This window comes from Parageobacillus galactosidasius, from assembly GCF_002217735.1.
GTDB lineage: Bacteria > Bacillota > Bacilli > Bacillales > Anoxybacillaceae > Parageobacillus_B > Parageobacillus_B toebii.
Genome location: NZ_NDYL01000002.1, coordinates 861,989 through 1,092,674, shown reverse-complemented (window position 1 = coordinate 1,092,674; position 230,686 = coordinate 861,989). Strand labels below are relative to the sequence as shown.

Annotated in this window: 251 protein-coding genes, 9 pseudogenes, 1 riboswitch and 1 other annotated feature (2 of these 262 cut by a window edge); of the genes and pseudogenes, 217 read left to right on the top strand and 43 right to left on the bottom strand. The window is 42.2% G+C overall.

The genetic code is table 11. The annotated features are described in order from the left end of the window. Window positions 1–370: the 5' portion of an RsfA family transcriptional regulator gene (locus tag B9L23_RS15135; RefSeq protein WP_015864612.1), read on the bottom strand. Its footprint begins 281 nt before the window's first position; 370 of the gene's 651 nt are visible here — the first part of the coding sequence; it begins with the start codon at window positions 368–370; its stop codon lies beyond the left edge, outside the window. Between the two features lie 200 nt (window positions 371–570). Here B9L23_RS15135 and B9L23_RS15130 point away from each other — a divergent pair, with 200 nt between their 5' ends. From B9L23_RS15130 to B9L23_RS15010, 25 genes are all read left to right on the top strand, one after another. Beyond that, entirely contained in the window at window positions 571–3,621 is a 3,051-nt protein-coding gene (locus tag B9L23_RS15130) for an efflux RND transporter permease subunit (RefSeq protein ID WP_015864611.1), read from the top strand. A 111-nt stretch (window positions 3,622–3,732) separates the two neighbouring features. Further along, the gene (locus tag B9L23_RS15125) at window positions 3,733–4,608 is read left to right on the top strand and encodes a TetR/AcrR family transcriptional regulator (RefSeq protein ID WP_062753005.1); all 876 of its coding nucleotides are present in this window, start codon (window positions 3,733–3,735) and stop codon (window positions 4,606–4,608) included. 139 nt (window positions 4,609–4,747) lie between these two features. Continuing rightward, entirely contained in the window at window positions 4,748–6,040 is a 1,293-nt protein-coding gene (locus B9L23_RS15120) for a replication-associated recombination protein A (RefSeq protein WP_062753003.1), read from the top strand. Window positions 6,041–6,106: 66 nt separating this feature from the next. Next, the gene (locus B9L23_RS15115; RefSeq protein WP_089097941.1) at window positions 6,107–6,763 is read left to right on the top strand and encodes a YczE/YyaS/YitT family protein; all 657 of its coding nucleotides are present in this window, start codon (window positions 6,107–6,109) and stop codon (window positions 6,761–6,763) included. 18 nt (window positions 6,764–6,781) lie between these two features. Further along, complete coding sequence (gene cymR, locus B9L23_RS15110; RefSeq protein WP_015864607.1) at window positions 6,782–7,198, top strand: cysteine metabolism transcriptional regulator CymR; 417 nt, start codon at window positions 6,782–6,784, stop codon at window positions 7,196–7,198. 20 nt (window positions 7,199–7,218) lie between these two features. After that, on the top strand, window positions 7,219–8,364 hold the full coding sequence (locus B9L23_RS15105) for a cysteine desulfurase family protein (RefSeq protein WP_015864606.1): 1,146 nt from the start codon (window positions 7,219–7,221) through the stop codon (window positions 8,362–8,364). Between the two features lie 17 nt (window positions 8,365–8,381). Continuing rightward, complete coding sequence (gene mnmA / locus B9L23_RS15100) at window positions 8,382–9,497, top strand: tRNA 2-thiouridine(34) synthase MnmA (protein WP_015864605.1); 1,116 nt, start codon at window positions 8,382–8,384, stop codon at window positions 9,495–9,497. A 169-nt stretch (window positions 9,498–9,666) separates the two neighbouring features. After that, window positions 9,667–10,335 (top strand): tetratricopeptide repeat protein, encoded by a 669-nt coding sequence (locus B9L23_RS15095; protein WP_015864604.1) that lies wholly within the window; start codon window positions 9,667–9,669, stop codon window positions 10,333–10,335. Between the two features lie 10 nt (window positions 10,336–10,345). Continuing rightward, window positions 10,346–12,700 carry an SF1B family DNA helicase RecD2 gene (recD2, locus tag B9L23_RS15090; protein WP_015864603.1) on the top strand — a complete coding sequence of 785 codons (2,355 nt, stop codon included), beginning with the start codon at window positions 10,346–10,348 and terminating at the stop codon, window positions 12,698–12,700. Between the two features lie 35 nt (window positions 12,701–12,735). Then, a complete protein-coding gene (locus B9L23_RS15085) occupies window positions 12,736–13,209 on the top strand; it encodes a PRC-barrel domain-containing protein (protein ID WP_081188045.1) in 474 nt (157 codons plus the stop codon). Between the two features lie 15 nt (window positions 13,210–13,224). Continuing rightward, a complete protein-coding gene (locus B9L23_RS15080) occupies window positions 13,225–13,416 on the top strand; it encodes a hypothetical protein (RefSeq protein ID WP_015864601.1) in 192 nt (63 codons plus the stop codon). 12 nt (window positions 13,417–13,428) lie between these two features. Further along, a complete protein-coding gene (locus B9L23_RS15075; RefSeq protein ID WP_015864600.1) occupies window positions 13,429–13,563 on the top strand; it encodes a YrzQ family protein in 135 nt (44 codons plus the stop codon). A gap of 103 nt (window positions 13,564–13,666) precedes the next feature. Next, on the top strand, window positions 13,667–14,728 hold the full coding sequence (locus B9L23_RS15070; RefSeq protein ID WP_089097940.1) for an AI-2E family transporter: 1,062 nt from the start codon (window positions 13,667–13,669) through the stop codon (window positions 14,726–14,728). A gap of 328 nt (window positions 14,729–15,056) precedes the next feature. Then, complete coding sequence (alaS, locus tag B9L23_RS15065) at window positions 15,057–17,690, top strand: alanine--tRNA ligase (RefSeq protein ID WP_015864598.1); 2,634 nt, start codon at window positions 15,057–15,059, stop codon at window positions 17,688–17,690. Window positions 17,691–17,757: 67 nt separating this feature from the next. Further along, window positions 17,758–18,024 carry an IreB family regulatory phosphoprotein gene (locus tag B9L23_RS15060; protein WP_015864597.1) on the top strand — a complete coding sequence of 89 codons (267 nt, stop codon included), beginning with the start codon at window positions 17,758–17,760 and terminating at the stop codon, window positions 18,022–18,024. Between the two features lie 3 nt (window positions 18,025–18,027). Further along, entirely contained in the window at window positions 18,028–18,444 is a 417-nt protein-coding gene (ruvX, locus tag B9L23_RS15055; protein ID WP_015864596.1) for a Holliday junction resolvase RuvX, read from the top strand. Window positions 18,445–18,458: 14 nt separating this feature from the next. Next, window positions 18,459–18,746 (top strand): DUF1292 domain-containing protein, encoded by a 288-nt coding sequence (locus B9L23_RS15050; protein WP_015864595.1) that lies wholly within the window; start codon window positions 18,459–18,461, stop codon window positions 18,744–18,746. A 119-nt stretch (window positions 18,747–18,865) separates the two neighbouring features. Beyond that, window positions 18,866–19,960 carry an endolytic transglycosylase MltG gene (mltG, locus tag B9L23_RS15045; RefSeq protein ID WP_062752997.1) on the top strand — a complete coding sequence of 365 codons (1,095 nt, stop codon included), beginning with the start codon at window positions 18,866–18,868 and terminating at the stop codon, window positions 19,958–19,960. A 139-nt stretch (window positions 19,961–20,099) separates the two neighbouring features. Continuing rightward, window positions 20,100–20,753 carry an O-methyltransferase gene (locus B9L23_RS15040; protein WP_081188051.1) on the top strand — a complete coding sequence of 218 codons (654 nt, stop codon included), beginning with the start codon at window positions 20,100–20,102 and terminating at the stop codon, window positions 20,751–20,753. Next, window positions 20,750–21,679 carry a peptidase U32 family protein gene (locus B9L23_RS15035; protein ID WP_062677182.1) on the top strand — a complete coding sequence of 310 codons (930 nt, stop codon included), beginning with the start codon at window positions 20,750–20,752 and terminating at the stop codon, window positions 21,677–21,679. Before B9L23_RS15040 ends, B9L23_RS15035 begins: the two co-directional genes overlap by 4 nt. 27 nt (window positions 21,680–21,706) lie before the next feature. Beyond that, on the top strand, window positions 21,707–22,975 hold the full coding sequence (locus tag B9L23_RS15030; protein WP_015864591.1) for a peptidase U32 family protein: 1,269 nt from the start codon (window positions 21,707–21,709) through the stop codon (window positions 22,973–22,975). 1 nt (window position 22,976) lies between these two features. Further along, window positions 22,977–23,612 (top strand): uridine kinase, encoded by a 636-nt coding sequence (gene udk, locus B9L23_RS15025; protein WP_015864590.1) that lies wholly within the window; start codon window positions 22,977–22,979, stop codon window positions 23,610–23,612. Window positions 23,613–23,752: 140 nt separating this feature from the next. Then, window positions 23,753–24,229: a transcription elongation factor GreA gene (gene greA, locus B9L23_RS15020; RefSeq protein ID WP_041269715.1), complete on the top strand. Its 477-nt coding sequence runs from the start codon at window positions 23,753–23,755 to the stop codon at window positions 24,227–24,229. Between the two features lie 48 nt (window positions 24,230–24,277). Beyond that, window positions 24,278–26,056 (top strand): peptidoglycan D,D-transpeptidase FtsI family protein, encoded by a 1,779-nt coding sequence (locus tag B9L23_RS15015; protein ID WP_062752993.1) that lies wholly within the window; start codon window positions 24,278–24,280, stop codon window positions 26,054–26,056. Between the two features lie 84 nt (window positions 26,057–26,140). Next, window positions 26,141–26,749, top strand: a complete 609-nt coding sequence (locus tag B9L23_RS15010; protein ID WP_211278830.1) for a YrrS family protein — start codon at window positions 26,141–26,143, stop codon at window positions 26,747–26,749. 28 nt (window positions 26,750–26,777) lie between these two features. Here B9L23_RS15010 and B9L23_RS15005 read toward each other — a convergent pair whose 3' ends face one another. Further along, on the bottom strand, window positions 26,778–26,984 hold the full coding sequence (locus B9L23_RS15005; RefSeq protein ID WP_062753225.1) for a YrzA family protein: 207 nt from the start codon (window positions 26,982–26,984) through the stop codon (window positions 26,778–26,780). Window positions 26,985–27,291: 307 nt separating this feature from the next. On the opposite strand from B9L23_RS15005, the gene B9L23_RS15000 reads away from it, so the two are divergent. The 5 genes from B9L23_RS15000 (at window position 27,292) to B9L23_RS14980 (ending at window position 31,064) form a co-directional block, all read left to right on the top strand. Continuing rightward, window positions 27,292–27,933, top strand: coding sequence for a class I SAM-dependent methyltransferase (locus tag B9L23_RS15000; protein WP_089097938.1), 642 nt, complete (start codon window positions 27,292–27,294; stop codon window positions 27,931–27,933). Between the two features lie 23 nt (window positions 27,934–27,956). Then, window positions 27,957–28,655 (top strand): 5'-methylthioadenosine/S-adenosylhomocysteine nucleosidase, encoded by a 699-nt coding sequence (mtnN, locus tag B9L23_RS14995; RefSeq protein ID WP_089097937.1) that lies wholly within the window; start codon window positions 27,957–27,959, stop codon window positions 28,653–28,655. Window positions 28,656–28,710: 55 nt separating this feature from the next. Then, a complete protein-coding gene (locus B9L23_RS14990; protein WP_062752987.1) occupies window positions 28,711–29,634 on the top strand; it encodes a PLP-dependent cysteine synthase family protein in 924 nt (307 codons plus the stop codon). After that, window positions 29,635–30,771 (top strand): bifunctional cystathionine gamma-lyase/homocysteine desulfhydrase, encoded by a 1,137-nt coding sequence (locus B9L23_RS14985; RefSeq protein ID WP_089097936.1) that lies wholly within the window; start codon window positions 29,635–29,637, stop codon window positions 30,769–30,771. 62 nt (window positions 30,772–30,833) lie between these two features. Beyond that, complete coding sequence (locus B9L23_RS14980; protein WP_089097935.1) at window positions 30,834–31,064, top strand: YrhC family protein; 231 nt, start codon at window positions 30,834–30,836, stop codon at window positions 31,062–31,064. A 544-nt stretch (window positions 31,065–31,608) separates the two neighbouring features. Here the strand turns inward: B9L23_RS14980 and sigK are convergent. After that, window positions 31,609–32,319, bottom strand: coding sequence for an RNA polymerase sporulation sigma factor SigK (gene sigK / locus B9L23_RS14975; protein WP_062752982.1), 711 nt, complete (start codon window positions 32,317–32,319; stop codon window positions 31,609–31,611). Window positions 32,320–32,524: 205 nt separating this feature from the next. Here sigK and gltP point away from each other — a divergent pair, with 205 nt between their 5' ends. The 4 genes and pseudogenes from gltP to ytvI all read left to right on the top strand — a co-directional run bounded on the left by gltP (window position 32,525) and on the right by ytvI (window position 36,446). After that, window positions 32,525–33,790 carry a glutamate/aspartate:proton symporter GltP gene (gltP, locus tag B9L23_RS14970; protein ID WP_062752980.1) on the top strand — a complete coding sequence of 422 codons (1,266 nt, stop codon included), beginning with the start codon at window positions 32,525–32,527 and terminating at the stop codon, window positions 33,788–33,790. 150 nt (window positions 33,791–33,940) lie between these two features. After that, complete coding sequence (gene uptA / locus B9L23_RS14965) at window positions 33,941–34,534, top strand: undecaprenyl phosphate transporter UptA (RefSeq protein WP_015864578.1); 594 nt, start codon at window positions 33,941–33,943, stop codon at window positions 34,532–34,534. A 33-nt stretch (window positions 34,535–34,567) separates the two neighbouring features. After that, window positions 34,568–35,340, top strand: a pseudogene (locus tag B9L23_RS14960) (undecaprenyl-diphosphate phosphatase). Window positions 35,341–35,420: 80 nt separating this feature from the next. Continuing rightward, complete coding sequence (ytvI, locus tag B9L23_RS14955; protein WP_089097934.1) at window positions 35,421–36,446, top strand: sporulation integral membrane protein YtvI; 1,026 nt, start codon at window positions 35,421–35,423, stop codon at window positions 36,444–36,446. A 66-nt stretch (window positions 36,447–36,512) separates the two neighbouring features. Here ytvI and motB read toward each other — a convergent pair whose 3' ends face one another. The 3 genes from motB to pssA all read right to left on the bottom strand — a co-directional run bounded on the left by motB (window position 36,513) and on the right by pssA (window position 38,779). Continuing rightward, a complete protein-coding gene (gene motB / locus B9L23_RS14950; RefSeq protein WP_062677190.1) occupies window positions 36,513–37,268 on the bottom strand; it encodes a flagellar motor protein MotB in 756 nt (251 codons plus the stop codon). Further along, the gene (gene motA, locus B9L23_RS14945) at window positions 37,261–38,052 is read right to left on the bottom strand and encodes a flagellar motor stator protein MotA (RefSeq protein WP_015864574.1); all 792 of its coding nucleotides are present in this window, start codon (window positions 38,050–38,052) and stop codon (window positions 37,261–37,263) included. Before motA ends, motB begins: the two co-directional genes overlap by 8 nt. Before the next feature lie 187 nt (window positions 38,053–38,239). Beyond that, entirely contained in the window at window positions 38,240–38,779 is a 540-nt protein-coding gene (pssA, locus tag B9L23_RS14940; RefSeq protein WP_062752977.1) for a CDP-diacylglycerol--serine O-phosphatidyltransferase, read from the bottom strand. A 120-nt stretch (window positions 38,780–38,899) separates the two neighbouring features. Here pssA and B9L23_RS14935 point away from each other — a divergent pair, with 120 nt between their 5' ends. After that, complete coding sequence (locus tag B9L23_RS14935) at window positions 38,900–39,679, top strand: phosphatidylserine decarboxylase (RefSeq protein WP_062677192.1); 780 nt, start codon at window positions 38,900–38,902, stop codon at window positions 39,677–39,679. 21 nt (window positions 39,680–39,700) lie between these two features. On the opposite strand, the gene sda is transcribed toward B9L23_RS14935, so the two are convergent. Then, window positions 39,701–39,841, bottom strand: coding sequence for a sporulation histidine kinase inhibitor Sda (gene sda / locus B9L23_RS14930; RefSeq protein ID WP_062752975.1), 141 nt, complete (start codon window positions 39,839–39,841; stop codon window positions 39,701–39,703). A gap of 351 nt (window positions 39,842–40,192) precedes the next feature. Here sda and B9L23_RS14925 point away from each other — a divergent pair, with 351 nt between their 5' ends. From B9L23_RS14925 to B9L23_RS14890, 8 genes are read left to right on the top strand one after another with little or no spacing between them, the layout of a single operon-like run. Further along, a complete protein-coding gene (locus B9L23_RS14925; protein WP_062752973.1) occupies window positions 40,193–40,708 on the top strand; it encodes a YqeG family HAD IIIA-type phosphatase in 516 nt (171 codons plus the stop codon). Then, window positions 40,708–41,820, top strand: a complete 1,113-nt coding sequence (gene yqeH, locus B9L23_RS14920; protein WP_216368231.1) for a ribosome biogenesis GTPase YqeH — start codon at window positions 40,708–40,710, stop codon at window positions 41,818–41,820. The genes B9L23_RS14925 and yqeH overlap by 1 nt, the downstream gene beginning before the upstream one ends. A gap of 33 nt (window positions 41,821–41,853) precedes the next feature. Then, entirely contained in the window at window positions 41,854–42,687 is an 834-nt protein-coding gene (gene aroE / locus B9L23_RS14915; RefSeq protein WP_089097933.1) for a shikimate dehydrogenase, read from the top strand. An 8-nt stretch (window positions 42,688–42,695) separates the two neighbouring features. After that, entirely contained in the window at window positions 42,696–42,989 is a 294-nt protein-coding gene (gene yhbY / locus B9L23_RS14910) for a ribosome assembly RNA-binding protein YhbY (protein WP_015864567.1), read from the top strand. Between the two features lie 40 nt (window positions 42,990–43,029). After that, entirely contained in the window at window positions 43,030–43,620 is a 591-nt protein-coding gene (locus tag B9L23_RS14905) for a nicotinate-nucleotide adenylyltransferase (protein ID WP_062752969.1), read from the top strand. Further along, complete coding sequence (yqeK, locus tag B9L23_RS14900) at window positions 43,589–44,167, top strand: bis(5'-nucleosyl)-tetraphosphatase (symmetrical) YqeK (protein WP_062677197.1); 579 nt, start codon at window positions 43,589–43,591, stop codon at window positions 44,165–44,167. Before B9L23_RS14905 ends, yqeK begins: the two co-directional genes overlap by 32 nt. Further along, window positions 44,164–44,520: a ribosome silencing factor gene (rsfS, locus tag B9L23_RS14895; protein ID WP_015864564.1), complete on the top strand. Its 357-nt coding sequence runs from the start codon at window positions 44,164–44,166 to the stop codon at window positions 44,518–44,520. The genes yqeK and rsfS overlap by 4 nt, the downstream gene beginning before the upstream one ends. Further along, window positions 44,517–45,260 carry a class I SAM-dependent DNA methyltransferase gene (locus B9L23_RS14890; RefSeq protein ID WP_015864563.1) on the top strand — a complete coding sequence of 248 codons (744 nt, stop codon included), beginning with the start codon at window positions 44,517–44,519 and terminating at the stop codon, window positions 45,258–45,260. Before rsfS ends, B9L23_RS14890 begins: the two co-directional genes overlap by 4 nt. A gap of 168 nt (window positions 45,261–45,428) precedes the next feature. Here the strand turns inward: B9L23_RS14890 and comER are convergent, their stop codons facing one another. After that, on the bottom strand, window positions 45,429–46,250 hold the full coding sequence (gene comER / locus B9L23_RS14885) for a late competence protein ComER (protein WP_062677198.1): 822 nt from the start codon (window positions 46,248–46,250) through the stop codon (window positions 45,429–45,431). Between the two features lie 99 nt (window positions 46,251–46,349). Here comER and B9L23_RS14880 point away from each other — a divergent pair, with 99 nt between their 5' ends. From B9L23_RS14880 to B9L23_RS14870, 3 genes are all read left to right on the top strand, one after another. Continuing rightward, window positions 46,350–46,964, top strand: a complete 615-nt coding sequence (locus B9L23_RS14880; RefSeq protein ID WP_062752965.1) for a helix-hairpin-helix domain-containing protein — start codon at window positions 46,350–46,352, stop codon at window positions 46,962–46,964. Window positions 46,965–47,060: 96 nt separating this feature from the next. Further along, window positions 47,061–47,516 carry a ComE operon protein 2 gene (locus B9L23_RS14875; RefSeq protein WP_015864560.1) on the top strand — a complete coding sequence of 152 codons (456 nt, stop codon included), beginning with the start codon at window positions 47,061–47,063 and terminating at the stop codon, window positions 47,514–47,516. Between the two features lie 31 nt (window positions 47,517–47,547). Beyond that, the gene (locus B9L23_RS14870; RefSeq protein WP_089097932.1) at window positions 47,548–49,827 is read left to right on the top strand and encodes a DNA internalization-related competence protein ComEC/Rec2; all 2,280 of its coding nucleotides are present in this window, start codon (window positions 47,548–47,550) and stop codon (window positions 49,825–49,827) included. A gap of 43 nt (window positions 49,828–49,870) precedes the next feature. Here B9L23_RS14870 and B9L23_RS14865 read toward each other — a convergent pair whose 3' ends face one another. Further along, window positions 49,871–50,005, bottom strand: a complete 135-nt coding sequence (locus tag B9L23_RS14865) for a YqzM family protein (protein WP_017435613.1) — start codon at window positions 50,003–50,005, stop codon at window positions 49,871–49,873. Between the two features lie 285 nt (window positions 50,006–50,290). Between B9L23_RS14865 and holA the strand changes: the two genes are divergently transcribed. After that, a complete protein-coding gene (gene holA / locus B9L23_RS14860; RefSeq protein WP_089097931.1) occupies window positions 50,291–51,325 on the top strand; it encodes a DNA polymerase III subunit delta in 1,035 nt (344 codons plus the stop codon). A 49-nt stretch (window positions 51,326–51,374) separates the two neighbouring features. Here holA and rpsT read toward each other — a convergent pair whose 3' ends face one another. After that, window positions 51,375–51,644, bottom strand: a complete 270-nt coding sequence (rpsT, locus tag B9L23_RS14855) for a 30S ribosomal protein S20 (RefSeq protein ID WP_015864556.1) — start codon at window positions 51,642–51,644, stop codon at window positions 51,375–51,377. 221 nt (window positions 51,645–51,865) lie between these two features. Between rpsT and gpr the strand changes: the two genes are divergently transcribed. The 13 genes and pseudogenes from gpr (at window position 51,866) to deoC (ending at window position 66,724) form a co-directional block, all read left to right on the top strand. After that, complete coding sequence (gene gpr / locus B9L23_RS14850; RefSeq protein WP_081188079.1) at window positions 51,866–52,984, top strand: GPR endopeptidase; 1,119 nt, start codon at window positions 51,866–51,868, stop codon at window positions 52,982–52,984. Window positions 52,985–53,071: 87 nt separating this feature from the next. Then, window positions 53,072–54,271: a stage II sporulation protein P gene (gene spoIIP, locus B9L23_RS14845; protein WP_015864553.1), complete on the top strand. Its 1,200-nt coding sequence runs from the start codon at window positions 53,072–53,074 to the stop codon at window positions 54,269–54,271. A gap of 14 nt (window positions 54,272–54,285) precedes the next feature. After that, window positions 54,286–54,615: a YqxA family protein gene (locus tag B9L23_RS14840; protein ID WP_015864552.1), complete on the top strand. Its 330-nt coding sequence runs from the start codon at window positions 54,286–54,288 to the stop codon at window positions 54,613–54,615. Between the two features lie 208 nt (window positions 54,616–54,823). Next, window positions 54,824–56,656: a translation elongation factor 4 gene (gene lepA, locus B9L23_RS14835; RefSeq protein WP_089097930.1), complete on the top strand. Its 1,833-nt coding sequence runs from the start codon at window positions 54,824–54,826 to the stop codon at window positions 56,654–56,656. Window positions 56,657–56,730: 74 nt separating this feature from the next. After that, window positions 56,731–57,879, top strand: a complete 1,149-nt coding sequence (hemW, locus tag B9L23_RS14830) for a radical SAM family heme chaperone HemW (RefSeq protein ID WP_081188081.1) — start codon at window positions 56,731–56,733, stop codon at window positions 57,877–57,879. A gap of 76 nt (window positions 57,880–57,955) precedes the next feature. After that, the gene (gene hrcA, locus B9L23_RS14825) at window positions 57,956–58,990 is read left to right on the top strand and encodes a heat-inducible transcriptional repressor HrcA (RefSeq protein ID WP_062752958.1); all 1,035 of its coding nucleotides are present in this window, start codon (window positions 57,956–57,958) and stop codon (window positions 58,988–58,990) included. A gap of 98 nt (window positions 58,991–59,088) precedes the next feature. Next, window positions 59,089–59,715 (top strand): nucleotide exchange factor GrpE, encoded by a 627-nt coding sequence (grpE, locus tag B9L23_RS14820; protein ID WP_062752957.1) that lies wholly within the window; start codon window positions 59,089–59,091, stop codon window positions 59,713–59,715. Window positions 59,716–59,736: 21 nt separating this feature from the next. After that, a complete protein-coding gene (gene dnaK, locus B9L23_RS14815; RefSeq protein WP_062752956.1) occupies window positions 59,737–61,566 on the top strand; it encodes a molecular chaperone DnaK in 1,830 nt (609 codons plus the stop codon). A gap of 142 nt (window positions 61,567–61,708) precedes the next feature. Continuing rightward, complete coding sequence (gene dnaJ / locus B9L23_RS14810) at window positions 61,709–62,851, top strand: molecular chaperone DnaJ (RefSeq protein WP_015864546.1); 1,143 nt, start codon at window positions 61,709–61,711, stop codon at window positions 62,849–62,851. 5 nt (window positions 62,852–62,856) lie between these two features. Beyond that, a complete protein-coding gene (gene prmA, locus B9L23_RS14805) occupies window positions 62,857–63,795 on the top strand; it encodes a 50S ribosomal protein L11 methyltransferase (protein ID WP_041269945.1) in 939 nt (312 codons plus the stop codon). A 15-nt stretch (window positions 63,796–63,810) separates the two neighbouring features. Beyond that, window positions 63,811–64,560 (top strand): 16S rRNA (uracil(1498)-N(3))-methyltransferase, encoded by a 750-nt coding sequence (locus tag B9L23_RS14800; protein WP_015864544.1) that lies wholly within the window; start codon window positions 63,811–63,813, stop codon window positions 64,558–64,560. Between the two features lie 11 nt (window positions 64,561–64,571). Further along, window positions 64,572–65,926: pseudogene (gene mtaB, locus B9L23_RS14795) on the top strand (tRNA (N(6)-L-threonylcarbamoyladenosine(37)-C(2))-methylthiotransferase MtaB). Between the two features lie 126 nt (window positions 65,927–66,052). Further along, a complete protein-coding gene (gene deoC, locus B9L23_RS14790; RefSeq protein ID WP_062752954.1) occupies window positions 66,053–66,724 on the top strand; it encodes a deoxyribose-phosphate aldolase in 672 nt (223 codons plus the stop codon). Here deoC and B9L23_RS14785 read toward each other — a convergent pair. After that, the gene (locus tag B9L23_RS14785; protein WP_062752952.1) at window positions 66,721–67,653 is read right to left on the bottom strand and encodes a Na/Pi symporter; all 933 of its coding nucleotides are present in this window, start codon (window positions 67,651–67,653) and stop codon (window positions 66,721–66,723) included. The two genes, deoC and B9L23_RS14785, sit on opposite strands and share 4 nt — an antisense overlap. Before the next feature lie 153 nt (window positions 67,654–67,806). Between B9L23_RS14785 and rpsU the strand changes: the two genes are divergently transcribed. The 21 genes from rpsU (at window position 67,807) to B9L23_RS14680 (ending at window position 84,848) form a co-directional block, all read left to right on the top strand. Beyond that, a complete protein-coding gene (gene rpsU, locus B9L23_RS14780; RefSeq protein WP_015864540.1) occupies window positions 67,807–67,980 on the top strand; it encodes a 30S ribosomal protein S21 in 174 nt (57 codons plus the stop codon). Window positions 67,981–67,994: 14 nt separating this feature from the next. Beyond that, window positions 67,995–68,444: a GatB/YqeY domain-containing protein gene (locus B9L23_RS14775; RefSeq protein ID WP_015864539.1), complete on the top strand. Its 450-nt coding sequence runs from the start codon at window positions 67,995–67,997 to the stop codon at window positions 68,442–68,444. 117 nt (window positions 68,445–68,561) lie between these two features. Next, window positions 68,562–68,846, top strand: a complete 285-nt coding sequence (gene yqfC, locus B9L23_RS14770; RefSeq protein ID WP_015864538.1) for a sporulation protein YqfC — start codon at window positions 68,562–68,564, stop codon at window positions 68,844–68,846. A 21-nt stretch (window positions 68,847–68,867) separates the two neighbouring features. Continuing rightward, window positions 68,868–70,055, top strand: coding sequence for a sporulation protein YqfD (gene yqfD / locus B9L23_RS14765; RefSeq protein ID WP_015864537.1), 1,188 nt, complete (start codon window positions 68,868–68,870; stop codon window positions 70,053–70,055). 2 nt (window positions 70,056–70,057) lie between these two features. Beyond that, window positions 70,058–71,020 carry a PhoH family protein gene (locus B9L23_RS14760; protein WP_015864536.1) on the top strand — a complete coding sequence of 321 codons (963 nt, stop codon included), beginning with the start codon at window positions 70,058–70,060 and terminating at the stop codon, window positions 71,018–71,020. Between the two features lie 52 nt (window positions 71,021–71,072). Beyond that, window positions 71,073–73,178, top strand: coding sequence for an HD family phosphohydrolase (locus B9L23_RS14755; RefSeq protein ID WP_015864535.1), 2,106 nt, complete (start codon window positions 71,073–71,075; stop codon window positions 73,176–73,178). After that, a complete protein-coding gene (gene ybeY / locus B9L23_RS14750) occupies window positions 73,175–73,645 on the top strand; it encodes an rRNA maturation RNase YbeY (protein ID WP_015864534.1) in 471 nt (156 codons plus the stop codon). Before B9L23_RS14755 ends, ybeY begins: the two co-directional genes overlap by 4 nt. Before the next feature lie 3 nt (window positions 73,646–73,648). Continuing rightward, window positions 73,649–74,002, top strand: a complete 354-nt coding sequence (locus B9L23_RS14745; RefSeq protein ID WP_015864533.1) for a diacylglycerol kinase family protein — start codon at window positions 73,649–73,651, stop codon at window positions 74,000–74,002. Between the two features lie 47 nt (window positions 74,003–74,049). Further along, window positions 74,050–74,529: a cytidine deaminase gene (locus B9L23_RS14740; RefSeq protein ID WP_015864532.1), complete on the top strand. Its 480-nt coding sequence runs from the start codon at window positions 74,050–74,052 to the stop codon at window positions 74,527–74,529. Beyond that, the gene (gene era, locus B9L23_RS14735) at window positions 74,522–75,430 is read left to right on the top strand and encodes a GTPase Era (protein ID WP_015864531.1); all 909 of its coding nucleotides are present in this window, start codon (window positions 74,522–74,524) and stop codon (window positions 75,428–75,430) included. Before B9L23_RS14740 ends, era begins: the two co-directional genes overlap by 8 nt. 98 nt (window positions 75,431–75,528) lie before the next feature. Continuing rightward, a complete protein-coding gene (locus B9L23_RS14730) occupies window positions 75,529–75,672 on the top strand; it encodes a YqzL family protein (RefSeq protein WP_015864530.1) in 144 nt (47 codons plus the stop codon). Window positions 75,673–75,701: 29 nt separating this feature from the next. Beyond that, entirely contained in the window at window positions 75,702–76,493 is a 792-nt protein-coding gene (recO, locus tag B9L23_RS14725; protein WP_081188089.1) for a DNA repair protein RecO, read from the top strand. A 127-nt stretch (window positions 76,494–76,620) separates the two neighbouring features. Then, complete coding sequence (ccpN, locus tag B9L23_RS14720) at window positions 76,621–77,250, top strand: transcriptional regulator CcpN (RefSeq protein WP_281255503.1); 630 nt, start codon at window positions 76,621–76,623, stop codon at window positions 77,248–77,250. 20 nt (window positions 77,251–77,270) lie between these two features. Continuing rightward, window positions 77,271–78,071, top strand: coding sequence for a pyruvate, water dikinase regulatory protein (locus tag B9L23_RS14715; RefSeq protein ID WP_015864527.1), 801 nt, complete (start codon window positions 77,271–77,273; stop codon window positions 78,069–78,071). 311 nt (window positions 78,072–78,382) lie between these two features. Continuing rightward, window positions 78,383–78,832 (top strand): YaiI/YqxD family protein, encoded by a 450-nt coding sequence (locus B9L23_RS14710; protein ID WP_081188093.1) that lies wholly within the window; start codon window positions 78,383–78,385, stop codon window positions 78,830–78,832. A 37-nt stretch (window positions 78,833–78,869) separates the two neighbouring features. Then, a complete protein-coding gene (dnaG, locus tag B9L23_RS14705; protein ID WP_089097929.1) occupies window positions 78,870–80,675 on the top strand; it encodes a DNA primase in 1,806 nt (601 codons plus the stop codon). Window positions 80,676–80,706: 31 nt separating this feature from the next. After that, the gene (gene rpoD, locus B9L23_RS14700) at window positions 80,707–81,831 is read left to right on the top strand and encodes an RNA polymerase sigma factor RpoD (protein ID WP_015864524.1); all 1,125 of its coding nucleotides are present in this window, start codon (window positions 80,707–80,709) and stop codon (window positions 81,829–81,831) included. A gap of 80 nt (window positions 81,832–81,911) precedes the next feature. After that, entirely contained in the window at window positions 81,912–82,451 is a 540-nt protein-coding gene (locus B9L23_RS14695) for a hypothetical protein (protein ID WP_015864523.1), read from the top strand. A gap of 126 nt (window positions 82,452–82,577) precedes the next feature. Then, window positions 82,578–82,940, top strand: coding sequence for a cytochrome c550 (cccA, locus tag B9L23_RS14690; RefSeq protein WP_089097928.1), 363 nt, complete (start codon window positions 82,578–82,580; stop codon window positions 82,938–82,940). Window positions 82,941–83,025: 85 nt separating this feature from the next. Continuing rightward, a complete protein-coding gene (locus B9L23_RS14685) occupies window positions 83,026–83,730 on the top strand; it encodes a tRNA (adenine(22)-N(1))-methyltransferase (protein ID WP_089097927.1) in 705 nt (234 codons plus the stop codon). Beyond that, window positions 83,727–84,848: a Nif3-like dinuclear metal center hexameric protein gene (locus B9L23_RS14680; protein ID WP_089097926.1), complete on the top strand. Its 1,122-nt coding sequence runs from the start codon at window positions 83,727–83,729 to the stop codon at window positions 84,846–84,848. The genes B9L23_RS14685 and B9L23_RS14680 overlap by 4 nt, the downstream gene beginning before the upstream one ends. 41 nt (window positions 84,849–84,889) lie before the next feature. Here B9L23_RS14680 and B9L23_RS14675 read toward each other — a convergent pair whose 3' ends face one another. Further along, window positions 84,890–85,837, bottom strand: a complete 948-nt coding sequence (locus B9L23_RS14675; RefSeq protein ID WP_015864519.1) for a 4-hydroxy-3-methylbut-2-enyl diphosphate reductase — start codon at window positions 85,835–85,837, stop codon at window positions 84,890–84,892. A gap of 93 nt (window positions 85,838–85,930) precedes the next feature. Continuing rightward, window positions 85,931–86,461 (bottom strand): VrrA/YqfQ family protein, encoded by a 531-nt coding sequence (gene vrrA / locus B9L23_RS14670; RefSeq protein ID WP_089097925.1) that lies wholly within the window; start codon window positions 86,459–86,461, stop codon window positions 85,931–85,933. 180 nt (window positions 86,462–86,641) lie between these two features. Between vrrA and B9L23_RS14665 the strand changes: the two genes are divergently transcribed. After that, entirely contained in the window at window positions 86,642–87,949 is a 1,308-nt protein-coding gene (locus B9L23_RS14665) for a DEAD/DEAH box helicase (RefSeq protein ID WP_089097924.1), read from the top strand. 28 nt (window positions 87,950–87,977) lie between these two features. After that, complete coding sequence (locus tag B9L23_RS14660) at window positions 87,978–88,874, top strand: deoxyribonuclease IV (RefSeq protein ID WP_062678755.1); 897 nt, start codon at window positions 87,978–87,980, stop codon at window positions 88,872–88,874. Window positions 88,875–88,886: 12 nt separating this feature from the next. Here the strand turns inward: B9L23_RS14660 and B9L23_RS14655 are convergent, their stop codons facing one another. Further along, on the bottom strand, window positions 88,887–89,153 hold the full coding sequence (locus B9L23_RS14655) for a DUF2624 domain-containing protein (protein ID WP_015864515.1): 267 nt from the start codon (window positions 89,151–89,153) through the stop codon (window positions 88,887–88,889). Between the two features lie 147 nt (window positions 89,154–89,300). Here B9L23_RS14655 and B9L23_RS20155 point away from each other — a divergent pair, with 147 nt between their 5' ends. The 4 genes from B9L23_RS20155 (at window position 89,301) to zur (ending at window position 91,550) form a co-directional block, all read left to right on the top strand. Continuing rightward, entirely contained in the window at window positions 89,301–89,414 is a 114-nt protein-coding gene (locus B9L23_RS20155) for a hypothetical protein (RefSeq protein WP_375216655.1), read from the top strand. A 96-nt stretch (window positions 89,415–89,510) separates the two neighbouring features. Then, window positions 89,511–90,269: a metal ABC transporter ATP-binding protein gene (locus B9L23_RS14650; RefSeq protein WP_015864514.1), complete on the top strand. Its 759-nt coding sequence runs from the start codon at window positions 89,511–89,513 to the stop codon at window positions 90,267–90,269. A 15-nt stretch (window positions 90,270–90,284) separates the two neighbouring features. Continuing rightward, window positions 90,285–91,118, top strand: coding sequence for a metal ABC transporter permease (locus tag B9L23_RS14645; protein WP_015864513.1), 834 nt, complete (start codon window positions 90,285–90,287; stop codon window positions 91,116–91,118). 6 nt (window positions 91,119–91,124) lie between these two features. Next, window positions 91,125–91,550 (top strand): zinc uptake transcriptional repressor Zur, encoded by a 426-nt coding sequence (gene zur / locus B9L23_RS14640; protein ID WP_015864512.1) that lies wholly within the window; start codon window positions 91,125–91,127, stop codon window positions 91,548–91,550. A 22-nt stretch (window positions 91,551–91,572) separates the two neighbouring features. Here the strand turns inward: zur and B9L23_RS14635 are convergent, their stop codons facing one another. Beyond that, window positions 91,573–92,133 (bottom strand): hypothetical protein, encoded by a 561-nt coding sequence (locus B9L23_RS14635; RefSeq protein ID WP_089097923.1) that lies wholly within the window; start codon window positions 92,131–92,133, stop codon window positions 91,573–91,575. Window positions 92,134–92,393: 260 nt separating this feature from the next. On the opposite strand from B9L23_RS14635, the gene B9L23_RS14630 reads away from it, so the two are divergent. Continuing rightward, a complete protein-coding gene (locus B9L23_RS14630; RefSeq protein ID WP_015864510.1) occupies window positions 92,394–92,741 on the top strand; it encodes a membrane protein in 348 nt (115 codons plus the stop codon). 25 nt (window positions 92,742–92,766) lie between these two features. On the opposite strand, the gene ispG is transcribed toward B9L23_RS14630, so the two are convergent. Both ispG and B9L23_RS14620 read right to left on the bottom strand, forming a co-directional pair. Beyond that, window positions 92,767–93,858: a flavodoxin-dependent (E)-4-hydroxy-3-methylbut-2-enyl-diphosphate synthase gene (gene ispG, locus B9L23_RS14625; protein ID WP_062752928.1), complete on the bottom strand. Its 1,092-nt coding sequence runs from the start codon at window positions 93,856–93,858 to the stop codon at window positions 92,767–92,769. An 89-nt stretch (window positions 93,859–93,947) separates the two neighbouring features. Further along, a complete protein-coding gene (locus B9L23_RS14620; RefSeq protein WP_062752927.1) occupies window positions 93,948–94,277 on the bottom strand; it encodes a LysM peptidoglycan-binding domain-containing protein in 330 nt (109 codons plus the stop codon). 176 nt (window positions 94,278–94,453) lie between these two features. On the opposite strand from B9L23_RS14620, the gene B9L23_RS14615 reads away from it, so the two are divergent. The 3 genes from B9L23_RS14615 to pstA are packed head-to-tail and all read left to right on the top strand — an operon-like array spanning window position 94,454 to window position 97,220. Further along, the gene (locus B9L23_RS14615) at window positions 94,454–95,350 is read left to right on the top strand and encodes a phosphate ABC transporter substrate-binding protein PstS family protein (protein WP_211278818.1); all 897 of its coding nucleotides are present in this window, start codon (window positions 94,454–94,456) and stop codon (window positions 95,348–95,350) included. A 60-nt stretch (window positions 95,351–95,410) separates the two neighbouring features. Continuing rightward, complete coding sequence (gene pstC, locus B9L23_RS14610) at window positions 95,411–96,301, top strand: phosphate ABC transporter permease subunit PstC (protein ID WP_089097922.1); 891 nt, start codon at window positions 95,411–95,413, stop codon at window positions 96,299–96,301. Between the two features lies 1 nt (window position 96,302). Continuing rightward, window positions 96,303–97,220: a phosphate ABC transporter permease PstA gene (pstA, locus tag B9L23_RS14605; protein WP_089097921.1), complete on the top strand. Its 918-nt coding sequence runs from the start codon at window positions 96,303–96,305 to the stop codon at window positions 97,218–97,220. Window positions 97,221–97,249: 29 nt separating this feature from the next. Here pstA and B9L23_RS14600 read toward each other — a convergent pair whose 3' ends face one another. Both B9L23_RS14600 and B9L23_RS14595 read right to left on the bottom strand, forming a co-directional pair. Beyond that, window positions 97,250–98,026 carry a DUF1189 domain-containing protein gene (locus tag B9L23_RS14600; protein WP_089097920.1) on the bottom strand — a complete coding sequence of 259 codons (777 nt, stop codon included), beginning with the start codon at window positions 98,024–98,026 and terminating at the stop codon, window positions 97,250–97,252. Between the two features lie 121 nt (window positions 98,027–98,147). Beyond that, a complete protein-coding gene (locus B9L23_RS14595) occupies window positions 98,148–99,878 on the bottom strand; it encodes a methyl-accepting chemotaxis protein (protein WP_089097919.1) in 1,731 nt (576 codons plus the stop codon). A 224-nt stretch (window positions 99,879–100,102) separates the two neighbouring features. Between B9L23_RS14595 and sodA the strand changes: the two genes are divergently transcribed. From sodA to pstB, 4 genes are all read left to right on the top strand, one after another. Then, window positions 100,103–100,717, top strand: coding sequence for a superoxide dismutase SodA (sodA, locus tag B9L23_RS14590; RefSeq protein ID WP_062752919.1), 615 nt, complete (start codon window positions 100,103–100,105; stop codon window positions 100,715–100,717). Window positions 100,718–100,873: 156 nt separating this feature from the next. Then, window positions 100,874–102,160: an MFS transporter gene (locus tag B9L23_RS14585; protein WP_081188103.1), complete on the top strand. Its 1,287-nt coding sequence runs from the start codon at window positions 100,874–100,876 to the stop codon at window positions 102,158–102,160. A gap of 92 nt (window positions 102,161–102,252) precedes the next feature. Beyond that, on the top strand, window positions 102,253–104,382 hold the full coding sequence (locus tag B9L23_RS14580) for a peptidoglycan D,D-transpeptidase FtsI family protein (RefSeq protein ID WP_081188105.1): 2,130 nt from the start codon (window positions 102,253–102,255) through the stop codon (window positions 104,380–104,382). A 228-nt stretch (window positions 104,383–104,610) separates the two neighbouring features. After that, on the top strand, window positions 104,611–105,423 hold the full coding sequence (gene pstB, locus B9L23_RS14575) for a phosphate ABC transporter ATP-binding protein PstB (RefSeq protein ID WP_062678747.1): 813 nt from the start codon (window positions 104,611–104,613) through the stop codon (window positions 105,421–105,423). 47 nt (window positions 105,424–105,470) lie between these two features. Here the strand turns inward: pstB and B9L23_RS14570 are convergent, their stop codons facing one another. Together B9L23_RS14570 and B9L23_RS14565 are read right to left on the bottom strand one after the other, a co-directional pair. Further along, the gene (locus B9L23_RS14570) at window positions 105,471–105,920 is read right to left on the bottom strand and encodes an endolytic transglycosylase MltG (protein WP_015864499.1); all 450 of its coding nucleotides are present in this window, start codon (window positions 105,918–105,920) and stop codon (window positions 105,471–105,473) included. Further along, the gene (locus B9L23_RS14565) at window positions 105,917–106,270 is read right to left on the bottom strand and encodes a hypothetical protein (RefSeq protein WP_373467248.1); all 354 of its coding nucleotides are present in this window, start codon (window positions 106,268–106,270) and stop codon (window positions 105,917–105,919) included. The genes B9L23_RS14570 and B9L23_RS14565 overlap by 4 nt, the downstream gene beginning before the upstream one ends. 161 nt (window positions 106,271–106,431) lie before the next feature. On the opposite strand from B9L23_RS14565, the gene rpmG reads away from it, so the two are divergent. The 5 genes from rpmG (at window position 106,432) to B9L23_RS14545 (ending at window position 109,654) form a co-directional block, all read left to right on the top strand. Beyond that, window positions 106,432–106,581 carry a 50S ribosomal protein L33 gene (rpmG, locus tag B9L23_RS14560; protein ID WP_015864497.1) on the top strand — a complete coding sequence of 50 codons (150 nt, stop codon included), beginning with the start codon at window positions 106,432–106,434 and terminating at the stop codon, window positions 106,579–106,581. A gap of 86 nt (window positions 106,582–106,667) precedes the next feature. Continuing rightward, window positions 106,668–107,237, top strand: a complete 570-nt coding sequence (locus B9L23_RS14555) for a 5-formyltetrahydrofolate cyclo-ligase (RefSeq protein WP_062752912.1) — start codon at window positions 106,668–106,670, stop codon at window positions 107,235–107,237. Continuing rightward, a complete protein-coding gene (locus B9L23_RS14550; protein ID WP_081188109.1) occupies window positions 107,230–108,009 on the top strand; it encodes a DUF92 domain-containing protein in 780 nt (259 codons plus the stop codon). The genes B9L23_RS14555 and B9L23_RS14550 overlap by 8 nt, the downstream gene beginning before the upstream one ends. Before the next feature lie 116 nt (window positions 108,010–108,125). Continuing rightward, the gene (locus B9L23_RS20580) at window positions 108,126–108,302 is read left to right on the top strand and encodes a hypothetical protein (RefSeq protein WP_015864494.1); all 177 of its coding nucleotides are present in this window, start codon (window positions 108,126–108,128) and stop codon (window positions 108,300–108,302) included. A gap of 182 nt (window positions 108,303–108,484) precedes the next feature. Next, a complete protein-coding gene (locus B9L23_RS14545; RefSeq protein ID WP_015864493.1) occupies window positions 108,485–109,654 on the top strand; it encodes a rhomboid family intramembrane serine protease in 1,170 nt (389 codons plus the stop codon). On the opposite strand, the gene B9L23_RS14540 is transcribed toward B9L23_RS14545, so the two are convergent. Beyond that, complete coding sequence (locus B9L23_RS14540) at window positions 109,651–110,523, bottom strand: hypothetical protein (RefSeq protein WP_015864492.1); 873 nt, start codon at window positions 110,521–110,523, stop codon at window positions 109,651–109,653. The genes B9L23_RS14545 and B9L23_RS14540 overlap by 4 nt on opposite strands. 169 nt (window positions 110,524–110,692) lie before the next feature. On the opposite strand from B9L23_RS14540, the gene B9L23_RS14535 reads away from it, so the two are divergent. The 3 genes from B9L23_RS14535 to B9L23_RS14525 all read left to right on the top strand — a co-directional run bounded on the left by B9L23_RS14535 (window position 110,693) and on the right by B9L23_RS14525 (window position 113,166). Next, window positions 110,693–110,914 (top strand): YqgQ family protein, encoded by a 222-nt coding sequence (locus B9L23_RS14535; RefSeq protein WP_015864491.1) that lies wholly within the window; start codon window positions 110,693–110,695, stop codon window positions 110,912–110,914. Then, window positions 110,911–111,867 (top strand): ROK family glucokinase, encoded by a 957-nt coding sequence (locus tag B9L23_RS14530; RefSeq protein ID WP_089097918.1) that lies wholly within the window; start codon window positions 110,911–110,913, stop codon window positions 111,865–111,867. The genes B9L23_RS14535 and B9L23_RS14530 overlap by 4 nt, the downstream gene beginning before the upstream one ends. 132 nt (window positions 111,868–111,999) lie before the next feature. Further along, window positions 112,000–113,166, top strand: a complete 1,167-nt coding sequence (locus B9L23_RS14525; protein ID WP_089097917.1) for a M14 family metallopeptidase — start codon at window positions 112,000–112,002, stop codon at window positions 113,164–113,166. A 53-nt stretch (window positions 113,167–113,219) separates the two neighbouring features. Here B9L23_RS14525 and B9L23_RS14520 read toward each other — a convergent pair whose 3' ends face one another. Then, window positions 113,220–113,396, bottom strand: coding sequence for a DUF2759 domain-containing protein (locus tag B9L23_RS14520; RefSeq protein ID WP_015864488.1), 177 nt, complete (start codon window positions 113,394–113,396; stop codon window positions 113,220–113,222). Between the two features lie 360 nt (window positions 113,397–113,756). On the opposite strand from B9L23_RS14520, the gene B9L23_RS14515 reads away from it, so the two are divergent. Together B9L23_RS14515 and B9L23_RS14510 are read left to right on the top strand one after the other, a co-directional pair. Further along, window positions 113,757–114,389 (top strand): MBL fold metallo-hydrolase, encoded by a 633-nt coding sequence (locus B9L23_RS14515; protein WP_089097916.1) that lies wholly within the window; start codon window positions 113,757–113,759, stop codon window positions 114,387–114,389. A gap of 288 nt (window positions 114,390–114,677) precedes the next feature. Then, on the top strand, window positions 114,678–115,811 hold the full coding sequence (locus B9L23_RS14510) for a class I SAM-dependent methyltransferase (protein WP_089098339.1): 1,134 nt from the start codon (window positions 114,678–114,680) through the stop codon (window positions 115,809–115,811). Window positions 115,812–115,859: 48 nt separating this feature from the next. Here B9L23_RS14510 and B9L23_RS14505 read toward each other — a convergent pair whose 3' ends face one another. Then, complete coding sequence (locus tag B9L23_RS14505) at window positions 115,860–116,102, bottom strand: DUF2626 family protein (RefSeq protein WP_008879854.1); 243 nt, start codon at window positions 116,100–116,102, stop codon at window positions 115,860–115,862. Window positions 116,103–116,286: 184 nt separating this feature from the next. Next, window positions 116,287–116,985, bottom strand: coding sequence for a helix-turn-helix transcriptional regulator (locus B9L23_RS14500; RefSeq protein ID WP_089097915.1), 699 nt, complete (start codon window positions 116,983–116,985; stop codon window positions 116,287–116,289). Between the two features lie 200 nt (window positions 116,986–117,185). On the opposite strand from B9L23_RS14500, the gene comGA reads away from it, so the two are divergent. From comGA to B9L23_RS14460, 8 genes are all read left to right on the top strand, one after another. After that, a complete protein-coding gene (comGA, locus tag B9L23_RS14495; RefSeq protein WP_089097914.1) occupies window positions 117,186–118,232 on the top strand; it encodes a competence type IV pilus ATPase ComGA in 1,047 nt (348 codons plus the stop codon). A gap of 92 nt (window positions 118,233–118,324) precedes the next feature. Then, complete coding sequence (comGB, locus tag B9L23_RS14490; RefSeq protein ID WP_089097913.1) at window positions 118,325–119,350, top strand: competence type IV pilus assembly protein ComGB; 1,026 nt, start codon at window positions 118,325–118,327, stop codon at window positions 119,348–119,350. 14 nt (window positions 119,351–119,364) lie between these two features. Next, window positions 119,365–119,661, top strand: a complete 297-nt coding sequence (gene comGC, locus B9L23_RS14485) for a competence type IV pilus major pilin ComGC (RefSeq protein ID WP_015864482.1) — start codon at window positions 119,365–119,367, stop codon at window positions 119,659–119,661. Beyond that, window positions 119,645–120,088, top strand: a complete 444-nt coding sequence (comGD, locus tag B9L23_RS14480; RefSeq protein ID WP_015864481.1) for a competence type IV pilus minor pilin ComGD — start codon at window positions 119,645–119,647, stop codon at window positions 120,086–120,088. Before comGC ends, comGD begins: the two co-directional genes overlap by 17 nt. Next, entirely contained in the window at window positions 120,072–120,395 is a 324-nt protein-coding gene (gene comGE, locus B9L23_RS14475; protein WP_015864480.1) for a competence type IV pilus minor pilin ComGE, read from the top strand. Before comGD ends, comGE begins: the two co-directional genes overlap by 17 nt. Continuing rightward, window positions 120,392–120,814 (top strand): competence type IV pilus minor pilin ComGF, encoded by a 423-nt coding sequence (gene comGF / locus B9L23_RS14470; protein ID WP_081188125.1) that lies wholly within the window; start codon window positions 120,392–120,394, stop codon window positions 120,812–120,814. Before comGE ends, comGF begins: the two co-directional genes overlap by 4 nt. Window positions 120,815–120,830: 16 nt before the next feature. Then, window positions 120,831–121,217 carry a competence type IV pilus minor pilin ComGG gene (gene comGG / locus B9L23_RS14465; protein WP_062678735.1) on the top strand — a complete coding sequence of 129 codons (387 nt, stop codon included), beginning with the start codon at window positions 120,831–120,833 and terminating at the stop codon, window positions 121,215–121,217. Window positions 121,218–121,411: 194 nt separating this feature from the next. Then, a complete protein-coding gene (locus tag B9L23_RS14460) occupies window positions 121,412–121,591 on the top strand; it encodes a YqzE family protein (RefSeq protein WP_089097912.1) in 180 nt (59 codons plus the stop codon). A gap of 60 nt (window positions 121,592–121,651) precedes the next feature. Here B9L23_RS14460 and B9L23_RS14455 read toward each other — a convergent pair whose 3' ends face one another. Further along, window positions 121,652–122,443, bottom strand: coding sequence for a YqhG family protein (locus B9L23_RS14455; RefSeq protein WP_089097911.1), 792 nt, complete (start codon window positions 122,441–122,443; stop codon window positions 121,652–121,654). After that, window positions 122,430–124,097: a DEAD/DEAH box helicase gene (locus B9L23_RS14450; RefSeq protein ID WP_089097910.1), complete on the bottom strand. Its 1,668-nt coding sequence runs from the start codon at window positions 124,095–124,097 to the stop codon at window positions 122,430–122,432. Before B9L23_RS14450 ends, B9L23_RS14455 begins: the two co-directional genes overlap by 14 nt. A gap of 244 nt (window positions 124,098–124,341) precedes the next feature. Further along, a riboswitch (glycine riboswitch) is annotated at window positions 124,342–124,430 on the top strand. A 156-nt stretch (window positions 124,431–124,586) separates the two neighbouring features. Here B9L23_RS14450 and gcvT point away from each other — a divergent pair. The 4 genes from gcvT to B9L23_RS14430 all read left to right on the top strand — a co-directional run bounded on the left by gcvT (window position 124,587) and on the right by B9L23_RS14430 (window position 130,293). After that, window positions 124,587–125,681 carry a glycine cleavage system aminomethyltransferase GcvT gene (gcvT, locus tag B9L23_RS14445; RefSeq protein WP_089098338.1) on the top strand — a complete coding sequence of 365 codons (1,095 nt, stop codon included), beginning with the start codon at window positions 124,587–124,589 and terminating at the stop codon, window positions 125,679–125,681. 23 nt (window positions 125,682–125,704) lie between these two features. After that, window positions 125,705–127,051, top strand: coding sequence for an aminomethyl-transferring glycine dehydrogenase subunit GcvPA (gene gcvPA / locus B9L23_RS14440; RefSeq protein WP_062678733.1), 1,347 nt, complete (start codon window positions 125,705–125,707; stop codon window positions 127,049–127,051). Continuing rightward, entirely contained in the window at window positions 127,044–128,501 is a 1,458-nt protein-coding gene (gcvPB, locus tag B9L23_RS14435) for an aminomethyl-transferring glycine dehydrogenase subunit GcvPB (protein ID WP_081188129.1), read from the top strand. Before gcvPA ends, gcvPB begins: the two co-directional genes overlap by 8 nt. A gap of 598 nt (window positions 128,502–129,099) precedes the next feature. Next, on the top strand, window positions 129,100–130,293 hold the full coding sequence (locus tag B9L23_RS14430; protein ID WP_062752894.1) for an ROK family transcriptional regulator: 1,194 nt from the start codon (window positions 129,100–129,102) through the stop codon (window positions 130,291–130,293). A gap of 167 nt (window positions 130,294–130,460) precedes the next feature. Here B9L23_RS14430 and B9L23_RS14425 read toward each other — a convergent pair whose 3' ends face one another. Continuing rightward, window positions 130,461–130,835 carry a rhodanese-like domain-containing protein gene (locus B9L23_RS14425; protein WP_015864470.1) on the bottom strand — a complete coding sequence of 125 codons (375 nt, stop codon included), beginning with the start codon at window positions 130,833–130,835 and terminating at the stop codon, window positions 130,461–130,463. Window positions 130,836–131,003: 168 nt separating this feature from the next. Here B9L23_RS14425 and B9L23_RS14420 point away from each other — a divergent pair, with 168 nt between their 5' ends. The 4 genes and pseudogenes from B9L23_RS14420 to B9L23_RS14405 all read left to right on the top strand — a co-directional run bounded on the left by B9L23_RS14420 (window position 131,004) and on the right by B9L23_RS14405 (window position 136,634). Continuing rightward, window positions 131,004–131,840, top strand: coding sequence for a lipoate--protein ligase family protein (locus tag B9L23_RS14420; RefSeq protein ID WP_062678729.1), 837 nt, complete (start codon window positions 131,004–131,006; stop codon window positions 131,838–131,840). A 258-nt stretch (window positions 131,841–132,098) separates the two neighbouring features. Next, window positions 132,099–132,884: pseudogene (locus B9L23_RS14415) on the top strand (ribonucleotide reductase N-terminal alpha domain-containing protein); the annotation flags it as partial. A 423-nt stretch (window positions 132,885–133,307) separates the two neighbouring features. Then, window positions 133,308–135,095: pseudogene (locus B9L23_RS14410) on the top strand (vitamin B12-dependent ribonucleotide reductase); the annotation flags it as partial. Between the two features lie 129 nt (window positions 135,096–135,224). Continuing rightward, entirely contained in the window at window positions 135,225–136,634 is a 1,410-nt protein-coding gene (locus B9L23_RS14405) for a glycoside hydrolase family 18 protein (protein ID WP_089097909.1), read from the top strand. Window positions 136,635–136,716: 82 nt separating this feature from the next. On the opposite strand, the gene B9L23_RS14400 is transcribed toward B9L23_RS14405, so the two are convergent. Continuing rightward, window positions 136,717–137,217: a hypothetical protein gene (locus B9L23_RS14400; RefSeq protein WP_015864468.1), complete on the bottom strand. Its 501-nt coding sequence runs from the start codon at window positions 137,215–137,217 to the stop codon at window positions 136,717–136,719. Between the two features lie 115 nt (window positions 137,218–137,332). On the opposite strand from B9L23_RS14400, the gene B9L23_RS14395 reads away from it, so the two are divergent. The 4 genes from B9L23_RS14395 (at window position 137,333) to B9L23_RS14380 (ending at window position 141,513) form a co-directional block, all read left to right on the top strand. Continuing rightward, window positions 137,333–138,364, top strand: coding sequence for a DUF2332 domain-containing protein (locus tag B9L23_RS14395; protein WP_081188137.1), 1,032 nt, complete (start codon window positions 137,333–137,335; stop codon window positions 138,362–138,364). A gap of 269 nt (window positions 138,365–138,633) precedes the next feature. Next, window positions 138,634–139,902 (top strand): DUF445 domain-containing protein, encoded by a 1,269-nt coding sequence (locus tag B9L23_RS14390; protein WP_081188138.1) that lies wholly within the window; start codon window positions 138,634–138,636, stop codon window positions 139,900–139,902. A gap of 208 nt (window positions 139,903–140,110) precedes the next feature. Then, window positions 140,111–140,539: a transcriptional regulator MntR gene (mntR, locus tag B9L23_RS14385; protein ID WP_015864465.1), complete on the top strand. Its 429-nt coding sequence runs from the start codon at window positions 140,111–140,113 to the stop codon at window positions 140,537–140,539. Between the two features lie 89 nt (window positions 140,540–140,628). Continuing rightward, a complete protein-coding gene (locus tag B9L23_RS14380) occupies window positions 140,629–141,513 on the top strand; it encodes a patatin-like phospholipase family protein (RefSeq protein ID WP_015864464.1) in 885 nt (294 codons plus the stop codon). Between the two features lie 146 nt (window positions 141,514–141,659). Here the strand turns inward: B9L23_RS14380 and B9L23_RS14375 are convergent, their stop codons facing one another. Both B9L23_RS14375 and B9L23_RS14370 read right to left on the bottom strand, forming a co-directional pair. After that, window positions 141,660–142,019: an SA1362 family protein gene (locus tag B9L23_RS14375; protein WP_015864463.1), complete on the bottom strand. Its 360-nt coding sequence runs from the start codon at window positions 142,017–142,019 to the stop codon at window positions 141,660–141,662. Window positions 142,020–142,040: 21 nt separating this feature from the next. Next, entirely contained in the window at window positions 142,041–142,985 is a 945-nt protein-coding gene (locus B9L23_RS14370; RefSeq protein WP_081188140.1) for a DUF1385 domain-containing protein, read from the bottom strand. A gap of 193 nt (window positions 142,986–143,178) precedes the next feature. On the opposite strand from B9L23_RS14370, the gene B9L23_RS14365 reads away from it, so the two are divergent. The 32 genes and pseudogenes from B9L23_RS14365 to B9L23_RS14205 all read left to right on the top strand — a co-directional run bounded on the left by B9L23_RS14365 (window position 143,179) and on the right by B9L23_RS14205 (window position 168,650). Beyond that, window positions 143,179–143,691, top strand: a complete 513-nt coding sequence (locus tag B9L23_RS14365) for a YqhR family membrane protein (protein ID WP_015864461.1) — start codon at window positions 143,179–143,181, stop codon at window positions 143,689–143,691. A gap of 253 nt (window positions 143,692–143,944) precedes the next feature. Further along, complete coding sequence (locus tag B9L23_RS21810) at window positions 143,945–144,073, top strand: type II 3-dehydroquinate dehydratase (protein WP_162839699.1); 129 nt, start codon at window positions 143,945–143,947, stop codon at window positions 144,071–144,073. A 90-nt stretch (window positions 144,074–144,163) separates the two neighbouring features. Then, window positions 144,164–145,225, top strand: a complete 1,062-nt coding sequence (locus B9L23_RS14355; protein ID WP_081188142.1) for a M24 family metallopeptidase — start codon at window positions 144,164–144,166, stop codon at window positions 145,223–145,225. A 27-nt stretch (window positions 145,226–145,252) separates the two neighbouring features. Beyond that, window positions 145,253–145,810, top strand: a complete 558-nt coding sequence (gene efp / locus B9L23_RS14350) for an elongation factor P (protein ID WP_015864459.1) — start codon at window positions 145,253–145,255, stop codon at window positions 145,808–145,810. Window positions 145,811–146,215: 405 nt separating this feature from the next. Continuing rightward, entirely contained in the window at window positions 146,216–146,497 is a 282-nt protein-coding gene (locus B9L23_RS14340; protein WP_015864458.1) for a YqhV family protein, read from the top strand. Window positions 146,498–146,557: 60 nt separating this feature from the next. Further along, window positions 146,558–147,484 (top strand): stage III sporulation protein AA, encoded by a 927-nt coding sequence (gene spoIIIAA, locus B9L23_RS14335; RefSeq protein WP_015864457.1) that lies wholly within the window; start codon window positions 146,558–146,560, stop codon window positions 147,482–147,484. Beyond that, window positions 147,481–147,993 (top strand): stage III sporulation protein SpoIIIAB, encoded by a 513-nt coding sequence (spoIIIAB, locus tag B9L23_RS14330; RefSeq protein ID WP_015864456.1) that lies wholly within the window; start codon window positions 147,481–147,483, stop codon window positions 147,991–147,993. The genes spoIIIAA and spoIIIAB overlap by 4 nt, the downstream gene beginning before the upstream one ends. A gap of 64 nt (window positions 147,994–148,057) precedes the next feature. Beyond that, window positions 148,058–148,264 carry a stage III sporulation protein AC gene (spoIIIAC, locus tag B9L23_RS14325; protein WP_015864455.1) on the top strand — a complete coding sequence of 69 codons (207 nt, stop codon included), beginning with the start codon at window positions 148,058–148,060 and terminating at the stop codon, window positions 148,262–148,264. A 21-nt stretch (window positions 148,265–148,285) separates the two neighbouring features. Beyond that, entirely contained in the window at window positions 148,286–148,669 is a 384-nt protein-coding gene (gene spoIIIAD / locus B9L23_RS14320) for a stage III sporulation protein AD (protein WP_062678715.1), read from the top strand. 40 nt (window positions 148,670–148,709) lie between these two features. Further along, entirely contained in the window at window positions 148,710–149,858 is a 1,149-nt protein-coding gene (gene spoIIIAE, locus B9L23_RS14315; protein WP_169712589.1) for a stage III sporulation protein AE, read from the top strand. Window positions 149,859–149,870: 12 nt separating this feature from the next. After that, window positions 149,871–150,497 (top strand): stage III sporulation protein AF, encoded by a 627-nt coding sequence (spoIIIAF, locus tag B9L23_RS14310; protein ID WP_015864452.1) that lies wholly within the window; start codon window positions 149,871–149,873, stop codon window positions 150,495–150,497. Then, window positions 150,481–151,107: a stage III sporulation protein AG gene (gene spoIIIAG, locus B9L23_RS14305; protein WP_015864451.1), complete on the top strand. Its 627-nt coding sequence runs from the start codon at window positions 150,481–150,483 to the stop codon at window positions 151,105–151,107. Before spoIIIAF ends, spoIIIAG begins: the two co-directional genes overlap by 17 nt. 23 nt (window positions 151,108–151,130) lie before the next feature. After that, complete coding sequence (locus tag B9L23_RS14300; RefSeq protein ID WP_015864450.1) at window positions 151,131–151,703, top strand: SpoIIIAH-like family protein; 573 nt, start codon at window positions 151,131–151,133, stop codon at window positions 151,701–151,703. A gap of 148 nt (window positions 151,704–151,851) precedes the next feature. Next, entirely contained in the window at window positions 151,852–152,361 is a 510-nt protein-coding gene (gene accB, locus B9L23_RS14295) for an acetyl-CoA carboxylase biotin carboxyl carrier protein (protein WP_089097907.1), read from the top strand. A gap of 15 nt (window positions 152,362–152,376) precedes the next feature. After that, window positions 152,377–153,729 carry an acetyl-CoA carboxylase biotin carboxylase subunit gene (accC, locus tag B9L23_RS14290; RefSeq protein WP_015864448.1) on the top strand — a complete coding sequence of 451 codons (1,353 nt, stop codon included), beginning with the start codon at window positions 152,377–152,379 and terminating at the stop codon, window positions 153,727–153,729. Between the two features lie 18 nt (window positions 153,730–153,747). Further along, window positions 153,748–154,143 (top strand): Asp23/Gls24 family envelope stress response protein, encoded by a 396-nt coding sequence (locus B9L23_RS14285; protein ID WP_062752876.1) that lies wholly within the window; start codon window positions 153,748–153,750, stop codon window positions 154,141–154,143. Window positions 154,144–154,416: 273 nt separating this feature from the next. Then, complete coding sequence (nusB, locus tag B9L23_RS14280) at window positions 154,417–154,815, top strand: transcription antitermination factor NusB (RefSeq protein WP_041269708.1); 399 nt, start codon at window positions 154,417–154,419, stop codon at window positions 154,813–154,815. A gap of 18 nt (window positions 154,816–154,833) precedes the next feature. Then, entirely contained in the window at window positions 154,834–155,697 is an 864-nt protein-coding gene (folD, locus tag B9L23_RS14275; protein WP_062753215.1) for a bifunctional methylenetetrahydrofolate dehydrogenase/methenyltetrahydrofolate cyclohydrolase FolD, read from the top strand. Window positions 155,698–155,709: 12 nt separating this feature from the next. Continuing rightward, window positions 155,710–157,071 carry an exodeoxyribonuclease VII large subunit gene (gene xseA / locus B9L23_RS14270; RefSeq protein ID WP_171698542.1) on the top strand — a complete coding sequence of 454 codons (1,362 nt, stop codon included), beginning with the start codon at window positions 155,710–155,712 and terminating at the stop codon, window positions 157,069–157,071. Continuing rightward, the gene (locus B9L23_RS14265; protein WP_062752874.1) at window positions 157,064–157,297 is read left to right on the top strand and encodes an exodeoxyribonuclease VII small subunit; all 234 of its coding nucleotides are present in this window, start codon (window positions 157,064–157,066) and stop codon (window positions 157,295–157,297) included. The genes xseA and B9L23_RS14265 overlap by 8 nt, the downstream gene beginning before the upstream one ends. 2 nt (window positions 157,298–157,299) lie before the next feature. Next, window positions 157,300–158,193, top strand: coding sequence for a polyprenyl synthetase family protein (locus tag B9L23_RS14260; protein WP_015864441.1), 894 nt, complete (start codon window positions 157,300–157,302; stop codon window positions 158,191–158,193). 216 nt (window positions 158,194–158,409) lie between these two features. Further along, window positions 158,410–160,302 (top strand): 1-deoxy-D-xylulose-5-phosphate synthase, encoded by a 1,893-nt coding sequence (dxs, locus tag B9L23_RS14255; protein ID WP_062752872.1) that lies wholly within the window; start codon window positions 158,410–158,412, stop codon window positions 160,300–160,302. Window positions 160,303–160,305: 3 nt separating this feature from the next. Further along, a complete protein-coding gene (locus B9L23_RS14250) occupies window positions 160,306–161,139 on the top strand; it encodes a TlyA family RNA methyltransferase (RefSeq protein WP_062752871.1) in 834 nt (277 codons plus the stop codon). 66 nt (window positions 161,140–161,205) lie between these two features. Then, the gene (ahrC, locus tag B9L23_RS14245; RefSeq protein ID WP_015864438.1) at window positions 161,206–161,655 is read left to right on the top strand and encodes a transcriptional regulator AhrC/ArgR; all 450 of its coding nucleotides are present in this window, start codon (window positions 161,206–161,208) and stop codon (window positions 161,653–161,655) included. 19 nt (window positions 161,656–161,674) lie between these two features. Further along, on the top strand, window positions 161,675–163,396 hold the full coding sequence (gene recN, locus B9L23_RS14240; protein WP_062752869.1) for a DNA repair protein RecN: 1,722 nt from the start codon (window positions 161,675–161,677) through the stop codon (window positions 163,394–163,396). A 125-nt stretch (window positions 163,397–163,521) separates the two neighbouring features. Further along, a complete protein-coding gene (spoIVB, locus tag B9L23_RS14235; protein WP_015864436.1) occupies window positions 163,522–164,814 on the top strand; it encodes a SpoIVB peptidase in 1,293 nt (430 codons plus the stop codon). 314 nt (window positions 164,815–165,128) lie between these two features. Further along, window positions 165,129–165,908 (top strand): sporulation transcription factor Spo0A, encoded by a 780-nt coding sequence (gene spo0A, locus B9L23_RS14230; protein ID WP_089097906.1) that lies wholly within the window; start codon window positions 165,129–165,131, stop codon window positions 165,906–165,908. Between the two features lie 115 nt (window positions 165,909–166,023). Further along, on the top strand, window positions 166,024–166,281 hold the full coding sequence (locus B9L23_RS21180; protein ID WP_342745098.1) for a tyrosine-type recombinase/integrase: 258 nt from the start codon (window positions 166,024–166,026) through the stop codon (window positions 166,279–166,281). 429 nt (window positions 166,282–166,710) lie between these two features. Beyond that, window positions 166,711–166,953 (top strand): annotated as a pseudogene (locus B9L23_RS14220) (cytoplasmic protein); the annotation flags it as partial. 200 nt (window positions 166,954–167,153) lie between these two features. Then, the gene (locus B9L23_RS14215) at window positions 167,154–167,438 is read left to right on the top strand and encodes a hypothetical protein (RefSeq protein ID WP_089097905.1); all 285 of its coding nucleotides are present in this window, start codon (window positions 167,154–167,156) and stop codon (window positions 167,436–167,438) included. 511 nt (window positions 167,439–167,949) lie between these two features. Next, window positions 167,950–168,219 carry a hypothetical protein gene (locus B9L23_RS14210; RefSeq protein ID WP_089097904.1) on the top strand — a complete coding sequence of 90 codons (270 nt, stop codon included), beginning with the start codon at window positions 167,950–167,952 and terminating at the stop codon, window positions 168,217–168,219. A 149-nt stretch (window positions 168,220–168,368) separates the two neighbouring features. Then, window positions 168,369–168,650, top strand: coding sequence for a hypothetical protein (locus tag B9L23_RS14205; protein WP_089097903.1), 282 nt, complete (start codon window positions 168,369–168,371; stop codon window positions 168,648–168,650). Between the two features lie 499 nt (window positions 168,651–169,149). On the opposite strand, the gene B9L23_RS14200 is transcribed toward B9L23_RS14205, so the two are convergent. After that, entirely contained in the window at window positions 169,150–169,296 is a 147-nt protein-coding gene (locus B9L23_RS14200; protein WP_015864434.1) for a YycC family protein, read from the bottom strand. A gap of 109 nt (window positions 169,297–169,405) precedes the next feature. Here B9L23_RS14200 and B9L23_RS14195 point away from each other — a divergent pair, with 109 nt between their 5' ends. Further along, complete coding sequence (locus B9L23_RS14195) at window positions 169,406–170,140, top strand: glycerophosphodiester phosphodiesterase (protein WP_015864433.1); 735 nt, start codon at window positions 169,406–169,408, stop codon at window positions 170,138–170,140. 13 nt (window positions 170,141–170,153) lie between these two features. Here B9L23_RS14195 and B9L23_RS14190 read toward each other — a convergent pair whose 3' ends face one another. After that, window positions 170,154–170,402: a DUF2627 domain-containing protein gene (locus B9L23_RS14190; protein ID WP_015864432.1), complete on the bottom strand. Its 249-nt coding sequence runs from the start codon at window positions 170,400–170,402 to the stop codon at window positions 170,154–170,156. Between the two features lie 141 nt (window positions 170,403–170,543). On the opposite strand from B9L23_RS14190, the gene B9L23_RS14185 reads away from it, so the two are divergent. The 17 genes from B9L23_RS14185 to B9L23_RS14105 all read left to right on the top strand — a co-directional run bounded on the left by B9L23_RS14185 (window position 170,544) and on the right by B9L23_RS14105 (window position 190,961). Beyond that, window positions 170,544–172,610, top strand: coding sequence for a sigma-54 interaction domain-containing protein (locus tag B9L23_RS14185; protein WP_062752863.1), 2,067 nt, complete (start codon window positions 170,544–170,546; stop codon window positions 172,608–172,610). 131 nt (window positions 172,611–172,741) lie between these two features. Next, window positions 172,742–173,641, top strand: coding sequence for a phosphate butyryltransferase (gene yqiS / locus B9L23_RS14180; protein ID WP_062752861.1), 900 nt, complete (start codon window positions 172,742–172,744; stop codon window positions 173,639–173,641). Between the two features lie 21 nt (window positions 173,642–173,662). Further along, window positions 173,663–174,766, top strand: a complete 1,104-nt coding sequence (locus B9L23_RS14175) for a leucine dehydrogenase (protein WP_089097902.1) — start codon at window positions 173,663–173,665, stop codon at window positions 174,764–174,766. A gap of 64 nt (window positions 174,767–174,830) precedes the next feature. Next, window positions 174,831–175,943 carry a butyrate kinase gene (buk, locus tag B9L23_RS14170; RefSeq protein ID WP_015864428.1) on the top strand — a complete coding sequence of 371 codons (1,113 nt, stop codon included), beginning with the start codon at window positions 174,831–174,833 and terminating at the stop codon, window positions 175,941–175,943. Window positions 175,944–175,958: 15 nt separating this feature from the next. Next, window positions 175,959–177,380, top strand: a complete 1,422-nt coding sequence (gene lpdA / locus B9L23_RS14165) for a dihydrolipoyl dehydrogenase (RefSeq protein ID WP_089097901.1) — start codon at window positions 175,959–175,961, stop codon at window positions 177,378–177,380. Between the two features lie 23 nt (window positions 177,381–177,403). Next, window positions 177,404–178,399, top strand: a complete 996-nt coding sequence (locus tag B9L23_RS14160) for a thiamine pyrophosphate-dependent dehydrogenase E1 component subunit alpha (protein ID WP_015864426.1) — start codon at window positions 177,404–177,406, stop codon at window positions 178,397–178,399. Window positions 178,400–178,412: 13 nt separating this feature from the next. Then, window positions 178,413–179,396, top strand: coding sequence for an alpha-ketoacid dehydrogenase subunit beta (locus B9L23_RS14155; protein WP_015864425.1), 984 nt, complete (start codon window positions 178,413–178,415; stop codon window positions 179,394–179,396). A gap of 59 nt (window positions 179,397–179,455) precedes the next feature. Next, entirely contained in the window at window positions 179,456–180,760 is a 1,305-nt protein-coding gene (locus B9L23_RS14150; RefSeq protein WP_089097900.1) for a dihydrolipoamide acetyltransferase family protein, read from the top strand. Window positions 180,761–181,069: 309 nt separating this feature from the next. After that, window positions 181,070–183,124 carry a methylmalonyl-CoA mutase family protein gene (locus tag B9L23_RS14145; RefSeq protein WP_089097899.1) on the top strand — a complete coding sequence of 685 codons (2,055 nt, stop codon included), beginning with the start codon at window positions 181,070–181,072 and terminating at the stop codon, window positions 183,122–183,124. Then, window positions 183,117–185,312, top strand: a complete 2,196-nt coding sequence (gene scpA / locus B9L23_RS14140; RefSeq protein ID WP_081188166.1) for a methylmalonyl-CoA mutase — start codon at window positions 183,117–183,119, stop codon at window positions 185,310–185,312. The genes B9L23_RS14145 and scpA overlap by 8 nt, the downstream gene beginning before the upstream one ends. Beyond that, window positions 185,309–186,409 carry a methylmalonyl Co-A mutase-associated GTPase MeaB gene (gene meaB / locus B9L23_RS14135; RefSeq protein WP_089097898.1) on the top strand — a complete coding sequence of 367 codons (1,101 nt, stop codon included), beginning with the start codon at window positions 185,309–185,311 and terminating at the stop codon, window positions 186,407–186,409. Before scpA ends, meaB begins: the two co-directional genes overlap by 4 nt. Before the next feature lie 40 nt (window positions 186,410–186,449). Beyond that, window positions 186,450–186,881: a BrxA/BrxB family bacilliredoxin gene (locus B9L23_RS14130; RefSeq protein WP_015864419.1), complete on the top strand. Its 432-nt coding sequence runs from the start codon at window positions 186,450–186,452 to the stop codon at window positions 186,879–186,881. 232 nt (window positions 186,882–187,113) lie between these two features. Further along, a complete protein-coding gene (locus B9L23_RS14125) occupies window positions 187,114–187,896 on the top strand; it encodes a transporter substrate-binding domain-containing protein (protein WP_089097897.1) in 783 nt (260 codons plus the stop codon). Window positions 187,897–187,970: 74 nt separating this feature from the next. Beyond that, window positions 187,971–188,630, top strand: coding sequence for an amino acid ABC transporter permease (locus B9L23_RS14120; RefSeq protein WP_015864417.1), 660 nt, complete (start codon window positions 187,971–187,973; stop codon window positions 188,628–188,630). Beyond that, complete coding sequence (locus tag B9L23_RS14115) at window positions 188,623–189,345, top strand: amino acid ABC transporter ATP-binding protein (RefSeq protein ID WP_015864416.1); 723 nt, start codon at window positions 188,623–188,625, stop codon at window positions 189,343–189,345. Before B9L23_RS14120 ends, B9L23_RS14115 begins: the two co-directional genes overlap by 8 nt. A gap of 67 nt (window positions 189,346–189,412) precedes the next feature. Beyond that, the gene (locus B9L23_RS14110) at window positions 189,413–190,390 is read left to right on the top strand and encodes an aromatic acid exporter family protein (RefSeq protein ID WP_062752854.1); all 978 of its coding nucleotides are present in this window, start codon (window positions 189,413–189,415) and stop codon (window positions 190,388–190,390) included. A gap of 67 nt (window positions 190,391–190,457) precedes the next feature. Beyond that, window positions 190,458–190,961 carry a L,D-transpeptidase gene (locus B9L23_RS14105; protein WP_015864414.1) on the top strand — a complete coding sequence of 168 codons (504 nt, stop codon included), beginning with the start codon at window positions 190,458–190,460 and terminating at the stop codon, window positions 190,959–190,961. Between the two features lie 267 nt (window positions 190,962–191,228). On the opposite strand, the gene prli42 is transcribed toward B9L23_RS14105, so the two are convergent. After that, window positions 191,229–191,324 (bottom strand): stressosome-associated protein Prli42, encoded by a 96-nt coding sequence (gene prli42 / locus B9L23_RS20560; RefSeq protein WP_015864413.1) that lies wholly within the window; start codon window positions 191,322–191,324, stop codon window positions 191,229–191,231. 380 nt (window positions 191,325–191,704) lie between these two features. Here prli42 and mce point away from each other — a divergent pair, with 380 nt between their 5' ends. The 9 genes and pseudogenes from mce to gndA all read left to right on the top strand — a co-directional run bounded on the left by mce (window position 191,705) and on the right by gndA (window position 198,612). Further along, window positions 191,705–192,127: a methylmalonyl-CoA epimerase gene (mce, locus tag B9L23_RS14100; protein ID WP_015864412.1), complete on the top strand. Its 423-nt coding sequence runs from the start codon at window positions 191,705–191,707 to the stop codon at window positions 192,125–192,127. A 17-nt stretch (window positions 192,128–192,144) separates the two neighbouring features. Further along, window positions 192,145–193,695, top strand: a complete 1,551-nt coding sequence (locus B9L23_RS14095) for an acyl-CoA carboxylase subunit beta (RefSeq protein WP_089098337.1) — start codon at window positions 192,145–192,147, stop codon at window positions 193,693–193,695. 304 nt (window positions 193,696–193,999) lie between these two features. After that, on the top strand, window positions 194,000–195,118 hold the full coding sequence (locus B9L23_RS14090) for a tripeptidase T (RefSeq protein ID WP_015864410.1): 1,119 nt from the start codon (window positions 194,000–194,002) through the stop codon (window positions 195,116–195,118). A gap of 80 nt (window positions 195,119–195,198) precedes the next feature. Beyond that, window positions 195,199–195,681: a chemotaxis protein CheW gene (locus B9L23_RS14085; RefSeq protein ID WP_015864409.1), complete on the top strand. Its 483-nt coding sequence runs from the start codon at window positions 195,199–195,201 to the stop codon at window positions 195,679–195,681. Then, window positions 195,681–196,079, top strand: a complete 399-nt coding sequence (gene mntA, locus B9L23_RS14080) for a type VII toxin-antitoxin system MntA family adenylyltransferase antitoxin (protein ID WP_062678690.1) — start codon at window positions 195,681–195,683, stop codon at window positions 196,077–196,079. Before B9L23_RS14085 ends, mntA begins: the two co-directional genes overlap by 1 nt. After that, window positions 196,072–196,302: pseudogene (gene hepT / locus B9L23_RS14075) on the top strand (type VII toxin-antitoxin system HepT family RNase toxin); the annotation flags it as partial. The gene mntA and the pseudogene hepT (B9L23_RS14075), both read left to right, overlap by 8 nt. Window positions 196,303–196,386: 84 nt before the next feature. Continuing rightward, window positions 196,387–196,740 carry a type VII toxin-antitoxin system HepT family RNase toxin gene (hepT, locus tag B9L23_RS21805; protein ID WP_089097895.1) on the top strand — a complete coding sequence of 118 codons (354 nt, stop codon included), beginning with the start codon at window positions 196,387–196,389 and terminating at the stop codon, window positions 196,738–196,740. Between the two features lie 128 nt (window positions 196,741–196,868). Further along, window positions 196,869–197,039 carry a hypothetical protein gene (locus B9L23_RS20555; protein ID WP_167317832.1) on the top strand — a complete coding sequence of 57 codons (171 nt, stop codon included), beginning with the start codon at window positions 196,869–196,871 and terminating at the stop codon, window positions 197,037–197,039. Between the two features lie 160 nt (window positions 197,040–197,199). Continuing rightward, the gene (gene gndA, locus B9L23_RS14065; RefSeq protein ID WP_041269706.1) at window positions 197,200–198,612 is read left to right on the top strand and encodes an NADP-dependent phosphogluconate dehydrogenase; all 1,413 of its coding nucleotides are present in this window, start codon (window positions 197,200–197,202) and stop codon (window positions 198,610–198,612) included. A 39-nt stretch (window positions 198,613–198,651) separates the two neighbouring features. Here the strand turns inward: gndA and B9L23_RS14060 are convergent, their stop codons facing one another. Both B9L23_RS14060 and zwf read right to left on the bottom strand, forming a co-directional pair. Continuing rightward, window positions 198,652–199,269: a cyclase family protein gene (locus tag B9L23_RS14060; RefSeq protein ID WP_015864405.1), complete on the bottom strand. Its 618-nt coding sequence runs from the start codon at window positions 199,267–199,269 to the stop codon at window positions 198,652–198,654. A gap of 20 nt (window positions 199,270–199,289) precedes the next feature. Further along, complete coding sequence (zwf, locus tag B9L23_RS14055; protein WP_216368217.1) at window positions 199,290–200,771, bottom strand: glucose-6-phosphate dehydrogenase; 1,482 nt, start codon at window positions 200,769–200,771, stop codon at window positions 199,290–199,292. Window positions 200,772–200,969: 198 nt separating this feature from the next. Here zwf and rnz point away from each other — a divergent pair, with 198 nt between their 5' ends. Continuing rightward, window positions 200,970–201,896: a ribonuclease Z gene (gene rnz, locus B9L23_RS14050; RefSeq protein ID WP_089097894.1), complete on the top strand. Its 927-nt coding sequence runs from the start codon at window positions 200,970–200,972 to the stop codon at window positions 201,894–201,896. Window positions 201,897–201,918: 22 nt separating this feature from the next. On the opposite strand, the gene namA is transcribed toward rnz, so the two are convergent. Then, window positions 201,919–202,941 (bottom strand): NADPH dehydrogenase NamA, encoded by a 1,023-nt coding sequence (namA, locus tag B9L23_RS14045; protein WP_089097893.1) that lies wholly within the window; start codon window positions 202,939–202,941, stop codon window positions 201,919–201,921. Window positions 202,942–203,163: 222 nt separating this feature from the next. Here namA and B9L23_RS20145 point away from each other — a divergent pair. Beyond that, window positions 203,164–203,316, top strand: a pseudogene (locus B9L23_RS20145) (RNA-guided endonuclease TnpB family protein); the annotation flags it as partial. Between the two features lie 174 nt (window positions 203,317–203,490). Here B9L23_RS20145 and proI read toward each other — a convergent pair. Further along, window positions 203,491–204,348, bottom strand: a complete 858-nt coding sequence (gene proI, locus B9L23_RS14040) for a pyrroline-5-carboxylate reductase ProI (RefSeq protein ID WP_089097892.1) — start codon at window positions 204,346–204,348, stop codon at window positions 203,491–203,493. A 43-nt stretch (window positions 204,349–204,391) separates the two neighbouring features. After that, window positions 204,392–204,622: a binding site (T-box leader), on the bottom strand. A 180-nt stretch (window positions 204,623–204,802) separates the two neighbouring features. Between proI and B9L23_RS14035 the strand changes: the two genes are divergently transcribed. After that, window positions 204,803–205,774, top strand: coding sequence for an MBL fold metallo-hydrolase (locus B9L23_RS14035; protein ID WP_089098336.1), 972 nt, complete (start codon window positions 204,803–204,805; stop codon window positions 205,772–205,774). Beyond that, window positions 205,765–206,553, top strand: coding sequence for an SDR family NAD(P)-dependent oxidoreductase (locus B9L23_RS14030; RefSeq protein WP_081188178.1), 789 nt, complete (start codon window positions 205,765–205,767; stop codon window positions 206,551–206,553). The genes B9L23_RS14035 and B9L23_RS14030 overlap by 10 nt, the downstream gene beginning before the upstream one ends. A 26-nt stretch (window positions 206,554–206,579) precedes the next feature. Here the strand turns inward: B9L23_RS14030 and B9L23_RS14025 are convergent, their stop codons facing one another. Next, on the bottom strand, window positions 206,580–206,783 hold the full coding sequence (locus B9L23_RS14025) for a YqzH family protein (RefSeq protein WP_245842430.1): 204 nt from the start codon (window positions 206,781–206,783) through the stop codon (window positions 206,580–206,582). A 6-nt stretch (window positions 206,784–206,789) separates the two neighbouring features. Next, window positions 206,790–207,002, bottom strand: coding sequence for a CDGSH iron-sulfur domain-containing protein (locus B9L23_RS14020; protein ID WP_081188182.1), 213 nt, complete (start codon window positions 207,000–207,002; stop codon window positions 206,790–206,792). Window positions 207,003–207,091: 89 nt separating this feature from the next. On the opposite strand from B9L23_RS14020, the gene B9L23_RS14015 reads away from it, so the two are divergent. From B9L23_RS14015 to B9L23_RS20140, 5 genes and pseudogenes are all read left to right on the top strand, one after another. After that, complete coding sequence (locus tag B9L23_RS14015) at window positions 207,092–207,430, top strand: iron-sulfur cluster biosynthesis family protein (protein WP_015864396.1); 339 nt, start codon at window positions 207,092–207,094, stop codon at window positions 207,428–207,430. Continuing rightward, window positions 207,420–207,659, top strand: a complete 240-nt coding sequence (locus B9L23_RS14010; protein ID WP_015864395.1) for a YqkC family protein — start codon at window positions 207,420–207,422, stop codon at window positions 207,657–207,659. The genes B9L23_RS14015 and B9L23_RS14010 overlap by 11 nt, the downstream gene beginning before the upstream one ends. Before the next feature lie 249 nt (window positions 207,660–207,908). Next, window positions 207,909–208,217: an ArsR/SmtB family transcription factor gene (locus B9L23_RS14005; RefSeq protein ID WP_089098335.1), complete on the top strand. Its 309-nt coding sequence runs from the start codon at window positions 207,909–207,911 to the stop codon at window positions 208,215–208,217. Between the two features lie 14 nt (window positions 208,218–208,231). Then, window positions 208,232–208,426 (top strand): annotated as a pseudogene (locus B9L23_RS14000) (cation efflux transmembrane domain-containing protein); the annotation flags it as partial. A gap of 68 nt (window positions 208,427–208,494) precedes the next feature. Beyond that, a pseudogene (locus B9L23_RS20140) lies at window positions 208,495–208,614 on the top strand (NAD(P)-binding protein); the annotation flags it as partial. Between the two features lie 212 nt (window positions 208,615–208,826). Here B9L23_RS20140 and B9L23_RS20550 read toward each other — a convergent pair. Next, complete coding sequence (locus tag B9L23_RS20550) at window positions 208,827–209,000, bottom strand: hypothetical protein (RefSeq protein WP_169712573.1); 174 nt, start codon at window positions 208,998–209,000, stop codon at window positions 208,827–208,829. Window positions 209,001–209,083: 83 nt separating this feature from the next. On the opposite strand from B9L23_RS20550, the gene tnpB reads away from it, so the two are divergent. Both tnpB and B9L23_RS13990 read left to right on the top strand, forming a co-directional pair. Next, window positions 209,084–210,205, top strand: a complete 1,122-nt coding sequence (tnpB, locus tag B9L23_RS13995; protein ID WP_089097890.1) for an IS200/IS605 family element RNA-guided endonuclease TnpB — start codon at window positions 209,084–209,086, stop codon at window positions 210,203–210,205. A gap of 268 nt (window positions 210,206–210,473) precedes the next feature. Next, window positions 210,474–210,707, top strand: coding sequence for a YqkE family protein (locus B9L23_RS13990; protein ID WP_062678565.1), 234 nt, complete (start codon window positions 210,474–210,476; stop codon window positions 210,705–210,707). Between the two features lie 165 nt (window positions 210,708–210,872). Here B9L23_RS13990 and B9L23_RS13985 read toward each other — a convergent pair whose 3' ends face one another. After that, complete coding sequence (locus tag B9L23_RS13985) at window positions 210,873–211,793, bottom strand: aldo/keto reductase (protein WP_081188186.1); 921 nt, start codon at window positions 211,791–211,793, stop codon at window positions 210,873–210,875. Window positions 211,794–211,914: 121 nt separating this feature from the next. Here B9L23_RS13985 and B9L23_RS13980 point away from each other — a divergent pair, with 121 nt between their 5' ends. The 21 genes from B9L23_RS13980 (at window position 211,915) to lysA (ending at window position 229,334) form a co-directional block, all read left to right on the top strand. Then, entirely contained in the window at window positions 211,915–212,475 is a 561-nt protein-coding gene (locus B9L23_RS13980) for an NUDIX domain-containing protein (protein WP_089097889.1), read from the top strand. After that, entirely contained in the window at window positions 212,468–213,631 is a 1,164-nt protein-coding gene (locus tag B9L23_RS13975) for an endonuclease Q family protein (protein ID WP_081188188.1), read from the top strand. Before B9L23_RS13980 ends, B9L23_RS13975 begins: the two co-directional genes overlap by 8 nt. Before the next feature lie 111 nt (window positions 213,632–213,742). Then, a complete protein-coding gene (gene spoIIM / locus B9L23_RS13970; protein WP_062752821.1) occupies window positions 213,743–214,390 on the top strand; it encodes a stage II sporulation protein M in 648 nt (215 codons plus the stop codon). 114 nt (window positions 214,391–214,504) lie between these two features. After that, complete coding sequence (gene fur, locus B9L23_RS13965; RefSeq protein WP_015864387.1) at window positions 214,505–214,969, top strand: ferric iron uptake transcriptional regulator; 465 nt, start codon at window positions 214,505–214,507, stop codon at window positions 214,967–214,969. Between the two features lie 99 nt (window positions 214,970–215,068). Then, the gene (locus B9L23_RS13960) at window positions 215,069–215,281 is read left to right on the top strand and encodes a YqzK family protein (RefSeq protein WP_015864386.1); all 213 of its coding nucleotides are present in this window, start codon (window positions 215,069–215,071) and stop codon (window positions 215,279–215,281) included. A 7-nt stretch (window positions 215,282–215,288) separates the two neighbouring features. After that, on the top strand, window positions 215,289–216,185 hold the full coding sequence (xerD, locus tag B9L23_RS13955; protein WP_041269934.1) for a site-specific tyrosine recombinase XerD: 897 nt from the start codon (window positions 215,289–215,291) through the stop codon (window positions 216,183–216,185). A 231-nt stretch (window positions 216,186–216,416) separates the two neighbouring features. Beyond that, window positions 216,417–217,598 (top strand): phosphopentomutase, encoded by a 1,182-nt coding sequence (gene deoB, locus B9L23_RS13950; protein WP_015864384.1) that lies wholly within the window; start codon window positions 216,417–216,419, stop codon window positions 217,596–217,598. A 13-nt stretch (window positions 217,599–217,611) separates the two neighbouring features. Beyond that, window positions 217,612–218,454, top strand: coding sequence for a purine-nucleoside phosphorylase (locus B9L23_RS13945; protein ID WP_089097888.1), 843 nt, complete (start codon window positions 217,612–217,614; stop codon window positions 218,452–218,454). Beyond that, window positions 218,451–219,752, top strand: coding sequence for a pyrimidine-nucleoside phosphorylase (locus B9L23_RS13940; protein ID WP_089097887.1), 1,302 nt, complete (start codon window positions 218,451–218,453; stop codon window positions 219,750–219,752). Before B9L23_RS13945 ends, B9L23_RS13940 begins: the two co-directional genes overlap by 4 nt. A 121-nt stretch (window positions 219,753–219,873) precedes the next feature. Beyond that, window positions 219,874–221,055, top strand: a complete 1,182-nt coding sequence (locus tag B9L23_RS13935) for a D-alanyl-D-alanine carboxypeptidase family protein (protein WP_062752816.1) — start codon at window positions 219,874–219,876, stop codon at window positions 221,053–221,055. Window positions 221,056–221,192: 137 nt separating this feature from the next. Next, window positions 221,193–221,534, top strand: coding sequence for an anti-sigma F factor antagonist (gene spoIIAA, locus B9L23_RS13930; RefSeq protein ID WP_373467274.1), 342 nt, complete (start codon window positions 221,193–221,195; stop codon window positions 221,532–221,534). After that, entirely contained in the window at window positions 221,534–221,974 is a 441-nt protein-coding gene (gene spoIIAB / locus B9L23_RS13925; RefSeq protein ID WP_081188196.1) for an anti-sigma F factor, read from the top strand. Before spoIIAA ends, spoIIAB begins: the two co-directional genes overlap by 1 nt. Before the next feature lie 13 nt (window positions 221,975–221,987). Continuing rightward, window positions 221,988–222,740 carry an RNA polymerase sporulation sigma factor SigF gene (gene sigF / locus B9L23_RS13920; RefSeq protein ID WP_081188198.1) on the top strand — a complete coding sequence of 251 codons (753 nt, stop codon included), beginning with the start codon at window positions 221,988–221,990 and terminating at the stop codon, window positions 222,738–222,740. Between the two features lie 147 nt (window positions 222,741–222,887). Continuing rightward, window positions 222,888–223,511 (top strand): stage V sporulation protein AA, encoded by a 624-nt coding sequence (locus B9L23_RS13915; protein ID WP_015864377.1) that lies wholly within the window; start codon window positions 222,888–222,890, stop codon window positions 223,509–223,511. Further along, window positions 223,501–223,929, top strand: a complete 429-nt coding sequence (locus B9L23_RS13910) for a stage V sporulation protein AB (protein ID WP_089097886.1) — start codon at window positions 223,501–223,503, stop codon at window positions 223,927–223,929. The genes B9L23_RS13915 and B9L23_RS13910 overlap by 11 nt, the downstream gene beginning before the upstream one ends. Before the next feature lie 15 nt (window positions 223,930–223,944). Further along, a complete protein-coding gene (locus B9L23_RS13905; protein WP_089097885.1) occupies window positions 223,945–224,382 on the top strand; it encodes a SpoVA/SpoVAEb family sporulation membrane protein in 438 nt (145 codons plus the stop codon). A 19-nt stretch (window positions 224,383–224,401) separates the two neighbouring features. Next, entirely contained in the window at window positions 224,402–225,418 is a 1,017-nt protein-coding gene (gene spoVAD, locus B9L23_RS13900; RefSeq protein WP_081188200.1) for a stage V sporulation protein AD, read from the top strand. Next, window positions 225,418–225,768 (top strand): SpoVA/SpoVAEb family sporulation membrane protein, encoded by a 351-nt coding sequence (locus B9L23_RS13895; RefSeq protein WP_081188202.1) that lies wholly within the window; start codon window positions 225,418–225,420, stop codon window positions 225,766–225,768. Before spoVAD ends, B9L23_RS13895 begins: the two co-directional genes overlap by 1 nt. A 6-nt stretch (window positions 225,769–225,774) precedes the next feature. Further along, window positions 225,775–226,353, top strand: coding sequence for a stage V sporulation protein SpoVABEA (gene spoVAEA, locus B9L23_RS13890; protein ID WP_015864372.1), 579 nt, complete (start codon window positions 225,775–225,777; stop codon window positions 226,351–226,353). Continuing rightward, a complete protein-coding gene (locus tag B9L23_RS13885) occupies window positions 226,334–227,806 on the top strand; it encodes a spore germination protein (protein ID WP_211278816.1) in 1,473 nt (490 codons plus the stop codon). Before spoVAEA ends, B9L23_RS13885 begins: the two co-directional genes overlap by 20 nt. Window positions 227,807–228,014: 208 nt before the next feature. Next, entirely contained in the window at window positions 228,015–229,334 is a 1,320-nt protein-coding gene (lysA, locus tag B9L23_RS13880; protein WP_089097883.1) for a diaminopimelate decarboxylase, read from the top strand. Window positions 229,335–229,379: 45 nt separating this feature from the next. Here the strand turns inward: lysA and B9L23_RS13875 are convergent, their stop codons facing one another. Further along, on the bottom strand, window positions 229,380–230,261 hold the full coding sequence (locus B9L23_RS13875) for a DUF1002 domain-containing protein (RefSeq protein ID WP_425439795.1): 882 nt from the start codon (window positions 230,259–230,261) through the stop codon (window positions 229,380–229,382). 135 nt (window positions 230,262–230,396) lie between these two features. Between B9L23_RS13875 and B9L23_RS13870 the strand changes: the two genes are divergently transcribed. Then, a protein-coding gene (locus tag B9L23_RS13870; RefSeq protein WP_062677625.1) for a peptidylprolyl isomerase crosses the window boundary here: on the top strand, window positions 230,397–230,686 show its 5' portion. The gene runs 151 nt beyond the window's last position; the window shows 290 of its 441 coding nt (coding positions 1–290); it begins with the start codon at window positions 230,397–230,399; the stop codon falls past the right edge of the window.

Here is a 230,686-nt window from a genome sequence, read left to right as displayed (position 1 = left end):
GTAAAAAAGCAATGCATTGTTCGAGCGTAATGGAAGGTTCTGTAAGAAAAGCGGATGTTTCTTGTTGGAAAGAGACGAAATTGGTAGAAAGCGGCTGTGCTTTATTTTCTGATTGCTGCATTTTTTTCGCTTGTTCTAATGCTCGCTTCCGTTCTTTTCGCTGTTTTTTTGCTAATTCAATTGCTTCCACGTATCGCTTTCGTACTTCAGCGTTCCAGCGGAATCCGCATGCTGCCGCTGTCCGATTCAGGCGATCTCCAACTTCTTCAAACGCAGCAAGTTGTGTTCCCCCTTCACGAATATACCGCAATACCGTTTCCGCCAATATAACGTCTTCTTCATGTGTCCAAGCATCTTGTCGTGTTTTCATTTCCCTACACCCCGCAAATAGATTTAGATAGATTATAGTCTTTCCTCTTATTAGCAAATTTAAACTTTATATTTTTTTACATTTCATCCAATTGAAAGTTTATAAGGAATCTTTTATAATTGATCTGCATTATTACGACTGGTCGGTTGGAATATGATTTGAATGATTGGTCGTAAAATCAATGAAAGAGAGGGGAAAAGATGAATTTTTTAACAAAGTTTAGCTTAAAAAATGCTGCTGCCATATTCATTATTTCTTTTTTGCTTATTGTTGGGGGGATATATTCTTTTTCCTCTTTGAAGGTAGATTTGCTTCCAAACATTGAGTTTCCGCAGCTATCGATTGAAATCGTTTATCCAGGCGCATCGCCGCAAGATATTAACGATCAAGTGACTTCCAAGCTGGAGGAAAAACTAAAGTCCATTGAGGGGCTAAAGCAGATGCAAAGCTCTTCGTATGAGAGCATTGCCATTATTAATCTTGAATTTCCGTTTCATACGGATATGGATGAAGTGGAACGCCAAGTAGATACATTAATCAAAGACGCAAAGCTTCCAGAAAATGTTCAAACGAAAATAAATCGTTTTTCGTTTGGGACTCTCCCTATTTTTAATATTTCCTTATTCGCCAAAAAAGATGTGGACTTGCAAAAAATATTAGAAAGCGAAGTAATTCCTGAGTTAAATAAAATTAACGGGATTAATTCCGTGTCTGTCGGAGGAATGAAGGAAGAGGTCGTACAAATTACTGTCGATAAACAAAAAGCACTGCAGGCGGGGTTAACGCTGTCACAAATTAAAGATCAAATTAACGAAAAATACATTTCTTTTCCCGCTGGCAGCGTCCATACCGATGCTTTGCAAATTCCTATTCGTGTGCAGGAAAAGCTGGAAACGGTGAAAGAACTCGAAAATATGACGCTGACATCGCCGTTCGTACAATCAGCGCCTGATGCGCCACAAATCAAACCAGCGATCAAGTTAAAGGACATCGCAACAATCGAAACAGTCGCCGATCGGTCGGAGTTCACCCGTTACAATTTAAAAGAATCATTGTCAATGGCTGTTACGAAAAAGCAAGACGCCAATACGGTGGAAGTGGCGGACAAAGTGATTCATGTGCTTGATTCGTATAAGGACCAATTCGATTACACGATTGGTTTTGATTCCGCGGAAGGAATTAAAAAATCGGTCGAATCGCTTGTCCGTGAAGGATTGTTAGGAGCGCTGTTTGCATCTATCTCTGTGCTTGTGTTTTTGCGCAACGTTCGCGCGACGATCATCGCTATCGTTTCGATTCCACTTTCATTATTAGTGGCTTCCATTTTCTTGAATCGGATGGATATTTCCTTAAACGTCATGACGCTTGGAGGAATGGCGGTAGCGGTAGGGCGTGTGGTCGATGACAGCATCGTCGTGATTGAAAATATTTTCCGCCGCGTCCGCAAAGCGAAAACTGGGATGACGGATGAACTGATTGAAGATTCGACAAAAGAAATATTAAAAGCGATTACCTCATCGACGATTACGACCGTTGTTGTCTTTTTGCCGCTCGGTTTTGTCGGCGGAATTACGGGTGAATTTTTCTTGCCGTTTGCGTTAACGATTGTATTCGCCCTGTTCATGTCTTTAATCGTTGCCGTTACGATCGTACCAATTTTGGCAAAATTTTCGTTCAAAAAAGTTCCGCCAGAAGAAAAAGAAGGGGTTCTTCAACGTGTCTACGGGCAAATCATTGCATGGTCATTGAACCGCAAGGCGATGATTTTGGCGCTATCCGTTGTGTTGCTTGGGGGTTCGTTTGCGCTTGTGCCGGCATTGGGATTTACCTTCTTGCCGAATGAAGAGCAGAAGACGCTTGTCGCAAGCATTGAACTTCCGTCTTCTACATCGCTCGAAAAAACGAACGATGTATCATTAAAAATTGAAAACATGTTTGATGAGCAAAAAGAAATTAAGGACGTGACCGCAGCGATTGGCAGCCGTGATTTTCGCACTGGATTAAAGCGGCAAAACCAAGCAAACTATTTTATCAACTTAAAAGATAATGTCCCAGTTGCATCATTTATGAAAAAGCTTGAAAAAAACATGAAAGAAATCGTAGAAACAGAAGCGCCAGGGACGAAATTGGACGTGCGTGAAATGGATGTCGGCGGACCGCCGTCAAATAACAATATTGATATTGATTTGTACTCTACGAATTTAACTTCTCTGCAAAAGGCGGCAAAACAAGTAGAAACATATTTAAATCAACGCAAAGATTTGAAATATGTAACGAACAATTTCTCTGAAAAGCAAAAGCAAATCATTATCGATATTGATCCGGAAAAAGCAGCGGCGTACGGAGTTTCCGGTTTTCAAATAATGGGAACGATCGCTGATGCAACGAAATCGGTGGAAGTTGGGGAATTAAAACTAGACGGAACAGAGCGGACGGTTCAATTATCGTATAATCAGAATCTTGATTCCGTAGACGAACTAAAGAATACGGTAATCTTTACGAAACGAGGATTTGTTCCCGTCTCTGAACTAGCGTCCGTCAAAGAAGTGGATACGTATACGTCAATTCAAAAATTGGACGGGAAAGTGTTTGCCCGCGTATCAGCGCAAATTGTTGGCGACAACATTCAAAAGGTCACGAACGATGTGATCCGCCATGTGAAAAACGATCTTGACTTGCCGAATGATGTTTCGCTAGAAGGCGGAGGCGGCAGCGACGAGACGGTGCAAACATTTCAAGAGCTTGGCATGGCCATGCTGATCGCCATCGGTCTTGTGTATATTACGATGCTCGTCACGTTTGGGAAAGCGCGCATTCCGTTTATCATTCTGTCATCCCTTATTTTCGTGCCGATTGGCTCGCTTCTTGGTCTATATATCGCGAAAGAGCCGCTGTCTATCAGCGTTATGATTGGATTATTAATGTTAATTGGAATTGTAACGACGAACGCCATTGTCCTTGTCGATCGGATTGGACAAAACCGTGAACAAAAAGGAATGACAGTTCGCGAAGCGATTATTGAAGCCGGAAAAACGCGTTTGCGCCCGATTTTAATGACGGCGTTTGCGACAGTGGCTGCTCTTATCCCATTGGCGCTGACTAAGGAGTCTGGAACATTGATTTCCAAAGGATTGGCGATTACCGTCATCGGCGGTCTCACCTCTTCGACCTTGTTAACGTTGATTCTCATTCCGGTTATGTATGAGTTATTCTTTATTCGTCAAGCGAAAGCGGAACGAATAAAACAGTGAACAAAGGATGGCTCGTTTTGTTGAGCCGTCCTTTCCTTATGTGTGTTTCGTTTTTTTTCACGAGGAAATCCATTATAATAACATTAATGATAAATAAGGAAGGAGAAAACATTGAATAGAAAAGAAGAAATTATTCAAGCGGCAATGAAATTATTTGCGCAAAAAGGATATCATGCCACGTCGATGCAGGAAATTGCTGAACAGTGCGGAATGGCGAAAGGCTCGATTTATAATTATTTTAAATCAAAAGAAGAAATCGCCGTTTCTATTTTTCGTTATCACTATGATGTCTTATTTCAAAAAATTAGTGATATTGCTCATGATGAAACATTATCAGCGCGGGAAAAATTTGAAAAGCAGCTATCGATTCAAATAGAAGAATTTTATCGCCATAAAGAACTCGTGCAGATGCATATGGGAGAACAAGCGGTGAAAGTCAATGATGAAATTCGTCAACTTGTTTTTCTTATTCGAGCGAAAATGCTCAATTGGTATCGACAAGCAATCGAAGAAATATACGGAGAAAAAGTGAGCAACTTTTCACTAGACTGCGCGACGATGCTAAACGGGATGCTGAAAGAATATTTGTTTTACATAGCGATTGACCGAAAAGAGCTTCATCTGTCGAAGATGGCGCCGTTTTTACTTCGACGAATGGACGCGATTGTAGCGAGTATGTCAGAAAGAGAAGAGCCTTTGTTAACGATGGAAGTCATGCACGATTATCTTTGTGTCGAACAAGCCAATAAACACCGGAAACGGCAGCAAATTATCGATTGCATTCACCAAATGATCGAAATGTTACAGAGAAACGGTGGGGTGGAAGAGGATGTTGGCCGCTCGCTAGAGGCGTTAAAGCAAGAGTTTAGTGAGGCAGACGAAGTGAGAAAATTTATTGTTGAAGCGTTATTGCTTTATTTGGAGCGACGGCAGGTGCCGTTATGGGAAGAATTAAAAACTGCCATCGATCACTATTTTGCCCCATAAAAGTTCTCTGTACGCAACAGGGAACTTTTGTTATGGCGATCGTTTTCATCAAGTTGAAGCGAAGAAATCTTCGTCTCCTGCTTGGACCAAAGTGGGCAGGGGATGATGGGGTATTTATGCTGTTAGAGAGGGATGCCACATGTTGTTTACTTCAGAACCGCTTTCTGTTCGGATGAGACCGCGGAACATTGACGAGATTGTCGGGCAACAACATATTATTGGTCCGCATACCGCATTATATAAAATGATTAAAAATGGGTACGTTCCTTCGCTGCTTTTATATGGTGAGCCGGGGGTAGGAAAAACATCGTTGGCGCATGCGATTGCTGGAACCGTTCAGCGTGATTTTTTCGCGGTTAATGCTACGACTTCCGGAAAAAAAGAGCTGGAAGAAGTAGTGGAAACGGCGAAACTGACGGGAAACGTTATTTTATTTATTGATGAAATTCACCGTTTTAACAAGGCGCAGCAAGATTATTTGCTTCCCCACATCGAGCAAGGGCTGATTACGCTCATCGGCGCTACAACGGAAAATCCGTTTCATGAAGTGAACCCAGCCATCCGCAGCCGCTGCGGGCAAATAAAACAGTTAAAGCGTCTTGAGCCTGCCGATATTCTTATACTTTTACAGCGAGCTTTGCATGATCGTGACAGAGGATTAGGAAAACTTTCGATTGACATGGAGGAACGTTTGCTTTCCATGATTGCGGAATCGTCCGGTGGGGATGCCCGTTTAGCGTTGAATCTGTTAGAAGCAATTGTATATGCTTCAGAAAACGACGGTCAAATTCGTGTTGCTGAACAAACGGTAAGAGAATTTGTGGAAAATCGAGGATTTACCCATGATAAGAAAGGGGATGCGTATTATTCGCTTTTATCCGCGTTCCAAAAAAGTGTTCGTGGCAGTGACGTGGACGCGGCGCTGCATTATTTAGCTCGTTTGCTGGAAGGAGGGGATTTGGCGGCTGTTTGCCGGCGGCTTCTTGTTATTGCGTACGAAGATATTGGGCTGGCAAATCCGATGATGGGAGTGAAAGTACAAGCGGCGATTGAAGCGGTTGAACGATTAGGGCTTCCTGAAGCGAGAATTCCACTTGCTGTGGTTACGATCGAGTTATGTTTAAGCGCGAAATCGAATTCTGCCTATAAGGCGCTTGATGCCGCGATTGATGATGTACGCAATGGAAAAATCGGAGATATTCCTGATCATTTAAAAGATGCTCATTATAAAGGGGCAAGCGTGCTCGGACATGGAAAAGGTTATCAATATCCGCATGATTATCCAAATGGTTGGGTTTTTCAACAATATTTGCCAAATGAATTGGCAGGAGTGAAATATTACTCACCGAAGGAAAACGGAGAGGAAAAATATTATGCGAAAGTGTATGAACGGTTAGAACAGTTAAAACAACGAAATAAATTCCGGCAATGAAGGAAACGAAATTTTATGATATAATGACAATCGATTTGCTTATTTCATTTATGATGGGGTGAGAATATGGCCCATTCTCATCGCGAATATGCATCTATTTTCCGATGGGCTATTTATTTTATCGGGCTATTGATTATGTCGTTCGGCATCGTATTAACGATTAAAGCGAATGTCGGGTGCGCGCCATGGGATGTACTGCATATCGGATTATACCGGAATTTTGGATTGACGATTGGAACGTGGTCGATTATTGTCGGCCTTGTGGTTTTAACGATTTCTGCTTTACTTTTAAAACAACTTCTGAGAATTGGCGCTTTTCTCAATATGATTTTCGTCGGTATATTTATTGATTTGTATATGATGATTCCGTATTTACAAGTCCCAAATACATTAATCGGCAAGTTTGTTATGCTGCTTGTTGGGATTGTTATTACGGGTTATGGAATGGGAATATATATTTCAGCTAATATAGGAGCAGGTCCGCGTGACAGCTTAATGCTTGCATTGACGGAATTAACAGGGTGGAAAGTGCAATATATACGGATTGCGATGGAAGCATTTGTTCTTTTTATCGGCTGGATTTTAGGCGGGCCAGTATCGATTGGAACATTAATATTTTGCATTATGATTGGGTCTGTAGCCGGCGTTGCTTTGCCGCAATGCCAGCGTATGGCAGAATGGATATTAGTAAGACGAGTTGATATTGAAACACATGGTTTATAAATCGTTAGGGGGAGTAAGATGAAGATTTCAACAAAAGGTAGATATGGATTAACGATTATGATTGAACTCGCAAAAAAGTATGGAGATCGCCCAATTTCGTTACGTTCCATTGCAAAGGCGAACAATTTATCCGAACATTATCTTGAACAGCTTGTTACACCGCTGAGGAATGCCGGGCTTGTCAAAAGTATCCGCGGAGCATATGGCGGGTACGTGCTTGCAGATCATCCGGCTAAAATTACTGCCGGGGACGTTATTCGTGTATTAGAAGGGCCAATTACTCCTGTGGAAGAGCTAGATGAGGAAGAACCGGCAAAACGCGAATTATGGATTCGCATTCGTAATGCCGTAGAGGAAGTGTTAGACAACACGACATTGGAAGATTTAGCGAAATATAGTGAAGGCGATGAGGGTGCATACATGTTTTATATTTAAAGTTGAAAGGAGAATGATCATTGGACCGAATTTATTTGGATCATGCCGCTACCTCTCCTGTTCATCCAGATGTAGTGGAGCGCATGATTCCGTTTATGACCGAAGTGTTTGGAAATCCGTCAAGCATTCATTATTTCGGAAGACAAAGCCGTCAGGCAGTCGATGAAGCAAGAACTGTAGTAGCAAAAAGCATCGGTGCGAAAGAATCAGAAATCATTTTCACAAGCGGAGGAACGGAAGCGGATAATATTGCGCTCATCGGAACGGCGATGGCGAATCGTCATCGAGGACGCCATATTATTACAACGATGATTGAGCATCATGCTGTATTGCGCGCATGTGAGTACTTAGAAAAACAAGGGTTTGAAGTAACTTATCTCCCTGTTGATGAAAAAGGGAACGTTTCATTGGCAGATGTAAAAGCAGCGCTCCGTGATGATACGATTCTTGTATCCATCATGTTTGCCAACAACGAAGTAGGCGTGCTGCAGCCTATTGGCGAGATTGGCGAATTATTAAAGGATCATCAAGCTTACTTTCATACAGACGCGGTGCAAGCGTATGGACTCGTTCCGATTGATGTGAACGATTATCATATTGATTTGTTGTCTGTTTCTTCCCATAAAATAAATGGTCCTAAAGGAATTGGCGCTTTATATGTCCGTGAAACGGTAAAACTGTCCCCGCTTTTTTATGGCGGAGAACAAGAGCGGAAGCGTCGCGCTGGAACCGAAAATGTAGCCGGCATCGTTGGATTTGCTAAAGCGGTGGAAATTGCCCAAGAGACAATGAACCATAAGCAACAGGAGTACCGTTCGATGAGAGAGGCGATGCTGTCTATTTTTGCGGAGTCAGGCATTTCTTATTATGTTAACGGAAATCAAGATCATTGTTTGCCACATATCGTCAATGTCGCATTTCCTGGAACGAACGTGGAATCCATGCTTGTCAATCTTGATTTGGCGGGGATAGCAGCTTCAAGCGGTTCTGCATGCACTGCTGGTTCGATCGATCCATCGCACGTGCTTGTGGCGATGTTTGGCAAGGAATCGGAACGCATTCGTTCTTCCGTTCGCTTTAGTTTTGGTTTAGGCAATACGAAAGAACAGATTGAACGTGCGGCATCGGAAACAGTAAAAATTGTGAAGAGATTAACAAATGAGTAGATAAGGTGGTGAATAAAATGAACAAAGCCCCAAAAGATACGCGCGTTGTTGTCGGCATGTCAGGCGGCGTTGATTCATCGGTAGCGGCGTTGCTTTTAAAACAACAAGGATACGATGTCATCGGGATTTTTATGAAAAACTGGGATGACACAGATGAAAACGGTGTTTGCACAGCGACAGAAGATTATGAAGATGTTGTACGCGTCTGCAATCAAATTGGAATCCCATATTACGCTGTTAATTTTGAAAAACAATATTGGGATAAAGTGTTTACGTATTTTTTGGATGAATATAAAGCTGGACGCACTCCGAATCCCGATGTCATGTGCAACAAAGAAATTAAGTTCAAAGCATTTTTAGAACATGCGCTATCGATCGGCGCTGACTACGTAGCGACCGGGCATTACGCGCGAGTGGAGTATCGCGACGGCGAATATAAAATGTTGCGCGGTGTTGACCAAAATAAAGATCAAACGTATTTTTTGAACCAATTAGGGCAGTCGGTACTATCGAAAGTGATGTTTCCGATCGGGCATCTCGAAAAAGCGCAAGTACGGCAAATTGCTAAAGATGCTGGGCTTGTCACAGCGACAAAAAAAGACAGCACGGGAATCTGCTTTATCGGCGAACGCGATTTTAAAGAGTTTTTAAGCAATTATTTGCCGGCGAAGCCAGGTATTATGCAAACACTGGACGGTGAAGTGAAAGGAAAGCATGACGGAGTGATGTATTATACAATCGGGCAGCGCCACGGTCTTGGCATTGGCGGAAGCGGCGAGCCATGGTTTGTCGTTGGCAAAAATGTAAAAGAAAATATTTTGTACGTTGCACAAGGATTCAACAATGAATATTTATATTCGACTTCGCTCATTGCGACAAATGTTAACTGGGTATCGGACCGCAAACCGACAAATTCATTCCAATGCACGGCAAAATTCCGTTATCGTCAGCCAGATACAGGTGTTACTGTTCATATTATCGACGATGACAAAGTAGAAGTCGTCTTTGATGAGCCGGTTCGCGCTGTTACGCCGGGACAAGCTGTTGTATTTTACAATGGTGAAGAATGTCTCGGCGGCGGAACGATAGACGAAGTATTCCGCAATGGAGAAAAACTTTGGTATGTTGCCTAGACAAACGAAAGGCGGTTTGTGCAGCTAAGAAAGCTGTGGACGAAGAAAATAGAAGCAATCCAAACAGCCAAAAAAAAGCCTCAACTCTATTGTGGGTTGGGGTTTTTCTATAAATTGATAGAAAATTACGAACATATGTGCTATAATTGATATAAGGAGTGAACGGAAAATGGAAGATAAAAATCAAATAGGAATTTCCCATATGCAAAAAGGAAACTATGAAGAAGCGATAAAATGCTTTCATGATGCGATTGAGGAAAATCCGGATGACCCGATTGGCTACATTAATTTTGGAACAGTGTTAGCCAGTGCTGGAGAAGAGGAAAAAGCGCTCCATTTTTTCAAAAAAGCGATTGAGCTCGACAACAACGCGGCGACCGCATATTACGGGATAGGATCTGTATATTACAAGCGTCAACAATTTGCGCAGGCGAAGGATATGTTTGAACAAGCTATTCAAAAGGGGCTAAACGATGGAGACGCCTTTTTTATGCTTGGAATGTCGTTGATGCATTTAGAGGCACCGCGTCTTGCTCTTCCGTATTTACAGAGAGCGGTGGAGTTGAACGAACAAGATACCGAGGCGATATTTCAGCTTGGGCTATGTCTTGCGCAACTCGAATTTGTTGATGAAGCGATGAATTATTTTCAGAAAACGATTCAGTTAGATAGCAGACATGCAGATGCGTATTATAATTTAGGTGTTATATATGCTTATAAAGATGATATAAAGACAGCGATGGAAATGTTTACGACCGCTCTTCAGATCCAGCCGGACCATTTGTTGGCGGGATATGGGAAAAAGATGATGGAAAAAGCGTTAGGAAATAAAGGGTAGGGGATTCCCATTGCAGCAACAAGAATCGTTTGTTTTAGGGGAAACATCGTTTATTAAAGGGTCATATATTTCTACGATTTTTCATAATGAAGCAAATTTATATTCCGTCGTTCGCGTTCGAGTGGTGGAAACGAACGAAGCATATGATGAACAAGAAGTTGTTGTAACTGGATATTTCCCCAAAATGAATGAGCATGATACGTATATTTTTTATGGAAAATTTCACGACCACCCGAAGTTCGGGCGGCAATATGTTGTGGAACATTTTCGGAAACAATTTCCAAACACAAAAGACGGAATCATTCATTACTTATCAAGCGATTTGTTTAAAGGAATTGGGAAAAAAACGGCAAAAGCGATCGTCGAAGCGCTCGGCGAAAATGCTATTTCGAAAATTTTAGCGGATCCTAGCGTATTGGACGATGTTCCGAAATTGTCAAAACAAAAAGCAAAAGAGTTGTATGATACGTTGCGTGCCCATGAAGGGTTAGAACAAACGATGATTGCTCTTTCTCAATTTGGTTTTGGTCCGCAATTGTCGATGAAAATTTACCAGGTATATCAAGATGAAACCCTTTCTGTTATTCAGCAAAATCCATACCAGCTTGTCGAAGATGTGGAAGGGATCGGATTTGGCCGCGCCGATGAATTAGGATACCGTCTTGGCATTTCCGGCAGCCATCCTGCGCGCATTCGTGCAGCTTGTTTGTTTGTGTTAGAGCGGGATTGTCTTCAAGAAGGGCATGTTTATGTGACGAAAGAACAGCTTATGACAAGCGCGAAACAGCTTTTGGAGGCGAAACGGAACGAAGCGATCAGTGAGGAAGCCATCGAGCAAATGCTGTTAATGCTTGCGGAGGAAGGAAAATTAATCAATGAAGAGGAAAAATTTTATATTCCATCCCTTTATTTTGCCGAAAAAGGAATCGTAACCAATGTAAAACGTCTTTTGCAACAAACAGAAGCAGTGATGACGTTTCCGGAATCGGAATTTTTATTAGCGCTCGGAAGGCTGGAGGAACGTTTATCCGTTCAATATGCTCCATTACAAAAAGAAGCCATTCGACAAGCGATTTCTTCCCCGTTATTTATTTTGACGGGTGGTCCTGGCACAGGAAAAACGACGGTGATTAAAGGAATCGTAGAAATTTTCGCTGATTTGCACGGTCTTTCTCTCGATCCGAAAGATTACACGAAAGATCACCCATTTCCGATTTTGCTTGCCGCGCCGACAGGAAGGGCGGCAAAGAGAATGAGTGAAGCGACGGGATTGCCTGCTGTTACGATTCATCGTTTGCTTGGCTGGAATGGCGCGGAAGGCTTTACACATGATGAGGATGAGCCGATTCGCGGGAAGCTCTTAATTGTTGACGAAATGTCCATGGTCGATACGTGGCTGGCCAATCAGCTATTTAAGTCGATTCCGGACGGCATGCAAGTGATTCTCGTCGGCGACGAAGATCAGCTGCCATCCGTTGGACCTGGACAAGTGTTAAAGGATTTATTACAAGCGGGTGTCATCCCGACCATTCGGCTAACAGAAGTATATCGGCAAGCGGAAGGTTCATCGATTATTGAATTGGCGCACCAAATGAAAAATGGTGTCATCCCCCCGGATTTAACAGCACAAAAGGCGGATCGCTCATTCATTCGCTGTCAGACAGGGCAAATTGCTGAAGTCGTCCGGCAAATTGCTGATAATGCGCGAAGAAAAGGCTTTGCAGTAAAAGATATTCAAGTGCTTGCGCCAATGTATCGCGGTCCTGCCGGAATTGACCGCCTTAATCAAGTGTTGCAAGATTTGTTTAATCCAAAATCAGAGAAAAAGCGGGAACTTTCTGTCGGCGATGTAGTGTATCGGGTTGGCGATAAGGTGTTGCAACTTGTCAATCAGCCTGATGACAATGTGTTTAATGGTGATATCGGTGAAATTGTCGCCATTTTTTACGCAAAAGAAAATACGGAAAAACAAGATTTAGTCGTTGTTTCTTTTGATGGCATTGAGGTAACGTATTCGCGGCAAGATTTGTCGCAAATTACACATGCGTATTGTTGTTCCATTCATAAATCGCAAGGAAGCGAATTTCCAATTGTCATTTTGCCGGTTGTAAAAAGCTATTATCGCATGTTAAAGAGAAATTTATTATATACTGCGGTGACAAGAAGCAAACAGTTTTTAATTTTATGTGGGGAAGAAGAAGCGTTTAAGTTAGGCATTGCCCGCAGTGATGATGGGGCTCGGCAAACAACGTTAACGGAAAAGTTGCAAAGATCTCTTGCACCGATTACAGAAGGAGAACTGCCGATGGAGGATGCGAACATCGGAATGGAAAACGTTTCACCGTATGATTTTATGAACGACTAGCCAAGCTAAACATGTCTGGAAAGGTGGAGAGATCTTTGCGGACATTTTCACATCTAAAAGGTCTTCCCGTATATGAACAAAAAACGGGAAACACTGTTGGAAAAATAAGTGATATTTGTTTTACCAATACGGGGAAAGTTCAAGGATTTATCGTGGAAAGCAAAGGATGGTTTGCGCGCCATCGATATCTTCCGCTTGACGGCATCCAAGCGATCGGAGCGGATGGAGTTGTCGTTTATGATGCTGCGCTTTTACAATCGTTCTCCTCTTTCCAAAATGGCTACTCTCTTTACGGCGAGCGGGGAATTGCCGGAAAACCGGTGATTACCGCGGATGGGAAAAAACTCGGATTATTAGAAGATGTATATTTTCATGGGCAATTGGGCATAATCGGAGGATATGAGATCACAGACGGTTTTTTTGCCGATTTGACGGAAGGAAAAAAGCGAGTAGACGCTGTCCCTTTTACGGTAGGGGAAGAAGCGGTTATTGTAAACACGACCATGTAAGGAGAGTGGCTGTTTGTGCTCATTTGCCCAAATTGTAAAAGTAAAAATTTAGGGAAAATTGGTGTCAACCAATATTATTGTTGGGATTGCTTTATCGAGCTTTCTGTTTCGAAGGGAATTATTCATGCTCATCAAGTCGAGGAAGACGGAACGTTAAGCTCGCTAGATGACTTGTTTGATGAACATGAGCGCACGATCCAATTTTAGGAGGGAACGAGCATGAATCGCACAATGACCTCTCTGTTAGCGTTAGGATTAGGAGTTGCTGCTTACCAATTTGCACAACGCAACGGTTTGATGAACAATCGTGCCATGAAAAAAATGCGCCGCCGTGTGGCGAAAGCCATTCGTTAGCAAGAAGTACAAAGTGCCGATTCCCGATATTTCTTACGGGAGTCGGTGCTTTTTTGTATAATTCCGTTTTCTGCACCCACACTAACGATAGGGGGGTGTTGCCATGGGAGAGAAGCAATGGCTGTCCATCATTCGTGTTGGCAAATGGCTGTTTGTTACGATCATTATTTATTTAGTTATTCGCATGAAAGAAGTATGGCTGCCGGTTGTTGATTTATTCGCTACTGCACTCATTCCGTTTTTTATTGCCGCGTTTATTACGTATTTATTGCATCCATTGGTGGAATACATTCATGAAAAAGGCATTCCGCGCTGGGCGGCTATTTTGTTCATTTATTTTCTTTTTTTCGGTGGAATTGGGTATGGGCTTTATAAAGGAATTCCGCTGTTTATTCAACAGCTAAAAGATTTAAGCGAAAGTTTGCCGGCATTGATAGAGACATATCGGAACTGGACAAAACAAATTCATAATCAAACATCGGCATGGCCAATGGAAATTCATACAAGAATTGAAGCAATGCTTATACAGCTGGAACAAACAGCAGCGAATGCGTTAACAATGGTGATCAATGGCGTAAAAGGGATTGTAAATTCCGCGATGTTGTTTTTGCTCATTCCGTTTATTGTTTTTTATATGCTCAAAGATATCGATCAATTGAAAAAAGCAGTATGGTACATTACTCCAAAACGATGGCGCGAACCAGGGATCGCATTTTTAAAAGATGTAGATGAATCTCTTGGCAACTATATACGCGGACAATTGTTTGTAGGGTTATTAATTGGAAGTGTTGCCGCATTTCTTTTATGGATTGCTGGTATGGATTATCCGCTTTTACTCGGGTTTATTATTGGGGCAACGAATATTATTCCATATTTTGGACCAGTGATTGGGGCGATTCCCGCCGTGATTTTGGCAGCTACCGTTTCGCCAAAAATGGTGCTTATTGTCGCTGTTATTATTTTTCTTCTTCAATTTTTAGAAGGAAATATTTTATCGCCGCTCATCGTCGGAAAAAGTTTGCATATGCATCCGCTCGCGATTATGTTTGCTTTATTTTTTGGCGGGGAAATCGCAGGAGTGCTTGGCCTTATTGTTGCTGTTCCGCTTCTTGCCGTATTAAAAGTGGCTCTTCTTCATTGGAAAGAACATTATCAACCACATTGACAAATAAATGCAGCTTGTCTATAATCTTCAATGAAAAAGCGAATACATAACGCGATGACGGATCGAGTATGTTACAGTCCATCTTAAAGCGCGTGCTCGCGCACAGAGAGGAATTTCCGCGGCTGAAAGAAATTCCAGATGAAGGGTAACAGAACGCTAATCCGGAGCGCAGGCAAAACCTGACGTAATAGCCACGTTACGGCGTTTGAGGTGATGAACGGCTTGCCGTTCATAAACAGGGTGGTACCGCGAGCGTAACTCTCGTCCCTGAAGGGGATGAGAGTTTTTTATATTCAAGTTCAATACGGCGAAGAAAGGGAGGATCATGATGAAAAAGCTTACTTCCGCACAAGTAAGGAAAATGTTTTTAGATTTTTTCAAAGAAAAAGGCCATGCGGTTGAACCGAGTGCATCGCTCATTCCTGTCGATGATCCGTCATTGTTGTGGATTAACAGCGGTGTTGCTACGTTAAAGAAATATTTTGATGGCCGCGTAGTTCCGGATAATCCGCGCATTTGTAACGCACAAAAGTCCATCCGTACAAACGACATTGAAAATGTCGGAAAAACGGCACGCCACCACACATTTTTCGAAATGCTCGGAAACTTTTCGATTGGCGATTATTTTAAGCGAGAAGCAATTCATTGGGCGTGGGAATTTTTAACAAGCGAAAAATGGATTGGCTTTGATCCGGACCGGTTGTCTGTAACGATTCATCCGGAAGACGATGAAGCGTTTGAAATTTGGCATAAAGAAATCGGCCTTCCGGAAGAACGCATTATTCGTTTGGAAGGAAATTTCTGGGATATCGGAGAAGGACCGAGCGGACCGAATACAGAAATCTTCTATGATCGCGGCGAAGAGTTTGGAAATGACCCAAATGATCCAGAGTTGTATCCAGGCGGGGAAAATGACCGCTATCTAGAAGTCTGGAACTTGGTATTTTCGCAATTCAACCATAACCCAGACGGCACGTATACACCGCTTCCGAAGAAAAATATTGATACAGGCATGGGACTAGAGCGGATGTGTTCGATTTTGCAGGGAGTGCCAACCAACTTTGAAACAGATTTATTTATGCCAATCATTCGCGCGACAGAACAAATTTCCGGGGAAAAATACGGTGTCGATAAGGAAAAAGACGTAGCATTTAAAGTGATTGCCGACCATATTCGGGCGGTCACGTTTGCGATTGGCGATGGAGCGCTTCCATCTAATGAAGGCCGTGGATATGTATTGCGCCGTCTGTTGCGCCGCGCGGTTCGTTATGCAAAACAACTTCATATTGAACGTCCGTTTATGTATGAGTTGGTGCCAGTTGTTGGCGAAATTATGAATGACTTCTATCCAGAAGTAAAAGAAAAAGCGGCGTTTATCCAAAAAGTCATCAAAAATGAAGAAGAGCGTTTCCATGAAACGCTTCATGAAGGATTGGCGATTTTAGCAAGCGTCATCCAAAAAGAAAAAGAGCGCGGAAGCAATATCATTTCCGGAGAAGATGTGTTCCGCCTTTATGACACTTACGGCTTTCCAGTTGAACTAACGGAAGAATACGCGCATGAAGAAGGAATGGAAGTCGACCATGACGGATTTGAACGGGAAATGGAACGTCAACGTGAGCGCGCTCGCGCTGCTCGCCAAGATGTTGATTCGATGCAAGTACAAGGCGGTGTGCTTGGCGATATCAAAACAGAAAGCGAGTTTGTCGGTTACGATCAGCTTCATGCGCAATCTACTGTCGCCGTTATCGTAAAAGACGGCCAGCTTGTCAATGAGGTGAAAGAAGGAGAAGAAGCGCAAATTATATTGGATGTAACCCCGTTCTATGCGGAAAGCGGCGGTCAAATCGCTGACCAGGGATGGATTGAAAATGAAACGACAAAAGCGTTTGTAAAAGATGTCCAAAAAGCGCCAAACGGGCAGCACCTGCACCATATCATTGTCGAAAAAGGAACGTTGAGAAAAGGAGAAACATATACAGCGCAAATCGATGAGGCGAAACGGGCGAGCATTATTAAAAATCATACGGCGACCCATTTGTTGCATCAAGCGTTAAAAGACGTGCTCGGGCCACACGTCAACCAGGCAGGATCGCTAGTCGCCCCAGACCGCTTGCGCTTTGACTTCTCGCATTTCGGACAAGTAAAACCAGAGGAGTTAGAACGCATCGAAGCGATTGTCAATGAAAAAATTTGGCGCAGCATTCCTGTCGAGATTTTCTATAAGCCGCTTGCGGAAGCAAAAGCGATGGGGGCGATGGCTTTATTCGGCGAAAAATACGGGGATATCGTCCGTGTCGTGCAAGTAGGCGATTACAGTTTAGAGCTTTGCGGAGGCTGCCATGTGCCAAACACTTCGGCAATCGGTTTGTTTAAAATCGTTTCTGAATCGGGTATTGGCGCAGGCACTCGCCGGATTGAAGCCGTGACAGGCGAAGCGGCGTATCGCTTCATGAATGAACAAATCACCTTGTTGCAAGAAGTCGCACAAAAATTAAAAACGAATCCGAAAGAGATTGTTAACCGCATTGATGCGTTAATGAATGAGATCCGCCAATTGCAGCGTGAAAATGAATCACTTGCGGCACGCCTCGGAAACATGGAAGCAGCCAACCTTGTAAACAAAGTGAAAGAGGTAAACGGAATTCCTGTGCTCGCAAGCAAAGTAAATGCCAATGACATGAATCATTTGCGCACAATGGTGGATGAACTAAAACAAAAATTAGGATCGGCGATTATCGTATTAGCAGCTGTACAAGGGGAAAAAGTAAACTTGATCGCCGGAATTACAAATGATTTAATTGAAAAGGGATATCATGCCGGAAAATTGATTAAAGAAGTTGCCGTTCGCTGCGGAGGTGGAGGCGGCGGCCGAGCTGACATGGCGCAGGCAGGCGGAAAGGACCCAAGCAAAGTCGGAGAAGCCTTGCAATATGTCGAACAATGGATAAAATCCGTTTGATAATTGGCAAAGATAGTGTACAATGGATGTAAGATAGGGAGATGCCAGAACGGAGAGAGGTGGAACGGTGAGCTCATTTGACCAAACCATGCAGTTTCATTTTTCTGAAGAGCCGGCCGAAACGAATATTCGTGAAGTGTTGTTAACGGTGTATGACGCTCTTCAAGAAAAAGGGTACAATCCAATTAACCAAATTGTCGGTTATTTACTATCTGGCGACCCTGCTTACATTCCTCGTCATAAAGATGCCCGGACGTTAATTCGAAAAGTGGAGCGCGATGAATTAATTGAAGAATTAGTGAAATTTTATTTACAAGGACAGCGAAAGGATTAACGTATGCGTGTATTAGGACTTGATTTAGGCACAAAGACGCTTGGGGTGGCCGTTAGCGATGAATTAGGCTGGACTGCGCAAGGCATTGAAACGATTTCGATTGATGAGGAACGCGGAGAATATGGATTAAAACGGCTCCGGGAAATTATTGATGAATACGAAGTCGATACGATCGTCGTTGGATTTCCAAAAAATATGAATGGTACAGTCGGACCGCGCGCAGAGGCGAGTCAGCGCTTTGCCAAATTATTAGAGAGCGAATTTTCGCTTCCTGTTATATTGTGGGACGAACGTTTGTCCACAATGGCAGCGGAGCGGATGTTAATCACCGCTGACGTCAGCCGGAAAAAACGAAAGCAAGTCATCGATAAAATGGCGGCTGTCGTTATTTTACAGTCATATCTTGACAGCAAACAGTAAATGGAGGAGAAAATATGGAACACGGAGATCGACATATTACTGTTGTCGACGAAAACGGCAACGAACAATTGTGTGAAATATTGTTTACGTTTGAATCAGAGGATTTTGGAAAATCTTATGTGTTTTATTATCCGGTAGGCGCAGAATTTGAAGATGAGGAAGAAACGGAAATTCATGTGTCGGCATTTATTCCAGGAGAGGGAGAGCAAGAAGGAGAATTGTTGCCGATTGAATCAGAAGAAGAATGGGAAATGATTGAAGAGGTATGGAATACGTTCTGCGCCGAACAAGATGAAGAATAAGAAAATACAAAGATGGCCGATGATAGATGGGCCATCTTTTTTTTTGTAGAAAAAAGCAGGAGGATAGCGAAAAATGTGAAAGTTTGTAGTATAATATCACGAGTGAAAGGAGGTTTTCCATGTATAATGACCAATTTTTTCAAAAAGATGCACAAATTGTACGAAAGATTGTGTTGATTGTTTGCATCGCTGTTTTTATCGCATGCATCGCTATAGCAGGAGGAAGCTATTTCTATATAAAATCAGCGTTACAACCCGTTGATCCGGATGACCGCACTCCTGTTCATATATCGATACCGATCGGCTCTTCTGTTAATGATATTGCCAATATGTTAGAAGAAAAACAGCTAATTAAAAGCTCATTGGTGTTTCGCTATTACGTGAAGTTGAAAAACCATGTTGGTTTTCAAGCGGGAGAATACCGATTAAATCGATCCATGTCGATGGAAGATATTATTGCCGTCTTAAAAACGGGAAAAGTAACAGAAAAAAAGGGGTTAAAGCTGACTATTCCGGAAGGGACGCAAATTACGCAAATTGCTGCTATTATTGCGGAGAAAACAGGGTATAAGAAAGAAGAAGTGCTTCGACAATTAAATGACCGCAAATATATCGAAAATCTTATTCAAAAATACCCGTCCATTTTATCCAAAGATATTTTAAATAAAAATATACGCTACCCACTAGAAGGTTATTTGTTTCCTGCTACTTATTCCTTTCATGAAAAAAAGCCTTCTATTGCGGAGATTGTGGAAACGATGTTAAGAAAAACAGAAAAAGTATTAGCAAAGTATGAACGTGATAAGAAAGAAATGAACATGACGACACATCAGCTTTTAACCATGTCTTCCTTAATTGAAGAAGAAGCGACAGAAAAGGCAGATCGCGAAAAAATCGCGAGCGTGTTTTACAACCGTCTCCGTATAGGCATGCCGTTGCAGACAGACCCTACTGTCTTATATGCGCTTGGTAAACATAAAGATCGCGTCTATTATAAAGATTTAGAAGTGAAATCTCCTTATAATACGTATATTCATAAAGGACTTCCTCCCGGACCGATTGCGAACGCTGGGGAAATGTCGATTCGAGCGGCACTGAAACCTGCGAAAACCGATTATTTGTATTTTCTTGCCACACCAGCAGGGGATGTCATTTTTACAAAGACATTGGAAGAACATAATCGCGAGAAAGAAAAATACATTGGAAAACAATAGAATGATATGTGAATCGCTGGAGCAGGAGCAAAAATATTTCGCATTTCGCATGTTTTATGGTAGTATATATAAAGTTATCAATCACCACCCTGTAATAAGAGTCCTTATGTGACTCTTATTTTTACGAGGAGGGGCTCTTTTGATATCAAAAGAAGTAGCACATTATCTTGAACAGTTTATCCCTGAACGGGATGAGCAAATAAAAGAGATAGAGCGTTACGCCAAGCAGCATCATATTCCGATTATGGAGGTTGTCGGAATTGAAATGATGCTGCAATTATTAAAAATTGCTAAGCCGAAGCGTATTTTGGAAATCGGCGCTGCTATTGGCTATTCCGCCATTCGCATGGCAAAAGCGCTTCCTGATGCAAATATCGTGACCATTGAGCGGGATCAAGGGCGATATGAACGCGCGCTTTTTTATATAAACAAAACGGGGACAAGCGAGCAAATTCGCGTAATTTTCGGCGATGCGCTGAACGTATACAACGATGTCGCAAAATATGCCCCGTTTGATGTCATTTTTATCGATGCGGCGAAAGGGCAATATCAGCGTTTTTTTCAAATGTATGAGCCGCTATTGCAAGAAAACGGCCTAATCATTACGGATAACGTATTATTCAAGGGGCTTGTCGCAACCGAAGAACCGGTTGAAAATAAACGGATTCGCCAGTTAGTGTCGAAAATTCGCCGCTACAACGAATGGCTTATCGGGCGGTCTGATTACGAAACAGTCATTCTTCCGATCGGCGATGGGATCGCCATATCACGAAAAAGAGGTGAAAAGCAATGAAAAAACCAGAATTATTAGTGACGCCGACGAGCGTTTCTCATATACATGATTTAGCCAATGCCGGCGCTGATGCGGTGATGATCGGCCAGCAGCGTTACGGTCTGCGCCTAGCGGGAGAGTTTTCCCGTGCGGATGTGGCAGAGGCGGTGAAGATTGCCCGTTCATATGGCATGAAAGTATATGTTGCGATGAATGCAATTTTCCATAACGACAAGGTGGACGAACTTGGCGATTATATAAAGTTTCTCTCTGATACAGACGTGGATGCGATTGTTTTTGGCGACCCGGCGGTTTTAATGACTGTACGTGAAGTGGCCCCTCATATGAAATTGCATTGGAATCCAGAAACGACGGCAACAAACTGGTATACGTGCAATTATTGGGGGCGGAAAGGAGCGAAACGTGCTGTCCTCGCCCGGGAATTAAATATGGATGCGATTTTAGAAATTAAAGAGCACGCCGAAGTAGAAATTGAAGTGCAAGTGCACGGGATGACTTGCATGTATCAATCTAAACGCTCTTTAATTGGAAACTATTTCGAATATCAAGGAAAAGTAATGGAAATCGAACGAAAAAAATATGAAAAAGGCATGTTTTTGTATGATAAAGAGCGCGATAGTAAATACCCGATTTTTGAAGACGAAAACGGCACACATATTATGAGCCCGAACGATATTTGCATTATTGATGAGCTTAGTGAGATGGTGGATGCAGGCATCGACAGCTTCAAAATTGATGGAGTATTGCATCAGCCAGACTATATTACGGAAGTGACAAAGCTATATCGCCGCGCCATTGATTTATGTGCCGAAAATCGGAAGCAATACGAGGAAGAAAAGGATGAGCTGCTGGCGAAAATCGAAGCGATCCAGCCAAAACATCGCCCGTTGGATACCGGATTTTTCTTTAAAGAAACGGTTTACTAATACAAACAGAAAAGGAGGAGCAGTCGGATGCTGTTAAAAAACGATAAAATTTCCGAGGTCATTAACGGCAAGCGCGTGATTGTGAAGAAGCCCGAGCTTCTCGCTCCAGCCGGCAACCTAGAAAAGCTAAAAATCGCCGTGCATTATGGAGCAGATGCGGTATTTATCGGCGGACAAGAATATAGCTTACGCGCCAACGCCGACAATTTTACGCTTGAAGAAATTGCGGAAGGAGTGCGCTTTGCGAACCAATATGGCGCAAAAGTGTATGTGACAGCGAACATTTATGCACATAACGAAAACATTCCCGGGCTCGAAGAATATTTGCAGGCGCTAGAACAAGCAGGTGTTCACGGCATTATTGTCGCTGATCCGCTTATTATCGAAACGGCGCGTCGGGTGGCGCCGAAATTAGAAGTGCACTTGAGTACGCAGCAGTCGATGGCAAACTGGAAAGCAGTTCAATTTTGGAAAGAAGAAGGATTGGAACGCGTGGTGCTCGCACGCGAAACGACCGCGGAAGAAATTCGGGAAATTAAAGAAAAAGTCGATATTGAAATTGAGGCGTTTATTCATGGGGCGATGTGTTCCGCGTACTCCGGCCGCTGTGTATTAAGCAACCATATGACAGCACGCGACTCCAACCGCGGGGGATGCTGTCAATCATGCCGCTGGGATTACGATTTATACCAATTAGAAGGGGATAAAGAAATACCGTTGTTTGATGAAAATGATGCACCGTTCGCGATGAGCGCAAAAGATTTGAATTTAATTCGCGCGATTCCAACGATGATTGAATTAGGCGTCGACAGCTTGAAAATCGAGGGGCGGATGAAATCGATCCATTATGTGGCGACAGTCGTGAGTGTTTATCGCAAAGTAATCGATGCCTATTGCGCCGACCCAGACAATTTTGTCATTCGCGAAGAATGGATAAAAGAGTTGGATAAATGTGCCAACCGCGATACGGCTCCATCTTTCTTTGAAGGAATGCCGGGCTATACAGATCATATGTACGGTTCTCATAGCCGAAAAACAAGCCATGAATTTGCCGGTCTTGTACTGGATTATGATAAAGAAACGAAGATCGTCACATTACAACAACGCAACTTTTTTAAACCGGGAGATGAAGTCGAATTTTTTGGACCGGAAATTGAAAACTTCACACAAGTAGTGGAAAAAATTTGGGACGAAGATGGAAACGAGTTAGATGCTGCACGCCATCCATTGCAAATTGTCAAGTTTAAAGTAGAGCGAGAAGTCTTCCCATACAACATGATGAGAAAGGAGATCTAACATGGGGAAGAAGCCTGTTGTCATCGGTGTTGCTGGCGGGTCCGGATCGGGGAAAACGAGTGTGGCCAGGGCGATTTATGAGCATTTTGGCGATCGCTCGATTTTAGTGCTTGAGCAAGATTTTTACTATAAAGATCAAAGCCATCTCCCGTTTGAAGAGCGGCTGCGGACGAATTATGACCATCCGCTTGCGTTCGATAACGATTTGTTGATCGAACATATTCACAAATTATTGCGGTATGAGCCGATCGAAAAGCCAGTTTATGATTACAAGCTTCATACGAGATCCGATAAAGTTATTCACGTTGAGCCAAAAGATGTTATTATTTTAGAAGGGATTCTTGTATTAGAGGATGAGCGATTGCGCAACTTAATGGATATTAAAGTATATGTGGATACGGATGCGGACATTCGCATTATTCGCCGTTTGCTCCGTGATATTAATGAGCGCGGCCGTACGCTGGAGTCGGTGATCGAACAGTACGTTTCCGTCGTTCGCCCAATGCATAATCAATTTGTGGAGCCGACGAAGCGTTATGCCGATATTATTATTCCGGAAGGCGGCCACAATCATGTAGCCATTGATTTAATGGTTACAAAAATTCGCACAATTCTTGAACAAAAATCGTTTTTATAATAACATAACATAAACAAAATAAATATTTATAATAACAAGTAAGCGTACGAGCAACTTTTTTTGTTGTTCGTACGTTTTACATAAACACATTTTTTGCATCATAACAACAATAAAGAAAGTATATAGAGGAGTGAAGCATGATGGCAAACGAAAAGCAATTTCCAATGACAAAAGAGGGAAAAGAGAAACTGGAACAGGAACTTGAGTATTTAAAAACAGTAAAGCGAAAAGAAGTAGTAGAACGCATTAAAATCGCCCGTGGATTTGGTGATTTATCGGAAAACTCCGAGTACGATGCGGCAAAAGATGAACAAGCATTTGTAGAAGCGCGAATTCAAACGCTTGAAAACATGATCCGCAATGCGGTTATTATCGAAGAGGACACCGAAAATCCAGATGTGGTTTCGCTAGGAAAATCGGTTACGTTTATCGAACTTCCAGATGGGGAAGAAGAAACATATACGATTGTCGGAAGCGCAGAAGCGGATCCGTTTGAAGGAAAAATTTCCAACGACTCTCCAATTGCAAAATCGCTTCTTGGCAGAAGAGTTGGGGAAGAAGTTACGGTACAAACGCCAGGAGGCGAAATGCTTGTCAAAATTGTTGCAGTAAAATAGGTTTTAAAACGAAACACCTCGTCGAAAATGAAGATGAGGTGTTTTTTTATGTGGAAAAAACGAACAATGGTTATACTTTCTATTATTCAAATTGGAATTTTTCTTCTTATCGGGCGGCTTGTTCAAATTCAACTGATTAGCACAGAGTCGTTTTCGAATAAAAAAGTCAACTTGATCGAAAAAAGCATCGAACAACGAACACAAGAAATGGTCATTGATAATGGAAGGGGAACGTTTATTGATCGGCACGGAAAGCCGCTTACGAATGAGTATATTCCTTCTCTTGTTTTGTTTCCTTTTTTAAAGAAGATGGAGTGGCCTGTCGAAAAATTAGCAGAAATCCTCCATATTTCTCCTCATATCATTATCGATCAACTAGAAAAGGCAAAAGAACCGTTTATTTTTACCATTGATGGTACTCCATTTGTGTTGAAAGAAGAACAAATGGAAAAAATTAATCAATTACATATTCCTGGTGTGTTTGCGGTTCAAAAACAGCATCCGCTTGAGAAAACATATGCACAACATTTAATTGGTTTTACCCGCACGGACACCCAGCTTTTGCGTTCCCGTTATCCAAAACGGAATCTTTCGCCACATACTGAAGTAGGAATTCATGGGTTGCAAAAGGCGTTTGACGAATTTTTAATCCCGGAGGGGGAAACGAAACTGTTGTATCATGTCGATGCGGAAGGCGGCCCTTTATTTGGGATTAATGTGAAGTATAGTGATCCTGGCAATCCATTTTATCCTGTTTCTGTTCAAACGACGATCGATCGTGATTTGCAGCAAATCGCTGAAACCATTGTTCGAAAGCATCATTTGAAAAAAGGTGGCATTGTATTGTTGGACATCGAAACGAATAGTGTGCTTGCCATGGTTAGCCGCCCTGATATGGATCCTCGAAATCCATATAAAAATCACGGAGCGGAAAATCAAATGATTTTGCCGCAAACCCCTGGATCGATATTTAAAACCGTTGTTGCGGCAGCAGCGCTAGAAAAAGGAATGGTTTCCAAACAAACAACGTTTGATTGCAGTAAAAAAATAGACGGAGTGACGCCTGATGATGCTCATTCTTACGGAATGCTAGGATTTGAAGAAAGTTTTGCCGCAAGCTGCAACAACGCCTTTGCGACACTTGGAAAAAAACTCGTTCAACAAGACCCTGACATTCTTGAAATATATGCAAAAAAGCTGGGATTATATCCGCTTTCAGGATGGCAAGGAGATGTATATCATGAGACCAATTTTGAGCAATTTCCAGAAGAACGAAAGGGAACGATCTGGCACGATGCCAAAGATAAGCGTATACCGCTTGCTGTGGCACAAACGTCGATCGGGCAAAAAGATGTGCGTGTATCGCCGCTTGCGGTTGCCAATATGATGGCCACCATTGCGCGAAATGGCGAGGCAAAGCAAGTGAGAGCAGTAAGTAAAGTTTTATATAAAAACGGCACCACCTTTTTTACGTTTCCACAGCAGCCTTTTTCCGATGAACAGCCGATTTCTCCTGTCACTGCGAGTAAACTGCAGCAATTATTGAGAAAAGTGGTTGTTGATGAACGCGGCACAGGACGCCGATTTCAGTCACTTCCATATGCGGTAGCCGGAAAATCGGGAACGGCGGAAACAGGGAAAATGTCCCATAATGAAGAGTTGGTTAATAAATGGTTTGCCGGCTATTTTCCTGCCGATGAACCGAGATACGCGCTCGTTGTCGTAGAGTTGGACTGTCCCGGCTCACAGACGGTGACAAACGATGTATTTTATGATCTTGTTCAGAAAATATATGAATTTGACAATAGGGACAGAAATTGGCGATAACAACGAAACTGTTTATTAGAGGAGCATCATCTGATACAATAAGAACAGCTATACGAAGGAGGGGTGAAACGGTTGGCAAACGAAATGGGCCAGCGTTTTGCACAGCGGGCAAAGCGCCGTAAAATCAATCGTATTCTCAATACAGCGATTGCCATAGTAGTTTTGTTCATTATCGTTATCGCATGGAATTTGTTTTCCGATGACGGCCGATCGAGCGAACAAGCAGCAAAGCCACAGCCAAAGACAGAAGTCAAAAAAGATAGTGACGAAAAAAAAGTGGAAGTAGAGATTAATGAACAACAAGAGAAAGACGAAGAAAGCGAGCAAACAGATCAGGAAGAAACGAGCGAAGAAGAGCAAGAAGTGATAGAAACTCCAGGGCCTCCTGGGTCGAATATAGAAACAGAAATTGTGAATCCTGCATGGCAGCCGATTGGTACGACACAATCTGAACCACATGTCACCCAGTTTAAGAAAGATTCTGTGGATTGGAAGGAAATGTTAGACGCCGTTAGTTATGCGACCGGCCTTTCCCAATCCGATATGATTGTTTGGTTTATCGGCAACAACGGACCGAATAAAGCTGTAGCAACGATCTCTACTAGAGATAAAGCACAGTATTACAAAGTATATATTGAATGGGTGAAAAACCAAGGATGGAAACCGACGAAAGTGCAGAAATTAAGAAAATAAGCGGATTTCCTTTTTACGGGAAATCCGCTTATTTTTTCGCCTTAAAGTGAACCACTGCGCTGTAAAACCGCTTTCCGTTTTCCGCCATATGCATTTGGTGGGAAACGTGGTGGACATGAAGCAATAGCGCTTTATTATGTTCAATTTGTTCGTTAATTTTTTTCTCTAGTGTCTGCAAATCATCTGCTTCAAAAAATTCGATTTTATCTTCAATGAGATCAAGGGAAATATTCATATCCATCATTCCTCCTTTCACCGCCAAGTGTAGCAAACTTCAGCAGCATTATCTATAAATTCTGCTTCTTGTGATCTATTTTTTCGACTGACGAAGGCAAGTCATCGACTTGCCTCCGACAGTCGAAAAATTTCTTGATAACAAGTGCAAAGAACCATATATTTTTCGATTGTCGGAGACTATAAGCTTGTTGCATTTTATATTTTCATTGAAGAAAATAAAAACTTATGATACATTGAGAACAGATTTAAGACAAAAACCATAGTATATTCATAGGAATTATAAAAATTATGGGGTGTGACATCAAATGGGGAGAGAATTTCTTGATTTGTTTGAAGAATGGGCAGATTCCTATGACCAATCTGTCGAAGGATATGATGAAGAATATCGTGAAGTGTTTGCGAATTATGAAGATATTTTAAATACAGTTGCCAGCAAAGCGGGAAGCGTTGTACTTGAATTTGGCGTCGGAACGGGAAATTTAACGAAAAAGCTGTTGGAACAAGGAAAAACAGTATACGGCATTGAGCCGTCTGAACCGATGCGGAAAAAAGCGCGTGAAAAGCTTGGAGACAACGTATCGATTATCGACGGGGATTTTTTACAATTTCCTCTTCCTCCTAAGCTGATTGATACCATTGTTAGCACTTATGCATTTCATCATCTCACTGACGAGGAAAAAGGGGAGGCAATCGCCAAGTATGGCAATCTATTAAAAAAAGGTGATAAAATAGTGTTTGCCGATACGGTATTTCGCGATCGCCAAGCATTTCAGCGCACGGTGGAAGAGGCAAGGGAGCGCGGATTTCATCATTTAGCAGATGACCTAGAACGGGAGTATTATACGACGCTTGATGTATTAACAAAACTATTTGAGGAAAATGGCTTTACCGTCGCGTTTACGCAAAAGAATGCGTTTGTATGGGTGATGGAAGCGGTGAAGCAGTAAAAAAAGCAGAAAGAGGGAGATAAATGAAAATAGCGATTATTGGTGCAATGGAAGAAGAAGTAACGATTTTGCGCGACAAAATAGAAGATCGGGAAGAAACGGTGATCGCTAATTGCGAATTTTCAAAAGGACGCTTAAACGGTGCCGATGTCATTCTGTTGAAATCGGGAATCGGAAAAGTAAACGCAGCGATGTCAACAGCGATCTTATTGGAGCGATTCCGTCCAGATTATGTCATTAACACCGGTTCAGCGGGTGGCTTTTTATCCACGCTAAATGTTGGGGATGTCATCATTTCCAATGAAGTAGTACATCATGATGTTGATGTGACGGCCTTTGGCTATGAGTATGGCCAAGTGCCGGGAATGCCGGCGCGTTATAAAGCGGATGAAACATTAGTAAAGATCGCGGAGCAAAACGCGAAGCAAATCAAGGATATTCAAGTAGTAACCGGACTCATTGCGACCGGCGATTCGTTTATGAACGATCCGGCGCGCGTTGAATTTGTCCGCGGCAAGTTTCCGGATTTATGCGCTGTTGAAATGGAGGCAGCGGCAATTGCCCAAGTATGTACGCAATTTGCCGTTCCGTTTGTCATTATTCGGGCGTTGTCCGATATTGCCGGCAAAGAATCCGATGTATCATTTGAGCAATTTTTAGATACTGCCGCCAAACATTCAGCTGATTTAGTCCTGTCCATCGTGTCATCGCTGCAAAAATAATCGAGGAAGGAATTCCTTCCTCGATCTATATTTGTAAAGAAATGGAGTGACAAACATGCGAGTGGCCAAAAATGTGCATGAGCTGATTGGATATACGCCGGTGGTGGAAATTACGCAAATTCCGTTGCCCGAGGGTGTTCGCATATTTGCCAAATTGGAATATTTCAACCCGGGAGGCAGCATTAAAGACCGGCTTGGCCAAGAGTTATTGCGCGACGCATTAGAGACAGGAAAATTAAAAGAAGGCGGAACGATCATTGAGCCGACGGCGGGAAACACTGGCATTGGGTTGGCGTTGGCGGCGATTGGCAAAAACATCAACGTGATTTTTTGCGTTCCCGAGAAATTCAGCATCGAAAAGCAGCAAATCATGAAAGCGCTCGGAGCAACGATTGTCCATACACCAACGAGCGAAGGAATGCAAGGAGCGATCCGCAAGGCGCAAGAGCTTGCCCGTGAAATCCCTAACTCCTATTGCCCGCAGCAGTTTGCCAACCCGGCCAACCCAAGAACATATTATAAAACGCTCGGCCCGGAACTATGGGATGACCTTGACGGACAAATCGATATATTTGTCGCCGGGGCCGGTTCAGGCGGAACGTTTATGGGAACGGCAACGTTTTTAAAAGAAAAAAACCCAAACATTAAAACAGTCATTGTCGAACCAGAAGGGTCGATTTTAAACGGCGGAGAGCCGGGGCCGCATAAAACAGAAGGAATCGGAATGGAATTTTTGCCGAATTATATGGATCCAAGCTATTTTGATGCGATTCATACGATTCGCGATGAAGACGCGTTTAAGTGGGTAAAAGAACTTGCCGAAAAAGAAGGGCTGCTTGTTGGAAGCTCTTCAGGCGCTGCGTTTCACGCCGCGTTGCTTGAGGCCAAAAAGGCGAAACCGGGAACGAATATCGTTGTTATTTTCCCGGATAGCAGCGAGCGGTATTTAAGCAAAAAAATTTATGAAGGTGGGATTTAAATGAGACGAAAAACAAAACTGATTCACGGCGGCATCTCAGGTGATCCGCATACGGGAGCGGTTTCTGTTCCGATTTATCAAGTCAGCACGTATAAACAAGAAGGAATCGGCGGCCATAAAGGCTTTGAATATTCGCGTACCGGCAATCCAACCCGCCACGCATTAGAAGAGCTGATTAAAGATTTAGAAGAAGGTTATGCCGGTTTTGCGTTTGGTTCCGGAATGGCGGCGATCACGGCGGTCATGATGCTGTTTAACAGCGGCGATCACGTCATTTTAACGGACGATGTGTATGGCGGCACATATCGCGTCATGACGAAAGTGCTAAATCGCTTGGGGATTGAATCGACTTTTATTGATACAAGCGACCTTTCCAACATCGAGAAACATATCCAGCCGAATACGAAAGCGCTTTACATTGAAACGCCAACCAATCCACTCTTAAAAATTACGGACATTCAAGCTGCTTCCGCCATCGCCAAAAAGCATGGCTTGCTTACGATCGTCGACAACACGTTCAGCACCCCGTATTGGCAAACGCCGCTTGCCCTTGGCGCCGACATTGTTGTCCATAGCGCGACGAAATATTTAGGCGGCCATAGCGATGTTGTTGCTGGATTGGCAGTTGTCAATTCGGAAGAGTTAGCAGAAAAACTGCATTTTATTCAAAACTCTACCGGAGGAATTCTCGGCCCGCAAGATTCATGGCTTTTAATGCGCGGCATCAAGACGCTTGGCGTGCGCATGGAGGAGCATGAAGAAAACACGAGAAAAATCGTTGGATTTTTAGTGAACCATTCAGCGGTCCAAAAAGTGTATTATCCAGGATTGGAAACACATCCAAACTATGAGGTTGCCAAAAAACAAATGCGTGGATTTGGCGGCATGGTCTCTTTTGATGTCGGAAGTGCGGAGAAAGCGGATCAAGTGTTAAACCGTGTGCGCTATTTTACGCTCGCAGAAAGCTTGGGAGCGGTTGAAAGCTTAATTTCGCTGCCGGCGAAAATGACGCACGCATCCATTCCGAAAGAACGCCGCGAACAATTAGGCATTACTGATGGGCTGATCCGCATTTCTGTCGGATTGGAAGATGTGGAAGATTTAATCGAAGATTTAGCCCAAGCATTGCATGGTTAAAATTACATCCCCACATTTGCTGTCCCATATGGTACAGTTAAGGATGGAAAGTGGGGGATACGATGGAACAACAAAAACAGCATTGGAAGGAAAAAGCGGCTGATTATAAAATGTTTGCTGGTGTATTGCTGGCATTAAGCGTCTTTTTGTATATTGGCACGCTTCTTCCTACAATTGCGCCAGAGAAAAAGGCGTATTTGCTTCCTTTCATTGCGATATTGTTAATCGGCGCGTTTTCCTTTTTTCAACGAGCGATCAAATATATTCGGCTTTTGCGTGAAATAGATGAATAAACACCTGCTTCTTCGTTTAGAAGAGCAGGTGTTTTTCTTTAAAAAGTTTCATAAAATGTTCAAAACCATGCAAAGAAATGCATTATTTTCACATGTAAAATAATAGTTAAAGAATGATAGGGGAGGAATATTGGGATGTTCGCCATGGTGATGGGGATTGTGATTACTGCAACGATAGCATTGATTATAACGGCGGAAGTAAGTGTGGAAGCGCAAAATTAATCAGCAAAACGAACTGTATGTAGTAGATAAAAACTATAGTGAAAAAAACGGGACAGTCATCATGATTGTCCCGTTTTTATGTGCGTGAGAGCTATGCTCTTTCACCTCTGGATCAAGTATCAGGAATAATTTACTATGTATCCAGAATTCTTTTTTGTTTAAAAGAATTATTGACGGGACATATTAAAAATATCTTTTTCGGTCATAACAATTTCATAAGGAGGTCAAATATGGACTGGTACGAAAAGTTAAGGCAATCGGTTAAACAGAAAAAGGAGCAATCACTTAACAATTGCTCCTTTTGTCTTGCGAAGGTATGAGGCTATCTCCGCTTTTCCTTTTCATTCCGATAAAATTCATGAAACATTTTCATCAATGCGCGCTTTTCGATGCGCGATACATAGCTTCTTGAGATGCCAAGTTCTTTTGCGATCTCCCGCTGCGTTTTTTCCCGCTGCATATCAAGGCCGAAGCGGCTGATAATCACTTCTTTTTCCCGTTCATCGAGCACATCGATATATTTTTTCACTTGTTCGAGTTCCATATTTAGCTGAATTTCATCGATGATATCGTTTCCTTCCGATTTCAAGACATCGATCAGGCTGATTTCATTTCCTTCCTTATCTTGCCCGATCGGCTCGTGCAACGAGACATCTTTTCGTGTTTTTTTTAATGAGCGCAAATGCATTAAAATTTCGTTTTCAATGCAGCGAGCTGCATATGTCGCTAATTTTGTCCCTTTGCCAGGAGAGTAACTCTCGATTGCTTTAATAAGACCGATGGTGCCAATGGAAATTAGATCCTCTACATCTTCGCCGGTATTTTCAAATTTTTTTACAATATGTGCAACGAGGCGTAAATTATGTTCAATTAAAATATTACGAGCTTGTTCATCTCCTTTCGCCATAAGCTGTAAGTATTTTTCTTCTTCTTTGGCGCTTAACGGTTGGGGAAATGCATTGTTTTTAATGTATGATACTAAAAACACTAATTCCTTAATGAGGAATGTGAACGCAGATAAAATGCCTGACATCGTGTTACCCCCACCTTTATTGTTTTAGGCGATTGCCTATTACTTATGTATATGATGAAGCGGGGTTGTACGTGTTTGGACACAAAAAAGAAATTGGAATTCAATGACAATATTATATGAATATTCTTGACATAACGAAAATATGATAGTAGAATAGTTTTGTCTCTTTTTGTCTAAAAATGTCATAAAAGAAGGGGGCGAATGAATGAGAAAAATTGGATTAGCTTGGCAAATTTTTATTGGTCTCATTCTAGGGATTATCGTGGGAGCCATTTTTTATGGAAATCCGAAGGTTGCCACTTATTTACAGCCTATTGGGGATATTTTCCTTCGTTTAATCAAAATGATTGTCATTCCGATTGTTATTTCTAGCCTTGTAGTTGGAGTCGCCAGCGTTGGGGATTTGAAAAAGCTTGGAAAATTAGGCGGCAAAACGATTATTTATTTCGAGATTATCACAACGATCGCGATTGTCGTCGGTTTATTGGCAGCGAATATTTTTCAGCCAGGGACCGGCGTTAATATGAAATCATTAGAAAAAACCGATATTCAAAGCTATGTTGATACAACAAACGAAGTGCAGCATCATTCGATGGTAGAAACTTTTGTTAATATTGTTCCAAAAAATATTTTTGAATCGTTAACCAAAGGGGATATGCTGCCGATCATTTTCTTCTCTGTTATGTTCGGTTTAGGAGTAGCGGCGATTGGCGAAAAAGGAAAGCCAGTTCTTCAATTTTTCCAAAGTACAGCAGAAGCGATGTTTTATGTAACAAACCAAATTATGAAGTTTGCGCCGTTCGGCGTGTTTGCGCTGATTGGTGTAACCGTTTCTAAGTTTGGGGTAGAGTCGCTTATTCCGCTCAGCAAGCTCGTCATTGTTGTTTACGCAACGATGGTGTTCTTTATCTTTGTCGTGCTTGGCGGTGTTGCTAAGTTATTTGGTATAAATATTTTTCATATTATAAAAATTTTGAAAGATGAGTTAATTCTTGCTTATAGTACAGCAAGTTCGGAAACCGTTCTTCCGAAAATTATGGAGAAAATGGAGAATTTCGGTTGTCCAAAAGCGATTACATCCTTTGTCATTCCGACAGGGTATTCCTTTAACTTAGACGGTTCTACGTTATATCAGGCGTTGGCGGCCATTTTTATCGCGCAGTTGTACGGTATTGACATGCCGATTTCTCAACAAATCTCGCTTTTGCTTGTGTTAATGGTGACTTCGAAAGGAATCGCTGGGGTGCCGGGTGTATCCTTTGTCGTGCTGCTTGCTACGTTAGGCACGGTTGGGATTCCGATAGAAGGATTAGCATTTATCGCTGGAATCGACCGTATTTTAGATATGGCGCGCACAGCAGTGAATGTTATTGGCAACTCGTTAGCAGCGATCATTATGTCAAAATGGGAAGGCCAATATAACGAAGAAAAAGGAAAACAATACATCGCGCAATTGCAGCAAAGTGCATAAATACTGAAAAAGCTGTCCTGCTAGAAAAGGACAGCTTTTTCAGTATAAGGACTTATTTTTTTCTTCCACGTAGTATAGTATAATTTGGTGCTGAATAAGGTTGTAATGAGATGCTTGGCTAAGAGTACATAATACATAGGAGGAAGAACCATGCACGAATTCATACAAAGTATTTTTACATTTTTAGCGGATTTAGGATATATCGGAATTGCTTTAGCATTAATGATTGAGGTGATTCCAAGTGAAATTGTGCTGGCATATGCGGGGTATTTAGTATCACGTGAGGAAATATCATTTGTTGGAGCGGTGATAGCTGGAACCATCGGCGGAACGATCGCCCAGCTTTTTCTATATTGGATGGGATACTACGGGGGAAGACCGTTTCTTGATAAGTATGGAAAATATTTATTGATTAAAAAGAAACATCTCGATTTATCAGAGCAATGGTTTGAAAAATACGGCTCGGGCGTCATTTTTACCGCGCGCTTTATTCCGGTTGTGCGCCATGCCATTTCTATTCCAGCTGGTATCGCAAAAATGTCATGGAAGAAATTTACCTTTTATACAACATGTGCGGTTATCCCATGGTCTATTTTCTTTATTTTTTTAGGGGAACGGCTAGGAAGCCACTGGCAGGAAATTGATGAGATTGCCCGGCCTTATTTGCGACCGGTGATCATCGTTGCGATTGTGGTTACTGTCATTTATATTGTGCTTCAAGTTTATCGTCGAAAACGAACATAATTGTTTTTAAGGGGAATGTTGGGGGAGAGAACGATGACAAAAATAGAGGCGTTTATTTTAGGAATGATTCAAGGGCTTACGGAGTTTTTGCCAATCAGCAGTACGGGACATTTATATTTGGGGAGACATTTGTTTGGGCTTGATGAGGCGGGGTTATTCCTTGATACTATGCTTCATATCGGCACCCTGTTAGCCGTGTTTGTCATTTACAAAGAGGAATTGTCTATATGATTCGCAAGCCGTTTAGCAAGCTAACGTTTTTGTTAGTGATAGGGACGATTCCAGCAGTTGTTGTCGGGCAGTTGTTTATTACTTTGAAGAAATTTCTAAGACAGGGGCGACTATTGGATGGGAATTTTTAGTAACTGGCTTATTTCTTTGGATAGCTGATGGTGTAAAGCATGGGTATAAACGAATGGATGACACTACATATACCGATGCGTTTGTGATCGGGACATTTCAGGCGGCAGCCATTTTTCCGGCGATTTCACGTTCGGGGCTTACGATTGTCGGGGTTGCTGCGTAAACTCGATCGCGAAACAGCAGCATATTTTTCGTTTTTGTTGTCAATTCCAGCGATTGCGCGAGGAATCGTTTTGCAATCACTAGATTTATTGGAAGGGAAAGTAGAAAATATTTCTGTAAGCTCGCTTATGATCGGGACGGTTTCTTCGGCGTTATTTGGCTATATTGCAGTGCGCTGGATGATTAACTATTGAAAGCGTCATTCATTAAAAGGATTTGCGATGTATGTATGGTTTCTTGGGATGATTGTTCTCGTTTTCCAAATAGCAGGGAGATTTTAATGTTGTTGATTGTCTTTACTCCATTCGCTATATTTATAATAGAAGTTGCGAAGTAAAATCAAATTGAATGGGGTATGATAGTGAAAAAGTTTATTATTATTGCCTTCGTGATTGCAATAGGTTTATTTTTGCTGCCGTATAGCTTGCCGCTTGTCTTTGCATTAGCGACAGCATTATTATTAGAGCCAGCAGTAAAAAATTTGCAGAACAATTACCGGCTGAAACGGGTGCATGCAGTAACGACGGTTTTTTCGTTATTTCTTATTATCGTTGGCTTTGCGTTTTATTTTCTTATTGTCATACTTGTGCAGCAAATTATGACATTTTCGCAAAAACTGCCACATTTTTTGAGTGAAGCGACAGAAGTTTTTAATAAGTTTATTCAAACATGGGAATCGTATTCGAGTTCGATTCCAAAAGAGATTATCGCTTCGTTGGAAAACAGCGTCGAAACGATACAACGTTTGCTTTTGGAATTTGCGACGAATTCGACGCAGTCGATTGTTCATTTTATCACGCTTATTCCCGGCTTTCTTATTCATTTTTTAGTATATTTAGTAGCGCTGTTTTTAATTAGTTTAGATTTGCCAAAGTTAAAAAAGAGGCTCAAAAAATATTTGTCTGAACGTACACATCAGCGGTTAGCGATGGTTGTGACGCAATTAAGCAAAGCTGGCATCGGGTTTATTAAAGCGCAATTTTTGTTAAGTCTCATCACTTTTTTCCTTGCATTGGCCGGTTTATTGTTGTTGAAAGTGGATTATGCGGTTATTATGGCACTGCTAATTGTTGTTGTGGATATTTTGCCGATTTTAGGGACTGGCTCGGTGTTAGTGCCATGGGGGATAATAAGTATTGCGAATGGCAATAGCGGTCTAGGGATCGGTCTCATTGTATTATTTGTGATTATTACGGTAGTGCGTCGTATTATTGAGCCGAAAGTTTTCTCAACCAATTTAGGCATTTCCCCTTTGGCTGCATTAGTGAGCGTTTATTTAGGATTTCAACTGTTAGGTTTTATCGGGCTGTTTATTGGTCCAGCATTTGTGATTTTGGTGGAAACAATGGTAAAAGCAGGAGTGATTAAATTTTCTATTAAGCTTTAGCATAAAAAGGCTGGCAAACATCTGCCAGCCTTTTTCATCAATAGGGAGAGAGATGGAAACGTCAAATTATTGACGGGAAGCTTCGGTTTTTGGCAAAATTAAGATTTCAACGCGCCGGTTTTTCATCCGCCCTTCAGGAGTATTATTGGGCGCTACTGGTTTAAATTCTCCGTATCCTTTCGCGCTAAACCAACGCGGGTCGAGCTCGGGATTTTCCAATAATATTTTCATAAAATTTATAGCACGCATGACGCTTAGTTCCCAGTTTGAAGCAAATTGCGCATTGTGAATCGGTACGTTATCGGTATGCCCGCTAATAATAATATTTCGCGGCGGATTCATGACAAGCAGTTGGGAAATCTCTTTAGCTAGCTTTCGATCTTTTGGTCGTACTTCTGCACTTCCGGAATCAAATAAAATATCATTTAATATCGTAATCGCCAGCCCCTCATCTGTTAAAGAAGTTTGTAATTTCCCATTTAAATGCTTTTCCGCGATATATGTATCAATTTTTTCTTGTACGGCATGCAACTCTTCTTTATCTTCTTTATTTAAATTTTTTTGTTGCTGTTTATGTTCTTGTTTTGATGGCGAAGGCGGGGTTTCCGGTTCGATTGGGCTTTCAAAATCAAGCACACCTGTTCCGCCAGCCAATGCTGTATTAAATGACCGGGCGATTTGCTGGAATTTTTTTTGATCGATTTGGCTGCTTGCAAACAAAACGATAAAAAGAGCGAGTAATAACGTTAATAAATCAGAGTACGGAATAAGCCATGACTCGTTAATATGCTCTTCTTGTTTTTGTTTTTTTTTCTTACTCATTTCTTTTTTCTCCCTGTTCTACAATTTTCTTGCGTTCAGTTTCCGGAAGATAGGAAGCAAGTTTTTGTTCAATTGTCCGCGGTGCTTGTCCTTCTAGAATGGAAAGGACCCCTTCAATCATGACTCGCCGTATTTTCGCCTCTTCTTTTGATTTTCTTCTTAATTTATTGGCAAATGGATGCCATAACACGTACCCAGTGAAAATTCCCAGCAGTGTTGCGACGAATGCCGCGCTAATTGCTTTGCCGAGCTCGCTAATGTTATCGATATTGCCTAATGCCGAAATTAGCCCGATGACCGCTCCTAGCACCCCAAGTGTTGGCGCGTATGTACCTGCTTGCGAAAAAATGGCTGCATTCGCTTCATGCCGTTCTTCCATCGCTTCAATTTCCTCTGTCATTACATCGCGAATAAAATCTTGTGTCTGCCCATCAATTGCCATGCTCAAACCATTTCGTAAAAATGGATCATCAATTTCGTCTAATTTTGCTTCCAGTGCGAGCAATCCTTCCCGTCGAGCCACGTTCGCCCAATCGACGAACAATGGAATTAATTCTTCGATGGTTGGGATGTTTTGTTCTTTAAAAAGCACGCCGAACAGTTTTGGCACTTTTTTAATTTCGCGAGTTGGAAAAGCGATGGTAACAGAAGCGATAGTTCCAACGATAATAATTAAAATCGCTGCAGGGTTAATTAATACGCTTGGATTGACACCTTTAAAGTACATTCCAACACCTACAGCGATAATACCAAGAAGAATGCCGATAATGGATGTTTTGTCCAAATGAAATCCCCCCGTTATTTCTTAAAACACCATATTCATATGTTATTTGTACTTTATAATGAATTCACATTTATCATATAATTAATAATAAGGATTGAAAAGAGAAAATGGTGTGAATAGAAAATAAAAAAGGCTGCCCAATCCATTATGACTTCATTTTGGAAAGGACAGTCTTCCTATGTTTGTTTTATATTTTTTTCAATTTAAATGTTCCAACCATTAAAAACGACAATGTAATCATAAGGAAAATGAAAAATTGCGGAGGAAAATAATGAATCGTTAAATAGCTTAATGTTAGCAGTACTCCCGCAGCTGTAATTGGAAGTCCCGAAAAATAGCCGCTGTTTTCTGTAATGTTAAAACGAGCAAGACGAAAGGCGCCGCAGCCGATGTATAAAATCGTAAAAAACGCACCAGGCGCGCCAAATTCATGCAGCAGGCTTTGATAAATTAACAACGCAGGAGCTACTCCAAATGATATAATATCACTCATGGAGTCCAATTGTTTTCCGAGTTCTGATTCAATATTTAATTTGCGGGCAACAGCCCCATCAAAGCGGTCGACTAAGGCTGCTAAAAAAACGAGAAGCAAACTGACATTAAGCTGCCCTTTTAACGTCGTTAAGACGGAAAAACCACCTAGTGATAAATTGGTCATCGTTAAAATATTTGCCATATTTGCTTTTAGCTTTTTTAATGTGTAATCTAAATAATCCAATAAAAACATTCTCCTCACTCCTTTTCGCTCTAAAACGCGGCAAACAAAGTCTACTACAATTATACTCATTTTATTTATAATATGAAAAGTAGTAAAAAACATGACCGCCATAAATTGGAGGGAATATATTTGTTAAAATGGTTGTATCGTCTTATGATTGAATTGACGAATCATTCACTTTCATCAAAAATGATCGCAATTTTTACGAAGTCCCGCTTAAGTGCATTACTTATTCCATCGTATGCAAAAATTTATGATATTAATCAGGAAGAAATGGAAAAAAACTTAAAAAATTATGAAACGTTGCAGCAACTATTTATTCGCAAGCTAAAAGCGGGGACAAGACCGATTGATCAAACGAAAAACAGTGTTATTAGCCCTGTTGATGCGATTATTGAAGATATCGGTGTGATCCGTGAAAATAGCGAAATCGTCGTTAAGGGCAAGACATATTCGATTGCAGAAATGCTTGGAAGCGGCGAAGCGGCAAAAAAATATTTAAACGGATTATTCATTATTTTGTATTTAAGCCCAAGCCATTATCATCGCATCCATAGCCCAATATCTGGAGTTGTGCAAAAACAATGGGCTCTTGGAAAAAAATCGTACCCTGTCAACCGCCTTGGCTTAAAATATGGAAAGCGGCCGTTATCGAAAAACTATCGCATGATTACAGAAGTAGCTGCAAACGGAAAACATATCGCGATTGTAAAAATAGGTGCGATGTTTGTCAACAGCATTGAGCTTACCCATGTGAGCAAGCATCTTACGAAAGGGCAAGAAATTGCCTATTTTTCTTTTGGATCTACCGTCGTTTTATTGTTTGAAAAAGACAGTGTTGAGCTTGATGAACGAATTGTGGTGCCGATGGGAGTGAAAGTAGGGGAACGGATTGGCTATTTAAAATAAAAAAAAAAGCCCTGGAGGCTATTATGATGAAAGCTTAATTTTATGTTCTAACGAACGGTGGCGAATTTCTCTTTCAATTAATTCAATAAACTCCGGGCTTAATTTTAATTCTTTTGCTTTATAATATGATTCGATTAATAGCTCGTCGGATAGATATTTCATGCTGAAAACCTCCTTCAGCAATGGAATATGATTTGCAGTCAATACATATAATGGTAAGTTACTTTAACTGTACCATGATTTCCGATGTAGAACAACCGTTCTGTTATCCACAACAACAAGTGGATAACATGTGGAAAACATGTTTATAAGGTTGTCGGGATCTGATTTTATGCTTGTGAATGATGTGGACAAAACTTATCCACAATTTTGGGGATAACGAACTTTGTCGAAAAAATTTTTGTGATTGTATATATTTGTCAAAGTTTGTTTTGAAAGACTAGTGAAAATTAGGTATGATGGTTAAAGGCAGAAAAGCCGAAAGTCAGTGCCTAAAAAGGTAAGGTGATGGACATGCTTCATTATTTTTTGCCAAGCCAGTTTGTCAAACGTGTACTGGATATTACTCCTAGTGAGTTAAAAGAAAAAGGAATTAAAGGAATCATTACAGATTTAGATAATACGCTTGTCGAGTGGGATCGTCCAAGCGCCACTCCGGAGCTAATGGAGTGGTTTGAGAATATGAAGCAAGAGGGCATTAAGGTGATCATCGTATCGAATAATAATAAAAAGCGGGTGCAATCTTTCGCGGAACCGCTTGGCATTCCGTTTATTTTCGAAGCACGGAAGCCGCTGACAAGCGCTTTCCAAAAAGCGTTATCGATGATGCAATTGAGGAAAGATGAAGTTGTTGTCATCGGTGATCAATTGCTAACCGATGTGTTTGGAGGAAACCGGTTAGGATTAAATACCATTTTAGTTGTACCGGTTGCGCAGACAGATGGGCTTTGGACTCGATTGAACCGAAAGATAGAACGGATAATTTTAAATATGATGCGTAAAAAAGGCATGATTTATTGGGAGGAATGATGGTGGAACAACAAATTCGCTGCATTGGCTGTGGAGCGCTAATTCAATCGGAAGATGAGACAAAACCTGGGTATGCACCAAAAAGCGTTTTAGAAAAAGAAAAAGAAGAAGTCATTTGTCAACGCTGCTTTCGCTTAAAGCACTATAACGAAGTGCAAGATGTAGCACTGACAGATGATGACTTTTTAAAAATTTTACACCGCATCGGACAGTCGGAAGCACTTGTCGTAAAAATTGTTGATATTTTTGATTTCAATGGAAGCTGGCTTCCAGGATTGCATCGGTTTGTCGCGAACAACCCGATTTTGCTCGTTGGCAATAAAGTGGACTTGCTTCCAAAATCGGTGAAATATCCAAAGCTTATTCATTGGATGAAACAATCGGCAAGCGATCTCGGCTTGAAGCCAATTGACATATGTTTAGTGAGCGCTGTCAAAGGAATCGGAATGGCGAAAGTAATGGAGGCGATTGAAAAATATCGGTTTGGGAAAGACGTTTATGTGGTTGGCTGTACGAATGTTGGAAAATCAACGTTTATTAATCGTATTATTCAAGAGGCAACGGGGAAAGGAAATGTAATTACAACATCCTATTTTCCGGGAACGACGTTGGATATGATCGAAATTCCATTAGATGATGGAGCGGCGATTTATGATACGCCGGGAATTATTAATCACCATCAAATGGCGCACTTTGTGGACAAAAAAGATTTAAAAATCATCACTCCAAAGCGAGAAATCCATCCGAAAGTGTATCAGCTGAATGAACAACAAACGTTATTTTTCGGGGGGCTCGCCCGGCTTGATTATATAAAAGGGGGACGACGGTCTTTTGTATGTTATTTCTCCAATGAGCTGCTCATTCATCGGACGAAGTTAGAAAAAGCGGATGCGTTATATGCCAATCAATTAGGTGAACTTCTTTCTCCTCCGCGCAAACATTATATCGACCAATTCCCGCCATTAGAGGCGCATACATTCACCATAAAAGAAAGAAAGACAGACATTGTATTTTCCGGACTTGGTTGGGTGACATGCAACGAACCAGGAGCGCAAGTGGTTGCGTATGCACCAAAGGGAGTCGACATCTTAATAAGGAAATCATTGATTTAATTCTTTTGTAAGTAAAATAGGGGAGAAGAGAAAATGGAAAAATTATATGCGTTATTTGGTTGTCCTGTTCACCATTCCCTATCGCCAATTATGCATAATGATGCATTTCAAAACATGAACATTGCCGCACACTACCATGCATTTCATGTAGAGCCGGAACGCTTGAAGGATGCTATTGCCGGGGTAAGGGCCCTTGGCATTTCGGGGTTAAATGTAACGATTCCTCATAAAACAGCGGTGATGCCATTGCTCGATGAGGTGGATCCAACAGCGCGCCGCATCGGTGCGGTCAATACGATCGTGAATAGAAATGGACGATTGATCGGCTATAATACAGATGGTCCTGGATATGTTCGGGCGCTAGAGGAAGAAATAAACGTCGATATAAAAGAAAAGCGCATTTTGCTTATTGGAGCTGGTGGAGCAGCAAGAGGCATTTACGTTTCTCTTGCCGATCGCGGTGCAAAACAAATCGATATTTGCAATCGAACGGTATCCAAAGCAAAACAGCTTATTGATGAATGTAATGCTTCTGTTTCATCAGTTGTATACTCGTTAAATGAAGCGGAAGAGCGTTTAGGAGAATATGATATTCTCATTAATACGACGTCTGTTGGAATGTACCCTAATATGGAAGAAATGCCGCTTTCTCTTGCAAATATGAAAGAAGGAACGATCGTTTCTGATATTATTTACAATCCATTAGAGACAAAATGGTTGAAGGAAGCACGAAAAAGAAATGGAATTATCCAAAATGGAGTCGGGATGTTTGTATATCAAGGGGCGTTAGCATTTGAAAAATGGACAGGAATATTCCCGGATGTCCAACGTATGAAAAAAATAGTGATCGAACAGCTTAGGGGGTAACATAACATATGTTAACAGGAAAACAAAAACGTTTTTTGCGGGCGAAAGCCCATCATTTGAAACCAATTTTTCAAGTTGGAAAAGGCGGAGTTAATGAAAATATGATTAAGCAAATTATCGATGCGCTCGAAGCGCGTGAGCTTATTAAAGTGAGCGTGCTGCAAAATTGTGAGGAAGATCGCCATGTTGTCGCCGAGCAACTTGCACAAGGAGCGGGCGCGGAACTTGTACAAGTAATTGGGAATACCATTGTATTGTATAAGGAGTCAAAAGAAAATAAGCAAATTGTGTTACCGCGCTAAACGGCAAAGTTGCGCATATGCATGGCGGAGGGAAGAAAATATGAGAAAAATCGGGATTTTTGGAGGGACATTTGATCCACCGCATTACGGGCATTTATTAATGGCGAATGAAGTGCTGCATGCTCTTCAGTTGTCAGAAATTTGGTTTATGCCGAACCGCATCCCTCCACATAAACAACATGAACAAGTGACAAAAAGCGAAGATCGCTTGCGCATGCTTGAATTAGCGATTGCTGATCATCCGCGCTTTCATATCGAAACGATTGAACTGGAAAGAGAAGGACCGTCGTATACGTATGATACAATTCGTCAACTGCTTTCTATGCACCCAGATCATGAGTTTTATTTTATTATCGGTGCAGATATGGTGGAATATTTGCCACACTGGTATAAAATTGCTGAACTGATCCAGCTAGTAACATTTGTGGGTGTAAAGCGGCCTGGGTTTTCCACTGAAACATCTTATCCGATTATGGAAGTAGAAGTGCCGCAATTTGCGGTATCTTCTTCGATGATTCGTGATCGGGTAAGAAAAGGACAAACAATCCGATATTTAGTGCCGGAATGTGTAAGACTTTATATTGAGGAGAGAAAGCTATATGGAGCGAGAAAAAGCGTTAACTCTTGTTAAAAAACAATTGACAGAACATCGCTATCAACATACAATTGGCGTTATGGAAACGGCAATCGAGCTTGCGGAGCAGTATGGAGCGGATGTGAAAAAAGCGGAATTGGCGGCTATTTTTCATGACTATGCGAAGTTCCGTCCGAAAGAAGAAATGAAACAAATCATTTTAGAGCAAAATATGCCAAAAGACTTGCTTTCTTACAACTCGGAACTTTGGCATGCTCCAGTCGGTGCTTACTTAGTAAGGACGGAAGTTGGAATCGAAGATGAAGATATATTAAACGCGATTCGTTATCATACATCAGGACGAGCAAATATGACATTATTGGAAAAAATTATTTACCTTGCCGATTATATTGAACCTGGACGGATATTCCCAGGAGTAGATGAAGTTCGTGATCTGGCCAAACAAGATCTGAACAAGGCGTTAGTAAAATCGTTACAAAACACCATTCAATTTTTGTTGAAAAAAAATCAGCTCATTTATCCAGACACGATTCACACATATAATTCGTTGATGATGGAAATAAAGGGGGAATGTGAAGAATGACAGAACAGGAAATATTGCAATTGGTTGTTCGAGCAGCCGATGACAAAAAAGCGGAAAATATCGTTGTCCTAAATATGAAAGGAATTTCTCTTGTCGCTGATTATTTTGTGATTTGTCATGGAAATTCGGAGAAACAAGTACAAGCGATTGCGCGGGAAATAAAAGAGAAAGCAGAGGAACACCATATTCCGGTGAAACGGGTAGAAGGGTTTCATGAGGCAAAATGGGTTTTAGTCGATTTAGGCGATATCGTCGCCCATATTTTTGATAAAGAGGAACGCAATTATTACAATTTAGAACGTTTATGGGGAGATGCGCCGTTGGAAGATGTGGAGAGCGTGTTGCAGCAATGACGTATGAGTCATTTGCTTATTGGTATGATAAATTAATGAATGAAGCGCCGTATGATGCATGGCAGTCGTTTGTGCAAAAAAAGCTAAAGCAGTATGGACGTCAAGGTGCAAAACGCATTCTTGATGTCGGATGTGGCACAGGAGAATTAGCTGTTCGATTGGCGAAAGAAGGATTTTTGGTCACAGGTGTCGATTTGTCTGAAAATATGCTCGCTATTGCACAAGCGAAAGCGGAAGCGCAACAGGTTACCATTGAATTTTTTCAACAAAATATGACGGAATTAGAAGGATTTTCGTCGTTTGATTGTGTCACTATTTTTTGCGATTCACTCAACTATTTATTAGAAGAAAGTGAAGTTCGGCAAACTTTTTCCCGCATTTATGAACTGTTAAAAGAAGACGGTTTATTGTTATTTGACGTTCATTCGACGTATAAAATGGATCATATTTTTCAAGATGCGATATTTACAAGCAATGACGAGGAAATCAGTTATATTTGGTCTTGCTATCCGCTTTCGTTGCCGCATAGCGTTGAGCATGAATTAACGTTTTTCGTCCGTGGCGATGATGGAAAATATGAACGGCATGATGAACTGCATCGACAGTGCACCTATGAGATTGATCAGTATAAACAATGGCTGACGGAAGCGGGATTTACAGTGCTGGAAATAACCGCGGATTTTACAGATGAAGCGCCAAGCGAAACGTCGGAACGTGTTTTCTTTGTTGCGAAAAAATGAAAAACAGCGGCGCTTCCCTCTTTTTAAAGCTTTATGCTTTTCTGCCAAAGCCCGTTAAAGCGATTACACGCTGGCTTCGGCAGAAAAGCTATTGATTGATTTTGACTTCGGTACGGAATAAAACATTTTTTGTTGCTAAGCAGGATTTTTTCTTTTTTTAACGAATAATTAACTACCGAATTGCTTTTTTATTTTTTCGATGTCATCTTTAAATTTTTCATGTGTTTTATCAAATACGCGTTCAAATACCCCTTCGATTTCTTTTTCAAGCACCGCAATTCCTTCTCCAGTAATACCGCCTTTCACGCAAACTTTTTCTCGCAGTGTTGGAAGTGTATAAAGATTCTTTTTCAATAATTCCCCTAATCCAATAATCATATTGCTTGTCAATTCTGTTGCTTGTTCTTTTGTAATCGATGTTTTTGCGGCGGCTGCCTCAATAAATCGTTGAAGCAAATAGCTAAAAAAAGCGGGACCACAACTAGCGATATCAGAAGCGATTCGCGTAATTTCATCATTAATATAGCAAGGAGCAGAAATTTGACGAAATAGCGTTTCTATATAGTTTTGATAGTGTGAAGAACAGCGCTGTCCAACCGTGATTAGCGTGCTTCCAGCAAACGCCCGGTTTGTAATGCTTGGAATAACGCGCACTACGTGGCAAGGGACGGCAGCTTCAAGTTGTTGTACACTAATCGGGCTTGTAATCGATACAAGACAATGTTCCTTTGTCCAAAAGGAAGACAATTGTTGCAAAAGGGGGTGAATATCTAACGGTTTTACACATAAAAACACAATCGTTGCCTTCTGTACCACTTCTTCCGCGCTGGCAGCAACGTATACGCCCGGATAGCGGCGCTGGATGTCGAGCGCTTTTTCTAACGTACGATTCGTGATAATAAGCTGGTCTTCTTTGACGGAACCAGATTCAAGAAACGCTTCAATTAAAATCCTTCCCATATTTCCTGTCCCAATCATTCCGATTTCCATGCTTCACTCCCCCCTCCCTGATTGCAGTACGTATAGTCTTTTCAACGATATGTATGAGCGTTTTCTTTATTTTATGACTAATTTGAAAGGATGATGGACATGTGGGAAGCAATAAAAAAGTATGACAAACGATGGTATATTCTGCTCTTGGCAGTGTTCATCGTTGCGGTGGTCATTTTATTTAGAAACAATGAAATGATCGAAAAGGAACAAGGTTCTATACTAGCTTCGGAACAAATGATGATGGAAGTATCGGAGAAAAAGGAAGAGAAAGTGCAATCCAAAACAATTATTGTCGATATAAAGGGAGCAGTTGCCCAACCGGGAGTATACGAAATAAAGGATACGGCGCGTGTCAATGATGTGGTAGCAATGGCTGGCGGATTTACAAAAGAAGCGGATCAAACAAAGGTCAATTTGGCGGCAAAAGTACATGATGAAATGATGATTTATGTACCGGAACGCGGGGAGACGAACATTCCTTCCATAGATTCTTCTGTTGTTTCCTCTAATGATTCCAAGAAAATTTATATTAATACAGCGTCGGAGGAAGAAATATTGCAACTTCCGGGAATTGGACCGACTAAAGCGGCAGCCATTATTGCCTATCGCGAAGAGCATGGACCGTTTCAAAAAGCAGAAGATTTATTAAATGTTACAGGCATTGGAGAAAAGACGTTGGAAAAAATAAAAGAACACATTGTTGTGCCATAATGTCGTTGACGCTTTGCTGACTTGCCCATTACACTAAAAATATGTGCACTTTCTGAAGGAAAAATCAATTTGCAATGGACAAGCGGGGGAGGAAGTATGGAACGGATTACATGGGATCAATATTTTATGGCACAAAGCCATTTGTTGGCATTGCGCAGCACTTGTACACGATTGGCGGTTGGCGCCACCATTGTCCGAGATAAACGAATTATTGCCGGGGGATATAACGGTTCCATTGCCGGCGGCGCTCATTGCATTGATGAGGGATGTTATGTTATTGACGGGCATTGTGTTCGCACCATCCATGCGGAAATGAATGCGATTATTCAATGTGCGAAATTTGGCGTACCGACAGAAGGAGCAGAAATGTACGTAACTCATTTTCCTTGTCTACATTGCTGTAAAGCGATTATTCAAAGCGGAATTCGCGCTGTATATTATGCGCAAGATTACAAAAATCATCCGTATGCGCTTGAACTTTTTGAACAAGCGAAAGTCCGGGTAGAACACGTACCATTTAATAAAGAAATATTGTCACTTCTGCAAAAATAATAAATCACGCCTACGGAAAGGGGCGCAAACCATGCGGGGGAATATTGTTTATATAGCGCTTGCTGCTGTTTTTGGGATCATCGCTGGGTGCGGGAGGCCGAACATTTCTTTGGTGTTTATCGTGCTGTATGCTATATTTCTTTTCACGCGAAAAAGGCGCCTCTTTCTTTTTTCTATCATAACGATTTGCCTTTTTTATATGTATTTCGTTTATATCGACCATCATAATAAGACGAAACTGTCTGGCAACATGACGTTATTTACTATTCGTTTTATTGCTCCCATTTCGGTGGATGGGGATCAACTAAAATCGATTGTCAAAGTGGGAAAAGAAAAGCTTCAGCTTATTTACTACATAAAATCGGCACAGGAAAAACAAGAGCTTTCTTCTTTAACTCCTAAAGCAGTATGCACGGTGAAGGGAAGGCTTGAACGTCCGGCGCTACCGCGAAATCCTAATGCTTTCGATTATCGTCGTTATTTACGATTTCATCATATTCATTGGATTCTCAAACCCCAATCAATCTCCTTGCAAGACTGCCACAACACATCCCCAACGTTATATGAATGGCTTCTTTCGCTTCGTGAAAAAGGGCTGCACACGGTAGAAACACATTTTCCATCGGAAACGGTTGGAATTGTCCAAGCGCTTTTATACGGAGAACGAGGGCAATTAGACGAGACGCTTTTGGAAGGATACCAAAAACTCGGATTAATCCATTTATTAGCCATTTCCGGGTTGCATGTCACGTTATTAGTCGGAGCCATGTTTTCCATATTGATTCGCTTTATCACCAAGGAAACGGCAACGATAATCCTATTGATTTTCCTTCCCATTTATATTGTGCTAACAGGCGCTTCTCCTTCTGTTATTCGCGCCTCCTTTACAGCAATGATCTTTTTAGTTTCCTATTACTGGAAATCGAAGTTATCGCCGCTCGATGCATTAAGTATAACGCTAGTCATGATGCTGCTTTTCGATCCGTATATGTTATGGGATGTCGGATTTCAGTTATCGTTTATTGTAACATTTGCTCTTATTTTATCTTCCCAAATGATATTGTCGCATGATTCTGTCTTTTGGCGCCTCTTTTTTACGGCTTTTATTGCCCAGTTGAGCGCCCTTCCGTTTCTTTTATACTATTTTTTCGAAGTTTCGTTATGGAGCATTCCCCTAAATATTATTTTTGTGCCGCTTTATTCCTTCGTCATTATGCCGCTTTCGTTTGCAGCTGTAGGCACGCATTATATACATTCGCTTCTTTCTTTTCCTTTTATTTGGCTGTTGCAAAAAATTATCGTAATCTCTAGCGATGTTGTTGCATTTTTCTCATCTAACCATTCGTTGTCACTCGTTCTTGGCCGGCCTTCTTTCTTTTTTCTTATCTGTTATGCGGCCGCGATTTTTGCTGCATTTGTACAAATGGAGAAGCGGCGTTACTTTAGTATAGGATGGGTCGCCTTCGTTATTACGCTTCATGCATGGAGCCCATATATGGATCGTTACGGTGAGGTCATTTTACTCGATGTCGGGCAAGGGGATTGTATATACATTGAATTGCCGTATCGAAAAGGAGTATATCTTATTGACACAGGAGGAACACTTCCACACCAAAGACAGCCATGGCAGGAACGAAAGCGGAAGTGGGATGTAGGAAAAGACGTTGTCGTTCCATTTTTAAAATCAAACGGAGTGAGATATATCGATAAACTTATTGCGACACATGGAGATTTGGACCATATTGGAGCGGCAGAAGAAATCATTCGGCATTTTTCTGTAAAGCAAATGGTCATTGGCAAAGGAGAAACAAAAAATTCGATACAAGAAAAACTTGTTCAACTTGCTGAACGACAAAATATAGAAGTGGTGAAAATATCAAGGGGTGACAGATGGATAGAGGATGGAATTTCATTTTATGTACTTCATCCATGGAAAACGCATCGTGATGATAATAACCATTCGATTGTATTGTATACAAAGCTCGGTGGATTATCCTGGTTATTTACGGGTGATTTAGAGGAAACGGGGGAAAGGGAGTTAATCAGCGCTTTTCCGCGCTTAGAAGCCGATGTGTTAAAAGTGGCCCATCATGGGAGCGATACGTCTACAACAGAGTTATTTTTAGAAAAAGTACAGCCGAAGATTGCGCTTATTTCCGTCGGCAAACATAACCGTTACCATCATCCTTCCCCATATGTTATCGAACGGCTCCGGAAAAGGAATGTCATTATTTTGCGGACAGACCAGCATGGCGCGATTCGCTATATTTATTCGAAAAATCGTGGAACCTTTTCCGTCATGCTGCCATAGCATAACTAATAAAGAAAAGAGACTGCTTATGTAAGCAATCTCTTCACGAACCGAAAAATTTAATCAATGTTGCGATAATAAACATTGTTGCAAAAAAACCGAATGAAACGATAAAACCAACGGCAGAGTCAACAGCATCATTTCGTTTGCTTTGTACATCTTTTTCAAATACGTTCATCGTTTACCCCTCCTCGTGCAATCATTTTTAGTATAGACGAAAAAGAAAAAAAAATCTATATCCTCCTTATTCATTTCCTTCATTGACAACAGTTAACACAAATACTTTTTTGCGACCGGGAAAAGATAAAGATAACCCGTTGACAAATAAGGTCCTAGGACTTATTTGTCAACGTTTATATAAAGGGGAATCGGTTTTCCCGCTAACCGATTCCCTTGTAAAAATAAGAAAAACGTTGTATCTTTTCAACATAGAAAGACTGCAGACAGAATGGAGAAGAGAAATATGGTGGTGGACTTTTGGGGAAAAATTAAAAAACGACGTTTGTCTTCCCTTTATTTATTATATGGAACCGAATCATTTTTATTAACGGAAACGTATGAACTTCTCGTTCGTACGGTATTAACGGAAGAAGAGCGGGAATTTAATGTATCTGTGTACGATTGCGAAGATACTCCTGTGCAAACTGCGCTAGAAGATGCGGAAACATTTCCGTTTTTAGGGGAAAAACGAGTGATTCTTATTAAAAATCCTTATTTTTTTACAGCGGAGAAAGAAAAAGAAGTGGAGCATGACTTAAAAAAATTAGAATCGTACATAATGTCCCCTTCCCCTTTTTCGATTGTCGTCTTCGTTGGACCGTATGAAAAACTAGATGAACGCAAAAAAATAACAAAGCTAATGAAGGAACATGCGGAAGTTTTTGTCGCATCTCCGCTTGCCGAAAAAGAGCTGCGCGAATGGATTGTAGAAAGAGCAGGACAAAGTGGTGTGATGGTGGAAGAACATGCGATTGACACTTTGTTAAAGCTGGCAGGAACGAATTTAATGACACTTGCGAACGAATTGGACAAGCTCATTTTGTTCGTTGGGCCAGGCGGAATGATTCAGCAAGAGACCGTCGAAAAGCTTGTATCGCGTACGTTGGAGCAAAATGTGTTTGTATTAGTGGAGAAAGTGACGAAACGGCAAATCGGTGATGCACTGCAAGTATTTTATGATTTGCTGGAGAATAATGAAGAGCCGCTGAAAATTTTGTCGCTTCTTGCCGGTCAATTTCGTCTTTTATATCAAGTAAAATGGCTTGCGGCAAAAGGATATGGGCAGCAACAAATTGCTTCCATCTTAAATGTGCATCCGTTTCGGATTAAACTTGCCATGGGACAAGCGGCACTGTTTTCAGAAGAAGAGCTTACGACAGTGATGAGCCAAATTGCTGAGGCTGACTATAAAATGAAGAGCGGAACAATGGACAGGCAGCTTGTTATGGAGCTATTGTTGATGAGATGGAATGAAGGGATCACAAACAATATCCAATGAGACAATTTTATCAGAATAAGAAAAACGACCTGCTGCCAGGTCGTTTTTCTTAAGATGCAATAATGCTGTTTAGTTTTTTCGCTAAGCGGGATTTTTTGCGACTTGCTGTGTTTTTATGAATAAGACCTTTTGTTACTGCTTTGTCTAATTTTTTGGAAGCAATGATGAATGCTTCTTGAGCTTTTTCCACATCTTTTAATTCAACAAACGCTTCAAATTTTTTGATCGCCGTACGCATTGCAGATCTCATTGAAGCGTTATGAGCGCGACGTTTTTCACTTGTTTTTGCACGTTTAATTGCAGATTTAATGTTTGCCACGTTCTCTCACCTCCGTCATCTTGCCATCTCTGTCCTTGGTTGATCATTTCCGTTATTAGGACATGTAAGAACAAGTGTTATTCTATCAAACGAGGTTAAATTATGCAAGAGTATTCAAGCAAAAATACTTTACTGATTGCGAAAATGTTTGCGCAAAACGAATGGAAAATGCAAAAAGCGGTGAAAATAAAGGAAAAATGATACGTTTTAGGAGGAACGATATGAACCGCTCAATCGATTTAAGCATGTATTCGGTACGAACCGATTTAGCGATCGAAGCTCATGAAATAGCTGTGGAAGAGCGTCTCCAACAAAAAAGGGAAAGCTCTTCCCCTATTGAAGGAGTCATTATTCACGATCGCGAAATAGACGGGATTAAATTGTCGCATGTAGAAGTAACGGAAGAAGGAGCAAAATCGATTGGTAAAAAACCGGGAAATTATTTAACCATTGAAGCACAAGGAATTCGTGAACATAATACGGAGTTGCAACAGAAAGTACAAGATATATTTGCAAAAGAGTTCAACGCATTTTTACGAAAATTGGACATTAGAAAAGAATCAAGCTGCCTTGTTGTAGGATTAGGTAATTCAAATGTGACACCGGATGCGTTAGGTCCGCTAACGGTGGAAAATCTACTTATTACAAGACATTTATTTCATCTTCAGCCGGAGAGCGTAGAAGAAGGATTTCGTCCAGTAAGCGCGATTGCTCCAGGTGTGATGGGGACGACAGGGATTGAAACAAGCGATATTATTCACGGAATTGTGGAAAAAACAAAACCAGATTTTGTGATCGTCATTGATGCGTTAGCGGCACGATCGATTGAACGGGTCAACGCAACGATTCAAATTTCTGATACGGGAATTCATCCAGGTTCAGGTGTAGGGAATAAACGAAAAGAATTAAGTAAAGAAACGTTAGGTATTCCTGTTATTTCTATCGGTGTTCCAACGGTTGTCGATGCTGTATCGATTACAAGTGATACGATCGATTTTATTTTAAAACATTTTGGAAGGGAAATGCGTGAAGGGAAGCGGCCGTCTAGTGCTCTCGCTCCAGCGGGATGGACGTTTGGCAAGAAAAAGAAGCTTACAGAGGAAGATATGCCATCAACGGAGCAACGTTCGACATTTCTTGGCATAATCGGCACATTAGAGGAAGAAGAAAAACGCAGACTCATTTATGAAGTGCTTTCTCCACTCGGTCATAATTTAATGGTTACTCCGAAAGAAGTCGATATGTTTATTGAAGATATGGCAAATTTATTAGCGAGCGGATTAAATGCTGCATTGCATGAACAAATTGATCAAGATAATACCGGTTCTTATACACATTAATGAAATAAAATAGAGAAAAAAGAAGTTCTATCTTTCCCGGCTTGCCCATACGTTAAATTAGTAGACAAGCTGGGAAAGGGTGAGAACATGAAAAAGTGGCGTTCTCCGCAAATGATGGTTACGGTACAAGGTGCGAGTCTAAAAAAAGTGATTATTTTAGCGGTATTAGGATGTATGATGATGTTTATGCTAGTAGGAGCGATTACGTCATTAAAACCGGAATACCGCATTTCTTCTTCCTCTGTCAACAATATGACGAACCATTTTTCACAAGAAACGTTTATTCATTTATTTAGTTTTGAAAATCATTATTTTTCGCAACTGTTGCCAAAGGAGCGGCAAAAGCCGAATTATTCAGCATTATTGTTTCGCATGGCCACAAGCATCAACCCCGACGACCCGCGCAGTTTGCTTGGCGGCGAGCTCCCGGGATTTGCGCTGTATGACAGCAAAATTATCGTAGCAGGGGAAGGGACGGATTATACAAACATGCCGTACGAATCTGCTCCGCCGCTGGAGGTAATGCTAGCAGAACGGCAAGCTTCTTTAGAGAACTTGGAAGAAGCAGACAAAAAGAATAATGAAAAACAAATTCCTCCACCGTCCCAAACGACAGGAGGAAAAAAAGTTGTATATATTTATCATACACATACACGTGAATCGTACTTGCCTGCCTTAAAAGGAGTTACAGATCCTGATTTAGCGTTCCATCGTACGGTAAACGTCACAAAAGTGGGAGAAAAACTAGCGGAAGAGATGGAAAAACGAGGAATTGGAGCGGAAGTAAGCACCATTGATATTGTAGGAGAGCTGCAGAAAAAAGGCATGAAATATTACCAAGCGTACGATATGTCTAGAAAAACAGTTGTCGAAGCAATGAGCCGCAATCATGATTTGCAATATTTGATCGATATTCACCGTGATTCACGAAGACGGAAATATACGACCGTTACGATTAATGGAGTGGATTATGCCCGCGTTGCGTTTATTATCGGAGGGGAAAACGCGAAGTACGAAAAAAATTTGCAGCTTGCCACACAGCTCCACCATTTGCTGCAAAAGAAATATCCTGGGCTGAGCCGCGGGATTATCGAAAAAAAAGGAGCGGAAACGAACGGAAAGTTTAATCAAGATTTATCGGAAAATGCGATTTTAATTGAGTTTGGTGGAGTCGACAATACGTTTGAAGAGCTATTCCGGTCTGTATCTGCTGTTGCCGATGTTTTTAGCGAATATTATTGGCAAGCGCAAAAAGTTCAAGCACCCGCACCGGCAGAAAAACGGTAAAGGAGCGGAGTGGTATGGTTAAATTTACGGTTAAATTTTTTTTAGCGGTGATGATTCTTTTTTTTGGAGTGTTGCTCGGCATGGAGCAGGCAAATGAAGGATTGCAAAAGATGAGAGGATATGATGATTCATCGTTGCCTTCTGTATTTCATATTTCAAAAGGCAAAAACGGAGAAGTAGAAGCATCCGTATTAGGAAACAAAGTGATGGCGGAAGATTTGCAAGAAAAGAAAGAAAAAATTGAAAATATGAAAACATTCAATCTGTTTTCCGAGCTTGGCAAACAATTTGCCGGAGCGGTAAGATCATTGATGGAACAGGTGCTTTCCTTTTTCGAAAAATGATAGGAAAACAGCGTGTTATCGGCATGTTTCTATGTGATCAAAAATAAATAGAAAGATGGCGTGAGAACATTGGCGGAATAGTACAAATTTTCGCCAATGTTTTTTCTTTATCATCATGAAAGTTTGCAAAACTATGTCATTGAATCTTGCTGGTTGTGTTGCTATAATCAAAGCTAGTGTAGTTTCGGGAAATAGTGGGAGTGAGAAAATGATGAATCGGGAAGAGAGATTAAAACGACGTGATCGAATTCGCAACTTTTCCATTATCGCTCATATAGATCATGGAAAATCGACGTTAGCAGACCGCATTTTAGAAAAAACCGGAGCGCTTTCGGAGCGGGAAATGAGAGAACAAACGCTAGATTCGATGGAATTGGAACGGGAGCGCGGAATTACGATTAAGCTGAACGCCGTTCAGTTAAAGTATAAAGCAAAAAATGGCGAAGAATATATTCTTCATTTAATCGATACACCTGGGCATGTCGATTTTACGTACGAGGTGTCGCGGAGCCTTGCCGCTTGCGAAGGGGCGATTCTTGTCGTCGACGCAGCACAAGGAATTGAGGCACAGACGCTGGCAAACGTCTATTTAGCGATTGATAATAATTTAGAAATTTTGCCGGTCATTAATAAAATCGATTTGCCAAGCGCTGAACCGGAACGCGTTCGTCAAGAAATTGAAGAGGTAATCGGGCTTGACGCATCGGAAGCAGTACTTGCCTCCGCGAAGGTCGGCATTGGCATCGAAGAGATTTTGGAACAAATCGTTGAGAAAATTCCAGCACCGTCGGGTGATCCGGATGCGCCGTTAAAAGCGCTTATTTTTGATTCGATGTACGATTCGTATCGCGGTGTAGTTGCATATATTCGCGTGATGGATGGAACAGTAAAGCCTGGGCAAAAAATTAAAATGATGTCGACAGGCAAAGAATTTGAAGTGGCAGAAGTCGGTGTGTTTACACCGAAACCGAAGCTGGTCGATGAATTAACGGTGGGCGATGTCGGCTTTTTAACTGCGTCCATTAAAAATGTGAGCGATACGCGCGTCGGTGATACGATTACCGATGCGGAAAATCCGGCAGCAGAACCGCTGCCAGGATACCGTAAGCTAAATCCGATGGTATTTTGCGGCATGTATCCGATTGATACGGCACGTTATAACGATTTGCGCGAAGCGTTAGAAAAATTGCAATTGAACGATGCTGCTTTGCACTTTGAACCGGAAACATCGCAAGCGCTTGGGTTCGGCTTCCGATGCGGCTTTTTAGGATTATTGCATATGGAAATTATTCAAGAGCGCATTGAACGCGAATTTAACATTGATTTAATCACAACAGCGCCAAGCGTTGTATATAAAGTATATTTAACGGATGGTACGGAAGTCCAAGTTGACAATCCGTCCAATATGCCGGATCCACAAAAAATCGATCATGTCGAGGAGCCGTATGTAAAAGCAACCATTATGGTGCCGAACGATTATGTCGGGCCAGTGATGGAGCTATGCCAAGGAAAACGCGGCAACTTTGTTGATATGCAATATTTAGATGAAAAACGAGTAACATTAATTTATGAAATTCCATTGTCGGAAATTGTGTACGATTTCTTTGATACACTAAAATCAAGCACAAAAGGATACGCATCGTTTGACTATGAACTGATTGGTTATAAACCGTCGAAACTCGTGAAAATGGATATTCTTCTTAACGGCGAAAAAATTGATGCACTTTCTTTCATTGTTCATCGTGATTCTGCTTATGAACGTGGGAAAGTGATTGTAGAAAAATTGAAAGATGTAATCCCTCGGCAACAGTTTGAAGTGCCTGTGCAAGCAGCAATCGGCAATAAAATTATCGCTCGTTCCACGATTAAAGCGTTGCGCAAAAACGTCTTGGCGAAATGTTACGGTGGAGACGTATCACGGAAACGAAAGCTTCTTGAGAAACAAAAAGAAGGAAAGAAACGAATGAAGCAAATCGGCTCGGTGGAAGTTCCACAGGAAGCGTTTATGGCGATCTTAAAAATCGACGATAATAAAAAGTAAGGAAGATCGTATACAAGGCTGTCTCTTCGCTTTTTTGGGATAGCCTTGTTTATTTTTAAGAAAGGATGTTTATCTTGGTAAAATCAGCTTATTTCCATATTCCGTTTTGTGCGCAAATATGTTATTACTGCGATTTTAATAAAGTATTTTTTCATGGACAGCCAGTCGATGAATATTTAGAAGCAATGGAAAATGAAATGAAATGGACGGTGGAAGCATTTCCAACGGATCGGCTTGATACGTTGTTTGTTGGCGGGGGAACCCCGACTGTTTTAGAAATGAAGCAGCTCGACTTTTTCCTGCAAAACATTTATAAGCATTTCCGCTTTTCTATTCATGAAGTAGAGTTTACGTTTGAGGCAAATCCGAATGAGCTTTCCAAAGAAAAACTACAGTTGTTAAAAGAAGCGGGGGTCAATCGCTTAAGTTTCGGTGTTCAAACGTTTGATGATTCATTATTAAAAGCAATTGGACGAACTCATCGTTATGAAGATGTCATGAAAACGATTGCCTTAGCAAAAGAAATTGGTTTTGAAAATATTAGCATTGATTTAATGTACGGACTGCCGCAACAGACGTTAGCACAGTTCCAAGCGGATTTAGAGATCGCCTTTTCTCTTGACATTCAACATATTTCTGCTTATTCACTCATCATTGAACCGAAAACCATTTTTTACAATTTGATGAGAAAAGGAAAACTGCCATTACCAACTGAGGAAGAAGAAGCGCAAATGTATGAAGAAGCGATGCGGCAAATGGAAATACACGGGTACCACCAATATGAAATTAGTAATTACGCGCGTCCTTCCTTTGAAAGCCGCCATAACTTAACGTATTGGAACAATGAAGAATATTATGGAATTGGCGCAGGCGCTCACAGCTACGTAGGCGGCGTTCGGCGTGCGAATATCAAACCGATCAATAAATATATTGAGACAGTTCAAGAAACAGGCTTTCCGTATTTGGAAGTTCACCATGTAACGGTATCGGAACAAATGGAAGAAGAAATGTTTTTGGGGCTAAGGAAAACGGAAGGAGTATCTAAGCAGCGCTTTCTTGAAAAGTTTGGGATGAGCGTCCATGATGTATTTGGCCGAGCGATCGCTGCGGAAAAACAAAAAGGGCTGCTCGAAGAAACACAAACACATATTCGATTGACTCATCGGGGGAAATTGCTAGGAAACGAGGTGTTTCAAGCGTTTATCGCGGAATCTAAACATTGACATTAGCATATGGATTTGATACTGTAATAATAGATTTAGCACTCGGGCTGTTTGAGTGCTAACAGAGGTGATGAGCGTGTTAACGGATCGCCAATTGCTTATTTTACAAGTCATTATCGATGATTTTATTCGTTCGGGACAGCCTGTCGGTTCGCGGACGTTATCGAAAAAACATGAAATTGCTTTAAGTTCGGCGACAATCCGCAACGAAATGGCCGATTTGGAAGAACTTGGATACATCGAAAAAACGCATGTTTCATCAGGCAGGGTACCGTCGGAAAAAGGCTATCGTTATTATGTCGATCATTTGTTGTCCCCGCAACGTTTGACACAGGAAGATATTCAAAAAATCAAATCTATTTTTGCTGAGCGAATTTATGAACTAGAGAAAGTGGTCCAAAAATCAGCGCAAATTTTATCTGATTTAACGAATTATACATCGATTGCCCTTGGGCCAGCTGTGAAAGAGAATAAGTTAAAACGAATTCAAATTATTCCGCTCAATCAACAAACAGCTGTAGCCATTATTGTTACAGATACAGGACATGTGGAAAACCATGTGATTACCGTTCCTGCTTCTGTAAACCCTTCTGACCTCGAAAAAATGGTCAATATTTTAAACGAACGGTTAATCGGGGTTCCGCTTATAGATTTGAAAGATAAAATTTATAAAGAAGTGGCGGACGTTTTGCGAACGCATATTCATAACTATGACAGCATGTTGAAAACCATTGTAGATACGCTTGACATACCGCAAGAAGAAAAAATGTTCTTTGCCGGGACAACGAATATGTTAAACCAGCCTGAATTTAGCGATATTCAAAAAGTCCGTTCACTAATGAAAATGATTGAGCAGGAAAAAGATTTTTACCGGTTGTTGCGCAAACATAATCGAAAAGGAATTCAAGTAACGATCGGCCGGGAAAATCAATTAAGCGGAATGGAAAACTGCAGCCTCATTACCGCTACGTATTCGATTGGCAATGAACAGCTGGGGACGATCGCCATCCTTGGACCGACACGAATGGAATATTCACGCGTCATTACCATTTTAAATCGTGTCGCTTCTGACTTATCAACCGCATTGACAAAATGGTATCAAAACAATTAACAATGGTCATATTGGATAATGGATGGATTTGCACAATCCATCCTTTCCTTGTGACTATTTATACATAGAATAGGCCGCTTTAAAGGGAGGTGAAACCGATGGAAAAAGAACAGAAAGCAGCACAAGAACAGGCTACATACGAACAGGAACCGTTAAATACGGAACCGCAAGAGGAAAAAGTAGAGCAACATGAAGTAAATGAACATCAAGAGGAAATCGAAATAGAAGAGCAAGAAAAAGCACAAGAAGAGCAAAACGATGAATTGGCGGCGGCAAACGCAAAAATTGCTGAACTGGAAGCGAAAATAAAAGAAATGGAGAACCGCTATCTTCGTTTATACGCCGATTTTGAAAATTTCCGCCGTCGTACAAAAATAGAAATGGAAGCAGCTGAAAAATATCGCGCCCAAAGCTTGGTTAGCGATCTTTTGCCTGCTTTGGACAACTTTGAGCGTGCGTTAAAGATAGAGGCTGATAACGAACAAGCAAAATCGATTCTGCAAGGAATGGAAATGGTGTATCGCTCCGTGTTGGATGCGCTGAAAAAAGAAGGAGTAGAAGCGATCGAAGCGGTTGGCAAACCGTTTGATCCGAATTTGCATCAAGCCGTGATGCAAGTAGAAGACAGCAATTATGAGCCGAATACGGTTGTGGAAGAATTTCAGAAAGGTTATAAACTGAAAGATCGTGTCATTCGTCCAGCAATGGTAAAGGTAAGCCAATAAAGTAGTAGGAGGGTGATGTTTATGAGTAAAATTATCGGTATTGACTTAGGTACAACCAACTCATGCGTCGCTGTGCTAGAAGGCGGCGAACCAAAAGTAATTCCAAACCCAGAAGGAAACCGAACCACTCCTTCTGTTGTGGCGTTTAAAAACGGCGAACGTTTAGTCGGAGAAGTCGCCAAACGTCAGGCAATTACCAACCCAAACACCATCATTTCGATTAAACGCCATATGGGAACGGATTATAAGGTAGAAATTGAAGGGAAAAAATATACACCACAAGAAATTTCGGCAATTATTCTACAATACTTAAAATCATATGCAGAAGACTATTTAGGCGAACCAGTGACAAAAGCGGTAATTACCGTTCCGGCGTACTTTAACGATGCGCAACGCCAAGCGACAAAAGACGCAGGGCGCATCGCTGGATTGGAAGTAGAACGGATCATTAACGAGCCGACAGCAGCAGCGCTTGCGTACGGTTTGGATAAAGAAGAAGATCAAACGATCCTCGTTTACGACTTAGGCGGTGGTACGTTTGACGTATCGATCCTTGAACTTGGTGACGGGGTATTTGAAGTAAAAGCGACTGCCGGCGACAACCATCTTGGCGGCGACGATTTTGACCAAGTCATCATCGATTACTTAGTAGAGCAATTCAAACAAGAACACGGCATCGATTTATCTAAAGACAAAATGGCGGTGCAACGCCTTAAAGATGCTGCGGAAAAAGCGAAAAAAGAACTTTCCGGCGTAACGCAAACGCAAATTTCATTGCCGTTCATTAGCGCAAATGAAACGGGGCCATTACACTTAGAAACGACATTAACAAGAGCGAAATTTGAAGAGCTATCCGCCCATCTGGTTGAACGGACAATGGGACCGGTACGTCAAGCGTTGCAAGATGCGGGATTGACGCCTTCGGATATCGATAAAGTGATCCTTGTCGGCGGTTCGACGCGCATTCCAGCGGTACAAGAAGCGATTAAACGCGAGCTTGGAAAAGAGCCGCATAAAGGCGTTAACCCAGACGAAGTGGTAGCGATCGGCGCGGCGATTCAAGGCGGTGTCATTGCCGGTGAAGTAAAAGACGTCGTTCTTCTTGACGTAACGCCGCTATCGCTTGGAATTGAAACAATGGGTGGCGTGTTTACAAAATTAATTGAACGCAACACAACGATTCCAACAAGTAAATCACAAATTTTCACTACGGCAGCCGATAACCAAACAACGGTTGACATTCATGTGCTGCAAGGCGAACGTCCGATGGCTGCTGACAACAAAACGCTCGGCCGTTTCCAATTAACAGATATCCCACCTGCACCACGCGGCGTACCGCAAATCGAAGTAACGTTTGACATCGACGCCAACGGTATTGTCCATGTTCGCGCGAAAGATTTGGGCACAAATAAAGAACAATCCATTACGATTAAATCTTCATCCGGTCTTTCTGAAGAAGAGATTCAACGAATGATTAAAGAAGCAGAAGAAAACGCGGAGGCGGACAGAAAACGTAAAGAAGCGGCCGAACTTCGCAACGAAGCCGACCAATTAGTATTCACGACCGAAAAAACATTAAAAGAGGTAGAAGGAAAAGTAGACGAAGCAGAAGTGAAAAAAGCGCAAGAAGCAAAAGACGCGTTAAAAGCTGCGCTTGAGAAAAACGACATCGATGACATTCGCAAAAAGAAAGAAGCGCTTCAAGAAATCGTACAGCAGCTTTCCATTAAGCTATACGAACAAGCGGCAAAACAAGCACAAGCTCAGCAGCAGGCAGGAGCCGGCGGCGCTGAGAAAAAAGACGAAAATGTTGTCGATGCAGAATTCGAAGAAGTAAAAGACGACAAATAATAAATCTAAAAAAGTCAAAGTCAGGCCTGTCTTGGCTTTGACTTTTTTGCTAATAAGGAGATGCCGGTTAAATCTATTGCAATAAAAAAGAGATAAATGTAAAATAACCCTTATGTGAGTGAATCGGGAGTGGATGATCATCATGGCGAAACGAGATTATTACGAAATTCTCGGAGTGAGCAAAAACGCGACAAAAGAAGAGATTAAAAAAGCGTACCGAAAACTTTCGAAAAAGTATCATCCAGATATTAACAAAGAACCAGATGCGGCAGAAAAATTCAAAGAAATTAAAGAAGCGTATGAAGTATTAAGCGATGATCAAAAACGTGCGCATTACGATCAGTTTGGGCATGCGGATCCAAATCAAGGGTTCGGCGGGTTCCGCAGCGATGATTTTGACTTTGGCGGTTTCAGCGGCTTCGGTGGTTTCGAGGATATTTTCAGCACCTTTTTTGGCGGCGGCCGCCGGCGCGATCCAAATGCGCCAAGAGCTGGTGCCGATTTACAATATACGATGACATTAACATTTGAAGAGGCGGCATTCGGAAAAGAAACGGATATTGAAATTCCACGGGAAGAAACGTGTGACACATGCCATGGCACGGGAGCAAAACCGGGAACGAAAAAAGAAACATGTTCATATTGTCATGGAACAGGTCAAATCAGCACAGAGCAGTCCACACCGTTTGGCCGCATCGTTAATCGCCGCACATGCCCATATTGCGGCGGGACAGGGCAATATATCAAAGAAAAATGCACAACATGCGGCGGGACTGGCCGCGTGAAAAAACGGAAGAAAATCCATGTCAAAATCCCAGCTGGAATTGATGATGGACAACAATTGCGGGTCGCTGGCCAAGGAGAACCGGGAATTAACGGCGGACCTCCGGGAGATTTATATATCGTTTTCCATGTGGAGCCACATGAGTTTTTTGAGCGTGATGGCGATGATATTTACTGTGAAATACCGCTTACATTTGCTCAGGCTGCGCTCGGTGACGAAATCGAAGTGCCGACGCTTCATGGCAAAGTGAAGCTGAAAATACCAGCAGGCACTCAAACAGGAACAAAATTCCGCTTAAAAGGGAAAGGGGTGCCGAATGTACGCGGCTATGGCTATGGCGACCAACATGTGATTGTCCGCGTTGTGACGCCGACAAAACTGACAGAAAAACAAAAGCAATTATTGCGCGAATTTGATCAATTAGGCGGTTCAAGCATGCATCAAGGACCATACGGCCGCTTTTTTGACAAGGTAAAAAAAGCGTTTAAAGGGGAATCATGAATTTTATGAAATGGTCAGAAATTAGTATCCATACAACGCACGAGGCTGTGGAGGCGATTTCGAATATTTTGCACGAAGCAGGTGCTGGCGGGGTAGTCATTGAAGACCCTAATGATTTAATAAAGGAACGAGATGCTTCTTTCGGCGAAGTTTATGAATTAAATCCAGACGATTATCCGGAAGAAGGAGTAATTATTAAAGCATATTTACCGGTTAATAGCTTTCTTGGTGAAACAGTTGAGGCGATTAAACAGGCGATCAATAATTTATTATTGTATGATATTGATATTGGAAAAAATAAAATCACCATTAGCGAAGTGAATGAGGAAGAATGGGCAACCGCCTGGAAAAAATATTATAATCCTGTCAAAATATCAGAAAAATTTACGATCGTTCCAACATGGGAAACATATGAACCGGTGTCAAGCGATGAGTTAATTATTGAGCTGGACCCAGGCATGGCGTTTGGCACAGGAACACATCCAACGACAGTGATGTGTATCCAAGCGCTTGAAAAATATATGAAACCTGGTGATACAGTCATTGATGTCGGCACAGGTTCGGGAATTTTAAGCATTGCTGCGGCGATGCTCGGAGCAAAATCCGTCCGTGCACTTGATTTAGATCCGGTTGCTGTCGATAGCGCGAGACTAAATGTAAAATTAAATAAAGTGCAGCATATTGTTACCGTTTCTCAAAATAATTTACTCGATCATATTGAGGAACAAGCGAACGTAATTGTTGCGAATATTTTAGCAGAAATTATATTGCGCTTTGTCGATGATGCGTATCGTCTTCTTGAAAAGAACGGATATTTTATCACCTCGGGAATTATTCAGGCGAAAAAGCAAGAGGTAAAAGAAGGGTTAATGAAAGCAGGGTTTGCTATTGAGGAAACATTAGTGATGGAAGACTGGATTGCATTTATTGCAAGAAAAGCATGAAAAGAAGGTGTCGCTTTGCAACGGTATTTTGTTTCGGACGACCAAGTGAAAAACGACCGTCTTATTATTCAAGGGGATGATTATCATCATATTGTCCGTGTCATGCGTATGGAAAAAGGAAGCGAATTGATCTGTGTTCTTCCTAGCAATAAGGCAGTATTGTGCAAAATTGAACAAATTACCAATGAGCATGTGATCGTTCGTGTAGTAAAATGGATAGATGAACAAACAGAACTGCCGATTCAAATTTATATTGCTCACGGGCTGCCGAAAGGGGATAAACTGGAGTTTGTTATTCAGAAAGGAACGGAGCTTGGCGCTTCATCGTTTATCCCTTTTGTGGCGGCTCGCTCTATTGTTAAATGGGACGCAAAGAAAGCAAATAAAAAGCTGGAGCGTTGGAAAAAGATTGCAAAAGAAGCGGCGGAACAATCACATCGTGGAAAAATTCCTGATGTGCACGCGCCGATGACGATACACGAACTTATAGAATTTGCGAAGACGGTCGATTACCGGGTTTTTGCTTATGAGGAAGAAGCGAAGCAAGGAAACCATCAAACGCTCGCTGCCGTTTTTCAGCAAATGAAGCGCGGACATTCTCTTCTTGCCGTGTTTGGCCCGGAAGGAGGATTTTCCGATGAAGAAGTTGAGCTATTTAAACATCATGGCTTTTTTTCGTGTAGCCTTGGGCCGCGGATTTTACGGACAGAAACGGCGCCGCTTTATCTTTTGGCAGTTGCTTCGTATCAATTTGAACTACAGTGAGGTGAAAACGAATGCCAACAGTTGCATTTCATACGCTTGGATGTAAAGTAAACCATTATGAGACAGAAGCAATTTGGCAGTTGTTTAAAAAAGCCGGTTACGAACGTAAGGATTTTGACAGCCGTGCGGATGTATATGTCATCAATACATGTACAGTGACGAACACAGGCGATAAAAAAAGCCGGCAAGTCATTCGCCGCGCGATTCGAAGAAATCCAGACGCCGTTGTTTGTGTAACAGGATGTTACGCTCAAACATCCCCGGCGGAAGTGATGGCAATTCCGGGTGTGGACATTGTGATCGGTACGCAAGATCGTGGAAAATTTTGGAATATATCGAACGGTTCCAACGCGAACGCCAGCCGATTAACGGGGTCAGCAACATTATGAAAACGCGCGTATTTGAAGAAATGGACGTTCCGGAATTTACGGATAGAACACGCGCATCGTTAAAAATTCAAGAAGGCTGCAATAACTTCTGTACATTTTGCATCATTCCATGGGCGCGCGGGTTAATGCGTTCCCGTGATCCGAAAGAAGTTATTCGCCAGGCACAGCAGCTAGTCGATGCCGGTTATAAAGAAATTGTGTTAACGGGCATTCATACAGGCGGTTACGGCACCGATTTGAAAGACTATAGCTTCGCCGCGCTGCTCCGCGATTTGGATGAGCAAGTTGTCGGTTTAAAACGGCTCCGCATTTCGTCCATTGAAGCAAGCCAAATTACAGACGAAATTATCGAGGTGTTGCAACGTTCAGATAAAATTGTCCGTCATTTGCATATTCCGCTTCAATCCGGTTCGAATACGGTGTTAAAACGGATGCGCCGCAAATATACAGTCGAATTTTTTGCAGAGCGGCTTCAACGTTTGCGCGAAGTCTTCCCGGAACTTGCGATCACATCAGACGTGATCGTTGGTTTTCCTGGCGAGACGGAAGAAGAATTTATGGAAACATACCATTTTATTCGTGAACAACGTTTTTCCGAACTTCATGTCTTCCCGTATTCAAAACGGACAGGCACACCGGCAGCGCGTATGCCAAACCAAGTGGATGAAGAAGTAAAAAATGAACGCGTACACCGTTTAATTGCATTGTCCGACCAGCTTGCAAAAGAATATGCATCGCAGTTTGAAGGACAAGTGCTCGAAGTCATTCCGGAAGAACGAGATAAAGAAAACCCTGAAAGCGGGTTGTACATCGGGTATACGGACAACTATCTGAAAGTGAAATTCCCGGCTACGGAAGAAATGGTTGGGGAAATCGTAAAAGTGAAAATTACAAAAGCCGGATATCCGTATAATGAAGGGGAATTTGTCCGCGTTGTTACCGATGACATCCCACAATCCGTAAAATTAAGCTCATAACCCAGCTCGTGCAGCTGGGTTTTTGTTTACAATAAGAAAATTGTGTAAACTAGTTTTTTTGTTAAAATAATGGTATGATGATAGATGTCAGACTTCTATGCTGCTAATGAAAGGAGATTTGTTAAAATGGAAAATAACATTGCAAAAATGATTGATCATACGTTATTGAAAGCGGATGCAACAAAAGCGCAAATTGTGAAGCTATGCGAGGAGGCAAAACAATACGGGTTTGCTTCTGTTTGTGTCAATCCGACATGGGTGGCAACCGCTGCTGAACTATTAAAAGGCACGGACGTGAAAGTATGTACGGTGATCGGCTTCCCGCTCGGAGCGAACACACCGGAAACGAAAGCATTTGAAACAAAAAATGCAATTGAAAACGGGGCGGCGGAAGTCGATATGGTTATCAATGTCGGCGCGCTTAAAGATGGAAATGACGACCTTGTCGAACGCGATATTCGCGCCGTCGTCGATGTGGCAAAAGGGAAAGCGCTTGTGAAAGTGATTATTGAGGCGTGTCTGCTTACCGAAGAAGAAAAAGTGCGCGCTTGCCAGCTCGCCGTTAAAGCAGGTGCGGATTATGTGAAAACATCGACTGGATTTTCAACAGGTGGTGCTACGCCGGAAGATGTCGCACTTATGCGGAAAACGGTCGGACCAAACATCGGTGTGAAAGCTTCCGGCGGCGTCCGTGATATGCAAAGCGCAGAGGCGATGATTCAAGCGGGAGCGACGCGCATTGGGACAAGCTCCGGCGTATCGATCGTCGAAGGAAAAACGGCACGTTCTGATTATTAAGGACGCCGGCCGTGGAAAAATAATATAGCCGCTTCGATCCAGCGGGTAAATGGCAGCGCCGCCAGCGAACAAATAACATTAAACAGGACGCTGACATGGGCTAACTGTACATCCGGAGCAGAGCTAAGCTTTACAGCAGCAAAGGCAAGTGGATCGATCAGGAAATAAAAGATCATGACTCCGATAACATTAAACCATAAGTGAGTATAAGCGGTTAATTTCGCTTCATACGTTGAACCGATGCTTGCCAGAAGACCGGTTACACATGTGCCGATATTCGCGCCAAGCAAAATCGCAATGCCAGCTGGAAGTGTGAGAATATGTTCATTCAGAAATCCCATCGAAATCCCAATTGTTGCTGCGCTTGAATGAATAATGGCTGTAAGGATCATGCCGATCATGATTCCGATGAAAGGAGAATGATTCGTTTTTTGCAGCCATTCGTCAACAATGGGATATGTAGATAGCGGTTTTGCGAGTTGACTAAATCCATTCATGGCAAAAAATAAAGAAGCGAGTCCAACGAAGATCATGCCGATGCTATAAGCAGGTCGGTAATGCCCGAAAAACACGAGAATTGCCCCAATGAAAAGCATCGGAATAACGTTGTCTCCAAGGTCAAGAGTCATAATTTCTGTTGTGATCGTAGAGCCGATGTTGCTCCCTAAAATAATACCGATGGATTGTCGAAATGTAAAATAGCCGGTAGAGACGAGGCCAACTGTAATGACCATCACTGCGGTACTGCTTTGCAACAATGCGGTAATAATCGTTCCGGTAAGAAATCCTTGTAAAGGAGTGTTTGTAAAGCGCAGTAACCATTGTTTCAAGCGGTGACCGGATAAAGCATAAAGCCCTGCTTTCATCATGAACATACCGAGAAGGAAAATGCCGGTATAAACGGAAAACCAAATTATTAGCTGTACCACTTGTCCTTTCCCCCTTTCATCATATGTGTATGGGAAGGAAAGGAAGACGATGACAGTTTTTTTATTGACCTGTTAGGCAGCCATGTATTATAATTGACGAGTACACGCATAGTATAAAATGTAATGGTTGTTGCTCGGAGGGAGGGAAGTAGGATGTCAAAAACAATCGTTCGTAAAAACGAATCCATTGACGACGCTCTTCGTCGCTTCAAACGTGCCGTTTCGAAAACGGGTACATTGCAAGAAGTAAGAAAGCGTGAATTTTATGAAAAGCCAAGCGTCAGACGGAAGAAAAAGTCTGAGGCGGCTAGAAAGCGCAAGTATTAAAAGAGGGTGTATATATGAGTCTTCTTAATCGTTTAAATGACGATATGAAGCAGGCAATGAAAAACAAAGAAAAAGATAAACTCTCCGTTCTTCGGATGTTAAAAGCGGCGTTGCAAAATGAAGCGATTAAACTAGGAAAAAGCGAATTATCAGAAGACGAAGAGCTAACCGTTCTTTCTCGTGAATTAAAACAGCGTAAAGACTCCCTCCAGGAATTTGAAAACGCTGGTCGTGCGGACCTTGTTGAAAAAACAAAGGCAGAAATCGAAATTGTTCAATTATATATGCCGAAACCATTGACAGAGGAAGAACTTCTAGAAATTGTCAAACAGACGATTGCAGAAGTAGGAGCTTCTTCCAAAGCAGATATGGGTAAAGTGATGGGAGCGATCATGCCAAAAGTAAAAGGAAAAGCGGATGGCTCTCTCGTCAATAGGCTTGTTCAACAGCAACTTTCACAATAATGACAAACGGGTGTTCCGATTCAATCGGGCACCCGTTGTTTTTGCCGTTTGGGAACAACAAGTGGTGCTATAACCCCCTTTCTTCTCATACATATGAGATGAAAGGGGGTTCTTTTTATGGTGAAAAAATGGCGACAGCATATGAGAAGATGGCTTACAGATAAATTGGAGCTTCCCGCCGACATAGTGATGGACCTTCCCCGAATTACGATGGTTGGGCAAATACATATTTATATCGAAAATCATCGTGGTTTACTGACGTTTAGTGATAAAGAACTGCGCCTGCTCTTAGAGCAAGGGCAGCTTCTTGTTCGCGGTGAAAATTTTGTTATTAAGATGATTTTGCCAGAAGAAATTTTACTCGAAGGAAAAATAAACCAAGTGATTTATATAGATGAATAACGTTTCATAGGAGGAAATACGATGAAAAACCAATGGATGAACTTATTGGTAGGTAGCGTAAGGGTGAAAGCGCAAGGAAAAGGGGTAGAACGATTGATTAATGCGTGTGTGCGCAACGATATTGCGATTTGGAATGTAAAAAAGCATGGCGATCATATTGCGACGTTTTTTATTTTACTAAAGGATGTCAGACGATTGCGCGTTGTCGCCCGCAAAAGTGATTGTAAACTTTATTTTGTTGGAAAAGCGGGATTTCCGTTTTTTCTAAAAAAAATGCTAACGAACTCAGGATTTTTAGTCGGAGTATGCTTCTTTTTTGTTATCGTTTTTTTCCTTTCAAATATGGTATGGGGAATAGAAATTAAAGGCGCAAAACCGGAGACGGAATACCGCATATTGAAAGAACTAAAACAAATGGGAGTGGAAAAAGGAGCATTGCAATTTCTCATCGATGATCCGGAAACGATTCAAAAGAAATTGACCGATCGTATGGATGTCGTTACATGGATCGGTGTGGAACTTAAAGGGACGACACTTTATTTTCAAGTTGTGGAGAAAAATCAACCGAAAGAGCCTGAAAAAATTGGTGTTCGCCATTTAGTGGCGAAAAAAAAGGCGGTTATTACGGACATGTTTGTTGAAGAAGGGCAATCACTTGTTTCGGTGAACGATCATGTGACAAAAGGGCAGTTATTAGTATCTGGAATCATTGGGAAGGAAGGGCAAACAAAACTTGTGCCAGCGCGAGGAAAAATTTTTGGCGAAACATGGTACAAGTCTACCGTTGTTCTACCGCTTCATGCAAAGTTCGGAGTATTAACGGGAAAATATATGGAAAAACATTATATAGCGATGAAAAATATTTCCATTCCGATATGGGGATTTCAAAAGCCTGCATTTCACTATTATGAAATAGATCAACAGAAAAGGCCGCTCCGCTTTTGGAAATGGGACTTGCCTATTTATTATGAACGCGTCATCTTTCGGGAAAAGGAGGAAGTAGAGCGCAACTATACATGGGAAGAAGCGTTCGCAAAAGCAAAGGAACTTGCTCGCGAGGAATTAAAGGCAAAATTGCCGGAAGATGCATCGATTAAAGGAGAAAAAGTTTTGCATCAGACGAAAGAGAATGGTAAAGTAAGGGTAGAATTGCATTATCAAGTGATTGAAAATATCGCAATACCACAACCAATAGTTCAAGGAGATTGAGAATGTCAGAGGAGTTTGTAACAATCAGTCAGCAATTAGAAAATGCGAACGAAGCGATTGCACTTTTCGGCATTCATGATGCCCATCTAAAACGGATGGAACAAGAATTGGGAGTGTCCATTGTAACACGAGGAGAATCGGTGAGCGTTTCTGGCACCCCCGAACAAGTACAGCTTGTTGATGACCTGCTGCGCCACTTGTTGATCATTGTCCGGAAAGGCATTTCCATTAGTGAACGAGATGTGATGTATGCGATTCAATTAGCGAAAAAAGGAGCGCTCGACTATTTAATTAATTTGTACGAGGAAGAAATCACAAAAAACGCCAAAGGAAAATCCATTCGTGTAAAAACGTTAGGACAGCGCCATTATGTTACCGCCATTAAACAGCATGATCTTGTTTTCGGAATAGGACCTGCCGGAACAGGAAAAACGTATTTGGCGGTGGTGATGGCTGTCCGTGCGTTAAAAAACGGTCAAGTGAAGCGTATTATTTTAACTCGCCCGGCGGTAGAAGCAGGAGAAAGTTTAGGATTTTTACCGGGAGATTTAAAAGAAAAGGTGGATCCATATTTGCGCCCTCTTTACGATGCGCTGCATGATGTATTGGGAGTAGACCATACGCAGCGGTTAATTGAACGAGGAACGATTGAAATCGCGCCGCTAGCATATATGCGGGGGAGAACGCTCGAAGATGCTTTCGTCATTTTAGATGAAGCACAAAATACGACACCGGCACAGATGAAAATGTTTCTAACAAGATTAGGCTTTGGCTCCAAAATGGTCATTACCGGTGATATTTCGCAAGTCGATTTGCCAAAAGGCGTGAAATCAGGACTTGCCGTCGCAAAAGAAATATTGACGGCGGTCAGCGGTGTATCCTTTGTCTTTCTAGAACAAACAGATGTTGTGCGTCATCCGCTAGTGGCTAAAATTATTGAAGCGTATGATGAAGCTGGCATATAGAGAGAAGACCCGTTTTCAAAGGGTCTTTTCTTTAAAGTGAGGGGAAAAACCGTTGGAAAGGATTCGTTTTTTTCTGGAGCATGTTAACCATGTTCGTTTTGTTCGTTATCTTTTGTTTCTGTTTTTAGGGCTTTTTCTATTTGCGGTGTTATATGATCAAGCAAAACCGCATCAATATGAACTGCGCCTGTTCGATATTGCCACCGAAACGATTCGTTCTCCAATTACGATTGAAGATAAGGAGACGACAGAAAGGCTAAAAAAGGAAGCGGCAGATAAAGTAACGGATATTTATACATTAAAAAAAGAATATGCCGAAAATCGTGTTGATTTAATTTCGTCGCTATTTACAACCATTGTTGAAATTCAAAATGAAATCAAGGAAGAAAAAAAAGAGCCGACGAAAATGATGGATGCGCTAAAGGAACGTCTGCCGCAAGAATGGTTTTCTTATTTGTCCGCAGATGAATGGGAAAAGTTGCTTCATGCAGCTCCAGAAGACATCGAAACGGCAAAAGAAGCGGCGGTAACGGCTGTCCATTCCATTATGGCCGAGCGCATTACGCAATCAGAATTGGAGAAGGCAAGGGCAAAAGTACAAGATGAATTGAAGTATGTCATGCTTTCGCCTTCATTAAAAGAAATTGTTGTCAAGCTGACAAAACAAGCAATCATTCCAAACGTTATTTACGATCGAACCGCTACAGAAGAAAAGCGAAGACAGGCGATGGATGAAGTAAAGCCGGTAAAAATTTTGCAAGGACAAGTCATTGTCGAGGAAGGACAATTTATTACAAATGAAATTTATCATCAGCTGCAGCTTGTCGGCTTATTGCAAAATGATCGCTCTTTTCAGCCTCTTATCGGTCTTTTTCTTTTCGTGTTATTATTGCTATCGCCTGTTGTTTATTACTTTGGACGAGAGCAGGCGAACAAGAATTTGTTTGTATATACGGCCATTTTTACGATTATGCTTCTTGTGATGAAACTCGTTCGTCTCATTCCGGAAAGTGATGTGTTCTCCACTGGGTATCTTGTGCCGGTTGCTTTCGGCACCATGCTCGTCCGTATTTTCATCGGGGAACGAATCGCAATTATGACAAGTATTCTTTATGCCATATGCGGAAGCTTAATGTTTAACGAGGGAATGGGCGTAAATGGCACTATTCAAGTTTCGTTAGCGATTTATTTGGTGACAAGCGGGTTAGCAGGAAGTTTCTTTTTACATAAACAGCTTCGAAGAGCAAAAATTTGGCAGGCAGGAGTATTTGTCGCTTTCATTAATATGGTTGTTATGCTAGCATTAACCTTGCTTAAAAATGGCCATTATTCGTTAACAGAGATCGGCATGTTTCTGCTGATGGCGTTTGCTTCTGGCATTTTCTCAGCGATTTTAACTATTGGGCTTTTGCCGGTTTTTGAGGCGTGCTTCGGTATTTTGTCATCGATGAAATTAATTGAATTATCGAATCCAAATCATCCATTGCTTCGCAAAATTTTAACGGAAGCTCCTGGGACGTACCATCACAGCATCATGGTTGCTAATTTAGCGGAAGCGGCTTGTGAAGCGATTGGAGCAAACGGTTTATTAGCGCGTGTTGCTTGCTATTATCATGACATCGGGAAAACGAAACGGCCGCAGTATTTTATTGAAAACCAAATAGGCGGTAATCCACATGATCACTTATCGCCACAGTTAAGCAAAAATATTATTCTTGCCCACGTGTCTGATGGGGTGGCCATTTTAAAAAAACACCGCATGCCGAAAGAAATTGTTGACATTGCTGAACAACATCATGGTACAACATTATTAAAATATTTTTATCATAAAGCACTTGAGCAGACGGGCTATGTGTTAGAGGAAGAATTTCGCTATCCTGGCCCGAAGCCGCAAACGAAGGAAGCGGCGATTATTAGCATTGCGGATAGCGTGGAGGCAGCGGTACGATCGCTTTCTAATCCGTCTCAGGAGGAAATTGGAAAAATTGTCCGCAGTATTATTGCGGAGCGATTGCAAGATAATCAATTGAACGAGTGTGATATTACGTTAAAAGAACTTGAAATGGTTGCAAGATCGCTTTGTGAAACACTAAATGGCGTATTCCATTCACGGATTGAATATCCAGAAATTCGAAAGGAAAAGGTGAAACACGCATGATTCTCAACATCGATTTTATCGACGAAACGAACGAAGTTACAAAAGAGCAAATGAATATCATCGAACAGTTGTTAAACTACGCGGCAGAAATCGAACATGTCCCTAGCGGAGCGGAAGTGGGCATTTCGTTTGTAGATAACGAGCGGATTCGCATCATCAATCGCGACTATCGGGGAAAGGATCAGCCGACCGATGTTATTTCCTTCGCTCTCGAGGAAAAAGGCGAAGGAGAGGTGGAGATTGTCGATGCGGATATTCCCCCGCTGCTTGGCGATATTATTATTTCAATTCCAAAAGCAAAAGAACAGGCGAAGGAATATGGGCATTCGTTCATGCGCGAGCTTGGATTTTTGGCGGTGCACGGTTTTTTGCATTTGTTAGGATATGATCATAAAACAGAAGAAGAAGAAAAAATAATGTTTTCAAAACAAAAAGATATTCTAGAACGATATGGGTTAACGAGATAAAATATGAACTGGAAGGACGAAAAAAAGCGGTTTGCTTGCGCATGGGCAGGAGTGATGGCTGCGGTAAAGGAAGAAGTGCATATGCGCATCCATATTGCGCTGGCTGTTGTTGCGATTATTGCTGCAGCAATCTTTCACATTTCCAGGATGGAATGGCTTATTCTTTTGTTAACGATCGGAAGTGTCATTGCTTTGGAATTAATCAATACGGCAATTGAACGTGTAGTTGATTTAGTGACGGCCGACTTCCATCCTTTAGCAAAAGCAGCAAAAGATATCGCTGCAGGCGCCGTTTTGGTCGCTGCGATTGTTGCTGTTATTGTTGGAATCACCATCTTTCTGCCATATCTCGTATAATCAATGAGTGAGAAAATTCTAATTTTTCTGTTATATTTTCATCAAGAATGATGAAATTTACAAAGATTTTTTGTAAAATAAAAGTAAGGAAGCTTATTGCTTCCCAAGTTGTGAAAGGAAGAGAAACATTGAAAATAAACGAACTCATAGAAGAAGCAAAAAAAGCAAGAGGATACGCTTATGTTCCTTATTCAAAATTTAAAGTTGGCGCCGCTTTGTTAACAAAAGACGGCAAAGTGTATCGCGGCTGCAACATTGAAAATGCTGCTTATAGCATGTGTAATTGTGCGGAACGAACTGCGCTTTTTAAGGCGTATTCGGAAGGGGATAAAGAATTTGCTGCACTTGCTGTTATTGCTGATACGCCCCGTCCGGTACCGCCGTGTGGTGCATGTCGCCAGGTTATTTCTGAGCTATGTCCAAGTGATATGAAAATAATATTGGCAAATTTAAACGGGGATATCACCGAACTAACAGTGAAAGAACTACTACCAAATGCTTTTTCAGCGGAGGATTTGCATGAATAAGGAAGGATATAAATCAGGATTCGTTTCTATTGTTGGTAGACCGAACGTTGGAAAATCGACATTTTTAAATCGCGTCATCGGTCAAAAAATCGCTATTATGAGCGATAAGCCGCAAACGACGCGCAATAAAATTCAAGGTGTTTACACGACAGATGATGCACAAATTATTTTTATTGATACGCCAGGAATGCATAAACCAAAACATAAACTTGGCGATTTTATGATGAAAGTAGCGCTGAACGCGTTAAGAGAAGTGGACCTCATATTATTCATGATTAATGCAGAAGAAGGGTTTGGACGCGGCGACGCATTTATTATTGAACAGCTTAAAGCAGTAAATACTCCAGTGTTTTTAGTCATCAATAAAATTGACAAAGTTCATCCAGATGATTTATTGCCGCTAATCGATCAGTATAAAGACCTTTATCCATTTGCTGAGATTATTCCGATTTCTGCATTGCAAGGAAACAATATCGAAACATTAGTGGAACAAATCAAAAAATATTTGCCAGAAGGTCCGCAATATTATCCACCTGACCAAATAACAGATCATCCGGAACGGTTTATCATTGCCGAGTTGATTCGCGAGAAAGCGCTTCATTTAACGCGTGAAGAAGTTCCGCATTCCATTGCTGTCGTGGTAGAAACGATTGAGCGGCGCGAAGATAGCGATACAGTGTATGTCGGCGCGGTGATTATTGTAGAACGTGATTCGCAAAAAGGAATTATTATTGGAAAACAAGGACGAATGTTAAAAGAGATCGGGCAGCGAGCACGTATGGATATTGAAGCGCTTCTTGGGTCAAAAGTATTTTTAGAACTATGGGTAAAAGTACAAAAAGATTGGCGCAATCGGTTAGCACAGCTGCGTGATTTCGGATTCCGGGAAGAAGAGTATTAATTAGAAAATTTTATGCAACATAAACGTTTCCTAGCGTGGTCAACCTATAATTAGACGGGAAAACAAGCAATGCTGCGGGCGGAAAGAGGTGTGGTTCCATGCTTGAATTTACTTGGAAGTTATTTAGTCAAACCGGCAACATCGACACCTATCTTCTTTTTAAAGAGCTAGAAAAAGAACAGCAACCTAGTGGCGATGAGCAAGAAACGGAACTAAAGGAAGTCGATCAACCTATTTTTTGATTTGTGTTTTAGGGTCGGTGGTGATACGATTGTTTGAAAAATGTGAAGCAATTGTCATTCGCGCAATCGATTATGGCGAAACAAATAAAATTGTCACATTCTTCACGAGAGAATGGGGAAAGGTGGCTACGATGGCACGCGGAGCAAAAAAGCCAAGTAGCCGCCTTTCTGCCGTTACACAACCGTTTACGCATGGCTATTACTTAATTCAAAGAAGCCGCGGTGTCGGTGTTTTACATCAAGGAGATATTATCGATTCGATGCGAACGATCCGCGAAGACATTTTCACTGCAGCATATGCCTCTTATATTGTGGAGATGACAGATAAAGTAACAGAAGAACAGCAGCGCAATCCGTATTTGTTCGAGCTGCTTTTGCAGACATTACAATATATGAATGAAGGGCTCGATTTAGAGATTCTTGCTTGTATTTATGAAATGAAAATGTTATCTGTAATGGGGATTCCTCCTAAATTAGACCATTGCGCTGTATGCGGCCGGACAGAAGGAAAGTTTTCTTTTTCCATAAAAGAAGCTGGATTTCTTTGCCACCGCTGCGAGAAAACCGACCCGTACCGAATTCCGCTTTCCGCAGCTTCTGTAAGGCTATTGCGCTTATTTTACTATATAGATTTATCAAGGCTTGGTACAATTTCTGTAAAAGAGGAAACAAAAAAAGAGCTTCGCGCCGTTCTTTCGTCCTATTATGATGAATATTCGGGATTGTCGTTAAAAACAAAGCGATTTTTAATGCAAGTAGATGAACTAAAAAAGATTGGCTATCCTTATCAAAATCAAACGGAAAATGGAAGCGGCGGATGAAAAAGCGGTCATTAGTTGTCTTTATAAAAGACAAAGTTTCCTTCTTTAAAACAGAGTGTAGTATAATAAAATAATAAATGGATGAGAAGATAATATGATCCAGCTTTTCATAAGGTGGTGAGCAGCGATCGAACTGAATAAACGCCAAGAACAAATTTTGCAAATTGTCAAGGATCATGGTCCGATTACAGGTGAAAGTATCGCTGAAAAGTTGAATTTAACAAGAGCGACATTACGCCCGGATTTAGCGATATTAACAATGGCTGGTTATTTAGAAGCACGACCTCGAGTAGGGTATTTTTATACAGGAAAAACCGGATCTCAACTGCTTGCCGATAAAATAAAAAAGATAAAAGTAGGTGACTATCAATCTATCCCGGTCGTTGTTAATGAAAATGTCAGTGTATATGATGCGATTGTCACCATGTTTCTTGAAGATGTCGGCACATTATTTGTCATCGATGATGAATCGCTTTTAGTTGGTGTTTTATCGAGAAAAGATTTATTGCGTGCAAGTATTGGCAAACAGGAGTTAACAACGATTCCTGTCAATATTATTATGACGAGAATGCCGAATATAGCGGTTTGTTATAAAGACGACCCGCTTATTGAAGTAGCGGAACAATTAATTGAAAAACAGATTGATGCGATGCCGGTAGTGCGAAAAACAGAAAAAGGATATGAAGTCATTGGGAGAATAACGAAAACAAATATGACAAAAGCGTTCGTTGCGCTAGCGAAAGACGATTTGTTATAGGACAAAAAAGGAGGAGGAAGATGAATCAGCGCCTTGTTTATGTTGTTTCCGATTCAGGAGGGGAAACGGCGGAACTCGTAGTGAGAGCAGCGGCAAGCCAGTTTTATAATTCTCACATTCAATTAAAGCGCGTGCCGTATGTGGAAGATAAGACGATGCTAGCGGAAGTGGTTGCATTAGCAAAAATGAATCAAGCAATTATTGCGTTTACACTAGTTGTTCCGGAAATGCGCCAGTTTCTTATTGAGGAAGCTGCACGCGAAGGAGTAGTGGCGTACGATATTATTGGACCGCTTATTGAAAAAATGAGCGATTTATTTAAGTTGACGCCACGATATGAGCCGGGACAAGTGCGTGTGCTTGATGAGGATTATTTCAAGAAGATTGAAGCGATTGAATTTGCCGTGAAATATGATGATGGACGTGATCCACGGGGAATTTTGCGTGCTGACATTGTGTTAATCGGTGTATCGCGCACCTCTAAAACACCGTTATCCCAATATTTAGCGCATAAGCGATTGAAGGTGGCAAACGTGCCGATCGTACCAGAAGTCGAGCCGCCAGAACAACTTTTTAAAGTACCTCCCGAAAAATGTTTCGGATTAAAAATCAGCCCGGAAAAACTGCTTTCGATTCGCCGTGAGCGCCTAAAATCGCTCGGATTGAACGACCAGGCTATTTATGCGAACATGGATCGCATTAAAGAAGAACTTGCTTATTTTGATGGGATAGTGAAAAAAATTGGCTGTGATGTTATCGATGTAACCAATAAAGCAGTCGAAGAGACAGCAAACATTATTATGAAAAAAAGAAGATTATAGCACATTCACGATAATGTGAACTGTGCTTTTACTTTTTTATAGCATATTTTCGTCATTTGTATTATAATAAAAAATTGCGAGAAAAATGAACAATGCAGGTTTAGAGTGCATAAAGAACGAGTAAACTATTTATAGCCAACTTGTCAATAGGAAAGGAGAAATCTTTTTCGACAAAATTCGTTTATTATATAGGAGAAAAAGAAGGATTTTCGAGAACGGTGTAGAATAATAGGAGGTGTGAATCTGATTGCTCGATTGACTTTGATCCGAAGCGGAGCTGGCAATATGATGACAGCAATCAGATCTGGACATTGAGACCGACCGTTTTTGTGGACGCGGATGCTTGCCCAATAAAAAGTGAAATTTTCTCGCTTGCTTGTAAATATAATATACCAAGTGTGTTTATTTCTTCGTACAATCATTTTTCTCCCTTCCAGAAAATGAAATGGGTATATGTCGATACAGAAAAAGAAGCGGTGGATTTATATATTTTGAATCATGCCACAAGAGGAGATGTAGTTGTTACTCAAGACATCGGGTTGGCAAGCATGCTTGTTAACCGTGGTGTACATGTGATTTCTCCGCGTGGAAATGTGTACGAAGAAGGAGAGATGGATAGCGCTCTTTATCATCGTTATCTTCAAGCAAAACAGCGAAGGCAAGGTGTGTATCCAAAGGGAATGAAGCGGTTTTCTGATCGCGATCGTCGCCTTTTTCTGCAAAATTTCGAAAAAATTTTGTCGAAACTCGAAGGAAAATAGACATAGGTCGAGAATAATAAGATACGGAGTTGTTTATATGGGATACCGTATTCCCGAGGAAACGATTGAAGCGATTCGTCGTGCTGTTGATATTGTCGATGTAATTAGCGATTATGTCCAATTGAAAAAACAAGGACGTAACTATTTTGGATTATGCCCATTTCATGGGGAAAAGACGCCATCGTTTTCGGTTTCCCCAGAAAAGCAAATTTTTCATTGTTTCGGCTGTGGGGCCGGTGGAAATGTATTTTCGTTTCTAATGGATATTGAAGGAATTTCCTTTATTGAAGCAGTAAAACGATTAGCGATAAAGGCAAACGTCGATTTAGCGGATTTAGAGCTGGACGACGCGAATAAACAAAGCCGTGCTGATACGGGCGAAACAAAAATAATGGTAGAAGCGCATGAGCTTCTGAAAAAATTTTACCATCATTTGCTTGTAAATACAAAGGAAGGACAGGAAGCTTTTGATTATTTACAGGCGCGTGGATGGACAAGGGAAATTATTGATCAATTTGAAATCGGCTATGCCCCTGATTCATGGGATTTTGCCGTCAAACTTTTATCAGGGCGCGGTTTTTCGCTCGAGCTGATGGAAAAAGCCGGGTTAATTATTCGAAAAGAAAACGGCGGTGGCTATTTTGACCGTTTTCGTCATCGAATTATGTTTCCGATTCATAATCATCATGGAGATGCTGTTGGTTTTTCGGGCAGACTTCTTGGAGAAGGTCAGCCGAAATATTTGAACAGTCCGGAAACACCCATTTTCCATAAAGGAAAAATTTTATACAATTTTCATCAAGCGCGTTTACATATCCGAAAACATCAAGAAGCCATTTTATTAGAGGGATTTGCTGATGTCGTTTCCGCTGTGCAAGCAGGCATTGCCCATTCAGTAGCAACGATGGGAACAGCGTTAACGGAAGAGCACGCGCGTATTCTTCGACGCAATGTCGATACCGTTATTATTTGCTATGACGGTGATGCTTCAGGAATAGAAGCGACATTCCGCGCAGCGGAGCTGTTAGCAGATGCAGGCTGTCATGTGAAAATTGCAACAATTCCCGACGGTCTTGACCCAGATGAATATATAAAGAAATATGGTTCAGATCGATTTCGCCGTGATATTATTGATGCCAGCAGTTCGCTGATGGCGTTTAAAATGATGTATTTTCGCAAGGGAAAAAACTTGCAAAATGAAAATGATAAAATTCGCTACATTGAAGAAGTACTTCAAGAAATTAGCAAATTATCGAATCCCATCGAGTGGGATTACTATTTACGGCAGTTGGCTGACGAGTTTTCCCTTTCGTTATCTGCTTTGCAAGAGCAGTTGAATCGTCATCGAAATAATAAAACACATTCTAACAATGCGCAAAGCAAAGAGGCGCCGAGACCGCCGCTACAAAAGAAGCTTCTTCCTGCCTTTCAAAATGCTGAACGAATGTTGCTTGCCCATATGCTTCGCAGTCGTGATGTGGCTATGATTGTTCAGCAGACGATTGCAGGGGCATTCAATATCGAAGAACATCGGGCGATTGCTGCTTATATTTACGCATTTTACGAAGAAGGGAATGAGCCTGATGTCAGTTTGTTGCTTTCGCGTCTTCCTGATGATTTGAAACCTCTTGTGACAGAACTGTCGCTATTGTTGATCACTGATGAAATTTCCAATCAGGAACTGAACGATTATATGCGGCATGTGTTGAATCACCCAAAATGGTTAAAGCTAAAGGAAAAAGAACAAGAAAAAATTGAAGCAGAGAGAAAAAAAGACTTTTTAACTGCTGCGCGCATTGCAAAAGAGATCATCGAAATGAAAAAGATGTTATCATCTTCGTAATATTATGTTATAAGTTAAAGGAGGTAGTGAAATGGCTGAAAAACCAGCTCGTTCAAAACAAGCCGATGCAGACGTAACATTTGAACAAGCGAAAGAACAGCTGACAGAGCTTGGTAAAAAACGCGGTATTTTAACATATGAAGAAATTGCTGAACGTTTATCCGGTTTTGATCTTGATTCTGACCAAATGGACGAATTTTACGAATACTTAGCTGATCAAGGAATCGAAGTCATTAGTGAATCTGATTTAGACGCTGATCCTGATATCGATGATTTATCAAAAGAAGAAGAATTTGATTTAAATGATTTATCGGTTCCTCCTGGCGTAAAAATTAACGATCCTGTGCGCATGTACTTAAAGGAAATCGGGCGCGTTCCACTACTGTCTGCTGAAGAAGAAATTGAACTAGCGAAACGAATCGAACAAGGCGACGAAGAAGCAAAACGCCGCTTAACAGAAGCAAACCTTCGTCTTGTTGTTAGCATTGCTAAACGTTACGTCGGTCGCGGCATGCTATTTCTTGACTTAATTCAAGAAGGAAATATGGGGCTTATTAAAGCAGTCGAAAAGTTTGATTATCGTAAAGGATATAAATTTAGCACTTATGCAACATGGTGGATCCGTCAAGCAATTACGCGTGCGATTGCTGATCAAGCACGGACCATTCGTATACCAGTGCATATGGTGGAAACCATTAATAAACTTATTCGCGTGCAACGGCAATTACTTCAAGATCTTGGACGTGAACCAACTCCAGAAGAAATCGCTGAAGAGATGGATTTAACTCCAGAAAAAGTGCGCGAAATTTTAAAAATCGCCCAAGAACCAGTTTCTCTTGAAACGCCAATTGGCGAAGAAGATGATTCACATTTAGGTGATTTCATTGAAGACCAAGAAGCGACATCGCCATCCGAGCATGCGGCCTACGAGCTGTTAAAGGAACAGCTAGAAGATGTATTAGATACACTTACAGACCGCGAAGAAAACGTGCTTCGTTTGCGTTTTGGGCTAGACGATGGTCGTACGCGGACGCTCGAAGAGGTCGGAAAAGTATTTGGTGTTACCCGCGAACGCATTCGTCAAATTGAAGCAAAAGCGCTTCGCAAGTTGCGTCATCCAAGCCGCAGCAAACGGTTAAAAGACTTTTTAGAGTAACCACTTTCTAAATAGTTTACTTCTTGTACTATTTGAGAAGTAAACTATTTTTCCTTTCCTTTTCGAGAGGCCGATTAATTATGAACAAACAAAGGCGCGAAATTATTGTACGGGAAATTGAATATTGGAAACGTTCTCGCCTCCTTCCAGAGCAATATTGCGATTATTTGCTGGCATTATATACGGAGGGCGAGTATAAAAAATGCCCAAGCGACATCCTCCGAACTCGTCAACGGGGGATGATCCGTTTCCTTTTAGTGGCATTCATTTGTCTATTGTTGCCAGCAAATGCTCTTGTCATTTATTTTACTGAATTGTCATTCGTTTTGCAAATGCCCCTTTTATTTCTTTTTTTCTTTATATGCGTCATAGCTGCATGGATGTGGAAGGGACAAGGAAATATTGTTCATATCCCGCTTATTAGTGGTGCGTTCATTTTTCTTATTGCATCGATCGAAGTTGGCGAATATTATTTTCCGAAACAAAAAGCGGTTATTGCATCGATTGTTTTCGTAAATTGTTTATTATGGATCTTCGTAGGAAAGCGGTTCCGTTTTCTTTATTTGTTTATATCCGGTGTAATCGGAATAGGAGTTTTAATTGTTTTTCTTTTATTTTAACTTTTTGGCAATTTTGTCGTAGAATGAGATTAGGGGCTTTTCCTTTGCGGTAATTTACAGTAAAATAAAATTGTTTGTAGCGGTTACATTTGCTGAACAATGGTTATACATAAGGGAGGTAAAAAAATGAATCGAAATCCGTTAATCCCATTTTTCATCATTATGCTGATTGGGATCGGACTTACTCTTGGGCTTTCATTTAAGGGGCTCGGCGATGCAAAGGAACTTGCAAAAGAGAAAAAAGGCGGCGAGAAAACAGAGCAAACGGCTGCGGCAAATCCAGAAGAACTTTATCAACAAACATGCAGCAGCTGTCATGGACAAAATTATGAAGGCGGTGCTGGTCCGGCATTAAAAGGTGTGGGCCAACGGCTTTCAGTAGACGAAATTAAAAACGTGATCCAAAATGGCCGCGGCGGCATGCCTGGAGGCCTCGTTCCGCCGGACAAAGCGGATGAAATGGCAAAATGGCTTTCTAAGCTGAAATAAACAAAAAATCCCTTTGCCTTAGGTGAAGGGATTTTTTGTTTATGATACAATATACAGAAGAGTGAAAGGGATGTGAATAGAAAAGGTGAATGAATTTCGTCTGTCCAAACGTCTTGAAACAGTTGCCTCTTTCATTCCAAAAGGTGCAAAGCTAGCTGATATCGGTTCAGACCATGCATATTTGCCGTGTTATGCATATTTGCATGGATATATTACAAAAGCGGTAGCGGGAGAAGTAGCAGATGGTCCGCTTCGCTCCGCCAAACAACAAGTCGAAAGGACAGGACTTAAAGACGTCATTTCTGTGCGAAAAGGCGATGGATTGGAAGTGATTAAACCTGGCGAAGTGGACTGTATTACGATTGCCGGTATGGGAGGCACATTGATTGCTAACATTTTAGAGGCTGGAAAAGACAAGCTTCTCGGCGTAAAGAGGCTGATTTTGCAGCCGAATGTCGGCGCGCATATTGTGCGCAAATGGCTGCTGGACCATGACTGGGAACTGATTGCGGAGCGCATATTGGAAGAAGAGGGGAAAATTTATGAAGTGCTTGTTGCTGAAAAAGGCGATGGAAAAAGGCCATATGAAAATATAGAGACGGAATTATTGTTAGGCCCGTTTTTATTGAAAGAAAAAAATGATGTGTTTTTAAAAAAATGGCGTCATGAACTTGCTCACTGGAAACAGATTTACCGCCAATTAAATGAAAAGGCAGAAACAGAGTCTGCCATCGCAAAAAAACGAGAACTAGAGAAAAAAATGAAGATGGTTGAGGAGGCATTGCGGTGAACAAAATTCCAAGCGGTCATGAAATCATTCAATTATTTGAGCAATTTGCACCAAAACATTTAGCGATGGAAGGCGACAGAATCGGTTTGCAAATTGGAACGTTAAATAAACCAGTCAAAAAGGTAATGATTGCCTTGGATGTTTTAGAAGAAGTAATCGATGAGGCTGTAGCGGAAGAGGTAGATCTTATTATCGCGCACCATCCACCGCTTTACCGTCCGCTAAAGCAGATCATTACTGATCAAGCGCAAGGACGTATCATTGAAAAATGTATGAAACATCATATTGCCATTTATGCTGCTCATACGAATTTAGATATCGCCAATGGAGGGGTAAATGACTGGTTAGCGGAGGCGTTGGGGCTGGAGCATGTAGATGTATTGATTCCGACGTATGAAGAGCCGCTGAAAAAACTAGTCGTTTATGTTCCGGAGACACATGCCGACCTTGTTCGTGAGGCGATCGGCAATGCGGGGGCAGGCCATATCGGCAACTACAGCCATTGTACGTTCAACGGCCGCGGTATCGGTACTTTTTTACCGCTAGAAGGGGCGAATCCGTTTATCGGGAAATCCGGGACACTGGAGCAAGTGGAAGAGGTGCGTATTGAAACGATTGTCCCGGCTTCCTTGCAAAACAAGGTTATTTCTGCGATGTTAAAAGCACATCCGTACGAAGAAGTGGCGTATGACATATATCCGCTTGAAAATAAAGGAAAAGTATTCGGATTAGGAAGAATTGGCCGCTTGCCGGAAGCGATGACACTTGGAGAGTTTGCAGAGCATGTGAAAAAAGCGTTGGACGTTCCGGCGGTGCGTGTTGTTGGCCATTTGCAAGATACGATTCAAAAAGTCGCAGTGGTTGGCGGTGATGGAAATAAATATATCTCACAAGCAAAATTAGCCGGCGCTGATGTTTATGTGACGGGGGATGTATATTATCATGTTGCGCACGATGCAATGATGCTTGGGCTAAATATCGTGGATCCGGGACATAATGTGGAGAAAGTAATGAAACAAGGGGTCGCCCGCTTTTTAGAAAATGCGTTTGCTAAACATCAGTTTGCAACGACCGTCTGCATTTCGAAAGTGCATACCGATCCATTTACGTTCGTATAAACATATAGCCGATATTCGCTAAACGAATATCGGCTATTGTTTTATTCTTTTTTTGCTTTTACTTTCGGTAAAATTTTTTGCAGCGGTACTTTCCGCTCGCGTTTCCATGTATTAGGATCATTTGGATCAAACTGCTCTAAAAAATCGATTACTTCTTTTGTAATTGGGGTTGGTGTTGAAGCTCCTGCTGTAACGGCTACTTTTTTTGCGTCTTTAATCCAATTAATATCAATTTCTGTTACATCGGCAACGCGGTACGCTTTCGTGCCAGCAATTTCTTCCGATACTTGCGCAAGGCGATTGGAGTTGTTGCTTCTTGGATCGCCAACGACGATTGTGACATCGGCGTCTTTTGCCTGTTCCGCCACTGCTTCTTGGCGGAGCTGGGTTGCCATGCAAATTTCTTTATGCATTTCGACATGTGGATATTTTTCTTTTACTTTTGCCATAATATCGGCAACATCCCATTGGCTCATCGTTGTTTGGTTTGTCACCATGATGCGGTCGTTTTCAATCGTTAGACGTTCCACATCTTCCATCGTTTCGACAAGATGGATGCGCGTCGGATCAATGCCGACCGCTCCTTCTGGTTCGGGATGGCCCTTTTTGCCAATATAAATAATTTCATATCCGTCCGCCAGCTTTTCTTTAATTAAGTTGTGGGTTTTTGTCACGTCTGGACATGTCGCATCGATCGTGACAAGCCCTTTTTCGCGGGCGCGCCTTTTCACTTCGGGCGATACGCCGTGCGCAGTAAAGATCACTGTCCCTTTGTCAATTTTTTCTAGAATCTCTAATCGGTTTTCTCCATCGAGCGTAATAATTCCTTCCTCGGCAAATGCGTCGGTAACATGTTTATTGTGAACGATCATTCCGAGAATATAAATCGGTCTTGGCAACGTAGGATCTAATGCTACATTTCTTGCGATTACCATCGCATCAACAACCCCGTAGCAGTAACCGCGAGGGGTAATTTTAATCACTTCCATATTGGTTCCTCCTAAACTCCGACATACGGAGAGACTATCTCTTTCTTTTACATTATATCGGAGAAAGAGGAAGAACACAAAGTATAACACATTTTAAACATATAGTTTTGGCGTAGATGGCTTTGGTGTTTTTGTAGATTGGGATGATTTATTTTCGGATGTTTTCACTTTCGGTACAGTGCGTTTTTTGGATGAAGATGATGTTTTTTTCTTATTTTCCGGAATGTTTTTTTCTGTTTTGTTCTCTTCTTGCTCGGTTGTTTTTAATTCTCTAAATATTTTTACCATAGCTGGAAGGTTTTTTATCAGCGGTCCGTATTGCTGCACCATTGGCATGACGTTTTGTGCGACGCCTAACATTTTTTGGATGTTTGTCAACATGCCGATAAAGCCCCCGCCTGTGTTTGCGCTAGCGCCCGTAGTGGCAGCGGCGTGACGAATCGCAGGTGTTATCCACGGAGATGGAGAAGCGATCGGCCGTCCCCTTGAAAATAATTGCGATAAGAAACCGCCAAAGCCCGGGCGGGGACCGGGTGTTCTCATCATAGGAAAGGAAGGCGGCATTCCTGAAAAGGAGCGTGGCATCGGGGAAAAAGGAAATATCGGTGGCCGGTTGTAAATCATCGCATTTTCCTCCTTTCTAGGCTGAAGTAAGAGAATATCTCTTTCATAAAGTATGCGAAAAAATGGGAAATGTTTTTCGTTTACGGTCTAAGTTGCAGCCTTGTGCAAAAATCAGATATAATGATGAATCGAGTTATTCGGATTTGGTCGTTAAATTGAAGCAGAAGGGAGTAGTGGCGAATGAAGGAAACGTTATTTGAGAGATTTTCATTTCAGCCATTTATTATTGAAGCGATTAAGGCGCTTCGTTTTTATAAACCAACAGAAATTCAGGAGCGCATCATTCCGAGCATTCTTCGCGGCGAAAGTGTGATTGGTCAGTCGCAAACAGGAACAGGAAAGACTCACGCCTATTTATTGCCGATCATTGAAAAAATTGACCCGGATCACGAGGCGGTACAAGCGGTTATTACCGCACCGACGCGGGAGCTTGCAACGCAAATTTACCATGAAATTTTAAAAATTATAAAATTTTGTCCGAGTGATAGACAAATTACGGCACGTTGCTTTATTGGAGGAACAGATAAGCAAAAAGCGATCGAAAAATTGAAAACACAGCCCCATATCGTAGTTGGAACTCCAGGAAGAATTAACGACCTCATTCGCGAACAAGCACTGAATGTTTGGACAGCAACTACACTTGTCGTTGACGAAGCAGACTTAATGTTAGATATGGGATTTATTGTCGATGTCGATCAAATTGCAGCACGCATGCCAAAAGAACTGCAAATGCTCGTCTTTTCTGCGACAATCCCGGAAAAGTTAAAACCATTTTTGAAAAAATATATGGAAAATCCAAAATATGTTCATGTTGCACCAAAGCAAGTCACAGCGGAAAAAATTGAGCACGTTCTTGTGCCGCTTCGCAGCCGTGATAAAGCGAAGCTGCTGCACGAAATGTTAGTTGTGTATAATCCGTATTTAGCAATTGTATTTACCAATACAAAAAAAATGGCGGATGAAGTGGCAGATAGGCTGATCGAAAAAGGGATGAAAGTCGGGATTTTACACGGTGATCTAACTCCGCGCGAACGTAAAAAAATGATGAGGCAAATTCGCGATTTGGAGTTTCAATATATTGTTGCTACCGATCTAGCTGCCCGCGGCATTGATATTGAAGGAGTAAGCCATGTCATTAACTACGAACTGCCAAAAGATTTACAGTTTTACATTCATCGTGTCGGCCGCACTGCGCGCGCTGGTTACACAGGAATTGCGACGACGATTTATGAACCATCGGATCAAGATGCAATAACCAAATTAGAAAAAATGGGAATTGAGTTTCTTCATCGCGATCTTATCCGTGGAGAATGGGTAGATTTGCCGCCTTGGAATCGGCGAAGCAAGCGGGCCAACCAAGATGGGGAAATAGAGCAGCTTCTTGCGAAAATGAAAAAATCGAAACAAATCAAGCCAGGTTATAAGAAAAAGTTGCTTGCCGAAATAGAAAAACAAAAAAAGCGGTTGCGGCGTTTAAAGAAACAATAACATGTTAAACAGGAAAGGGAGAAGAGAAATGTTAAAAATTGGATCACATGTGTCAATGAGCGGAAAAAAGATGCTGCTTGCAGCAAGTGAGGAAGCTGTTTCCTACGGAGCAAATACGTTCATGATCTACACGGGGGCTCCGCAAAATACACGGCGTAAAAAAATTGAGGAGCTGAATATTGAAGCAGGGCTTGCCCATATGAAAGAGCATGGCATTGAAGAAATTGTTGTACATGCTCCATATATCATTAATATCGGCAACACAAAAAATCCGGACACGTTTGCTCTTGGTGTAGAATTTTTGCGATCTGAAATCGAACGGACCGAGGCGATTGGCGCAAAACAAATTGTTCTTCATCCTGGAGCGCATGTCGGGGCAGGTCCGGAAGCAGGAATCCGCAAAATTATTGAGGGGTTAAATGAAGTATTAACGCGTGAACAAACGGTGCAAATCGCATTAGAAACAATGGCGGGAAAAGGTTCGGAATGCGGCCGCAGCTTTGAGGAACTCGCCCAAATTATTGATGGTGTCACCCATAACGAAAAATTGTCGGTTTGCTTTGATACGTGCCATACGCATGATGCCGGTTATAACATCGTCGATGATTTTGATGGGGTATTGGAAGAATTTGATCGAATTATCGGGTTAGACCGGCTTAAAGTGCTCCATATTAACGATAGCAAAAATCCGCGCGGAAGCCGGAAAGACCGCCACGAAAACATCGGTTTTGGACATATCGGTTTTGCCGCATTAAACTATATCGTTCATCATCCACAGCTTGCCGACATTCCGAAAATTTTAGAAACACCGTATGTCGGAGAGGATAAAAACAATAAAAAACCGCCATATAAGCACGAAATTGCCATGTTGCGCGCGCAAATATTTGATGAAGAGTTGTTGACAAAAATTATGAATGATGAATAAAAAGGGCAAAAGTCAGATGCCCTTTTTATTGATAAATTTTAAAAATAGTTCATTTGCTTTTTTAGCGGTTTGCGGTGATGTAATTTTGGCAAGTTCTTTCACCCATTTTTTTCGTTCTTGTGGATCAAACACATTAATTTTATTCGTTCGGGCGATATGGAGAATTTTTTTCGCTTGTTCCACCGTTAATGGAATGTCGTAATCATGACTATATGAAACAAGCTCCTCGGGGGTGATCGTTTTTATTTTTTGCTGAATGAGCTGTTGATAAAGGTTCATTTTCGACTCCTCCTCTTCCATAGGCATCATATGAAATGAAGAGCCAAAACGTGTATTGTAATGAAACAAAAACAAAAAAGAAGGGTGTTTTTTGGCACAGAAACAACATAAAAAGGAGGCTCTCAGCCATATTTTTTCTTTATTTTTTTGGGAGCTTCCCTTGCGGCATTTTCGATCGAGCAGCTTTTAATCCCAAACCGAATTATTGATGGTCGGGTTATCGGGAGTTCGCTTATTTTAGATTATTTAATTCCAGATTAAATCGGCGATTCATTAACATTTACAAATGCCGTTCGATCGGTTATACTACGTTCGTAGTTAAATCGTAATTATTCTGAATTAGCAGGGGAGAACAGAATGAAAACAGAATATGTGTTGAAAATCGAACATGTCTCATTTCGGTACGAAAGAGAGAACGTGTTGGAAGATATCAATTTGGCCGTGCCTAAAGGTGCGTTTTTAGGGATCGTCGGTCCGAATGGTTCAGGGAAATCGACGCTTTTAAAATGCGTATTAGGCGTATTAAAACCGCAGCAAGGCAATATTTATTTGTTTGGGACGCCAATCGAGTCGTTTAAAGATTGGCACCGCATCGGCTTTGTATCACAAAAGGCAAACAGCTTTAATACCGGATTCCCTGCCACTGTGTACGAAGTTGTCGCAAGCGGATTAACGGCTAAACGCGGAATGTTTCGCTTTTTTACAAAAAAAGATAGACAGGCGGTATTGGAGGCAATTGAAGCGGTTGGGATGAGCGATTTTTCCCGCCAAAACATCGGAGAATTATCCGGCGGGCAACAGCAGCGTGTATTTATTGCCCGGGCGATTGTCAGCAAACCTGAATTGCTTATTTTAGATGAGCCGACTGTTGGTGTTGATATTCATCACGTACAAAGTTTTTACAACATGCTTGATGTGCTAAACCGGCGCCTTGGCATTACGCTTGTACTCGTCACGCATGATATTGGGACCATTACCAAAAAAGTGACGCATGTTGCATGTCTAAATAAACATTTATATTTTCATGGGAAAGCCGAAGAATTTGAGAAGCTCGAGGAGCAGGCATTGTCGAAATTTTACGGGCATTCACTTCATGTGCTTTCTCATCAACATTGATGGAGGAATGGCACGATGATTGAAGCAATATGGCAATACGAATTTTTACGCAACGCGTTTATAGCTGGAATATTAATCGGCTTGGCTGCTCCGCTCCTCGGTGTATTTATTGTTGTCCGTCGTCTGTCGTTAATTGCCGATGCGCTCAGCCATGTGACGCTTGCCGGTATTGCGGCAAGTTTGCTGTTGGGCAAAAGCTTTGCTTATTTTACAAACTGGAATCCGCTTTATGTGGGAATGGGGTTTTCCGTTTTAGGTTCACTGTTTATTGAAAAATTGCGAGCAATATATAAACATTATCAAGAATTAGCGATTCCGATCATTCTTTCTGGTGGAATTGGTCTTAGTGTAATTTTTATTTCACTTGCCGATGGATTTAATACGGATTTATTTTCCTATTTGTTTGGCAGTGTAAGTGCAGTGAGCCGTCAAGACGTATGGACGGTATTTATTATTGCTTGTGTTGTCATTGGCATTATTTTATTGTTATATAAAGAATTATTTCTCCTTTCATTTGATGAAGAGTATGCGGCGATCTCTGGCATTCGTGCGAAGCTTATTCATTTTATATTTATCGTTTTAGTAGCGCTCGTGATTGCTGCATCAATGCGGATTGTCGGCGTATTGCTTATTTCTTCGTTAATGACGCTTCCTGTGGCGGCGAGCATTCGGATTGCAAAAGGATTTAAGCAGGCGATTGGTTATTCGATTTTGTTTGGTGAATTATCTGTTATTGCTGGTTTGCTGCTGTCATATCAGCTTGATTTGGCGCCTGGTGGAACGATCGTTATGCTTGCCGTTTTCATTTTGCTTATCGTAATCATGTGGAAAAATTGGAAAAGGGGATGAGGAGCGATGAATGTTGAGGAAGCAATCCGCTTAATGAAAAAAAAGGGATTTAAACACACTGGCAAGCGGGAAGATATGCTGCAGCTATTTGCTAACACCGATAAATATTTAACTGCCAAAGATGTATTAGAAGCATTACGGGACGATTATCCGGGATTAAGTTTTGATACGATTTATCGCAATTTATCGCTATTTGTAGGACTTGGTATTTTGGAAATGACCGAGTTATCAGGAGAAAAACACTTCCGTTTTACATGCAACGCGCCTCATCATCACCATCATTTTATTTGTATAGAATGTGGAAAAACAAAAGAAATTTCGGTTTGCCCGATGGACGATTTAACAGGGCAATTGCATGGATATGAAATATCCGATCATAAATTTGAAATATATGGGAAGTGCCCGGAATGCCAAAGGGATATCTCAACATAAAAGGAGATATCCCTTTGGTCATTTATAGAAGCCGTTCAATATGTTGCTTTGCTTCCAACCAGTCTTTGACGCGAATCACTTGCTTAGGAAGGGGGCCTTGATTATACGGCGTATCAAATAAAATGACGGGAATATTGCATTCTTCGGCAATATCGCAGGCATTGTCGTATTTGTCTTCGAAAAAGGCGGAAATATGATATGTTTTTACCGCTTCAATTTTGTCGTGTGAACCAATTAATTCAATATGATGATAATGAATGCCGTTTATTTGAAACCATCGTTCAGTCAGATCATATAAATGTCTGCCTCGGGCGCTTATATAAAATAATTCATATTTGTTTTTCCAGCTATTGATGACTTCAAGCGCATGTTCCGCCAGCGGAGCACATTCGTAAATCATTGCCTCGTATTTTTCCATCCATCGATCCATTTCTTCTTCCGTTGTATCATACAGTGGAGCTAAATTATATTGGGTAATGTCATTCAGTGTTAAATTTTTCCGAAAAGATTGGTTCAAATATGGAATAAAAGTACTCGGACAAGTAACCGTCCCATCAATATCAATACCAAGCCGCTTTTTCATATTTATTTTTGCACTCCTTTAATCCAAACATCCATGTATATTGTAGCACCATTAGGACAAGTATGCATTATTTTGTGTTCATGATCCGTTGTACAGAAGTAAAGCCCACAGTAATTGTCAGAAAAGATATGGATGGCGATTTGGGACAAATCCAATGCTTCCTATTCGCTTTTTGCCATAGAAAATATTCACATTTATAATTTCGCATAACCGTCTCATACTAATTAATGCTCCTTAATTAAGGAAAGCGAGGGAAGCACATGGTTGAAGATCGCAACCGCACGTATAACGAAAGCTACGTGCAATCAATAGGAAAAGAAGAACCAGAACGTGATTTTATGGAAGAAACGGCGACAGAAATAGCAGAACCAGTTCGCCGCTATGATGAACGGGACGAAAAAGCAGCAAATGGAGCAGGATTAGGCTGGTTAGCGCTTGCTCTTTCGATTATTTCCTTATTTATTTGGCCTGTCTTATTAGGAGCAACAGGCATTATTGTCGGCTTTATCGCACGCCGGCGTGGTGCGGAAACGCTAGGTGCATGGGCCATCGGTATTGGGGTTGTAGCGATTATCGTCCGTCTGTTCATCATGCCGTTTTATGATTAATGTAAAAAGCTTGGCGCATGAAGCGTCAAGCTTTTTGTTTTGCGAAGTATTCTTCCGCTAATTTGTCGACTTCTTTTTTCAATTCTTCAACCATCTTTTCTTCTGGAACTTTACGGACGATTTTGCCATGACGGAATAGCAAGCCTTCGCCGCGTGCTCCGGCGATGCCAATATCCGCTTCGCGCGCCTCGCCAGGCCCGTTGACGGCGCACCCGAGCACCGCGACTTTAATTGGTGCTTTAATTTTTGAAATATATTCTTCAATCTCGTTAGCGATGCTGATTAAATCAATTTCAATGCGTCCGCACGTTGGGCAGGAAATTAATGTAGCCGCATTGGACGCTAATCCGAACGCCTTTAATATTTCTTTTGCGACTTTTACTTCTTCGACCGGGTCGGCGCTAAGCGATACGCGAATTGTATTGCCGATTCCTTTGCTTAAAATGGCACCGAGCCCAGCCGCGCTTTTTACCGTTCCGGCAAAAAGCGTACCCGACTCAGTAATACCAAGATGAAGCGGATAATCAAACGCCTGTGCGGCTTTTTCATATGCTTCAATCGCCAAGCGAACATCGGACGCTTTTAACGAAACGATAATATCGTGGAAATCAAGTTCTTCTAAAATGCGAATATGGTATAACGCGCTTTCGACCATGCCGTCAGCGGTAGGATAGCCATATTTTTCCAAAATCCGTTTTTCCAACGATCCGGCATTGACGCCAATGCGAATCGGCACACCGCGTTCTTTTGCCGCTTTTACGACCGCTTCTACTTTTTCACGGCGTCCAATATTTCCAGGATTGATGCGAATTTTGTCTACTCCGCCTTCAATTGCTTTCAGCGCTAACTTATAGTCAAAATGAATATCCGCCACCAGCGGAATGTTAATGCGCTTTTTAATTTCTGGAATGGCGTTGGCCGCTCGCTCGTCTGGACAAGCAACGCGGACGATTTGGCATCCCGCTTCCTCAAGCCGCTTTATTTGGGCGACTGTTGCTTCTACATCATGTGTTTTTGTTGTTGTCATGCTTTGAATAATAACCTCGTTATTTCCGCCAATTGTTAAATTGCCAACGCGAACAGGACGAGTTTTTGAACGATGAATAATTTCACCCACGAGAAATTCGCTCCTTTAAGAAACAAGTTCATGCCGCTTTCTGAACTATTGTAACAATGTTTATCGTCACTTGACAAGAAATTCGCAGCTTAACGTTTGTATACCGGTATTTTATATTTTTTTCCAATTTGTAATGTTTGTGCTTTTTCACCTGGATTTAATGCTTCAAAATCGGTGATCGCCTTGTCAATAGGAACGGGAATCGACCCGTTTTGCAGCTTTTCCATAATGGACAATAGCGTATCTCCCGGTTTGACGGCTACCATTTGATACGGGATATGAACGTTTGTTTTTGCGTCTGCAGTATGTTCCGGGGGTGCTGTTGCTTTCGTTGAAGCGATCAATGTCCCTGTTGTTACATCGTAATAAATGATATAGATGGCGAGACATAGGACGAAGGCGCTGATTGCTTTTTTCACCTATTATTCCTCCAATGAACGTTGTTAGTAACTATGTATGCTCGTCCCGAAAAAAATATGTAAAATATGCTTGTCTTCTTTACGTAAACTTAACATTTGCTTAATAAAGGCATAAAACTCGTTCGTTACAATGAACATGTACATGGGCAACAGAAAATAATTGGGAGGGTCAATCGATGATGCGGAAAAAACCAATCAGATTCGGAATTGCTGCATTGTTAATAACGGGGATGCTTGCGGGGTGCGGAAAATCGGATAACACAACAGAGGAAAATTCCGGAAACACAGAAACAAAGCAAGAAGAATCGTATTCTGGAACGATTACGTTAGCTGGATCAACCGCTCTTCAACCGCTTGCTGAAGAAGCAGCAAATCAATTTATGGAAAAATACCCTGATGTTTCGATTACTGTACAAGGGGGAGGAAGCGGAACAGGCGTTAACCAAGTTGCTGCTGGTGCTGTACAAATCGGAAACTCGGATGTTCCATCTGCAGAAAAGCTGGAAGATAAATCAAAAGCTGGAGAGCTTATTGATCATAAAGTAGCAGGAATTGCTTTTGCGCTTGTAGTGAATAAAGATGTTGATGTCGATTCTTTAACATTACAACAAATTCAAGATATTTTCTCTGGAAAAATTACCAACTGGAAAGATGTTGGTGGAAAAGACGAAAAAATTAACGTTATTAACCGTCCGGCTTCCTCTGGAACACGTGCTACTTTTGAAAAAACGGTGATGAAAGACGTAAAAATAAACGAAGCGATTGGAACTGTTCAAGATTCCAATGGCGCGGTCGAACAAGCGATTAACTCAACGCCGGGATCGATTAGTTATGTTGCGATGTCCTACTTAATCGGTGAAAAGAAAGATTTAAAAACGTTAAAAATCGATGGTGTAGAACCAACGATCGAAAATATCAAAACGGAAAAGTATCCTTTCTGGTCTTATGAATACATGATTACAAAAGGCGAGCCGAAAGATGCAGTGCGCGGATTTATCGAATACGTGAAAAGCAAAGAATTTGCTCCGAAAGTAAAAGAAATGGGCTACATTCCTATGTCTGAATTAGAGTAATTCCATTAAAGGCTGGCTACATCGTTTAGCCAGTCTTATTCTTCATGAGGTGATGGAAGAATGAAAGAGAAAAGAAAGCTCAATTATTGGAAAAACGAATATATCGGAAGGATCCTAGTAACTTTTTGCGGTCTGTTGATCGTTATTACTACTCTTTCTATTATTGCGTTTATTTGTGGCAAAGGAATCCAGTCATTTACGGAAAGCGGAATTTCTCTGAAGGAAATGCTGTTCTCGACAGAGTGGAGGCCAAGTGATTCGAATCCAAAATATGGAGCCGTTATTTTTATCGTCGGGTCAACGCTTGTATCCATTGGAGCGGTGTTGTTAAGCACGCCGATTGCGATCGCTCTTGCTATTTTTATGCATTTTATTTCTCCTAAATTCGGTTCATCTGTATTAAAACCAGTATTGGAGCTGCTTGTCGGCATTCCGTCCGTCGTTTACGGTTGGTTAGGTGTTACAATTCTTGTTCCGCTTCTTCGTGAATGGTTTGGCGGCGTGGGATTTAGTTTGTTAGCTGGAATTATCGTATTAAGTGTAATGATTTTACCGACGATCACAAGCATCACGTCAGATGCGCTGAACAGTGTTCCGTTTTCTTACTTGGAAGCGTCATACGGACTTGGTTCAACGAGATGGCAGGCGGTTAGCCGAGTCATCGTTCCCGCAGCAAAAACGGGAATTTTAACTGGCATCGTCCTTGGGTTAGCGAGAGCGTTCGGCGAAGCATTAGCGGTTCAAATGGTAATCGGAAACACGGTGAAACTTCCTTCAGGATTATATAGCCCAACAGCGACATTAACCGGAATTTTAACAATGGATATGTCGAATACGATAAACGGTACTGCTTGGAACAATGCGTTGTGGACATTGGCGATGATTTTGCTGCTTATTTCCTTTTTCTTTATTTTGCTTATACGCATGATCGGACAAAGAGGGGAACGATAATATGAGATCGAGAGTAGTTGATAAAGTTTGGACGAGCATATTTTATGTGATTGCTGCTTTCGTCATTAGTTTGCTTATCTTATTTTTTGTGACGATTTTGTCGAAAGGTTGGGGATTTTGGCAGCCAGATTTTCTATTTGGAAAACCGAGCAACACGCAAGCAGGGGGAGGAGTTGGCCCTCAGCTTATTAACTCGCTTTATATGCTTGTTATTACGTTATTGATTTCTGTTCCATTGGGATTAGGAGCAGGAATTTATTTGGCGGAATATGCCAAACAAGGAAGAATGCTTAACTTTATTCGGTTGTGCATTGAGACGATGGCGTCTCTGCCGTCGATTGTCGTTGGATTGTTTGGATTATTAGTGTTTGTGACGCTGACAGGATGGGGCTACACGTTAATTGGCGGCGCGTTGGCGCTTACGATATTAAATTTGCCAGGATTGACACGTATATGCGAGAACGCGATTTTAGATATTCCTTCAAGTATAAAGGAAGGTAGTCTTGCGTTAGGAGCGACGCGATGGCAAACTTTAATGAAAGTGATTCTTCCGTCTGCTCTCCCGCAAATCATGACAGGGGTAATTTTAGCGGCGGGACGAATTTTTGGTGAGGCAGCTGCATTAATTTATACGGCAGGATTAACGACACCGTTATTAAACTTTGCTGCCGATTTATCGAGCAAAGCACATCCGTTGAATGTTTTCCGACCGGCAGAAACGTTAACCGTGCACATTTGGAAATTAAATTCAGAGGGAATTGTTCCAGATGCAAAAGTGATTGCGGCGAAATCTGCAGCTATCTTAATTATTGCTGTTCTTTTGTTTAATGTTACTGCTCGTTTTGCGTCCGTTGCACTGCAGCGCTATTTTACTGGGAGTCGCCGAACAGCAAAAAAGAAAATGAGAAACGCTGCATAAAATAGACCACTATCGTTGTCGATAGTGGTCTATTCGTTTTGCGGTTTTGCGGAAGGAACTTCTTTCATTGCCAAAAATAGCACGGCAATCGAGACGAACCAATGGATAAATGGAGCATATGGCACAACCGTTTGCAGCGCCTCCATAACGGTGAAAAACACCGTTGATAAAGTGACAGCATATGCCGACATAATCCAAGTATGGCGATACTGCAGTTTTTTATCAAGAGTGCTGCGCAAAATTAATCCGAAGAAAGCGAGAATGGAAATGCCAATAAATTTGCTTGCGCTTGCGAATAAATAAATAACAAGAAACGACAGCGGTATGAAAACAGGCAGCAGTGACTGCATGGTTTCGATAAAGGAATGGACATCTTCGTCTGTTATTTTTATATCTGGAAACGTAGAATAGCTATAATATTGTGGTTGATGATTGGCGACTAATACAGCTTCGTGTTTTAAAAGCCCGATGGCGTTGCTAAAGCGCTCTACGTCTTCTTTTGTTACTCGGCCGGTGCTGTCAAAAATAATGGTAAAGCCGTGCTGATCAATATGAATGGGCTCTTTTGCAGAAGAATGCAATTGACCGTTTTCAATCGTAAACGAAGGGAGTTCATTTTGTAAAAGAGCGCTTGTATTACGAATTCCTTCGACAAAAGAAGTGGTTAAGTAATAGGCCATCGGCAAGATCGAAAGAAAGGTTAACAAAAATACATATCCAATGGTTTTTCCAATTCCTTGAAAGCGAAAACGTGCGATATCTTTCGGAGAATATAAACTTTTCCATAGCTGCACAAACATATTCATCCTTGACACATCCTTCCTGTCCTCCATTGTTCATTGTATATTGTGCGCGTTGATAATTCAACTAAAGACGCACGTATAAAAAAATCTCCTAGGAACGTTTTTGTTCCTAGGACAAACATGGTCATACTTTAAATGTTCGCAGGAGCCCATTTAATTGTTCGACGAGTTCAGTTAATGATTGAGAAGCATGTAAAACCTCATCCATTGAAGCGCTTTGCTGTTGAGTAACGGCCGCTACATGTTCCATGTTTCCAGCGATTTGTTGAGCAATGGAAGCAATCTCTTCCATGCTCATGGACATTTGTTTTGTTTGAGCACTGACATCATGAATAATAGTGGATACTTCTTTCGACTGTTGCGAAACATTGTTTACAGCTTGGACAATCCCTTTAAACGCCGCCTCCGTTTGATAGACCATTTTCATTCCGTGCTCGAGCACTTGCGAACCACGGGTCATAGATTGTACCGCTCGTTCTACTTCATGCTGAATTTCTTTAATAATGGTTTGAATTTGTTTAGAAGCTTGACCAGTTTGAGAAGCCAATTTTCTGATTTCATTTGCCACTACCGAAAATCCTTTGCCATGTTCCCCAGCCCGAGCCGCTTCGATCGCCGCATTGAGCGAAAGAAGATTCGTTTGGTTCGCGATATTGCTAATTAAGGAGACGATTTGGTCGATTCGATTTGATTTGTGTCCTAACATATAGATGGCTTCGGCTGTTTCTCCTACTGTTTTTTGTACGACACTCATTTGCTTTACAGTTTGATCCACAAGCTCATTTCCTGCGTATGCTTGATCGTTTGCTTTGCTTGTCGAGGCTTCTACATCAGCGATGGAAGCAGCTGCCTGATCCATTTCGTTTGCGATTTCATGGAAAAATTGCGAAATTTTTATGGAAGAATTCGCTTGTTTTTCCGTACCGCTTGCCGCTTCGTATATGGCGCTGGCAATTTGTTCTGACGCTTTTTTCGTTTCGTCGGAGGTACGCCGCAACGTTTTTGAAGATGCGGTGATATGTTTCGAGCTAGCGTCCACATGTTCAATGAGTGTAGTAAGGCTGTCCACCATTTGGTTAAATCCATCCGCCAATGTTCGGATATCTTTGCTGGAATAAGCAAGCTGGACTCTTGTTTGTAAATTTCCTTTTCCTACTTGACGCATCGCCTGCTTTAACGAAGCAATCGGTTGAGTAAATCGGCGGATAATAACAAAACCAATAAAACTTGTGAACAATATGGTGATCAACGAAACTAGAATGCTAATCCGTCTATATTCAAAAACAGACTGCAAATAATCTTCTTTTTTAAGAGCTAAAACATATATTTGGCCGTTTAAATCAATAGAAGGAGCAAATGATAAAGTCAATCCTTGAAAATGAAGGATTCCTTTCTTCTGTTTTTCGATTTGTTCGATCACAGAATTCGGCAAAGATGGTAATGGGCTAGAGAAATTCCCTAACTTTTCAATCCCTTTTTCTTTTGTAATGGCAAATTGCATCGGTTGCAAGTCGAGGGTCTTAAACTTGCGCTGATTCAGCGCTAGCACGTAGGACAGCTTTTTATAAAATTCCTCATTGGTGGTTGAAGACTTTAACATTGAAATTTTTTCAATCATTACCTCCGTTGACAGTTGCATTTGTTGTTCGATGGAATCGATGACGACTTGCTTGTTTTTTTCATAACCGATATAAGCGATTACCGCGGAGGAGATGCACGTAATAAAAATAATGACGAACACTAAAATGGTCTGTAAGTTCCAATTGCTGATCAAAGAAAACGGTGTGAAACGAACAGTGTTTATCTTAAATGGGAGTGAGAATAACTTTGGCCGGGTCCGCTTTGGTCGTTTCATTCTTTATACGCTCCTTTGCCGTATGAAATTCAATCATATCCCAATGTAACGAATTATTTTTAATATTTTGTTAAATTAATGTATAAAGTGTGTTAAGCAATGGGAGTTACAAGCAAATAAATTGAAACATTGTGGAAATTTTGGTAAGCTAATTTTGAACGAACGCACAGTGGTTATACTATATTTTGCGTTCGGATACATAAAAACAAAAAGGAGGAGTTAATATGGCTTTCGAATTACCGCAATTGCCTTATGCTTATGATGCGTTAGAGCCACACATTGACAAGGAAACAATGAACATTCACCACACAAAACACCATAACACTTATGTCACAAACTTAAATGCTGCTTTAGAAGGACATGCGGACTTACAAAACAAATCGATTGAGGAACTGCTCAGCAATTTGGAAGCACTTCCAGAAAGCATTCGCACAGCAGTTCGCAATAATGGCGGCGGACATGCTAACCACTCTCTATTCTGGACGATTCTTTCGCCAAACGGCGGCGGTGAGCCAACAGGCGAACTAGCAGATGCGATTAACAAAAAATTTGGCAGCTTTGCTGCGTTTAAAGAAGAATTTACAAAAGCGGCTACAACTCGCTTCGGTTCTGGTTGGGCTTGGCTTGTTGTCAACAACGGTGAGCTTGAAGTGACAAGCACTCCAAACCAAGACTCTCCATTAATGGAAGGAAAAACTCCAATTCTTGGTTTAGACGTTTGGGAGCATGCATATTACTTAAAATATCAAAACCGTCGTCCAGAATACATTGCTGCATTCTGGAACATTGTCAACTGGGACGAAGTAGCAAGACGCTACAGCGAAGCAAAAGCGAAATAATGAGCTGCTGAAGCGTACGGACTGGGCTAAAAGTAGAGGATGCTTTTAGCCCGGTTTTTTTTGTTTTTGCAAGGGATAAGTGTTTTTTCCGTCCCCGATGCATAGAACAACGAAAATTTGCAACACTACCCTTTAGACGAAAAAGGGGAGTTTATCATGGCAATCATCAAAAAAATTACTGGTCAAGAACAAATTACTCGGGACTTAGTGTTGCTGCTGTGCATCGGCGGTTTTTATGCATTGAGTGTTGCGCTTTCCAATACGTTTGTCAATGTGTATTTATGGAAACAGTCTGGAGAGTTTCGTGATTTAGCGCTATACAATTTGTCCGTTGTTACATTGCAGCCGCTGACGTTTATTTTCGCTGGAAAATTGGCCAAAAAAGTGGACCGCATTATTGTATTGCGTTTAGGCGTATCGTTTTTGGCGATTTTTTTTATTACCGTGTTGCTTGCCGGAAGTCGCGCCCATAACTACTTGATCGTGCTGGGTGCGCTTTTAGGTATCGGCTATGGATTTTATTGGCTTGCTTTTAATGTATTGACATTTGAAATTACCGAACCGGAAACTCGCGATTTTTTTAACGGGTTTTTCGGGATTCTTACTTCTATGGCTGGAATGATTGGCCCGATCGTTGCGGGATATATTATTTCTTCATTGGCAAATACGAAAGGATATACGTTTATCTTTTCTATTTCACTTGGATTGTTTGTTATTGCTGTCATTTGCAGTTTTTTTCTCAAACGACGCCCCGCGAAAGGAAATTATTTATTTCTTCGCATTTTAAAAGAACGGCGTTATAATAAAAATTGGCGGTTGATTACGAACGCTCATTTTTTCCAAGGGTTGCGCGAAGGAACGTTTATGTTCGTTATTTCCGTATTAGTGTATATCACTTCGAAAAGTGAGATGGCATTAGGAAAATTTGGCTTCGTGAACTCGCTGACATCATTTATTGCCTACTATATTGTTTCCAGGTTGATGAAACGGAAATATCGAAAAAAAGCGATTTTATGTGGCGGCTTATTGTTATATGGGGCTGTTTTTCTTATCGTTTTTCATGTCTCCTATCCGCGCTTGATCTTATATGCGATTGCGATTGCCATCGCTTATCCTCTATTGCTCGTTCCGTATTCGTCATTGACGTTTGATGTGATAGGGAGAAGCTGGAAATCGGCAGAAATGCGAATTGAGTATATCGTTGTCCGCGAGTTGTTTTTAAACGGCGGGCGTATCGTATCCATTCTCGCTTTTTTAACTGCGATTACATTGTTTGACGAAAGAACAGGAATATCGATTTTAATGTTAATACTTGGCGCAGGGCATTTCATCATTTATTTATTTGTACGACATATTCATTTAGATGGCAGAGGAACGAATGAAGAAAGGCATCCGTTTATTTCACCAAAGTTGGCGAATGAAGAAGGGGGCTCTCCAGCATAGGCAGCCCTCTTTTCCCATGGTTTTTTTCTAGAAAAGTTGCCATCTTTCTTTTACAATAAAAAGTAAGTGCTAAAAGAAGAGGAGGAGGCTAGTTGAAAAAGAAAAAAAGAGCACAAGTGCCGTTTCGATTGAACATACTTTTTTTTGTTGTGTTTTTGCTGTTTTCGGCACTTATTTTACGGCTTGGTGTCGTACAAATCGTTTATGGGGAATATTACCGGAAAGAGGCAGAGCGTACGGAGGATGAAATTGTCAGCACCCCAGTGCCACGCGGAAAAATTTACGACCGTTTTCATCGCGTCATTGTGGATAATATTCCGAGAAATGCCATTACATATACGCGTTCCAAAACGACGAAACCGGAAGATACGCTCGAAGTTGCACGCAAATTGGCTAAATATATCAACAAACCAGTTGACAAAGTTACGGAACGTGATATGAAAGATTATTGGATTTTAACACGAAAAGAAAAAGCAGAGAAAAAAGTAAGTAAAAAAGAACGAGAACGATTAGAAAAACAAGGATTGTCACAAAAAGAAATCGATAAAAAAATATATGAGCTCACATTAAAACGAATTACACCAGATGATTTGCGCGAGATTACAAAAAAAGAATTAGAAATTATCGCAATCAAACATGAGATGGACAGCGGATATGCGCTAACTCCGCAAATGGTGAAGAATGAGGGCGTAACGAATAGAGAGTACGCTGTTGTCAGCGAACACCTCGAGGAGCTTCCAGGGGTAAATACCACGGTTGACTGGAAACGACATTATGTGTATGGCAATACGTTTCGTTCTGTACTAGGCAATGTGACGAAAGATGATGAGGGAGTTCCGCGCGAACGGCTCGACTATTTTTTGGCGCGTGACTACAGCCGCAATGAACGCGTTGGGAAAAGCTACCTTGAAGCGCAATTTGAAGGTATATTGCACGGCAAAAAGGCAAAAATCAAAAATGTCGTCGACAAGTCCGGCAATGTGACTTCGATAGAGCAAATATATGACGGAGAGCGCGGGAAGGATCTTGTACTGACGATCGACATCGAACTTCAGAAGCAGGTGGAAAACATCATCGAGGAAGAAATCATGGCGACAAAGCGAAAGGGAAATTCTCCTTTGCTTGACCGGGCGTTTGTGGTGATGATGAACCCGAAAACGGGAGAAGTTTTATCCATGGCCGGAAAACTGCTCACAAAAGGTGAAAATGGAAAAACACAATTTGTTGATTTTGCTATTGGCAACATCACCTCGGCATATGCCATGGGATCGGCAGTAAAAGGTGCGACGGTGCTGTCGGGCTTTCAAACAGGAGTATTGCGTCCAAATACTTACATCCATGACGAACCATTATATATCAAAGACACGCCCGTTAAAAAATCGTGGCAGACGATGGGGACGATCAATGAGTTGACCGCGCTGCAGCGTTCCTCGAACGTATATATGTTTAAAACGGTGATCGCCATCGGCGGCGGGAAGTATCGCCCACACCGGCCGTTAAGCGTTAATCCGGAAGCGTTCACGACCATTCGCAAGTATTTTAGCCAATTCGGGCTGGGAGTGAAGACGGGAATTGATTTGCCAAATGAGCTTAGCGGTTTTCAGGGAAAAGAAACGGGAGCCGGGAAATTGCTAGACCTTTCCATTGGCCAATACGATATGTACACCCCGCTGCAAATGGCGCAATATGTATCAACGATTGCCAACGGCGGCTATCGGATGAAGCCGCAAATTGTTAAAGAGATTCGCAAGCCGACGGATAACGCAAAGGAATTGGGGCCGATTGTCCAACACTTTGAACCGGTTGTATTGAACCGGATCGATATGAAGACGGAGTATATTAAACGGGTGCAGGAAGGATTCCGCCGGGTGATGCAGGAGCCGAAAGGAACAGCGTATGCGTTTTTTGCCGATGCACCATATAAGCCGGCCGGAAAAACAGGAACAGCGGAAGCTTTCTATGACGGACCGATCCAAAGCAGACGAAATGATCCAACATATAATTTGACATTAGTCGGATATGCTCCTTATAACGATCCGGAAGTTGCATTTGCTGTTGTCGTTCCTTGGGCGACGCAAGGACAGAGCGACGGCATTAACAATAGAATCGGCAGACGAATCTTAGATACGTATTTTAAGCTAAAGGCTGAGAGAGCAAAAGGAAATGTTGCAAACAATACGACAAGCGGAGATATAGAGACAAACACGGACGAAAATGAATAACAACAATGAATAGGAAAAGAAGGCACTGTTTCGTATGGTGCCTTCTTTTTTTAAATTTTCCTTAACAAAAGCTTAACATTTAATTAAAATGCCGTTAATAGTTCCGGTGTATCCTAAGTTTAGAGGCTTAGTGAAAATAAGTGAGCGATAGAAACGTTTTTAGTGAAAACGATAGTGAATTAAAGGCGGGTTTTACCTTTTTATAGCAAAATAAAAGGGGAGACATTTATGGGTGTAACAGTAATAATGGAACGGCCTCATATGAATATAAGAGAAACCGCGAAAAAGGAGATGGTATATCATACAAACCAACTAAACGTATGGTACGGAGAGCATCACGCTTTAAAAAATATTAACTTATCTTTTTATGAAAACGAAATTACGGCAATTATCGGTCCATCTGGTTGCGGCAAATCCACTTACATTAAAACGTTAAACCGAATGATTGAATTATCGCCAAATGTCCGCATTACTGGGGAAATCAGCTATCGCGGCCGCAATATTTTTGATCGTTCTTACCATGTTGAAGAATTGCGCGCGAGCGTCGGAATGGTTTTCCAAAAACCAAACCCGTTCCCTAAATCCATTTATGATAATGTTGCTTACGGTCCACGCATTCATGGAATACGAAATAAAAGCGTGTTAGACGACATTGTCGAGAAAAGTTTACGTGCCGCAGCGCTTTGGGATGAAGTAAAAGATCGCCTTCATGAGCATGCGCATATGCTTTCGGGAGGACAGCAACAACGGCTATGCATCGCTCGCTGTTTAGCGGTTGAGCCGGATGTTATTTTGATGGATGAGCCTACTTCCGCATTGGACCCAGTGTCAACGGCGAAAATTGAAGAATTGATGCAACAGCTGAAAGAAAACTATAGCATTATTATCGTTACTCATAATATGCAGCAAGCGGCGCGTATTTCGGATAAAACGGCATTTTTCCTAAACGGGGAAGTCATCGAATTTGGAGATACGCACCAATTGTTTTCGAATCCGAGAGATAAACGAACAGAAGATTATATTACAGGACGATTTGGATAAAAATCGAAAATGGGGTTATTCCCTTGTTTTAGGGAGTAACCCCATTTTTATTTGGATTTGTTCGTGATTAGATCGCCTATTTCTTCGTAACTCATACCGCTATGTACTTTGTAAGTGCCGGCGCGAACGTAGCGAGTCAGCCCATGTGTTTCTAAATAGGTTACAAATGCGTTAGCATCGGAAATAATATGAGCATCTTCTAACTTTTGTGCGAAGTCGTTTGGCACTTCGCCTTTTTGAATCGTAAGAAAGTAAACATATATGGTTTTGGATGAAGGTGGATGGTCGGAAACAGAAGCAGGATTATCCTGTTTAGCTGCTTCTTTTAACCTTTTATATTCTGATTCACTGATTGCAATCAGCCCTTCTTTTTTCAGTGCGTCATGAAGTTTTGTCGCTGTCAATGTGTCGAATTCCATGTAGTAAGCAGCGCCGATTACGGAAGTGGCAAATAACATTCCAAGAGCAATCGCGCGTATTGTCTGCTTCGTCATCATCGTGCCAGTCCCCTTAAAATCATGCGCACTTCTTCTGTTGTAAGGGCGGTTTCGCGGGCGATTTGTTCATAAGAAAGACCTTGCTTATAGAGCGTAAATACACGATTTTTGGTTAAAGTGGATCGATCGCTGTCATGAGCCGAAGCGATATGCGTCGGATTTTCATGATGAATTAACAATTCTTCTTCTAATACTTGCAATCGTTTTTTCAATTGATATGATTCTTGTGCGAATGATAGTGTAAGATGATCAAGCTGTTCTTCCATTTGTTTTATATTGTCTTTTGCGAGAAAAGAAATAAAAAAAAGAAAAATAGAGAAGACGATAAGGCCTATCATGATGTATTCCATTATGCTCATCACCCCATTTCACTATATCATAGGTTTGTTTTTTCGATAAATACTTAATTGATAATTTGTAAAAAGCGTAAATTAGATGTGGAAATCGACATAAAAAAATGCTATCATAGAAAAGTCTGATTATAAGTTATTATAGTTTGGAGGGAAGAAACATGCGTGTTAACGTTACACTAGCTTGCACAGAATGCGGTGAACGTAACTATATTACATCGAAAAATAAACGCAATAATCCTGACCGTCTCGAATTAAAAAAATATTGTCCAAGATGCAAAAAGGCGGTACCTCATCGTGAAACGAAGTAAGCAGTAGGAAATTGATTCCTGCTGCTTTTTGTCTTTTTCTGTTTCATTTACTAGGCGGATGGATGCCGGTGAAGGAGGAAAAGGAGATGGAGGAAAAGAAGCAAATTCGCAAGATGATAAAAGCAAAATTGCAACAATTAACCGATGAAGAAAAACAAGCATATGATAAACAAATCGCGGATAGATTGTATAGGCTTCCGTTATGGAAAAGCGCAAAAACAATCGGCATTACTATTTCCAAGGAAAAAGAAGTGGACACAAAACCAATTATTGAACGAGCATGGCGTGAAGGCAAAACGGTGGGCGTACCGAAATGCGATCCGGCAACAAAAACGATGGTGTTTCGGAAAATTCAATCTTTTTCTCAATTGGAGTCTGCTTATTTTGGCCTGTGGGAGCCGATTGAAAAGATCACGGACGAAGTCGAAGGAAATGATATGGATATAATGGTCGTTCCTGGAATATGTTTTTCAAAAAATGGCTATCGCATTGGATATGGAGGAGGGTATTATGACCGCTATTTGCGGCATGTATCCGTTCCAACGATTTCATTAGCTTATTCATTTCAAGTGATGGACTCTCTCCCTGTAGAAGAACATGACATCCCTGTTCAATTGATTATTACAAACGAAGGAGTTATAAGATGTAATGAATGAATGGTTATACGTATTTGCTTCCGCTATTGTGGCGATTGGCGGCTATTTTATTCGTTCCCTTTCCATTTCCGGCGCAATAGCAGCAGTGCTTGTTGGAACAATCATTGGAAAAGGGTTTTCCTGGAAAGGAATGATATTATTAGGTATATTTTTCGTTAGTTCTAGCATCTGGAGTAAGATTGGCAAAAAGAGAAAACAGCAACTGATGGAGAAAGTAGAAAAAGGAGAATGTCGCGACTATATACAAGTATTTGCAAACGGGGGAGTTCCCGCACTGATCAGTTTTCTTTCCATTTTGAATCCATCGCCGCTTTGGCTTAACCTCTTTATTATTTCCATCGCCGCTGCAAACGCGGATACGTGGGCATCGGAAATCGGCAGTTTAAGCCGGCAAGCTCCGAGGTTATTGCCGAATTTCAAAAAAGCGGAAGTCGGAACATCGGGCGCGGTAACGTTATTAGGTACGATTGCCGCTTTTTTGGGAGCTGCTTTTATCGGCTTTGCAAGTGCTTTTCAATGGGACAACATTTCCATTATGACGGTAGCGTTTTTTGGATGGCTCGGCAGTTTTTTTGATACATTGTTCGGCGCGGCTTGGCAGACTGTTTATCGCTGTCCGGTATGCGGTCTCAAAACAGAACGAAAGGAACATTGCGGGCAAAAAACCGTGCACATAAAAGGGAGCCGCTTTGTAAACAATGATGTTGTAAATGTTTTATCGATTGCATGTTCTACGATTATTTATGTTTTTGTTATTTATCTTGGCAAATGATCAAAAACGGTCCATTTTATGGCCCGTTTTTTGCTATTTTATAGTGATTTCATAATTTACAAGCGAATGGGAAAAAACAATAAAGAGGAATTTTTGTAAGGAAGGAGAAAGAGAATATGAACAAATTTGTTTATTTCGTGTTGATGTTTATAGGTAGTATAGTGGTGTATCGCTGCCGCTACCGGATTGTGAACACTATATTGCGTGTTCGCCTTTTACAACAATGGCTTGTACGCTTTGCAATGAATATCCCGCTTGTCCGCAATACAATCATTTCTCAAGTATTTCGATAAGTGTGGTACAATGAAACAGTGGGATGTTTTAATCTCAAGACATATTGGCTATGAGCGGACATTTCGTGCTGCCATTTCCCATTGTTTTGCGATATTTTTTCGAAACGAATGCATTCCAATGGTTTTGTAGCCAAAAGGAATTATAGGGAGTTTGATTTTGTGGAACGAAGGGAGAGGGGACTTTGAATGGAAAAATGGAATTATTATTTTGGCAGCTTGTTTATTTTTTTATAAAACAGCGTTATCGTATAATTCAGCTGTCCAATCATTCACATGAAATTTGGCTGGAGTCGCTTGAAAATAAACACGTTCCTATTGTTCGGGTTGTGCGTTATGACATCGATTGGAGCCAATGGTTGAAGCGGGATATGGAATATGCTTGGCGCATTGCCGAACAAATTCAAAAACGGCGGATAAGAAGATTCAGGGAAATTGTCAATATTTATGTTTCCACATACCCTCCTGTTGACGATTGGGAGTTTCTTATCGAGAAGCCGCTGCCGCTTTCACAAAAGCGAAATGCTGTTTTTCGAACATTTCTTATTCATTCCGGAAACGTAAATATGTCATTGCAACAGTTAACGGAAATTGTCCAAACACCTATTGTCCTTCCGACAGTAGTGAATGATATTGATCCATTTTTTGAAGCGGAGCGGCTGAAGCAGGATATTTTACGGGAAGCGAGAGAACAGCATGAAAGAGAAAGACGATTGTTTGAATACGGGAAGCCTGTTTTTACATATATTTTTATCGCATTGCAAGTGCTCGTCTTTCTGTTAATGGAATGGAGTGGAGGCAGCACGAATCCGGCGGTTTTGATCCAATATGGCGCAAAATTTAATCCCCTTATTCAAGAAGGGGAGTGGTGGCGCTTTTTTACACCGATTTTTTTGCACATTGGCTTTTTGCATTTATTGATGAATACGTTCGCCCTTTACTATTTGGGTATGACGGTCGAACGTCTTTACGGATCGTGGCGCTTTTTCTTTATCTATCTTATTGCGGGGTTTTTTGGGACGCTGGGCAGTTTTTTATTTACTACTTCTCTTTCCGCAGGAGCATCAGGCGCCATTTTTGGTTTATTCGGAGCGCTTCTTTATTTTGGCACTGTATATCGGCATCTATTTTTCCAAACGATCGGAACCAATATTATCGGTTTGATTATTATCAACCTGTTATTTGGGATAATGGTGCCTGGAATTGATAATGCCGGGCATATTGGCGGATTAATTGGCGGATTTCTCGCTTCGGGTATTGTCCATTTGCCAAACCATCTTGATTGGAAGCGGCAAGTGCGAACATTGCTAGTGACGGTGAGCGCTGCCGCCTTAGGTTTATATATCGGATTCTAACTGGAAATTTGCTGGATCAGCTGAATTTTTTCTCCATCTTTTGTCTCAGTGAGAACAATTAAGTGGGAATAATCTTTGCTTATTAAAATAAGCGGTATTGTACTGCCGATTGGCGAGAGGATGGATCCATCCTCTTTTTTTATGCCGAGAAAATAAGATTTATATATTCCTTCCCAAAGTTTCCCAAGTATTTCTTGCGTTTTTTCCATAGAAAGGTCAGGCAAAGGTTGTTCATTGTAAATAATTAAATCAGGCAAATAGAATGAATAATATTGTTGGCTGTTTATAGAGAAGTGAGATAAGAGCGATTGTGCTTTCTGCTGAAGAAATTCGTTTGTCGTTTTGTTTAATACTTTTTGCCACTCTTTTTCATCCCTTGTTGTTGCACGGTGAAAGGAAGCAAGCGGGCTGTACGGAGAATCGATCACGTACAAGTAATCGCTTGTCATTGTTTGGCTGCTTGTTATTGCATTTCCTTCATGAAGTTCTCCATGGTGAAAAGAAATCGTTTGAAAAAGATGGCTATCTTTTGCTGTCACTTTTTTTTCCTGCACTAATGTTTGGACATTATTCTTCCATTTTGACAGACGATCAACAAGACGCCCATCTGCAAAAAGCAAGGAAATATCTTGACGCAAGTAAGCGTTCCGGTCTAATGAAGACGATGTTGACCAAAGCAATGAATACTTTCCTTCCCGTTTTCGCGGCTGCAATTGAAGCTTTGTTTTTGCATCATGAAACTTTACGTGCGGATTAATCGGGAAAAAGATGATCGTTTCTTTCGTTGGTCGATGGAAGGAAAATGGAAACAATGAAATAATGCATAAAAACGCTGCTATAATCATTGTGATTGGAACTAATTTTCTCATAATAGCCCCCTACACGGACAAGTTTGTCACCAATATATGCACGTAAAGGGGAAAAGATGTATGAATTTGTTTTCCATTGTCCATGATGCGTTCAAGTTTTTTCCTTTCTTGACGAAAATGGACGTTTCTTTATACATTTATATTGAGTAAAAAATGTGCAGGTGAAACAATGAAAACGGTATACGATGTGCAGCAACTTTTAAAACAGTTTGGAACGATTATATATGTAGGGGATCGTTTAGCAGATTTAGAGCTGATGGAGGAAGAATTAAAAGAACTATACCAGTCGCAGCTGATTGATGTGAAAGATTATCAAATGGCGCTTTTTATATTAAGACATGAGGCGCAACTCGAAAGAGAAAAACGAATGAAAAGGAATGACGAAACATGACGGAAAAATGGCTTGTTGGAGTGGATTTAGGCGGAACGACGACTAAAATGGCGTTTGTGACAACAGATGGTGATATCGTACATAAATGGGAGATCGATACCGATATTTCGAACAAAGGGGAAAACATTGTAAAGCATATATCACAATCGCTAGAGGAGACGTTACATCACCTTGGAGAAAGCAAAGATCGGCTTTTAGCCATTGGGATCGGCGCGCCGGGACCGGTGCATATGGAAACAGGGATGCTTTATGAAGCGGTGAATTTAGGGTGGAAAAATTACCCATTAAAAGAGCGGCTTGAGCGAGAAACATCCCTTCCTGTAGCGGTGGACAATGATGCGAATATTGCCGCCCTCGGGGAAATGTGGAAAGGAGCTGGAAGTGGCGCGCGCGACCTTATTTGCGTCACACTTGGTACCGGTGTCGGAGGTGGGGTTATTGCCAATGGTCAAATTGTGCACGGCGTAAACGGTGCCGGTGGAGAAATCGGCCACATGACAATGCTTCCAAAAGGCGGTGCGCCGTGTAATTGCGGTAAAACCGGCTGTTTGGAAACGATTGCTTCTGCTACGGGAATTGTAAGAATCGCAAAAGAAAAATTATCACATTGGGATAAACCGACTTTGCTTCGCGATGAAACCGTAACTGCCAAAGCGGTATTTGACGCGGCGAGAGCGAATGACGAACTAGCGCTCGAGGTTGTGGATGAAGTGATGTTTTACCTCGGACTGGCATTGGCGAATGCAGCGAATGTGTCAAATCCGGAAAAAATCGTTATTGGCGGCGGTGTGTCAAAAGCAGGTAATATATTAGTAGAACGTGTCAGTACTTATTTCCGTCGTTTTGCGTTTCCGCGTGTCGCGGAGGGAGCCACGATTGTATTGGCGACGCTTGGCAATGATGCGGGAGTAATTGGCGGTGCATGGTTGGCAAAAATGTCACTGTCTGTTTGATTAGAAAGTGAATATGCAAGAGGTAAACGATTCATCGAAAGGACATCTGCCGATGAATCGTTTTTTATTTTTCATTTTCTACACCATATGCTCATATGTTGAAGGTAGAACATCTAGGAAGGAGAGACCGCTTTGAATATATATGCTTCTCTAGGTGATACGCTAGCGATGTATAGCAAATGGTTTTCCGTTCCTTACGAATTGTTGGCAGACTCTAATCCACATATAAAAAAGGATGAACTAGAACCAGGTGAAGTTGTACGTATTCCAGGATATGAAACCGTTCATACGTGGGAAGAGTTGGCTAGTTTTTTCCCTGTGCATGAAGAAGCATTGCAACGGATGAAAGGAACGCCTGAAATTATCAGCGGATCAGTGCAGCTGCCAAAGAGAGTGATTTCCCGCGTTGTTCAAGGGCAGAAAACATACGATTTTTCCGCACTACATCAAGATATTGAAGCACTTTGCCGCTGTTATCCATTCGTGCGAACAAGAACGATCGGATATAGTGTGCTCGGATTGCCATTAATCGAAATAAAAATTGGCCAAGGGCCGATTCGCGTTCATCTGAACGGTTCGTTCCATGCGAACGAATGGATTACAACGGCGATTATCATGACGTTTCTCAACGATTACTTGCTAGCAGTGACAAACAGTGAGCCGCTTCGAGGACATCATATGCTTGATTATTATAAAAAAGTGACATTATCTGTTGTGCCGATGGTGAATCCAGATGGCGTCGACCTCGTTTTACACGGTCCCCCTGAGCAAGAACCGTATCGTAGCGAAGTGATTCGAATGAATGGAGGATTCTCCGATGACTTTTCACAATGGAAAGCGAACATTCGCGGCGTTGATTTAAATAATCAATTTCCGGCGAAATGGGAAGTCGAACGAGCCCGTAAAATTCCAAAAGCACCTGCTCCACGTGATTTTCCGGGATTTGCACCGCTTACTGAACCGGAGGCAAAGGCGATGGCTGCATTAGCGGAAGAAAGTGATTTTGACATGATTTTAGCGTTTCACACGCAAGGAAAAGAGATATACTGGGGATATGAAGGATTTGAGCCATCTGAGGCGGAAGAAACGGTAAAGGAATTTGCGAAAACGAGCGGTTATCAAGCAGTAAAGTATATTGACAGCCATGCGGGATATCGCGATTGGTTTATTCAAACGTGGAAGCGAAGAGGGTATACGGTGGAATTAGGCGAAGGAGTAAATCCGCTGCCAATTGAACAGTTTACAGAGATTTATGAAGATAGTCTTGGCATTTTTCTAGCAGCGCTGTATATGGCTTGAGGAAAATCATAACATATAAAAAACGCAAGAGGCTTGTAAATGCCTCTTGCGTTTTAATGCGTGCCTGTTGGAATACCATGGTGCAATACGGTCATGATGGTAAACCAGCCAAATACAGCGACAGCCCCAAGTCCGAAAAGAACCCCGAGTATATTTTTGTCACGCAATGAGCGTACAACTCCGTAAAGCGCTAACAGTGCAACTAATGCAAAAATAATGACTGTACCCATTATGTTTCCCCTCCTTTTCGAAATAATCCGTATACAAGATTATGTAGAAAACCGACTAATTCCTTTTCATTGTAATCATTTTTTATTTATTTGTCGAGGATGAAAATATGAATCATCACATGACCATTATAACATGCCTTTTGAAAATATGTAAGCGAATCCACTAACCAATGGCAAATCGATAAATGTTAAGATAAAATAAAAATGATGATGCGATAGGAATTTACTTGTAAATGTACGAAGCGCTTTTTTGTTGAAGCTGGAAAAGTGGATAAACGGTCCGCTTCTTTATCTGCCGCTATCTTCTCCAATGGATTTTCTTCAATTTGTAACCATGTCTAATTATAGGGAGGAATCATGATGGAATGGAAACGTATTCCAGTTGGGCCGATTCAGGCAAATGCGTACATTTTATCGCATGATGATGGAACTTGTGTTATTTTTGATCCGGGAGGCGAAGGGGATAAAATTGTACGCCATATTGAAGAACAAGGATTAACACCACTTGCGATTTTGCTGACACATGCACATTTCGATCATATCGGCGGCATCAATGAAGTGAGAAAGAAATGGGAGCTTCCAATTTATATTCATGAAAATGAAAAAGAGTGGCTGACTGATCCTGATTTAAACGGATCTGCTTATTTTGGCATCGGTCAAGTGGTTGTTCATCATGAACCGACTTGTTTGCGAGGAGAACAAACATTGCAAATTGGAGACTTTGCTTTTGAACTTTTGGAAACACCTGGACATTCTCCAGGAAGCATCTCTTACTATTGTAAAGAGATTGAAGCGGTGTTTTCGGGAGATGTCCTTTTTCTAGGAAGCATTGGACGCACTGATTTACCAGGTGGAAATCATGAACAGCTATTGCGCAGCATTCATGATAAGCTGCTTACATTGCCGGAAGAAACAGTCGTATTGTCTGGGCATGGGCGCGAAACGACAATTGGAGCAGAAATGGATACAAATCCATTTTTGCATGGATTTTAACGCTCCTTCTTTTCTTTGAAGGGAGGAGATTTTTGACTTTTCAATAGGAAAAGAGGAGAAGATGGTGAATGAAAAAGCAAACGTGTCGAATTCTCTTTAACTACTGCAAAAGCGGCACGTTTTGCTTTTTAAAAACAAAAAACCCTTCTTTAAGAAGAAGGGTTTTTGGGGGATGTTCTATCCATATAATGGGAGGGGATATAGTTAAGCTACTATCTATAACAATATAACAGTATTTTTACTATGTCAATAGTGAAAACAAAAATAGGAGAAGGAAATATGCGAGTGGTGAACCCGATTTATGAAGCAATCAAAACTTCGGAGCTGCGGCGATTATCGTATGCAGATTACATGCAACTTGCTTTATACGATGAATGGTGCGGTTATTATATGCGCAAAAAAACGAAAATAGGAAAAGAGGGAGACTTTTTTACAAACAGCCATGTTTCTGATGTGTTTGGCAAGCTGTTTGCTTCTTTTTTTCTTCGTCTAGTAGAGAGGCAAAATGTGCCGCCGCATATTTGTGAACTTGGGGGTGGAGATGGCAGATTCGCTCGTGCCGTGTTAAACGAGTGGAAAGCAAAAAGTCCAAATACATACAGGCAGCTAACATATACGATGATTGAAACAAGTCCTGCCCATCGGGTAAAACAATTGGAAACACTTGGCGATGTTGCTGAAAAAGTGAAGCAATATAAAGATATAAAAGAATTCCAACAGCATGTATCCTCGTTTTCGGGAATCGTTTTTAGCAACGAGTTTTTTGATGCTTTTCCCGTTCATGTCATCACAAAGGAGAACGGAACAGTGTATGAGTTGTTTGTTACTGTTGATGACCACAAGTTGGTAGAGGAAAAATATCCGTTAGAAAATGAACATATTATTCAATATTTGCACGAAAGACAGCTTTCTTTAGCGGACGGGCAACGTTTAGAAGTGCCGCTTGCGCTGAAAACATTTCTTTTGGAGACAGCCCCATTTTTTCGTCATTGCGTGATGTTTACTATTGATTATGGTTATACGGATGAAGAGCTGCAATTGCCGGCAAGACGGCAAGGAAGCTTGCGAGGGTATTATCGCCATCATCTAATAACAAATCCGCTTATGTATCCTGGAGAAATGGATTTGACTGCTCATATTCAGTGGGATGCGTTACGAATGTATGGCAAACAAGCAGGATGGCAATATGTTTCTATGCTAAGGCAAGACCGCTTTTTGCTCGCTGCAGGAATATTGCTATATTTAGAAGAACATAATGACTCGAATCCATTTTCCGAAAAAAGCCGGCAAAATCGGGCGATTCGTTCATTGATCATGGATGGAGGGATGAGTACGGATTTCCATGTAATGATCCAACAAAAAGGAGTTCGTATTCATTGGGATGATATATGGGTACAGCCAGAGTTTTTATCATTTGCCTGACTGGTCACAAAAAATGAGCAGGAGAAATTATCCTCCCGCTCATTTTTCTTATTCTCCCATGCCAGGGACCATCATAAATGTTGTCCAATACGTAAATGCAGCGAAGAAAATTGTTAAGTATGCTCCGAAAATATAAATGTACATTCTTTCTGTCAATTTCAAAAAACCGAGAAATAGGAAAAACACTGTTTGACCAAAGAAAATTAATGAGGTCGTATGCATATGTCCGAGATAAAACATGACTGCAAAAATGCCGGTCCAAAATGCTAAGACGCGGAACATTCGATCCATTATGTATCCCTCCTTTTTATGACCAAGTCCCTATCTTTAATTATTATAATGTACAATTTATGAGAATGTAAATAATGCTTTCAATAATAAGTCGATACACTGAAAACAAGATGGACCGCTGTGGCCATAAAAAATGCTTTTCTGCCGATTTCGGCAGAAAAGCGATGATCATCTGCATAAGCGCTTACTTTACTAAATTCGCCCGATATGAACAATAGTTGCAGCCTTTCATCATGTTTTCCATTTCGACTAGCTCGACGTTTGGAAAGAGAACTTCAAACATTCCGTGCAAAAATGCATAGTGCATTTGGCAAATGATTTCTGGTTCTTGAAGGGCGATTTCTTTAAATGGACAATTGAAAACTTGTAAATATATTTTACCTTCTTTTTCATTATATTCAAACGTTGGATAAAGTCCCGCCGCTTCTGCTGCTTCTTTCACGATCTCCGCTTTTTCCGCAAACGTTAATTCTTGCACAGATTGGTCATGAGGGATTCGCTGGGCAACGAGTTCTTTTCCGAAATTTTTTCCTGTTTCATATAGCGCTTGCTTTCCAACATCACCAAGCTTCGCTATTGTTTGAATGGCGATTTTTGAGAGAAGTTGGTAATCCCGAAATGGAAAATGTAGTTGAATTACTTTGTCAGATAGACGATAAAGCCGGCTCGGCCGTCCTCCTTTTCCTGTTTTTTGTGTTTCCGAAACGATCATATTTACATCCTCAAGCTTTGTTAAATGAAGGCGGGCGACATTTGGATGGATGTTAAACGCTTCTGCAATTTCTTGGACAGATACCTTCTTATGCTTTTTTGTAATGTATTCATAAATATGGTAGCGTGTTGGATCTGCCAATACGTTTGTAATTTTTAATGTTTGTTCCATATTCCATCACTCCTAGACGGATAAATTACTAAGTTCATTATAATACAACGGCTTTTTCAGAAGAAATGATATTTAGCACTATCATCATAAATATCGTGAAAATTTCATTAAATGTTCATGAAATTTTTTTATTTTTGAAGCAGGAAAATAAAAAAGCAAGTCGAATACATAAACGGAGAAAGGGGGAATAGGATGAGCAAATGAATGAAATTGAATATGTTGCCGATCGTCTCATAAAAGAAGCGAGTTTGCTTCATGTATCTGACATTCATATCGTTCCGCGCAAAGACGATGCGATTGTGCGTTTCCGGTTAGATGGATTGCTGATGGAAAAGGAAGCGCTGACAAAAGAAATGTGCGAGCGGCTTATTACGCATTTTAAATTTTTAGCAGGGATGGACATTGGCGAACGCCGCCGTCCGCAAAGCGGAGCGATGGAAGCAAGGCATCAGGAAGAAATCATTCACTTACGTCTCTCCACATTACCGACATCGTATGATGAAAGCCTCGTTATCCGGCTTCTTCCGCAGAATTTTTTTATTCCTCGATCACAACTTTCTCTATTTGCAAATGCCACGAAAACGTTACTTTCCCTTTTTCGGCAGCCCCAAGGATTAATTATTTTTACAGGACCAACTGGATCAGGCAAAACATCAACATTATATACGTTATTGCGCATTTGCCAATATGAGTGGCATCGCAATGTCATCACATTGGAAGACCCTGTTGAAAAGCGAATTGACAACATATTGCAAGTGCAAATTAATGAGAAAGCGGGAATTACGTATACAACCGGTTTAAAAGCTGTTTTGCGCCATGATCCGGATGTGATTATGATCGGCGAAATTCGCGACGCCGAGACCGCAAAAATTGCGGTACGCTCAGCAATGACGGGACATTTGATTGCTACGACCATGCATACAAAAAACGCTGTTGGTGCGATTTACCGTTTGCGTGAATTCGGGATTCCGCTTGGAGATATTGAGCAAACATTGCTCGCCGTGGTCGCACAGCGGCTCGTGGACTTAGTATGCCCGTTTTGCGGTGAACATTGCTCCATATTTTGCCGTAAATATCGCTCCATTCGCCGCGCTGCTGTCCATGAACTGCTGTATGGGAATGCTTTGTCGAACGCCATTCAATCCGTACAAACAAAGGAAAAGACGCATCACTACTATACGTTGCAACACGTTATTCGAAAAGGAGTTGCTCTTGGATTTTTGCCAGCACACCTTCTTTACAGGTAGTGTCAAAAGTTTGATAAATAAGGAATTTGGTGGAGAAACGAGGGACGCCATCGCCTCTTGACATTCCATCGGAAAAGGCTAGGGGGGAGAAAATGAATAAACAAAAATGGCCGCTGCGTCAGCAAGGAGCATTTTTAGTGCGGCTTGGAGACTTGCTTGAAAAAGGGTATTCATTATCTCAAGCCATTGAATTTCTAGAAATTCAGCAACCTCTTTCCCGCCGCCGCGACTTACAGCATTGTCTTTCCCATCTTCGTTCTGGACTGCCTTTTTATCAATCGATTGCCCCGCTTCATTTTCATCGGGAAGCAATCGGCTATTTGTTTTTTGCCGAACAACATGGCGATTTGTCACATGGAATCGCGGAAGCAGGGAAAATGCTGTTGCACAAGGCTGAATATTTACAAAGGTTTCGGAAAACCAGCAGCTATCCGCTATTTTTGCTTTTCTTTATGGTATTGATGTTAGCGATCGTGCAACATGTGCTCCTTCCTCAATTTTTTCAGTTTTCCGCATCGTTATCTTCTTCTTCCATTACCTCTATTTTTATTCAAGTTGTTTCGATCATTCCCAATATGTTTGGCGTTTTAGGTGTTTTCGCTATTGCTTGTTTTCTTTTATACATTAGCTGGTTTCAAAAACTCGAAATACCTACACAGATCAACATAATAATGAAAATCCCTTTTATTCGTTCCTTTGCGAAGCTATATTTTACGCATATGTTCGCAATGCAATTAGGCCATTTATTACAAGGTGGTTTATCTATTTATGAATCGCTGCAAATATTTGAGCGGCAAGAGAAACTCCCTTTTTTACGTGAGGAAGGAAAAAGAATGAAACAACAGCTTGTCAAAGGAATATCGTTAGATGCCATTGTCGCGTCACGTGAGTACTACGAACAAGAGTTGGCGCTTGTCGTTCGCCACGGGCAATCAAACGGAGAATTGGCAAAAGAATTAAGCCATTATAGCGAAATTGTTTTTCAAACAATGGAAGATCGTATAGAAACATCGATGAAACTCGTTCAACCGATCTTGCTTTCCTTTGTGGGCATTCTCGTTATTTGCATGTATTTAGCGATTTTGCTTCCGATGTTTTCGATGATGAACAATTTATAGGAGGGAAAATGCCAATGAATGAAAAAGGGTTTACGTTAATCGAAATGTTAATTGTATTAATGGTTATTTCTATTTTATTGCTTATTGTCATTCCAAATATAACGAAACACAATGGAATGATTAATAACAAAGGATGTGAAGCGTTTGTGAACACCGTCCAAGCCCAAGTGAAGGCATATGAAATGGAACATAAACAAATTCCGACAATACAGCAGCTTATTGATGGAAAGTATATTAAGTCAGACCATTGTCCAAACGGACATAAAATTCAAATTAATAGCAACGGGGAAGTAAGTGAAAGTGGCGCGTAATGATGGCTTCACCTTTATTGAAATGCTTCTTGTTTTAACCGCCATCACGGTATTGATGGCGGTGTCTTTCCCTTCTTTAAACAGCGTTGCGAAACAGAAAACAGAAATGTATATCATTACACAGCTCCGCAATGATTTGTTGTATGCACAACAATATGCAATGACCCATAAAACATCGGTAGCGGTTACGTTTTCGGAAAATCACCCAGAGTATCGTATCACGGAAATAACATCAGAGAAAACGATTTTAAAACGATCGATCTCTAGCGAATGGAAATTTCAGCTGACTACATTGACGATGCCGCTCATTTTTTTAGAAAACGGAAATATCAATAAAGCGGGATCGCTATTGTTAAAAAGAAAAGATAGAACATATAAAATCGTATTTTTGCTAGGAAAAGGGAGGTTTTATGTGCAAAAACTGTAATGGCTTTACCTTAGTGGAAGCGGTTTTTGCTTTGGCGTTATTGCTCGTTATTACAACAGTATTGTTGCCTTTGTTTGCACAAATAATGATGGAGCGTCAAAATATTGCTCTAAAAGCAAAGGCGCAACAAATATTGGATGCGGCATTATACGAAGAAAATATCCACAAAGAAATGACGGTAGTAGATGGACGAACAACATTTGTGATTCATTCGGATTACGAAGAAAACGATATGTGGAAAGTATGCGTACGTTGGACTGACTACGCAAACCGCAGCGCAGAAAGGTGTGGATATGTAAAACGATGATCGGTTCGAAAAATGGGTTTACTTTTTTAGAAATGCTGATCGTCTTGTTGATCGTTTTACTGATTACATCATTGTTGCCGCTTCTTTTAGATGCGCGTTTATTCACATATGAGAATGTTAATGGATTTCATCGTATCGAGTGGGAAATTTTTGTACAGCAGCTCAAAAGGGAGTTAAATGAATCGAAACAATGGAAAAGCAATGGTACGACGCTATATTTAGAAAAATTTACAGGGGATCAAGTCAGTTTTGACCTATACCGCTCATCGATTCGCAGACAAGTAAACGGCACAGGCAATGAAACGGCGCTGCAATTTGTCGAAAATGTCACATATACATTGACCAATCACGGAATTTTTCTTCATGTAAGAGCGACGGACGGAAAAACATATGAAGCGTTTATTTCTCGACTTTTTTAGCAAGGTGGCGTTTGTGATGCGAAATCAAAGCGGTATGATTTTTCCAATTACAGTCGTGGTTTCTTTTTTCTTTCTGTTAGCATTTTCTCATGTGCTCGAATTGTATCAGGTGGAAATGGAATCAATCGCGTACGAGCAACAATCGTATGAAGTCGATTCGATTATGCAAATGGCGGTTTTTGATGTCAAAAAACAGATTGCATCTTTTCCCGATTTACAAGGGAATGAGGGGGTTTTTGTTTACCCGATTGGCAAAGCAAATTATAAGTGGGAAAAAATTGATGAAACGAAAGTAAAAGCTTTGATTTTTGCCCGTTCCGATGGAGGAATTCGCTATAGCGCTACGTTTATCGTTTTATTTCCATCCCTTGATATTATCGAATGGACGGAGAATAATTCGTGATAAACGGTTTGTGATTCATTATTATCCGTTACTTCATTTTGATGAATTGAAAAATTACTCTTCCTTATTATCGAGAAGAAGATATAAGCGTCAGTACAACCAATCGAACGGTGGAGCAAAATGGCCGAAAAGATTGCAAATGTGATTAAAGTAGAAAAAGAATGGAAAAGCTAATGGAAAAGGGGGTGGCATGTATGTCGACAAACGATTACGTAAAGTTTGTCACCCAACAGCTTGTAACCTATATGGATTTGTCGAAAGAAGAGCGCAAGAAAAAGCGGATGCAGCGCAAACAGGAGAAGCCGCCGCTATTATACCGTTGGTTTGGAATGATTCCTATCTCTCTTCGTCTCTTATTTCGGCGCCATTCGTAAAGGAGCGTTCCCATGACGGAAACGCTCCTTTTTCAATAGCAGTTAGCGAAAACAGAACGATTAGGAACGGGGATGCAAGTAAAATAGTCCTCCGTTAATGACGGAAACGATAATTCTTGGTTTATACTGCTCTTCAAGCGCTTCTTTTTCAATATAATAACATTCTGGTTTTTCTTCCATCCCTTCATAAAAATGATCAAGAAGCGCCAAATCTTCTGCCCATCTTTCTTTCGCTTTTTCCGCCCATGTGTGATCATCTTGAAAGATGTGTCTACGAATGTATTGTTCTAAACGTCCAATACCGCTTTTTGGTTTGATGAGCGGGGAAATCGTAAAACAATAATCAGGTATTTTCGGGGTAAGCTTCAGTTTCTGTAATCGGTCATGAAATTGCTCGATAATTGTTCCGCTGATTAAGTGCAATCCGAGTGACAAAATTTGATCTTTCGTTCTGTCACACTGGTAAGAAATTTTCACGTTTAATCCAAGCCAAGGATGAAGTGGAATGTGTGATTGCTGGTAAGTATCTACTTCCTCATACAAGCGAATGAAGCCGCCGCGTTTTTGCGCGGAGCGGAAAATTTGATGCAATCTAGGTGAACCAAAATGCAGCCGTTCTCCTTCTAGTGAGTTTGTTTTCTCCGTTTGTTTTGTAATAAGCGTTAGTTGCATCGGTGCAGGCGTGCCGCCGGTTCGCTCAATATAATGCCAATAAAACGGGCGATTCATTAACTCTTTATCCATTTCAATCGACAATTGCACTTTTATATATCCGTCATCTGCTTCGAGAATGTCGCATTCATTGGCGCGAAAATATCGTTCTAAAAATTGGTGGATCTCATGTTGCTGCATATTGTTCCCCTCCTTTGGCAAGCTGGTCTGCTAGCTCAATCATTGCGGTAATATTCTCCATTTTAATTTTCATTTCTCCTTCGCTTCGAGAGTTCAGGAGTGCGTCTTGCAAATAATGTTCCAAATTCGCGAAGTTCATTTTTGCCAAAATGTCATCCAATTGGCCAACTACCCGTTCAAATAGACGAATTTTTTCATATAACAGCGTTAAAATATGTTCTTCCACTGTATTTTTTACAGCGAAATTGTAAATGTACACATCGCTTGTTTGACCGAGCCGGTGAACGCGTCCAATTCGTTGTTCGAGCCGCATTGGGTTCCAAGGCAGGTCATAGTTGATGACATGGCGGCAAAATTGTAAGTTAATTCCTTCTCCGCCCGCTTCTGTTGCGATAAAAACTTGCGCATGATTTTTAAATAACTCTTTCATCCAATCTTTTTTTCCACGTTTAAATCCGCCGCGGAACGGGACGGAAGAGATGCCGTGCTGCTTTAAAAACCATTGCAAATAAAGCTGGGTCGCCCGGTATTCAGTAAAAATAATGACTTTGTCATTAATGGATTGAATAAGCTGCAACGCTTTTTCTGCCTTCGAATTGGTTGTAACGGCATTTATTTTTTTCATTAGTTTGTGGAAAGAATCTGGAACCTCTCCTTCGTACTTGTCCATCATGTTTTTTACGGTAAGAAATAGCGCTTCGCGGCTGCTGCACGCTTCCCGCAACATGGTGATAAGTGAAAATTGATTGCCAAATAACAGTGATCCATCATATTTTAACGCTTGTACCGCCTCATACAATTCTCGTTCCTCTTTCGTAAACTCAATAAGCACGGTTTTTACGTGGCGTTTGGACCATTCGATGCCAGTGTCAATGCGGCGGTTGCGAATCATGACTTTATTAATAAGTGCTTTTAAATGTTCATTTGTTTGTAAAGAGCGCGTTTTTCCGTACGTTTTTGCAAAATATTCTGCGTTTCCTAAATGACCGGGCTTTAGTAGGGAAACGAGGTTAAAAATTTCTTCAATCCGGTTTTGAATCGGCGTCGCTGTTAGGAGCAAGCAAAACTTCTTTTTTAAATTTTGAACAAACTCATAGTTTTTTGTTTTATTGTTTTTCAGCTTGTGCGCTTCATCAATGATGACCATGTCGTATTGCTGTTTGTAAATAATTTCCCGATGCGGGCTTTTTTTTGCCGTGTCGATCGAGGATACGACGACATCGCATTGTTCCCACACATAGCTTTTTTTCTGTTGCACGGCAGGAATAAAAAACTTTTCGTTTAGCTCCTTTACCCATTGCGATACAAGAGAGGCAGGGACAAGAATCAGCACTTTTTTTACCAACCCGCGGATCATATATTCTTTTAAAATAAGGCCTGCTTCAATGGTTTTTCCAAGACCGACTTCATCGGCAAGAATCGCTTTTCCATTCATGTTTTCGACGACTTGCCTTGCAACTTCAAGCTGATGAGGAAGCGGAGTCAAGTGTGGCAAATGTTTTGGCGCCTGCAGGCCGTCAAACTCAGGTACGCTTAAATGCGCAGCAGCCTCGAGCGCTAATTGATACATTTCCCAGCTCGCCCAAGGCCCGTCCTTTTCGATTCGTTCGATAAATTCTTCCTTCCACGTTTCATCCATCTCGATGTCCATCATTGCATCCAACTCCTTTATTTTCACGAACGTTTTATTTATAATTTTTATTAATATACGTATATTATTTGTTTTTTGTTGTTTAATAACATTAAAAAGTTCGGTTATTTTTTTATTTTTTTATTTTTTTATTGCTCTTTTCCATTTTTTAATGGTAGTATAATAGTAAAGTTAGAAAGTTAAAATTTATTTTGCGATTTTTTACTAATAGTGTGCCCATTTTCTTGAAAATTATATATGGCCGCGGATGAGAACAAGGGGAGAGACTACGTAATGTAGCGCCGAAGGAGCAAGCGGAAACGCGAATCTCTCAGGCAAAAAGACTCTTGTTTGACGCAGCTCTGGAGAGTGTTCACGACCTTGTGAACCACCAAAGAGGAAACCTATTTTACAATAGGGAAACTTTCAGGTGCCAGGACAGAGCCTCCACTCATCATGGTAGGGAGGAGTCTGTCCTTTTTGCGTTTATGTAAAAAATTAGGAGGGGAAGAAATGCTAAAACGCACGCCGTTATTTGCTGTTTACGAGCGTTATGGTGCCAAAACAATCGATTTTGGCGGATGGGAGCTTCCTGTTCAATTTTCCAGCATTAAAGAAGAACATGAAGCAGTGCGTACACGTGCTGGCTTATTCGATGTATCACATATGGGAGAATTTGTCGTTAAAGGGGACGACAGCCTTGCGTTTTTGCAAAAAATGATGACGAACGATGTATCGAAATTGACAGACGGCCGTGTGCAATATTCGCTTATGTGTTATGAAGATGGCGGAACGGTGGATGACTTATTAATTTATAAAAAAGCGGATGACCATTATCTCCTTGTTGTCAATGCCGCCAATATTGAGAAAGATTTTGAGTGGCTGCATGACCACTTATTTGGCGATGTGGAACTTGTAAACATTTCTCAGGAAATTGCTCAACTTGCTTTGCAAGGGCCGCTTGCAGAACAAGTGTTACAAAAATTAACGAATACCGATTTATCGGCAATCAAATTTTTCTCGTTTCAAGATGATATAAATATTAACGGCGTAAAAGCGCTTGTTTCCCGTACCGGTTATACTGGGGAAGATGGTTTTGAAATTTATTGCCGAAGAGAAGATGCCGTAGCGCTCTGGGAATCCATTTTAGAAGCAGGGAAAGAAGAAGGAGTGCTTCCATGCGGACTCGGTGCGCGCGATACGCTTCGTTTTGAAGCGACGCTGCCGCTTTACGGACAAGAGCTATCGAAAGACATTACCCCTATTGAAGCCGGTCTTGGATTTGCGGTGAAAACGAACAAAGATGCCGATTTTATCGGAAAAGATGTATTGAAAAAACAAAAAGAAGAAGGAACAGCGCGAAAACTGGTCGGGATCGAAATGATTGACAAAGGCATTCCGCGCCATGGCTATAAAGTGTTTGCCAATGGAGAAGAAATCGGATTTGTCACGACTGGAACGCAATCACCGACATTGAAGAAAAATATCGGCCTAGCGCTTATAAAAACAGAATTTACCGAGATGGATACGGAAGTAGAAGTCGAAATCCGCGGTAAACGTTTGAAAGCGAAAGTAATCGCAACTCCGTTTTATAAGCGGGCAAAGTAAAGAAAAAAAAGGGGAGAATGGACGTGCTTCATCGTTATTTGCCGATGACAGAAGAAGATAAGCGGGAAATGTTGAAAGTAATTGGCGTTGATTCGATTGATGATTTGTTTGCAGATATTCCGGAAAGCGTACGCTTTCGCGGCGAGTTAAACATTAAAAAGGCGAAATCGGAGCCGGAACTGTTCAAAGAACTGTCCGCGCTTGCAGAGAAAAACGCGGATACGAAAAAATATACGTCCTTTTTAGGTGCAGGAGTGTATGATCATTATATTCCTGTGATTGTGGATCATGTTATTTCACGTTCTGAATTTTACACAGCATATACTCCATATCAGCCGGAAATCTCGCAAGGCGAACTGCAAGCGATTTTCGAGTTTCAAACGATGATTTGTGAATTGACAGGAATGGATGTAGCGAACTCTTCCATGTACGATGGAGGCACAGCGCTAGCGGAAGCAATGCTATTAAGTGCTGCGCATACGAAAAAGAAAAAAGTATTGCTATCGAAAACGGTTCATCCGGAATACCGCGATGTGGTGAAAACATACGCAAAAGGACAGCGGCTTTGTGTCGTAGAAATTCCGTTTCAAAATGGCGTAACCGACTTAGAGGCATTAAAGATGGAAATGGATGAGGAAGTTGCTTGTGTTATTGTTCAATATCCAAACTTTTTCGGACAAATTGAACCGCTAAAAGACATCGAACCGATCGCCCATAGCGGAAAAAGCATGTTCGTTGTTGCGAGCAATCCACTTGCTCTTGGCATCCTTACTCCGCCAGGACAGTTTGGCGCAGATATCGTTGTCGGCGATGCCCAGCCATTTGGCATTCCAATGCAATTTGGCGGACCACATTGCGGCTATTTTGCCGTCAAATCAGCACTAATACGCAAAATTCCTGGACGCCTTGTCGGACAGACGAGCGATGAAGAAGGACGACGAGGCTTTGTGTTGACATTGCAGGCGCGCGAGCAACACATTCGCCGCGATAAAGCGACGTCCAATATTTGCTCGAACCAAGCGCTAAACGCGCTCGCTGCTTCTGTTGCGATGACGGCGCTTGGCAAAAAAGGTGTGAAAGAAATGGCGGCGATGAATATACAAAAAGCGCAGTATGCGAAAAATGAATTCGTCAAACATGGGTTTGATGTGCCGTTTACCGGGCCGTTTTTCAATGAATTTGTTATCCGGCTTCGCAAGCCGGTGGCGGAAGTGAACAAACGCCTTCTTGAAAAAGGAATCATCGGCGGTTATGATGTCGGCCGCGATTATCCGGAATTGCAAAATCATATGTTAATTGCGGTAACCGAATTGCGAACAAAAAAAGAAATCGACACGTTCGTGAAAGAATTGGGGGATTGTCATGCATAAAGATCAGCCGCTTATTTTTGAATTAAGCAAACCTGGGCGCATTGGCTATAGTTTGCCGGAGTTAGATGTTCCGGCTGTCCATATCGAAGATGTCGTACCGGCCGATTATATTCGTACGGAGGAGCCGGAGCTTCCAGAAGTGTCGGAACTCGATATTATGCGCCATTACACCGCATTGTCCAAACGGAATCATGGCGTCGATTCCGGCTTTTATCCGCTCGGTTCTTGTACGATGAAATACAATCCGAAAATCAATGAAAATGTCGCACGTCTCGCTGGATTTGCTCATATTCATCCGCTTCAGCCTGAGGAAACGGTGCAAGGTGCGTTAGAATTAATGTATGACCTGCAGGAGCATTTAAAAGAAATCACCGGGATGGACGCCGTTACGCTACAGCCGGCGGCGGGAGCGCACGGCGAATGGACAGGGCTGATGATGATTCGTGCGTATCACGAGGCAAACGGCGACTTTCACCGGACGAAAGTGATTATTCCTGACTCCGCTCACGGAACGAATCCAGCTTCCGCAACGGTAGCCGGTTTTGAAACCGTTACTGTCAAGTCGACAGAAGACGGGTTAGTGGACTTAGAAGATTTAAAACGCGTCGTTGGCCCGGATACAGCGGCATTGATGCTTACAAATCCAAATACGCTCGGCTTGTTTGAGAAAAATATTTTAGAAATGGCCGAGATTGTGCATGAAGCTGGCGGAAAGCTGTACTATGACGGCGCTAATTTAAATGCTGTATTAAGCAAGGCAAGACCGGGAGATATGGGTTTTGATGTCGTGCATCTCAACTTGCATAAAACATTTACTGGTCCGCACGGTGGAGGCGGTCCAGGCTCCGGTCCAGTCGGGGTGAAAGCGGACCTTATCCCGTTTTTACCAAAGCCGGTCGTTTCAAAAGGGGAAAATGGCTATTATTTGGACTATGACAGACCGCAAGCGATTGGACGCGTAAAACCTTTCTACGGCAATTTCGGCATTAACGTCCGCGCTTACACGTATATTCGCTCCATGGGTCCAGACGGTTTAAAAGCGGTGACGGAATATGCCGTGTTAAATGCCAACTATATGATGCGCCGTCTCGCGGAATATTACGAGTTGCCGTACGACCGCCATTGCAAGCATGAATTTGTCTTGTCGGGCAAACGGCAAAAGAAACTCGGTGTCCGCACGCTCGATATTGCTAAGCGTTTGCTGGATTTCGGCTTCCATCCGCCGACAGTATATTTCCCGCTTATTGTCGAGGAATGCATGATGATCGAGCCGACGGAAACCGAATCGAAAGAAACGTTAGACGCGTTTATCGATGCGATGATTCAAATCGCTAAAGAAGCGGAAGAAAATCCAGAAATCGTGCAAGAAGCACCGCATACGACCGTTGTCAAACGCCTCGACGAAACGACAGCTGCGCGCAAGCCAATCTTGCGCTACCAAAAACAATAAAACGAATAAAACAAGCGATTCATTCCGCTGGGAATGGATCGCTTGTTTTTGTATATTAATTGTAGACAGAAAAATAAGAAAATAATGAAGGAAGTGAAAAGATGCTCATCGGTTACATACAGGAAATCATGCGCTATCCTGTCAAATCGTTTCAAGAAGAACGTGCACAAAAAACGAGAGTGATGGACTGATGAAGTGTATCTTTTAGTTAATGAAAAGTAATGCCCATACCACAAACACATAGTTCCTTTCTCTGCAAAGAAGATGAATTCATCTGTTTTTTATTGACATAAAAACTATGTTAGTTTAGTATATAAACTAATGTTATTAAACAGAAGCAATAAGTCGTTTTTGTATTGTACATCAAAGATGGAATATAGGAGACTGAGGAACAGCGATTAGTAGTGGGTGAAATCAGTTTTGGCCGCAGGGATCGTGGGAAAAAGTAAGCGATGAAGAATTGCTGCGTGCGTTTGCATATGTCATGGCTCACGAGATAAACTTTTTTCATACAGCCGCTGGCGATGGATATTGATCAGAGACTCATCCGCCTATTCGCGCGGCATACTAAAAAAGGTTGCAGAAGGAATGACCGTATATGGTGCGAACAGGAAATATAGGACTCGTCAAAAAAATCAATAAACAGATCGTATTAAAGCTGATTCGCGAAAAAAATAATATTTCGCGGGCGGAGATCGCCAAAATCACCGGATTAAACAAGGCTACGGTATCAGCGTTAGTCGATGAATTAATTTCCGAACATTTTGTCAGCGAAAGCGGAATTGGCGTTTCCACCGGTGGCCGCCGGCCGCTCATGCTCCGCTTTAACGAAGCGGCTGGCTCACTAATCGGCATAGAGTTGGGGGTCAACTACATTTATGCCGTGTTAACGGACTTAAACGCCGAGATCATTTGGGAGAAGATGTGCCATTTTCGTGCCAATGAAAAGCAGGAAACAATCATCGAAAAAATGATCGCGATGATTCACGAAGCCATTCGCCAGGCGCCGACTACTCCGTATGGAATAATGGGCATCGGCATTGGCGTGCCAGGGATTGTGGATGCGGAAGAAGGGCTTGTTGTATTTGCGCCGAACCTTCATTGGGATCATGTTTCCCTTTCTTCCATTCTTCAAAAACAATGGCCAAATTATCCGATTATTATTGAAAACGAAGCAAAGTTGGCGGCGCTCGGTGAAAAATGGTTTGGCGCCGGCAAAGAGTTTGCGAATTTTGTATATGTCAGCGCCGGGATCGGGATCGGCGCCGGAGTCATCATTCACAACCAGCTATACCGCGGGATTGATGGCATTGCCGGCGAAATCGGCCATCATGTCATTGACGTTCACGGCTTTCGTTGCAGCTGCGGCAATAACGGATGTTGGGAGATGTACGCGTCAGAAAAGTATATTCAGCGTCGGCTCGAGCAGGAACATTATCATTCCATGTTAGAAGGCTTTTCCGTAGAGAAAGTACGCGCATTAGCTGAAAGCGGCGACAAGCAAATGGCGCAAATATTGGCGGAGGTCGGCCATTACCTGGGGATCGGCATTTTACATATCATTTATGCGTATAACCCGGAAGCCGTTATTGTCGGCAGTACGATTGGCAAGGCGGGCAAATGGGTGCTGGAGCCGGCACGGGAAGAAGTCGAAAAAAGGATATTAGTGAAAAATGGGAACGGTCCGTTCATTATTCCATCACAGTTATTGGAAAAAAGCTGTGCGATCGGCGCCGTGGCTTCTGTACTAGAAAAAGTAGTGATGCCTTCGGAGTTAGAAGTCATTTCCTAGCAGTCTAAACTGGGTGCCCTAAACGTTTTTTGGGCACCTTATTGCATAATAAATCCTTCACTTTGGCAAAAAGTAAAGCGGAGCCTACTGTTTTCTTTATAATTGACGATGAGAAAAAAGGATAGATGAAAGCGTTTCGCGGCTCCCATCTATCCTTTCTAGTTGCCTTAAGCCTTTTTCTTGATTTTCCCCGTCCATGTTTTAAAACCGCCTTTTAAATGGTACAAATCGCGGTATCCTTTACGGTACAGCATTTGCGCGGCGCGGCCGCTGCGCAGCCCGTTTTGGCAATATAAATAAATTGGCTGATCCTTTCGCAACTCTTTCATGCGCATGCGCAGTTGGGTCAAAGGAATATTGCGCGCTCCTAAAATATGTCCAGCCGCAAACTCATCCGGTTCGCGGACGTCAATTAATTGCGCTTTGCGATAACCGGCGCGGAATTCTTCTTCTGTTAATGCTTTTACTATTTTTCGCTGCATGAGATAGGTGACAACAGAATAGATGATGATTGCGCCGAGAATAATAAGCAATATTTCCACAAGTAGCGCCCCCTTTCCGTTCATTTGCCAACTTCTATTATATAAGCGTTGCTTTTGATAAGCAAAATATTTTCCAAGAGTATAACAGCGTTTTTCTTTCCATGATTCGGATTGTTTGTTAAACTAGTAGACGCACGCAAACTTTAAAATTAAAAGAAGGGTTGAAAGATGGCAAAAGAAATTTGGCGCTTTATCGACTCCGGATACTGTTCTCCTTCGTTTAATATGGCGCTAGATGAGGCGCTTTTAGACTGGCATAGTGAAGGCAAAATTCCGCCGACGATTCGCTTTTATGGTTGGAATCCGCCGACGTTATCGATCGGGTATTTTCAAAAAGTGGAAAAAGAAATTGATTTAGAAGCGGTAAAACGCCATGGTCTCGGGTTTGTGAGACGGCCGACAGGAGGACGAGGCGTTCTTCATGATAAAGAGCTGACGTATAGTGTGATTGTTTCCGAAGAACATCCGGATATGCCAAAAACGGTGACCGAGGCGTATCGGGTGATTTCGCAAGGAATTTTAGAAGGATTTCGTTTTCTCGGCTTAAATGCCTATTTTGCCGTGCCAAAAACGGAAGAGGAGAAAGCGGATTTAAGAAGCCCAAGATCTGCCGTCTGTTTTGATGCGCCGTCATGGTACGAGCTTGTCGTCGAAGGCCGCAAAATTGCCGGCAGTGCGCAGACGCGGCAAAAAGGGGTTATTTTGCAGCACGGCTCGATTTTGCTTGACTTGGATGAAGATTTGCTTTTCAGCTTGTTTAAATATCCAAACGAACGGGTAAAAGAGCGCCTGCAACGCAATTTTAAAAACAAGGCGGTGGCGATTAACGAATTGACCAACCGCAAGATTACGATCGAAGAAGCGAAAGAAGCGTTTTATAAAGGATTTGAAAAAGGGCTTGATATCGTGCTGGAACCATATACGTTATCGCCGGAAGAACTAGAATATGTTCATGAGCTAGCACGAACGAAATATGAAAGCGATGAATGGAATTTCAAACGCTGATTGGCAACGTGGAAAATCATTCATTTATCGGCAAAAAAGGCGTAATTTTTTCGTTTCTCTCCTTTTTTCGCCGTTTTCTATTGTTTTTTTTATTTGACAAAATGAAAAACAGTTGACCAAAACACAATATATAGTATGTTTTTTGTTAAAAAACATACTATATATTGTTTTTTTATGGTTAATATGGTAAGGTAGAAAAGACAGAACACGCAGGCAGAAAAGTAATAAAAAAATAGAAAGAAGAGGAGAGATTGGAGAATGACGGTCGCGTCTTCGGAAAAAATGAAAATTAATATCGAAAAGTTGAATGAGGATATTCGTCTTTTTCCGCAAGTGCATCCAATTACGGAGGATATGAAAATTACGCATAAAGGCGTTTCTCGTTTAGTGATGTTGGATCGCTACTCATTTAAAGATACAGAAAAATTGACGCTGGGAGTCGGCGATTTTGTCGTATTGACGATTAAAGAAGATCCGAAATTCCCGGCTCGCGGCTTGGGCTTTATCGTCGATATTGATTGGGAAGCAAAAAAAGCGAAAGTGCTCGTTGAGGAAGAATATCGACACGTACTCGAAGGAGAAGAAGCAGAGACGGGAACCGTCGTCCGCCCGCTTGATGTGATCGACAAACCGCTCGAAATCTTTTACGAACAAATCGCGAAACGAAATGCAACAGGCTTGGCAGCGGTGGAAAAGACGGAGGAAAAACGGAAAGAGTGGTTTGAAAAGTTTTATCAAGAGCTTGTCAGCTTGAACTTTGTTCCAGCGGGCCGCGTATTGTACGGCGCAGGATCCGGGAAAGATGTGACGTATTTCAACTGCTATGTCATGCCGTTTATAAAAGATTCGCGTGAAGGGATTTCCGAGCATCGCAAACAAGTAATGGAAATTATGAGCCGCGGCGGCGGCGTCGGCACGAATGGCTCGACATTGCGTCCGCGCAACACGTTAGCGCGCGGGGTGAACGGAAAATCGTCCGGATCGGTCTCCTGGCTTGACGATATTGCGAAATTAACCCACCTTGTCGAACAAGGTGGCTCCCGTTAAAAAGCGCCATGGCGGGAGTAAAATCTCGTGAATTGCTGGAACCCCCTAAAGCCAACTTGACCACAACGTGGCCGGCAACGGCGAGCGTGATGGTTTGAAAACAAGTTGGATGTAACAATGGGCAACCAGCAGCCAAGCATCTCTGGAAACGGAGATGAAGGTTCAACGACTATTGAAACTTCCTACAGCTCCCAATATAATTAAATTAAAATTATAATATTAATCAAGGTGGTTGGTATATCGGGGGCCATGGAAGGAGTAAATCGTAACGCTCGGCAACGACGTTACGAGGCACGAGACAAAGAAGAGATGATGACACATTCTCTTCTTTGATGATATAGTCTGACCTCCGTTCGAAAGACGGAGAGCTAGGCAGAAATGACCTAGCCCGCTCCATCATATGGAGTGAGTAACAAATAGCGTGGCGCGCAAATGATTATGCTGGCAGACTGGCATCCGGACATTATCGAGTTCATCGTCTCAAAAATGCAAAATCCGCGCATTTTGCGCTACTTAATTGAAAATATGGAAGACGAAGGAATTAAAAAAGCGGCGCAAGATAAACTGAAATTCACGCCGCTTACCGAACGGGAACGAGCAATGTACCAAGCAATCGTCAACTACAAAAACGTTCCGGGCTACGGCGGCTTCAGTGAAGAAATTATTAAAGAAGCAGAAGAAAAATTACGTACAGGCGGCACATACACGGTACATAATCCGGACTTTTTAACAGGAGCAAACATTTCCGTCTGCCTGACAAAAGAGTTTATGGAAGCCGTCGAAAAAGATGAAGAGTACGAACTGCGCTTCCCAGATGTAGAAACTTACTCAGAAGAAGAAATGCGAATTTACAACGAAAAATGGCACGAAGTCGGCGATGTACGCGAATGGGAGAAAATGGGGTATCGCGTGCGCGTGTACCGCAAAATTCGCGCCCGCGAGCTTTGGAAGCTGATTAATATTTGCGCGACGTATTCCGCGGAACCAGGCATTTTCTTCATCGATAACGCCAACGAAATGACGAACGCCCGAGCGTACGGTCAAAAAGTGGTTGCGACAAACCCATGTGGGGAACAACCTCTCGCACCATATTCCGTCTGCAACCTAGCAGCCATTAACTTGGCGAATATGGTCGATAAAGAAAAGAAAGTCGTCGACTATGAAAAATTAAAACGCACCGTCGAAATCGGCGTGAGAATGCAAGATAACGTTATTGACGCAACGCCGTATTTCCTAGAAGAAAACAAAAAACAAGCGCTCGGGGAGCGCCGCATCGGTCTTGGCGTTATGGGACTAGCTGATTTGCTTATTTACTGCGAAAAAGAGTACGGTTCCGAGGAAGGAAACAAACTTGTCGATGAATTGTTTAAGACGATTGCGACGACCGCTTATCGCGCGTCAATTGAACTAGCGAAAGAAAAAGGCAGCTTCCCATTCCTTGTTGGGGAAACGGAAGAAGAAACGCAAAAACTGCGGGAAGCGTTTATTAATACCGGCTATATGAAACGAATGCCGGAAGATATTCGCCAAGATATTTTGAAATACGGCATTCGCAATTCGCATTTGCTTACGGTCGCTCCGACAGGATCCACTGGAACGATGGTTGGGGTTTCTACAGGGCTTGAACCATATTTTTCCTTCTCTTACTACCGCAGCGGCCGCCTAGGCAAGTTTATTGAGGTGAAGGCCGATATCGTTCAAGAATATTTGGACAAACATCCGGAAGCGGATCCGAACAACTTGCCGCATTGGTTTGTCACGGCGATGGATTTATCGCCGGAAGCGCATGCGGATGTGCAATGCATCATTCAGCGCTGGGTCGACTCCAGCCTTTCAAAAACGGTAAACGCGCCAAAAGGATATACCGTTGAGCAAGTGCAAAAAGTATATGAACGCTTATGGCGCGGCGGCGCAAAAGGCGGTACGGTCTATGTGGACGGAAGCCGCGATGCGCAAGTATTGACACTGAAAGCGGAAGAAAATACGCCCGAAGAGCAGCTCGAACTGCTCCCGGAAGAGGAAGAGGACAAAGAAACAAAACGCGCCGTTGTTCTCGTTGATACGATTCAAGATTTGCGCGCAACTGATGTAACGATCGGGTCCGAAGTCGGCAACATTTGCCCGGTTTGCCGTGAAGGTACGGTCGAAGAAATCGGCGGCTGCAACACATGCACAAGCTGCGGCGCGCAGCTAAAATGCGGGCTGTAAGCAAGGCAAATCAATAAAACGGAAAAGCTGGCTTAGTCAACTGACTGAGCCAGCTTTTTTCATTCATAAGAGCAGAAAAACGAAAATATAGTAGCATGAGGTGTAATTATTGACTGGGGGAGGAAGACGATGCTGATCCATATTGTGCAGAGAGGGGAAAACTTATGGGCGATTGCTCAACGCTACGGGGTGATGCTGGATCAAATCATTGCGGCTAATGGTCTCAAAGATCCCAATCGTCTCGCGGTCGGGCAGGCGCTCGTCATTCCGGTTCCATATCGCTATCATACCGTTCGTCCGGGAGAAACATTATGGGCTATCGCTAGGCGATACGGCGTTTCAATGGATGCGATTGTTCGGGCCAACCGAATCAGCAACCCTTCCGTTCTTTACCCAGGAACGGTTCTTCTTATTCCGCCAAGAACACACACGGTGCAGCGGGGAGAAACGTTGGCACAAATCGCCGCGCGGTATGGGATGACCGTGCAAGACATCCTGCAAGTCAATCGGATTGCCGATCCAAACGTAATTTTCCCCGGCATGGTATTAACGATTCCTCATTCTAAGCCGGTCATTGAAGTGAATGCATTTACGATTGATCCGGGGGAAAAAGGGGCGCAGCAAGTCAGGGAAGTAGGCCGCCATTTAACGTACGTATCTCCGTTTGCGTATACAATCAGAGCAGATGGCGGGCTCAATCCGTTCAATGATGCAGCCATCATTCAGGCTATAGCGGCAGAAAGGGTCGTTCCAATGATGGCGATCACCAATTTTACGTATAAAGATCCGGGATCCAGATTGGCGCAAACGATCCTTTCCAATACACAATTGCAAAACCGGCTGCTTGATAATGTTGTCCGTACGATGCGGGAAAAAGGATATCGCGGGTTGAACATTGATTTTGAAAACGTCTATCCGTCTGACCGGGAGCGGTATAATCAGTTTTTGCAACGCGCTGTGGAGCGCCTTCATCAGGAAGGCTATTTTGTATCCACTTCTCTTGCTCCAAAAACAAGCGGGGAGCAAAAAGGACTGTTATATGAGGCGCATGATTACCCAGCCCATGGGAGAATTGCCGATTTTGTCGTGCTGATGACGTATGAATGGGGATACCGGCTTGGCCCGCCGCAGGCGATTTCCCCGGTTCATCAAATTAGAAGGGTGCTCAATTACGCGGTCAGCGTAATACCAAGAAATAAAATTTTTATGGGGTTTCAAGTTTACGCGCGCGACTGGGTTCTTCCGCACGTACAAGGGCAAGAGGCGGAAACGTTCAGCCCGCAGGAAGCAGTAGAACGCGCCATTCGTTATGGAGCAACGATTCAATACGATCCAATCGCCGCATCGCCGTTTTACCGCTATGTCGACAACCAGGGGCGGACGCATGAAGTCTGGTTTGAGGATGCCCGCAGTGCCCAGGCAAAATTTGAGTTGGTGAAAGAATATCAGCTAAGAGGCATTAGCTATTGGGTGCTTGGTTATTCTTATCCGGAAAATTGGGTGCTGTTAGAGGACAATTTTCAAATTCGCAAGCGATGATAAATGGCCTTTTCCAACGAAGGTGCGTGTAAGCGGGTCACTCCGACAGCACGCGCTTTTTTTCGTTTGTGGGGATGGTTGTTTATAGCTGCTGTAATTCGAGCCGTTTCTTTATTTGATGAATTTCCGCGTCATGTTTTCCGGTTTTTGCGCTTAAATAGTCGATGTCGATTTTCGCATTTCTCCAGTCATTGGAAAGTAGCTCAAACATCCGGCGGTGCTCAGCCAATTCTTCTTCGATTTTTTTGAAATGACTTCTTGTTTCAATAAGGAAATTGTCTAGTTTTTCTTCCCAACGTTGTTGCCGCTCTTCTAACCGCTGCTGTTGCTCTTCCAATCGTTGTTGCCGTTCTTCCAATCGTTGCTGTCGCTCTTCCAATCGTTGTTGCCGTTCTTCTAACCGTTGCTGTCGCTCTTCCAACCGCTGTTGCCGTTCTTCCAATCGCTGCTGTCGTTCTTCCAAACGAAGTTGATTTTCTTCGAGCCGCTGTTGTCCCTCTTCGAGACGACCAAGCCGCTCATGAACCGGCTGCAGCTCTTCTTTTAAAACGGAACGAAATAATTCGATTAATTCTTGCGCCATTTTATGTCCCTCCTTTCTATTGACTCCATTGTACCATTGCCGGAATGGAATGTCATGATGGATAATGGGAGAAAAGAAGTTTTTGACGAATAGAAAACGAGAGGAGAAGATAAAGATGTCGCTAAAGATTATTTCTGAGCGGTTTCGCCGTTTTGCCATTCGTGAATGCCGTGGGTCTAGTGAACTGTACGAACAGCTGTCATTAAACGTTGCCGAAGATGAAGAGATATTGCGCCTTGCTTCAGCTGCCCGAAGCGGCCAGCCGATTCCGAACTTGTTATTTGGAGCGGTGCACTATTTATTGCTCAAAGGATATACGCACGAGCTGCGTGAATTCTATGGAAGTATAGTCGACCGGCCACGAAACCCGCAACACGCTTTCCCTTATTTCCGTGATTTCTGTATCCACTATCAAGAAGACATTACAGCGATGTTGACAAATAAACTCGTGCAGACGAATGAGGTTCGGCGTTGTGCGTATTTGTATCCGAGTTTTTGTTTTATTTATGATATGGTCAAAAAGCCTTTATCGCTCATTGAAATTGGCACGAGCGCCGGTTTGCAGCTGGCGTGGGACAAGTACCGATACGATTACGGTTCGCACGTGACATACGGAAACCCGCATTCCAATGTTTTGATTGCCTCCGAAGTTCGTGGAGAGCGCTTTCCATTTTTGCTGCCGAAAAGTCCTCCGATTGCGGAGCGTATAGGGATTGATTTGCATGTGAATGATTTGCAAAACGAGGAAGATTGTTTATGGATGCAAGCGCTTATTTGGCCGGAGCATAAAGAGCGGCGCGAATTATTTCAAAAAGCCGCCCGCTGCCTGCAGCAAACACCTGTTCGCTTCATAGAAGGAGATGGAATAGCGCTCTTACCTAACATAGTAGCTACAATTCCAGAAGATACTATTATTTGCGTGTTTCACACCCATGTGGCGAACCAAATTCCTGATAAAGCAAAACAGCTTCTTATCAAACAAATTCGGGAGATTGGCCAAATGAGGGATATTTTCCATCTATATAACAATATGTGGGACACAAAGCTTCATCTTGACTACTTTATCGATGGCATCGAACATAACGAAATTGTCGCAGAAACAGATGGACATGCCCGTTGGTTTCGCTGGGAGCTTGATCACAGCTAATTTAACATGTCCACCGAGAAGTCTCCCACCTCTAAACAGAGTGTAGGTGGGAGAGGTTCATTGAAAAGGCAGAACAGCGTCATTCCAGTCTATGTGAATGAAATATGAACAAAGATTTGCTATATTGTTGTAAGGCAATATCATATCTGTAACGATATTTGGTACCGTCAAGAAGTTGGATTCGAGAAAAGCTGGACATAGTACTCCTTTGTGCATCATTTTACACTCATTTGGTTAAAGTAATTTATATCATAAAGGATGAGGGAAGCATGATATCTAAAAAGTCAAAGCAACCAAAGAAATCAAAGCGATTAGCTAGTTTTTCGCTTGTTGTTATGGGAACCGGCTTTGTCGCAACCATTCCTTTCCAAGGATCGTTTCTAGGCGGATTACTACAAGGAGGCTTTGAGGCGGGGCTTGTGGGTGGATTAGCCGACTGGTTCGCCGTTACTGCCTTATTCCGACATCCATTGGGGCTTCCCATCCCCCATACAGCTCTTTTGCCTAAAAATCGGGAAAGAATGACAAAAGCACTCGTTTCTACACTTGAAAATGATTGGCTTTCAAAAGAAAGCATTAGGGATAAAATCAAACAAATCCATTTTACAGAGAAAATGTTGCCCGTCCTTGAGAAAATGCTTCATTCAGACTCAGTTAAAAAAGGGGCTGTGTCACTCGTCGTACAAATGATCAGTCATATCAATCTTGAAAAAATTACCCCTTTTGTTGAAAAAGAAATAAAGTCTTCTTTTTATTCCATTAAAATGTGCACTGTTCTTCAGTCTGCCATCAATCAAGCGCTCATTCGTGAATATGATGAGAAGGCGTTAGATTATCTTCTTGGCAAGGCAGAAGAATGGATAAGGAAAAGTACCACAAAGAATCAACTCGGAAATCTGGCAATACGGGCGCTTGACAATATAAAGTTAGACGGTTTTCTGCAGTTTGCGTTAAAGTCTTTTCAGAATCTATTGAATGAAGAAAAACTCGGCAGCATACTACAAAACTTCCTTCTTAGTGTTGTAAGCAGTTTGCGCCAGACTGATAATCCAAACAGGAAGGCTTTGCTTTTGCATGTTCGTACGGAATTGAAAAACATAAAGGACAATAAGGAACTGTTGGAAGAAATCGAAAATTGGAAGAACCATCTTATTGCTGATTGGGAGCCAGCTGAAAAAATAACAGGAATTTTGCAGAAAGCTCAGCAGAAAGCATTGGCCTTTGTTCAAGACAGCAAGTTTGTGGATATGTATCTTCTTCCCTTTTTAACACGCTTTCTGAACAAACTAAAAGAAGATCCAATAAAAATCAATATCATCGAAAATTGGATAAAAAAGGGAATTAACAGCCTTGTTGAAGAGAACCATTCAAAAATAGGCAAGCTGGTACAGGAGAATTTGGATAAGCTGGATGATGAAACGCTTATTCATATGATGGAAAATAAAATCGGAAAAGACCTGCAATGGATTCGGGTGAATGGAGCTATTTGCGGTTTTATTATCGGGATTTTTTTAACGGGAATCAAAGCGCTGATTTAATGGTTCTAGCGCCAAAAGAATCGGATGGCAAACGAGGAACATTCTGTTCGTAGTGGAAAATTTTATGACAAATTTTTAACAGATGAGCGATATATTGACGAGTTTTTCCCTGAAGAGGAAGTCCAATCTTGTCATTTTAAGCCCTCATGATATAATAATACTGATTGTTATTTTTTTCTTACAATGGTTTTATAGGAGGGAACAGAAATTGCCGACACCAAGTATGGAAGATTATATTGAACAAATCTACATTTTAATCGAAGAAAAAGGATATGCGCGAGTATCAGATATAGCTGAGGCATTGTCCGTACATCCCTCCTCTGTCACAAAAATGGTGCAAAAATTGGATAAAGATGAGTATTTAGTTTATGAAAAATACCGCGGTTTAGTGTTAACGGCGAAAGGAAAGAAAATCGGAAAAAGACTTGTATACCGCCACGAATTGTTAGAACAATTTATGCGCATTATCGGTGTGGATGAGGAAAACATTTATCACGATGTCGAGGGAATTGAACACCATTTAAGCTGGAACGCGATTGACCGCATCGGCGATTTGGTGCAATATTTCCAGGAAGATCCAAAGCGCATCGAGACGCTTCGTAACATTCAAAAACGGAACGAACAAGCAGAAGAGTAAGGGAAATCTTACTCTTTTTTATTTGGCGTACTAAATTGGGTTTCTCCCTCTTACATATATACAAACGGCAAATAAGAGGGGGAGGCAGCATGGAGATTGACATCGTATTTTCTGGCGGTGGAATAAAAGGGTTTGCGCTCATTGGTGCTTACGGAGCAATTGAAGCAAAAGGACTTCGCTGGAGACGGCTTGCTGGGACGAGCGCAGGATCACTCATTGCCGCATTGATTGCCGCGGGATATACAAGCAAGGAAATGACCGATTTGTTGGATGAATTGGAGCTAGAGCGTTTCCTTGATGAACGGAAATGCCCGTTTCCATTTCCAGTATGGAAATGGGTGAGGCTTTATTGGCGGATGGGACTTTATAAAGGGGATGCATTTGAACAATGGTTAAAGGAAGTATTGGCAGCACGCGATGTCAAAACATTTGGTGATTTGCCGAAAGAAAGTTTATATATCATTGCGTCAGATGTCACCAATGGACGAATGTGTATTTTGCCAGATGATTTGCCGCAATACGGAATCGACCCAGCAACATTTTCTGTTGCCAAAGCGGTTCGAATGAGCATTAGCATCCCATATTTTTTTGAACCGGTCAAATTACAGACGAAGGAAGGAAAATATATCATTGTAGACGGAGGTGTGCTCAGCAATTTCCCACTTTTTTTATTTGATGAAGAAAAGAAAGTGAAAAAACGACCTGTTCTTGGCATACAGTTAAGCGCGAAGCTTACGGAAAGGCCAAAGCGAAACATTAACAATGCCATCCAATTGTTTGAAGCTCTTTTTAGCGCAATGAAGGAGGCACACGATACCCGCTACATTTCCCGGAGACATGAAAAAAATATCGTGTTTCTTCCCGTAGAAAATGTTTTTTCCACCGAATTTTCCCTCACCCCAGATATTAGAGACCGCTTAATTCAATACGGAAGAGAAAAAACCGAACAATTTCTCACAAAATGGACGTATTAACTAGAAAAGCGGAGGCACCCCAATTTCGTCTAAAAGCGGTCCGCGTCGTTCGGGCGGCGAAATGTCGCCATTCTGGCTTCGTGAAAAATAGAAGAAAGGCGTCAAAGCGTAATTGATATAGTTTTTCAAAAATAAAAAGAATCAAGCTAAAACGATGCTCGATTCTTTTTTTTGCCTTTTTTTCCTTCGATGACGGTTAAATGAGTGGTTCGTTTTCTTGGCAGGCGTTTCATTTTTAGATTCGTACTTTTTGTTTTTTGTTTTCGAACCGCTTGGGGATGGAGTTTTTTCGATTGGCGAACCGCTTTTAAATACGCGATATGATCTTTATTGACACGTCGTCTGAAAACAAAATGATAGATAACATATATTCCCGCAATCATAAGAGCAATGAACATCGCTTTTCGAAACAGAGCGGTCGGCTGTTCGAAAATGGCGTATATGAAACCGAACACTCCGAAAAAAAGGATAATCCCGACAAGCGGATGAATGGCACCGCGCCGCAATGAATCCACCCCCTTACATTATTACTGAACTGCTTTTGTTTCTGTTTCCACGTTTTTCTCTAAACGAAGTAGCTCTTGAAAGGAAGCAATCGCAACTTCGACTTGGTCATCTGTCGGTTCTTTTGTGGTAAGAAGCTGTAGCCATAAACCAGGGTAACCGAGCCAGCGTAAAACCGGGATATTACGCAATTTATTCGTAAACTGCAATACCTCAAACGAAATGCCAAGTACAACCGGAATAAGAGCAAGCCGGTTGACTACTCTTAACCAGAGAGGGTCTGTTGGAACAAACATATATACAAATAAGCCGACGATGACAGTAAATAAAATAAAGCTACTGCCGCAGCGATAGTGAAGCCGGGATGAACGCTGGACGTTCTCTACCGTAAGAGGAAGTCCTGCTTCGAACGCGTTGATTACTTTATGTTCCGCGCCATGATATTGAAAAACGCGTTTAATGAGTGGGGTTAAAGAAATAAAGTAAATATAAGCTAGCAGCAAAGCAAGCTTAAACGCTCCTTCTACAAAAATTTGTGCCATTTTTGTAGGAAATAACGGTTTTAAGGATGCTGCTAAAAATACAGGAACAAGCGTAAAAATGGTTTTAGCGAATAAAAAGGACAATACCCCGATCACTGCGACGCCAAGTACGAGGGAAAGTTTTGACGAATCCGTTTTTGTTTTTTGCAAAGCTTGTTCTTCGTTTGGATCTAGTTCATAACGCTCGCTGGCAAACTGCAAGTGTTTCGCCCCGTTTGCGCTCGCTTCTATAATCGCGACGATTCCGCGAATAAACGGGATTTTTTTGAGAAACGCAACTGTTGGATTTGTTTGGCGCGGCAAACGAAAGTATTCAATGGAATGATCTTTGCGGCGAATTGCGGTAACAGAATATATTTTTCCAGCAAACATGACCCCTTCTACCACTGCCTGGCCGCCATACACTGGTTTTGTTATGTTTTTCATTGTTGACACCAACCTATTTTTTCTTTACTAATTTTATTCTACAAGAAACATCTAGAAACCTCTAGATTGGTGCAATAATTATTATTTCCAAAAATTTCAATATTTACACATACGATGTTGTGCTTTTTTTATCGTTATATTCATGACTTTATTGATAATCGGTCATACTACCTATAAGGAGGTGCAAAGCGAAATGGCAGAAAATCAGGCGCAGTATGAGCAAAATAAGAAGGAGCGCCCGATGTCTATTCTTATGAAAGTCGTGATTACTGGGTTTGTCGGTGGAGTATTTTGGAGTCTATTAGGATATTTAGCTTACTTTTTTCACTTTACGGAAATTAGCCCAAATATGATTTTGTTCCCATGGGTTGCCGGTGACTGGAAATACGGAAAGCTTGGAAATTACATCGCCATTTTTCTCATCGGATTATTATCCATATTAGTCGCTCTTATTTATTATGTTGCCTTAAAACAAATTAAAGGAATGTGGGGAGGAATTTTGTACGGCGTCGTTTTATGGCTTATCGTATTTTATGGGTTAAATCCGCTTTTTCCGAATTTGGAAGCTGTTTCACATTTAGAGCGGAATACAATTATTACGACACTTTGTTTATACATTTTATATGGAGTTTTCATCGGATATTCGATTTCATTTGAAATGCAAGAAATGAATCGACAAACACAAACGAAAACAGCAAATAAGTAGTGTGAGGCGGTGCGCTTTTATGATAAAATAATGAATGTTTAAATATTCTTTCGATGATTGAAGCAGTTATGAACATAGCGCATCTTCTTCTCATTAACGGTCCGAACTTGAATCTTCTTGGCAAGCGGGAACCGTATTTTATGGAAGCACAACGCTCCATAACTTAGAACAGGAATGAATATCGTTTGCTGAGGAGCGCGTTGGGTGCAACGTTAACTTGCTTTCAGAGCAGTATTCATGAGATGGAAGGAAAATCATTTTAAATGTCGGTGCGTCTACACATTATAGCTATGCAATTCATGGCGCGATTGCTAATGTTAGCGCCCCAGTGGTGGAAGTACATATTTCCAATATTCACGCGCGTGAGCCGCTTCGTCATTAGTCTGTCACTGTTTTAATTTTGCCTTTGGATTAGCAGGGTAGCGGATAGCCATTTTAGCGTTATTAGACATATAGGAAGAGGAGAGTAAATATGGAAAAATTAGTAAAATTACGTGCATCGTTTGCCGAACATGGCATTGATGGAATGCTTGTAACCAATCCATATAACCGTCGTTATATTACCGGTTTTACGGGTACGGCAGGCGTCGCTGTCATTAGCCAAGACAAAGCGGTATTTATTACTGATTTCCGCTATGTCGAGCAAGCGTCCAAACAAGTGCAAGGTTTTGAAATTATAAAACATACCGGACCGATTATAGAAGAAGTCGCTAAGCAAGTTGCCCGCCTCAACATTCAAAAGCTCGGTTTTGAGCAAGAAGACATTTCTTATGCAACGTTTAAAGCATATGAAAAAGAGGTTAACGCGAAACTCGTCCCGACTTCCAATGTGATTGAAAAGTTGCGCTTGATTAAGTCGGAATCAGAGATTAAGATATTAAAGGAAGCGGCGGAAATTGCCGATGCGGCATTTGAACACATTCTTTCCTTTATTCGTCCAGGCGTAAAAGAAATTGATGTGGCGAATGAGCTGGAATTTTTTATGCGCAAACAAGGTGCGACTTCCTCTTCATTTGATATCATTGTCGCATCTGGCTACCGCTCTGCATTGCCGCATGGAGTGGCAACTGATAAAGTCATTGAAAAAGGCGAGCTCGTCACCCTTGATTTTGGCGCCTATTACAAAGGATATTGTTCCGACATTACAAGAACAGTCGCAGTGGGCGAAATTAGCGACGAGTTGAAAACGATTTATGATATTGTGCTCCAAGCTCAATTGCGCGGCATGGAAGGGATTAAGCCCGGAATGACCGGAAAGGAAGCGGATGCGCTTACTCGTGATTACATTACAGAAAAAGGATATGGAGAGTATTTTGGGCATTCGACTGGTCACGGGATTGGATTGGAGATTCATGAAGGACCGGCGCTATCAGTTCGTTCCGATGTTGTGCTCGAGCCTGGAATGGTTGTCACCGTAGAGCCGGGCATTTACATAGCGGGACTTGGCGGCGTGCGCATTGAAGATGATACGGTTGTCACCGAAAACGGTAATGAATCGCTGACTCATTCGCCAAAAGAACTGATCATTTTATAAATTTATCGTGTGGGAGGATTTTAACGGATGATTTCAGTAAACGATTTTCGTACAGGATTAACGATTGAAGTAGATGGCGATATTTGGCGTGTTATGGACTTCCAGCACGTCAAACCTGGTAAAGGTGCGGCATTTGTCCGTTCAAAACTTCGCAACCTTCGTACAGGTGCGATTCAGGAAAAAACGTTCCGCGCTGGTGAAAAAGTAAACCGCGCGCAAATCGATACGCGAAAAATGCAATATTTATATGCCAACGGCGATCAGCACGTATTTATGGATATGGAAACATACGAGCAAATCGAACTTCCGGCGAAACAAATCGAACATGAATTGAAATTTTTAAAAGAAAACATGGAAGTTTACATCATGATGTACCAAGGTGAAACGATTGGGGTAGAACTTCCAAATACTGTTGAATTAAAAGTAGTAGAAACAGAACCGGGCATTAAAGGCGATACCGCTTCTGGCGGTTCGAAGCCAGCGAAGTTAGAAACTGGTCTTGTTGTTCAAGTTCCGTTCTTTGTCAATGAAGGAGACACGTTAATTATCAACACAGCAGATGGCACATACGTTTCCCGTGCCTAACGTTGTTTGCCCCTTGCGCTTGGCGCAGGGGGTTTTTTTGTTTTTCTTTTCGTATAAAAAAGATGCACTGATGAGCATGATGCCAATGAAGACATAATTAATCGATGTCGATATATCTCTTGCTAGCAAAAAATTATGGAACAGACCAAAAATTCCGGGAACTGCAAATATACATCCAATCCAAAAGGTAATTTTCCCGAATGTAGAAAGTTTCCACATAATTTTCCCCCTTCGTTTTCGATGATTATTTACCATCCCCCTCTTCTTCCATTATAAAACTGTTTTTGAAAATATGTCCATATACCTCTTCTTAAGAGTTCATTGTCGCAAAAAAATCTCTTCTGAAATTCCCTGTTACGGCATACGCTTGTACTAACCATCTCATTTTTATATTAGGAGGAACAAATGAAACGGTGGCTGCAATTTATCGAACCAGCTGTTTTGTCAATGGCAGGAATGCGGTTGCTGTCGGCTGCGATAGAGATGATCGCTGCTCTTGTCATGCTGCTGTTCAATGATGTCAAAAAAGCGTTGGCCGTCAATGCAATCCTTGCAGTGGTTGGACCGACTATTTTTATCATCACGATGACGATTGGCCTGCTTTCTTTAGCAGACGAGCTTTCTTTTTCGAAATTAGGTTTTATCGCTTTAGGGGTCATTCTTATTCTCATCGGTATTTATAAGTAAGTCATAAATTCGTTTTTTATCCCATACATATGAACTAGTCCATCAGGAAGGAGGAACAAAATGCAAGCCGTATGGGATATACTTCCAAAAACGATTGCTGCGATATTGCAACAACTGCCTCCTTCATGGCATGAGCAAATCGAGGAAATTCGGGTGAGAGTTCTTCGTCCATTAGAAGTGATCGTAAAAGGGAAAGCACATTTTTTGCCATATCAAGTGACTTCCGAAGATGGCATACATTTGCTCAATAAACTAAGCCAATATTCGATTTATGCCATAGAAGAAGAGCTCAAGCGAGGGTTTATTACAGTACAAGGAGGCCATCGTGTTGGACTAGCAGGAAAAGTAGTGACAGACGGCGGAAGCGTGAAAGCGATTCGCCATGTTACTTCTTTTAACATTCGAATTGCTAAGCAAAGAATCGGAATTGCCGAGCCTCTCCTTCCGTATGTGTACAATGGCCGCTGGTATAACACGATGATTATCGGTTCACCGCAAACAGGAAAAACGACACTGCTTCGTGACGCGGCGCGAATGATAAGTATGGGAATTAATGAGAAACACATTCCATCACAAAAAGTTGGCATTGTCGATGAACGTTCTGAAATTGCGGGATGTGTGAAAGGAATTCCGCAATTTGAGCTCGGAAACCGTGTTGACGTACTCGATGCATGCCCAAAAGCAGAGGGAATGATGATGATGATTCGCTCGATGAGTCCAGACGTACTAATCGTGGATGAAATTGGCCGTGCCGAAGATAGTGAAGCAATTTTAGAAGCAGTAAATGCAGGGGTATGTATATGGACAACTGTACACGGTAGAAAATGGAAGGATGTGTTTCAACGCCCCACATTGCGTCCGATTATTGAACAAGGTGTATTTGACCGATTTGTGGAATTGACAAACGAATATGGGCCAGGAACAGTAAGGCGCATTACTGATGCAAATGGGGTGGTGCTGTATGAACAGGCGGTGAGGAGCAGATGAAACTTGTCGGTGCGCTTCTTATTCTGCTGACGACAACATGGGCTGGATTTGAGGCAGCAAGAATGTTGCATGAACGCCCAAGACAGCTTCGCCAGTTAAAGGCGGCCCTGCAAGCATTAGAAGCAGAAATTATGTATGCTCATACTCCTTTATCGGAGGCAGCATTACATATTAGCAGGCAAATATCATCGCCGCTGTCCAAGCTGTTTGCACAATTCGCTGCTAAGCTGCAAGTCGGCGAAACGAGTGTGCATCAGGCATGGGAAGAAAGCCTGCAGGCGGTATGGAAGGAGACTGCGTTAAAGCAGGGGGAGTTAGAAATTATGAAACAATTCGGAGAAACGCTTGGACAGTATGATCGCCTGACACAACAAAAACAAATTGCGCTGGCGCTCGCTCATTTGGAGCGCGAAGAGGCGGATGCGCGCGAAAGGCAGGCCCGCTATGAAAAAATGGCGAAAAGTTTAGGGGTTCTTGCGGGATTGTTACTAGTGATTTTATTGATTTGAACTTTTGCTTCATAGAAGTGGGAGTCTTCTCGCCTATTTAAGATAAAACAGGAGGCAGAACAAAATGGGCATTGACGTGGATATTATTTTTAAAATCGCCGGGGTCGGGATTGTTGTGGCGTTTTTGCATACGGTGCTCGATCAAATGGGGAAGAAGGAATACGCTCAATGGGTGACGCTTCTTGGTTTCATTTACATTTTATTTATGGTCGCCTCGATTGTCAGCGACTTGTTTCAAAAAATTAAAGATGTGTTTTTGTTTCAAGGTTAGGGGGGAGCGGCGATTGAAATTTTGCAAATTGTCGGTCTTGGCTTAATTGCAACGTTTTTAGTGGTGTTATTGAAAGAACATAAATCAAGTGTGGCGTTTTTACTGACGGTATTTGTAGGATGTGTTATTTTCCTTTTCCTCATCGATAAAATTAGCGAGATTTTGCGTATGTTACAAAAAATGGCATCTGATACAAAAATAAATATGATTTATTTTGAAACGATTTTAAAAATTGTTGGTATTGCTTACATTGCCGAATTTGCCGCCCAAATTTCGAAAGATGCTGGCCAGGGAGCAATTGCTTCCAAAATCGAACTTGGCGGGAAAATTATTATTTTGGCGCTGGCCATTCCGATTTTGACAGCCATTATTGAAACGGTAATCGGTTTAATTCCTTCGTCATAACGTGAGAATGGGAGGTGATGGATTGAAAGAAAAAGTAGTCATGGTCGTCGGCTTATTTTTCTTCTTTTTATCGCCATTTGTTGTACAAGCTTCTTCGCCGAATGATCAATTTGTGCAAAAGCAAATGGAACAGCTGGATATAAGTGAAATTCGTCAATATTGGGAAGATATTGTGACAAAATACGGAGGATTTTTGCCAGAAAGCCAAAAAGGATCGATTGCCGAGTTTTTAAGCGGGGAAAAACAATTATCACTAAAAGAATGGCTGATCGCGTTTGGAAAATTTCTTTTTTATGAATTACAAGCAAACGGAAAGCTGCTTGGTACCTTAATTTTATTAACGGTATTTAGCATGGTGCTGCAATCATTGCAAAACGCATTTGAACAACAGACCGTCAGCAAAGTTGCCTACGCGGTTGTTTATATGGTGCTCCTTATTATTGCGTTAAATAGTTTTCGGGTGGCGATGGATTACGCATTGGACGCTGTCCAGACGATGAGTCATTTTATGATCGCGATGATTCCGCTGTTGTTGGCGCTGCTAGCTTCTTCAGGGGGAGTAATATCCGCGGCATTTTTCCATCCTATTATTCTTTTTCTGATGAATACGACGGGAACGATTGTGGAATACGTAACGTTGCCTCTTTTATTTTTAGCTGCGCTTTTAAGCATTGTCAGTACGTTAACCGATCATTATAAAGTAACACAGCTTGCTGAATTGCTCACGAAAGTTGGGATTGGAATACTTGGTGTGATTTTGACGATTTTTCTTGGTGTCATGTCTGTGAAAGGAGCAACGTCAGCGATTGCCGATGGCATTGCATTGCGGACGGCAAAATTTGTGACGGGGAATTTTATCCCGGTCGTTGGAAAAATGTTTACCGATGCAGCGGATACGGTAGTGACAGCTTCGATGTTATTGAAAAATACAGTTGGCATCGTCGGTGTTGTCATTTTATTTATCATCGCGGCGTTTCCGGCGCTTAAAATTTTTGCCATTGCGTTTATTTATAAGGTTTCCGCAGCGGTGATGCAGCCGCTTGGAGGGGGACCGGTCATTTCTTGTCTTAGTATTATGAGCAAAAGCATTGCGTATGTTTTCGCTTCTCTTGCGATCGTATCGCTTATGTTTTTCCTCAGTTTAACTATTATCATTACAGCAGGAAACATCACGATGATGGTTCGTTAGAGGGGGAAAGCAATGCAAATTGTGATCGAATGGGTTACAAATATTCTTATTTTCATTTTATTTGCTACGATGATCGATTTACTGCTTCCATCTAGCAATATGCAAAAATATGTAAAAATGGTCGTTGGACTGATTTTGCTTTTGCTTATGTTGTCTCCGATTTTAAAATTGTTGTCCATCGATCCGGATCGATGGTTCGCCTCGATTATATCAGAAAAGGGGAGTCAACAAGAAATGATGAAAAATGAAATTGAAATGAAGAAAAAAGAAATACAAGCCTCACAACGTGCATATATTTTAGAACAAATGGCTGTCCAGATGAAAAACAAGGTGGATGAGGAGTTGATGAAAGAATATGGATTAAGCGTGGAGGACGTCTCTCTTCAAACAAAAGAAAAAGAGAATTTACAAATTCCAAAAGATATTGAAACGATTGAAGTAGTGCTGACAAAACAGGAGAAGCTGGGAGAAATTCAGCCTGTTATTATTGACACATCAAAGCCGATCAATGAACCAAACAATGATCACCAACTTGAAAAAGAAATACGCACATTTTTAGCAACAACATGGGAAGTAGATGAAAATAAAATTGCCGTGCAAGTAAAGGGGAGGGAATGGGGGGATGCTCGAGGTCATTAAACGATTGTTTTTGTCCACCAAAAAAGAAGCTGGAGAACAGAAGCGAACGCCGTTTTCGTATGTGTTTCTCTTATTATTAGCAGGGATTGCATTAATGGTGATGAGCCACTTCTCTAAAGAAGAAGTTACGCCAACAATCAAAGGAAAAGTAGAAGAGCCGCAACAAGCAGAACCAGTATTTGGACAAAAACAAGATACGAAATCAAAAATCATCGCCGCTTATGAACAACGTTACGAAGAACAGCTGAAAACCGCATTGGAAGCTATCGAAGGGGTTGAAGATGTGACCGTCGTCGTCAATATTGACACAACGGAAACGAAAATATTGGAGAAAAATCGCGTCACTCAACAACAAACAACAGAGGAAACGGATCGCGAAGGTGGAAAGCGAAAAATTGAAAACCATTCTACTAATGAACAAGTCGTTATCGTTCGCGATGGGGAGAACGAAACGCCGATCGTACTGACAACGAAAAAACCGGAAATTCGAGGGGTATTAGTAGTGGCGAAAGGCGCTGATAACTTACAAATAAAAAAATGGATTGTTGAGGCAGTGACGCGCGTTTTAAATGTTCCAAGCTATCGTGTTGCTGTATTGCCGAAAAAATAATACGTTGTGGGGAGGATGGTTGTATGTTAAAGAGACAAACCGTTTGGCTATTAACGATGCTAAGTTTAGTCGTTGTGTTATCCGTTTATTATGTAACGGCCCCGAAAGACATGAATGACGATATGGCTTTTACGAATAATGAAAATGTGACAAAGCAGCAAGTAAATGATAAAGAAAAGGCAGACGTAGCGGTGGAAGAAATGGAAACAAAAGATGGGAAAGTCACTTCCAGCGTTTCAAGCGATGATGTATTTACTGCTCTTCGCATGCAAATTGAGGATGAACGAAGCCGGTTGCGCGACCAATTAAATGATATTGTTGCTTCCGCAAACGCAACCGCACAGCAAAAAAGCGAAGCAATGGATAAAATTGAAAAGCTAGAGGCGTTAGCGGAAAAAGAGGCGACATTAGAAACATTAATCAAATCAAAAGGTGGGTATAATGATGTATTGGTGCGCGCTGAAGATGATCAAGTGCGTGTGACAATTAAAGCGAAAAAGCATTCTGCGCAATCTGCCAATGATGTTATTCATATGGTAAAAAGTGAAATTCCGGAAGTCGATAATGTGACTGTCGAATTCCAACCAGCTGGATAATGAAAAACAGCTGCTCTACAAAGGGCAGCTTATTTTTATGATAAAAAAAACCGTTTTATTGTATAATCATTATGTGTATAATCGTTATGAATGGATTTTATAATAACGAATTCATAATCTGAACAACGGAAAGAAAGGTGTGGAGAAAATGAAAATCCAAGAAATTCGCGAACTGATTCGTCTCATTGATCAATCAAACATCGAAGAATTTGTTTACGAACATGATGGAACAAAAGTACATATGAAAAAAACAACCAAAGAAGCACTGGTTCAAGCGACGGTTCAACCAGCAGTGGAACAAGCAGCAAAGCCGGTAATAGAGGAAGTAAAACCGCAAGCGCCAACACAGCCAGTTGCTTCGCCAACAGAAGTGAAACAACAAGAATCACCAAAACAAGAAGTAAAAAATACAGAAAATTTACATAAAATCACTTCGCCGATGGTTGGCACATTTTATGCAGCTCCATCGCCAGACGCACCTCCATACGTGAAAGTGGGCGATAAAGTAAAAACAGATACGGTCGTTTGTATTATTGAAGCGATGAAGCTATTTAACGAAATCGAAGCAGAGGTAAATGGAGAGATCGTTGAAGTGCTTGTTGAAAACGGGCAGCTTGTTGAGTATGGACAACCTCTATTTCTTGTGAAACCGGAATAAGGGAGAGAACGAGCGATGATTAAAAAAGTATTAATTGCCAATCGCGGAGAAATCGCCGTTCGAATTATTCGTGCTTGCAAAGAGCTTGGAATTGAAACGGTTGCCGTTTTTTCAGAAGCAGATCGCGATGCGCTTCACGTACAGCTTGCGGATGAAGCGTATTGCATTGGTCCGACAGCATCAAAAGATAGTTATTTAAACTTTACCAATATCATGAGTGTGGCTACGTTGACGGGCTGCGATGCGATTCACCCAGGGTACGGGTTTTTAGCCGAAAATGCCGCGTTTGCTGAGCTATGCCGCGAATGCAATATCACGTTTATCGGTCCAAGCCCGGAAGCGATTACAAAAATGGGAATTAAAGATGTTGCTCGTGAAACGATGCGGGAGGCTGGCGTACCAATCGTTCCAGGTTCGAAAGGAATTATTGAAAGTGTGGATGAAGCGATTGCTTTAGCGAACGAAATCGGCTATCCGGTCATCATTAAAGCGACAGCAGGCGGAGGCGGAAAAGGAATTCGCGTGGCAAGAAACGAGCAAGAGCTTGTTAAAGGAATTAACATTACACAGCAAGAGGCAGCCACAGCGTTTGGAAATCCAGGTGTATACATAGAGAAATACATTGAAGACTTCCGTCATGTTGAAATTCAAGTGCTTGCTGATTCATATGGAAATATCATCCATCTTGGTGAACGTGACTGCTCGATTCAACGCCGTCTGCAAAAGCTTGTTGAGGAAGCACCATCGCCGGCGCTTGACGAGGAAACGCGTCAAAAAATGGGACAAGCAGCAGTGCAAGCGGCGCGCGCCGTCAATTATACCGGCGCTGGTACGGTAGAATTTATTTATGACCATAACGAGAAAAAATTTTACTTCATGGAAATGAATACGCGCATTCAAGTGGAGCATCCGGTCACAGAGTTAATTACCGGAGTAGATTTAATTAAAGAACAAATTCGCATTGCTTCAGGAGAAAAGCTGTCGCTTACCCAAGATGAAGTGACGTTTAACGGATGGGCCATTGAATGTCGGATCAATGCGGAAAATCCAGAGAAAAACTTTATGCCATCACCTGGAAAAATCAATATGTACTTGCCTCCAGGCGGTTTAGGTGTACGGGTTGACTCCGCGGCATATCCAGGCTATACGATTCCGCCTTATTACGATTCGATGATTGCCAAATTGATCGTACACGCCCCTACCCGTGAGGAAGCAATCGCCCGCATGAAGCGAGCATTAAGCGAGTTTATCATTGATGGTATTCATACAACGATTCCGTTTCACATAAAATTATTCGAGCACGAAAAATTCGTAAAAGGCGAGTTTAATACGAAATTTCTGGAGTTATATGATATTATGAAATCATAATAACGGGAGGTGTGTACGATGTCAGAACATATTTTTGAGATGGAGCAAGAAGAAGGCGGATTAGGAAAAGTGGAAATTGCGCCTGAAGTCATTGAAGTCATCGCCGGCATCGCTGCAAGTGAAGTAGAAGGAATTGCGCAAATGCGGGGGAACTTTGCTGCCGGTGTTGTCGAACGCTTTGGAAAGAAAAATCATGGAAAAGGCGTAAAAGTGGATTTAAGAGAAGAAGGTGTTGCGATCGACATTTATTGTCTCATTCAATTTGGCGTTTCGATTCCAAATGTAGCGAAAAAAGTTCAAGAAAACGTTCGCCAGGCTCTCTTTAACATGACAGGGCTTGAAGCGAGCGAAGTGAATGTTCATATTGTTGGAATTCAGTTTGATGGAGGAAAAGAACAAGAAGCAGAACAATAAGAATGCAGGGCACATTCGCTTAGCGATGGTGCCCCTTTGTATTTTTGCTGAAAGTTTGTTATTGTAATGAACGGGCCTTTTTTATGGAGAGGAAGATGCAGGAAAAAAGATGATTGCCCAATGAAAAACTTCCATTTTGACATAGGAACGATCGGAAAATGAACCGCTAAAAAATGGAGCTAATGATTTGTGTGAATAATAGTATCGTTTATCCGAAAAATATGATATGATCATCATATAAATGTTCGTGTTTGAGGGAAGGAGGCGAAAATGATGAAGCGGCATGAAGCGAGAGAAAAGGCGTTGCAGGCGCTATTTCAAGTTGATGTAGGGCATATACCTCCAGAGGAAGCGCTGCAAAACGTAACAGGTGGCAAAGAGGTCGACCCATTTTTACGTCAGCTTGTCATTGGTGTTACAGAGCATCAAGAAGAAATTGATGCATTGCTGCGCGCTAATCTTGAAAAATGGACGTTAGAGCGTGTTGCCAACGTTGACCGGGCGATTTTGCGGATGGCGACATATGAAATGAAATATGTCGATGATGTTCCGGTTAAAGTGAGTTTAGATGAGGCGGTCGAATTAGCGAAAAAATTTGGCGACACGAAATCAGGCCGTTTTGTAAACGGTGTGCTTTCAAAAGTGAAAGATGCGTTACATATTCAAGAATAGAGAGGGGAAATGGAAACGATGACAGCACAAATCATTAGCGGTGCAGAATTGGCAAAAGAAAAACGGATGCAATTAGCCAAAGAGGTAGAACAGCTTAAACGTGAAGGAATCGAACCAGGATTGGCAGTGATTCTTGTCGGCGATGATCCTGCTTCTCATTCATATGTAAAGGGGAAACAAAAAGCGTGTGCGGAAGTCGGAATTCGTTCTACATTGTTAACATTTCCAGCTACCATTACAGAAGAATTTTTATTGGAGAAAATAAAAGAATTGAACGAAGATCCTTCTGTACACGGCATTTTAGTGCAGCTTCCGCTTCCAAAGCATATTAACGAATTAAAAGTAATTGAAACGATTTCACCTGAAAAAGATGTAGATGGGTTTCATCCTATCAATGTAGGAAGAATGATGGTTGGGCAAAAAGCGTTTCTCCCCTGCACGCCACATGGCATTTTAGTGATGGTAAAGTCCATCGGAGTGGATATCGCTGGAAAACACGTTGTGGTCGTTGGCCGCAGCAATATCGTCGGCAAACCGGTCGGACAATTATTTTTGCGCGAACATGCGACTGTCACGTACTGCCATTCAAAAACAAAAGATTTAGCGTCTATTACGCGCCAAGCAGATATTTTAATTGTTGCTGTAGGCAAAGCTCGTCTTATTGGTGCGGAACATGTGAAACAAGGGGCCATCGTCATTGATGTTGGCGTCAACCGGTTAGAAAACGGAAAACTTTGCGGAGATGTCAACTTTGATGAAGTAAAGGAAGTGGCAAGCTATATCACGCCGGTTCCAAAAGGGGTCGGACCGATGACGATTACAATGTTGCTTCATAACACGATCGAAGCGGCAAAAGAACGTGCGCATCGGGAAGTTCACTAATAAGCGAGGGTTATGCTTGTGGCAGAAGTAAAATATGTAACCGTTGGAGCGTTGACAAAATATATTAAGCGCAAATTTGAAGTAGATCCGCATTTACGCGACTTATGGATCAAAGGGGAAATTTCTAATTTTAAATACCACTCGCGCGGACATATGTATTTTACGTTAAAAGATGAACAGGCCCGCATTCAAGCGGTCATGTTCGCTGGATATAATCAATATTTAAGCTTTCGTCCGGAAGATGGCATGAAAGTGCTCGTTCGCGGCGAAATTTCGGTGTACGAGCCGAGCGGAAACTATCAAATTTATGTGAAAGAAATGCAGCCAGAAGGAATCGGAAATTTATATTTGGCGTACGAACAACTAAAAAAGCGGCTGGAGGCAGAAGGACTGTTTTCGCCAGAGCATAAAAAGCCGATTCCTGCGTTTCCACGCTATATCGGTGTGGTCACTTCCCCGACCGGCGCGGCGATTCGCGATATTATGACGACGATTCGCCGCCGCTACCCAATTGCGACAGTGATTTTATTTCCGACGCTCGTTCAGGGGGAACAAGCTGCAGAATCCATCGTTCGCTCTATTGAAAAAGCAAACGAGCTTGGCTACATCGATGTGCTTATTGTCGGACGTGGAGGCGGTTCGATCGAAGAGTTATGGGCGTTTAATGAAGAAATAGTCGCCCGTGCGATTTTTGCTTCCGAAGTGCCGATTATTTCCGCGGTTGGACACGAAACGGATTTTACGATTGCCGATTTTGTTGCCGATTTGCGCGCCCCAACCCCAACCGGTGCTGCGGAACTGGCGGTGCCGCATATTGCGGAATTGATGGAACGGATTTCACAACGAAAATTGCGGTTAATGCGCGCGATGAAAGAAAAAATAGCGACAGAATCCGATCGTCTTTTGCGCTTGCAAAAATCGTATGCGTTTCGTTATCCAGAAAAACTATATGAACAAAAGGAACAGCAATTAGACTCTTTGCTAGAACGTCTCGAACGTCATACAGAACGGCTTTTTGATAAAAAACGCGAACGGCTCGAGCAGCTTCGCTTGAAATTGTTGCGGCATCACCCGAACGAACAGTTATCAAGAATGAAAGAAAAACACGAATCTCTTACTAAATCATTGGAAAAAGAGATGCGCTCCCATATTCATCATCAACAGCTTCGTTTTACGTCTCTCGTTTCACATTTGCATGCGCTTAGTCCGCTCAAAATTATGGAGAGAGGTTATAGCTTAGTTTATAATGAAAAAAAGGAACTTGTAAAAAGCATTCGCCAGCTTCAACTAGGAGATACGATTCAAGTGCGTTTGCAAGATGGGCAAATTGATTGTCATGTATGGGGAATGGAGGAGAAGCATTTACATGAGTGAGGAAAAAGAGCTTACTTTTGAAGAAGCGATGGCAAAATTAGAAGAAATTGTCGAGAAGTTAGAAGAAGGAAATGTACCGCTTGAACAGGCGATTTCCTTTTTCCAAGAAGGAATGAAGCTTTCCAAACTTTGTCATGATAAATTGCAACATGTGGAAAAACAGATGGAATACATTTTACGAGAGGATGGGCAACTCGCTCCTTTCTCGATTCAGGAGGAGGAATAGCCTTGAACCGGGCGGAGGTAGAGCAATTTTTACAACAACAAAAACAGCGTTTAGAAGAATCGTTGCCGCACTATATTGCAAGGCTGAATGCTCCTGGAACGATTAAACGGGCGATGTCTTATTCGCTGGAGGCAGGCGGGAAGCGCATCCGTCCGCTTCTGTTGTTTGCGACGCTGCATTCGTTTGGAAAAGAACCGGATATCGGGCTTCCAGTTGCGTGTGCTATTGAGATGATTCATACATACTCATTGATCCATGATGATTTGCCAAGTATGGATAACGATGATTTGCGACGAGGGAAACCGACGAATCATAAAGTGTTTGGAGAAGCGATGGCTATTTTAGCGGGAGACGGATTGCTCACTTACGCGTTTCAAGTGATTGCGGAAATGAGTGATGCGCGCATCGTTCCGGCGACAAAGATTCGTTTAATCGAAGAACTGGCAAAAGCGGCTGGACCGGAAGGAATGGTGGCAGGGCAAGTTGCCGATATCGAAGGAGAAGGAAAACAGCTGTCGCTTGAACAGCTGGAATATATCCATCGTCATAAAACAGGGAAAATGCTGCAATACAGCGTATTGGCAGGAGCGTTGCTCGCAGATGCGAAAGACGAGCAGCTGCACCATCTCCATACGTTTGCATCCCATCTCGGTCTCGCTTTTCAAATTCGCGATGACATTCTTGATATCGAAGGCTCAGAAGAAAAGATTGGCAAACGGGTTGGCAGCGATATAGAAAATAAAAAAGTGACATATCCATCGCTTTTAACGATTGCTGGGGCGAAAGAAAAGCTATCTTTTCATATCGCAGAAGCAAAACGTTATTTGCAAAAAGCAGAAATAAATGACAGTGTACTAAGTTATATTTGCGATTTAGTCGCTACGCGCGACCACTAAGGAAACGCTCATTGCTGCTTCTTTGCGAATATGTTATAGTGAAATAATAGAGAGTTTTTTCTTGCATGCCGTTATCACAGTTGTGTTAGCGGCTCTTTTTTCTCTTTTTAACGGAAATCGATTTTTTATGTTTAATCATGTATAATAATAACTAACTTCTGTATTATATCAGCTATAACAAAAGCGAACGATAAAAACGAAAGCGAGTGATCTCGTTTGGATGTTACCAAAATTAAAAATCCGCGCTTTTTAAAAAATATGTCAACAAAGCAGTTAATCGAATTAAGTGCTGATATTCGCAAATTTTTAATTGAAAAGCTGTCGAAAACAGGCGGGCATATCGGCCCAAATTTGGGCGTTGTCGAACTGACCATTGCGCTTCATAAAGTGTTTGATAGTCCGAAAGATAAGTTGATTTGGGATGTCGGCCACCAATCATACGTCCATAAAATTTTGACGGGGCGTGCATCCGAATTTGATACATTACGTCAATATAAAGGTTTATCGGGATTCCCAAAGAGAAGCGAAAGCGAACATGACGTGTGGGAAACCGGTCATAGTTCTACATCCTTATCTGCGGCGATGGGGATGGCAATTGCCCGCGATTTAAAAGGAACGGATGAATACATCGTTCCGATTATTGGCGACGGAGCATTAACAGGCGGCATGGCGCTTGAAGCATTAAATCATATCGGACATGAGAAAAAAGATATCATCGTCGTTTTAAACGATAACGAAATGTCCATTGCTCCAAACGTTGGCGCGCTCCATAATGTGTTAGGACGGTTGCGGACAGCGGGCAAATATCAATGGGTGAAAGACGAGCTGGAATTTTTATTAAAAAGAATTCCAGCTGTTGGCGGAAAGTTAGCGGCAACGGCAGAGCGCATTAAAGATAGCTTAAAATATTTGCTTGTTTCAGGCGTTTTTTTTGAAGAATTAGGGTTTACGTATCTCGGTCCTGTTGACGGACATAATTTTGACGATTTGTTTGAGAATTTGCATTATGCCAAAAAAATAAAAGGTCCTGTACTTCTTCACGTTATTACGAAAAAAGGAAAGGGATATAGTCCGGCGGAAAATGATAAAGTCGGAACATGGCATGGTACCGGACCATACAAAATTGAAACAGGTGATTTTCTAAAACCGGTGGATACTGCTCCATCATGGAGCGAACTTGTTAGCGAGACGGTGCGAAAATTAGCTCGCACAGATAAACGGATTGTCGCAATCACACCGGCAATGCCAGTCGGATCAAAATTAGAAGGATTTGCAAGCGAATTTCCTGACCGAATGTTCGATGTCGGAATTGCAGAACAACATGCAACAACGCTTGCTGCGGGGCTTGCGACGCAAGGAATGAAGCCATTTTTAGCAATTTACTCGACGTTTTTGCAGCGGGCGTATGATCAAGTTGTTCATGATGTTTGCCGGCAAAATTTAAACGTTTTTTTCGCCATTGATCGAGCAGGGCTAGTCGGCGCGGACGGTGAAACACACCAAGGTGTGTTTGATATCGCCTTTTTGCGCCACGTTCCGAACCTTGTCATTATGATGCCAAAGGACGAAAACGAAGGGCAGCATATGGTGTATACGGCGATTCAATATGATGACGGACCAATCGCGCTTCGCTTTCCGCGCGGCAACGGACTTGGCGTCAAGCTCGATGAAGAATTGAAGAAAATTCCGATAGGAACGTGGGAAGTATTGCGCGAAGGCCGAGATTTAGCGATTTTAACGTTTGGCACTACGATTTCCATGGCATTAGAGGCCGCAGAGAAGCTTGCTAAAGATAATATTTCTGTAAAAGTAGTGAACGCTCGTTTTATTAAACCGATGGATGAGAAAATGTTGCATGATTTGTTAGAAAGCAATATCCCAATTTTAACGATTGAAGAAGCGGTGTTGCAAGGCGGCTTTGGCAGCGCTGTTTTGGAGTTTGCCCACGACCATGGCTATCATCAAGCGGTGATTAACCGAATGGGCATTCCTGACCGCTTCATTGAACACGGCAGTGTCAAAGAGTTGTTAAATGAAATTGGTTTAACGACAGCACATATTATTGATCGTGTAAAAACCATTATACCAAGAAAACAAAAAAGGGCATGAGAGATGAAAGGGAAAAAAGAACGTCTGGATGTATTGCTTGTTCAACGAGGTTTAATAGAGACGCGTGAAAAAGCAAAACGCGCGATTATGGCTGGGCTTGTGTATTCGAATGAAATTCGATTAGACAAGCCTGGAGAAAAGGTGCCTGCAGATATCCCGCTAACGATAAAAGGAGACGTGCTTCCGTATGTAAGCCGCGGAGGATTGAAGCTGGAAAAAGCGTTGCGCACGTTTGATGTCAGTGTCCAAGATAAAATTATTTTAGATATCGGGGCATCTACGGGAGGATTTACAGATTGCGCGTTGCAGCATGGGGCAAAATTATCATACGCGGTTGACGTCGGCTATAACCAACTCGCATGGAAATTACGCCAAGATGATCGTGTTGTTGTGATGGAACGGACGAATTTCCGCTACGTCACGCCTGATTATTTTACGAAAGGGCTTCCACAATTTGCGACGATCGATGTCTCATTTATTTCATTGAAACTAATATTGCCTGTATTAAAGACCGTGCTTGTCCCTGAAAGCGATGTGATCGCTTTAGTCAAACCGCAATTCGAAGCCGGCAAAGAAAAAGTCGGCAAAAAAGGCATCGTTCGCGACCCGAACGTGCATGAAGAAGTGTTAACGTCCATTATCGACTTTGCGCTTTGCGAAGGATTTGATGTCATGAACTTATCGTATTCCCCGATTACCGGCGGGGACGGGAATATCGAATTTTTGCTTCATCTTCGCTTCCAAGGCGGCAAAGAAATGGGTGAAAACTTCTTATCGCAATCGGTAAGCGCGGTAGTGAAAGAAGCTCATTTGCAGCTGAAAAGCAATTCTACTTAAGAAAGGGAATAACGGACATGGTTATTCCCGTTTTTACCGTGAATTTACTTGTGAGAGGTGTCGAATTTGAATAAAGGACAAAGGCATATTAAAATTCGCGAAATTATTATGAGCCACGACATAGAAACACAAGATGAGCTCGTTGATATGCTTAAGAAAGCAGGGTTTAATGTCACGCAGGCGACGGTGTCAAGAGACATTAAAGAAATGCAGCTTGTCAAGGTGCCGATGGCAAATGGCCGTTATAAATATAGCCTTCCTTCCGATCAGCGTTTCAATCCTGTTCAAAAATTAAAACGCGCTTTAATGGATGTGTTTATCAAGCTTGATGGTGCTGGCAATTTGCTCGTTTTAAAAACATTGCCAGGCAATGCGCATGCCATTGGTGTTTTGCTTGATAATTTAGACTGGAACGAAATCGTTGGAACGATTTGTGGAGATGACACTTGTCTTATTATTTGTCGAACAGCGGAAGATGCCGAGAAGGTTTCCAAACAATTATTAGAAATGCTTTAAATGAAGGTGGTGATTCCACTTGTTAGCGGAATTATCCATAAAAAATTTTGCGATTATTGAATCATTGTCCATTTCGTTTGAAAAAGGACTGACGGTGTTAACTGGGGAAACGGGAGCGGGAAAGTCGATTATTATTGATGCGATCCATCTGCTGATCGGAGGACGGGGTTCGGCAGAATTTGTCCGCTACGGAGAAGACAAGGCGGAAATAGAAGGACTTTTTTTACTAGATAATGAAAACCATCCATGTTATGACAAATGTGCCGAAGTCGGCATTGACATTAGCGAAGGCATGGTTGTTTTGCGCCGTGAAATTTTCGCAACTGGAAAAAGCGTATGCCGCGTAAACGGAAAATTAGTGACGACGGCTATATTGCGCGATATCGGTTCTACGCTTGTCGATATTCATGGGCAACATGAACATCAAGAATTAATGAATCCATCTCGGCATCTTCCGCTACTTGATGAATACGGCGGGGCGGAAATTGCGGAGGCTCTTGAGGAATATCGCGCCGTTTATGAGAAGTATGAACAATTGCGGAAGAAACTAAAAAAGCTAAATGAAAATGAGCAGCAAATGGCGCATCGCCTTGATTTATTAACATTTCAGCTAGATGAAATTCAAAAAGCGAATTTACAGCCAAACGAAGATGAACAGTTGATGGAAGAAAAAGTAAAAATTATGAACTTCCAAAAGATTTACGAAGCGCTTAAACATAGTTATGAGGCATTATCCGGCGAGCAGCGCGGTCTTGACTGGATTGGTTTGGCAATGAGCCATTTAGATGATGTCGCTTCTATTGACCCGGCATTAAAAGAAGCGTATGAAACGATTGCGAATAGTTATTATTTATTGGAGGATATTACGTATAAATTACGCGATGAACTCGAACAATTGGAATATGATCCAGCCCGCCTTGATTTTATTGAAAGCCGCCTTAGTGAAATCAATCAATTAAAACGAAAATACGGATCGACCATCGAAGATATTTTGCAATATGCAGAAAAAATTACAGAAGAAATCGATACGATTCAACATCGCGAAACCCATATTCACGAACTGCAAAAAGAATTGAAATCGGTGACGGAAGATTTATTAATCGAAGCGAAAAATGTGACGAATGTTCGCAAAAAGTACGCGAAAACATTAATTAACCATATTCATCAAGAATTAAAAGAGCTGTATATGGAAAAAACACAATTTGATATCGTATTTACGAAACGAGAAGGATCGCTTGATGCACCGCTGCTTGATGGTGTACCAGTGAAATTTCATGAAGATGGTGTCGATGATGTGGAATTTTATATTTCCACAAACGTTGGCGAACCGTTAAAACCGTTAGCGAAAATTGCCTCTGGCGGGGAATTGTCGCGCATCATGCTTGCATTAAAAAGCATATTTTCCAAACATCAAGGAGTTACATCGATTATTTTTGATGAAGTCGATACGGGGGTTAGCGGCCGGGTTGCACAGGCGATTGCCGAAAAAATTTACCGCATCTCCATCGATTCGCAAGTGCTTTGCATTTCCCACCTGCCGCAAGTAGCGGCGATGGCTGATACGCATTTGTTTATTGCGAAAGAAACAGATGGAAGCCGCACAAGAACGTCAGTCAAAGAATTATCGGACGAAGAAAAAGTAAAGGAAATCGGCCGGATGATTTCTGGTGTAGAAATTACAGAACTGACGAAAAAACATGCAAAAGAGTTGCTTGAGCTAGCAACAAAAATCAAAGGATGAAACGCTATCCATTATGGGTAGCTTTTTTTATGGGGAAAACGATTATATTTCCACTGTTTAAGGCAAAATTAAAACTGTAGCCGCTTTTTGGAGGGTGTAGGTGGGAGCGAGGAGAGTGACAAAGATTGAATACAGAGGCAATCCGAAAAATAATGGGGGTTTTTCTCCTTGTTTCGTTCATCATGATCGGTATGTCGAAACCGGTTAAAGAATATTTTCAAATTCCAAAACAAATCGTGATGTTTGAAGGTGAAGCGATGCGATTTTCTACTGCAGCGCTTCCAGTCCAAGCAACGGTGAAAGACGCTCCCAAATCGATAGAAGTTCACAAACATGCTGATTCGTTTTCCGTAAAAGCAAAACAAAGTGGAGAAAAGAAAATGGTATTAGAAGTTGCCGGAATGCCGGTAAAACAGGTAGATGTAAACGTTTTGCCGACTTTGAAAGTCATCCCTGGAGGGCAATCCATTGGTGTTAAGTTAAATACAGTAGGAGTTCTTGTGGTTGGCTACCATCTCGTCGAAACAGAAAAAGGAAAAAAATCACCAGGCGAAATTGCTGGGATTAAAGTAGGAGATATTATTACAAGGATTAATGGCAAAAAAATTGAAAAGATGAGTGACCTTTCTCCTTTTATTGAGGAAGCAGGAAAAACAGGAAAACCGCTACATCTTCAAGTTCTTCGCGACAAACACTCTTTTACGACGAAATTAGTTCCGTTAAAGGATAAACATGATCATGCTTACCGCGTTGGATTATACATTCGGGATTCTGCCGCTGGTATCGGGACGATGACGTTTTATGACCCTGTTTCCAAAAAATATGGAGCACTAGGTCATGTCATTTCCGATATGGATACGAAAAAACCGATTGTTGTTCAAAATGGCCAAATTATGAGATCAACTGTGACATCAATTGAAAAAGGAAGCAGCGGCAGTCCTGGCGAAAAATTAGCACGGTTTTCCGATGAGGAAGAAGTGATTGGGAATATTACGAATAACAGCCCGTTTGGCATTTTCGGAAAGTTGACGGAACCGGTAGACAATGGAATTATGAATAAACCAATTCCAATTGCGTTATCGAACCAAGTAAAAGAAGGCCCAGCAAAAATGTTAACCGTTGTGGAAAACGATAAAGTCGAGCAATTTGATATTGAAATTGTAAGCACTATTCCACAAAAATTCCCAGCAACAAAGGGACTGGTCATTCGTGTTACGGATCCGCGCTTATTAAAAAAGACGGGTGGCATCGTTCAAGGAATGAGCGGAAGTCCAATTATTCAAGATGGGAAATTAGTTGGCGCAGTTACTCACGTATTTGTCAATGATCCGACATCTGGCTATGGCGTCCATATCGAATGGATGTTAAATGAAGCAGGAATTGATGTATATGGAAAATCAAATAAAAAGGCGAGCTGACATGTAGCTCGCCTTTTCCAATTTTTTATGTAAAAAATTTCGTGAAAAACGTCAATAAATTCAGCGTTTTTGCATAGATATTTGGTGAAACATCATATAAAATGAATGTGTAAAGATTTTTCGACAAAAATGAGGCAATATTCATATTAAAATTGTCCAATCAACTCAACTTTTGTTATAATTTTATAAATTATTTGTTTTTTTAGCATTTTTGAAAAAAGTAAAAGGATTTTTCATCATATTGTCGAATTGTCTTAATGGAATTTTCTACATAGTGAAAATAAATAAATTGGGAAGTAAGGAGGAAGATTTTCTTGAAAATTAAAGTATGTATCGCAGATGATAATCGTGAATTAGTGAGCTTGCTGGAAGAGTATATTTCCAGCCAAAACGATATGGAAGTGATCGGGACTGCCTATAATGGGCAAGATTGCTTATATATGCTTGAGGAAAAACAGCCGGACATTTTGCTGCTAGACATTATTATGCCGCATTTAGATGGGTTGGCTGTATTGGAAAAAATCCGCACAAAGCTGGAAAAACAACCAAACGTGATTATGTTAACGGCATTTGGCCAAGAAGACGTGACGAAGAAAGCGGTTGAACTTGGCGCCTCCTACTTTATTTTAAAACCGTTTGACATGGAAAATTTAGTACATCATATCCGCCAAGTGTATGGAAAAACAACACCAATGGTGAAAAAAGCATCGTCTTCCTACCAAGCACGGGATAACAAGCCGAAAAACTTGGATGCAAGCATTACGAGCATTATTCATGAAATTGGCGTTCCGGCGCATATTAAAGGATATTTATATTTACGTGAAGCGATCGCGATGGTATATAACGATATCGAATTGCTCGGTTCAATTACGAAAGTGCTTTACCCAGACATTGCGAAAAAATACAACACAACCGCCAGCCGTGTAGAGCGGGCGATCCGCCATGCGATTGAAGTTGCTTGGAGCCGCGGCAACATTGAATCGATTTCTTCCTTATTCGGCTACACGGTCAGCATGTCCAAAGCCAAACCGACAAACAGCGAATTCATCGCGATGGTGGCGGATAAGTTAAGATTGGAACATAAAGCTTCTTAAGAGGTTGATGAATAAGGATTTAGCTGTAAAGGCAAAGCCAACTAATTCTGATAAACTGAACTAAAAACTCGGATTTTAAACCAATAAACTTTTTCCATCTCACCCAATAAATCGAATGATTTATTGGGTATTTCTTTTTATTGAGATGGAGAGGTTAAATCATGAAGATGTGTATTTTTCACAGGTAATGGCGAGGAAATTAAAGTATTACATACGATTTAAGGACAGATATACAGATACAGAACTGTTGTTTCCAACCACAAGGAACACTCAGCTTACTATACAGTCATTTGAAAAGCAACTAAGACAAGCGGGAGAGCGGATAGGATTGTCTATTCATCCACATCAAATACGAAACAATTTTGCAAGGTAGTATTTGCTAAATGGTGGCGACTTTTATACGTTGAGCAGAATATTAGGCCACAGTTCTGTTAAAGTAGCGGAACAGGCTTATATGGATTTAACAAGTGAGGAAATTGCAAAGAAGTATCAACAGCATAGTCCTTTGGCTAAATGGAAAATAAGATAATATTAATGTTTAGGTAAAGAAGCGGAAATGCCGCTTCTTTTTCTGTTTACGCTCACCTAAATTTTATTTTAAATGAAAAAAGAGGGGAATGTTTAGTTTTACCAATGTGAGTTAGTAAAACCATTTTTACGTGTTTTTTTGAAGGTTATGTGGAATTTTATGTTAATATATTTGTAGAGGTTATTCAATTAATAGGCAGTTTAGTCTAATAAAGGAAAGGATAATCCAAGAGAAAACACAATACAGGCATAGGGAAAGGGATGGGATATAGTGATGGAAAAGCACTTTAAAGAAGCACATCGTTTTAGCAGTCATAATAGAAAAGATTTAGAAAAGGATACGATATGTGGTTGCTTTTATTGTTTGGAAATTTTTAGTCCTACTGAAATTACGGAGTGGAGGGATAACGAAGACACAGCAGTTTGTCCTTATTGTGGACTTGATTCTGTTATAGGGGAGAGTTCAGGATTTCCAATTACAAGAACGTTTTTAGAAGGAATGCATGAAAAATGGTTTTGGCAGGCATGCTTGTTAATGAATATCAACTCAAATAAAATTCATTCGTTGGAGAGTTGTCATCGCTCTTCTTTGTTGTTTTATTGAGGTAAAGGGCAGGTTAGTGGAAGAAGGATTTTAGTGATATTTCCTTTTTAGTTTTTTGAACAGAAAAAGGTTTTCCTTCGTCTATTTTATAAATGAGTATTAGGGGGATAAAAATGAAAACGTTAATTTTAGTTCCATTAATTTTGATGGTAAGCATCGCTTTATTTGGTTGTAGTAATTCAGACAATGAACAAATGGAGAAGAAATTAACAGTAAAAAGGGAGCAGTTTGAACAGAAAGTCATAATCAGAGATTCTGTAAATGACCCGCTTCCGCCAGAAGCGAAGAATATTCAAACAATGCCAACTCAAAAGGAACCGCAACAAATTCCAAATGCAAACTTAAATAACCCAATTGTAATTACGAAAATGCCTTATTCTGAAAAGAAAAGACCTTGATTAGCCTCTTATACTCCTAAAGAGGCCTTTTATTTATCCTGCCAACGGGTGTTGCGATGTTTAAATAAGGCATCGTCTCTTTTATTCGACCCCATGGAAGAACGAATGAACTTCCATCATCTGTGATGAAGCTTGCTTCATGGTTGGCTAAACGGGGGCAATAAGTACAAAAAAGCTACATTATCATCATAAGATGTCTTTAGTTTATAGAAAAGGGTGAAAATGTAGATGAAGAAAGTAATTCTTTCATAGTAAGTTACCTCATAGATACTGGATTCCCCTTCGGTACTTTGTGGTTGGCATGGCTTCTTTTTTTTCGTTGTTGGTGTCATCCTATCTATTACGTTTTTAGTCCGTTATAGAAGTGAATCCAATGTTAACCTGTTTTTATCTCTTGCTGTTCTATTAAGTGTCTTAGTTCTTTAGGTGTCTGGAGTTTTTATTATTATTTAGCTCGTATTATGGGAGAATAAGCACACAAATTTTGCAATACTGATTATTAGGGGAGAAGATGAAAAAATATTTAGGGATTATTTCATTCGTTTTAATTATATCGGTGATTGTTTTTTGGGGGATAACTTTAGCATCAATCATTAATCTCGAAGTGTCAACGTTTCGTGCTTTAATGATAACGGGAATTATTTTATCTTTGCTTTTCGCTATACTTAGCGAAAAAGGATTTTGGAAAAGAATATCTATAGTTCTTGGCATTTTGGTTGGTTTATTTTACTTTTTTGGAATTGAAGTAATGAGGATTTTGTTGCAAGGGAACGGTTTTTAAGCCGAAATTAATGGATCAGTTAGTTGAAGAAGACATATAAAAGAACCAAAAAACGGGTCTTTTTTGGTGAAATATCAACAATAATGTTTAAACAGATCCTTATGATAAGTGAAAGGGAAAAATCTGTCTTGATGATGAGGAGATGTTTAATGGAATTTATTTATAATAACCTTTTTGGTACGACAACAATACTTGGTATATTGTTCTTATTAGCTATTACGTTGAAAAAAAGAATATTTTCAATATTTATTTCTCTAATAGTTATCTTATTGGGTATCTCTTTTTTTCTTTACGGATTAAATATAGTTAAAGGATTTGGAGGAATGGGAGCTTCTTTAGTCGGTTTGATTTTCACAGGTATTGGACTAATTCTTTTCCTTGCCTCTATTTTGGTTATTTTTTTTGAAGAAAGAAGAAAGGAATCTTCTTAGAACCTAACTTTTTGCCTCTAAATATACACATATACAACAATCCTTCTTGAGCTAACGGATGCATTAGTTCAATTAACCGCTCTTATCATCTTATCATGGGCGGTTTTTCTTTTGATCGAAAATCAACAATTAACATAATAGAGCCTTTAGAAAAAGGATAATAGCATAGATTGTTGAACTCTGTAAGATAGGGGGTGGATATATGTTACAAAAGTGGTGTTATGTCAAGAAAACGGACACGTTAAACAGAGAGAAAGGCACTTGCTTATGCAGCTGCTTTTTCTCTCGTTAGCGCTTTATCTTATTAGACATCTCGAATGTATATTTATAATCTTATAATCCCCCTGTTCTCCGTATCTATTTTTATGTTCGTAACATTGGAAGGAAGTCACCGGCACGCAAATATCGCTAACAATAATAATATAGGATCGAAGCAATACTATTTCAAATCCTTGGCATGCCGGCATTTCCTATTATAGACAAGGGCTTATTAAAAACCTTATTGTTGTTCACTTTGCTTTTTTTCTAATTCGAGCAATTTTTGGATTAAAATATGTTGAGGCATATGCATAATCTGCTCGATGGGCATTCCTAACGCTTTCGCTAATTTTTGCGCTGTTTCTAAGGAAATTTGCAATGGTCTCATCTTATCACCTCGCTTATTTATCAAACAGTATAGCAAATTTTTTGGTTTTCTCGCATATATTTTGATGATCGTTTTTGTATTGGATCGACAGAAGGGAGTAAACAAACGTATGACAAAAATTTTCGCGCACCGCGGTTCCGCCGGCACACATCCGGAAAATACGATGATCGCTTTTTATGAAGCAGAACGAGTCGGAGCGGACGGGATTGAATTGGATGTGCAACTGTCCAAAGATGGGCAAATTGTTGTTATTCATGACGAAACGATCGACCGAACGACAGATGGAACTGGCTGGGTAAAAGATTTTACGTATCGGGAATTGCAGCAATTTAACGCTGTATATAAATTTGCCGATCAATATGATGTTTGCCGCATCCCTCTATTAGAGGAAGTGCTGGCATGGATTTGCTCGACGACGCTATTGTTGAATATTGAGTTAAAAAACAGTTTGATTGCGTATGAAACATTAGAGCAAAAAGTCATCGATATGATCCGGCATTATGGCCTAGAAGATCGCATTATTTTATCGTCTTTTAATCATAATAGTATGGCGCTTTGTCGCAGTCTTGCGCCAAATATAGAAACGGCTTTATTATATATGGAGTCTTTATACGATCCGTGGAAATATGTTCGAGTGATGAGAGCGGATGGGTTGCACCCTTATCATCGAACGGTGACGGAGCCGTTTGTTCGCCAAGCTCGTCATTATCAAATTGCCATCCGTCCATTTACGATTAATCAAGAGCCACTAATGGAAAAAATGTTCCAATACGGAGTGGATGCCATTTTTACTGATTATCCGCGCAATGCGAAGAATATTCGGGAAAATAAAAAAACGCCCTAAGCGCGAGAACCGTTTAAGGCGTTTTTTTCTTTTTTTGAAATCGTGGTTGGACTTTATTTCGTTTTCGGTCACGATGTAAAATAAACCCCCCGATAAAAGACAAGCCAGCTGCAAACAAAAGAAAGCCGCCCAAAAATTGCAGTGAAAGGGACGGAAATGGAGAATGCAAAATACCAAATAGTGTATCACGCATCCATTTAATGCCTAGTGCGGCTAACAAACCAGGAATGACTAAAATGAGCAGAGCGATGATCCGTACCATTATGATCATGATCCTTTCACAGAGAAAAAGTTGTTTCATCCCTCATCATAACGGTTCCGTTTTATTTGTCAAGCAAAGAAAAAATAATTATGATAAAAATACCTGCAAAAACTTGCACATTGAAAAGAGCGGTGAATAAAAATGAAAAAGGTATTGATTATTGGAGCTGGAAATGGAGGCACAGCACTATTAAAGCTGCTGGAAAAAACAACAATGTTTCAAATTGTCGCAGTAGTTGATATCAATGAGAAAGCTTGCGGTATAAAACTTGCGAAAGAAATGAATATTGCTACTGGAACCGACTGGCGTGCTTTTACGAGTGAAGAAATTGACCTTATTATTGAAGCGACAGGAAAACAGGAAGTGTTGGATGAGATCCGCAAACATTGTTCGCCGAATACGATTGTCGTGCCAGGGACAGTTGCTCATATAATGGCCGAACTTGTCGAAGAAAAAGAAATGTTGATTGCGAAACTGAAAAGCGAAACAACAAGGCGCGGTTTGATTTTTAATTCTGCGCATGACGGAATGATTGTCGTTGACGAGTTTGCTTATATTACGGATATCAATAACAGCGCCGCGGAAATGATTGAAGTGGATAAAGAGGAAGTCATCGGAAAACACATTTTAGAAGTCATTCCAACGAGCGGCCTGCCGCGAGTGTTAAAAACAAAACAAACAGAATTTCATCAAGAATTAAAATTAGAAAATGGCAAAAAAATCATTACAACGAGAATTCCAATGATTGATGAAACGGGTAAACTGTTCGGTGCATTAGCTGTTTTTAAAGATATTACGGAATTAGTAAAGCTAGCAGAGGAAATTACCGACTTGAAAGAAATGCGCATGATGTTGGAGGCGATTATTCATTCTTCAGAGGAAGCTATTTCCGTTGTTGATGAGCATGGAAACGGCATTTTAATTAATCCCGCTTATACGCGCATTACCGGCCTGACGGAAGAAGAAGTAATCGGCAAGCCGGCGACCGCCGATATCGCCGAAGGGGAAAGCATGCATATGCAAGTGCTCAAAACGCGACGGCCCGTCCGCGGGGTGCGCATGAAAGTCGGGCCGAAAAACCGCGACGTGGTCGTGAATGTAGCGCCGATTATTGTCGATGGAGTGCTGAAAGGCAGCGTCGGGGTGATTCATGACGTATCCGAGATCCAGCGGCTGACAGCGGAGCTTAATCGGGCAAGGCAAATTATCCGTACCCTCGAAGCGAAATATTCGTTTGCCGATATTATCGGTACGTCAGAGGGAATAAAGGTAGCAATTGAACAAGCGAAAGTAGCCGCAAAAACGCCGGTGACGATATTGCTGCGTGGCGAATCCGGCACAGGAAAGGAATTATTTGCTCACGCGATTCATAATGCAAGTGATAGAAAATATAACAAATTTATCCGTGTCAATTGTGCGGCCATTCCTGAAACACTATTAGAGAGCGAGCTGTTTGGTTATGAAGAAGGGGCATTTTCCGGGGCAAAGCGCGGCGGCAAACGCGGCTTGTTTGAAGAAGCGAACAACGGAAGCATTTTCCTCGATGAAATCGGTGAGCTTTCTGCGAATACGCAGGCGAAACTGCTTCGCGTTTTGCAAGAAGGGGAAATCGTCCGCGTCGGAGGCACGAAGCCAATCCCGATTAACGTCCGTGTCATTGCCGCCACGAATGTCAACTTGGAAAAAGCAATCGCAGAAGGAACGTTTCGTGAAGACTTATACTACCGGTTAAATCGCATGCCAATTTATATTCCTCCATTGCGGGCGAGAAAAGAAGATATACCTGCACTATGCCAGCATTTAATTCAAAAACTTAATCAAGACTACGGACGCAATGTCGAAGGAGTCACTTCGGCCGCGCTTGACCTCCTGCTTGCTTACGATTGGCCGGGAAATGTTCGCGAATTGGAAAATGTATTAGGCCGGGCGATGATTTTTATGAAGTTTAATGAAGTGATGATCGATGTTCATCATATTCCGCCCCTTGATATTTCGCGAGCCGATTCTTCTCCCCATAAAAATGAGAAGGAGACGGAAATCCGTCCGCTTGAGGAGATGGTGGAGCAATATGAAGCAAGCATCATCAAGCAGGCGCTGCGAAAATACAACAACAATAAAACGGCGACAGCGCGGGCGCTGGGCATTTCGATTCGCAATTTATATTACAAGTTGGAGAAATATAATATTGACAAAAATAGCATGCAATAATTTGCACACCATGCAAATTATTGCTTATAATCAACGAAAAATAAAGCGCTTTCAAGTTTTTGGGGTTGGCACGTTTTTTGCATACTAATAAAGGTGCCTCCACAAATTTCATAAAGAGGTTGGTGCATAAGATGAAGCTGCAATCGTTGATCGATCATGCAACCAAATATACCGATATGACGGTAGCCGTCGCGGCAGCGGAAGATGAAGAAGTAATTGATGCCGTAACGATGGCGATCGATCGCCATTTCGGAAAGTTTGTGTTGTATGGAGACCGTGAACAAATTGTGCAACTGTTGAGGCGAAAAGGCTATGAGAATTCCAGACATATTGAAATCGTCCATGCCAATTCCACTGTGCAAGCCGCTGAGCTGGCGGTAAAAGCCGTTCACTTCAATGAGGCAAATGTCTTGATGAAAGGGAACATCCCGACCGCTACGCTTTTAAAAGCGGTGTTAAACAAAGAGTATGGTTTGCGCACGGGAAAGGTGCTTTCCCATGTCGCGGTATTTGAAGTTGCCGGCTATGACCGTTTCATTATTGTGACGGATGCCGCGATGAATATTTCACCTGATTTAGAACAAAAAGCGCAGATTGTGGCGAATGCCGTTGCCGTAGCCCGGTCAATTGGCATTGACGTGCCGAAAGTGGCGCCGCTTGCGGCGGTGGAAGTAGTCAACCCAGCGATGCCGGCTACCGTTGATGCGGCAGCGCTGACCACGATGCAAAAACGCGGACAAATAAAAGATTGCATCATTGATGGACCGCTTGCCCTCGACAATGCTGTTTCGGCTATAGCGGCGGAGCATAAGCGCATTGACAGCGAAGTGGCGGGAAGGGCAGATATTTTGCTTGTTCCTGACATTGAAGCGGGAAACATGCTATATAAGTCACTTGTTTATTTTGCCAATGCCAAAGTCGGGGCCGTCATCGCTGGGGCGAAGGCACCGATTGTCCTTACATCACGCGCCGATTCGGCGGAAAGCAAATTATATTCGTTAGCGCTCGCGGTTTGTTCCGCGTCCAAATAAACCATTAGGGAGGAAGTTATCATGGAACTGTTTAAATACATGGAAAAATACGATTATGAACAATTGCTGTTTTGCCAAGATAAAGAATCGGGATTGAAAGCGATCATCGCTATTCACGATACAACGCTCGGGCCGGCATTAGGCGGCACGCGCATGTGGATGTATGAATCGGAAGAAGCGGCGATTGAAGATGCGCTTCGTTTAGCGCGCGGCATGACCTACAAAAACGCTGCAGCTGGACTCAATCTTGGCGGCGGGAAAACCGTCATTATCGGCGACCCTCGCAAAGACAAAAATGAAGCGATGTTTCGCGCGTTTGGACGTTTTATCCAAGGATTAAACGGCCGCTATATTACAGCGGAAGATGTCGGTACAACGGTGGAAGACATGGATATTATTTATCAAGAAACAGATTATGTCACAGGAATTTCACCTGAATTTGGCTCTTCCGGAAATCCATCTCCCGCAACCGCCTATGGTGTTTATCGCGGTATGAAAGCGGCGGCAAAAGAAGCGTTTGGCAGCGATTCATTAGAGGGAAAAGTCGTTGCTGTGCAAGGGGTCGGCAATGTCGCCTATCATTTATGCCGTCATCTTCATGAAGAAGGGGCGCAACTTATTGTTACTGACATTAACAAAGAAGCGGTGCAGCGCGCCGTTGAAGAATTTGGCGCCAAAGCGGTAGATCCGAACGATATTTACGGCGTCGATTGCGACATTTTTGCTCCATGTGCGCTTGGCGGGATTATTAACGACCAAACGATTCCGCAATTAAAAGCGAAAGTCATTGCCGGTTCGGCGAACAACCAGCTAAAAGAGGCAAGACATGGCGATATCATTCATGAAATGGGCATCGTGTACGCGCCAGATTATGTCATCAATGCCGGCGGCGTCATTAACGTTGCCGATGAGTTGTACGGCTACAATCGCGAGCGTGCAATGAAAAAAATCGAACAAATTTACGACAATATCGAAAAAGTATTTGCGATTGCCAAACGTGATGGTATTCCAACATATAAAGCGGCAGACCGCCTTGCGGAGGAACGGATTGAAACGATGCGCAAGTCCCGCAGCCAATTTTTACAAAACGGCCATCACATTTTAAGTCGACGTCGCGGTCGTTAATTACAACACATGGAGGCGGGAGAATGATTCCCGCTTCCATGGTCAGAAATGGAGGTTACAAACGTTGCAAGAGCAGAAGTTTCGCATTTTAACCATTAATCCTGGATCGACCTCGACAAAAATTGGTGTGTTTGAAGATGAACGCTCCATTTTTGAAAAAACGATTCGCCATGACGCGGAAACGCTGCAGCGCTATCCATCGATTATTGATCAATATGAGTTTCGTAAACAAACGATTTTAGACGCGCTTGATGAAGAAGGCATCAATCTTTCCAAATTAAGCGCTGTTTGCGGCCGCGGCGGACTTTTGCGCCCGATTGAAGGCGGAACGTACCGCGTCAATGAGCAAATGCTGGAGGATTTGAAAAAAGGCTATTCTGGGCAGCACGCTTCCAATCTTGGCGGCATTTTGGCGCATGAAATTGCTTCGGCGCTAAATATCCCCGCGTTTATTGTTGACCCTGTTGTTGTCGATGAACTGGAACCAATTGCCCGCATTTCGGGATTTGCGCTGATTGAACGAAGAAGCATTTTTCATGCGCTAAACCAAAAGGCGGTAGCACGCCGTGTCGCCAAGCAGCTTGGCAAACCATATGAAGAACTGAACCTGATTGTCGCTCATATGGGCGGCGGGATTACCGTCGGCGCTCATAAAAAAGGTCGAGTGGTGGATGTGAATAACGGTTTGGACGGGGAAGGACCGTTCAGCCCAGAGCGAGCCGGTACGGTGCCTGCGGGAGATCTCGTTTCGCTATGTTTCTCGGGAGAGTATTATCGTGATGAGGTAATGAGCATGCTCGTTGGAAAAGGCGGGTTAGTCGGTTACCTTGGCACGAATGATGCCGTGAAAGTCGAAAAAATGATCGAAGCGGGAGATGAAAAAGCAAAGCTTATCTATAGCGCAATGGCCTATCAAGTGGCGAAAGAAATTGGTGCAGCAAGCGCCGTATTGGCGGGAAAAGTCGACGCGATTATTTTAACAGGAGGACTTGCATACGGAAAACAATTTGTGAAAGAAATTATTGATCGTGTGAACTGGATTGCCGATGTGTTTGTCCACCCGGGTGAAAACGAGTTGCAAGCGCTTGCGGAAGGGGCGTTGCGCGTGTTGCGCGGCGAAGAAAAAGACAAAGTATATCCGAGCGGGAATGTGGCACACACAACCGTTTTGCGATAGAAAGGAGAAAACGATATGGCAAAAGAATATGATCTTGTCATCCTTGGCGGCGGCACCGGAGGATATGTGGCAGCGATTCGCGCTTCCCAGCTAGGGCTAAAAACAGCCGTTGTGGAAAAAGGCAAGCTGGGCGGAACGTGTCTGCATGCCGGCTGCATTCCAAGCAAGGCGCTGCTGCGAAGCGCGGAAGTATACGCACAAACGAAAAACAGCGAAACGTTCGGAGTCATGGCAAGCGATGTACGCCTTGACTTCGCCAAAGTGCAGGCGCGCAAAGCAGCCATTATCGAACAGCTCCATAAAGGCGTTCAGCACTTAATGAAAAAAGGAAAAATTGACGTTTATGCCGGAACTGGGCGCATTTTAGGCCCATCCATTTTCTCGCCGATGCCGGGGACGATTTCCGTGGAAATGAATGACGGTTCGGAAAACGAGATGCTCGTGCCGAAAAATGTTATCATCGCCACAGGTTCGCGTCCGCGGACGCTGCCAGGCCTTGACATTGACGGCAAATTGGTCATGACATCCGATGAAGCGCTGCAAATGGAAACACTTCCTTCTTCCATTATTATCGTCGGCGGCGGTGTCATTGGCATTGAATGGGCATCGATGCTGAATGATTTTGGGGTGGAAGTGACGGTATTGGAATACGCGGAGCGAATTTTGCCAACCGAAGACCGCGACGTATCCAAGGAAGTAGAAAAGCTTCTTAAGCGCCGCGGCATTACGATTGTCACAGGGGCAAAAGTCTTGCCGGAAACGTTGGAAAAAGGAAATGGTGTGACGATTAAAGCGGAATATAACGGCGAGCAAAAAACGTTTACCGCCGAAAAAATGCTCGTTTCCGTCGGCCGCCAGGCAAACATTGAAGGAATCGGCTTAGAAAATACCGATATTGTCGTCGAAAAGGGATTTATTCAAACGAACGAGTTTTACCAAACGAAAGAATCGCATATTTATGCGATTGGCGATGTCATCGGCGGCTTGCAGCTAGCACATGTAGCATCCCATGAAGGCATCGTTGCTGTCGAGCATATTGCCGGCCAAAATCCATCACCGATCGACTATACCATGATTTCGAAATGCGTCTACAGCCGTCCGGAAGTCGCAAGCGTCGGCTTAACGGAAGAAGAAGCGAAAGCAAAAGGATATGATGTCAAAGTCGGAAAATTCCCGTTTAAAGCGATCGGCAAAGCGCTCGTGTTTGGCGAAGCGGAAGGATTCGTGAAAATCGTAGCCGATCAAAAAACGAACGACTTGCTTGGCGTTCATATGGTAGGACCTCACGTTACCGATATGATTTCCGAAGCGGGACTCGCTCGCGTGCTGGATGCGACGCCGTGGGAAGTCGCGCATACGATTCATCCGCATCCAACGTTATCAGAAGCGATGGCAGAAGCGGCGCTTGCCGTGGATGGAAAAGCGATTCATTTTTAAGCGAATAAAGGGAGGTTGTTTCGATGGCTGAAAATCGTCACCAAGCGCTAGGCTTAAGCGATGAAACGGTATTGCAAATGTATGAAACGATGTTGTTGGCTCGTAAAATCGACGAGCGTATGTGGTTATTAAACCGCGCTGGAAAAATTCCGTTCGTTATCTCCTGCCAAGGGCAGGAAGCGGCGCAAGTCGGCGCGGCGTTTGCCCTTGATCGTACGAAAGATTATGTTTTGCCTTACTACCGTGATATGGGCGTTGTTTTAACATTCGGGATGACGCCGACGGAATTAATGCTTTCCGCGTTTGCGAAAGCGGAAGATCCAAACTCCGGCGGCCGGCAAATGCCAGGCCACTTCGGGAAAAAGAAAAATCGCATCGTAACCGGCTCATCTCCAGTAACGACGCAAGTGCCGCATGCGGTTGGCATTGCGCTGGCGGCAAAAATGGAGAAGAAAGATTTTATCGCGTTTGTCACGTTTGGGGAAGGTTCATCAAACCAAGGCGATTTCCATGAAGGAGCGAACTTTGCCGGCGTGCATAAATTGCCTGTTATTTTCATGTGCGAAAATAACAAATACGCGATTTCTGTGCCAATTTCAAAACAATTGGCGTGCGAAAAAGTATCGGACCGCGCCATCGGTTACGGTATGCCGGGCTATACGGTAGACGGAAACGATCCGCTTGAAGTGTACAAAGTCGTGAAAGAGGCAGCTGATCGTGCCCGCCGCGGTGAAGGACCGACATTGATTGAAACGGTTTCCTATCGTTTAACCTCGCATTCTTCCGACGACGATCAACGCGCATACCGGTCCGAAGAAGAATTAGAAGAAGCGCGTGCCAAAGACCCGATTATTTCGTTTGCGAAATATTTAAAAGAAGCCGGTGTGTTAACAGACGAACTAGAAAAAGAAATTCATGACCGCGTCATGAAACAGGTGGACGAAGCGACCGATTATGCGGAAAAGGCGCCATACGCGGAACCAGAACATGCCTTAAAGTACGTATATGCAGAGAAGTAAGGGGGAATGGACGATGCCAGTGATTTCCTATATTGATGCTGTGACGATGGCGATTCGCGAGGAAATGGAACGCGACCCGCGCGTCTTCGTATTAGGAGAAGATGTTGGAAAAAAGGGCGGGGTGTTTAAAGCGACACAAGGATTGTATGAACAGTTCGGCGAAGAACGTGTCATTGATACTCCGTTATCTGAATCTGCGATCGTTGGGGTCGGAATCGGTGCGGCGATGTACGGATTGCGCCCAATTGCTGAAATTCAATTTGCTGATTTCATCATGCCTGCGGTCAACCAAATTATTTCGGAAGCGGCGCGGATTCGCTACCGCTCCAATAATGACTGGAACTGTCCGATCGTCATCCGTGCTCCATACGGCGGCGGCGTTCACGGCGCCTTATACCATTCGCAATCAGTGGAAGCGATTTTTGCGAACCAGCCAGGTTTAAAAATTGTCATGCCATCGACACCATATGATGTAAAAGGGTTATTAAAAGCGGCGATTCGCGATGAAGACCCGGTGCTTTTCTTTGAACATAAGCGCGCGTATCGTCTGATTAAAGGAGAAGTGCCGGAAGGAGATTATGTATTGCCAATCGGCAAAGCAGACGTTAAACGCGAGGGCGACGATATTACCGTTATTACGTATGGATTATGTGTTCATTTTGCGCTGCAAGCGGCAGAACGGGTAGCGCAAGATGGCATTTCCGCGCACATCCTTGATTTGCGTACGGTATATCCGCTAGATAAAGAAGCGATTATCGAAGCGGCAAGCAAAACAGGAAAAGTGCTGCTGATTACGGAAGATAACAAAGAAGGAAGCGTCATGAGCGAAGTGGCCGCCATTATCGCCGAACATTGCTTGTTTGATTTAGACGCGCCAATTATGCGCCTTGCCGGCCCGGACGTCCCGGCGATGCCATACGCACCGACGATGGAAAAATTCTTTATGGTGAACCCGGACAAGGTCGAAAAGGCAATGCGCGAGCTAGCGGCGTTTTAAGCAGACGGATTTTTGCGATTCAAAATGCAGATTTGAACGGAGATAGGAGGTTATCCCACGTGGCAATTGAACAACTTACCATGCCCCAGCTCGGGGAAAGCGTCACCGAAGGAACGATCAGCAAATGGCTTGTATCTGTCGGCGACAAAGTAAACAAATACGATCCGATCGCCGAAGTCATGACAGATAAAGTGAATGCGGAAATTCCTTCGTCATTTACGGGCGTGATCAAAGAAATTATCGCGAATGAAGGAGAAACGCTACCGGTTGGCGCCGTGATTTGTACGATCGAAGTGGAAGGCGAAGGAACAGCAACGGAAGCGAAACAAGAGGAAGCACCGAAAGCAGAAGAGACAAAAGGAGCAGCTGCTCAAGCGCCAAAAAAAGCGGATCGGGCCAATAAAGGCCGCTATTCGCCAGCTGTTCTTCGCCTCGCTCAAGAACATAATATTGATTTAGAGCAAGTGCAAGGAACGGGACTGGGAGGACGGATTACGCGCAAAGATTTGTTAAAGCTCATCGAATCTGGAAATATTCCGAAAGCCGGTGGGCAGTCGGCCGCTTCGTCCCAGCCTGCACCGCAGCCAACACCAGTGCAAGAAGCGCCGAAAGCAGAACCCGCAGCTGTTCCAAAACAGGCGGCGACAAGCGTTCCTGTTCATGCAGGCGACATCGAAATTCCAGTCACCCCTGTGCGCAAAGCGATCGCCACGAACATGCTTCGCAGCAAACACGAAGCGCCGCACGCATGGACGATGGTCGAAGTCGATGTGACGAACTTAGTGGCATACCGCGACTCGATCAAAGACGAATTCAAAAAACGCGAAGGCTTCAATTTAACATATTTTGCCTTTTTCGTCAAAGCGGTCGCGCAAGCATTGAAAGAATTCCCACAGATCAACTCGATGTGGGCAGGCGACAAAATTGTCCAGAAAAAAGACATCAACATCTCGATCGCAGTGGCGACAGATGATGCGTTATTTGTTCCAGTCATTAAGCACGCCGACGAAAAATCGATCAAAGGCATCGCACGCGAAATCGCCGAGCTAGCCGCAAAGGCGCGCGCTGGCAAACTTCGCCCGGAAGATATGCAAGGCGGCACGTTTACGGTGAACAACACCGGTTCCTTCGGCTCCGTGCAATCGATGGGCATTATCAACTATCCGCAAGCGGCGATTTTGCAAGTGGAGTCGATCGTCAAACGCCCGGTTGTCAAAGACGGCATGATTGCCATCCGCGATATGGTCAACTTATGTCTATCCCTTGACCACCGCGTTTTGGACGGCTTAATCTGCGGCCGCTTCCTTGCGCGCGTCAAAGAAATTTTAGAAAACATATCCAAAGATAATACGCCGATTTATTAATAGGAAAACCTCACCACAGCTTCGTATGTGGTGGGGTTTTTCGTGTTATAATACTCCTAATACAAATCTTTTCTAAGAAGGGTTTATCGATAACTACAGCGGAGCTTTTAGAAAGCGGGGATTGCATTGGACCAGCTCTTCCTGATATTTGCCGTTTATTTTGATAAATTATCAAAAGACAGATTGTGTTTTGTTCATTGCTAGAACTCTCCTCATATATTACAATAAAAATATCAGCAATATTTTTAAAAATGAAAAAAGAAAGCGATTTCTAAAGGATGGGAGAAAAGATATAAGGGGGAGAACGCAGTGAGCGATATTTCAGCGATGAAGCAGCAGTCGTTTCCCATTCCAAGCTTCGAGGAATGGAAACAGGAAGTCGAGAAGTCGTTAAAAGGGAAGCCATTCGAAAAACTTTATTCGACTACATATGAAAATATCACGATTAAACCCATTTATACGCGTCAGGACATAGAGTCGCTTGTTCATGTCGAACAGTATCCAGGTTTTCCGGGCTATGTTCGCGGAACCAAGCCGAACGGATATATTCGCGAGCCGTGGAAGGTCAGCCAGGAAATTTCAGCTAGCAGTCCGACGGAGTGGAATGAAATCGTTAAACACGATTTGGAAAGAGGGCAAACGGAAATCCATATCGTGTTGGAACGGCTAGGTTTTCCGGTAACATCGGTTGACGATATCGAAGCCATGTTTTCCGGCATTTCTTTGGATAAATATTCGCTTCGCATCGATGCGGGGGCACAATCGCTTTCATTTTTGGCATTGCTTGCCGCCTATTTGCAAAAACAGCAAATACCATTTGACTCAGTGCGCGGAACGATTGGGATGGATCCAGTCGGTGCACTTGCGGAAAAAGGCCAGCTTTCAACCCCGCTTGCGGCATTGTACGACGTGATGGCCGATGTGACGAAATGGGCAAAAGAAAACATGCAGGGTGTAAAGACGGTCATTGTTCGCGGCGAACCGTACCATAACGGCGGGGCAAACACGGTTCAAGAATTAGCGTTTGCGTTCGCAACAGCGGTGGAATATATTCGTGCATGCTTGGACAGAGGATTGGTGATTGATGCCATTGCGCCGCAAATCCACTTTTCGTTTGCAATCGGTTCGAACTTTTTTATGGAAATCGCAAAGCTTCGCGCAGCAAGACTTGTTTGGTCCAACATCGTACAGGCGTTTGGCGGCAGCGAATCATCGCAAAAAATCGCGATGCATGCGCGCACGTCTTATTTTACGAAAACGGTTTACGATCCATATGTAAACATGCTTCGGGCGACGGTGGAAGCGTTCGCCGCAACCATTGGCGGCGCCGACAGTCTTCACGTCTCTCCGTTTGATGAAGCGATTGGACGCGCGGACGAATTTTCTCGAAGAATCGCCCGCAATACACAGCTTATTTTGTTGGAAGAAGCGCATATCGCCAATGTCATCGATCCGGCCGGCGGTTCGTACTATGTCGAAACATTGACGGCGCAAGTGGCGGAAGAGGCGTGGAAGCTGTTCCAGCAAATCGAAGAAAAAGGCGGTATCGTGAAAGCACTTCAAGACGGTTTTGTACAAGCAGAAGTGGAAAACGTCGCCGAACAGCGAAAAAATAATGTGAAAAAACGGAAAGAAAAGATTGTTGGAACGAACTTTTACGCCAACTTAGCGGAAGCGCCTGTGCAAAAAGCGAGTGAAAACAACGAAAACGATGAAAAACAACTATCTTCTTCCGCGCTAAACGAAGAAAACGTCGCACAATTGCAAGCGGGATTCGGTGAAAAACGATGGATCGAGACAGCTATTTTTATGGCAGTTCGTCGAGCAACCGCTCAGGAAATCGAAGCGGCATTAAAAGCAGATGAAGCATCCGTAAGCGTCAAGCCGATCAAACAATGGCGCTTGGCCGAACCGTTTGAACAACTGCGCAAAGCTTCAGAAGCTCATCTTGAAAAACATGGAGCGCGTCCGACGGTGCATTTAATTAACATTGGCTCCATTCCAAACTATAAAGCACGCGCCGATTTTATTACCGGCTTTTTTGAAGCCGGCGGCATGGCAGTAGTGAAAAGCGAAGGGATACATACCGCTGAGAAAGCGGTGTCGGAAGCAATAAACGCAAACGGCACGCATTATATTATTTGCGGATCTGATGAAAGCTACACGGACATCGTTCCTGCCATCGCGAAAGCGTTAAAGCAAGCGAATTCAAATGTAAAGCTGTACGTGGCTGGAAAACAAGCGCCGGATGTGGAACAATCATTCGTGCAAGCTGGCGTGGATGGTTTTATTCACATCGGTTCGAATTGTTATGAAACGATTGTATCGTTTATGAAGGAAATGGGGGTGGATCTCAATGAGTAAAAAGGTAGATTTTACAAATATTTCGCTGCGCATGCCGGAAAAAACGGCAGATGAACAGCAATGGAAGCAGGCGATCGAAGAAAAAGTGCGCGCGTCCATCGATGACTTATTGTTTCAAACAAATGAACATATCACCGTAAAACCGCTATATACGAAAAAAGATATCGAAGGCTTTGATTTTCTTGATTATATGCCGGGAATTCCACCGTATTTGCGCGGACCGTATCCATCGATGTACGTGAATCGGCCGTGGACGATCCGGCAATACGCAGGGTTTTCGACAGCGGAAGAAAGCAACGCATTTTATCGACGCAACTTAGCGATGGGGCAAAAGGGGCTGTCCGTTGCGTTTGACCTTGCGACCCACCGCGGCTATGACTCCGACCATCCGCGCGTCGTTGGTGACGTCGGCAAAGCGGGAGTGGCGGTCGATTCGATTTTAGATATGAAAATTTTGTTTGACGGCATTCCGCTTGATCAAATATCGGTATCGATGACCATGAACGGCGCGGTGCTGCCAATTATGGCATTTTATATCGTCACCGCCGAAGAGCAAGGCGTCACGCAAGATAAGCTTTCCGGAACGATTCAAAACGATATTTTAAAAGAATATATGGTGCGCAACACGTATATTTATCCTCCGGAAACGTCGATGCGCATTATCGCTGACATTTTTGAATACACTTCCAAATACATGCCAAAGTTTAACAGCATCAGCATTTCCGGATATCATATGCAAGAAGCGGGAGCGCCGGCGGATATTGAATTGGCGTATACGCTTGCGGACGGATTAGAATATGTTCGTACAGGATTAAAAGCAGGAATTGATATTGACTCGTTCGCGCCAAGATTGTCATTCTTCTGGGCAATCGGCATGAACTATTTCATGGAAGTCGCGAAAATGCGTGCGGCGCGCATTATGTGGGCAAAAATGATGAAAACGTTCAATCCGAAAAATCCAAAATCACTCGCATTGCGGACGCATTCGCAAACATCTGGCTGGAGCTTAACCGAGCAAGATCCATTTAACAACGTTGTGCGTACATGTATTGAAGCGCACGCCGCTGCGCTTGGGCATACGCAGTCGCTTCATACGAACGCGCTCGATGAAGCGATCGCGCTTCCGACTGATTTCTCCGCGCGCATTGCCCGCAATACACAGCTTTACTTGCAAGATGAAACAGGCATTTGCAATGTCATTGACCCATGGGCAGGTTCTTACTATGTGGAAACGTTAACGAACGAATTGATGAATCGCGCGTGGAAGCATATTGAAGAAATCGAAAGCCTTGGAGGCATGGCGAAAGCGATTGAAACGGGGCTTCCGAAAATGCGCATCGAGGAAGCGGCGGCAAGACGCCAAGCGAGAATCGATTCTGGTGCGGAAACGATTATCGGCGTCAACAAATATCGCCCGGAAAAAGAAGAACCAATCGAGATTTTAGAAGTCGACAATACGGCGGTTCGGATGCGGCAAATCGAAAAATTAAAACAGCTGCGCGCTTCCCGTGATGAACAAAAAGTGCAGGAAGCGCTTGACGCGATTACAAAAGCGACGGAAACGGGAGAAGGAAACTTGCTCGAGCTTGCCGTACAGGCAGCGCGCGCCCGCGCGACATTAGGCGAAATTTCGTACGCGATCGAAAAAGTAGCGAAGCGACACAAAGCGGTCATTCGCTCGATTAGCGGGGTGTACAGCTCCGAATTCACAAATGAAGAACAATTCGAGCGAGTAAAGAAAATGACTAATGAATTTTATGAATTAGAAGGCCGCCGTCCGCGTTTAATGGTAGCGAAAATGGGGCAAGACGGCCATGACCGAGGAGCGAAAGTGATCGCCACTGCCTTTGCCGACTTAGGATTTGACGTCGATATCGGTCCATTGTTCCAAACTCCGGAAGAAACGGCGCGTCAGGCGGTCGAAAACGACGTCCATGTCGTTGGGATCAGTTCGCTTGCCGGCGGGCATAAAACATTATTGCCGCAATTAGTGGAGGAATTGCGGAAGCTTGGCCGCGAAGACATTATTGTCGTCGTCGGCGGCGTTATTCCGCCGCAAGACTATGAATTTTTGTATGAGCATGGAGCGGCGGCGATTTTCGGACCAGGCACGGTCATTCCAACCGCAGCGGAAAAAGTATTGAAAGAAATTTATAAACGTCTCGGCTACGAGGAAGTGAGGCAATGAACGGCGAACGGACGCATCGCCCTGAATGGGTGGAAAAAGAGAGAGAAAATGAGTTTGCGACCGCTTATGTGAAAACCACTGCTTCCGCTTCGCCAAAACGTTGGGTGAAGCGGAAAGAAAGGTCAGTAAAAGAATATGTCGAAGGCGTGTTGAACAATGACCGCACGATTTTAGCCCAGGCAATCACCCTTGTTGAGAGCAATGCGCCCAAGCATATGGACATTGCCCAACAAGTGTTAAACGAACTGCTTCCACATGTCGGAAAATCGATCCGCATTGGCATCACCGGCGTGCCGGGAGCAGGAAAAAGCACGTTTATTGAAGCGTTTGGCACGTTTTTATGCGAACAAGGGCACCGTGTTGCCGTATTAGCGGTTGACCCGAGCAGTTCTTTAACAGGCGGCAGTATTCTTGGCGATAAAACGCGGATGGAGTCGTTAGCGCGCCATCCGCGTGCATTTATCCGTCCGTCGCCATCAGGAGGAGCGCTCGGCGGTGTGCATCGAAAAACGCGTGAGACGATGATGCTTTGCGAAGCGGCAGGATATGATGTTATTTTGGTAGAAACGGTCGGTGTCGGGCAAAGCGAATTTGTCGTACGCGGCATGGTCGATTTCTTTTTAATGCTTGTTTTAACAGGCGCTGGGGACGATTTGCAAGGAATAAAACGCGGAATTATGGAATTAACCGATGCGGTTGTCATTAATAAAGCGGACAGAGACAATAAGCCAAAAGCGCTGGCCGCGCAAAAAGAGTATAATCAGATTCTTCATTATTTGCGCCCAGCAACACCAGGGTGGGAGACAAAAGCATATACGTGTTCGGCTCTTTTAGGAGAAGGCATCGAAGAAATTTGGAACGTGATTCAGAAGTTTGTAGAAACGACGAAACAATCAGGCGTGTTTGACATGCGCCGGCGCCATCAGCAAAAAGATTGGATTTACTCAATGATTAAAGATTATTTAGAAACGAGTTTCTTTTCCCATCCCGCAGTAAAAGAAAAGCTGCCGGTCATTGAAAATAACGTTATTTCCGGAACACAATCCGTTACTTCCGCGGTGCGAGAGCTTATTAAGATATATGAAAGTAGGTCATAATGGAAAAATGTGATACGATAAGAAAAGGAGGTGCTTGAGCATGTTTCAATTTCCGCTATTTAATGATATCGTGGAACAATCGCGCCGCGAAATCGTGGAGGCTGGCTTTGAAGAATTGCGTACACCTGAAGAAGTGGATGCCGCATTTAAGCGACCGGGCACAACGCTTGTAATGATTAACTCGGTATGCGGCTGTGCGGGGGGCATTGCCCGTCCTGCAGCGGCGCATGCGATTCATTATGACAAACGTCCAGACCATCTTGTAACCGTATTTGCCGGCCAAGATAAAGAGGCAACAGCGCGAGCAAGGGAATATTTTGAAGGACAGCCGCCTTCTTCTCCATCTTTCGCTTTACTAAAGGACGGCAAGCTTTGTACGATGATTCATCGTCATGAAATCGAAGGGCACGAGCCGATCGAAGTCGTCCAAAAGCTGCAGGCGGCGTTTGATCAATATTGCGATGAAGTATAACGGAGCTGAATTTTTCAGCTCCGTTATTTATTTTGTTATTCTCAAAAAGCAAAAATAATTTATTTATAATTAAAAAATAGATTGCATAATTATTACTATGTGTGTTAATATACAAAACATAGAATATATATATATTCAAAAACAAGTATGTATTTTATATTAATCTTCAAAACTTATTTCGCAATATTATAAAAATTATTTAAACTTTTGAGAAGAGAGGGAGAGACACCGTATGAAAAAATCATTGTTGCTTTTTATTGCTAGCATTTTATTAATTGGTTTGCTCTCGGCATGCGGCACAGGCGGAGAACAGAAAAACGGAAGCGGAGAACAAAAGAAAGTGTTAAGAATGGGTACTTCCGCCGACTATGCGCCATTTGAATATATCGATACCACAAAAGGCAATGAAATTATCGGATTTGATGTCGATTTGGCGAAAATGATTGCGAAAGAATTGGGATATGACGTTCAAATTGTTGATATGGATTTTAGCGGTCTTATCCCAGCACTGCAGTCAGGAAAAGTAGATTTTGTATTAGCGGGGATGACTCCAACGAAAGAACGCAAGAAAAACGTTGATTTCTCGGATGTGTATTATGTAGCGCGAAACATGATCGTTTCCAAGAAAGGAAGCGGCATTAAAACAGTTGAGGATTTAAAAGGAAAAACGGTTGGTGTTCAAACCGGCTCGATTCAAGAAGGAGAAGCAAATAAAATTGCAAAAAAAGTTGACATGAAAATTGAAAGCCGCAACCGCATTCCGGAGTTAATTCAAGAGATTCAAGCAGGGCGCTTTGATGCAGCAATTATCGAAGATACAGTTGCAAAAGGATATCTAGATAGCAGCAATGGCAAACTAGAAGGTCATACAATCCCGACAGACAAAGAAAAATCAGGATATGCGATTGCTTTTCCAAAAGGAAGCAAGCTTCGCGATGAGTTTAATAAAGTATTGCAAGAAAAGATCAAAAACGGCGAAGTGGACAAGTTGATTAAAAAATGGTTTGACCAATAATTTGTAATGCGTTCAAAAAGGGGGGGGTCCTTTTTGAACGTTTTCACTATGTTGCAAGGAAGGATGAAGGGTCGGTGAACTTAGATTTTTCACAAATTGTTCCATCAATTCCATTTATATTAGCAGGAATTGCAGTTACATTAAAAATTGTCGTTTTCGCGGTGTTGTTAGGGTTTGTGCTTGGAGTTATTTTAGCGTTAATGAAAATTGGTAGAATGAAGGTTTTGACATGGTTTGCCGATGCGTATACATCCGTATTTCGCGGCACGCCGCTTGTGTTGCAGCTTGTCCTTATTTATTTTGGAATACCGCAGCTTACCGGTGTTGAAATTGACGCATTTCCCGCAGCGGTCATCGCGTTCGGGCTAAACTCTGCCGCCTATGTTTCTGAAATCATCCGCGCCGGCATTTTAGCCGTTGATAAAGGGCAGCGGGAAGCGGCGCTGGCGCTTGGTGTTCCGTACAAGCTAATGATGCGTGATATTATTTTGCCGCAAGCGCTGAAAAATATTTTGCCGGCATTGATGAATGAATTTATTACATTGACGAAAGAATCTGCCGTCGTAACGGTAATTGGAGCGATGGATGTCATGCGGCGTGCTTACATCGTTGGCGGACAAGTGTATCGGTATATTGAGCCGCTGTTGATTGCCGGGCTTATTTACTACGTTTTAGTCATGCTTCTTACGCTGCTTGGCAAAGCGTTAGAAGGGAGATTGAGAAAAAGTGATTAAAGTAGAAGATTTGCATAAATCGTTTGGCAAATTAGAAGTATTAAAAGGAATTACAACAACGATTAAGCAAGGCGAAGTAGTGGCGGTTATCGGTCCATCTGGGTCAGGAAAATCCACGTTTTTACGCTGCTTAAACTTGTTGGAAGAACCGACAAGGGGGAGAATTTGGATCGGTGACGAGGAAATTACAGATAAAAAGACAAACATCATGAAAGTGCGCCAGCATGTCGGCATGGTGTTTCAGCATTTCCATTTGTTTCCGCATATGACCGTGCTTGAAAACGTCACGTATGCGCCGATTAAAGTAAAAGGAATGACAAAGGCCGAAGCGGAAGCGAAAGGAATCGAACTGTTGAAAAAGGTCGGATTGGAACAAAAGGCAAACGAATATCCAAGCCGGCTGTCGGGAGGCCAAAAACAGCGCGTAGCGATTGCGAGGGCGCTTGCCATGTCGCCGGATGTAATGTTGTTTGACGAACCAACGTCAGCGTTGGATCCGGAAATGGTCAAAGAAGTGCTTGAAGTCATGAAGTCGCTTGCCCATACGGGAATGACGATGGCGATTGTTACGCATGAAATGGGCTTTGCCCGCGAAGTTGCCGACCGGGTGTTGTTTTTAGACGGCGGCCAGCTCGTCGAGGACGCGCCCCCGCAAGAATTTTTCACATCTCCGAAAAGCAAGCGGGCTCAAGAATTCCTTGAAAAGATGCTATAATCAAGTACAATAAAAAGATGGTCCCTTGGATCATCTTTTTTACTTTTTTAAGCAGGAGAATGAAAAAATGGTGAAGATTGGATATCGCACAGCGAAAACAGCAATAGGCACCGCGCTTTCAATTAGCATCGCTCAGCTAGCGGGATTACATAATTTTGCTTCTGCCGGCATCATTACGATTTTATGCGTTCAAGTAACGAAAAAAAGATCGTTAAAAGCCGCATGGGCTCGTTTTGTCGCATGTGTTGTCGCGATGCTGTTTTCGTATATTTTTTTCCAAGGAATAGGGTATTACCCGTTTACCGTCGGATTAATGCTGCTCTTTTTTATTCCAACAACAGTGTGGTTAAAAGTAAATGAAGGGATTGCGACAAGTTCGGTTATTATTCTCCATTTGTACGCAGCAAGGAAGTTTACGTGGGAAATTATTTGCAATGAATTGTTGCTTATTTTAATCGGCATTAGTGTTGCCTTATTAATGAATATGTATATGCCAAGTGCGGAAAAGCAATTAAAGGAATACCAGCGCATTGTTGAAGATTTATTTCGCATTATTCTGAAGGAGATCGTTCGTTACTTGCGCACCAATGAAATCGATTGGGATGGAAAAGAATTGACGCTAGCAGGAGATATTTTACAAAAGGCAAAACTGCTTGCGATAAGAAATGTTGAAAATCATATGCTGCGAAGTGAAGAAGGATATTATCATTATTTTCGAATGAGAGAGAAGCAGCTGGAAATTATTGAACGAGTATTGCCGCTTGTCACATCACTCACTTATACGGTGGAGCAACGCAACATTGTCGCCGATTTTATCGACAAATTAAGCGATGCCGTTCATCCGGGAAATACGGCAGACCGCTTTCTTCGTGAACTTCATTGTATGAAAAAAAGGTTTGAAACAATGCCTCTTCCAAAAACGCGAGAAGAATTTGAGGAACGGGCTGCTTTGCTGCACTTGGTGAAAGAACTTGAACAATATTTGATTATAAAAAGTCAATTTCGTGTTTCAGAAGGAAAAAAACGGGCTTCTGCTGCCATGTAACAAATATGTATGCCCACTCCCCTTTTGCCTCACACTATAACAAAGAAAAACAAAGGGTGTGGGAAATATGCGCTTTATATTAACAATGATGCTTATGTTATTTTCATTTTTATCCATCCCCGCTTCTGGGACGGCAGAAACAAAACCGTTTATTATTATCAATAAGGCGGTCAATCAACTCGCCTTTATTCATAACGGAAAAATTGAAGCCGTATATCCTGTCGCCACTGGTTTTAATGAGTCACTAACGCCAGAAGGATTGTTTATGGTTACTGTCAAGGCGGAAAACCCATATTATCGCAAACAAAATATCCCGGGCGGTGCGCCGAACAATCCGCTTGGAACACGGTGGGTTGGATTTAATGCTAGAGGAACGGACGGACGCATATATGGGATTCATGGAACGAATAATCCATCATCCATCGGAAAATATGTATCGAAAGGCTGTGTGCGCATGTACAATCGCGATGTCGAACAATTGTATGAAAAAATCCCGATTGGCACAAAAGTAGTGATTGTTCGCAGCAACGAATCGTTTTATGCAATTGCCAAACGGTATGGCGCACTATGACTATAAAAGGGCAAGCTCCGCAATAATGAAGCTTGCCCTTTTTGCATCTACAAAAAAGTGTTTCGCAAAGCCAAGAAGGCAACATTCACCACACGAAGGATATGGGCAGCCTTTAGGCGAAATTGGGCCGCCTTCGCTTTTCTTATTGTCTAGCTTCGGCGGCTAGCTCTCTTGTGCGAAATAACCTTCGCCCTTGAAGTGCAAGCACTTCTGCGGGCGAAGAACATTTCGCTTCGAGAGCTAATCGCGCCGCCTTCGCTTTTCTTATTAAACCCACATGCTGATGCCGGTTAAAATCGTTGTGATGAGCATAGCGATCAGCATTAAATAAACGACTAATTTTTGTGTTTTTTTGCGGGACATTTCCGTTCCTGGTTACTAATATAAAAATCGATTCATCGCGATGGAACCAGCAAAACTGCTTGCCGCTCAGGAAACACCTGGGTTCCATCAGGAAGGGAGTCCTTATGTCTCACCTGCTGTGAAAGATACCCCGTGGATCGCTGTCAGCGACGGCACCTGTCGTGCACCATTCCTTCCATCGATCAGTACACGACAACGATTTTAGTAACCAGGTCCACACCTCCTTATTACAAACGTTCCTGTCTATCATTGTACCGTGATGAAAACAGGGGGACAAGGGAAAAACTTGTCCATGATTGTAAGAGAAAAAGCAGGATTTTTTGTCGAAATAGCGAATATACTTAATGTTCGCAACATTCTACAGCAAAGGGGATTGGACAATGGATGTAAAAAAAGTAGACCATGTTGGAATTGCCGTTAAGTCTATCGAGAAAGCGTTGCCATTTTATGCCGATATTTTGCAGCTGAAGTTGCTTGGCATCGAGGAAGTGGAATCAGAAAAAGTAAAAGTCGCTTTTTTAAAGGCAGGAGAGACAAAAATTGAATTATTAGAGCCGACGTCGCCAGATAGTGCGATCGCTAAGTTTATCGAAAAACGAGGAGAAGGAATTCATCACGTTGCACTTGGTGTTGATCATATTCAAGAACGTATTAATGAATTAAAGGAAAAAGGAATTCGCATGATTCAAGATGCACCAAAACGCGGCGCTGGCGGGGCGCTCGTTGCGTTTATGCATCCGAAATCAACAGGAGGCGTTTTGTATGAACTTTGCGAAAAGACGGATGCGGAGGTGCAGCAATAATGGCAAATACAACAATAATGACAGACATGTATGATAAAATTAATGAGTTATACGACCGCCGCCGCGAAATCGAATTAGGCGGCGGTGACGATAAAATTGAAAAGCAGCACGCCAAAGGAAAACTGACAGCCCGTGAGCGTATTGATTTGCTTCTTGATGAAGGAACATTTGTGGAACTGAATCCATTTATCGAGCATCGTTGTACCGATTTCGGTTTAGATGGAAAAAAAGGCCCAGGAGACGGCGTTGTGACCGGATATGGGAAAATCAACGGCCGCACCGTATTTGTCTTTTCCCAAGATTTTACCGTATTCGGCGGTGCGCTTGGAGAAATGCACGCGAAAAAAATTGCGAATATTATGGATTTAGCCGCAAAAACAGGCGCACCTGTAATTGGTCTCAACGATTCAGGCGGGGCGCGCATTCAAGAAGGGGTCTTGTCGTTAGATGGTTATGGCCATATTTTCTACCGTAACTCGATTTATTCCGGTGTCATTCCGCAAATTTCTGTAATCATGGGGCCTTGTGCGGGTGGTGCCGTATATTCGCCGGCGATCACCGATTTTGTCTTTATGGTGGAAAAAACGAGCCAAATGTTTATTACAGGACCGAAAGTGATCGAAGCGGTGACAGGGGAAAAAATTAGCGCCGAAGATTTAGGCGGCGCCCGCGTCCACAACACGATCAGCGGCAACGCCCACTTTTCCGGTGCAACCGAGGAAGAAGTGCTTAATAAAGTGCGGCAGCTGTTAAGTTATTTGCCGCAAAACAATCAAGAAAAACCGCCGTTTGGCCCGATTCCAAACGGAGACGATTATCGGCCTGATTTAGCGGATATTGTGCCGATTGACGCAGTCCGTCCGTATGATGTGCGCAACGTCATTTTGCAGGTCGTTGATGAAGGTTCGTTTATGGAAGTACAAAAAGATTTTGCTAAAAATATTGTCATCGGTTTTGCTCGCATTAAAGGCGAAGTCGTCGGGCTTGTGTGCAATCAGCCGAAATTTATGGCTGGCGGTCTTGATATTGATTCATCGGATAAAGCGGCGCGATTTATCCGCTTCTGTGACTCATTTAACATCCCGATTATTACATTTGAAGATGTCACTGGCTTTTTCCCGGGCGTCAAGCAGGAACATGGAGGCATCATTCGCCACGGAGCGAAAATTTTGTATGCATATTCCGAGGCGACCGTCCCGAAAATTACCGTCATTTTGCGGAAAGCATACGGCGGCGCGTATGTGGCGCTCAACAGCAAGTCGATTGGCGCCGATGTCGTTTACGCGTGGCCGAATGCGGAAATCGCCGTCATGGGTCCGCAAGGAGCGGCGAATATCATTTTTGCAAGCGAAATCGAAAACAGCCCAAATCCGGAAGAAACGCGGGCGCAAAAGATCGAAGAATATCGCAGTAAATTTGCCAACCCATACGTTGCGGCGAAATACGGCATGGTCGATGATATCATCGATCCGCGTGATACGAGAATCAAACTCATCCAAGCGCTCGAGATGCTTCGGAATAAACACGAGGAACGTCCGAAGAAAAAACATGGAAATATTCCGTTGTAAAACAATGAAACCCGCTGTCACGATCATCTGTGGCGGCGGGTTTGATTGATTCGAATCGTTTTTTATTTTTCAAAAATAGAAAGAGTCACCGCTAACTATTGGCATATTTATGCCGCGAACATTAAAGTGCGTTCCATCATTTTAGAACGTGATTTGACAGGAGTGTGTTTTTCAGGCTGTCAAGGGGCATCGGCATCGATCATGGAAACTGGGCTTTTTTTATTCTTCAAAAACAATTTTTCGCAATCGTTGGTTAAATCGGGTATACTTTTAAATGAGTACATAAGTAGGAGGAAGAACGAACATGATCAATCAGCAACGTTTAGTCGACGAATTTTTGGAACTCGTGCAAATCGATTCGGAGACAAAGCATGAAGGAGAAATCGCCAAAGTATTAAAGCAAAAATTTGAAGCGCTTGGACTGCATGTCATTGAAGATGATGCAGCGGCGAAAACCGGACATGGCGCTGGAAACTTAATTTGTACGTTAGAAGCGACAAAAGAAGGGGTGGACCCGATTTATTTTACGTCCCATATGGATACCGTTGTTCCTGGAAAAGGAGTGAAGCCGTCCATCCAAGATGGATATGTCGTGACCGATGGAACGACGATTTTAGGAGCGGACGATAAAGCGGGATTGGCGGCGATGTTCGAGGCGATTCGCGTCTTAAAAGAGCAAAACATTCCGCATGGCACGATTCAATTTATCATTACGGTCGGGGAAGAATCTGGCCTTGTCGGAGCGAAAGCGCTCGATCCGTCATTGATTCAAGCAAAATTTGGCTATGCGTTAGACAGCGATGGCAAAGTCGGAAACATCGTCGTTGCCGCGCCGACACAAGCAAAATTGAAAGTCGTTGTTCACGGAAAAACGGCGCATGCCGGCGTCGCTCCTGAAAAAGGCGTATCGGCAATTACGATCGCCGCAAAAGCAATTGCTCAAATGCCGCTCGGCCGCATTGATGAAGAAACAACGGCAAACATCGGCCGTTTTGAAGGTGGAACGCAAACGAACATCGTCTGCGACCGCGTCGATATTTTAGCAGAAGCACGATCCTTAGTGCCGGAAAAGATGGAAGCCCAAGTCGCAAAAATGAAAGAGGCATTTGAAACGGTTGCCGAAGAAATGGGAGGACGCGCCGAAGTAGATGTCGAGGTGATGTATCCAGGATTTAAGTTCGGCGACGGCGACCATGTTGTGGAGGTTGCAAAACGCGCCGCGGCAAAAATCGGGCGTCCGTGCGAATTGCTTCGCAGCGGCGGCGGCAGCGATGCGAACGTCATTGCCGGTTTTGGCATTCCGACAGTGAACTTAGCAGTTGGCTACGAAGATATTCATACGACGAATGAACGCATGCCGATTGAAGAGCTTGTCAAATTAACGGAAATGGTTGTCGCAATCGTTGAAGAAGTGGCAAAATAATAACGGAGCATCCATTGTTTGGATGCTTCTTTCTATATAGAAATAGAGTAGAGCGATAGACGGTGAGGGGAGACGGTCGAATGAAAAAATTTGTCGTTTTTCAATTGGAGCGTGAACAATATGCGATACCGGTTGAGCTTGTCATTTCCATTGAAAAAATGATGGCTCCAACAATCGTTCCGCAAATGCCAGATTATATGGTCGGAGTCATTCGCATTCGCGGCGAGTTGGTGCCGGTGCTTGATACGCGAAAACTGTTGTACGGTCGTCCTTTTGAAGAAACGGGTAGGACGCGTCTTGTTGTCACCAAGGCCGAAGATATTTCCGTTGCGTTTATTGTCGATGAGGCGAAAGAGATTCTCGATATTCCGGAAGAAGCAGTAAAGCAAGTGAATATGCTTGCGTACGAGCAAACACCATATCTTGTCGGGATCGCCAGCTTACCGGAGCGGTTGATTACATTAATTGACCCAAACCGATTATTTGCCCATTTGGAAGGGACGAAAGCGATTAAGGAGCATATTTATAGTGCGGCTTTTTCCTTAGAAACGGAGAGAGTCTAATGAATCATGATTTTCAAACCATTGTCCAATTTCTTGTAAAAAAAATAAATCCTTATGTCATCTATCTTTTCGGTTCTGAAGCGCAACAACAAGCGCGACAAGATAGCGATATTGATCTTGCTTTTTTAAGCGAACGAACATTAAGCCATTACGAACGGTTTATGATTGCCGGGGAGCTTGCGGCAATCTTGAATTGTGACGTTGACTTAGTTGATTTGAAAGAAGCAACGACCGTTTTTCAAGCGCAAGTTGTTGGGAAGGGGAAAGTGCTGTATTGTGCCGATGATGATAAAAAAGCACAATTTGAGATGAAAGTGTTCAAGGAATATGCGAAATTAAACGAAGAGCGGGCAGAAATTCTCGAGCGGATTCGCAAAAGGGGAGCGGTGTATGAATAATGATGTCATCCTCAACAAAATTAGCGTTATTGAGCGCTGTATCAAAAGAATAAACGAAGAATATGATAACAATCCGAAAAATTTACAAAACTATACAAAACAAGACTCCATTATTTTGAATATACAACGGGCGTGTGAGGCAAGCATCGATATTGCCATGCATATCGTGGCGGAAAAAAAATTAGGCATTCCACAAACAAGCCGTGACGCGTTCGAATTGCTTTACAAGTACAATCGGAGAAAGCCCATGCAGGGTGTAGCCCGTCTTTAGACATGGGATGAACCGATTGCTTTGACGTAGTCAAAGATGGTATACTACTCTTATAGAGAAGAAAAATCCAACGTCTTGAATCGGGCGCACAGGGCGATAAGCACCAGTGAGGTGTTTGCCCATGAAAGTCTTGTGGAATTAGAGTCAGTATCCATGCGAAGGTATGGAAGAAGCTCTATAGTACACAAGAACCCCGTGGCTTTAGCCATCGGGAGGTTCAGTGAATCGGTTATGAAGAAAATGAAAGCAATGGTCGGTTTTCGCAATATTGCGGTCCATGATTATCAGGAAATCAATTTGCAGATCGTTCAAATGATTGTCGAAAAACATCTCGATGACTTTCGTGAATATGCGAAGCAAGTGTTGGTGCAAGAAAACAAGGAATCATGAGGAGTGGCTGCTTGATGCAGCCTTTTTATTTTTAGGTTTTCGCCTATACCTTTTTGCATTCCGCACATATCCTAGAACTAGAAAAGGAAGAAATGAACTTCATTCTATTATCAAGGAGGGAATTTTAAATGGACGACAGACAATTTGAAATGTATCCGGCTGGTGGATACTATCCACATCATTATTACCCGTATCATTATCATCATTATCCGTATTATCCTTATCACTATCCGTATTACCATTATCACCATCATCACTTCCCGCATCATCCATACGGCCATCACTATGGCATATATTAAGATAATCTTACAGAGTCCTGAAACCAGGACTTCTTTTTTTCAGAAACATTATGTCCGCGGAAAGCTGTTCTAAATGTAATTGAAAAACTTGATATGGTAAAATGAACTGTGGTATGTTCTTTCATGAACAAATAATAAGTATAGAAAGGAACGTTTGATGATGGCAAAACAACAAATTGGCGTCATTGGATTAGCAGTAATGGGAAAAAACCTTGCGTTAAACATTGAAAGCAAGGGATATTCAGTTGCCGTTTATAACCGTTCCCGTGAAAAGACGGACGAATTTTTAAAGGAAGCGAAAGGAAAAAATATCGTCGGTACATATAGCATCGAAGAATTTGTCAATGCGCTTGAAAAACCGCGGAAAATTTTGTTAATGGTGAAAGCAGGTGCGCCGACGGACGCAACCATTGAACAATTAAAACCATATCTAGAAAAAGGTGATATTTTAATCGATGGCGGCAATACGTATTTCAAAGATACACAGCGCCGCAACAAAGAATTAGCTGAACTTGGCATTCACTTTATCGGCACGGGTGTTTCGGGCGGCGAAGAAGGCGCGTTAAAAGGTCCATCCATCATGCCTGGTGGCCAAAAAGAAGCGCATGAACTTGTTCGCCCGATTTTCGAAGCGATTGCGGCGAAAGTAGATGGCGAGCCGTGCACGACGTACATCGGTCCGGACGGTGCGGGACATTATGTGAAAATGGTTCATAACGGCATTGAATACGGCGATATGCAGCTTATTGCCGAAGCGTACTTCTTGTTAAAGCATGTGCTCGGCTTAAACGCCCAAGAGCTGCATGAAGTGTTTGCCGAGTGGAATAAAGGTGAATTAAATAGCTATTTAATCGAAATTACGGCAGATATTTTTACAAAGATCGATGAGGAAACGGGCAAGCCGCTTGTCGATGTTATTTTAGATAAAGCCGGTCAAAAAGGAACGGGAAAATGGACAAGCCAAAATGCGCTTGACCTAGGAGTGCCGCTTCCAATCATCACGGAATCAGTGTTTGCCCGCTTTATTTCGGCGATGAAAGACGAACGGGTGAAAGCGAGCAAACTTCTTTCTGGTCCTGCGGTCAAACCGTTTGAAGGCGATCGTGCCCGCTTTATCGAAGCGGTGCGCCGCGCGCTGTACATGAGCAAAATTTGTTCGTATGCCCAAGGTTTTGCGCAAATGAAAGCGGCGTCTGATGAATATAACTGGAATTTGCAGTACGGCAATATTGCGATGATTTTCCGCGGCGGCTGCATCATTCGCGCGCAATTTTTGCAAAAAATTAAAGACGCATACGATCGCGATCCACAGTTGCCAAACTTATTGTTAGACCCGTATTTCAAAGAAATTGTGGAAAATTATCAAGAAGCGCTGCGTGAAATCATTGCAATCGCTGTTATGCGTGGCATTCCAGTTCCGGCATTCTCAAGCGCGTTAGCATATTATGACAGCTACCGGATGGAAACATTGCCGGCGAACTTAATTCAAGCACAGCGCGACTACTTTGGCGCGCACACATATGAACGTGTAGACAAAGAAGGAGTTTTCCATACAGAGTGGTTGAAGAAGTAAAAAAATTCCCCTTATTGCCTCGCAATAAGGGGAATTTTTTTATTGCATGTTTTCAAATAAAATAACACGCGCCGGCGCGGCGTCCGTGCCGACAAGTTTAAGCGGTGCTGCGACCATAAAGTATGAGCCTTCTGGAACGTCTTTTAACCGCAGCCCTTCGATCACGATCACACCTGCGGAAAATAACGTTTTATGCGTCGGATGCCCCGGCTGGCTTCGTTCAATGCCTAGGGCGTCGATGCCGACACCACGAACTTTTTTATCGGCAAGATACCGGGCCGCATCTTCAGCAACATAAATAAATTCAAAATTAAAGGCATCTTCTAGCGAGTTTTTCGTTTTAAACAATACAAAATCATTTTCATGAATATCTAATGAAGCGATATCCTCTTTCGAAATTTTATCGCTCACATGCGTAAGATCGAATAGTTTGCATGTGCCAACAAGGCGGTCGAGAGAAATCGTTTCAAACGTTTCGCCGCCTTTGACCATATGAAGCGGCGCATCGATATGGGTTCCGGTATGTACATCCATGTCAATACGGGATTCCGTGACGTAATCATTTGTCACGCTCGTTAGTTTCGGTTGCTTTTCCGGTTTATTTTTATAGACAGGCATTCCTTCAAAAATTGGTGCGGTCACGTCATAAAATTTCATCGTTTCATTAGCTCCCTTCGTTATTGTTTAGGGTGGCAAATCGGCCACCAATGGAATCCATCTTTTTGCAGTAATTCATCTGAAGCTTTCGGTCCCATCGATCCGGCTTCATAGTTTGGAAAATCGATAGCTTTTGTATTTTCCCATACTTCGGAAATAGGGTCGACAAACTGCCATGAAGCGGCTACTTCATCCCAATGCGTAAAGTTTGTCGCATCACCGCGCATGCAGTCATATAACAATTTTTCATACGCTTCTGGCGTGTTAATGCCATCGATGCAGTTGTTGCAGTAGTCTAATTTAATTGGTGTTGTTTTCATATATTCGCCGCTTTTTTTACCGTTTAAATGAAGGGTGATGCCTTCATCCGGCTGAATATGAATAATCAATAAGTTTGGCTGGATTTTTTCATTTGTCCGATAATACAAGTTCATTGGCACATCTTTAAATTGGACCACAATTTTTGTTGATTTTTCTGTCATGCGTTTGCCTGTGCGAATATAAAACGGCACGCCGGCCCAACGGAAATTATCGATCATCAACTTTCCAGCTACAAACGTTTCTGTATTGGAGTTTGGATCGACGTTATTTTCCTCACGGTAGCTTACGACTTCTTTTCCGTTGACGATTCCTCTGCCGTATTGTCCTCGTACAAAGTATTGGTCTACTTCCTCGTGAGAAATTGGCCGAAGCGCGCGAAGCACTTTTATTTTTTCGTTGCGGATGTCATCGGTTGTCAGTTTAATCGGCGGTTCCATCGCCAAGAGCGCGACCATCTGAAGCATGTGATTTTGCACCATATCGCGAAGCGCTCCGGAATGGTCGTAATAGCGTCCGCGGTCCTCGACACCAAGCGTTTCACTTGACGTAATTTGAATGTTAGAAATAAACCGGTTGTTCCAAAGCGGTTCAAAAATTGCGTTCGAAAAACGGATTACTTCGATGTTTTGCACCATTTCTTTGCCAAGATAATGGTCGATGCGGTAAATTTCATTTTCCGAAAACGATTGACGAATTTCTTCATTTAGTTGTTGTGCGCTTTGAAGGTCATGACCGAACGGTTTTTCAATGACGAGCCGCTTCCAGCCGTTTGTCGCGGTAAGACCTTCCGATTTTAAGCGGGACGTAATCGTGCCAAAAAATTCTGGCGCCATCGCTAAATAAAAAATGCGGTTTCCATCAACATGGTATATTTCATCTAATTGTTGAAGCAATGACTTTAATTGCTGGTAAGAAGCCGTATCGGTTACATCGAATGGATGATAATAAAAATGAGATACGAAGCGCTGATCGCTTAATTCTTGATTAAGCGCATTTTCCACTGATTGACGGACATAGTTGCGAAACTCATCATTGGATAACGGTCGTCGTGCGACACCGACAACGGCAAATTCTTCGGACAGTTTTCCTTTTTCATATAATCGGTAGATAGAAGGAAATAACTTGCGTTTTGCTAAGTCACCAGTTGCACCAAAAATCACAATTAATGATTTCGGATCCATGTTGTTCACGATATGTACCTCGCTTTAGCCAAAATTGTCTCTTCAAGTAATTAATTGTAGAGATTTATGGCGATGAACGCAAACATTTTATGTTTTTTTATGTTTTTTTATGTTTTTGTAAAAGAGTGTTGAAATAAGACGCGAAACATTGATACGCTAACAACAGACAAAAGTTGCTTTACATAAGGAGTGGGTGCGTTGGAATTATTGTTTTTAGGTACAGGAGCTGGAGTACCGGCAAAGGAAAGAAACGTATCATCGATTGCGCTGCAGCTATTAGAAGAACGCGGGGCAACGTGGTTATTTGATTGCGGAGAGGCGACACAACATCAAATTTTACATACGTCCATTCGTCCGAGACGAATTGAAAATATTTTTATCACCCATCTTCACGGTGATCATATTTTCGGATTGCCGGGATTGCTTGGCAGCCGCTCTTTTCAAGGCGGTGATACACCGTTAACCATATATGGCCCGAAAGGAATTCAAGCGTTTATCGAAATATCGCTTTCCGTTAGTTACACACGTTTGAAATACGACCTGCAAGTTGTCGAAATCGAGGAAGGAACGATTTTTGAGGACGAACGATTTTTAGTGATTGCCAAGCAGCTCGATCACGGCATCCCTTCCTATGGCTTTCGGGTTGTGGAAAAAGATTTGCCTGGCACACTTTTAGTAGATAAATTGAAGGCGCTCGGCATTCGTCCTGGTCCTATTTATCAACAAATTAAGCTAGGGAAAACGGTGCAGTTAGACAACGGTACGGTCATTGATGGGCGCGATTTTGTCGGTCCTCCACAAAAAGGGAGAATTGTCACGATTCTTGGCGATACACGCTATTGCGAAGCGAGCGTGGAACTGGCGAAAGAAGCAGATGTGCTCGTTCACGAAGCAACATTTGCGGCAGAGGATAGCGCTTTGGCGCATGATTATTTTCATTCTACCGCTGTCCAAGCGGCGGAAGTGGCGAAACTCGCTGGAGTAAAGAGACTGATTTTAACTCATATTAGTTCCCGCTATCAAGGAACGCTAAGTGAAGAACTGCTAGAACAGGCAAGAGAGTTGTTTCCGAATACGGAGTTGGCCTCCGATTTTTCTTCTTTTATCATTCCGCGAAAAAAATAAAGCTGCCGGAAAATCGGCAGCTTTAGAAACGCCATCCCCGCTCATATTGTACTGGGGCGGAAATCGCAGTTCCCAACTCTTTTGCGGCGTCGTATGGCCAATATGGGTTGCGCAACAGTTCGCGCCCAAGGAATACTAAATCCGCGCGGCCGCTTCTTAAAATTTCTTCCGCTTGCAGACCGGAAGTAATGAGCCCAACTGCGCCAGTGGCAATATTCGCTTCGCGGCGAATCGTTTCCGCAAACGGAACTTGGTAGCCTGGATACACATGGATATTTGCGGGAACGACAGCTCCAGAACTTACGTCGATAAGGTCGACTCCCTGTTCTTTCATGCGTTTTGCATATGGAATATAATCTTTGACCGTCAAGCCTTCCGGGTGGTAATCAGAAGCGGAAATGCGCACAAAGAGCGGTCCGTCCCATACTTCTCTTACGGCATCGATAATTTCTCCTAAAAAGCGGTAGCGGTTTTCTGGTGAACCGCCATACTCGTCTTGCCGCCGGTTCGATAGCGGCGACAAAAATTCATTAATTAAATAGCCGTGGGCACCGTGAATTTCGATGATATCAAAACCAGCTTCTTTGGCGCGGCGCGCACCATTTTGGAACGCTTGGATCGTTTCTTCAATGTCTGCTTTTGTCATTTCTTTCGGGGTGCGTGTTTTTTCACTGAATGGAATTGCTGAAGGAGCGATAATTTCTCCATCTACTTCCGATTTGCGCCCGGCATGGGCAAGCTGGATGCCGATTTTAGCTCCATGCTCTTTGACGAGCGAGGCTAATTCACGCAATCCATCTACATGCTCATCGCTCCAGATTCCTAAGTCGCGTGACGAAATTCTTCCTTGAGCAGCAACGGCAGTCGCTTCAACGATAATAAGACCGACTTGGCCGACAGCACGTGTCGGATAATGAATTTTATGCCAATTTCGTACTTTTCCATCTTTTGTATCGCAAGAATACATACACATAGGAGACATAACAATCCGGTTTTTGATAGTAACCCCGCGTATCGTATACGGTGAAAAAAGCATCGTTTCCATTCTCTGTTTTTCCCCCCAAGTAATGTCGTTTTCAATTGAATAATAGCACGTTTACTTGGAGAAGAAAAACGATACGTACTATGCGAAGAGGATTTCACGAGAACATCCGCCGGAAGCCCACTGCTTTAGCTGTGGAGGAAGGCGGGGTTTATATTTTCAGTATATATTGAATTTTTCGTTCAATATAAGTACACTGGATTTAGAAAGGTAGGTGAATCAAGAATGCTCTGCACTCTCAAGATTAAATTAATGCCAACTCTTGAACAGTTTCATGCGCTGCTGGAAACAATGAAACGGTTTAACCAAGCATGCAACTATATTAGCGAGATTGCTTTTCGCTCCAGAACCTTTTCCAAAACGAAAATCCAGCGGCTTTGACAGACCGTCAAGGGATCAGTTTTGTTGTCGAGCTTGTGGGTACGCTGCCCCTGCCGACAACGTGGCTGCGGAAAACATCCGCAGGGCTGCTGTCAACCAGCCGAACGCGGCAGCCAATTAGGCTAGCTGCAAGCCCACGGCTTTAGCCGTTGGGTAGTTGACTTACAACATTTAGCGAGATGGAGCGGCAGCGCGAGGAAGAGAAGAAGAAACAAGCGCTTTTCCTAACTCTTCAGATCGCTCCGTTGCCCGTTTGATACAAGCAACAACCGCTTCCTGGTATCGGTAACGCTCCAGCACTTGAATGCCAGCTTCGGTCGTTCCGCCCGGACTAGTTACTTCTTTGCGCAAGATAGAAGGATGTTTGTTCGTTGCTTGCAACATTTGTGCCGCGCCGATAATTGTTTGCAAAATCAATTCTTTTGCGACAGTACGGTCAAGTCCGATTTCTTCCGCCGCTTTTTCCATTGCTTCCACTAAATAATAGACATAGGCAGGTCCGCTTCCGGAAAGCCCTGTAACGGCGTGCAAATCATGTTCAGGAACGACCGTGACAATGCCCACCGTCTCAAACAACGTTTTCGCAATCGCCAAATGTGTTTCAGTAGCAAAACGGCCTTGAGAGATGGCGGTGGCAGACTGACCGATCGTTGCTGACGTATTTGGCATGGCGCGAATCACCGCAACGTTTTTACCAATTAGTGAAACGATGGTTTCCGTCGTAACGCCAGCCAGCACGGAAATGATCAGCTGATGTTCGCCAATCATTGGAGCAATGGAAATGATGCCTTCTGCCGCGTCTTTCGGCTTCATCGCTAAAATGACAATATCGGCTTCTTTTACCGCTTTTTCTTTATTGGTTTCGATCCGGACTCCATACGTTTTTTTCATATATTCAAGACGCTTTTGATTACAACGGTTTGTTATAATAATTTGTTCAGGCTGGTACAATGTTTTTGTCATTCCGGAAACAAGTGCTTCTGCCATCGAACCGGCACCGATAAACGTAATGGTCGTTTCTCGTTTCACGGCAATTCCTCCTTTTGATCAAATAAAAAAGACCTTGCATCCTAAAAAGGACGGAAGGTCTTGTTTCCGCGGTACCACCTTTTTTGACTCTTTTGCCGACAAACGGCCAAAAAAGAGTCCACCTCTTCACCGATAACGCCGGTTGAGCGTTTAGGTTTTCCTAACAGCTCATGGGGTAGGTTCAACCACGAAGAGGGTAATGAAACCTTCCAGCCTATGGGTTTCACTCTCTGGATACCATTCATGGTTTACTGGCCCCACTCATTGCCCGTTTGCAATGTTTAATTTTGTTTGCAATTATGCAATGAAAACAGGTGTGTTGTCAATAGGAAAAGATAATTTTTTTGTGAATTATTCGAAAAAAATGACAAACCGATAAAATCGGTGTAAACTGTTAAATATCATTATTGTCGATTTATTTTATAAATATATCATTAGAAGGGGATCGTCGATGATGAATGAACATATTTATCGCATCGTCGTGCCGACGCCGTTTCCGGTTGGAAATGTAAACATGTACTTGATTAAAGGAGATAGCTTGACTCTGATTGATGCCGGTGTGAAAACAGAAGAGGCGTGGCGCTCGTTTCAACAGCAGCTTCGTCAAATTGGATATGCTCCTTCCGACATTGATCAAGTTGTCATTACCCATCACCATCCTGACCATGTCGGCTTGCTCGATTATTTACCAGATACAATTCCGGTCATTGGCCATCAGAAAGCAGATCGCTGGCTTCGCCAGGACGAAACATTTTTTCAACAACATCAACGATTTTTTGAACAGTTTTTGTTAGAGTGTGGCGTGGATCGTTCGTTTCTCGCAGAACTTCCAAATTTACGGGGCTCGCTCCGCTATGCATGTCATCGTCCGCTTACCGCTACGGTCAAAGAAGGTGATTTGCTGCCGGGCTTGCCGCATTGGAAAGTAATTGAAACACCGGGACATGCCCAAAGCCATGTTGTGTTTTACCGCGAAACAGACGGTGCGATGATTGGTGGAGATCATTTGCTTTTACATATTTCTCCAAATCCATTGATGGAGCCGCCTTTTCCAGGAGAAACGGAGCGCCCGAAACCATTAGTGCAGTATAACGCTTCATTGCTTAAAATGCGTGATTATGATATTTCTTTTGTAATGACTGGACACGGAGAAGATGTGACTGACGTATCGGAGTTGATTGAAAAACGGCTTCGCAAACAACGGGAGCGCGCCGAGCAAGTGCTCGATATGCTTAAGCAAGGACCGCATACGGTATTTGAAGTTTGCCAAAAGCTATTTCCTACTGTATATCAACAAGAGTTTATATTAACGATGTCTGAAACGATTGGGCAGCTTGATTACTTAGAAGAGAACGGCGCAGTGAGAAAGACAAAAGTAAATGATTATTACATTTATGAAGCGATGGAGGGATCTATTTGCGGATAGAAGGCAAACATATCGTCATTACTGGAGCGTCAAGCGGCATCGGTGAACAGATCGCCTATGAAGCGGCACGCCAAAAGGCGCTGCCGGTGTTGCTTGCCAGAAATGAAGAAAAGTTGAAAGCGGTGGCAAGACAAATTGAACATACATATGGCATTTCGCCACGTTATTATCGGTTGGATGTGAGTGATACAGATGCGGTAGAAACGGTGTTTCAACAATTATTTCGTGATGTCCAAACGGTTGATGTATTAGTAAATAACGCAGGTTTTGGCGTGTTTCGCAATGTGGAAGACATTGATATCGAGGAAATGAAAGACATGTTTGCTGTCAATGTATTTGGTTTAATCGCTTGCACAAAAATAGTATATTTACATATGCAAAAAAGGCGAAGCGGCCATATTATTAATATTGCTTCACAAGCAGGAAAATTGGCAACTCCAAAATCGAGCGTATACGCAGCTACCAAACATGCGGTGCTTGGGTTTACGGACAGCTTGCGGATGGAGGCGGAACAGTACGGGATTTTTGTTACTGCTGTGAACCCGGGGCCGATTCGGACGAATTTTTTCCATGTCGCCGACCAATCAGGGGAATATGTAAAAAATGTGGAACGATGGATGCTTTCGCCGGAAAAAGTAGCAAAACAGGTCGTTTCGGTTATGATGACGCCGACAAGGGAAGTAAATATGCCGCGCTGGATGAATATTGGGAGTCAACTCTATCGCTTATTTCCATCCGTGGTCGAGAAAGTCGGGAAACGTGCATTCTTCAAAAAATAGCACTCCCTGCTGCATAACAAGGAGTGTTATTTCGTTATATATTCATAAATGACATCATGCACAATTTCGTACATATCCATATCTTCATAGTTTGTTTTTTCTAGTAAAATTTTTTCGCACAACTGTTTCCATTCGAAGTCATGAAGAAACAGAGATTCCGTGTCATGTCCATATTGAAGAAAGCAGTTGCGAATAAGCTTTTTTATCCATTTTTCGTCCAACGATGCCACTTCCTATCATTGCGATTCGGACGGAGTGGCGCGGACAACAGAGTGGAATTTGCCTTTATGGGTACCGTCACAAAATGGCATATTGTTGGACAGACCACATCGGCAAAGCGAAAAGGTTTGTTTAGTTACAAATTTATTTCCTTCCGCATCAATAAGCTCCACATCGCCAGTAATGCGATAGGAGCCGTTATCGTTCACTTTAATTTGCACTTTTGACATGATTGAATTCCTCCTTTTTATTTTGACAGCAATTTGCATATGTAGGTACAATAGGAGCAGAAACAAGAAGAAAAGGAGCATCGTGTAGCGTGAATATTACATTTACAGATAAAGCGATCAAACAGCTTACTCCTATTTTAGCGCAAACAGGGCGAATGTTGAAGCTAAAATATGACACAGATGGATGCGGATGCCTCGTTGACGGTGTCATTGCCTTATGGCTCGTCGATGAAGCAGATGAGGACGATATCGCTGTCGAGACGAATTTCGTTCCTGTTTTTGTGGAAAAGTCCCGTCTCGTGTTCTATGATGATGTGATGACGATTGACGTTGTCGAAGGGACGAGCAGTTTTTTGCTGAAAAGCCCTGGACAAATTTTAAGTCCACGCATGCCGCTTATAGAAGTGAGTGAACAACATGAAAGATAAGCTGAAACAAATCGCCAATGTAGCGAAGCAAAAAACATGGGTATCATTTTTGCATGAAAATGACCCGTACAGTTTGCTGCATTGGTCGATTGCCGGCGTCTATCATGAGCCAAAAGACGTCTGGCTTTTGCAAAATGAAATGACGTTTGAGACAAAAGAATTTGCCACACTAGATGAAGCAATAGCGTGGATGGATGAGCATATGCCTAATATCACGGAAATTTTATAAAAAGAGGATGCCCCAAAAGGATCGCTTTTGGGACACCCTCTTTTTTATGCATATTTTTATAACCTCTAGATATATAAGCTGGCTTTATACTAATTACCCTTATATTTGTACTTTTTATAAACTCCTATACTCCTTAAAAAGGGGGGTATAAAGCTATATTTTCCTTAACTTGACAAAAACCTATTTTTATTAAATAATTATATATGAACATATGCTCATATTTAGTTTTCATGAGAGAGGTTATGTATGATGAACAAAAATAAACATTCTTTTTTGTCTTCTGAAACTGTTGAAAGTGTATCACTCATTTTTAAAGCGTTGGCTGACCCAACACGAATCAAGATACTTTACTTATTGTCGCAAGAAGAATGTTCAGTAAACCATATCGCTGAAGTATTGGAGATGTCTCAATCGGCAATTTCCCATCAATTAAGCATGTTGAGAAATCTACGATTAGTGAAATATCGCCGTGAGGGAAAAACATTGCTTTATTCTTGTGATGACGAACACGTAATTTCTTTATTAATGCAAGCCATTCACCATTCTGAACATCATTAAGGGGGCGTTTTATAATGCATCATCACCACCATTCTCACGACCACCACGGTCATGGACATCATCACCATGATCTAGGCAGAGAAGGTAATAAAAAAGGGCTTACAATTGCACTTCTCATTACCGCTGGAATTATGTTATTGGAGTTCTTTGGGGGGTTAATTACCCATAGTCTGGCTTTACTATCCGATTCTGGCCATATGCTTAGTGATGTCAAATTGAAACATCTAAAATCCATCACGGGGAAATGAAGGTCTAACCCCTTTCGGAGCTGGTTGAAATGCAACACAATGTCGATGTTCTTATTATTGGTGCGGATCAAGCAGGGTTAGCGATGGGATATTATCTAAAACAAAATAATATATTGTTTGTGATTGTTGATAAGGAAGATCGAATCGGAGTATTTGATAAATGATATTTTAAAATAAATGCTTTTTTCTGCTCGCCCTTTGTTTTTCTTATTGTCTAGCTTCGACGGCTAGCCTTCTTCTGCCAAATAACCTTCTCCCTCAGGGTGCAAGCGCCTGAGAGAGAAGAACATTTGCCCTTCGCGGTTAAGCAGCTTGCCTTCGCTTTTCTTTATCTAAAATAAGCAAGAAGACTCCCACCTCTTTAGGTGGGAGATGAATTGCTTTCTTTTTCTTGACGTTCTGACTGTTCAAGAGCCACTTGCAACAGATGAAAAATGGTTTGTGTGCGAGTACCAAACCCTTTTTGTTCTTTGTATTTGTCCACTTTCTCTAAAAGAGTTTTTGGAAAACGTAATACAACTGATTGCTTTTCCATGCTTTCACCCCTTAAAAATGATATACATTTAATATCAATTATGATATACTATGTATATAATAACACAAAAGGAGGTGAAAGTCATGATAGTCAATAAAGCATATAAATTTCGCATCTATCCAAACAAACAGCAAGAAGTGTTGATTAATAAAACCTTTGGATGCTGTCGATTTGTATTCAACCATTTTCTTGCTAAGTGGAACGATGCTTACAAAGAAACAGGAAAAGGATTGTCATACAATACTTGTAGTTCACAGTTAACCCAACTGAAAAAAGAATTTACATGGCTAAAAGAAGTGGATAGTATTGCGATTCAAACCTCATTGAAACATTTAGCAGATGCATTTACTCGTTTTTTTAAAGGTCAAAATAAATCTCCTCGTTTTAAAACAAAAAAGAATCCAATTCAATCCTACACAACGAAATATACAAATGGGAATATCAAAATTGAAAATAACCGTATCAAACTTCCTAAACTCGGATGGATTCGTTTTGCGAAAAGTAGAGAAGTTGAAGGTCGCATAATAAATGTAACGATCAGAAGAAATGCAAGTGGAAAATATTTTATTTCTGTTTTGACAGAAACAGAAATAAAGCCATTGTCTAAAACAGATTCTGCGATTGGAATTGATGTTGGATTAAAACATTTTGCCATTCTTTCTAATGGTGAAGTATTTGAAAATCCAAAATGGTTGCGAAAATTAGAGAGGAAACTGATTCGTGAACAACGAAAACTTTCAAGAAGAAAAATAGGTGGTTCTAATTGGAATAAACAAAGAATTAAAGTCGCTCGCATTCATGAAAAAATCGTTAATGCTCGTAAAGATTATTTACATAAACTCTCCACCTATATTGTCAAAAACCACGACATAATAGGTGTAGAGGATTTATCAGTGAAAAATATGTTAAAAAATCACAAGTTAGCCAAATCAATTAGTGAAGTGAGTTGGTCAGAATTCATTTCGATGCTCGAATATAAATGCAAATGGTATGGTAAACAATTGGTCAAAGTGGCAAAAAACTTTCCTTCAAGCCAATTGTGTTCATCTTGCGGTTATCAAAATAAGAATGTAAAAAATCTGAACTTACGTGAATGGGTTTGTCCTAATTGTGGGACACATCATGACAGGGATTTGAATGCGAGTATAAATCTGCGTAATGAAGCATTACGCTTAACCGCTGGAACGGCGGGGATCGCCTACTAAATATTCGCTCGATAGAGCGAAGTTCGTAGGAATCTCCCACTTCTAAGCGAAGCGAAAGTGGGAGTAGTTCAATGCTGAGCGTTTTGGCGTTTTGTTGGATGGATCGCTTTTTCTAATTCTTCTTTTGCGATTGTTTGTTTTACGGTATCAGCAGTTGGTTTTCCTTTTTGCGCTCTGTTTTTTGCCATTTCGTTTAACTCCTTTTCTTGAAAGTGTTTGTTTTTATCATGGAAGAATGAACAACGTTTTATACATTGGAGGGATAGGTGTGAACAAGAAACAAAAAAATCGAGCAGACGAATTGCTTACGCTGAAGGATCGTTTAAATGAGGAATTGTTCGCTAAGCTGAAGGAGAAAAAACGGGAATTGGAACAACAAGAACAGCGACGAAAAGAGGAAGAAGAAGCACGGAGACGAGAGGAGCAGCGCAAACGCGAACAACAAAAAACATTTGAAGAGTTGCTGAATGAGAGCAATTTGGATTGGCGGAATTTTAAGTAAATCGTTGAATGGAGATATCCTGTTTTATGGGAGAGCGGAGAAATCCGCATACAAAGCGTGATTTTTCTTGCGGCGAATTTTCGGATGCCAATCACGCTGTTTGTTCGCTGTCGGATGTGTATTTGCGGAAAGAGAAAGTTCTCTTTCCGCATCATTGTAAGTATCCTATCGATGCATTTCATATACGGAAGCTTTCGTATGCTGACGGAGCCATTCATATTCTTCCTCTGTTAAGCGTGGGGCGGAAGCGGCGTTTATGTTTTCGATGAGCTGCTCGACGCTGCTCGCTCCTGGAATGACAGCGGCAACAACCGGATCATATAAACAAAACTGCAGCGCCGTTGCGGTGAACGAACGGTGTTCGGCCGTTTTCGCTTTTAACTTTGGAAGCAGCGTCTGCAATTCCTCATATGTATAATCAAGATAACCGTTTTTCTTGACGGAATCGCTCGCCGCCTCTAGCGGCCGCTCTGTGAGCAATCCTTTCGCGACAGGTCCGCGGGCGATGACGCTGATGTTGTGTTCGCGCAAAAGCGGAAACCACTCTTCTGGTCGGCGGTCAAGCAGGCTGTATTGCATCATGACGCTGACGATATTGGAACGTTTTACATATTCACGAATAACGTTTGGACGAATCGAGGAAATGCCGTAATAGCGGATCACCCCTTCTTGTTTTAATTCTTCGAACGCTTCAATCGTTTCGTCGATCGGGTCATCGATCGTACCGCCGTGAAGCTGATATAAGTCAATGTAATCCGTTTGCAGACGGCGCAAGCTTTCTTTTACTTCCGATTTAATGTATTTTTTGGACGGATCCCAAAACCAGCCGTCTTTTCCGTCTTCCCAGCGGTTGCCCACTTTTGTTGCAAGGATGACTTGATCGCGTTTTCCTTTGATTGCTTTTCCGACAAATTCTTCATTTAGTCCACGGTCATAAAGGTCGGCCGTGTCTAAATAGTTAATGCCCCGTTCTAACGCCTCATGAATAATGCGAATCGCTTTTTTTTCGTCCGTGCCAAGCGACATGCAGCCGAGCCCGATTTCGCTGACATATAAATCCGATAAGCCGATGCGGCGCTTTTGCATGATGCGGATCCTCCTTTAATTAAAATAATCATTTTTTTCATTGTACACCCGAAAGTAAAACTTGCTCAAATGATGTAGTACAATAAGTTGGGAAAGATATTATTAGATGGGAGAGAAGAACATGGACCATTTAGTGGAAAAAACGATTCGCAAAGAAAAAATATTTAACGGCAAAGTAGTTCAATTGTATGTGGAAGACGTACAGCTGCCAAATGGGAAAACGAGCAAACGGGAAGTTATTAAACATCCAGGAGCGGTGGCCATTATCCCAATTACAAAGGAAGGAAAGCTAGTGCTCGTTCGACAATACCGAAAAGCACTGGAACGGGTATTAGTAGAAATTCCGGCGGGCAAGTTAGAAAAAGGGGAGGAGCCGCTTGCCACAGCACAGCGTGAATTAGAAGAGGAAACAGGCTGCCGCGCCCAGTCGATGCGCCATATCGTGTCATTTTATACATCGCCGGGATTTGCCGATGAGCTGATTCACTTATATATGGCGGAAGGGCTGGAGAAATTGGAAGATGCCGTATCGCTCGATGAAGATGAATTCGTCGATATTTTAGAAGTGACGTTGGAGGAGGCGCTGGAAATGCTTGAAAAACGCGAGATTTATGATGCCAAAACAGCATATGCGCTGCAATATTTGCAATTGCGTCGTGTCCTAGGAGAAGAAAATGCATAACTATTATGTTGATTTACATATCCATATCGGCCGCACCGCTTCCGGAAGGTCAGTAAAAATTACAGGTGCAAAAACATTAACGCTCACAAACATTTTACACGACGCAGTACATGTAAAAGGATTAAATATGGTTGGCATTATTGACTGCCATGTTCCGGAAGTGCTTGATGAGTTGGAACGGGGAATGGAAGAGAAAGGGTGGAAAGAGCACGATGGCGGCGGTGTTGCGATCGATTCTATCACGTTATTGTTAGGAAGCGAAATCGAAATATATGATGAGCATTGTCAAGGCCCTATTCACGTGCTTGTCTTTTTACCGACGATTGCGGCAATGCGTACGTTTTCTGCATGGCTAAAAAAGCGTGTGAAAAACATTTCCCTCAGTTCGCAGCGCATGTATGGAACGGGCCGTGAATTACAGGCGTTTGTAAAACAATTAGGCGGTTTATTTGTTCCAGCGCATGCGTTTACTCCGTTTAAAAGTTTGTATGGCAAAGGAGTGAAAAAAAGCTTGACCGAGGTGTTCGACCCTGATGCCATTGATGCGATAGAACTGGGGTTAAGCGCTGATACCGAGATGGCCGACCAAATCGCCGAACTTCATCGCTATCCATACATTTCTAATTCCGATGCCCATTCGCTGCGAAAATTGGCGCGTGAATACCAAGTGATTCGCATGAACGCTCCGACGTTTGCCGAATTAAAAAAAGCGTTGCGAAATCAGGAGGAAAGAGCGATTATCGCCAACTATGGGTTAAATCCGAAACTAGGAAAGTATCATCAAACGACATGTGAACGATGTTTCAAGCCGATGAGCCCTCGCGAAAAACGATGCCCATCATGCGGCCATCACCGGCAAATTAAAGGAGTGTTTGACCGTCTTAAGGAGCTAAAAACAGGCGGAACGCCACCGGAACGCCCACCGTATATTTATCAAGTACCGCTTGAGTTCATCCCAGGACTTGGGGCGAAAACATATGAAAAATTACTCGCCCGTTTCGGTACGGAAATGTACGTGCTCCATCAAGCGACAGAAGAAGAATTAAAGCAGAGCGTAGGAGAAAAACTAGCTAAACTCATCATGCTCGCGCGCAGGGGAGAGCTTTCAATTCAGGCCGGGGGCGGCGGAAAATACGGAAAAATCGCTTCGGAATAGAAGCGATTTTTTGTATACGGAGTTGTCTTCTCTTTCTTTTCTTGCAAATAAGTCATACATCGAAGAATGTTTCATACAATCTACTAAGAGGGTGATAGGGGGAAGAAAAAAATGAGAAGACATCCGGTAAAATCAATGATCGCTGTACATATGCGCGAGCATGCTCCTATGTATTTATTTGTGATTGTGCTATTTTTAATGGGAGTGATTTTTGGAGCGATTGTTGTCAACAGTTTAAACTTTAGCCAGAAACAAGATTTATACTACTATTTAACGCAATTTTTTGGACAAGTATCAAAAGGAAATATTGCAAGCGCCCATGATATGTTTCAACAAAGTTATTTTCATAATTTAAAATATGTCGCTTTAATGTGGGTGCTAGGCATTTCAATTATAGGATTGCCTATTATTTTAATTTTGCTATTTTTAAAAGGAATTGTTGTCGGATTTACTGTCGGATTTTTGGTGAACCAAATGGGATGGCAAGGGTTTTTATTATCTTTTGTGTCTGTAATGCCGCAAAATTTAATTATCATTCCAGCTTTTGTAATCATGGGAGTGATTTCTGTTTCCTTTTCATTGCAAATGGTGCGCAATCAATTTATGAAACGGGGACATGAACCAATTTTTCCGATGATTATGCGCTATACGATGGCGATGATGTTGATTAGTGTGAGTCTGCTCGTTTCCTCATCCCTAGAGGCATACGTATCACCGTTATTTATGAAACAAGTAATCGAGATGGTCGGACATAAATAATTATTTCTATTATATAATAACCATTTTTGTTCTTTTATAATAATAATTTTATTTTGATACTTCCCTCTTTCTTTTGTTATAATGGTAGTTGAATGACGTGGGAGGGAATAAAAGATGGAAGATCGAGTCGACCGAATTAAAAAGCAATTGCATACCGCCGGTTATAAATTAACACCGCAGCGAGAAGCAACAGTACGTGTCTTGTTAGAACATGAGGAAGATCATTTAAGCGCAGAAGACGTCTACCTCCTCGTTAAAGAAAAATCTCCAGAAATCGGATTAGCTACTGTATATCGTACACTCGAGCTGTTAACCGAACTAAAAATTGTCGATAAAATCAATTTTGGGGATGGTGTATCTCGCTACGATCTGCGCAAAGAAGGAGCAGCTCACTTTCATCATCATTTAGTTTGTATTGAATGTGGATCAGTAGCGGAAATTCAAGAAGATTTATTAGAGGAAGTAGAAGAAATTGTGGAACGAGACTGGAAGTTTAAAATTAAAGATCATCGCCTAACGTTCCATGGCATTTGTTATCGTTGCCAACAAAAACATGAGGAAGAACAAAATAAAAAGTAAAAAACCTTTTCCGATGGGAAAGGTTTTTTTATGGTATAAAAGAAAAAAAACATGGCATATCCTCATAATAAGCATGATTGGAAATGAGGAGGAACGGCCATGAAAACGATATGGCAGATGATAAAAGTATTTCTTTTATTTACGGGTTGTACAATTTTATTTTATTATAGTCTTATATGGTTCAATCGAGAATACGATAATTATCACCGCTATGATGAGCCACAAGGATCAGCGGTGAAAGTTTCAGCCGTCGAAAACTCGACATTGGAATGGATGGATCGACTATTATTTTTCTATCGCAATGGGGAGTAGAGAAATGTTGGAATATGAATTGAAAGATTTTCTGCATTATTTGACGGTAGAGCGAAATTTGGCAAAAAATACGATTATTTCTTATGAAAGAGATTTAAAAAAGTATGCGCATTATTTGCGCCACGTCGAGCAAATTCAATCGTGGAATGACGTGACGCGCCTTCATATTATGCAATTTTTAAAGTTTTTAAAGGAAAAAGGAAACTCTCCAAAGACGATTGCGCGCCATATTGCATCGATCCGTTCGTTTCATCAATTTCTTCTTCGTGAAAAAGTAGCGGAACAAGACCCATCGGTGCATATCGAATCGCCGCAAATGGAGCGGACGTTGCCAAAAGTGCTGTCGCTCGAAGAAGTCGAGGCGCTCTTAGAAGCGCCGAAAACGAATACACCAATCGGCGTTCGCGATAAAGCGATGCTAGAATTATTGTACGCGACCGGAATGCGTGTCAGCGAGCTTGTGAACTTAAATCTTTCCGATGTGCATTTGACGATGGGGTTTGTCCGCTGTTACGGGAAAGGGAAGAAGGAGCGCATCGTGCCGGTCGGCAGCATGGCGTTAAACGCATTAAAAGTATATCTTGAAACCGCGCGTCCGAAGCTAATCAACTCGAAAAAAAGGACAACCGATGCATTATTTTTAAACCATCATGGCGAACGTTTGACACGGCAAGGTTTTTGGAAGATTTTGAAGAAACTCGCGAAAGAAGCAAACATCGAAAAAGAGCTGACACCGCATACACTAAGACATTCATTCGCCACCCATCTCCTTGAAAATGGCGCCGATTTGCGCGCCGTGCAGGAATTATTAGGCCATGCCGATATTTCAACAACGCAAATTTATACGCACGTTACGAAAACGCGTTTAAAAGATGTGTATAAGCAATACCATCCACGTGCATAGCTTTCTGTTGCTTGCAAAAAACACCCGCTTGTGGCGAGCGGGTGTTTTGTTTTGACACTCCGCATCTCTGTTTTTCATTGTGCTCTTTTCTGTTTTTTTATTGCGCATAATTATGAAAACGTTTTATAATATGGTTGTCAGACTTCTGACCAATATAATGTTGATGTGTGAATAAGTGTTTTGGGAATGATAAAAAAGATAGATCATTTGATGAAGACAGGAGGCATAATAATGGGTTATACATACAAACGGGTATTTTTAATTGTCATGGACTCTGTCGGCATTGGAGAAGCGCCAGATGCCGAAAAGTATAATGATAAAGGTGCGGATACGCTTGGACATATTGCTGAGTATCGCGGCGGATTGCATATGCCAAACATGGCGAAGCTCGGCTTAAGCAACATTCGCGAAATTAAAGGCATTCCGAAAGCGGAAAAACCGCTAGCCTATTACACAAAAATGCAAGAGGCATCCGCCGGAAAAGATACGATGACGGGTCACTGGGAAATTATGGGGCTTCATATTGACAAACCGTTCCAAGTGTTCCCAAATGGTTTCCCAAAAGAATTGATTGACGAATTGGAAAAACGAACGGGCCGAAAAGTTATCGGAAACAAACCGGCAAGCGGTACGGCGATTATTGAAGAGCTTGGCAAAGAGCATATGGAAACAGGGGCACTCATCGTTTATACTTCGGCGGATTCCGTATTGCAAATTGCTGCACACGAAGAAGTGGTTCCGCTTGAAGAACTGTATCACATTTGCAAAATTGCTCGTGAATTAACGCTTGATGAAAAATATATGGTCGGCCGCGTGATCGCTCGTCCGTTCATCGGCACGCCTGGCAATTTCCAGCGCACAGCGAACCGGCATGATTATGCGTTAAAACCGTTCGGCCGTACAGTAATGAACGAATTAAAAGACGCGGGATATGAAGTGATCGCAATCGGAAAAATTTCCGATATTTATGATAATGAAGGAGTTACGCAATCGTTGCGGACAAAATCCAATATGGACGGAATGGATAAATTGGTAGACACGCTGAAAATGGATTTCACCGGACTCAGTTTCGTCAATCTCGTTGATTTTGATGCACTGTACGGCCATCGCCGCGATCCAAAAGGATACGGGGATGCGCTTGAGGAGTTTGACGCCCGTCTTTCCGACGTGTTTCCTCTTTTGAAGGATGACGATCTGCTGATCATTACGGCTGACCATGGAAATGATCCAGTCCACCACGGTACAGACCATACTCGTGAATACGTACCGCTTCTTGTCTATAGTCCAAGCATGAACGGCGGAAAAGAGCTGCCGCTTCGTAAAACATTTGCCGATGTTGGCGCAACCATCGCAGAAAACTTTCAAGTGAACATGCCGCCGCACGGAACAAGCTTTTTAGCAGATTTGAAATAGGAGGATGGAAATCATGAATAAACAGGCGATTGAAAAAGCAGCTCGTTATTTGCAAGATAAATTCCCGACACCGCCCCGAATTGGTTTAATTCTTGGATCGGGTCTTGGCGTGCTCGCGGATGAAATCGAACAAGCGGTAAAAATTCCGTATGAACAAATTCCAGAGTTTCCTGTTTCTACAGTGGAAGGGCATGCCGGCCGGCTTGTTTACGGCCAGCTTGAAGGTGCGACCGTTGTCGCCATGCAAGGACGTTTCCACTACTATGAAGGGTACAGCATGGATCAAGTGACATTCCCCATCCGCGTGATGAAAGCGCTCGGCGTCAAAGAGCTAATCGTAACGAACGCGGCAGGAGGGGTGAATGAACGGTTTCAGCCGGGGGATTTAATGATTATTACGGACCATATCAATAACATGGGCACTAACCCATTAATCGGCCCGAATGACCCAGAGCTTGGTGTGCGCTTTCCGGATATGACGGAAGCTTATAGCAAGCGGCTGCGCAACATTGCAAAAGAGGTAGCGGCGAATCTCCATATTCCGATTCAAGAGGGAGTTTATGTAGCGAATACCGGTCCTTCTTACGAAACGCCAGCAGAAATCCGCATGATTCGCGCGATTGGCGGTGACGCGGTCGGCATGTCGACCGTACCGGAAGTGATTGTTGCGCGCCATGCGCAAATGGAAGTATTGGGCATTTCCTGCATCTCCAATATGGCGGCAGGGATTTTAGATCAGCCGCTTACGCACGATGAGGTCATAGAAACGACGGAAAAAGTAAAAGCAAACTTTTTGCAGTTAGTCAAAGCGATTGTCGCCGAAATGGCAAAAAACGAAAAAGGTGATATTGTATGAGAATGGTGGATTTAATCGCGAAAAAAAGGGATGGCCACGCTCTTACAAAAGAGGAAATTGAATTTATCATTCGCGGCTATACAAACGGGGATATTCCGGATTATCAAATGAGCGCATTTGCGATGGCGGTGTTTTTCCGCGGCATGACCGAAGAAGAAACGGCGGCGCTGACGATGGCGATGGTTCATTCGGGAGATGTCATCGATTTATCGAAAATCGAAGGAATTAAAGTCGATAAACACTCAACCGGCGGCGTCGGCGATACGACGACGCTAGTGTTAGGACCGCTCGTTGCGTCTGTCGGTGTGCCGGTCGCGAAAATGTCGGGCCGCGGCCTCGGGCATACAGGCGGGACGATTGATAAATTAGAATCGGTTCCAGGATTTCATGTGGAAATTGACAACAACCAATTTATCGAGCTTGTTAATAAAAATAAAATCGCGATTATCGGCCAGACAGGCAATTTAACACCGGCTGATAAAAAGCTGTATGCGCTCCGCGACGTCACAGCAACGGTAAACAGCATTCCGCTCATCGCTTCGTCGATTATGAGCAAAAAAATCGCCGCTGGTGCGGATGCGATTGTTTTAGATGTCAAAACAGGCGCTGGTGCATTTATGAAAGATTTAGAAGGGGCAAAACAACTCGCAAAAGCGATGGTTGAAATCGGCAAGCGCGTCGGCCGGAAAACGATGGCGGTTATTTCCGATATGAGCCAGCCGCTCGGATACGCAGTTGGCAACGCGCTCGAAGTAAAAGAAGCGATTGATACACTCAAAGGAAAAGGGCCGGAAGATTTACAAGAGCTATGTTTGACGCTTGGAAGCTATATGGTATATTTAGCGGAAAAAGCATCTTCATTAGAGGAAGCGCGTGCGTTATTAGAAACATCGATTCAAGAAGGAAAAGCGCTAGAAACGTTCAAAGTGTTTCTAAAAGCGCAAGGCGGCGATGCATCGGTTGTCGATGACCCATCCAAACTGCCGCAAGCAAAATATCAATGGGAGTTAGAAGCTCCGGAAGATGGATATGTCGCGGAGATTATTGCTGACGAAGTTGGAACAGCCGCGATGCTGCTTGGAGCGGGAAGGGCGACGAAAGAATCGGCGATCGACCTTTCTGTGGGACTTGCCTTGCGTAAAAAAGTCGGCGATCCAGTGAAAAAAGGGGAATCGCTTGTTACGATTTACAGCAATACGGAAAATATCGAAGAAGTGAAACAAAAACTTGCTAAAAGCATCCGAATCTCCCAAATTCCTGTTGCCAAACCAACGCTCATATATGAAACGATTTCATAAAAGGAGGCTGTGATCAGCCTCCATTTTTTTTGGACAAAATCTGCTGAAATTCATTGCTTCTATTGTATAAAAATATCTTATTTGGAAAAAATGTCATGTATAAAGAATGGAGGTTTGGGAGATGAAGAAGCTATTTATTCGCTTACTTCTTTTTGCGTCTATTTTCATATTGCCAATTTCCGCTAACATCCATGCGGAAGAAAACAAGACAAACACACGAGGGATTCAGCTTGCCAATGATGCAAAATCGGCTATTTTGATTGAACGGGATACCGGAACTGTCTTGTATGAAAAAAACGCCCATAAAAAACTGCCGCCGGCTAGTATGACAAAAATTATGACAATGCTTCTCATTATGGAAGCGATTGATAAGGGAGAGCTTTCTTATAAGGAAAAAGTGCGGGCGAGCGAATATGCCGCATCCATGGGTGGATCGCAAATCTTTTTAGAGCCTGGGGAAGAAATGACGGTGGATGAACTATTGCGTGGAATTGCAATCGGTTCAGGCAATGATGCGTCAGTCGCCATGGCCGAACGAATCGCGGGATCTGAAGAAGCTTTTGTCGAGATGATGAACAAGAAAGCGAAAGAACTTGGCTTGAAAAACACTTCGTTTCAAAATTCGACAGGGTTGCCTGCCGAAGGACATTATAGCAGCGCGTATGACATGGCGATGATGGCGCGAGAATTGCTTAAATATGAAGATATTACGAAGTATACCGGAATATATGAAGATTATTTGCGAGAAAACACGGATAAAAAGTTTTGGCTTGTCAATACAAACCGGCTTGTGAAATTTTATCCAGGAGTGGATGGGTTAAAAACAGGATTCACAAGCGAAGCGAAATACTGCTTAACCGCGACGGCGAAAAAGAATGGCATGCGCGTCATTGCTGTCGTATTTGGGGCATCGACGCCAAAGGATCGCAATGCGCAAATTACGAAAATGCTCGATTATGCGTTTAGTCAATACAAAACACATCCAGTTTATAAACGGAACGAAATCATTGCTCGTGTCAATGTAAGTAAAGGAAAGAAAAAAGCGATTGCTCTTGTTACATCAGAGCCAATCTCTGTATTAACGAAAAAAGGACAATCTATCGATCAAATAGAAAAAGTGATCCAAACAAAAGAAAACGTAAAAGCGCCAATTAAAAAAGGAGACGAGCTTGGTGTACTGATTTTAAAACAAGATGGAAAAGAACTGTTGCGGAGTCCAATTGTTGCGAAAGAAAATGTAGCAGAAGCAAGCTGGTGGGATTTATTTAAACGGACGTTGCAAAATTTTACGAAATCCGCATAAACATTGTCAGCTTTTGTAGTAGGTTTTCTACATTTAGCGAATCGACACTAGTTTTGTCATCAAGCAGGATTTTTATCGGAATGTAGCGAAACTTCTCCCTATCCGAAATGAACAAGGGGGAAAACGCTGTGAGTCTGATGATGGACTTTGAAGTAAAACAAGACGTATTAATCATTCGACTTTCAGGAGAGCTTGACCATCATACAGCCGAAGAACTTCGGGAAAAAGTAACGGATACGATGGAAAGAGAGTCGATTCGCCATATTGTGTTTAATTTAGAACATTTGACGTTTATGGATAGCTCCGGACTTGGAGTGATTTTAGGACGTTATAAACAAATCAAAAACCTTGGCGGAGAAATGATTGTATGCTCCATTTCTCCAACGGTAAAACGCCTGTTTGAAATGTCTGGGCTGTTTAAAATTATTCGTTTAGAAAACAATGAACAATTCGCATTAGAGACATTGGGGGTGGCATAATGCGAAACGAAATGCACCTCCAATTCTCCGCACTTAGCCAAAATGAATCGTTTGCCCGCGTTACGGTCGCTGCGTTTGTGGCACAGCTTGATCCGACAATGGATGAACTAACGGAAATCAAAACCGTTGTCTCTGAAGCGGTGACCAACGCGATTATTCACGGATATAATAACGATCCAAACGGAATCGTATACATTTCCGTTGTGATTGAAGACGGAGTCGTACATTTAACCATTAAAGATGAAGGGGTTGGCATTGCCAATATTGAAGAGGCGCGCCAGCCATTGTTTACAACAAAGCCAGAATTAGAGCGATCTGGAATGGGATTTACCATCATGGAAAACTTTATGGATGAAGTCATCGTGCAGTCGGAAGTGAACAAAGGCACAACCGTTTATTTGAAGAAATATATAACGAAGAGCAAAGCCTTATGTAACTAAGGGAGACATGCCTATGGATGTCGATGTCAAGCAAGATCAGACGCCAATAAAAGATCACGAAATGAAGGAGCTTATTCGCCGCAGCCAAGAAGGCGACCAAGAGGCGCGCGATGAAATTATTGAAAAAAACATGCGCCTCGTTTGGTCGGTCGTCCAGCGCTTTTTAAACCGCGGCTACGAGCCGGACGATTTATTTCAAATTGGCTGTATCGGCTTGTTAAAGTCCGTCGATAAGTTTGATTTATCGTATGATGTTAAATTTTCCACATATGCCGTACCGATGATTATCGGCGAAATCCAGCGGTTTATTCGCGATGATGGAACGGTAAAAGTGAGCCGTTCTTTAAAAGAAATGGGCAATAAAATCCGAAAAGCGAAAGATGAGCTCTCGAAAAAACAGGGACGAGCACCAACAGTTACGGAAATTGCTGATTATTTGGAGATTTCTCCGGAGGATGTAGTGCTTGCCCAAGAGGCGATCCGTTCGCCTGCTTCCATTCACGAAACAGTGTACGAAAACGATGGCGATCCGATCACACTTCTTGATCAAATCGCTGATTCGGATGAAGTATCATGGTTTGATAAAATCGCGTTAAAAAAAGCGATCGAAGAACTAGACGAACGAGAACGGCTCATTGTATATTTACGCTATTATAAAGATCAAACACAATCAGAAGTGGCATCTAGATTAGGCATCTCTCAAGTGCAAGTGTCCCGGCTTGAAAAAAAGATTTTACAGCAAATAAAGGAGAGAATGGATGGGTAGACATCCATTCTTTTTTATTTTTATGAAATTGCTGGTAAACATTGTATCATCGTATGATTCCTTTTTTGCTCCAACATACTAAAGAAAAGCAATATGCTTCGCCTTTTTACACATATGAAAAAACTACAAGGTTAAGGTGTGAGGCAGATGGAAAAAACCGTCTTTATTAAGCTCCGGCATCGTGTTCAAGTGAAGCCGGGAGATGTTGTTACGATTGGCGATGTTGCGCAAATCATCGCAAATGATCGCGATGTAGCGGAGCAATTAAAAATAATTCCGCTATATAAAATTCAACCGAGTGATAAAAATATCGTCATTATTGATGTGATGAAAGTAATGCAAGCAATGATGGAAAGGGTTGGTTCATTAGATGTGCAAACAGTTGGACCATCGCAAACCATTATTGAAGTCGTTTATCAAAAGCGGCGTTTTTCCACTCCTTATTTTCTGCTTATATGGCTGTTGCTTTTCGTCGGATCCGCAATGGCCATTATGAATTTTCATGAAGATGTCAGCATGCAAGAAGTGCATCAACGTCTTTATGAGATGATGACCGGAAAAAAAATCGATAAGCCTTTGTTGCTGCAAATTCCTTATTCACTCGGATTAGGGATCGGAATGATTTTGTTTTTTAATCATGTGTTCCGCAAGCGAATTAATGAGGAGCCCAGCCCTCTTGAAGTCGAGATGTTTAATTATCAACAATCGTTAGATCAATACGTCATTTTACATGAAAACAAAGAGAGTATGAGAAAAATTGATGACGATTGAGATTTTAACCGTTATATTTGTCGGCTTCGCGGGAGGGCTCGCTGTTGGAACAGGATTTGTAGCGTTTTTAGTCGTTCTTGGCGTTATTCCCCGCTTAACGCAATTAACAAAAACGATGAAGAGGATTCGTGCTTATGAATGGAGCGCAGTAACTGGCGCGGTGGCAGGAGGATGGCTGAGCATGCGTCACTCTGTTTTATATATATCAAAATATTGGCTGATTCCAATTGGCTTACTGCATGGGGTATTTATCGGAATGCTCGCCGCCGCGCTGACGGAAGTGCTTAACGTATGGCCGATTTTAGCGAAACGCATTGGCGTTGATGATAAAATTGTCATTTTATTGATGGCGATCGTATTTGGAAAAATAGCTGGTTCGTTATTTCAATGGATCTATTTTGTTGATTATTTGCGATAAGGGGGAGAGAAAAACATGAATTTAAAAAAAAATTATCGCCAAGCGGTGAAAGCATTCCAGCCTAAACCCCCATATGTGTTTAACAGCTTAAAAGCGTTTGTTGTCGGCGGCGCGCTTTGTGCGATGACCGAGCTGTTCGCAAATTGGTACAGCCGTTTTCTGTCTATGCCGTTGCTTTCTGCTCAGCAGCTGGCGGTGATGACAATGATGTTTTTGGCGATTGTCCTCACGGGGGCGGGAAAGTATGACAATTTTAGTCAATTTGCGGGTGCAGGCGCTACTATACCGATGACTGGCTTCGCGAATGCGTTAGCAAGTGCCGCGCTCGAGCATCGAAGTGAAGGATGGACGGCGGGAATTGCCAGCCAAATGTTTAAATCAGGCGGTGCGGCGATTGTTTATGGCATTGTCGTTGCTTATCTACTTGGAATTTTATATTACATCATGTTTTAAGAAGAAAGAGGGATTTCCCATGAAGCTCGTTGGAAAGCAAACGTGGGTGTTCGAACATGATATTTACATTCAGGAAACTGGAACGGCAGTAGGACCGTTGGAAGCGGAAGGTCCGCTTCGAGCCAGCTTTGATATTACGCACGATGACTTATATTGTGGGGCAAAGACGTGGGAGTTGGCAGAGCGGCGTTTAATGCAAGAGGCGATTGTCGTTTGCTTGCAAAAAGGAAATATTTCATTCAACGATATCGACATTTTCCTTGCCGGAGATTTGCTGAATCAAAACGTCACTGCCAACTATGTCGCCCAAACGATTCCCACTCCGTTTTTAGGTATGTTTGGAGCTTGTTCTACTTCCATGCAGACAGTAGCTGTCGGCGCCGCGTTAATTGACGGCGGATTTGCTGAAACAGTATTAGCGGCAACAAGTAGTCATAATGCCGCGGCAGAACGGCAATTTCGTTATCCGACCGAATTGGGAGTACAAAAACCGGAAACAGCAACGTTTACTGTGACAGGTGCGGGAGCATTGGTCATGGGACGGAAAAGGGGAAGATGGCGCATTACTGCTGCTACAATCGGAAAAGTGATTGATGAGGGAATGACGAATCCTTTAGATATGGGATCGGCGATGGCACCGGCCGCCGCAAGCACGATTGAACAACATTTTATTGATTTAGGCGTTTCTCCCGAAGATTATGACTTAATTGTAACAGGGGATTTATCAAGAGTAGGAAGCGTTATTGTTAGACAGCTGCTTGCTGAATCAGGCTATGATGTAACGAGCAATTATAACGACTGTGGTTTAATGATTTACTGGCCGGATCAAAAAGTATTTGCCGGAGGCAGCGGATGTGCTTGCTGCGCGGTAGTAACATACGGGCATTTATTGAAAGAAATGGAACGCGGCGCGTTTCAAAAAATTTTCGTTGTCGCAACAGGAGCGCTATTTAGCCCAACGATGATGCAGCAAAAACAGTCGATTCCAGCTATTGCGCATGGTGTTGTGATTGAAGCGGCAAAGGGGGAATCATGATGGATTATGTAATGGCATTCATTGTTGGAGGAGCGATTTGTGCCATTGCCCAATCTTTAATGGATATTGGAAAGATTTCGCAAATAAAAATGATGAGCTTGCTTGTTGCGGTTGGCGCCATTTTGGGAATCAGCGGAATTTACGATCGACTTATTGCGATTGCCGGGGCAGGCGCTTCTCTTCCTATTACCGGTTTCGGTTATTTTCTCATTAAAGGGGTATTGGTACAAAAAGAGTCAAACGGATGGCTGGCCATTGGTGCAGGGATGTTTCAATTTGCCGGCGCCATTTTGTCATTTACCATTGTACTTTCATTTTTTACCGCTCTTATATGTAGGCCGAAAGGGTAATCGATTATGAAAAAAAGGCGAGTCATATTAGTAACAGACGGCGATGAGTTTGCATGCCGGACAATTCAATATATTGCTGAACAAATCGGGGGACGATGCATTTCTCGCTCCCATGGCAATCCGACAAAACTAACCGGTGAAGAACTCGTTGAACTTATTTTACAAACACCGTATGATCCCGTATTCGTCATGTTTGATGATTGCGGAGCCATTGGCGAGGGAGTGGGCGAGCAAGCGCTGAAATATGTGGCAACGCATGAACAAATTGAAGTATTAGGAGCGATTGCCGTTGCTTCCAATACTCATAAACATGAATGGACCAAAGTGCATATAAGCATCGATCGTGACGGAAACATGACGGAATATGGAGTGGATAAAGAGGGAATTCGCGAGCTAGAAATAAGCCGTATTAATGGAGATACCGTATATTGTTTAGACCAATTAAATATTCCTGTTATTGTTGGAATCGGTGATATTGGAAAAATGGGATATCGCGATCATATTAAGTACGGCTCACCAATTACACGACAAGCAGTGGAGTTAATCCTTGAAAGGAGTGAGTATCGTGACAGCCAACACCAATAAAGTTCCCATTTCGGAAAAGCTCGTCGACAATGAAAAATTTTTTAAGGAGAAAATTGGAGTTGGAACTAGTTTTGATTTAGGGGTAAGGAAAATTCATGTATTAAATAGGGAAGTACATATTTATTATTGCACCGGCTTATGTGATACGCAATTTTTAATTGAGCTATTAAAACAAATTGTCCGTATTAATGACAACGAACGGCAGACGGCACAGGCAAAGCAAATTATCGAAAACCGCCTCGTTCATCAACAAGTAAGCACTGTCAATAATTTAGATGAGGCTGTTGATCGGTTGTTATCAGGGTTAATCATCATTTTAATTGAAGGAGAATCGACGGGGTTTATCGTCGATGTACGAAGCTATCCGGGGCGGCAGCCGGAAGAACCAGATACGGAAAAAGTGGTGCGCGGGGCGCGTGATGGTTATGTAGAAAATATTATCATCAATACAGCGCTAACGCGGCGCCGCATTCGTGATGAGCGGCTTCGTTTTGAGATTTTACAAGTAGGGGAACGTTCAAAAACAGATATTTGTATTGCTTACATTAAAGATATCGCCGATCCAGGGCTTGTTGAACTTGTAAAAAAAGAACTTCAACAAATTAATATCGATGGACTGACAATGGGAGATAAAACAATAGAAGAATTTTTAGTGAAGCAAGGATATAATCCGTATCCGCTCGTCCGTTATACCGAGCGTCCAGACGTTGCTGCCACTCATTTGCTTGAAGGACATGTATTAATTATGGTAGATACGTCACCAAGCGTGATTATAACTCCTACTACGTTTTTTCATCATGTGCAACATGCCGAAGAATATCGGCAATCTCCAGCGGTCGGGACATTTGTACGCTGGGTGCGCTTTTTAGGCATTTTGACATCACTATTTTTATTGCCGCTTTGGGTGCTGTTCGTACTGGAACCATCTTTGTTGCCGGATAAATGGGCGTTTATCGGGCCAAACAAACAGACGAATATCCCAGTTATCATACAAGTTTTAATAGCCGACTTTGGAATTGAGTTTCTCCGCATGGCAGCGATTCATACCCCAACGCCGCTTTCTACCGCAATGGGCTTAATCGCCGCGGTGTTAATCGGAGAAATTGCGATCAATGTCGGATTGTTTGTCCCGGAGGTAATTTTATATATTTCTGTTTCCGCCATCGGTTCGTTTGCGACACCAAGCTATGAGTTGAGCATTGCGAATAAAATATCACGATTGTTTCTTGTCATTGCGGTGGCATTGTTTAAAGTGCCAGGGCTTGTGATCGGCACAACGGTTTATTTGCTTCTGCTGATTCGAATTCGTTCATTAAACACGCCGTACTTATGGCCGTTTATTCCGTTTGATCCGGCCGCGTTTATGCAAATTATCGTCCGTCGTTCTGTAGCGGGAGCAAAAGTAAGACCGAGCATCGTCCATCCGCAAAACCGCCGCAGGCAACCATCATAAATTTGCAAAAAGCCGCTCAAAGGACCGATTATTATTGGCTCATCAACACGCTTAGAAGTTGCAACTTTTTTATAATTATGATACTTTATACGTAATCTTTTTTCTTCAAAAGACAGTTATACCTCATGCTAACTGTCTTTTTTTGCTTTCTGCATGCATAAATTAATGCGGTTTGATAATTTTTATTTTGCGGGAATGAGGGGTTCGTATGTTTTTTCATGGGACAAGCCGTGTCAATGACAAGGGGCATTTAGAAATTGGCGGTGTCGATACCGTTGATTTAGCGAAAGAATATGGAACACCATTGTATATTTATGATGTGGCACTCATTCGTGAGCGTGCGCGGGGGTTTAAAGAAGCGTTTCAAAAACATGGCGTCAAAGCACAAGTTGCCTATGCGAGCAAGGCATTTTCTTCCATTGCGATGGTTCAGTTAGCAGAAGAAGAAGGATTATCGTTGGATGTAGTGTCAGGAGGAGAGCTGTATACAGCATTGCAAGCGGGATTTCCGCCAGAACGCATCCATTTTCATGGAAATAATAAAAGTCGCGACGAATTAATGATGGCCCTTGATCATGGAGTCGGATGCATTGTTGTCGATAACTTTTATGAACTGGAATTGTTGGAACAACTAAGCAAGCAGTACGGAAAAAAAACGGCGATTTTACTAAGAGTCACCCCTGGTGTGGAGGCGCATACGCACGATTATATTTTAACCGGTCAGGAAGATTCAAAATTTGGGTTTGATTTGAACAATGGCCAAGCAGATGAAGCGCTGCAAAAAGCGCTATCTTCCCCGCATTTTTCCGTAATGGGAATTCACTGCCATATCGGTTCGCAAATTTTCGAAACGACAGGATTTGTGTTGGCGGCACAAAAAATTTTCCAAAAAATTGGTCAGTGGAAGGAAACGTACGGATTTATTCCAACGGTTGTCAATCTTGGCGGCGGATTTGGCATTCGCTATACGAGTGATGACGACCCGATTCCTGTCTCGGAATACGTCGACCAAATTGTAGAGGAAGTAAAAAAACAAGCAAGCGAAAAAAATATTCCAATGCCAGAAATCTGGATTGAGCCGGGACGCTCCCTTGTCGGTGATGCGGGAACGACGATTTATTCGATCGGTTCGCGCAAAGATGTGCCGAATGTCCGTCATTACGTTGCGGTAGACGGAGGGATGAGCGACAATATCCGCCCGGCGCTATATGATGCGAAGTATGAAGCGGTGTTAGCGAATCGAGTGTTGGACGAAAAAAATGAAATTGTCGCCATCGCCGGGAAGTGTTGTGAATCAGGAGATATGCTTATTTGGGATTTGCCGCTGCCAAAAGCATCCCCTGGCGATTATTTAGCCGTTTTTTGCACTGGGGCGTATGGCTATTCGATGGCGAACAACTATAACCGCATTCCACGTCCAGCTGTCGTGTTTGTGGAAAATGGAGAAGCACAACTCGTTGTTAAACGGGAAACGTATGAAGATTTAGTGCGGCTTGATGTACCGCTTAAAACAAAAGTGAATAAGTAAGTTTGCAAATAAAAAGCGCCCAAAAAACGTTTGGGCGCTTTTTCCTTATTGATTGTTTTGCGGCTCGGAAGAAGTAAACGCTGATTTAATGGCGTTCCAAATTTCTTTTAAAATGTCGATAATGTTTTGAATAAATGTTTTTCCTTCTTCTGATTGAAGGAACGTGGATAATTTATCTTTCGCTTTGCTTAATTGATCATTGACTTGATTCCAATCGATATTAGCGTTTTTCATTTTATTGAATAACGAAATTAAACTGTTTATTTCATCTTCCGTTAACGTAATTCCGAGGTCTTTTGCGATTTTTTCAATAAGCGCGCGCAAATCGGCATCCGTTTGCGGCGGATTATTTGCGATTTCTTCTTTAATTTTCGCAAGAAGGGCAACCGCTTTATCCGTTCCGATAGATTCCCCGAGTTTTGCGGTTTTGACTATTTCCTCCGTAGCCACTTTTTTTACATCCTCAGGAATGACTTGATCGGAAGAGACTTCGTATGCCTTCATTAATCCGGTTAACGCAGCCGTACCGGACACTGCAAACGGAGCGGTGACATAAATTTTCGCATCTTTCACTCCCGCTGTAATCAGGGCGTTTGTGTACATTTCTTCGGTTACCCATGTGATATTATGAGTTTCTACGTCCAACCCAGAGCCTTTCGCACCGATCGTAATCATCGATGAGGAGATTGCTCTCGTTCCGATTTGCGCTTTTGGAATAAGACCATCGAGATATTTATGTTCTTCCGCGTTAGAAACCGTAATGATTTGTGCATTGTCCGGAGCATTCATTTCATTTAAAATTTGTTGCTTTTGCTGTTCGGTTAAATTTTCGCCTAATGTAATAATCACATCGCCTTCTGCCGCATCTGCTGCTGCCATGGCAGGAAATGTAAATAGCAGCGATGCAAGCAGAGATCCTATCAACATTCGTTTCACAATGTCATCCTCCTTCGTAATAATACCCCTTTTCAACATATCCGTAATACATTATATTACTTTTTTTATGTGGACAACAATGATATGATAGTGATGCGCAATCATGAAAAAAGGAGCTGTTTACGTATGGCGAAAAAAGGATATATCTTAATGGAAAATGGGAAAAAAATCGAGTTTGAACTATTTCCAAATGAAGCGCCGATTACGGTAGCAAATTTCGAAAAATTAGCAAATGAAGGATTTTATAACGGTTTGACGTTCCACCGCGTCATTCCTGGTTTTGTCAGCCAAGGAGGGTGCCCGTATGGCAACGGAACGGGGGATGCCGGCTATACGATTCCGTGCGAAACCGATCACAACCCGCATAAACATGTGACCGGTGCGATTTCGATGGCACACCGCGGCCGTGATACAGG

Bases quoted from the DNA above. Each gene is read 5' to 3' on its own strand.
- meaB (WP_089097898.1), top strand. From the start codon at position 185,309: ATGAACGGCGAACGGACGCATCGCCCTGAATGGGTGGAAAAAGAGAGA.
- motB (WP_062677190.1), bottom strand. From the start codon at position 37,268: ATGAGTAAGAAAAAAAAACAAAAACAAGAAGAGCATATTAACGAGTCA.
- yhbY (WP_015864567.1), top strand. From the start codon at position 42,696: ATGTTAACAGGAAAACAAAAACGTTTTTTGCGGGCGAAAGCCCATCAT.
- B9L23_RS13915 (WP_015864377.1), top strand. From the start codon at position 222,888: ATGGAAAAAACCGTCTTTATTAAGCTCCGGCATCGTGTTCAAGTGAAG.
- comGC (WP_015864482.1), top strand. From the start codon at position 119,365: ATGAATGAAAAAGGGTTTACGTTAATCGAAATGTTAATTGTATTAATG.
- hepT (WP_089097895.1), top strand. From the start codon at position 196,387: ATGGTATACTACTCTTATAGAGAAGAAAAATCCAACGTCTTGAATCGG.
- ruvX (WP_015864596.1), top strand. From the start codon at position 18,028: ATGCGTGTATTAGGACTTGATTTAGGCACAAAGACGCTTGGGGTGGCC.
- B9L23_RS14400 (WP_015864468.1), bottom strand. From the start codon at position 137,217: ATGGCGCAAGAATTAATCGAATTATTTCGTTCCGTTTTAAAAGAAGAG.
- lepA (WP_089097930.1), top strand. From the start codon at position 54,824: ATGATGAATCGGGAAGAGAGATTAAAACGACGTGATCGAATTCGCAAC.
- mntA (WP_062678690.1), top strand. From the start codon at position 195,681: ATGAATCATGATTTTCAAACCATTGTCCAATTTCTTGTAAAAAAAATA.
- dnaK (WP_062752956.1), top strand. From the start codon at position 59,737: ATGAGTAAAATTATCGGTATTGACTTAGGTACAACCAACTCATGCGTC.
- cccA (WP_089097928.1), top strand. From the start codon at position 82,578: ATGAATCGAAATCCGTTAATCCCATTTTTCATCATTATGCTGATTGGG.
- folD (WP_062753215.1), top strand. From the start codon at position 154,834: ATGACAGCACAAATCATTAGCGGTGCAGAATTGGCAAAAGAAAAACGG.
- B9L23_RS15035 (WP_062677182.1), top strand. From the start codon at position 20,750: ATGAAAAAACCAGAATTATTAGTGACGCCGACGAGCGTTTCTCATATA.
- B9L23_RS14655 (WP_015864515.1), bottom strand. From the start codon at position 89,153: ATGAACCTTTATCAACAGCTCATTCAGCAAAAAATAAAAACGATCACC.
- B9L23_RS14530 (WP_089097918.1), top strand. From the start codon at position 110,911: ATGACGGAAAAATGGCTTGTTGGAGTGGATTTAGGCGGAACGACGACT.
- B9L23_RS14865 (WP_017435613.1), bottom strand. From the start codon at position 50,005: ATGAACGTATTTGAAAAAGATGTACAAAGCAAACGAAATGATGCTGTT.
- B9L23_RS15130 (WP_015864611.1), top strand. From the start codon at position 571: ATGAATTTTTTAACAAAGTTTAGCTTAAAAAATGCTGCTGCCATATTC.
- B9L23_RS14905 (WP_062752969.1), top strand. From the start codon at position 43,030: ATGAGAAAAATCGGGATTTTTGGAGGGACATTTGATCCACCGCATTAC.
- B9L23_RS14515 (WP_089097916.1), top strand. From the start codon at position 113,757: ATGGAATGGAAACGTATTCCAGTTGGGCCGATTCAGGCAAATGCGTAC.
- B9L23_RS14430 (WP_062752894.1), top strand. From the start codon at position 129,100: ATGGTGCGAACAGGAAATATAGGACTCGTCAAAAAAATCAATAAACAG.
- B9L23_RS14285 (WP_062752876.1), top strand. From the start codon at position 153,748: ATGTCAGAACATATTTTTGAGATGGAGCAAGAAGAAGGCGGATTAGGA.
- B9L23_RS14615 (WP_211278818.1), top strand. From the start codon at position 94,454: ATGATGCGGAAAAAACCAATCAGATTCGGAATTGCTGCATTGTTAATA.
- B9L23_RS14090 (WP_015864410.1), top strand. From the start codon at position 194,000: ATGATCAATCAGCAACGTTTAGTCGACGAATTTTTGGAACTCGTGCAA.
- B9L23_RS14715 (WP_015864527.1), top strand. From the start codon at position 77,271: ATGAATCAGCGCCTTGTTTATGTTGTTTCCGATTCAGGAGGGGAAACG.
- accB (WP_089097907.1), top strand. From the start codon at position 151,852: ATGAAAATCCAAGAAATTCGCGAACTGATTCGTCTCATTGATCAATCA.
- B9L23_RS14160 (WP_015864426.1), top strand. From the start codon at position 177,404: ATGGCTGAAAATCGTCACCAAGCGCTAGGCTTAAGCGATGAAACGGTA.
- B9L23_RS14185 (WP_062752863.1), top strand. From the start codon at position 170,544: ATGAAAAAGGTATTGATTATTGGAGCTGGAAATGGAGGCACAGCACTA.
- B9L23_RS13935 (WP_062752816.1), top strand. From the start codon at position 219,874: ATGAAGAAGCTATTTATTCGCTTACTTCTTTTTGCGTCTATTTTCATA.
- B9L23_RS14505 (WP_008879854.1), bottom strand. From the start codon at position 116,102: ATGGATCGAATGTTCCGCGTCTTAGCATTTTGGACCGGCATTTTTGCA.
- B9L23_RS14645 (WP_015864513.1), top strand. From the start codon at position 90,285: ATGATTGAAGCAATATGGCAATACGAATTTTTACGCAACGCGTTTATA.
- spoIIIAB (WP_015864456.1), top strand. From the start codon at position 147,481: ATGAAACTTGTCGGTGCGCTTCTTATTCTGCTGACGACAACATGGGCT.
- B9L23_RS14395 (WP_081188137.1), top strand. From the start codon at position 137,333: ATGTCGCTAAAGATTATTTCTGAGCGGTTTCGCCGTTTTGCCATTCGT.
- B9L23_RS14630 (WP_015864510.1), top strand. From the start codon at position 92,394: ATGGTTGAAGATCGCAACCGCACGTATAACGAAAGCTACGTGCAATCA.
- B9L23_RS15005 (WP_062753225.1), bottom strand. From the start codon at position 26,984: ATGAATATTTCCCTTGATCTCATTGAAGATAAAATCGAATTTTTTGAA.
- B9L23_RS14540 (WP_015864492.1), bottom strand. From the start codon at position 110,523: ATGAGAAAATTAGTTCCAATCACAATGATTATAGCAGCGTTTTTATGC.
- B9L23_RS14095 (WP_089098337.1), top strand. From the start codon at position 192,145: ATGACAGACATGTATGATAAAATTAATGAGTTATACGACCGCCGCCGC.
- spoIIM (WP_062752821.1), top strand. From the start codon at position 213,743: ATGAGAAGACATCCGGTAAAATCAATGATCGCTGTACATATGCGCGAG.
- efp (WP_015864459.1), top strand. From the start codon at position 145,253: ATGATTTCAGTAAACGATTTTCGTACAGGATTAACGATTGAAGTAGAT.
- sigF (WP_081188198.1), top strand. From the start codon at position 221,988: ATGGATGTCGATGTCAAGCAAGATCAGACGCCAATAAAAGATCACGAA.
- B9L23_RS14635 (WP_089097923.1), bottom strand. From the start codon at position 92,133: ATGAAAAAGCGGCTTGGTATTGATATTGATGGGACGGTTACTTGTCCG.
- B9L23_RS15115 (WP_089097941.1), top strand. From the start codon at position 6,107: ATGGCCCATTCTCATCGCGAATATGCATCTATTTTCCGATGGGCTATT.
- B9L23_RS14500 (WP_089097915.1), bottom strand. From the start codon at position 116,985: ATGGAACAAACATTAAAAATTACAAACGTATTGGCAGATCCAACACGC.
- B9L23_RS14880 (WP_062752965.1), top strand. From the start codon at position 46,350: ATGTGGGAAGCAATAAAAAAGTATGACAAACGATGGTATATTCTGCTC.
- B9L23_RS21180 (WP_342745098.1), top strand. From the start codon at position 166,024: ATGATTTATTGGGTATTTCTTTTTATTGAGATGGAGAGGTTAAATCAT.
- dnaJ (WP_015864546.1), top strand. From the start codon at position 61,709: ATGGCGAAACGAGATTATTACGAAATTCTCGGAGTGAGCAAAAACGCG.
- lpdA (WP_089097901.1), top strand. From the start codon at position 175,959: ATGGCAAAAGAATATGATCTTGTCATCCTTGGCGGCGGCACCGGAGGA.
- spoIIIAA (WP_015864457.1), top strand. From the start codon at position 146,558: ATGCAAGCCGTATGGGATATACTTCCAAAAACGATTGCTGCGATATTG.
- B9L23_RS14380 (WP_015864464.1), top strand. From the start codon at position 140,629: ATGGAGATTGACATCGTATTTTCTGGCGGTGGAATAAAAGGGTTTGCG.
- spoIIIAE (WP_169712589.1), top strand. From the start codon at position 148,710: ATGGTCGTCGGCTTATTTTTCTTCTTTTTATCGCCATTTGTTGTACAA.
- gltP (WP_062752980.1), top strand. From the start codon at position 32,525: ATGAGAAAAATTGGATTAGCTTGGCAAATTTTTATTGGTCTCATTCTA.
- alaS (WP_015864598.1), top strand. From the start codon at position 15,057: ATGAAAAAGCTTACTTCCGCACAAGTAAGGAAAATGTTTTTAGATTTT.
- yqeH (WP_216368231.1), top strand. From the start codon at position 40,708: ATGGTGGAACAACAAATTCGCTGCATTGGCTGTGGAGCGCTAATTCAA.
- B9L23_RS15070 (WP_089097940.1), top strand. From the start codon at position 13,667: ATGGGAGAGAAGCAATGGCTGTCCATCATTCGTGTTGGCAAATGGCTG.
- B9L23_RS14175 (WP_089097902.1), top strand. From the start codon at position 173,663: ATGGAACTGTTTAAATACATGGAAAAATACGATTATGAACAATTGCTG.
- B9L23_RS14060 (WP_015864405.1), bottom strand. From the start codon at position 199,269: ATGAAATTTTATGACGTGACCGCACCAATTTTTGAAGGAATGCCTGTC.
- B9L23_RS14205 (WP_089097903.1), top strand. From the start codon at position 168,369: ATGGAATTTATTTATAATAACCTTTTTGGTACGACAACAATACTTGGT.
- spoIIP (WP_015864553.1), top strand. From the start codon at position 53,072: ATGAAAAAGTGGCGTTCTCCGCAAATGATGGTTACGGTACAAGGTGCG.
- B9L23_RS14155 (WP_015864425.1), top strand. From the start codon at position 178,413: ATGCCAGTGATTTCCTATATTGATGCTGTGACGATGGCGATTCGCGAG.
- spoIIIAF (WP_015864452.1), top strand. From the start codon at position 149,871: ATGCAAATTGTGATCGAATGGGTTACAAATATTCTTATTTTCATTTTA.
- tnpB (WP_089097890.1), top strand. From the start codon at position 209,084: ATGATAGTCAATAAAGCATATAAATTTCGCATCTATCCAAACAAACAG.
- pstC (WP_089097922.1), top strand. From the start codon at position 95,411: ATGAAAGAGAAAAGAAAGCTCAATTATTGGAAAAACGAATATATCGGA.
- gpr (WP_081188079.1), top strand. From the start codon at position 51,866: ATGAACCGCTCAATCGATTTAAGCATGTATTCGGTACGAACCGATTTA.
- B9L23_RS14760 (WP_015864536.1), top strand. From the start codon at position 70,058: ATGTCAGAGGAGTTTGTAACAATCAGTCAGCAATTAGAAAATGCGAAC.
- zwf (WP_216368217.1), bottom strand. From the start codon at position 200,771: ATGGATCCGAAATCATTAATTGTGATTTTTGGTGCAACTGGTGACTTA.
- gcvPB (WP_081188129.1), top strand. From the start codon at position 127,044: ATGCATAAAGATCAGCCGCTTATTTTTGAATTAAGCAAACCTGGGCGC.
- B9L23_RS15010 (WP_211278830.1), top strand. From the start codon at position 26,141: ATGGGCCAGCGTTTTGCACAGCGGGCAAAGCGCCGTAAAATCAATCGT.
- comGA (WP_089097914.1), top strand. From the start codon at position 117,186: ATGAATGAAATTGAATATGTTGCCGATCGTCTCATAAAAGAAGCGAGT.
- B9L23_RS15095 (WP_015864604.1), top strand. From the start codon at position 9,667: ATGGAAGATAAAAATCAAATAGGAATTTCCCATATGCAAAAAGGAAAC.
- deoC (WP_062752954.1), top strand. From the start codon at position 66,053: ATGGAAAATAACATTGCAAAAATGATTGATCATACGTTATTGAAAGCG.
- holA (WP_089097931.1), top strand. From the start codon at position 50,291: ATGGTGGTGGACTTTTGGGGAAAAATTAAAAAACGACGTTTGTCTTCC.
- ybeY (WP_015864534.1), top strand. From the start codon at position 73,175: ATGATTCTCAACATCGATTTTATCGACGAAACGAACGAAGTTACAAAA.
- mce (WP_015864412.1), top strand. From the start codon at position 191,705: ATGGATGTAAAAAAAGTAGACCATGTTGGAATTGCCGTTAAGTCTATC.
- yqfD (WP_015864537.1), top strand. From the start codon at position 68,868: ATGAAAAACCAATGGATGAACTTATTGGTAGGTAGCGTAAGGGTGAAA.
- fur (WP_015864387.1), top strand. From the start codon at position 214,505: ATGGAAGATCGAGTCGACCGAATTAAAAAGCAATTGCATACCGCCGGT.
- pstB (WP_062678747.1), top strand. From the start codon at position 104,611: ATGGGTGTAACAGTAATAATGGAACGGCCTCATATGAATATAAGAGAA.
- B9L23_RS15000 (WP_089097938.1), top strand. From the start codon at position 27,292: ATGGGGAGAGAATTTCTTGATTTGTTTGAAGAATGGGCAGATTCCTAT.
- B9L23_RS14665 (WP_089097924.1), top strand. From the start codon at position 86,642: ATGAAGGAAACGTTATTTGAGAGATTTTCATTTCAGCCATTTATTATT.
- grpE (WP_062752957.1), top strand. From the start codon at position 59,089: ATGGAAAAAGAACAGAAAGCAGCACAAGAACAGGCTACATACGAACAG.
- B9L23_RS14035 (WP_089098336.1), top strand. From the start codon at position 204,803: ATGAATGAACATATTTATCGCATCGTCGTGCCGACGCCGTTTCCGGTT.
- deoB (WP_015864384.1), top strand. From the start codon at position 216,417: ATGGGTTATACATACAAACGGGTATTTTTAATTGTCATGGACTCTGTC.
- rpoD (WP_015864524.1), top strand. From the start codon at position 80,707: ATGGCTGAAAAACCAGCTCGTTCAAAACAAGCCGATGCAGACGTAACA.
- B9L23_RS14745 (WP_015864533.1), top strand. From the start codon at position 73,649: ATGAACTGGAAGGACGAAAAAAAGCGGTTTGCTTGCGCATGGGCAGGA.
- udk (WP_015864590.1), top strand. From the start codon at position 22,977: ATGGGGAAGAAGCCTGTTGTCATCGGTGTTGCTGGCGGGTCCGGATCG.
- spoVAD (WP_081188200.1), top strand. From the start codon at position 224,402: ATGAAGCTCGTTGGAAAGCAAACGTGGGTGTTCGAACATGATATTTAC.
- B9L23_RS13945 (WP_089097888.1), top strand. From the start codon at position 217,612: ATGAATAAACAGGCGATTGAAAAAGCAGCTCGTTATTTGCAAGATAAA.
- B9L23_RS14250 (WP_062752871.1), top strand. From the start codon at position 160,306: ATGAAAGGGAAAAAAGAACGTCTGGATGTATTGCTTGTTCAACGAGGT.
- B9L23_RS14355 (WP_081188142.1), top strand. From the start codon at position 144,164: ATGGAAAAATTAGTAAAATTACGTGCATCGTTTGCCGAACATGGCATT.
- B9L23_RS13940 (WP_089097887.1), top strand. From the start codon at position 218,451: ATGAGAATGGTGGATTTAATCGCGAAAAAAAGGGATGGCCACGCTCTT.
- spoVAEA (WP_015864372.1), top strand. From the start codon at position 225,775: ATGAAAAAAAGGCGAGTCATATTAGTAACAGACGGCGATGAGTTTGCA.
- sda (WP_062752975.1), bottom strand. From the start codon at position 39,841: ATGAAATATCTATCCGACGAGCTATTAATCGAATCATATTATAAAGCA.
- B9L23_RS14020 (WP_081188182.1), bottom strand. From the start codon at position 207,002: ATGTCAAAAGTGCAAATTAAAGTGAACGATAACGGCTCCTATCGCATT.
- B9L23_RS14390 (WP_081188138.1), top strand. From the start codon at position 138,634: ATGATATCTAAAAAGTCAAAGCAACCAAAGAAATCAAAGCGATTAGCT.
- B9L23_RS14570 (WP_015864499.1), bottom strand. From the start codon at position 105,920: ATGATGACGAAGCAGACAATACGCGCGATTGCTCTTGGAATGTTATTT.
- B9L23_RS14875 (WP_015864560.1), top strand. From the start codon at position 47,061: ATGGAACGGATTACATGGGATCAATATTTTATGGCACAAAGCCATTTG.
- B9L23_RS14595 (WP_089097919.1), bottom strand. From the start codon at position 99,878: ATGAAACGACCAAAGCGGACCCGGCCAAAGTTATTCTCACTCCCATTT.
- aroE (WP_089097933.1), top strand. From the start codon at position 41,854: ATGGAAAAATTATATGCGTTATTTGGTTGTCCTGTTCACCATTCCCTA.
- B9L23_RS14215 (WP_089097905.1), top strand. From the start codon at position 167,154: ATGAAAACGTTAATTTTAGTTCCATTAATTTTGATGGTAAGCATCGCT.
- greA (WP_041269715.1), top strand. From the start codon at position 23,753: ATGGCAAACGAAAAGCAATTTCCAATGACAAAAGAGGGAAAAGAGAAA.
- nusB (WP_041269708.1), top strand. From the start codon at position 154,417: ATGAAGCGGCATGAAGCGAGAGAAAAGGCGTTGCAGGCGCTATTTCAA.
- B9L23_RS14925 (WP_062752973.1), top strand. From the start codon at position 40,193: ATGCTTCATTATTTTTTGCCAAGCCAGTTTGTCAAACGTGTACTGGAT.
- dnaG (WP_089097929.1), top strand. From the start codon at position 78,870: ATGGGATACCGTATTCCCGAGGAAACGATTGAAGCGATTCGTCGTGCT.
- era (WP_015864531.1), top strand. From the start codon at position 74,522: ATGAATAAGGAAGGATATAAATCAGGATTCGTTTCTATTGTTGGTAGA.
- B9L23_RS14650 (WP_015864514.1), top strand. From the start codon at position 89,511: ATGAAAACAGAATATGTGTTGAAAATCGAACATGTCTCATTTCGGTAC.
- B9L23_RS14600 (WP_089097920.1), bottom strand. From the start codon at position 98,026: ATGAATATGTTTGTGCAGCTATGGAAAAGTTTATATTCTCCGAAAGAT.
- accC (WP_015864448.1), top strand. From the start codon at position 152,377: ATGATTAAAAAAGTATTAATTGCCAATCGCGGAGAAATCGCCGTTCGA.
- B9L23_RS20550 (WP_169712573.1), bottom strand. From the start codon at position 209,000: ATGGAAAAGCAATCAGTTGTATTACGTTTTCCAAAAACTCTTTTAGAG.
- B9L23_RS14660 (WP_062678755.1), top strand. From the start codon at position 87,978: ATGTTAAAAATTGGATCACATGTGTCAATGAGCGGAAAAAAGATGCTG.
- B9L23_RS14985 (WP_089097936.1), top strand. From the start codon at position 29,635: ATGAGACGAAAAACAAAACTGATTCACGGCGGCATCTCAGGTGATCCG.
- namA (WP_089097893.1), bottom strand. From the start codon at position 202,941: ATGGAAACGATGCTTTTTTCACCGTATACGATACGCGGGGTTACTATC.
- spoIIIAG (WP_015864451.1), top strand. From the start codon at position 150,481: ATGCTCGAGGTCATTAAACGATTGTTTTTGTCCACCAAAAAAGAAGCT.
- B9L23_RS13875 (WP_425439795.1), bottom strand. From the start codon at position 230,261: ATGTTGATAGGATCTCTGCTTGCATCGCTGCTATTTACATTTCCTGCC.
- B9L23_RS13980 (WP_089097889.1), top strand. From the start codon at position 211,915: ATGGACCATTTAGTGGAAAAAACGATTCGCAAAGAAAAAATATTTAAC.
- gcvT (WP_089098338.1), top strand. From the start codon at position 124,587: ATGCTAAAACGCACGCCGTTATTTGCTGTTTACGAGCGTTATGGTGCC.
- B9L23_RS14775 (WP_015864539.1), top strand. From the start codon at position 67,995: ATGAGTCTTCTTAATCGTTTAAATGACGATATGAAGCAGGCAATGAAA.
- comER (WP_062677198.1), bottom strand. From the start codon at position 46,250: ATGGAAATCGGAATGATTGGGACAGGAAATATGGGAAGGATTTTAATT.
- B9L23_RS13985 (WP_081188186.1), bottom strand. From the start codon at position 211,793: ATGCAAAAGCGCCGCATCGGCTTATCGGATTTATATGTCAGCGAAATC.
- comGG (WP_062678735.1), top strand. From the start codon at position 120,831: ATGCGAAATCAAAGCGGTATGATTTTTCCAATTACAGTCGTGGTTTCT.
- B9L23_RS14695 (WP_015864523.1), top strand. From the start codon at position 81,912: ATGAACAAACAAAGGCGCGAAATTATTGTACGGGAAATTGAATATTGG.
- B9L23_RS14105 (WP_015864414.1), top strand. From the start codon at position 190,458: ATGCGCTTTATATTAACAATGATGCTTATGTTATTTTCATTTTTATCC.
- B9L23_RS14535 (WP_015864491.1), top strand. From the start codon at position 110,693: ATGAAAACGGTATACGATGTGCAGCAACTTTTAAAACAGTTTGGAACG.
- B9L23_RS14130 (WP_015864419.1), top strand. From the start codon at position 186,450: ATGTTTCAATTTCCGCTATTTAATGATATCGTGGAACAATCGCGCCGC.
- B9L23_RS14565 (WP_373467248.1), bottom strand. From the start codon at position 106,270: ATGGAATACATCATGATAGGCCTTATCGTCTTCTCTATTTTTCTTTTT.
- comGB (WP_089097913.1), top strand. From the start codon at position 118,325: ATGAATAAACAAAAATGGCCGCTGCGTCAGCAAGGAGCATTTTTAGTG.
- B9L23_RS13975 (WP_081188188.1), top strand. From the start codon at position 212,468: ATGCATAACTATTATGTTGATTTACATATCCATATCGGCCGCACCGCT.
- B9L23_RS15050 (WP_015864595.1), top strand. From the start codon at position 18,459: ATGGAACACGGAGATCGACATATTACTGTTGTCGACGAAAACGGCAAC.
- B9L23_RS14550 (WP_081188109.1), top strand. From the start codon at position 107,230: ATGAATGAATGGTTATACGTATTTGCTTCCGCTATTGTGGCGATTGGC.
- yqiS (WP_062752861.1), top strand. From the start codon at position 172,742: ATGAAGCTGCAATCGTTGATCGATCATGCAACCAAATATACCGATATG.
- B9L23_RS14405 (WP_089097909.1), top strand. From the start codon at position 135,225: ATGCTGATCCATATTGTGCAGAGAGGGGAAAACTTATGGGCGATTGCT.
- rsfS (WP_015864564.1), top strand. From the start codon at position 44,164: ATGACAGAACAGGAAATATTGCAATTGGTTGTTCGAGCAGCCGATGAC.
- cymR (WP_015864607.1), top strand. From the start codon at position 6,782: ATGAAGATTTCAACAAAAGGTAGATATGGATTAACGATTATGATTGAA.
- B9L23_RS14210 (WP_089097904.1), top strand. From the start codon at position 167,950: ATGAAAAAATATTTAGGGATTATTTCATTCGTTTTAATTATATCGGTG.
- B9L23_RS14450 (WP_089097910.1), bottom strand. From the start codon at position 124,097: ATGATGGACATCGAGATGGATGAAACGTGGAAGGAAGAATTTATCGAA.
- B9L23_RS20555 (WP_167317832.1), top strand. From the start codon at position 196,869: ATGGACGACAGACAATTTGAAATGTATCCGGCTGGTGGATACTATCCA.
- B9L23_RS15075 (WP_015864600.1), top strand. From the start codon at position 13,429: ATGAATCGCACAATGACCTCTCTGTTAGCGTTAGGATTAGGAGTTGCT.
- B9L23_RS13905 (WP_089097885.1), top strand. From the start codon at position 223,945: ATGAATTTAAAAAAAAATTATCGCCAAGCGGTGAAAGCATTCCAGCCT.
- xseA (WP_171698542.1), top strand. From the start codon at position 155,710: ATGCTTGTGGCAGAAGTAAAATATGTAACCGTTGGAGCGTTGACAAAA.
- spoIIAA (WP_373467274.1), top strand. From the start codon at position 221,193: ATGATGGACTTTGAAGTAAAACAAGACGTATTAATCATTCGACTTTCA.
- B9L23_RS14195 (WP_015864433.1), top strand. From the start codon at position 169,406: ATGACAAAAATTTTCGCGCACCGCGGTTCCGCCGGCACACATCCGGAA.
- B9L23_RS14990 (WP_062752987.1), top strand. From the start codon at position 28,711: ATGCGAGTGGCCAAAAATGTGCATGAGCTGATTGGATATACGCCGGTG.
- B9L23_RS14125 (WP_089097897.1), top strand. From the start codon at position 187,114: ATGAAAAAATCATTGTTGCTTTTTATTGCTAGCATTTTATTAATTGGT.
- comGF (WP_081188125.1), top strand. From the start codon at position 120,392: ATGATCGGTTCGAAAAATGGGTTTACTTTTTTAGAAATGCTGATCGTC.
- lysA (WP_089097883.1), top strand. From the start codon at position 228,015: ATGTTTTTTCATGGGACAAGCCGTGTCAATGACAAGGGGCATTTAGAA.
- mltG (WP_062752997.1), top strand. From the start codon at position 18,866: ATGTATAATGACCAATTTTTTCAAAAAGATGCACAAATTGTACGAAAG.
- B9L23_RS14085 (WP_015864409.1), top strand. From the start codon at position 195,199: ATGAAAAAATTTGTCGTTTTTCAATTGGAGCGTGAACAATATGCGATA.
- mtnN (WP_089097937.1), top strand. From the start codon at position 27,957: ATGAAAATAGCGATTATTGGTGCAATGGAAGAAGAAGTAACGATTTTG.
- zur (WP_015864512.1), top strand. From the start codon at position 91,125: ATGAATGTTGAGGAAGCAATCCGCTTAATGAAAAAAAAGGGATTTAAA.
- spoIIIAC (WP_015864455.1), top strand. From the start codon at position 148,058: ATGGGCATTGACGTGGATATTATTTTTAAAATCGCCGGGGTCGGGATT.
- uptA (WP_015864578.1), top strand. From the start codon at position 33,941: ATGCACGAATTCATACAAAGTATTTTTACATTTTTAGCGGATTTAGGA.
- B9L23_RS14300 (WP_015864450.1), top strand. From the start codon at position 151,131: ATGTTAAAGAGACAAACCGTTTGGCTATTAACGATGCTAAGTTTAGTC.
- pstA (WP_089097921.1), top strand. From the start codon at position 96,303: ATGAGATCGAGAGTAGTTGATAAAGTTTGGACGAGCATATTTTATGTG.
- B9L23_RS14265 (WP_062752874.1), top strand. From the start codon at position 157,064: ATGAGTGAGGAAAAAGAGCTTACTTTTGAAGAAGCGATGGCAAAATTA.
- comGE (WP_015864480.1), top strand. From the start codon at position 120,072: ATGTGCAAAAACTGTAATGGCTTTACCTTAGTGGAAGCGGTTTTTGCT.
- B9L23_RS14870 (WP_089097932.1), top strand. From the start codon at position 47,548: ATGCGGGGGAATATTGTTTATATAGCGCTTGCTGCTGTTTTTGGGATC.
- yqeK (WP_062677197.1), top strand. From the start codon at position 43,589: ATGGAGCGAGAAAAAGCGTTAACTCTTGTTAAAAAACAATTGACAGAA.
- B9L23_RS15030 (WP_015864591.1), top strand. From the start codon at position 21,707: ATGCTGTTAAAAAACGATAAAATTTCCGAGGTCATTAACGGCAAGCGC.
- B9L23_RS14980 (WP_089097935.1), top strand. From the start codon at position 30,834: ATGGAACAACAAAAACAGCATTGGAAGGAAAAAGCGGCTGATTATAAA.
- B9L23_RS14365 (WP_015864461.1), top strand. From the start codon at position 143,179: ATGGCAGAAAATCAGGCGCAGTATGAGCAAAATAAGAAGGAGCGCCCG.
- B9L23_RS14190 (WP_015864432.1), bottom strand. From the start codon at position 170,402: ATGGTACGGATCATCGCTCTGCTCATTTTAGTCATTCCTGGTTTGTTA.
- sodA (WP_062752919.1), top strand. From the start codon at position 100,103: ATGGCTTTCGAATTACCGCAATTGCCTTATGCTTATGATGCGTTAGAG.
- B9L23_RS14555 (WP_062752912.1), top strand. From the start codon at position 106,668: ATGGAGGAAAAGAAGCAAATTCGCAAGATGATAAAAGCAAAATTGCAA.
- yqfC (WP_015864538.1), top strand. From the start codon at position 68,562: ATGGTGAAAAAATGGCGACAGCATATGAGAAGATGGCTTACAGATAAA.
- scpA (WP_081188166.1), top strand. From the start codon at position 183,117: ATGAGTAAAAAGGTAGATTTTACAAATATTTCGCTGCGCATGCCGGAA.
- sigK (WP_062752982.1), bottom strand. From the start codon at position 32,319: ATGTCAGGCATTTTATCTGCGTTCACATTCCTCATTAAGGAATTAGTG.
- rpsU (WP_015864540.1), top strand. From the start codon at position 67,807: ATGTCAAAAACAATCGTTCGTAAAAACGAATCCATTGACGACGCTCTT.
- B9L23_RS13895 (WP_081188202.1), top strand. From the start codon at position 225,418: ATGGATTATGTAATGGCATTCATTGTTGGAGGAGCGATTTGTGCCATT.
- vrrA (WP_089097925.1), bottom strand. From the start codon at position 86,461: ATGATTTACAACCGGCCACCGATATTTCCTTTTTCCCCGATGCCACGC.
- B9L23_RS14585 (WP_081188103.1), top strand. From the start codon at position 100,874: ATGGCAATCATCAAAAAAATTACTGGTCAAGAACAAATTACTCGGGAC.
- prli42 (WP_015864413.1), bottom strand. From the start codon at position 191,324: ATGTCCCGCAAAAAAACACAAAAATTAGTCGTTTATTTAATGCTGATC.
- B9L23_RS14890 (WP_015864563.1), top strand. From the start codon at position 44,517: ATGACGTATGAGTCATTTGCTTATTGGTATGATAAATTAATGAATGAA.
- rpmG (WP_015864497.1), top strand. From the start codon at position 106,432: ATGCGTGTTAACGTTACACTAGCTTGCACAGAATGCGGTGAACGTAAC.
- B9L23_RS14455 (WP_089097911.1), bottom strand. From the start codon at position 122,443: ATGCAGCAACATGAGATCCACCAATTTTTAGAACGATATTTTCGCGCC.
- B9L23_RS15015 (WP_062752993.1), top strand. From the start codon at position 24,278: ATGTGGAAAAAACGAACAATGGTTATACTTTCTATTATTCAAATTGGA.
- B9L23_RS13960 (WP_015864386.1), top strand. From the start codon at position 215,069: ATGAAAACGATATGGCAGATGATAAAAGTATTTCTTTTATTTACGGGT.
- B9L23_RS14200 (WP_015864434.1), bottom strand. From the start codon at position 169,296: ATGAGACCATTGCAAATTTCCTTAGAAACAGCGCAAAAATTAGCGAAA.
- B9L23_RS14340 (WP_015864458.1), top strand. From the start codon at position 146,216: ATGAAACGGTGGCTGCAATTTATCGAACCAGCTGTTTTGTCAATGGCA.
- B9L23_RS14110 (WP_062752854.1), top strand. From the start codon at position 189,413: ATGGTGAAGATTGGATATCGCACAGCGAAAACAGCAATAGGCACCGCG.
- B9L23_RS14730 (WP_015864530.1), top strand. From the start codon at position 75,529: ATGCTTGAATTTACTTGGAAGTTATTTAGTCAAACCGGCAACATCGAC.
- prmA (WP_041269945.1), top strand. From the start codon at position 62,857: ATGAAATGGTCAGAAATTAGTATCCATACAACGCACGAGGCTGTGGAG.
- B9L23_RS14675 (WP_015864519.1), bottom strand. From the start codon at position 85,837: ATGGAAGTGATTAAAATTACCCCTCGCGGTTACTGCTACGGGGTTGTT.
- B9L23_RS14420 (WP_062678729.1), top strand. From the start codon at position 131,004: ATGGCAAAAGAAATTTGGCGCTTTATCGACTCCGGATACTGTTCTCCT.
- B9L23_RS14840 (WP_015864552.1), top strand. From the start codon at position 54,286: ATGGTTAAATTTACGGTTAAATTTTTTTTAGCGGTGATGATTCTTTTT.
- pssA (WP_062752977.1), bottom strand. From the start codon at position 38,779: ATGTTTTTATTGGATTATTTAGATTACACATTAAAAAAGCTAAAAGCA.
- B9L23_RS14520 (WP_015864488.1), bottom strand. From the start codon at position 113,396: ATGGGTACAGTCATTATTTTTGCATTAGTTGCACTGTTAGCGCTTTAC.
- B9L23_RS15120 (WP_062753003.1), top strand. From the start codon at position 4,748: ATGTTGTTTACTTCAGAACCGCTTTCTGTTCGGATGAGACCGCGGAAC.
- B9L23_RS13910 (WP_089097886.1), top strand. From the start codon at position 223,501: ATGACGATTGAGATTTTAACCGTTATATTTGTCGGCTTCGCGGGAGGG.
- spoIIAB (WP_081188196.1), top strand. From the start codon at position 221,534: ATGCGAAACGAAATGCACCTCCAATTCTCCGCACTTAGCCAAAATGAA.
- B9L23_RS14010 (WP_015864395.1), top strand. From the start codon at position 207,420: ATGAAAGATAAGCTGAAACAAATCGCCAATGTAGCGAAGCAAAAAACA.
- B9L23_RS14370 (WP_081188140.1), bottom strand. From the start codon at position 142,985: ATGAAAAACATAACAAAACCAGTGTATGGCGGCCAGGCAGTGGTAGAA.
- B9L23_RS14005 (WP_089098335.1), top strand. From the start codon at position 207,909: ATGAACAAAAATAAACATTCTTTTTTGTCTTCTGAAACTGTTGAAAGT.
- gndA (WP_041269706.1), top strand. From the start codon at position 197,200: ATGGCAAAACAACAAATTGGCGTCATTGGATTAGCAGTAATGGGAAAA.
- B9L23_RS20580 (WP_015864494.1), top strand. From the start codon at position 108,126: ATGAACAAATTTGTTTATTTCGTGTTGATGTTTATAGGTAGTATAGTG.
- B9L23_RS14740 (WP_015864532.1), top strand. From the start codon at position 74,050: ATGATGAAATTTACAAAGATTTTTTGTAAAATAAAAGTAAGGAAGCTT.
- mnmA (WP_015864605.1), top strand. From the start codon at position 8,382: ATGAACAAAGCCCCAAAAGATACGCGCGTTGTTGTCGGCATGTCAGGC.
- B9L23_RS14460 (WP_089097912.1), top strand. From the start codon at position 121,412: ATGTCGACAAACGATTACGTAAAGTTTGTCACCCAACAGCTTGTAACC.